The sequence below is a fragment of the Cellulophaga sp. HaHaR_3_176 genome (assembly GCF_019021925.1).
GTDB lineage: Bacteria > Bacteroidota > Bacteroidia > Flavobacteriales > Flavobacteriaceae > Cellulophaga.
Window position 1 is genome coordinate 115,343 of sequence record NZ_CP058990.1, and the last position, 230,686, is coordinate 346,028.

Sequence of the window (230,686 nt, forward strand, 5' to 3'; positions counted from 1 at the left end):
AATAGAAGAGCATTGTACTGTTCAGGGTTTTGCAAAAAAGCTGGTAGCGGTAAATAGAATAAAATCATTAAGTGAAAAATATATATTGACAGATTATGTAGGTGGGCGATGGATTTATTGGGAATATGAATAAAAGTATACTACGGTAAAAGAAAAATTGTTAAGCTTGTGATAAGCTGCGTTAAGGATAGAAGTGGCATCCTTTTTTTGCTTGAAAAAGCAATAAAAGATATAGCGGATAGCCTGTTAAAACGCCTAAAATAAAAGTAAGATTGTAATTAGAATACGGAAATGAAAGTAACAGACCACATAAGAAATGCAAACGGAAAAACCTTGTTTTCGTTTGAAATTGTACCACCAGTAAAAGGTAATAAAATTCAAGATTTATATGACAATATAGATCCTTTAATGGAGTTTAATCCACCTTTTATTGATGTAACAACTTCTAGAGAAGAATATGTTTATGTAGATAAAGAAGGTTTGTACGATAAGAGAATTACTCGTATGCGCCCTGGTACTGTAGGTATCTGCGCATCAATAAAGCATAAGTTTGATGTAGATACTATACCGCATGTAATTTGTGGTGGTTTTACAAAGGCAGAAACGGAATACATGTTAATTGATTGCCATTATTTAGGTATCGATAATGTGATGGCTTTGCGAGGAGACTCTATGAAAGATGAAAAGTATTTTGTACCAACTAAAGATGGTAATTGTTATGCATCTGAATTGGTATCACAAATTCAGAATTTAAATAAAGGACAGTATTTACATGATGATGTTCAGGGAGAAGACAAATCTGATTTTTGTATTGGTGTAGCTGGTTACCCAGAAAAACATTTAGAAGCTCCATCATTTAAATCTGATTTAATTCGTTTAAAAGAAAAAGTAGATGCAGGTGCTGATTATGTAGTTACGCAAATGTTTTTTGATAATAAAAAGTATTTTGAATTTGTAGAGGCTGCTAAAGAAATAGGAATTAATGTGCCAATTATACCAGGTATTAAACCAATTGCAGTAAAACGTCATTTACAATTATTACCTCAAATTTTTAGTCTTGATTTGCCTCATGATTTAGTAGAAGCTGTTGAGGCTTGCAAAAATAATGCTGATGTTAGGCAGGTAGGTGTTGAATGGGCTATTCAACAATCTAAAGAATTAAAAGCAGCAGGAATTCCTGTTTTGCATTACTATTCGATGGGTAAATCGAATAATATTAAAGCAATTGCTAAAGAAGTTTTTTAAATAAATCATTTTGTGTCTCTAGGTTGCGAGTGAATTCTTACTTTTGATGCTCTTTTTAAATAAGCGATGAAGTATAAGTTTTTAGTAGCATTTGTATTTTTATATTCCTTTGTTTCCTTTTCGCAGGAGGATAAAGAAGTTAAAAAATATACTATTGATGCAAGTCAGTTTTACGGTACAATTTTAAGGCATAACCCTGATGTTACTCATTTAATAAATTCTCATCCGGGTGGGTTGTTATTGAGTGTTAATAAAAAAACATTTGGTTTTAATGATTGGGAGCAGCGCTATAATTATCCAGAGTTAGGGTATTCTTTTATATATCAAGATTTTAATAATGGAGTGCTTGGTAGTAATTATAGTGTGTACACACATTTAAACTTCTACTTTTTTAAAAGAAACTTACAGCTTAGAACAGGTCAGGGAATAGCATATGCAACAAATCCTTACGATAAAGAAACTAATTTTAGAAATAACGCTTTTGGTTCTACTATATTAAGCTCAACGTATTTGATGCTTAATTATAATAAAGAAAATATTATAAGTGGTTTAGGATTTAAAGCAGGGGTGTCATTTATTCATTACTCAAATGCAAATGTAAAAGCACCTAATACCTCAGTTAATACGCTGGCATTTAACGTAGGTCTTATTTATGATTTAGATGAAAGTGACAAGGTTGAGTTTTTAAAAACGGACCAGAAAAAGATAACAGAGCCTATTCGGTATAATTTAGCTTTTAGAACAGGTATTAATGAAAGTGATATTATCGATTCAGGTCAATATCCCTTTTATATATTTTCGGGGTATGCCGATAAACGTTTAGGTACTTTAAGTGCAATACAGTTAGGTACAGATGTTTATTTTTCAAACTTTTTAAAAGAATTAATTAATTTTAGTGCTATTGCTTTTCCTGATGATAATAATTCTAATAATCAAGATTATAAAAGAGTAGGGGTTTTTGTTGGTCATGAGTTATTTATCAATAAAATGTCGATTACAAGTCAATTAGGGTATTATGTTTATTACCCTTTTAATTTTGAAGGAAGAGTTTATAATAGATTGGGTATGAAGCGTTATTTTGGTGATAAAGTTTTTGGAGAGTTAAGTTTAAAATCGCACGGAGCTAAGGCAGAAGCATTGGAGTTTGGAATAGGAATACGATTATAATATGATAAAAGTAAAATTCAACAACATACTGATACTATTGGTGTTAACTTTATTAAGTTGTGCAAGTGAAAAAGCTTCAGATTGTTTTCAAAAATCAGGAGACCTCATTAGAGAAGAGGTTTTTTTAGAAGAGTTTACTAGAATAATAGCTTTTGAAGGGATAAAAGTTGTTATAAAACAAAGTGATGACTATAAAGTAGAAATAGAAACAGGAGAATATTTAAGAAATGATATTACTGCAGAAGTTATAGACAACCGTTTGGAATTAAGAAACGAAAATAAATGTAATTTTGTTCGAGATTTTGAGCTAACGACTATTTATGTATCTGCGCCTAATATTAGCGAAATTAGAAGTAGTACTGGTTTTTTAATTAAAAGTGATGGAATTTTAAATTACCCAATTTTAAATTTAATATCAGAAGATTTTTTTGAGCCTGAGGCAGAAACTACTGATGGTGATTTTGATATAGAAGTGAATGCTACAACATTAAATATTGTTTCTAATGGCATAGCTTCGTTTAAACTAAAAGGAGCAGCAGAAAATTTTAATATAACTTTTGCTTCAGGCGATTCTAGGTTAGAAGGGAAAGAGTTAGTTGCTAACAATATATATGTAAACCATCGTGCTTCAAATGATATGGTGATAAACCCACAGGTTTCTTTAAAAGGAAAACTTACTTCAACAGGAGATGTAATTAGTTATAATATTCCTGCAGTTATAGAAGTTGAAGAGTTGTATAAGGGTAAATTGATATTTAAAGATTGATATTGAAAAAGCCATTATTTACATATTTAAAAGATTTTTTTGCATTTACTAGAGTAGTTGGTGATGTTTCAGAGTTAAAGGGTTTGAATAAAATAGATGTTCTTCTTCAGAACTTAATCGATTTTAAAAAAATACCAGGTTTATCTATCTCGGTTTTTAAAGACAATAAAAGTTTATATCAAAAAGGCTACGGTTATGCTGATATAGAAAAGCAAATACTTGTAAACCCAGAAACCTCTGTTTTTAGAGTAGCAAGTGTGTCGAAACCAATTGCAGCAACAGCTTTAGCTCGTATAGTAGCAGATGGTTTTATTGATTTGGATGCGTCATTTTATACCTACGTGCCTTATTATCCTAAAAAAAAGTGGGATTTTACAATCCGACAATTAGCGAGCCATACGGCAGGCATCAGAAGTTACAAAGGAAAAGAGTACGGCTTAAATAAACCTTATTCAATAAAAGAAAGTATAGAAGTTTTTAAAGAAGATGATTTACTTTTTGAGCCAGGAACAAGTTATCATTATAATAGCTTTGATTGGGTGCTTATTTCATTAGCTATACAAGAGGTAAGTGGCTTATCTTTTGAAAAATATGTAGAAGAAAAAGTTTTAAAACCTTTAGGTTTACAACATATTTTGCCAGCGAGCCCAAGTGGTGTAGATGTATTGAAAGATGCTACTTTAAGTTTGGTGAATTTTTATTCAAAATTAGCATTTGGTTTTAAAGCAGCAATACCCGTAAATAATTATTATAAGATAGCAGGCGGTGGTTTTTTAGCAACTTCGGCAGCAATAGCTAAACTTGGTCAGGTTTATTTAAATAAAGAAACTTTGATAGATGATGCACTTCTTTCTCAATTCATAACAACAGAAACTATAAATAATAAACCAATATATTATGGGTTAGGTTGGCAAAGCAGTCAAGATAAATCAGGTAGGGTATACTACGGGCATATAGGTAATGGTGTAGGCGGATATTCTAATTTTTTCGTTTATCCAAAACAAAAAACTGTGATTTCAATATTGGTAAACTGCACAAACCCTAATATTCAAAAAGAATTAGATGAGGTTATTAATGAGATACTTCATTTAGAAGCTTAAAATGTTACTATTTTCTATACTAATACGACGTAAAGCACGTTCTTTTCGTGTATAATTAAATAACCAACCTAAAAAAATAATTTATCATGAGAAAATCAAATTTGTTAGTGCTATGTTTTTTAGCAGCAGGAATATTCTCTTGCTCGAAAGATGGAGAAGCTACAATTTCTGGAGAGATAGATCCTGATGGAGTAAACTTAACAGAAGATGAACTGATAGATGTTAATGAAGCGTCAGCAGCAATTACTGTGTACGGTGCAACGGAAAAAACAGGAGATTTAGTGCCTAATGGAGCTATAGCATTTAATCTTGATTATTCAACACAAACAGCATTTCAAAAAACTGGTTTTGAAATAGCTTTTGAAGCTCCGGCAGATTTCGCTGGTGCATATATTCAATTGAAAGATGATAATGGTATGGCAGATACCTATTTTGATGTTCCTGCAAATACTATGTCAACTGACAGTAGAAAATTAATAAATAAGGGAAGACAAAATTTCTTATCAAAAAAAACATCATTAACAAAAAAAGATGAAAATACATATATCGATGTTGATTTTTCATCAGCAGTACCTGCAGGTACATTTTGTTATGTAATTTGTTTATATGATGGTCAAGGTAATATTAGCTTACCGCAAGAAGTTTGTGTAAAGGTAGAAGCTTGGGGTGGTAATACAAGTTTGGTTGCTGACTGGGGTTATACGAAACAGGTTGAGAATGGAGAAACGTATTTAACAGGTGAAGCAAAGTGTTATGATGAAGGTACTTCAACTCTAGCATGTGATAACGGAGAAAATACAGAAATAGAATTATCATATTGCTGGACAGTTAATGATATTACGATGAACTTAAAAAATGATGGTACTTTTGTTTTAAATCAGAATACTATCGAAAGCGGTTTAGATTGGGAAGCATCAAGAGCTTCTTGTAGTAATGTTGAAGAGAGTTTTTCTTCTTTTGATGTATCAAAAGGTAACTGGGCTTACAATGAAGAAAAAAACGAACTTACTTTAGTAGAATTTGTTTATACTTCAACTTATGAAGATGGCGAAACAGAGACTTATGAAAGTGAAGATGGTGAATTAATATTTAATGGTGTGATAGAGTTAACTTCAAGTCAATTGGTTGTTAATGAGGTGTTTGAAGATGAAAATGGAATAGAGGAGTACGAATATCACTTCAATAAAAAATAAATTAAAGTTAAGCATAACGGTAAAAAAGATTCCTTGAAAAAGGAATTTTTTTTTGTTTAAAGAAGTTATTTTTAGAATTATAAATTAAGATAAGATGGAAGACCTAGAAAAGCCAAGAATTTCAAGACTAACATCGATTTTGACACAATTGCAATCTAATAAGCTTTTAACAGCTAAAATGCTTGCTGATAAATACAAGGTGAGTGTAAGAACTATTTATAGGGATATTAGAACTCTAGAAAATTCTGGTGTTCCAATTATTACAGAAGAAGGTAGAGGGTATTCATTAATGGAAGGTTATCAATTGCCACCGGTTATGTTTAGCGAAAATGAAGCAAATGCTTTAATCACAGCGGAGCAATTGGTTATTAAGAATAAAGACACTTCTTTTGTTCAACATTATAGCGAGGCTATTTTAAAAATAAAAGCTATTTTAAAAAACTCTCAGAAACAGAAGTCTAATTTGTTGACTAATCGAGTTTATTTTACGGAAAATTATAAGGCACAGACAACAAGTAGTTATTTAATGCTTTTGCAATCGGCTATTACTAATTTTGAAATTTTAGAGATGGAATACATGTCTTTAGAAAATAATTTTACAAAACGTAAAATAGAGCCTTTTGCTTTGTATAGCACAGAAGGTAATTGGGTGCTCATTGCTTTTTGTTTGTTGAGAAAAGAATTTAGAGCTTTTAGAATAGATCACATAAAAAAAGTGATGTCAACAAATTCTTATTTTGAATCACATAATATGACGCTTCAAGATTATTTTAAAATGTGTGCAGAAAAATATAAAAACACCCCTGACACACCTTTGTCATAGCTCCTGAATATTTTTGAAGAAATTTTAAAACAACAAAATGGAGACAACAAAAAAAGAAGGTTTTACAATTGTAGGTGTTACGGTTAAAACAACAAATGAAAACAGGCAAGCAGCAAAGGATATTCCAATGTTATGGAATGAGTTTATGATTGATAATGTGAAAAGTAAAATTAAAAATAAAGTTGATGATACTGTTTATGCTCTTTATACAAATTATGAAGGAGACCACACTAAACCTTATACAACAATGATAGGATGTAAGGTGGAAAACCTAGAAAATATCCCTGAAGAATTAACCGTTAAAATTATTCCAGAGGCAACATATGCTAAATTTATAGCGAAGGGAGATTTGACTAAAAATGTAGTTTATGACAAATGGTTAACTATTTGGAATACAAATTTAGAAAGGATGTTTACGACTGATATAGAGGTCTATAACGAAAAAGCGATTAACCCTAAAGATGGCGAAGTTGAAATTTATGTAGCGATTAAGTAAAAAGTATTGAATTCGAAAATAAATTATCTGCATAAAATTTCGCAATAACTCTTTTATAATTCAATAAATAAGACAAATAATAAAATATTCTGAAAAATAGATTAGTTTAATTTGATTTTTGAATATAATTATTACTTTAGCTAAAGTTATTACAATTATGACAAAACAATATTTCTGGAACGGTTTCTTTTTTTACTTCTTTTTTAAGAGAGGTACGGGACTGTTGTAGTATATTTTAAAGATATAAACAATTAAAAGTCCCGTGTATAACGGGACTTTTTTTTTGCTGTTTTTTTAAAAAATAAAAATATTAAGAGTCATTTATAAATTATAGAATGAAATTAAAAATAGCCATTCAGGGAATTAAAGGTTCTAATCACCATCAGGTAGCTAGAGATTATTTTGGAGAAGATTTAGACTTGATAGAGTGTTTGTCTTTTGATGAATTAGTAGATCAAACTTTATCTGGTAGGGCAGATAAAGCAGTGATGGCAATTGAAAATTCTATTGCAGGTTCGATAATACCTAACTATGCGCTTGTTTTTCATAATGATTTACATGTTATAGGAGAATATTATTTAAGTATACAACATAATTTAATGGTATATAGAGGTCAAAAGCTTCATGATGTTGAAGAAGTGCATTCGCACCCTATGGCTTTATTACAATGTAAAGATTTTTTAAAATCATACCCTCATATTAAGTTAGTAGAAGCTGTAGATACAGCAGAAACAGCGCAGAGGATACAAGAACATCAAATAAAAAACATTGCAGCTATAGCACCTAAAGCGGCATCAGAATTGTACGGTTTAGATATTATAGCATCAGAAATACAAACGATTACAAATAACTCTACTCGCTTTATAATATTAAGCACAGAAGAAAACAAATTACCAAAAAATGATACAACTAAAGCATCTTTACGTTTTATTGTAGATCACAAAAGAGGTAGTCTTGCAGCTGTTTTAAATGTAATGAGTGATTGTAACCTGAATTTAACAAAAATACAATCGTTGCCAGTTATAGAGCGACCTTGGAAGTATGCTTTTTTTGTAGATGTAACTTTTGAAGAATATCAACATTTTCAAAAAGCAAAATCATTATTAGAAATAATGTCAGAAGAATTTAAAGTTTTAGGAGAATATAAAAACGCCAGAGCATGATTACTACAGCAGATAGATTGAATTCGGTTGAAGAATACTACTTTTCAAAAAAATTAAGGGAAGTTAGAGGCTTAATGGCAGAAGGTAGGCCGATTATAAATATGGGAATAGGAAGTCCAGATTTAGATCCGTCTGAGGCTGTTTTAAAAGCAATTTCAGAAGCAGTTGCACATGCAGGTGCACACCAGTATCAAAGTTATCAAGGTTTGCCAGAGTTGCGTCAAGAAGTTGCGAATTTCTATAAATCTAATTTTAACGTAACTGTAAATCCAGCAAATGAAATATTACCTTTAATGGGTTCTAAAGAAGGCATTTTACATATTAGTATGGCTTTTTTAAACCCTGGTGATGAAGCTTTGATACCTAACCCTGGATATCCGACATATACATCGGTTACTAATTTGGTAGGTGCGGTACCAAAGTATTACGATTTACTTGCAGGTAATAACTGGTTTCCAGATTTAGATTTTCTTGAATTACAAGATTTGTCTAAAGTGAAAATAATGTGGGTATGTTACCCGCATATGCCAACAGGTGCAGTTGCAACAAAAGAACAGTTTAAAAGTTTAATCGCGTTTGCAAAACGAAACGATATATTACTTGTAAATGATAACCCTTATAGTTTTGTTTTAAATAACGACCCTAAAAGTATATTAGATGTTGATGGGGCTAAAGATGTTACGTTAGAATTAAACTCATTAAGTAAAACTTTTAACATGGCAGGCTGGCGTGTAGGTATGGTTTTAGGTAGTGAAGATCATATAAATGCAGTTTTAAAGGTGAAAAGTAATATGGATTCTGGAATGTTTTACGGAATTCAAAAAGGTGCTATTGAAGCTTTAAAAAGTGGGCAAGACTGGTTTGATAAATTAAACGAAGTTTATAGCAAGCGTAGAGAGTTAGTTTATCAATTAGCAGATAAACTTAATTGTGTTTATGATAGAAATAGTGTTGGTATGTTTGTTTGGGCTAAATTACCAGACGGAGTAAAATCAGCAGAAAATTTTATAGATAACATTTTATATGATAAAAATATATTTATAACACCAGGTACAATATTCGGAAGTAACGGCGAAGGTTATATACGATTTTCACTTTGTGTTACAGAAGATAAAATTAAAGAAGCAATAAGTAGGTTTTAAAAATAGAAGTAGAGTAGCAAACGAGTAGGTTATATATTTACTTTTTGTATTCTTTTCTTTAGGTAATAAAGATGAATGTATTTGTAATAGGTGTTGGGTTAATTGGTGGTTCTATGGCCAAGGATATTAAAAAAGAAAATCCAGAGGCGATTGTATACGGTATAGATATTAACGATAATCACTTAGATGAAGCTTTATCTATTGGTGTAATTGATAAAAAAGCAGTTTATAAAGATTTATCAATAGCGGATATAGTAATTGTCTCAGTGCCCGTAGATATTATGGTTTCAGAACTTCCTAAAGTGTTGGATGTCGTAAATGACGAGGCAGTCGTGTTGGATGCAGGCTCTACAAAAGCTTTAATTTGTAATACAGTAGCAAATCATCCTAAGAGAAGAAATTTTTTAGCATGCCACCCAATTGCCGGAACTGAATTTTCAGGGCCAGCAGCAGCAATTAATGATTTATATAAAGGGAAGACAAATATTATTTGCGAAGTAGAAAAAACAGCATTCAAATTGCAAGAAAAAGCATTAGCTATTTTTCAACAATTAGGAATGAGAATTAGATATATGAATCCAGAGGCGCATGATAAGCATATAGCATACGTTTCACATTTATCACACATTAGTTCTTTTATGTTAGGAAAGACAGTAATAGAGAAAGAGAAAAATGAACGTGATATTTTTGACATGGCTGGGAGTGGTTTTGAAAGCACAGTACGTTTAGCAAAAAGTTCTCCAGCAATGTGGACACCTATATTTAAGCAGAATAAAGACAATGTTATAGAGACCCTTGAGGAGTATATACATAATTTAGAAGCCTTTAAAACCATGATTATTGAAGATGATTATGATGGAATCTATAAAGAAATGAATAGCACAAATAGAATAAAAGAAATATTAAACGGAATACCTCTAAACAAAAAATAGAATAGCAGAGATGGAAAATTCAAAACAAATGAGAACATGGTTGGATGATATGAACCTAGATCATCCACTAGTAATAGCAGGGCCATGTAGTGCGGAAACAGAAGAACAAGTATTGAAAATTGCTCATCAATTAAAAGATACTGATGTAAACTATTACCGTGCAGGTATTTGGAAACCAAGAACTCGTCCAGGAATGTTTGAGGGTGTAGGCGCTTTAGGCTTAAAATGGTTACAGAAAGTTAAAGCTGAAACAGGTATGAAAACCTGTACAGAAGTTGCAAATGCAGCGCATGTAAAATTAGCTTTAGAGCATGATGTTGATTTATTATGGATTGGAGCACGTTCTACAGTAAGTCCATTTATCATGCAAGAAATTGCAGATGCTTTAGGCGATACTGACAAGATTGTATTGGTTAAAAACCCAGTAAACCCCGATTTAGCGCTTTGGCTAGGTGGAATTGAAAGATTAAAGACGGCAGGTGTTAAAAACTTAGGCGCTATTCATAGAGGTTTCTCTACTTACGAAAAAACAAAATATAGAAATATTCCAGAATGGCAATTAGCTATTGAATTTCAGAATAGATTTCCAGATTTACCTTTAATTAATGATCCTTCTCATATTACAGGAAATAGAGAAATGATTTTTGATGTATGCCAAACGGCTTTAGATCTTAACTTTGATGGTTTAATGATCGAAACTCATTTTGATCCTGAAAATGCTTGGAGTGATGCTGCACAGCAAGTAACACCAGAGAAGCTAGTTCAAATCATGCGCGATTTAAAAATTAGAAAAGAATCTGATCCTGAAGCAGAATACAATAGTGATTTGAGTAATTTAAGAGCTCAGATAGATGTTGTCGATACACAGCTAATTGAAATGCTAGGGAAAAGAATGAAAATTTCTGACGGTATTGGCGCATTAAAAAAGCAAAAAAATGTTGCTGTTCTTCAATCTAATAGATGGAATCAAATTTTAGGAGCAATGATCCTAGAAGGAGAATCTAAAGGATTAAGTGAAGAATTTATCTTGAAAATGTTTAAAGCTATTCATCAAGAGTCTATTAATCACCAAGAGAAAGTAATAAATTCATAAGTAATAAATCTTTTTACTTATAATATAATATGAAACCCGTTTTTTGTAAAACGGGTTTTTTTGTATTCAAAACTGTAACATCTCATTAAAGTTATAGTCTTTACATAAATCAATTAAAAACCAATTATGAAAAAAGTAATACTTATAAGCCTACTCTTTATCTCAATAACGGCTTTTGCACAACGAATAGTAGATAAAGATATGGGGAGTTTTAATGAGATTAAAGTATACGACCTTATTGAAGTCAATTTAATAAAATCTGATGAAAATAGAGTTTTAATAAAGGGCGATAATGTTGATGATATCAATTTAGTTAATAAGGATGGAGTTCTAAAAATAAAAATGGAATTTGAAAAAATATTCCACGGAGAAAATACATTTGTTGAAGTATATTATACAGATTTAGATTTGATAGATGGTAATGAAGGGGCAAGAATAACATCTAACGAAACTATCGAACAAAATGCATTAGAGCTTAAAGTTCAAGAAGGAGCAAAAATAAAAGTAGGTTTAAAAGTTTCTTATTTAGTAGTAAGAGCTGTGACGGGAGGTATAGTAGAGGCTTCAGGTGTATCTGAAAATCAAGATGTAGTTTTAAACACAGGGGGCATTTACGAAGGCCGTTCTTTAAGAACTCGAATCGCTAAAGTGAAAATTACAGCAGGGGGTGAAGCTGAGGTGTATGTTTCAGAAAGGTTGGATGTGAAGGTTAAAGCAGGTGGTGATGTTGATGTTTATGGCAGCCCAAAAGAAGTAAATAAAAGCACTTTTGTAGGTGGTAGTATCCGTATAGTTGATTAAGGTTATTTATTTTATTATAGAAGCCTTTATTTTAGTCAAACTAAAATAAAGGCTTCTATATTTTACTTATAATTACTGTTTATTTTTTAAAGATATATCTTGTAATAAAAATACCAGGATCACCCTTTGTAGAGCTTTCAACAGCACTTGTTACAAAAGCTAATTCCCAGCCTTCAGCTACCATTGTATTAATTTTAGAAGTTATAATAGCATCATTGGCAGCAATATTCTGAAAGCGAATACCTGCGATGTTGTAAAAGTTTAATAATTTAGTTTCATCAAAATCTTTTACACGAATGTCACCTCTATCAGATTTATTTCGGGTATTATCCTCTTCAGTTTGTGTTGTAGTGTATTCTTTATAATCTTTATCTTCATTAGCGCTAATAATTCTTGATCTACCTAATCCACTTGATACGATTGATTCAACACTAGTAATTACTTTAAATTCCTGAGCAAATGCGTCAATTGAGCTAATAGCTAATAAAATGGCAAATAATAATACTTTTTTCATGATACTTAAAATTTTGGTTAGTTATTGTATTTGATTCAAAAATAGCAACTTATATTTTCTTGTGCTCAATATTTCTGATTAACATTACTTTTTTTGAAGAATAATTAAAAACTATATGAAATCAAAATGGAATGCTTAGAGTGCAGTTGTTACAGAGAAAAGTTGTTATTTTGTGTTTTAACATTTGTAAAGATATTTAATGATAGGAGTTGTATATAAATCTACCGGTAGTTGGTACACTGTTAAGGCAACAAGTGGTGATTTTTATGAATGCAGGATTAAAGGTAAATTTCGAATAAAAGGAATAAAAAGCACGAACCCTATAGCTGTTGGAGACAAGGTAACCTTCGAGGTTGAAGAAACTGGAGATGAAACAGTAGGTGTTATTTCTGAAATTGCTAATAGGAAAAATTATATCATTCGAAAATCGGTAAACCTATCTAAGCAAACACATATTATTGCAGCAAATTTAGATCAGGTTTTTTTAATGGTAACTTTAAATAACCCACCTACCTCAACAAGTTTTATCGATCGGTTTTTAGTAACGGCAGAGGCATATCAAATTCCGGCAATTCTATTATTTAATAAAACAGATACTTATAGTCCTGAAGAAACGGATGAAATAAAATATTTAGCAGCTTTGTATAGAAGCATTGGATATCAATGTATTGGGATTTCTTCTACAACGGGTAAAAATATTGATCAGGTTAAAGAGCTAATGAGTGGAAAAACTAGTATGTTTTCTGGACATTCTGGTGTAGGTAAATCAACATTAGTAAATACAATTGAACCTAAGTTAGATTTAAAAACAAAAAAAATATCTACCCAACATTCTCAAGGGCAGCATACGACCACCTTTGCAGAAATGTATGATTTAGAATTTGGAGCTAAAATTATAGACACCCCAGGTATTAAAGGTTTTGGAATTGTTGATATGGAAAAAGAAGAGATAGGGAATTATTTTCCAGATTTTTTTAAATTGAAAGATCAATGTAAATTCAATAATTGCTTACATATTGAAGAGCCAAAATGTGCAATTAAAGATGCCTTAGATAATGATGAAATAGCATGGAGTAGGTACCGTAGTTATGTTCAGATGATTAAAGGAGAAGAAGAAAATTATAGAGTTGATATTCACGGAGAAAAAAAGTGAGAGCAGTAATACAAAGAGTTTCTAGGGCCAGTGTAGCTGTAGATGGTAGTTTGATTGCTAAAATAGGAGAAGGTATATTACTTCTTTTAGGAATAGAAAATTCAGATACCAGAGAAGATATAGAGTGGCTTTCAAGAAAAGTTGCAAACCTTCGTATTTTTAATGATAAAGACGGAGTTATGAATACATCTTTATTAGATAGTAATGGAGAGGCGATTGTTGTTAGTCAATTTACACTACATGCAGCAACAAAAAAAGGCAATCGACCATCTTATATTAAAGCAGCTAAACCGGATATAGCTATTCCGCTTTATGAACAATTTATAACTCAATTAGAAAAAGATTTAGGTAAGCGTATCGGCACAGGAGTTTTTGGAGCAGATATGAAAGTTGATTTATTAAATGATGGGCCTGTGACTATTATAGTCGACACAAAAAATAAAGAATAGTGTAGTTTGTCGATTTTTTAACTAATTATCCTGATAATTTGCGATATTCCAGTTAGAATTTCAGACCAAACCACAACCAAATGCGCTTTTCTCTTTTTGCGGCATGTATTTTTATATGTCAAATTATTACTTCACAAGATTTAAATTACCAATCCTTAATTATTGATAAAAAGTTAACTGAAAACGCAAATGCTGTTGTTCGGCTAGATGATGTAACTGTTACAATTAACTCTATAAAAGAAATGGTTGTAACAGAAAGAAGAGTTGTTACGGTATTGAATAAGTTAGGTAATAGTAGTGTTCATGCTAGAGAATGGTATAACGATTCGGAAAAAATAAAAAATATTCAAGCTCTAGTTTATGATAGGTTTGGAAAAGAAATTGATAAAATAAAAGAAAAAGATTTTAAAGATGTTAGTGCGGTTAGCGGAGGTACTTTGTACTCCGATTCTCGAGTAAAATATTTAGATTATACGCCTGTTGGTTACCCTTACACTATTGAGTTTAATGTTGAAACGATAACCAGTAATACAGGTGCTGTTCCTGGGTTTTATTTTTTAGATAATTTTTTGGTAAGCTCTGAACAAAGCAAATACATAATAAATTTTCCATCACAAGAATTAAAGCCAATTATAAAAGAAAAGAATTTTGGAGATTTAAATATTTCTAAATCAGAAACGTCTAATAGTATTACATATATATCAAAAAAAATACCAGCAATTAGAAAAGAAGCTTTAAGTCCAAATTTTAAAAGCATAATGCCTAGTGTAATACCTCGTATGGTTAATTTTTCCTATGGAGATTATATTGGTAAAATAGAAAACTGGAATGATGTTAGTATTTGGATGTATTCTAATTTACTAAAAGGTCAAGATGAGCTGTCGGAAGGAACGAAAAATAAAGCACATTCGCTAGTTTCTGGCATTGATGATGATTTAGAAAAAGCCAAAATTATTTACAAATATGTACAAGAAAACACTCGGTATATAAGTGTACAGATCGGCATTGGGGGGTTGCAGCCTATTAGTGCAATTGAAGTAGATAGGGTGAAATTTGGAGATTGTAAAGGTTTGTCTAATTACACAAAAGCTTTATTGAAAGAGGTTGGAGTAATTTCATATTATACACATGTAGAATCTGGTGTAGATAAAATCAGTTTTGAAATCGATTTCCCTAGTCTAGGCGCTGGTGATCATGTGATTTTAGCAATACCATATAATGATCAATTTTATTGGATAGATTGTACATCGCAAATACACCCTTTTGGATTTATTGGTGATTTTACAGATGATAGACAGGTACTTGTTATCAAACCAGATGGGGGCGAACTTGTTACAACTACATCTTATATAAACGAGCAAAATTCACAAACAATAAAAGGGGAGTATACTATAGCGGATGATAATAGTCTTAAAGCTACCTTTTATATAAAAACAAAAGGTATTCAATATGATAATCGTTTTTCAATGGAATACGATACAAAAGAAGATGTGGTCGCTTATTATAAAGATAATTGGAGTAACGTAAACAATTTGTTAATAGATGAATTTTCATTTGAAAATGATAAAAATCAGATTGAATTTACTGAAAAATTAAATGTTTCAGCGACAAATTATACCAGTAAAAGTGGAGATCGAATTTTATTCGCTTTCAATGCATTTAATAAAAATAAATATGTTCCAAAAAGATACAGGAATAGGAAGTTACCTTTTAAAATTAACAGAGGTTATTTAGATGAAGATGAGTTTGTAATTCACCTGCCCGAAGGCTTTACAATTGAAGCAATGCCAAGTATTAAAACAATTAAAAATGAATTTGGATCTTATATTTTAAGCTTTAAAACACTTGAAGAAGGAAAAACTATTCAGTACAATAGAAAGTTGTTGATTAAAGAAGGGGAGTATACTAAAGATGAATATGAAGAGTATAGAAATTTTAGAAAGGAAATAGCGAGTACTGATAATTCAAAAATTGTTTTGATAAAAATATAAAACCAAACCAGATTAATTAATATATGAAATTATTAATCACATTACTTATTATGTTCTCCTTTGCATTTTCTTTAAATGCTCAAGATTATAAATTCGGAAAAGTTTCAAAAGAAGAATTAGAAGAAACCTTTTATGATAAAGATTAAACAGCCATAGCAGCGGTTATATATAGAGAGGTTGATTTGAAATATGAATACGTAAACGATAAAGGTTTTCAGATTCAAACCTCAATTCATGAAAGAATAAAGATATATAATAAAGAACGTTTCGATTATGTAACAAAATCAGAGTTGTTATATATAAAAATGGAGGATCAGTTAGAGAAAAATTAAGAAGCCTAAAAGCGGTTACTTATAATTTGGTAGGTGATAAAATATATTTGTCACCAATGCTATTTAAAACAACGAATGAAAATCCGTTTAAGTTAGAAACAAGAAATTATCTAATAGATTTTGTATATCCAAAAACGGAAAAAGGAAAAATTCATATTGAAATTCCAGAAGGATATAAGGTTGATTCTTACCCTAAGTCAATTGTTCTAGGGTTACCAGATGAAAAAGGAATGTTTAAATATAATGTTTCGGTAAGTGCTAATCTTATAACAACAATAGTATCTACATCTATAAATACGTCTATTTTTGGTACAGAAACATATGCTGCATTAAAAGATTTTTATAGACTATTCGTTGAAAAACAAACAGAAAAAGTAGTTTTGTCTAAAATCTAAATACATGAATATTTCTAACGCACAACAAGAGGTTGATAATTGGATAAAAGAACATGGTGTTCGTTACTTCAATGAATTAACAAATATGGCACAACTAACTGAAGAGGTTGGTGAGGTTGCACGTATAATAGCACGTAGGTATGGTGAGCAAAGCGAAAAAGAATCAGATAAAAATAAAGATCTAGGAGAAGAATTAGCTGATGTCATGTTCGTTGTTTTGTGTTTGGCGAACCAAACAGGAATAGATTTACAACAAGCTTTTGATAAAAAGTTAGATTTAAAAACAAAGCGTGATCATGATAGGCATCACAATAATAAAAAGTTGAAATAGTAGTATATTTACCACTTAATTTTTCGAGACTAGAAATTTTCTAAACCATACTGCATTGAAATTACATTTAACATCGCCAGAGAGCAATCATATACAAGCAAATATTAAAGTAACCGGCTCTAAAAGTGAGTCTAACAGAATTTTATTATTACAAGCTTTGTATTCAAACATTAAGATAGAAAACGTATCTAATTCTGACGATGCTCAGGTAATGGCAAAAGGTTTAGGTATTGAAAATGGTGAGGTAGATATACATCATGCAGGTACTGCAATGCGTTTTTTAACAGCTTATTTTGCAACTCAAGAAGGGAAAAATGTTATTTTAACAGGTTCTCAACGTATGACGGAGCGTCCTATCAAAGTTTTGGTAGATGCTTTAAGAGAATTAGGAGCTGAAATTAGTTATGTAAAAAATGAAGGATATCCTCCAATAAAAATTACAGGAAAAAAAATAAATAAAAATAAAGTATCACTTCCCGCAAATATTAGTAGTCAATATATTTCGGCTTTATTGTTAACTGCTCCAAGTTTAGAAAATGGAATAGAGCTAGAGTTGGTAGGTAAAATAACCTCAGTTCCTTACATTAAAATGACATTAGCTCTTTTAACACAATTAGGAATAAAAAACTCTTTTGAAGGAAACAGTATCAAAGTACATTCAAAAAAGACAGTTGAAAACCAAACTTTAGTAGTAGAGTCAGATTGGAGTTCGGCATCATATTTTTATAGTATAGCAGCTTTGTCAGAAGTTGGTTCTAAGTTTACGCTGTCGGCTTACAAGCAAAATAGCCTACAGGGAGATAGTGTGTTAGCAGAAATTTATAAAGAATTTGGTGTAGATACCGTTTTTATAAATAATAAAATTGAACTTCATAAAGTGAAAAAACCACAAATAGAGGTTTTGGAGTGGGACTTAGCTAATGCACCAGATATTGCACAAACAATATCTGTCACTTGTTTAGGGCTAGGTATAGGATGTTACCTAACAGGTTTACATACACTGAAAATTAAAGAAACTGATAGATTAGAAGCCTTGTATATAGAGTTGTCAAAACTAGGAGCTTCTATATTAGTTACAGATAAAGATTTGACATTACAGCCTACATCAGTTATAAATGCAGATATTTCTATTGATACGTATAACGATCATAGAATGGCAATGGCCTTTGCGCCACTTGCTTTTAAAACATCAATAATTATAAACGATGCAGGGGTAGTTTCTAAATCTTATCCTGATTTTTGGACAGATATGGAACAAGTTCAAATTGGTGTTAAACCGTTGAACTAATATAATTTAAAGATAAAAGGCGTTTTACTTGACAACCCCCTATTCAGGATTGTATCTTTGCAGCCGCATTAACAATAACAAAAAAATAATACATGAAATTATCCGGATTTAATTTTGAGCTTCCAGAAGAACTTTTAGCGGAATATCCTGCAGAAAACAGGGATGAGTCCAAGCTAATGGTAATTCATAGAGAGACAGGTAAAATTGAGCATAAAATGTTCAAAGACCTTATCAATTATTTTGATGAAGGTGATGTCATGGTATTAAACAATACAAAAGTTTTCCCAGCTAGATTGTACGGTAATAAAGAAAAGACAGGAGCTCGTATTGAAGTATTTTTGTTAAGAGAATTAAATGAAGAGCAACGCCTTTGGGATGTTTTAGTAGATCCTGCTCGTAAAATTAGAATTGGTAACAAACTTTATTTTGGTGATGACGATACATTAGTAGCTGAAGTAATTGACAATACAACATCTAGAGGAAGAACACTTCGTTTTTTATATGATGGTTCTTACACTGACTTTAGAAGAAAACTAAAAGAATTAGGAGATACTCCTCTTCCAAAATATATTAAAAGGGAAACAGAAGCAGAAGATGCTGATCGTTACCAAACAATTTATGCAAAGCATGAAGGAGCTGTAGCGGCACCAACTGCTGGTTTGCATTTTTCTAAGCATTTATTAAAACGCTTAGAAATTAAAGGAGTTGATTTTGCTGAGTTGACATTACATGTAGGTTTAGGTACGTTTAATCCTGTAGAGGTTGAAGATTTATCTAAGCACAAAATGGATAGCGAAGAGTTAATTATCGATGAGAAAGCTACAGAGATCGTTAATAACGCAATAAAAGAAAAGAGAAGAATTTGTGCTGTCGGAACTACTGCAATGCGTGGTTTAGAAAGTGGTGTTTCATCTCACCATACATTAAACACATATGAAGGTTGGACAAATAAATTTATTTTCCCTCCTTACGATTTTAGTATAGCAAACTGTATGGTAACAAATTTTCATTTACCAAAATCTACATTATTGATGATGGTTTCAGCATTTATGGGGCATGACCTTATGAAAAAAGCATACAAAGAAGCAATCTTAGAGAGTTACAAGTTTTACTCTTACGGAGATGCAATGTTGATTATCTAATATCATTCAAACATCATAAAAATCCCGCTTTAGTTCTACTTTTATTTTAGACTAGCGGGATTTGTTTTTAATAACACTTATCTTTAATAAAGTGGATACAGTAAAAAAGAAAGACATACGAGCACTTACCAAAGAGCAATTGCGTGAATTTTTTGTAAATAACGGAGACAAAGCTTTTAGAGGCAACCAAGTATATGAGTGGTTGTGGCAAAAAGCAGCGCATTCTTTTGAAGCTATGACTAATATATCTAAAGAAACTAGAGATATGTTAGAAAGCAACTTTGTAATCAACCATATTAAGGTTGATGTTATGCAGCGCAGTAATGATGGTACTATTAAAAACGCTGTTCGCTTACATGATGATTTAATAGTTGAATCTGTTTTGATACCCACAAAAACAAGAACTACGGCTTGTGTTTCAAGTCAAGTAGGTTGTAGCTTAGATTGTAAGTTTTGTGCAACATCTCGTTTAAAGCGTATGCGTAACTTAAACCCAGATGAAATTTATGATCAAGTTGTAGCAATTGATAATGAAAGTCGATTGTACTTTAATAGACCATTAAGTAATATTGTTTTTATGGGTATGGGAGAGCCTTTAATGAATTACAACAATGTACTTAAAGCGATTGATAAAATCACTTCTCCAGAAGGCTTAGGTATGTCTCCAAAGCGAATTGTAGTTTCTACTTCAGGTGTACCTAAAATGATTCGTAAAATGGCAGATGATGAGGTTAAATTTAAGCTAGCCGTGTCATTACATTCTGCTGTTGATGAAATTAGAACATCGATAATGCCTTTTAATGCAAATTTCACATTGGTAGATTTAAGAGAGTCTCTGCAGTATTGGTATTCTAAAACAAAAAGTAGAATTACTTATGAGTATGTCGTTTGGAAAGGGATTAATGATTCTCAAAGCGATGTGAATGCACTTGTTGATTTTTGCAAATTTGCACCATCTAAAGTAAATTTAATAGAGTATAATCCTATCGATGATGGTGAGTTTCAACAAGCTTCTAATGAGGCGATTGATATGTATGTAAATACACTTGAAAACCATAATATAGCAGTTACTGTTCGTCGATCTAGAGGTAAAGATATTGATGCCGCTTGCGGCCAATTAGCCAATAAATCATAAAAAAAAGGGTTGCTCATTGAGCAACCCTTTTTTAGTATTTATTAAAGCTGTAATTACTCAGCAATCTTAGCATTCAATTCTTCAATTGTTTTAGCCATAACTACACCAGGTAATTTTATTGGCGAAGCAACTTCAGCCATAAAAGTTCCTTTAACTTCTCCAGTTTTATAAGTAGTAAAACCTACTCTATATAAACCAGCAGTAATTGCTTTTGTAGGGTTACTTACTTCACTTTTGTATCTAAGTAAAGAGTTGTAGCTACTTCCACTAGGTTGTTTTGGCATTTCAGAACTATCATCATTTCTTTCTAAAGTAACCCAGTTAGCGCTTTTTGCACCATCTTCAGTTATTCCGTCGCTAGAAACAATGTCAGAACGCTCAAGTGTAATGTAAGTGTCAAAATAATCTTCTGAACTAGCATTTTCAGTATATTCTTTTGAAGCTATAGCACCTTTAGTTTTACCATCTGTTGGAGAAACCATACGCACACCTAATTCAGGAGCTGCTAATGGTACCCACACATAAATATAATAAAATTTCTTGTTGTCTTTAACTTCGTCTTCATTGCCTGCTTCAGCATATCCTAAATAAGAAATTACATCAGTGTAAGGAACTTGAATAGTTTTAGGTCCTATCTTTTTTTCTACCGAGCTACCAAATTTTTTCAATTTCTGAGCTTGTGTAGCGCTTAAACCTCCAACTAACAGAATAGCTAACGATACAATAAATTTTTTCTTCATTTTAAAATGTTTAATTGTTATTAATTTCTACAAATATAGATTATAATATGTTAGCGTAAATCCCTAGCGTTAGCGAAATTATTATCCCTGAAATCAGGGGTGGCTTTATAAAATTGAATTTTGGTTAAATTAAAGTTGTTGCGGCCTGTACAGCTTGTATTTTTTATCTAATTTTACATAGAACCGAATTAAGGCATAACTACAGGATTATTTTTTGTGAAAATTGTAGCTCAAATAAAAGAACCGATTAATATAGAGATGGAACTTTTTGAAAAAAAGTTTTATGAATCTATGACTTCCAAGGTCGCCTTATTAAATAGGATTACACATTATATAGTAAATAGAAAAGGGAAGCAAATGCGTCCTATGTTTGTTTTTTTAACAGCTAAATTGTTAAATAATGGTGCTGTTAATGAGCGAACGTATAGGGGTGCATCTGTAATTGAGTTGATACATACTGCTACTTTAGTACATGATGATGTTGTTGATGAAAGTAATAAAAGAAGAGGTTTTTTTTCGATAAATGCGCTTTGGAAAAATAAGATTGCAGTATTAGTAGGTGATTATTTGTTATCTAAAGGTTTGTTATTGTCTATTGATAATAACGATTTTGATTTACTTAAAATAATATCTGTTGCAGTTCGTGAAATGAGCGAAGGCGAGTTATTGCAAATTGAAAAAGCAAGAAGATTAGATATTACAGAAGCTATTTATTATGAAATTATCCGACAAAAAACGGCAACTCTAATTGCTGCATGCTGTAGTTTGGGTGCTTGCTCTGTGAAACCAGATTCTGAAGATATAGAGGTTTTTAGAAAATTTGGAGAATATTGCGGTATGGCATTTCAGATTAAAGATGATTTGTTTGATTACGGTGGAGCTCAAATAGGTAAACCAACAGGTATTGATATTAAAGAACAAAAAATGACATTACCCCTTATTCATGTTTTGAATAACTGTTCAAAAAAGGATAAAAAGTGGGTAATCAATTCAATTAAAAATCATAATAAAGATAAAAAGAGGGTAAAAGAGGTTATAGCCTTTGTGAAAGATAATGGAGGTTTGGAGTATGCGGTTTCAAAAATGCTTTCTTTTAGGGATGATGCATTAGAACTTTTATCTCGCTATCCTGACTCAGAATATAAAAAATCATTAGAATTAATGGTTAATTATGTCGTTGAGCGAAAAAAATAATTAAACTTTATTTTCTTAAAAATTAGTGTGTTGTTTATTTATTTTAAAATAAATAATAATTTCAGGCAACCATTTTAAAGTATCTCTCGTCTACCTTAATAGAAACCAACACCATATTAAAATTGAAAATTATTTCTTTTTATACAAATGAAAAAAACCTTATAAAAAAGGCGATTTCTGGTAACTCAGATGCTCAAAAGCATTTATATGAAAAGCATGCGCCAAAAATGTTGAGTGTTTGTCGGCAATATATAAAAGATGCTGATTTTGCTGAAGATGTTATGGTGACAAGTTTTGTGAAGGTATTTAAATATTTAGACACCTTTAAGTTTGAAGGAAGTTTTGAAGGATGGATTAGAAGAATAATGATTCGCGAATCAATAACTTATTTGAGAAAAAAACAATTTGTAGTTTTTGATGATGATGTTTTTGAGAGAAACTCACAAAGTCACGATTATTTTTCATCAGAAATAGATGTAGAGCAAATTCAAATGTTGATAGATAGACTACCAGAAGGTTATAAAATGGTATTCGTTTTATATGCAGTAGAAGGATATAAGCATGCTGAAATTGCTGAAATGTTGCAGATAACAGAAGGCACTTCAAAATCTCAGTTGTTTAAAGCTAGAAAGCTGTTGCAAGAGCAGTTAAAAAAACAAAATATATTAGGTTATGGCACCAATTAAATTTGAAGAACATATAAAAGAGAAATTAGATGGTCGTGAGATAAAGCCATCTGCTAATGCTTGGGGTAAAATTTCTGGGCAAATAACATCTTCCCAAGAAAAAAAATCAAAAGGTTTTGCTTGGTATGCTGTTGCAGCTTGTCTTATAGGGTTGTTAATTGCTTCTTTTATCATTTTTATAGAAACAGAGAGCAATATAAATCTTCCTGAAACGAGTATTGTAAATGAAAATAAAGAGAAAAGAAAAGAGTTGGAGGCGCCAATAGAGCAATTTGTTTTACCGCCTGTAGCTAATAAAAGTAAGGATGATCCTTTAAATGCAATTGTTTTAGAAGATAAAAAAGAAATAGAGGTGCTGAAAAATAAAGAACAAAATTCAAAGAGCACTGTTGTTACTTCTAATTCTGGAATTGCAAAAACAGTATTGAAAGATGATAGTGTAATTAAAGGAGTTAACGAAAATGTTTTCGATAAAGATGAAATCATTAAATTGAAAATTAAAGATCTTGTTGCGCAAGTAAATGCTTTGGAATCTAATAATTCGGTAGTTTCTGATACAGAGATAGATGAGTTATTAAGAAAAGCTGAGCGAGAAATACTAGCGAATAAAATTTTTAAAGACACATCAAATAAAGTAGATGCAATGGCTTTATTAGATGAAGCTGAAAATGAATTGGATAAATCTTTAAGAGATCATTTATTTGATACATTGAAAGAAGGGTTTTTTAAAGTAAGAACTGCAGTTGCAGATCGCAATAACTAAAATCAATACATATTATAATACTTTTTTTCTTTTCTGATATCAGCTGTATTTAGAAAAGGAGCAGGGAGGGGTTTGTTCATTAATTAATAATCAAAAATAATCACCACATGAAAATAAATATACTATATATCGCAATACTATACTTTGGTTTTTTGACGCAAAATGTATTGGGACAAGAAGACTATAAAAGTAAAATCATTAATTTAAATAATTTAAAATCAGAAATAACATTACAGGAAAAGGAGGCGCTTAAAGCAGAAGTTGCTTCAATAATGAAGCGTGTTGATACTAAAGAAATTACAGAAAAAGAAGCACAACAATTGAAAGAAGATGCGGCAAAAAAACGAGCTTTAAATATTGAAAATAGATTAAGTATAGTAGATAATGAAATTGCACTTTTAGAACGTAATGGAGACCGTATGTTAGTTTTGCCTACTGGATCAAAAGTTGAGATTAATTTTGGATCAAAAGATGGTGGAGATGACAGGTTGTTTGGTTTAAAAATAGATTCGGATGAAAATAAAAATAAGTTGCAATATGATAGACGTACTTCTTCAGATTTTGTTATAGCTGTTGGTTTGAATAATGCAATTATTGATAACCAATCTTTAGATGATTCGCCATATGAAATAGGAGGCAGTCGATTTTTTGAAATGGGGTGGCAATGGAGAACACGAGTATTTAAAAATACTAACTTCATGAGGTTTAATTATGGGTTCTCTTTTCAATTTAATGGGTTAAAAGCAAAAGATAATCAATATTTTGTAGTTAATAATGGACAAACTATATTAGAAGAGTTTCAATACGATTTAGATAAATCGAAACTACGTATGGATAATTTGGTATTTCCTATTCATTTTGAATTTGGTCCATCTAAATTAACAAAAACAGATAAAACGATTAGATATGATGTGTACAAAAAATTCCGTTTCGGTATTGGAGGGTATGGAGGTTTTAATTTAAGCACACGCCAAAAATTGAAGTATGAAATTGATGGTGATAAGGTAAAAGATAAATTAAAACGAGGATATAATACAAGTAATTTAATTTATGGATTGAGTGCTTATGCAGGTTTTGGAGGTACTCAATTGTACGTGAAATATGATCTGAACCCTATTTTTAAAGATGCAATAGTAGAACAAAGAAATGTCTCATTAGGACTCCGATTTGATTTAGATTAAAATTAAAAAAGCCAAGACTATGTCTTGGCTTTTTTAATTAATAGTTTTTTGTTTCATTTCATGAGTAAATTCATTCTCATAATATGCTCTTTTACAATGAGAGCATTCTGCAATTTTGTGAGATGATAATTTGAATAATTTTATCCAAAAAACATGAAAATAGTTAGAGCTTTCAATTAAAGTTAATGTGTTTAATTGCTTGCAGTATGGGCAACTAATTGAGTCTAATTTCTTTAAAGAAGTTTTACCTTGTCTAGTTCCAAAAAATAGAATCATATTATTTGTTTTAAACTCAAATATAAAACATGATTTAATACCAAATTAAAAATAGAAGAAGAACCTTGTTTATAGCTTGAAAAGAAAATTTGTGATACAAATAAAATAAACAAGGCCTTCTTCGTAAACAACCAACTAAAAAGTTATAAAAGTTCGAAAGAAACCGATATTTGGTAGTCTCTTTTTGAGAAATCAGAACCATAATAAAGTGACTCTGATATTTTATTGAGATTATTATCGTGGATATATATTGCTTTACCCACTTTGCGATCTATTTTCTTTGCGATAGCCTCTGCCTTTGCTTTAGCATTGTCATACGCTTCTTTTGCATACATTGCTATCTCATCATCCGTTAAGGTATACTCAAAGCTAGAATCTGATTGTGATACACCAAATGCTTTTACTGAAATAAACTTCTCAAGCGTTTCTATAGAAGTGGTTTTAAACTCAAAGTAAGTACCTTCCTTTTCATAGCGTAAGAGTTCATAAGCAAACTTGTCTTCTTTCAATGCTTTAAGATCAATACCGTTCTTTTCTAAAGTAGCTAAATAGCTTTCTTTTAATTCTGGAAAAGTTGTCCCAGGAGCATCGTAATACACATTATTTAAGCTAAGAATCATTTTAGCATTAAATGTAGGCTTAATGGTGTGTGTCGTTGACCCGTTAACACTTATGCTTGGTGAAGTCGTTTGCGCCATTGTTGTTATCGTTATTAGTAATATGAAAATGTTTAAAAAATGTTTTTTCATGTTTCTATTTTTACTTTTAGTAAAAGAGTTTTTATACAGAGAATAAGAAAGATGCTATGATCATCCAAACACCTACGATAATACCAACAACACCTAGTTTTCCTTGTTTTGGAGCTATTTTAGCTCTTAAAGCATCTGCTTTTTCTTTAGCACCTTCGTTTTTAGATAAAACATATTTGTTAATTAATCCAAAACCTAACATGAATCCTAATGCTGCTGAAACAACATTTCCAGCTAAGAAAGTAACCCACCAGATAGGAGCTGCTGTAAGCCATCCAATATTTAATATAGCAGTTATTATTCCCCATATTCCCCAAAAGCAAAATAAAGCACCGATCCAAGCTTGGTAAGGTTCTACTTTTTCTAAAAGTTCTTTAGCGTTTGGTTTTTTAGCTAAAATTAAAGATGGTACTGCGATGATACTTAATAATACTAATGTAATTCCCCAGATCATAATTTCTGTTTTTAAAAGTTAATTGATTATTTGTTTTTTATTTCTGGTACAAAGTTGCGTTAAATGAGAAGTTTCTAAAACCCTTGCAATAGTGAAAAAGCAATCCCTGTAAACCGTGATGGCTTTATTTTTATAATTATATTTACAGGTTCAAAGTCTTTATTATCAATAGTTAAAACCTTTTTTAAATTGATTTCTAAAACAACAATAGATCAAGTTTATGAAACTGCTCGTTTAGAGGAGGTTATCGGCGATTTTGTTCAGTTAAAAAAATCAGGATCTAATTTTAAAGGATTAAGTCCCTTTACAGATGAACGTTCGCCAAGTTTTATGGTTTCACCTGTAAAGCAAATCTGGAAAGATTTTAGTAGTGGTAAAGGCGGTAATGTAGTTGCTTTTTTAATGGAGCATGAACATTTTACATACCCTGAGGCAATAAAATTTTTAGCTAAAAAGTATAATATAGAGATAGAAGAGACGGAGCAGAGTGATGAGCAGAAAGTACAAGCAGACGAAAGAGAAAGCATGTATTTGGTTTCTGAGTATGCACAAAAATATTTTTCAGAAATACTTTGGGAAAGTGAATTAGGTAAGGCTATCGGTTTAAGTTATTTTAAAGAACGCGGTTTTACAGATGAAACTATTAAGAAATTCTCTTTAGGGTATTGTTTAGATAATTGGGACTCTTTTACCAACGCAGCACTAGAAAAAGGATATCAAATAAAGTATTTATCAGAAACGGGGCTAACCATTGTAAAAGAAGATACGGCTAATCTTGCAAATTCTCGAAAATTTGACCGTTTTAAAGCGCGTGTGATGTTTCCTATTCAATCCTTAAGTGGTCGTGTATTAGGTTTTGGAGGACGTATTTTAACTAATGATAAGAAAGCAGCAAAATATTTAAACTCTCCAGAAAGCGATATTTATCACAAGAGCAAGGTGTTGTATGGTATTTACCATGCAAAACAGGCTATTGCAAAAGAAGATAATTGCTACCTAGTAGAAGGGTATACTGATGTTATACAGTTTCATCAACGAGGAATTGAAAATGTAGTAGCATCTAGTGGTACTGCTTTAACACCCGAACAGATACGATTAATTAATAGACTTACTAAAAACATTACAGTTTTATTTGATGGTGACGCAGCTGGTTTACGAGCTTCTCTGCGTGGTATAGATCTTATTTTGGAGCAAGGAATGAATGTAAAGGTTTGTTCTTTTCCAGAAGGAGAAGATCCAGATAGTTTTTCTAAAAATAATAGCTTAGATGATGTTTTGGAATATTTGAAAGAAAACTCCAAAGATTTCATTCAATTTAAGGCATCATTATTATTTAATGAATCAGCTAATGACCCTATTAAAAGGGCTGATACTGTTCGCGATATTGTAAATAGTATTTCTAAAATACCAGATCGTATTCAGAAAGAAATTTATATTCAAGAATGTGCAAGTATTATGAATATTTCTGAAGCAGTATTATTTAATACACTAGCTCAGATTGGAAATAAAGATAATGCTGCTGCGATAAAGCAACAAAAACCTGAACCAGCAAAAGCATTTGATGTAGTAAAAAATGAAACAACAAACCAAAAAGTAGATGTTCAGTTTGAGTTAGAGCGTAAGATTATTGAAATTTTATTGCTTTATGGTAATTTGGCACAAGAGTTTGAAGATTTGGTGCTAAAAGAAAATGAAAAAGGAGATTTAGAACTAGAGCCAGAAGTTTTAGAAGCAAAAGTCTATGAAAAAATATTTTTAGATCTTCAAGATGATGAGATTGAATTGAGTAATGAAAATTTCAGAAATATCTATAAAGTTTTAATTGAGGCATTAAATCAAGATGAAGAGTTTAGTATCAATAAGTTTATAGCACCTTTAGAGCAAGATATGGTATCTGAAATATCTTCCATATTAATGGAAGAAGAAAAATACATTTTGCATGATTGGGCTAGAAAAGATATTTACCCAAAAGAAAAGGAAAAAACAATAGCACAGTTGGCTAGTGAAACTATATTAACATTACGCTGTTATTTAGTAAAACGTAGAATTCATTCTTTACAAGAAGAAACAAAAGTTGTTGATAATGATAATAGGGAAATCTTAGAGGAGATTATGAATTATATTCAATTAAATACACTTTTAAATAAAAAATTGAATAGAGTGTTGTCATAATCAATTAAGTAATAAAATAAAAAAGCCTAGCATTTGCTAGGCTTTTTTATTTTAAATAAGATTAAAACTTAGTAAAGCTCTAAAGCTTTAGCTTGTTGTAATAAGTCTACTAGGTTATCTACATTAAGCTTACGCATTAATCTAGCCTTGTAAGTACTTACGGTTTTTTCATTTAAATTAAGGCCGATAGCAACGTCTTTATTACGTTTGCCACTAGCTAACATTTTTAATACCTCAACTTCTCTACTAGAAAGTTTTCTGAAAAACCTTCTTGGTTTTTTAGTTCCTTCATCAAAAGCAAGTCTTTGAGCAAGTTCATTTGTAATAAACATATCACCTTTACTTACTTTTCTTACTGCAGAAATAATATAATCTAAATCTGCTGTTTTTGATAGGTAACCATATGCTCCAGCTCTAATTGTACTTAATGCGTAAACGTCCTCAGACTGTCCGCTATAAATTAAAACTTTTACATCAGGGTATTCTGACTTTATTTTTCTCAGGGTAGCTATTCCATTAATCTCAGGTATATCCATCTCCAACATCACTACATCCGGTGTAATAGTTTCTAATTTTTCAAATAACTCAGTTGTTGTTGAAACATCTGCTATTACATTAAAATCAGAAGCGGTATCTAAAACAAATTTAATACCTGTTCTTACTACTGGATGATTATCCGCAATTAATACTTTGATCATTTTACTTATTTTTTCTTGATTCTCAACTTACAACTAATATGCCAAAAATTTCTGACATGCAATGTAAAGTATATTTATCTTATTTATACTGTAAAGGTCATATTTTTTTATCGATAAACTGCAATATTTGTTATTTTTTCGATTTATTCACTTGATTTTAAGGTGAATGGTTATTTTAACGAATTTGGAATCTTACAAACAGGTATTGGATTCATTTTATGTTTGTTTGCGTTATTCAACCTTTTATAGATAGTAATAACCTCTTTTTCTCTGCCTGAAAAATCATCAGCAGTTTTACCTTTATCGATCATTTCCATTGCCCATTCTAGCTCAGGGTACGAAGCTCCAATTTGGTCTTCATCAGTTCTGTCATCTCCCCATAGGCCGTCGGTTGGTGCGGCATTTACAATTTCATCATTAACGCCTAATGCTTTGCCAATTTCCCAAACTTCTGTTTTTACAAGATCAGCAATAGGGCTTAAATCCACACCTCCATCGCCATACTTGGTGTAAAATCCTACGCCAAAATCTTCAACCTTGTTTCCAGTGCCTGCTACTAGATAACGCTCTAAAGCGGCAAAATAGTATAAACTAGTCATTCTCAGTCTTGCACGGGTATTTGCAAGCGACATAAATCGCTCTTCTTCATTATCTACTTTTGGCATAGCCTCTACTAATGAGTCGAATACTGGTGTAAGGTTTACCTGTAGTCTTTTTACATTAGGAAAGTTTTTTTGAAGCCATTCAATATGGTTTGATGCTCTATCTACTTGATTAGGTGCTTGATGAATAGGCATTTCTAAACATAGCAGTTCTAATCCTGTTTTGGCACATAATGTAGAGGTAATGGCGGAATCGATTCCGCCAGAAATTCCAATAACAAAACCTTCCATTTTAGCATTGACTGCATATTCTTTTAACCAGTCTACAATATGATTTATTACTTTTTCAGTTTGCATTGCAGTATTTTTTACATTTAAAACTAGTAACTTTGCTTTGTAAAAATAGAGCCAAACTGGTAATAAATAAAACTAAAAGAGAATTACTTTATATGAAAAAGTTAATTTTTATTCTTTTGATAACGACACAAGCTTTGTTTTATAGCTGTGCCGATGAAGATAAAACAGCTGATGAAATAGCTAAAATTCCAATGGAAATTACAGTTTCTAGGTTTGATAAGGCTTTTGCTGATGCTACGCCTAATGATATTCCGAAACTTAAAAGTCAATATCCTTATTTGTTTCCACGTCAATACCCTGATAGTATATGGGAGGCAAAGTTAAAAGATACGATACAGAAAGAATTGAATGAAGAAGTGACTAAGGTTTTCTCTAATCTGGAAGAAGAAGAGGTTGATTTACTCAATTTATTCAAACATATAAAATATTACTTCCCTGATTTTAAGGCTCCAAAAGTAGTTACACTTACTTCTGATGTAGGTTATGCTAATAGAGTTATTTTAGCAGATTCTTTATTGCTTATAGGTTTAGATAATTACTTAGGTGAAGATCATAAGTTTTATAAAGGTTTTCAAAGTTATATTGCCACGGGTCTCGATAAACAATATTTGGTAAGTGATGTTGCAAGTCAGTTTTGCTTTCAAATGCTTCCTAGAGAAAAGGGAAGAACTTTTTTAGATCATATAATATATTATGGTAAAGAGTTGTATTTAAAAGATAAGATAATGCCTTTTCAGACAGAGGCACAAAGAATAGTGTATACGCCAGAACAATTAGAGTGGGCAGGAGTAAATGAAGAGCAAATGTGGCGTTACTTTGTAGAGAGAGAGCTTTTATATAGCACAGATAAGCTTTTGCAACCTCGATTTATTGATCCAGCTCCATTTTCAAAATTTCAGTTAGAGTTAGATAGTGAGTCTCCTGGAAGAACAGGTAGATATATTGGTTGGCAAATAGTGAGGTCGTTTATGGAAAATAACGAAGTTACTGTTCAGCAATTATTGAATATTCCTTCAGAAGAAATTTTTAAGAAATCAAAATATAAACCGAAAAGGTAATGAGTAAATTACATACATCAAAAATAACATTAACAGTAGGCTTAGATGAAAACAGAGTTCCTGAGGAGCTTAATTGGTCGGCCCAAGATGGAGGAATTGATAATGAAGAAGTGAAGGCAATGTTATTATCTGTTTGGGATAGTAAAAATCAAGAGTCTCTAAAAATAGATTTATGGACAAAAGATATGCCTGTTGATGAAATGAAAATTTTCTTTCACCAGACTTTAGTTTCTTTATCAGATACTTTTATGAAGGCTACTCAAGATGAAAAAATGACAGCAACAATGAAAGATTTTTGTGATTATTTTGCTGAAAAATTAGAACTTAAAAAGTAGGTTCTTTAAAAAGTTGAATGGTGTAGTCTAATAGTTTTTCATTTCCTGCGGCACCGTGTCCAGGCACTACTAAGTTAACGTTTGGGTAATATTTTTTTATTTTTTTAATAGTATTACTCCATTCAGCTGTATTAGCATCGCCAGTATATCCTTTGCTGGCGTTTAGTGATTTTACCATGCAACCGCCAAAAATTAAATTATCAGTAGGTACATAACTTATAATGTTATCTTTTGTGTGTGCTTCGCCAATAAAATGGTTAATTACTTTTTTTTCTCCAACGGTAATTTCCATTTTATCATCAAATCCGATTTGAGGTATACTACTTGCGTTTTCTTTAGCTAGTATAATTGTTTTGTTATTAGCAAAAGAGGGTATGCCTAATTTGTGAAAAGCATCAAGACCGCCAAGGCAATCATCATGAAAATGATTGATGGTGATAGAAGTGATGTCGCATTTTTTATCCTCTGCAATCCATTTAATTAATTCCATACTTACTTCTGAATTTGTTGGAGTGTCAAAAACAGCTGCTTCATTATTATTTATAAAAATAAGGCCATTACACGCTACTTTTCCAAAATCATCAGTTTCTAAATAACTGATATGAATATATGAGTTTTCTGAAACAGGTATAATTTTTAATGTTTCAGAACTGTAAGCAATACTGTTTTTTTGAGACTTACAACTCGTAAATAGAAAAATGAAAATTAAGAATAGGAATATTTTTTTCATAATGATAAGGTCGTAGTTTTTTTTAGGTAAAGATAAAATAGTGTTAATAATATGGAGAATGAAGGTTTCGAAAAATTACTTTTTGTTTACAATGCAAACTCAGGTAAAATAAATGGTTTAGTGGATAGTATGCATAAGGTGTTCAGTCCTAGTACATATGAGTGTAGCCTTTGTGATATAACTTTTGGAGTTTTTTCTGAGAATAAAGAGTGGAAAAAATTCAGAAAAAGTACCACTGTTGAAATGGATTTTCTTCATAAAAATGAGTTTCATGAAGCATTCTCAGCTCTTGATGCTAAAAGTTATTCTTTACCCGTTGTCTTAGCGCAAACAAAAAGTGGGTTACAGATTTTTGTAAGTACAGAAACAATGAATTTACTTGAATCTTCAGAAGATTTAATTGATGTTTTAAAGGAAAGATTAAATTAAATCAGCCCAATTATTTTTTTTAAAATTTTCGTTCATTCCATCAATGTAACCTAAAACTTCTTCTTGTCCGATTCCGCTAGATGATGATGTTATAAAATAGTTAGGTGCTTCTTCCCAAATACTTGATAATAATTGCTGAATATATTGCTCAACATTTTTTTCAATAACGTTTGGTTTTAGCTTGTCTGCTTTTGTGAAAATTATAGAAAACGGAATTTGGTTTTCGCCCATCCATTCCATAAATTCTAAATCAACCTTTTGAGGTTCATGTCTAATATCAACTAAGACAAAAGCACAGACAAGTTGTCTTCTTTCTAAAAAATAATCGGTAATGTATTTTTGAAAAACTTTTTTATCTCTTTTTGATACTCTTGCATAGCCATAGCCAGGTAAATCTACGAGAAACCAATCATCATTAATTTTAAAATGATTGATAAGTTGTGTTTTTCCTGGTCTTCCAGATGTTTTTGCTAAACTTTTACGTTGCGTTAACATGTTTATTAATGAAGATTTTCCAACATTAGAGCGACCAATAAAGGCATATTCCGCAATAGGGTCTTTAGGGCAGTTTGTAACGTTAGAGTTACTCATTACAAAGTCAGCAGACTTTACTTTCATATCAAAAAATGTTTTTATAATTTTCTAGATGTAAGCCAAGATTCTAAAATTCTATTGAATTCATCTGGGTGTTCCATCATCGCAGCATGTCCACATTTGTCAATCCAAAATAAATCTGAATCGGGTAATAATTTATGAAAATCATCAGCAACATCAGGTGGAGTCACGTTATCATTTTTACCCCAAATAATACAAGTTGGAGTCTTCATTTTAGGTAAATCTTTAGCCATATTGTGCCTAATAGCACTTTTGGCAATTGCTAATGTTTTAACAAGTTTGATTCGATCGTTTATCGTTGCAAAAACTTCATCAACAATTTCTTTCGTAGCAACTTCAGGATCGTAAAAAACATCTTGAGCTTTCTTTTTTATAAACTCATAATCACCTCTCCTTGGGTAGCCATCTCCCATGGCACTTTCATATAAGCCTGAGCTACCTGTAATAATTAAAGCTTTAACTTTTTTAGGGTATAGTTTTGTATGTAATAATCCGATATGTCCTCCTAAAGAGTTGCCTAGTAGAATAACATTGTCTAGGTCTTTATGTTTTATAAAATCTTCAACAAATTTAGCAAAACTTTTAACGGTAGTTTTTAAAAGGGGTTTGTCGTAAATAGGTAATTCGGGTACTAGAACCTTGTATCCTTTTGAAGGAAAGTGTTCTACCACTCCTTCAAAGTTACTTAAACCACCCATTAGCCCGTGTAATATGATGATTGGAGTGCCTTCGCCTACTTCAACATATTTAAATTTTCCTTCCGTTATTAACTCTTCTTTCATTAATGTGGGTTGATGTGTATTGCGACAAATATAGACATTTCCTTAGAATCAAAGCATACTTGTTTTTAAGACTAAAAATAAGTTCAGCAAAGAATAAGTTTTTTGTTGAATGAATTTTTCAATTTTATCGAGTAAGTTTTTTTAAAGCTAGTTTTTAAGGGTAAGATATCCTAAAAAGAAGGAATTTATTAACAATGTGGTAAATAGTGGTAAATGGTGGTAATAAAATCTATATATTTGAGTTATAAATAGAAAGAAACAAGAAAAAGTGATCAATTTTATTGGGACATACGATTGTAAAGCTGATGCTAAAGGGAGGGTAATGATGCCTGTATCCCTTAAGAATCAGATGGCTCCAGTGTTAGCTGATGGTTTTGTTTTGAAGCGTTCTGTGTTTCAGCCCTGCTTAGAATTGTATCCAATGAAAGAGTGGAATCTTTTAATGGAGAAGATGAATAAGAAAAATAGGTTCGTGAAAAAGAACAATGATTTTATTAGACGTTTTTCTGCAGGTGTAAAGGTAGTGGAAGTAGATGCTGCTGGAAGGTTATTAATACCTAAAAATTTAGTAGATATCGCTAATATATCAAAAGAAGTTGTCTTGAGTTCTGCAATTAATATAATTGAGATTTGGGATAAAGATAGTTATGAAAAGGTTCTAGAAGATACTGCAGAAGATTTTGCTGCATTAGCTGAAGAAGTAATGGGAGACGAAGATGAGTTATCATAATCCAGTTTTATTGAGTGAGTCTGTAGATGGGCTTAATATTAAAGAAGATGGCATTTATGTAGATGTTACGTTTGGTGGTGGTGGTCATTCTAAAGAAATATTAAGTAGGCTAGGCGAAAAAGGCAAATTGTTTGCTTTTGATCAAGATGAAGATGCTTTAAAGAATACACTTGATGATGAAAGGTTTGTGTTGATACATGAAAATTTCAGATTCATCACTCAATTTTTAAAATTCTACGGAATAAAAAAAGTAGATGGTATTCTGGGTGATTTTGGTGTTTCTTCTCATCAGTTTGATGTTGCGGAGCGTGGTTTTTCAACTCGTTTTGATGCAGATTTAGATATGCGTATGAGTAAGAGAAATGCAATTTCAGCTTTTGAAGTTGTAAACTCATATACTTATGATGATTTAAGAAGGGTGTTGTTCGAATATGGTGATTTGCGAAATGCAAATGCAATGGCTACAACTATAATAGCAAAAAGAGAAGAGGAGTCAATAAAAACTACAGATCAATTAAAAACATTATTAAAGCAGTATTTGCCAGCTCGCGTAGAGCATAAAATATTAGCTCAAATATACCAAGCTATTCGTATAGAGGTAAATCAGGAAATTGAAGTGATAAAAGAATTTTTGTTACAAGTGCCCGATTTATTGAATGAAGAAGGAAGATTGAGTGTCATAAGTTATCACTCTTTAGAAGATAGATTGGTAAAGCGATTTATTAGAGCGGGGCTTTTTGAAGGGGAGCCTGAGAAAGATTTTTATGGGAATATAAGTGTTCCTTTAAAAAAAGTAGGGGGGTTGGTAGTTCCATCAAAAAAAGAAATAGCAGTAAACAATAGAGCGCGTAGTGCGAAATTAAGAATAGCAGAAAAAGCTAGAATAAAGAAAAAATAAGGCAAGTGCGAAAAGGAATTTTAGACATTTTAAAAGGAAAATTTTTAGTAAGCGGCGATGCTCCTAAAAATTGGATTTTTATAATCTTCACTTCTTTCTTAGCGGCAGCTATGATCGCAAGTTCGCATAGTGCAGATAGTAAAGTACATCAAATAGCGGCTTTAAATGAAGAGGTTAAAGAATTGCGAAGTGAGTTTATTGATGGGCAAACAGATGTTCAGAAGTTAAAATTGGAATCTGAAATATTAAAAACAGTAAGTGAAGAAGGATTGTTTCCGTCGGAAACACCTCCTTTTAAAATAAGAGTTAAATCAGCTAAATAGTGGCAGTAACAGAAAAAAACATATTAACAAGATTGTATGTGGTGGCAGGTTTCCTGTTCATCTTAGCTGTTGCTGTGGTTGTAAAACTGGTTAGTATTCAAATGGTTGATGGTGAAAAGTATCGCCAACTTGCTGAAGATAGAACGGAGAAAGTTTTTACAATAACACCTAACCGTGGTAATTTATATTCTGCAGATGGTAGTTTGTTAGCGACATCTGTTTCTCGATTTAATATAAGGTTTGATGCTGTTACTGTTAAAGATGGTGATTTTAAAGAAAATATAAAGCCTTTGTCTTTAGCGCTTTCTAAATTATTAGGTAAACCTTCTTCGTATTACGAAAAGCTATTGCGTAAGGCTAAAGTGAATAAAAATAGGTATGCTTTAATAGCAAGAAATTTAGATTATTCTGATTATGTGCAAATTAAAAAATTCCCGCTTTTTGAAAAAGGACCAAATAGAGGAGGTATAGTTATAGAGCAACGAACGGTGCGTGAGCATCCGTTAGGAAAAATTGCAGAGCGTAGTGTTGGCTATGAGCGTTTTGATGCTGAAGGTCATGCTACAAGAGTAGGGTTAGAAGGTGCATTTACTGAGTATTTAAGTGGAGAAAAAGGAAGCCGATTAAAGCAGAAAATAGCAAAAGGTCAGTGGAAACCTATTGGTATGGATAATATTGTAGAGCCTAAAGATGGTTACGACGTGTATTCTACAATTGATGTTAATATACAAGATATAGCACATCATGCGCTTTTAGGTCAATTAGAGAAATATAAGGCAGATCATGGTTGTGTAATTGTAATGGAAACCAAAACTGGTGAAGTTAAAGCAATCTCGAATTTAGGTAGAACAGAAGGTGGTAAGTATTACGAGCGTTTAAATTATGCAATTGGCGAATCGCATGAACCAGGTTCTACATTTAAATTAATGTCAATGGTTGTTGCTTTAGAAGATAAAGTAATAGATACTAATACTGTAATAGATACTGAAAAAGGTCTTTATAAGGTATATAATAAAACAGTTAGGGATTCTAAATGGGGTGGCTACGGAAAAGTTACGGCAGCTAAGGCATTTGAAATTTCTTCGAATACTGCTTTTGCAAAAATAATAAACAATAGCTATAAAGATAACCCTGAAAAATTTGTTGACCGCTTAATGAATATGGGGTTAAATAAAAAGTTGGATTTACCAATAAAGGGAGAAGGTAAGCCAGTTATTAGATATCCTGGTGATAAAGGTTGGTCTGGTATTTCTTTAGCGTGGATGTCTCATGGGTATGAAGTTTCATTAACACCATTACAAACATTAACCTTTTATAATGCAATCGCAAATGATGGTGAGATGGTGAAACCTAGACTTTTAAAAGAAGTAAAGGAATGGAATAAATCAATTGAAAAATTTGATAAAGAGGTGATTAATCCTTCTATATGTTCAAAAGAAACAATTGGTAAGGTGCAAGAAATGCTGAAGAATGTCGTAGAGAAAAAACATGGAACGGGTCATAGCCTTTATTCTCCTAATTTTTCAATGGCAGGTAAAACGGGTACATGTCAAAAAGATTACGTTTCAAAAGATCCAAATAAATTAAAGTACATATCAACTTTTGCGGGTTATTTTCCTGCAGATAATCCGAAGTACTCTTGTATTGTGGTTATACATGAACCAGATAAAAGTGTGGGGTATTACGGAGCTGATGTTTCTGGACCTGTATTTAAGTCTGTGGCTCAAAAAATATATGCAACATCGCCATTAGTTGATGAAATTGATGAGTTAGATGTTAAAGATGGCAATTTGGATAAAAAATACCAGCAATATTATGCTTTGTCTAATGAAAAACATAGTACAGTACCTAACGTAGAGGGTATGAGTGGTATGGATGCTATTTCGATATTAGAAAACCTTGGTTTAAAAGTTAAGGTTACTGGTGTGGGTAGTGTAAAGAAACAAACATCAAAAGGTGTAAATATTAAAGAAGTAGAACAAATAGTTTTAGAGCTGTCATGACATTATTAAAAGACATATTATTTGGGGTTAGTTTAATATCTGTAAGCGGTTCTACATCGGTTATGGTGAATAAGCTATGTTTTGATTCTCGATTAGTACTAATGGATGATGTTTTTATTGCTATTAGAGGTACAATTACTGATGGTCATAATTATATAGAAAAGGCTATTAATTTAGGTGCTAAGGTGATTGTTTGTGAAGCTATGCCGGATACTATTGTAAATGAAATTACATATATTCAGGTAGATAATGGGAATAAAGCATTAGCAATAATGGCTTCAAACTATTACGGAAACCCTTCTGGAAATTTAAAGTTAGTTGGGATAACTGGTACTAATGGTAAAACAACAGTAAGTAGTCTGTTGTATCAGTTATTTAAAAAAGCAGGGTTTAAAGTGGGGTTAATATCAACTATAAAAATAATGGTTGATGATAACGAATATAAAACTAGCCATACAACGCCAGATGCTTTAACTATAAATAGTCATTTACAGTTAATGAACGAGGTAGGTGTTGAGTTCTGTTTTATGGAAGTGAGTTCGCATGGTATTCATCAAAAAAGAACCGAAGGTTTGGTTTTTGAAGGAGCCATATTTACAAATCTTTCGCATGATCATTTAGACTATCATAAAACATTTGCAGAATATAGAGATACTAAAAAAATACTTTTTGATCAATTGCCTAAAAAAGCTTTTGCTTTAACGAACGTTGATGATAAAAATGGCCCTGTAATGTTGCAAAATACTAAGGCTAGAAAATATACTTATGCATTAAAATCTTTTGCAGATTTTAGAGCACAAATTTTAGAAAATCAATTTAGTGGCCAATTATTGAAAATTGATGGCGATGAACTTTGGTCAAAATTAATTGGAGATTTTAATGCCTATAACATGTTAGCAATTTACGGAGCAGCTAGTTTGTTAGGCTTAGAGAAATTGGAAATATTAAGGTTGCTAAGTGAACTTGAAAATGTAGATGGTAGATTTCAATACTACATTTCAAAAGAAAAAATCACAGCAATAGTTGATTATGCGCATACGCCAGATGCATTAAAAAATGTGTTAGATACAATTAATGCACTTAGAACAGGAAATGAAAATGTAATTACTGTTGTAGGTTGTGGTGGTGATCGAGATAAATCTAAGCGCCCTGTTATGGGGCATATTGCTTCTGAAATGAGCACTACTGCCATTTTTACATCTGATAACCCTAGAACGGAAAAACCAGATGTAATAATTAACGAAATGGAAGCAGGAGTTGAGGCGCAGAATGTAAGAAAATTTTTATCGATAGAAAATAGAGAACAGGCAATTAAAACGGCTTGTCAACTAGCAAATGCTCATGATATTATTCTTATTGCAGGTAAGGGGCATGAAACTTATCAAGAAACAAATGGAGTTAGGATAGATTTTGATGACTATGAAATAGTGCAAAATCTTTTGATAAGCCTAAATAAATAATAGACAATAAAGACCAACAACGAACAAATGTTATATTACTTATTCGAATTTTTGGAAAAAAACTATCAGATACCTGGTGCTGGGCTATTTCAGTTCATCACATTTAGGGCTGCTTTAGCTGTGCTTACATCGCTATTAATAGCAACGGTATATGGTAAAAAAATTATTGTTTTTCTTCAAAATAAACAAATAGGTGAAACTGTTCGTGATCTTGGCTTAGATGGGCAAAAACAAAAAGCAGGTACACCTACAATGGGTGGTTTAATCATCATTTTGGCAACATTAATTCCTGTTTTATTATTTGCTAGATTAGATAATATATATGTTATCCTTTTAATTGTTACAACAATTTGGATGGGTATTATTGGTTTTGTGGATGATTATATAAAAATCTTTAAAAAAGATAAAGAAGGTTTAAAAGGAAAGTTTAAAATTTTAGGTCAAGTAGTGTTGGGTTTAATAGTAGGTACTACGCTATATTTTCATCCTGAGGTTACTATGAAAGAGCGTAGTAAAACAGTGATAACACCTTCTTATACTGTTGAGAAGCAGGTTGGTGCAGAAATTAAATCTACAAAAACTACAGTTCCCTTTTTTAAGAATAACGAGCTTGATTATACGAGTTTCATTTCTTGGATGGGAGATGGGGCTAAAGAATATGCGTGGTTAATATTTATTCCTATTGTGATAATTATAGTAACAGCAGTTTCTAACGGTGCAAACCTAACGGATGGTATCGACGGCCTTGCGGCAGGCACATCTGCAATAATTGTCCTCACAATTGGTATTCTAACTTGGATATCTGGTAATATCATATTTGCGAATTATTTAGATATCATGTTTATACCTAGGGCAGGAGAGCTTGTGGTTTTTGTCGGGGCTTTTCTGGGTGCTTTAGTTGGGTTTTTGTGGTATAACACATTTCCTGCGCAAGTATTTATGGGTGATACGGGTAGTTTAACAATAGGTGGTGTTATTGCTGTAATCGCAATCATTATTAGAAAAGAATTATTAATACCTGTTTTATGTGGAATTTTCTTTGCAGAGTCTATTTCGGTAATGTTACAGGTAGGGTATTTTAAATATACTAAGAAAAAATTTGGAGAAGGAAAGCGTGTTTTTTTAATGGCGCCTTTGCATCATCACTATCAAAAGAAAGGCTACCACGAAAGTAAAATAGTGAACCGCTTTTGGATTATTGGTATTCTGCTGGCGATAATAACTATAGTAACCTTAAAAGTACGATAGGATGAAAAGGTTGGTTGTGCTCGGAGGAGGAGAAAGTGGTGTAGGTACGGCAATATTAGGAAAGCAAAAAGGATACGATGTTTTTATTTCTGATAAAGGAAAAGTAAAGGAAAAATATAAAAAAGTTCTTGAACATTTTGGAATTGATTGGGAAGATGAAAATCATACAGAAGCAAAAATATTAAATGCAGATGTAGTGATGAAAAGTCCAGGTATACCTGATAAAGTTCCTTTAGTTGTAAAACTAAAAAAAATAGGTATTCCTGTAATTTCAGAAATAGAATTTGCATCAAAATATACAGATGCAACTATTATTGGAATAACAGGGAGTAACGGAAAAACTACCACAACAATGCTCACAAATCACATTATAAAAAATGAAGGTTTGAGTGTTGGTATGGCTGGTAACATAGGAGATAGTTATGCTAAAATGGTAGCAGAAAACAACTTCGATTATTACGTGTTAGAGATTAGTAGTTTTCAGTTAGATGGTATAATGGATTTTAAACCACATATCGCAATTATAACAAACATATCGCCAGATCATTTAGATAGGTATGAGTATAAGTATGAAAATTACATTGCATCTAAATTTAGAATAGCAGAAAATCAAACAGAAGATGATTTTTTGATTTATGATGCAGATGATAAAGATTTAGTCGATTGGCTAAATAAGCACCCAGTTAAGGCAAAATTATTGCCATTTTCTTTGCGAGAAGAAGTGGTGGAAGGAGCATATAGTTTAAACAAGAATATAACAATTACAACAAATAACGAGACATTGAAAATGACGACAGACACTTTAGCATTAGAAGGTAAGCATAACCTTAAAAACACTATGGCAGCATCAACAGCAGCTAAGTTAATTGGTATCAGAAAAGAGACCATTCGCCAAAGTGTAACAAACTTTCAGGGTGCAGAACACCGTCTGGAAAAAGTACTTAAAATTCACCATGTAGAGTACATAAACGATTCTAAGGCTACAAATGTTAATGCTACTTATTATGCTTTAGATAGTATGAAAACACCTACGGTTTGGATTGTTGGAGGTGTTGATAAGGGTAATGATTATATGTCTTTAATGCCTTTCGTGAGAGAAAAAGTTAAAGCAATTATTTGTTTAGGAAAAGACAATACAAAAATAAAAGAAGCTTTTGGTAACGCTGTAGATCTTTTGGTAGAAACATATGCAATGGATGAGGCTATAAAAGTGGCATATAAAATTGCAGAACGAGGTGATACTGTTTTGTTATCTCCTGCGTGTGCTAGTTTTGATCTTTTTGATAATTATGAAGATCGTGGAAATCAGTTTAAAATGGCAGTAAAAAACTTATAAGATAAATGGATTTTTTCAACAAAATAAAAGGGGATAAAGCGATTTGGGCCATAGTGGCTCTTCTTGCGTTATTTTCATTTTTACCAGTTTACAGCGCGAGTAGTAATCTGGTTTACGTTGTTGGAAATGGTACAAGTACTACGTTTAGTTTTTTATTTAAACATGGTTTTTTATTGGCTTTAGGCTTTGGAATTATATATGGTGTACATCGTATACCTACACATTTTTTTAAAGGTTTATCGCTTATCGCAATGCCAATTGTTTTGTTGTTGTTAGTGTATACGTTAGCACAAGGCACAACCATTGGCGGGGCAAATGCAAGTAGATGGATTCGTTTGCCGTTGGTTGGGTTTACTTTTCAAACATCAAACTTGGCGGCGGTTGTTCTAATGGTTTATATAGCGCGTTATTTGACAAAAATTAAGGATAAAAAAATCACATTTAAAGAAAGTATACTCCCGTTGTGGATACCTGTTTTTTTAGTGTTGATACTAATATTACCGGCTAATTTTTCAACAGCAGCAATTATCTTTTTTATGGTAATGGTGCTTTGCTTTTTAGGTGGTTATCCTATAAAGTATTTGTTGGGAATTATAGGTAGTGGTTTTTTAATACTTACATTATTTATTTTAACAGCTAAAGCGGCTCCAGATTTATTTCCAAACCGTGTTACAACCTGGGAAAATAGAATAGGTAGTTTTTTAAATGGAGAGGATGATGAGTCTGATTATCAAATACAAAATGCCAAAATTGCAATTGCAACAGGTGGTATTATAGGTAAAGGCGCTGGTAAAAGTGTGCAGAAAAACTTTTTACCGCAAAGTTCATCTGATTTTATTTATGCCATAATTGTTGAAGAATACGGTTTGGTAGGTGGTTTAATTTTGGTTTTTTTTTATTTGTTGCTGCTTTTTAGAATTGTGGTAGTTGCTAATGGTAATGATACAATTTTCGGAAAACTAATAGTAGTAGGTGTAGGCTTGCCGATAGTTTTTCAGGCATTTATAAATATGGCAGTTGCGGTAGAATTATTTCCTGTTACAGGACAAACATTGCCATTAATTAGTAGTGGAGGAACCTCCACTTGGATGACTTGTTTGGCAATAGGCATAATATTAAGTGCAAGTAATAAAGATGGTATTGCAGAAGTTAGGTCTGCAGATATAGATGATACGAACCCTTTAGAAGTTTTAAGTGGACAATTATAAATTTATACTTTCAGGAGGAGGAACAGGTGGACATATTTATCCGGCAATTGCTATTGCGAATGAATTAAAGCGAAGGCACCCAAATGCTGAGTTTTTATTTGTTGGTGCAAAAGATAGAATGGAGATGGAGAAAGTACCTAATGCAGGGTACAAAATTGAAGGATTGTGGATTAGTGGATTGCAAAGGAAATTGACATTCAAAAATATGATGTTCCCTTTTAAATTAATAAGTAGTTTGATAAGAGCAAATGGCATAGTTAAAGAGTTTAAACCTGATGTTGTAATTGGTACGGGTGGCTTTGCTAGTGGTCCGCTTTTAAAAAGAGCATCAGCAATAGGAATATCATGTGTACTACAAGAGCAGAATTCTTATGCAGGTGTAACGAATAAGTTGTTGGCTAAAAAAGCAAAGAAAATTTGTGTTGCTTATGATGGTATGGAACGGTTTTTTCCTGCAGATAAAATTATAAAAACTGGTAATCCTGTTCGTGGAGATTTAGTCGAAATGAATACAGATAAAAATGAAGCAATTTCATTTTTTGGATTAGAAGCAGGTAAGCCGACTTTAGTTGTTTTGGGAGGTAGTTTAGGAGCTAGACGTATCAATCAATTAGTAGAAAAAGAATTGAATTTCTTTGAGCAATTAGGAGTTCAGTTGATATGGCAATGCGGTAAACTGTATTACGAAGAGTATAAAAAATATACATCTGACACAGTAAAAGTTTTTGATTTTTTAAACAAAATGGACTTTACCTATGCAGCAGCTGATATTGTAATTTCTAGAGCTGGAGCAGGTTCTGTTTCAGAGTTGTGTATTGTTGGTAAGCCAGTAGTTTACATTCCGTCACCAAATGTGGCAGAAGATCATCAAACTAAAAATGCAACAGCATTGGCAGTAAAAAATGCTGCGCTATTAATTAAAGAAAAAGATTTAGATGTGCAGTTTGAAAGTGTTTTTTCTGCATTGTATAAAGATAAAAGTAAGCAGAGGCAATTAGGAGAAAATTGTAAGCAGATGGCAATGCCAAACGCAACAATTGCAATCGTTGATGAAATAGAAAAATTATTAAAAAAATAAAAAATCTCTATTAATAAGAGATGTGAGTTGTATGAACATGAATCAAATACATAGCGTTTATTTTCTGGGTATCGGAGGTATAGGTATGTCTGCCTTGGCTAGGTATTTCATGTTTTTAGATAAAAATGTTGCTGGTTATGATAAAACAGCAAGCCCCTTAACTTTAGAGTTAGAAGAGGCTGGTGTAAAAATTCATTATGATGATGATCTTTCAAAAATAGAAGCACAATTTTTTGATAAAGAAACTTGCTTGGTAGTTTATACGCCAGCAGTACCAAAAGATCATACTGAACTAAATTATTTTTTTGATAATGATTTTCAAGTAAAAAAAAGATCTGAAGTTTTAGGTATTGCGACAAATGATACATTTTGTCTGGCAGTAGCGGGTACGCATGGCAAAACAACAACTTCAAGTATTTTAGCACATTTGTTAAAAGAAGCTCATTTGCCAATGACTGCTTTTTTAGGAGGTATATCTGAAGATTTCGGAAGTAATTTTCATTATCAAGGCTCTGAGTATTCTGTGGTTGAGGCAGATGAATTCGATCGTTCTTTTTTGAGATTATCACCAAATATAGCCTGTATTACATCTATGGATGCAGATCATTTAGATATTTATGGAACAGGAGAAGAGTTGCATAAATCTTTTCATGAATTTGCTAGTAGAATAAAAGAGAATGGTAAGCTTTTTGTACGTAAAGGTTTGCCTATTGATGGTGTTACGTATGGTATTGAAGATGAGTCTGATTATTGTGCTAAAAACATCAATGTAGTTGATGGGGCTTACGTTTTCGATATTCAAACACCTACGGTTTTATATAAAAGCGTCACTTTTAATAAACCAGGAAGGCATAATTTATTAAATGCTTTAGTGGCTTTAGCAATGGCATTAGAGACTGGAGCCAAAGCAGAAAATTTATTTCCTGCTTTAGAAAGTTTCAAAGGAGTGCAACGTCGTTTTTCATATAGAATTAAAAATGATGATTTTGTTTTTATTGATGATTATGCACATCATCCAACAGAAATAAATGCTGTTTTTGATGCTGTTTCAGAAATGCACCCTGATAAAAAAGTGTTGGCAGTTTTTCAGCCACATTTGTTTTCACGAACAAAAGATTTTGTTGATGATTTTGCCGAAAGTCTATCAAAATTTGAAAGCGTGCTATTGTTAGATATTTATCCAGCAAGAGAAAAACCAATAGAAGGAGTAACCTCTGAGTGGTTATTAGGTAAGTTGAGTAACTCAAATAAAAAATTAGTTCAGAAATCAGAATTAATTGATGAAATAAAAAAACAAAACCCAGAAGTTTTAGTAATGATGGGTGCTGGTGATATAGGTTTAGAAATTTTAAAAGTAAAAAATAGTTTTGTTAATGAAGGTTAATTGGAACATAATAAAGGCTATTGTATTGTTGATTTCGATCGCAAGTCTCTATGCATTTTCTAATTATAGAAATGAGCAAAAAAGCATCACAGAATTAGATGTTCAATTCACTGATGGAGACAATTTGTACGTAACAACATCTATGGTTAATAAATTGTTAATACAAAATTTCCAAGGGTATAAAAACATGCCCAAAGAAAAATTAGTTTTGAATACTATGGAAAAGGCCATTGAGGCCAATGAAATGGTTAAAAATGCCCAAATCTATTTCAACGTAGATGGAAAATTGACGACAAAAATCGCTCAAAGAAATCCAATTGCACGTGTAGAGGGTGGTATAATTTTTTATCTAGATGATGAAGGAAAGCGTATGCCGCTGTCAATCAATCATTCTGCGAGAGTCCCAATTGTAACCGGGAATATCACTGATAAGAGCTTAGAAGATGTGCACTTAATTTTAAACCATGTAAATGGTGACGATTTTTTGCATAAAAATATTATTGGTATTCGAGTTAAAAGCAAGAATAAGTATCAATTAAAATTTAGAACAGAAAATTTTAATATTGACTTAGGTAAAGCGGAAGATTTAGAAGAGAAATTTAATAAGTTAAAAGCTTTTTATATCAAAGGGGCAAAAGATAAGTCTCTAGGTAAATATAGTAATGTTAGTTTGGAATATAGTAATCAGGTTGTTTGCACCAAAAAGTAAGATATGGAACGAGGTAATTATTCAGTTGGTTTAGATATCGGAACTACAAAGATTGTAGCTATTATCGGAAAAGAGAACGAGTACGGTAAAATAGAAATTTTAGGTATTGGAAAATCTAAGAGTTTAGGTGTGCATAGGGGTGTTGTAAATAATATTACGCAAACAATACAATCTATTCAGCAAGCAGTTGAACAAGCTGAAACAAATTCAGGTTTAAAAATTGGATCTGTAGTTGTTGGTATAGCTGGGCAACACATTAGAAGTTTGCAACATAGCGATTATATTACTAGACCAGATTCTGAAGAGGTTATAAATGAAGATGATTTAGATAAGCTTTGTAATCAAGTTTACAAACTAATCATGTTGCCAGGAGAAGAAATTATTCATGTTTTACCTCAAGAATATAAAGTTGATGGGCAAGCAGAAATAAAAGAACCTATTGGTATGTATGGTGGTAGGTTAGAGGCTAATTTTCATGTAGTTGTAGGCCAAGTATCTTCAATAAAAAACGTGGGTCGTTGTATTAAAAGTGCGGGCTTAGATTTGGGTAGTATTACACTTGAGCCATTGGCTTCGGCAAATGCGGTTTTAAGTCAAGAAGAAAAAGAAGCAGGTGTTGCTTTAATTGATATAGGAGGTGGAACAACAGATTTAGCCATTTTTAAAGATGGTATCATCCGTCATACTGCTGTAATACCTTTTGGTGGTAATGTAATTACTGAAGATATAAAAGAAGGTTGTTCTATAATAGAAAAACAGGCTGAGCTTTTAAAGATGAAATTCGGTTCTGCTTGGCCAGGAGAAAATAAAGATAATGAGATTGTTTCTATACCAGGTTTACGTGGTAGAGAGCCAAAAGAAATCACATTAAAAAACTTGTCTAAAATTATACACGCGAGAGTTGTAGAAATTATAGAGCAGGTATACGTAGAGATTAAAAATTACGGTCATGATGATCAAAAGAAAAAATTAATAGCAGGTATTGTTTTAACAGGTGGCGGTAGTCAACTAAAACACTTAAAGCAGTTGGTAGAATATATTACAGGTATGGATACACGTATTGGGTATCCAAACGAACATTTGGCTGGTGATTCTGATGAAGAAATTGCAAGTCCACTTTATGCAACAGCAGTAGGACTTTTAATGAATGCTTTAAAAACAAAAGCCAAAAATGATGTTTTTGAGCAAGAGTTGAAAGAAGAAATAGAAGAAGAAGTTTCTGTAAATGAAAGTGTAGAAGAAATTAGTGATGTAGACGTAGACACTATAACAAAACGTAAAATACAAAGAGAACGTAAATCTATATTTGATAAATGGTCTGACAAATTGAAAGACTTTTTAGATAATGCAGAGTAATAAGATAGAGAGAACACAGTATAACCAGTAATACAATAAGTATGAGCAACAGTAACGAATTTGGAAGTATTTCTTTTGATTTACCTAAAAATCAAAGTAACGTAATAAAAGTCATCGGTGTAGGTGGTGGAGGTAGTAATGCCATCAATCACATGTATACCGCAGGTATAAATGGAGTTGATTTTATTATATGTAATACAGATGCGCAAGCACTAGATAATAGTGGCGTGCCTAATAAAATTCAACTAGGTGTTTCGTTAACAGAAGGACTTGGAGCTGGAGCTAACCCAGAAGTTGGTGAGCAATCGGCAATTGAAAGCATGGAGGAGATTAAAACCATGTTAGGTACAAACACTAAAATGGTTTTTATTACTGCAGGTATGGGTGGTGGTACAGGAACTGGTGCAGCACCTATGATTGCCAAACAAGCTAAGGAACTGGATATTCTTACGGTTGGTATTGTTACAATTCCTTTTCAGTTTGAAGGGCAGATGCGTACTAAGCAAGCTCAAGCTGGTATTGAAAAATTACGTCAAAATGTAGATTCATTAATCGTAATTAATAATAATAAATTAAGAGAAGTATATGGTAATTTAGGCTTTAAAGCTGGTTTCTCTAAAGCAGATGAAGTATTAGCAACTGCAGCAAGAGGTATAGCTGAAGTAATTACTCATCACTATACTCAAAACATAGATTTACGTGACGCCAAAACTGTTCTTTCTAATAGTGGAACAGCTATAATGGGGTCGTCAACATCTTCAGGCTCGTCAAGAGCTAGTGAGGCAATTAGAACGGCATTAGATTCACCATTATTAAATGACAATAAAATTTCTGGAGCTAAAAACGTATTGTTGCTAATCGTTTCAGGTTCTAAAGAAATTACTATTGATGAAATCGGAGAAATTAATGATCATATTCAGCAAGAAGCTGGTCATAGCGCAAACATCATTATGGGTGTAGGTGAAGATGAATCATTAGGCGAGGCAATAGCTGTAACGGTTATAGCAACGGGTTTTAATATCGATCAGCAGGATACTATTGTGAATACTGAGTCTAAAAAGATTATACATACTTTAGAAGACAATCAGAAAGCAGAGCAACACCTTATGGGTGCAGAGAATGTTGTTTTTCAGTTGGTCGAAGAGGAAGAAGAAGTTGTGCCTGTTGCGCCAAAAGTTGTTAAGCATGTTTTGGAAGAAGATAAACCTGAGCCTGCATTTAAAGCTCCTGCTGCAAAACCAGTAGAGCCAGAGATGGATTTAATACCAACGTCTAGTTACATAAAAAACTTCAATGTATTTTATGAAGAGGTAATTGCTGATAACGTAGGAGAAGATTTTGTTATCGTTGATGCTAAATCTAAATTAAATAATATGGATGTTGTTGAGCCAGAAACGGTATCTCCAACAGAAAAAGAAGAAGATCAATTTGCTTTTAGCTTTGATATGTCTTCAGAGTCTAAACCAAAAAAGGATGAGAATGTAGTGCTTTTTTCTTTAGATGATGATGTAAAAGATATGGAAGTAAAAGAGCATATCGAAGTTGTACCTGTTTTAGAATATAATAAAGATGGTGAAAAAAGATATAGTCTTGATGATTATATGGAGCTTGAAAATAAGCTGACAGGAGCTAAATCTAAAGCAGAGAAATTTACACCTAAATATGTAGAAGAAGAGCTTGTTTTTGAACAAAAAACGGTTGAGAAAGCTACAGAAAGAGTGGAAGAGGAAGTAGAGTTAGATCCAATGGATATGCCCTTAGAAGAGCTTTTAAGAAGCCGTTCTGAAGAAAGAAAGAGAAAACTTAAAGATTTTAATTATAAGTTTACGAATAACAACTCTAATAGAATGGGTGATATTGAAAAATTACCAGCATATAAGCGTCAGGGTGTAGATTTGAATAGTGCAAGTAAAGAGAGTAGAATGTCTAGAACGTCATTAAGCGATGATAGTAATGATGAAATTCAAATAAGATCAAATAATTCTTTTTTACATGATAATGTAGACTAACTTTTGCAGTCTATAATAATATGTTTAAACCCGAAAACGGATTCTGTTTTCGGGTTTATTTTTTTATCTTCGTTTCGCTAAAAAATAGAATGTTATGAGCTTACAGAAACAAGTAATGGAACAGATGAAAGTAGCGATGAAAGCAAAAGATAAAGTTGCTTTAGAATCATTACGAGCTATAAAATCAGCATTGTTGTTGTTACAAACAGATGGCGGTTCAGGAGAAGAGCTTACGGAAGAAGAAGAAATACAATTAGTTCAAAAATTAGTAAAGCAACGTAAGGATAGTGCAGCTATATTTAAAGAGCAAGGTAGAGATGATTTAGCAGCTCCGGAATTAGAGCAGATAGCTGTTATTGAAAAGTTTTTGCCAGAACAACTTACGGAAGAAGAAATTGAAAAAGTAGTTGTGCAAACTATAGATGCTACTGGTGCTCAGGGTATGAAAGATATGGGTAAAGTAATGGGTATTGTATCTAAAGAGCTTGCTGGCCAAGCAGACGGTAAAACAATATCTATGTTAGTTAAGAAAAAACTAGCATAATAAAACTATAAAAGGCTGCGTAGTTCAACTGGATAGAATATCAGATTTCGGCTCTGAGGGTTGGGGGTTCGAATCCCTTCGCGGTCACAAATTAAAAAAGCTCTTTATGAAAATAAAGAGCTTTTTTAATTTCTATTGATGTCAATTATTTTTTTAGAAATATATAATTCTTTAATTTCTTGCTTTGAAAAACCAAAAGTTAATTGTGGGTAGTTTTCTGGTTTATCAATTTTATAAATTCTAGTTGACTTATTTATTTCGTAATCATTTAAAGACATAAATAAGCTATCGTTAGATACTTCTACCACCTTCATAGTTGAGTATTGTTTATTTGCGATTTGATATTCATAAACATCTCCTATTAATGGGTTGTCTAAATAAATGGAGTTGTTTTTATTGTCAATATTTACAGCAAAGCCTACAAGAACTATTAGTGCGGTAACCACAAATAAACCAGAGAATTGCCATATTGGTCCTTTGGCTTTTGTTTTTAAGTTCTTATATTCTCTTTCTAAAGATGTTGGCATTTCATTTGCATGAAGTGATTGTTTGCAATGCTGGCAATGAGAAGTACCTGTTTTACCAATAGGCAATGTAGGTATCCAAAATACATGTAAGTGTCTTCGATATATACTTATCATAGTAGAACCTTGAGTTGTACACTTAGGGCATACAATGTTTGGTAGCTGCTTTGTTTCTATATGCGCTGATCTTGTTCCAAATATAATCATGACGTTATAAATTAAAAAGGTTAATCTTCAAATTGAGCGCTAGCGTATGTTGTAGTGTTGCTGTTAAATAAATTTATGTTTTTCTCTGATTCAAAGAATGACTGAATCGTTTCTCTTAATTGTGCTTCTTTTAAAGCTGAGTTTGCTGTTCTATAATCAGGGTTTAGTAAAAGAATTGTAGATATAGTATCACATAAAATTTCTTCTCCATTTTCATTCGTAATTTTTAAAGTAATTGTGCTCTCTAATAAAGATTTTCCATTAACAAACACTGTTAGTGTGTCTTCTGCAGTAGGATTAGAAAATGTTTTTGTAACGGTATTAGCAAGTAATAAATCAGACTTTATTTTAGTCACTTGTTTAGATATTTCTGTTGTTTTTTTATCATTACTACAAGAAATAAAAACTGTTGCAAGGGCTAATAGAATAACTTTAAAGTTCATAGTTGTATTGTTAATTTGTTCGATACAAAGATCTTTTAAAGGAAGTTTTTTGAGTACACTTTAAAAAGTGAAAATAGACACCCTGTTTTCAGGGATAGGTTTTTAAAAGGAAGATTTAATATTATTGTAAAAGTGCTTTTTTTTTAAATGAATAATTTTTTTAAAAAAAAAGCATGCTACATATAGTGCAATAAAGAGTAGTCTCTGAAAGTGTTTTTCATGAGAGATTACTTACCTTGTGTAGAGTATAAAATCTGAGTAAAACCAATGGTTTTAGGTTTAATCAGCTTTGTGAATTTAAATGTATTTTGTAACGTATTTATAATGAAATTGTTAAAAGGGATTTAGTGTATTTTAACGAAATTAACATTTTGCTAACAAAAAAATATTTTTTGTAAGAATATAATCTATACATTTATCGCATAATATATAATTATCGGCAATATTGCCATTTAATGTTTTAACTATTATTATTATGTCATTTAAAGGAAAATTAGAATTGGGCGGAAAAGAGTACAATGTGTTAACAAGCACATATGATCTTTTTCAAGAAACAGATGCTACTGGAAGACCTTCTTCTGTAACAAGAGGTGGTAGAATTAAAATCACTGTTGAGGCAACAGCTGATACTAGTTTAGCAGAGTGGATGTTTAACAATTTTGAGCGTCGTGATGGATCGATTAAATTTCTAAAAAGAGATAACGAGGCCACTGCAAAAGAATTAAAGTTTACTGAAGGTTACATGGTAAAGTATTCTGAAAGTTTTGATCACACAGGCGAAAATCCTATGAGTGAATCTTTCATGATATCTGCACGTTCTATTACAATGGGATCTGGAGAGCATGTAAACGATTGGCCGGAATAAATGAATACGTAAGTATTTATTTATAAATGAATAGATGAAAAAAGGGAAATGCAGATTTGTATTTCCCTTTTTATTTATGTAATATTTTAACTATTATTATTTCTTATAAAATAATCTCATAGATAGTAAATATACGCTTGTTTGCTGTTTTAAACAGCATACATTTCATTTATAAAAATGAAATTTTATTTTTTATAAATCTATTCGTAAAAATATTTAACTTCTTGTTTTTTAGTTGATAATGAACTTGTTATGCTGGTTAGTAATTTTTAAATTTTTTTTATGATTGAGTAAATCGTTTTAATTTATAATTATAAGCATTATCTAATCCGCAAAATTCAGCCTTAATTATAATAATTTATATAATTAAAAGTTATTATTTCAAAAAACATGTAGTAAATATGTGTAATTACCCTATATAATATTATATTTAATAAATTATTTAAGTAATACTTGTATTACTTAAATAGATAGATAAATTTTACCTAGAGAATATTATTTAATGACATATAACCTATCCAATCAAGTTAAAGATGTACTACATATTGCTGAAGCAAATGCTAAAGGATATTTAAATAGTACGTATGGTGCATCACATATTTTTAGAGCACTTTTACATAAAGAAATAGGCTTAAGATCACTTATTGAAAACATAGATGGAGACATTTATTACCTTGAAGAGTGGGCAGATGTAAGAATGGAATCTTTGCCGAGATCAAGTAAAATTTCAGATGTCATTTTAGGAGATCAATCTGTAGATGTTGTTTTAAACGAGGCAGAAATGGTTAAGCTAAAACTAGGATTAGAAGAAATTGATCCTGTTTGTGTTTTAGCAGCTTTATGTACTCCAGGTGTTGGGTTTTCTTATGAGCAATTAAAAACATTGCCTTTAACAAGAGAGCAAATACTTTTGGCTACTGCCGGTACAAGTACAAGTGGAAAAAGTTCAAATTCAGTAAATCAAAAAGCAAGTTCAAACGCATCAGGCAGCAATGCCGCTAAAAATGATGTGCTTGCGAAATATTGTATTGATAAAACATTACAAGCAAAAAGCTCAGAGTTACAAAAAATAAAAAGTAGAGACGCAGAAACTAAAACTATAGTAGAAATTTTTGGTCGATACTCTAAACCTAACGTGTTAATTACAGGAGAGCCAGGTGTAGGTAAAACAGCACTTTTAGATGGTTTTACTGAAGCTATTGTAAATGGCGATGTTCCTGCAGCGTTAGCAAATGCTCAAATTTTCGAATTAAATTTTATTGAATTAGTTTCTAGTGCAACATATAATGGAGAGGTTGAAGACCGTTTCAAGAAAATATTAGAAGCTATAAAAGAATTCGAAAAACCTATTTTTTTAATAGATGAGCTTCATAATTTAACAGACAAAGACGGTCCTACAAAAGGCTTGATAAATATTTTAAAAGCAGAACTAGTAAAAGGAGAAATTACAATATTAGCAACAGTTACAAATGATGCTTTTAGAAAGCATATTGAAAATAACGAGACGCTAGCTAGAAGATTTGAAATCATCCGTTTAGAAGAGCCATCAGAAGAAGATGCCTTTAGAATGATTGAGCATACGCTATCTGGTTATAGCGCTCACCACGGTTTAAAAGTAGATAAAGAAACAATAGAAGAGGCAATACGTTTGTCGAAAAGATTCAATAAAGATAGAAGTTTACCAGATTCAGCAATAGATTTATTAGACCGAACGATGTCTGCAAATAAATTTATGTTAGAAACTACTGAAACGGTTGTGAAAACGTTACAAGATGAGGTTAATGAAATTGTTTCTAGCGATATAACAGAAGAAGAAAAGTATGGTAAATTAAGTTGGATTTACGATACACTAAAAAATAGATTAAGCTATTTGCTGTTTACGGTAATAGATGAAGATGATTTTAAAAAGAAGCAAGGTACATCACTAGAACTGTCAGAGCAGCTAGAAAATGTGCTTTCTATATTTAGTACGCATGGCTCAACGGCTAAAGAAGCAATTACGAAAGATGATGTTTCTGCAACAATAGCAAACAAAACAGGTATTCCAATAGGTCAGCTACAAGCAAATGAAAAAGAACGCTTGCTAGAAATGGAAAATATTTTAAAGAAAAGAGTTGTAGGTCAGGATCATGCTGTAAAAACTATTTCAGAAGCTGTTTTAGAATCTAGATCAGGACTTAGTAAACCAGGGCTGCCTATAGGGTCTTTTTTCTTTACAGGTCCAACAGGTACAGGTAAAACAGAACTAGCTAAAGCTCTAGCTGAATTTTTATTTCAAACTCAAGATGCTATTTTAAGATTTGATATGTCGGAGTTTAAAGAAGAACATTCTGCTGCTTTATTATACGGAGCACCTCCAGGCTATGTAGGGTATGAAGAAGGTGGGGTTTTAGTAAATAAAATACGTGAAAAACCATATTCTATAGTTTTATTTGATGAAATAGAAAAAGCACACCCTTCTGTATTTGATATTTTCTTGCAGATTTTAGACGAAGGAAAATTAAATGACAGATTAGGTAAAACAGGAGATTTTTCTAACGCAGTAATTCTTTTTACTTCAAATATAGGGAGTGAGCATGTGGTAAACTCTTTTAATAAGGGAACAATACCAGAATCTTCTGAATTAATGGGGTTGATGGGTATGAATTTCAGGCCTGAATTTTTAGGGAGATTAACTGAAATTGTACCATTTGCACCAATTACAAAAGAAAATATAGTTCGAATTTTCAATATTCAAATGAAAGATTTATTGAAAGCTTTGAAAAAACAAGAAATTACGTTAATACTAAGTGAAGAAGCACAACATTACCTAGCAAATAAAGGGTTTACACCAAAGTACGGAGCTAGGCCATTGCGTGGTACTATTAGAAATGAACTTACAAGGCCTTTATCAAGGCTTTTAATTACAGGTAAAATTAAAAAAGGAGACATTGTTAAACTAGATATTGAAAACGAATCATTGAAATGGGAGTTACCTAAAGAGTTAGTTTTAAATTAATTATATTTAGGTGTAACTAAAATTTCATAAAATTATTAAAACAAAAAAGATATGAGCAATCAGGCCTACGGATTAGGGGGAACTGAAGTGAAAAGAGAAAGCATAGAATCTCTTCAGGAAATACCACAGAACAGAACTATTTTAGTAGAAAAATTAACTCAAGATCAGCCTTTGAGACCAGAAATGGTAAAAGGTTTAAAAACAGTTGGTGAAGTTTTTCAACACTATGCGCCCAAATTAGATTTGTCTTTTGAAACAAGTGAAGGGGTAGAGTCTAAAGGGACTTTGAAATTTAATAACCTTGGCGATTTTGGGAAAAAAGGAATTGTAAATCAAAGTGAGTTTTTAAGTGATTTAGATACGGAAAAAGAGCAATTCCAAAAAGTTGTAAAACAACTTAAAACAAATAAAATTTTGAAAGCAGCTTTAAGCAATCCAGAAGCTAAGGAAGCATTGCTTAATACAATAAAAGATATGATTTCTGAACTTGATAATAATTAGACATGGCTAAAACAGAAAAAGCAAATCAGCAACAAGGTACAGCTCAGGCAACTGTAGAAACTAAAAAAAAAATAACGATATTCTTATAAAATATGGTGGTTTTGATTTAGTTGAGGCGACTATTGATGGTAGTCAGAATATGAACCCAGAACGTAAGGCACGTAAAAATATATTTCTTACAGAGAGTTCAAAAAAGTTAGAGCGTAAAACGGTAAAGAAAACTTTAGAAATATGGTCTTCAATACTTTCTAGTTCAGAAGATATTTCTGAAATGGTTGAAAACGCAGAGAAACAATCAGAAATTGCAAGTAAGACTTTAGATAAAAATGTAAGTTTAGCATTAAAAGAAACTAGAGATTTAGAGCGCTCGTACCGTTCTATGGCCCTTTTCTTTAAAAATGCAGAAGAAGAAAAAATAAGAAACGTAACTATTGTTAACGCAGAGCTAGATCAAATTAAAGATTTAGATAATACTAGTTTTGTAGATGCTATTACGGCAGAATTAAGAGATAGCTACGATCGTTTAGATCTTAGTGATAACTACGGTATTTTGGTAATTCCGGGTTACTTGGGCTCTAAAATGGTGGTAGATAAATGGGCTAAAATTGCTTATGATAATAAAGTAATGCTTGTTACCGATTTTGAACATTTAGACGAGCCGGATGATGTGCTTGAAATGTTTGAAGCTGCAAAATTAACAGGCAGCGATAACTATCTTTCAAACGTTATGATGACATGTAACTGGCTTTTAGGTCGTGAAAAACTTGAAGAAGTTGGTGAAGAAGATAACTTGTATGTTCCGCCATCAGGAGCTTTAGCAGGTAAGCTGTATCAAACTTTAATGTCGCAAGTTGCTGCAGGTAAAAAGTACGGTGGAATGAGTGAAGTAGCTAACGTGAAATTTGATCTTAGAAAAAGCGAAATCACTAATTTAGAAAAAATAGGTTTAGTGCCTATGGTAAATGAATATGGAAAAGTAATGGCATTCTCTGCCAAAACATTATTTAACGGCGATAATTTAGGCCTGCAAACATACTCAGTAGTACGTGTTTTTGATTATGTTACAAAAGTACTTATGGATTTTCTTAACAGAAGAGCTTTTGAGAACTTTAACGCGAAAACTAGATCAGAATTAAACAGCCAAATAGTTAAGTTTTTGGATAAAATTTCTGGACCAGGTAAGCTTATTGAAGATTTTACAATAAAACGTTTTGAGCAAGATCCTGTTCAAAAAGATCGTATTCATTTAGATATACATATGAAACCTTATTTTCCAGCTAAAAACTTTTTGATCAAATTAGATGGTCAAAAAGGAGATGATGGTACGGATTGGGAAACAGAGTACGAACAAAAATAAAATTAATGTTATAAAATGCTATTTAGCACTCTTGCTCTTCACTTATTTTAAGTTAACGCAAGGTGTTGAATAGTATTTTTTTTTACTCTACACCCAAATACACCTATAAACCTTAACCTTTATACATCTACATGGCTCAAGTTTTTGGATCACAATTTATTAAGAAAAAACAGACGGATATTCGTAACGGAATAAGTAATATTCCTACGAATAGAACTATGTATTTAGAGCAATTAACACTCTCTGTACCCGTAAAACCATTACTGGTAAAGGGCTTAGGAAGTTTACAGAGTATTTTTAATTACTTCAGGCCTTCTGTGGCCGTTTTTCATGAAGATTACCAAGGAGCAATAGCAAAAGAAACATTTGTATATGCTTCATTAGATGACTTTGAACCTGAGAATTTAGTAACCAAAAGTGCAGTGTTAAAGCAGTTAAAAATACAACAGGTTAATTGTTTAGAACTTTTAAAAGCAGAAGATAATACTCGTTTTTTTACTAAAATAACAAAAGATAAAGAAGTACTAGAAAATTTTTTATTAGAATTTGAAAGTGCTCTAGGTAAAGGCACTGAACTAGATTTTATTGAAAAACAGTTAAAAGCTAAAACTTCAATTTTAAAAATGCTGTTTTCTCATACAAATATTTCTTATACGGTAGATAGGTTAAAGAAAGCCAAATTAAAAAGCAGTTATAAAAGTTTAAAAGGTGAATTATCGGCTCTTTGTTACTTATGGCATTATCTATTTATAAACACGACCTCTAAATCAGATTTTCAAAAAAGAGGAAAAGAGTATTATACTGTAGTTGAAGATAGGTTTAAAGCTAATCTTTTAAATATTTTAGAAATAGCAAAACCTTTAGAGATCGCTTATTATGGTTTAAACCATTTTATAAAAAATACAGAAGAAGAAAGTATTTCTAACCTTACTATAATAAATGTAGATAAAGAGAATTGCAGCACATTAGATAATCCAGTTTTTTTTAATTTAGTAGCAAAAGAATTAAAAGATACTTATGATAGGCTAGATATGATGGACCATTATAGTTTAATGGTGTTTCCTGGTTATTTTGGGTCGCATAATGTACTTACCCAATGGTCAAAAATTGCAAGCGAACATAAAGTAGTATTAGTAACAGATTTTTCAGATTTAGACACACCAGAAGATGTTGTAGAACTTTTTGAAAAAGCAGAACATGTGCAGCAAGAAACATATTTAGCAAATACAATAATGACCTGTAATTGGTTGGTGGCTCGCGGGGCAAACAAATGGTTAGGAGAAAAAGAACCTTTATATGTAGCACCATCGCCAGCATTAGCAGGTAAACTATATTCAAGCCTTTTATCACAAGCATGTGCAGGTACCGAATTTGGTAGAATTAATAGTAGTAAAGGTGTTCGGTTTTTAATGACAAAAAATGATTTGTCGACTATAGAACAAAAAGGACTGATACCGATGTACTATACAAATGGCAATACCATTGCATACTCTGCTAAAACCTTGTTTAATGGTGATAATTTAGGTTTGCAAACCTATAGTGTAGTTCGTGTATTCGATTATTTATCAAAAGTACTTGTCGATTATTTAAACCAACGAACTTTTGAAAACTTCAATGTTAATATTCGAAAAGAGACAATGGAAGAAATTATACAGTTTTTAGATAAGCATGTAGGGTCAGGTAGGTTGATAAGCAATTTTAAAGTGTTGCGTTTTGAGAAGGATCCAAAACATAAAGATCAAGTGCTTTTAAACTTAAATATTACACCCTATTTTCCTGCAAAAAATTTCTTGATACGCATGTATGGTAAAAGTGATATGAATACAAGTAGTTGGAAAACAGATTATAGTTTAGTAAAATAATTAATAAAATAGCCGCTAGGTGTCATAATGAAAGGCATACTAGAAATAAACGGAGATAAATTAAATGTGCTATACTTTAATAATGGTATACATACAGAGGTAGATAGTACAGGCAGGCCATGGGGTATGCCAAAAGGTGGTGTATTTAGTATAACAATACCTTTAACAAGTAATATTGGTGGTTTAACTAGAGCAGCTTTAGATGATACATTACAGGTAAAAGGTGAGCTTTTATTTTACCAGTGGGATATGCTTAAAATAGCCTCAAAATTAGAATTTGCAAATGCCCATGTGATATAATACTCAGAGCATTTTAATCACGATAGTAGTGAGCCACCATTAATAAATATAGTTTTCAGCCCTGGTATTCAGCGTTTAAATAATGAAGATATTTTTGAGAAACCTTGGAACCCTAGTAATCCTTTTGCGGAGGCTCCGGTGGTTGTGGAGGAAACAGGTGCACCTGAAATCATAGAAACATATTATGAAGATACAGATAGAAACAGAATACCGGATAATAAAATTAGAATTGGACAAGAAGTGAATTTAATAATTAGAACAAGAAATGCAATTGGAGAGTTAGTTTCTATAGATTTGGCTGATAATTGTAGAGATTTTGAATTTAACGGAGAATTATTGGAGAATGATATTTTAGAAGACATTGTCATTAGATCAAATACACAACAAGTAGGTCTTAAAATTGTAAAAGAACAACATGAAGAATAAGGTCAGAAATAATTATAAATAGTATAACAATGGGAAGAGTTTGGTTTAATGCTCATGAGCATATTACTAGTGCTTTTGAAGATTTAATAATATTTGAGCCAAAAATAACTAATGCGTATTTTGCTGAAAAAGTGGTTTCTGAAAACTCTTCTTCAAATACCTTAACAGTTGCTTTTAATGAAATTCATCAAGGAATTTTAGGGAGAGATGTTTATATAGTTGTTGAAACGGAAGGTTTTGTACCTATAGGAGAGTCAATCTTTTCTGAAATAAGAGCAAATCTCAAAATTAATTTTAAGACAGGAGATTGTAATCTTACAGGGACCGCTGATGAAGTTTTACAAATAACTGATGGTACGGCTGATGTGAGCGAATTTGTTACTCAGGTAGGCAGTACAGAAGTTTTGAACGACACAGAAGGTAATTGTGTGTATACTAATTTAGAAGATTATGTTGATAAAGCTATTTTTAAAGTATCATTTCGACCAAATACCCGTGATACTTTTGATGAATGGGCGGAAAATATATATAAAGTAGGCATGGATTTACCATCTATTGTAATACAAGTTTTACCTGAAGACTATAACATGGTTGTTGTGTATGGAGCTAATGCAAATTCATGGACTCAATTACCAGGTGATAATATTTTTGCTAATAGTGAAGGTCATCTATTTAAGTTGGAGAATAAAAATGTATATGAAATTTATCATGGAGATAATTTGTATAACAACTTTGATGAGATAAGCATTAATGGTGAATTGGTAAGGAAGAGAATTGGTGAAATTGTAAATGATTGGTCAAGAATTGATCAATTTGATGAAGAGGATCCTAAGCACATTGTTGTTTATTTTTATAGAGATAACAACGATAATATCCATGAGATATGTACGACTGAGAGGCATAGAATTAGAGCAAAAGCGAGAACAAATAATGTGCCAATTATAGCGCAAAGAGGTCAATTATTGGATTCTGTTGATTTTACTGCCAATAGAGCTGCTGGTGAAGATATTGACGCCTCAAGTTTAGAAATTTATGAAACAGGAACCTACAGTGATAATAATGGATACAGTGCTAAATGGTATGCCAATCAAAATAATGAAGTATATTTAATAGATGCAGATATTGAAAGAATTGAAGGGGTTGGAGGACAAAATTTTAGTGCATTAGAATATAATGATATAACGTCAGGATTGAGGGTTGCATTTGCTTATCAAGATACAAGGAGAAGATTTGCTAATCCAATTTTATTTGCAGGTATAATTGGTGCTTTGGCAGAATTAAATTTAAATCATAACACATCTAACATTTATATTATATCTGAAGGTTTTGCTTATATTGATGGCTCATGTTACCCTAGTTCAGGCCATGTAAATGGTATGGCATATGATACTCATTATTTAATGAATCAAGATGATCAACAGGTATTTATTAATAGTTTGTCTCATTATGGTTTTGGGAGAAATATTGTGGGATGTAATATGTCTTATGATAATTCTGTTAATGATTGTGGTGAATATGGTAATATTCACGAAAATCATATGCACAGTGATACGTTTTTTATTAATCGATTGCATAATATTAATTAATGAGACATAGTTACATAATATTTGGTTTATTAATACTGTTAATTTCTTGTAAATATAAAAATGAGACAAATGTTCCTCAAAGTAAAGTCAGATCAATGGGAACTAGTGATATTTCACTACAATTTAGATTTGATACAGTAAATAAAGAAGAACTCAAATTACCATTAGGGTATTCAAAAATAACTCTTTTAAAATCTGTGAAAAACCTTAATTATGATTGTTATAAAGGTGCCTTAGATAATACAGTACTAACTATTACTAACTTTGGTTTTAAAGATAATATTAGTAGCCATAAATTTTTTAATCAACTTATAGAAGAGAGTAAAGATTCATTAAATATTGCCTTAAGTAATAATTACTATGCTAACCTTAAAGAAAGAAGTTATTTTATTTCAAGCTCTTATATTCAAAAAGGAAATTTGAAAATATTCTTTTTAAAAACTGTTTACAGCAGAGTGTACGACAATAAAAAAGGAATAGAAAATATATATTTAATATCCTCAAAAGATGGTAATGTTATCGATATATGCAATATATATTATCATGCAGTAAGGACGCATAGTATGGAATCTAGGTTTTTTCACCTAAGTAAAAACTGGAATGTAAGTACTGCTATTTATACGAACATAGAAGGGGATATTTCAATTAGAGGTATTAATAAATTTAAAATTGATGATAATGGTTATTTTAGTAAGCTAAATTAATTATTACGGAGAATTCAAAGAAAAAAATAATATTATTTTCATTATTACTTTCCACTATTATTTTTCCTTTGTTATATGGTAGTAAATTTTATAACCCAGAGATCGTTTCAACGGTTCATAATGATTATTAATAATAAGTCGAAATAAAACTAAGGATAGTGTTGAGTTATTAAATCAACTTACTTCCCCTGCTAACGCAGGCGACACGCTCGTGCCCGCATTATTTTCATCTTTTGCGCTCAGTGTAGATTTTTTTAATAAAAACCCTTCAATGCTTCCACCTATTGAAGATATTAAACATATTGTTCATGCATTGAAATAATTTACTAATAAAATTTAATTTATGAGATTACATATATTTATAATATTATTTGTCATACTAAGTTTTAGTAGCTGTAAAAAAGTATCTAAAAAGGATAACAATGTTATTGAGCTAAAAAAACTTTTTGATTTTCAATTAAGATCCTCAGACGAACAAAATCTTAGGGGTTTATCAAAAGTAGCATTCTCTGATAGTATATTTGTTATTTATGGTAGTAGTTTATATTCCAAAATGGATAAAATAGAAGATACAATAATAAATTCGTATCGTCCACATATCTATAAAAAAGGAAAATTGATTAATGAATTTAATGAACAACATTCAAAATCATATTATGATAGCATCTTTTTGAATTTAACGACGAATAATTTAAAAACACTAACTATTCGCGAATTTAAAAATAGTGCTATAAATATCTTTGTATCGGGTCAAAACGACGTTCTTTTAGGAAAAAAGATTAAAGAATTTGAAAAAGAACAACTAAAAGACGGAACAGACATCCAATTTTATATAAATGAAAGTTATGAAGGGGTTTTAAAAATATGCAATAAAAATAAGAAAAAAACAATTATTGTGTCAGAGTCTAATCCTGAACATTTCTTAGTATTACAAGACATTACTGGAGATGAAGTAGAAGAATTATTTATTGGAACTATAGAATATGATTATCATGGTTTTATACTTTATTACTGTTCCGTATTTCAAATAAGTAATTGATATTTTAGAAAGTAACCTATTGCTTACAATATATAAAATTCATGGCCATCCTGCCGAATGTCAACCTCCATTAGCGCGAGCGTCACGCTCGTGCTAGCATTTACTTTCATGTTTTCAGCTCAGAATAGTTTTTTTGACTTTGTTTACTAGGCAGGCGGACTTTGTAGAGTGCTACAATATTTACTCATACAATTCAAAATTTTGTCCCCTAAAAAGGGCTTATTTCTAATTGTAAAAACTGATTTATTTTTATGACTGGTATCGGAATTATTTTTAGTGTAGTATTATTTATTTGTGTTTACTTTTTCAGAAAACACAAAACCAATACTATAGGAAGTGGTGGTCAATTAAAATCTATACGATTAGAAGAGCTCTCAATAATTCAGTTAGATAATTTAGTGGTAGATGGTTTTAATAGAAAAGAGGAGCAATTTGTGGATGAGTATGGTACCGTTTATACTCCTGAAAAGTACCAAGAGCATTTGCAATCGGAAAATATTTTTTATGGAAATATTTTTCTAAAATTGAAAAAAAGAATACAGCTAAAAAGGTAGATTTATTTTTAGATGATAAAGAGTCTTTTAAGGTTGATTTTGAAAGTATAATTGTAGAGGGTTTCTTTTTTACAGAAAATGTAAGTGTAGATGTTTATGATAGGGAATCTCACTTTTATAAAGACGAAATTTATTTAAGTGTAGAAGGATTTGATTTAAGAGGCTCGCATCATAAAAATAAAGATGTTTCTAAATTTTCATCTCAATTAATTATTTCTTTTGATTATAAAGAAGATACTTATAAATTTAAAATAGTAGATCTACCTATAAATGAAATAACCCTTAGAATGAAACTGTATGAGCAAGGATATGCTAATATTTATGTTCTAAATTTAATAGATGAGAAAGCTAATATGTCAAAAGTCATAAATGCAAATAATCAATCTAACTCGTATGTATTAGGGGATTGCTTTTTTCTAGATTTCCGATTTTTAAATGATCAAAATATCGATATCATTAAATTAGGAGAATGTAAATCGTGTTAGTGAATTTTTAAAATGAAGCATTATTATAAGTTATAAATGCAGCAATTATTTTAGAATTTTACAGCCCTGTAAATCTTATTTTTTTAAATTTTAATACTACTCTTTACAATTTTTTTGATCTTCATAATTGCATTTGCAAATAAAAAAACTGAAGTTCGCATACCGAAAATAAATACAATTAAACATTTTTTTGTAGTATATCATCTTTATAAAAGCCAAACAATGAGAATGTGGTTTTCTGTTTGGTTTTTATAAATTTCTTATATTCAGGCAGTTCTATTGATAATTAGTAAATTTTATGCGAAATAAGTCTGTGAATAGCTTTATTAAAGAAAAAAGGTACTTTTTTTTAAGATAGATTATTCTTGTTGTACGAAAATATTAATTTAATTTAACCGTTTTCATTTCAGATTGATAAATTTAAATTACCGAATGAAATTAGATTATTACTCTTTACCCATCAGTGCGGGAAATTTAATAAACCCAACAAAAGCACCTAAAGTTTTGTTGGGTGAATCTGTAGCACAACACCTGAAACTTATTATGACAACGAGTTATGGTGAGTGTATGTTTGATAAAGAATATGGTTGTTCACTTTGGAGTATCGATTTTAATAACGTAACAAGTAATTCTAAATTAAAAGAGACAATATCCGATGCAATATTAAAGTCAATTAAAAAGCACGAAAAAAGATTATCAGAAGTTGAGGTAGACGTAGAGGTAGAACAAGAAGAGCATTCTGTCGATATTAATAAAAATTCTATTAGAAAATTAGTGCACATAACTATAAAAGGTCAGCTGGCACAGATTGATGATGATTTCGTTTATTATGAGCACTTTTATATAGGGCCATTATCTTACTAAGTACTATGGAGCAGTATACAAAAAAACAGATTACCAGAGATATGCTTAGGCAAGCATCTGAATTATGGAAAATTCCATTAGATGACAACCAAAGTAATTTTGATCCATTAGTAGTTATGTTAATTAATGCTTGTGCTGGAGAGTTAGAAAAACTTCATGGCAGGTATAAAGATATGAGCGTTTCTATTACAGAAAGCTTGGTAGAATTAATGGAGCCTGATTATGGACGTAGTGCAATGCCAGCACATGGTATTGTAAAGTTTTCTCCGAAGTTAGAAGAAAGCTTACTGCAAGAAAATCAGCAATTACTAATTAATTTAAAAAATGATATTAGTAATTTTAAGAAAAATCAAAGAAGTACGTTGCCAGATTGTTTCTTTTCGGCAATAGATACTTACCCACTACAAAATGCATCAGTCGATTATTTAATTACGGGCAACTCAATATATGATTTAGGTTTACCAGGGCGGAATATTCAAAGGTCAGAAATAGAATCATCATTAAGTACAAGTTGTGTTTATATTGGTATTACAACCCATAACAATACAATAGATTTTGCGAACCTACCAATTTACCTAAAAGCAAAAGGTAGCGATTCTGATTTGTTTTATCATTATTTAAAAACAGCTACATGGTGGTTGGGTAATGTGCAACTTAATACCGAAACAGGTTTAACTAATAATAGCCTGAAATTAAAAAGGAGTTTAGAAAATGGTTATCACGCAAGTAAAACCAAAACACACAATATCAGCGATAATGTAGATCGGTTTTATCAAAAAAACTATATAACCTTAAAAGATAATAAGAAAATAGTATTTGATAGTGATAAGGCAGCTGAGGTCTTGCAAAATACAAATGTAGAAGCACCTATTTACCCGGAGCTAGAGGTGGTTTTAGAAAATAACGACTTAGATCACGAAGGAAATATTTTTTGGATAAAAGTTGAATTTAATAGCATAATACCTGCATCAGTATTACACAATTTATTTGTGAGTATAAATAGTTACCCTGTAGTAAATAGGCGAAAACTAAAGGTTACGTATCAAATGAAAGACTACATTAATATTATACCCATAATTGTCGATAAGCCTTTTTTAGATATTCAATCTATAGAAAATATTAAAGGAAAAAAATACTATCCGCAACAAATACAAAATGCTATTGACGGAGATTCGGGGGTAAAAGGTAGTTATATAATTTACGATCACGGTTTAGGTAAATTAGAGCAGCGAAGAGCAAAAGAACAGGTGGTTCATCTGCTAGAGCTTTTACAAGATGAAAGTGCTGCATTTACATTTATGAATCAAGAGTTTTTAAAATCGAATTTAGAAAAACTAGATAAGTTACTTGCTACTTTAGATCAGAAAATGGCAGAGAGCAGAAGTTCTGATGCACAAACACACTACTTACGAATTAATCCTTACGATTTAAATGAACACTTAATTTTAACCTATTGGGTTACAGATGGTGAATTGGCAAATGGTATAGGAGTAGGTAATGAACTGTACCCATATCAAGATGATTACTCATTGTTAAATGGGGGTAGCTTTTTAACAACTACCCAAAGCGGATCTGATGGTTATGACCATAAAGAAAGGCTAGCAAGGTATAGGAGTAAAACATTATCAGGTGATCGTATTGTTACTAAAGAGGATATTAAAACATTTTGCCATGTGCATTATGGTAAAGTAATTTCTGATGTGGTTATAAAACAAAGTACAACCTTACAAATTGCCAGAAATAAAGGACGTGTACCATGTATTGATATTATTTTAATTCCCTCAAGAGAACATCCGATAACTGATGAAAATTGGGAATATTTAAATAACGATTTGTTGCATCATTTAAGACACCGCTCGTTAAATATATTGCCATACATAATTAAAATTAAACAAAACAATGAATAATAAAACGGAAAGAGCCACATATTTAGATAATATGGTACGCTATTTTTTTGTAGCTATAATTTTAGTTGCAGGCCTAGTCGTTGGGTTTAAAATTTCAGGTAGTATAGATTGCGAATATGTAAAAATTGATATTTCGGCAATGGAATACCGTGTAGGTGATCTAGTCGAATTTACTGATGTAACTGAAAATGCTCAAAAGTGGGAATGGACTTTTGGAGATAGTACTGATGTGGTTGAAAAGCGTAAGGCATATCATATATATGAAAAACCAGGTAATTACGAGGTAAGATTAATGGTGAATGGGCAATGCGAATATTTTGAAGAGTTAGTAATTAAAGAAAAAAAGTTTGTTTTAGATCCAAACAAAATTCCTTATTTCGATTTACCTGAAAGTATAGCTGTAGGCGAAAAATTATTTGTAGAAGATAGTTCTAATAGAGCTTACTCATGGGAGTGGCGTTTTGGAGATACATCAGAAGCAAATGCCAGTTCAAAAAAAGCAGATTATACATATGAAGAGCCCGGCGTAAAAACAGTATCGTTAGTAGTTAATGGTGATATTAGGCACATGGCAAGTAAAAAAATTGTTGTTTATCCAGAAGAAGAAAATACAACAGCAAGGCAGAGACGTACTAACAGAAGAAACAGAACCGTTAATAGTAGAACACTTTTAGATACAATTCCTATTATTCCTGTAGATTGGATAAACCCAGATTTAGAAAGCAATTTAGGGCCATATATAAGCGAAATAGATTTTAAAGAAAAACTAGAAAAAGTAGTTTTAGATGATGTAAGTCCGGCTTATTTTGAAAAATATTTTTGTGGTGAAATCAATAAAAACTGTATTGTTGATGGTGATAGTATGAAGTTTTTAGAACTAGTGAGTTATTTAAAAAAGCGTAAAAAGCGTAAAATAACAAAGCTTAAAATATTTAGAGAAGAAGATTCTAATTGTATAAAATATATTCAAGTTAGCATTAAACGCAAGTGGCTAAGGATAGGCAATTAGTAACAATTGATAAAACGTATTACCAGTAATAAATAATAAAGTTTATGGAAGACAATCCTATATATCGTATTAATTGGGTAGATGGAATGAAAATGAATAAAGATCATTTTCTGAGACTAGAAAATTCATTATTACAAAGTATAGCACAAAGCAATACGTACTGTATAGCTAACCGTAATTATGGTTTAGTTCCTATTCCTGGAGAAAAACCTTTTAAAATAGAGCTGTCTGTAGATGGGCGTCACGGCACTACAATAACGATTCTTAGCTGTAATGCGGTAACAAAAGGTGGATATTCTATCATAATTAATGAAGAGATTACAAGGTTGTTAGAACAATCTAGCAATACGATATCGTGCCATAAAGAGTGGACAGATGAAAAGGATGGTGTCTACCAAGTATTATTAAGCGTAAGTCCTTTAGAACGTATAGCAATAGGTTCTGCAGACCCTGAAGAAGAGCCTGTGCGTAAACCTTTTGTAATACCAAAATATAGAGTTTCGGTTGTGCCTATGGTAGATGAACAAATTGAAGAAACTGGCGCATTCGATTTAATAATTGGGCTTATTAGTGTAGAAAAAGGAATACCTACACTGCAAGAAAACTACATACCACCATGTACCACGGTTAAAGCACATTCAGATTTATTTGAAATATATCAGTACCTCGGAGGAGGGTTAAATACCTTGGAAGCACTGAGTATGAAAATAATTCAAAAAATATATAAGAAAAAGCAAAGTAACGATTTGGCACGTATGGTACTTTCTATTTCTAGAGATTTACAATTATATCTTTCTCATGCAATACCAGCCTATCGCATTCATGATTTAAATGCGGAGCCAACAAGTATGGTGAGCAGGCTTGCAGGTGTAGCAAGAACATTACAGGGTAGTGTAAATATGTACGCGGGTACTGGTAAAGAAATTTTGTTAACCTATTTGTCAGAATGGTGCCAATTAAACCAAGGCGAGTTTGAAGAGGTTTTAACGAGTGTATCTCAGCTAGATTATAAGCATTATAATATACAAACATCAATAGAATTATTAGAAAAATGTAATGATGTACTAGTGCAACTTTTTAGAAAATTAGAAGAGTTAGAATATATTGGTAAAAAATCTAATTCTAAGTTATTCGTAAAAGAAGACGTTATAGATGAAGAACCGAAAAATACTACTGGTAAATTTTTCTTAGAAGAATAATAATAAGAACTGCATTTGGTCGAAAAAATAGCAAAAATATTAAAAAAGAAATCCACTAACATAAAAACTCCCGTATCTATAACATACAGATTGCCAATATGTTTATAATAGTAAGCGGATTATAATTTACTTATGAAAGCAAAAAACATAAAAGAAAGAAATAAAAGCTTTTTAAAATTTTTAGCCTTATTTGTTGTAACAATCTTATTAATTATAGGTGCTGTTTTTCTAAACTATCGTGTTCCTCACAAAGAAAATACGTTGCTTAGAGAGCGTGCTAAAAATATAGAAAGAGAAACCGAGTTTCAGAGAACCTTTGCGATGCAATTAACAGAAACAAGAGGCTTGTTAGATTCGTTAGATTTAAAAGGACAAAACATTTCTTACTTAAACGATTTAATAAGTCAAAAACTGGTACGCATACAAAGTTCGCTACCTGCTAAAGATTCTACATTTAGATATAAAATGTATAAAGATGTTTTAGACGTAATGGTTGATTACCAGAAAAGTAAAAAAGAATTAGATCAATTAACGGATGCTAAAACTCAAATAGAAGAGTATCAAACAGAAGTTGATAGGTTGCAAGAAGAATTAGATCAAGCTAAAAGAGACTTAGATATATTGAGAAACATGAGAAGATAATCTCTGTTAAAAGTTAAATTGTTGTATTAAGTCGAAATTACTGTTTTTTTAATCTCTAAATGAAAGAAAATAATTACTTTAATCGAGAATTTCACAACACATAACCGTATGATTTCTATGAAACATATATTTAAACTTACAATACGAGTGGCATTTGTAGTAGCTTTTGTTTTTTTAGCTGTTAGTTGTGGAGGAGCAAAAAAAGCCATTGAAACTACTAATAAGTTAGTCGTTACTCAACCACCTACAGAGTTACAAATCAAATATGGTAAAATTATAGGTGTAGTACCTGATTCTATCGTAAATAAAGAGCTTTATAGTTTTGTTGATGAATGGATGGGGACACCTTATAAAATGGGTGGAGAAACAGGTAGTGGTATAGATTGCTCATCATTTACGCAGTTATTATACAGTAAGGTGTACGATTTATATATAGAACGTACCGCCCATAAGCAGTTTAAAAGTAAAGAACTTGTTCGTTTTAGAGGTGTAGATTATTTAGAAGAAGGAGATTTGATCTTTTTTCAAAGTGCTGCAAATCAAGATGGCGAAATGGATCATGTAGGCATGTATTTATCAAACAATAAGTTTGTCCACTCAAGTTCATACAAAGGCCAAAACAAAACAGGTGGCGTACAAATAGGAGATATAAGAGATCAGCATTGGGTGAGAAGGTTTGTTGCAGCTGGTAAAAGAAAAGATTTTCAAGATAAATACGGAAAGTAAATTTAAATGAAAAGTACTTTATCACATATTGCAGCTTCCTTGTCCAATTTACACAGCCCACTTAGGGCTGATATAGTTGTGGCAGAATTAATGGAACCTGATATTTTAGATGTTGATGAGGTTTTGGTGCGTTACCGAAGTGATTTTAAAAGAGCTTACGATTCTGATATCTTAAATTTTAAAGAAACAATTGGCGAAAATTCAAATTTTTTAGAAATAGACTTATCGCGAAGTGGTATTTACGATCGATTGCCAGAAGGTATTTTTCATCATCCAACAAAAAGTGAAAATACAACTTCTTATTTGACGTATAGAAGACAGCAAAAAGAAGAGCAAGAAAATGCAAGATTACTTTTTGCACCCATTGAAAATGCTTTTTTTAAAAGCGAAGTTGAAATAGAAAAAAATAGAAAAAGTCAGATTGAAGATATTTTAAGTCTTAAAAATGACTTTTTATTTGATTTTTGGGGTTTACCAAAAGATTTTCCTGAAAAATTCGCAGCACCATTTATGCGTCTTTTGCCATACGCGAAAGAGCTATCAGGTAATTTAGATGATACTTTTTACGTGTTAGAGTTGCTTTTGGGTATAAAAGTCACTTACAAGTATGCATATCAAGCAATAGAAAAAGTCGAAGAAAAAGTTGAAAATATTACACTAGGCTTAAATTTTATATTAGAAAAAACAGATACAATACGCTCAGGCTATAAAGCTGAAATTGATAAGTTTTTAGATTTTGATACAGCAAATGAAACTGATGATTTTCCGGAACTAACACAACCTTCTTTAGAGGTGCTGTTGCAACCAGAAAAGCAAGAAGGTATTCCTCAATATATAGAAGAAGATGGTTTGTTAAAAATTGCAAAAGTTTTTTATGATTACTTTATTCCGATGGAATATAAGATAACAACTAAAATTAGTTCAGTTATTGAAAGTGATTTTGTATTGGGCGATAAAAGAGGAACTTATTTGGGTATGTCAACCAAACTAGGTTCGTAATAAAAATATAATAAAAAATAGTATGTTAACAACTTTACTCGGTAGTAATATTTTTAAAGTAAGTATGCTCCTAATGCTTGTTAGTGGTTTTGTTATAGCATTAGCATCTAAAGTGCGTGTTATATTTAAAAAGAATAAACTAAAAGCTTTTTTATATCTTTTTTCAGTAGTGTTACTATTTGCTTTAACAGCATTAATTGCACATCAAAAAGTGCTGAATGATGATCCTTTAAATTCCTTTATCGGAATGGAAATTATTGTTTTTCTATTAGGTATTGCTCATGTATATGTTATGCGAACTGTTTTTAAAGAATGGTTTGATGATAAGAACGAGTTTTTTAAAGAAATTTTATTTACCGTAGTTGTATTGTGTATTGCATTATTAGTTTTTGCAAATATTGTAGATCGTTTTAAACCTGAATTCGTACTATATTATTTAGGTACAGGTGTCTTTTTTATACTACCACTATTAGTACTTAAAATGTATAATTTAAGTGCATTAATACCTGTTCCGATTTATAAAAAATGGGATTTCCCTATCGGGGTAGAACTGAGAGAACCTTCGCCTAGCGAGCTTTCGAACCCATTAGTAGTTACATTTCAGTTGCGAAAAAAAGAAGGAGACAAAACTATAAGTAGGCTTAGAACAAAAGCTCCTGAAGATATGGAGTTCGGTCGTTTATTTTATTTTTTTGTAGAAGACTACAACCAAATACACCCAGAACAAAAAATACAAGTACAAGATAAGAACAACAAGCCTAATGGCTATATTTTTTACTTTAAACCCAATTGGTGGAGTGCTATACAACATGTCGATACCAGTAAAACCATTAAATGGAATGGGATTAAAGAAAACTGTATGATTATAGTACAACAAGATAATTATTAATATCAATATCAATAACCATTAACAATACAAAATATGTCTTTTAAAGCAAAACTAGAATTAGACGGTAAAGTTATTTCAGTACTAAGTTATATGTTAAATGTGAGCCAACAAAGCGATCTAACGGGGAGGCCTACAGCAAGTCCTACCGCAGGTCAATTATCATTAACATTAGAAATGAGTGATCAAACGAAAGAACTTTCTCGTTGGGCTTTATCAGATAAGCTAACAAAAGATGGTAAAGTCGTATTTTATAAAGATAACCTTAGTGGTATAATGCGCACTATCGATTTTAAAAAGGCGTTCTGTTTAAAATATACTGAAAATTTTAATGATCAAGGTATAAACCCTTTTGTCATAAGTATTTTAATAAGTGCAGAAGAGTTGAAATTAGGTAATGACGATGATGCGCATAAGAACAACTGGCCAATGGCATAATCTAAAAATATGAAAACAATTTTTGAATTAGAACATATACGTCAATATCTAAAAGGGATGCTATCTCTTATCGTATCACGTTGTGTTGATAGAGTAGTAGAAGAGGGTAGTACTCAGTTTTTGATGAAAAGGTTGTTTGTTGAAATAGATATGTCTATTGAAGAAGCTGTATTTAATATACAGGCACACTATCCTCATTTAGGGCTTTCTAATGATGAAATTAGGTCTATCACAATTACCTATTTTGAAGAAAATTCGAAAAAAGAATTGAGTGCTTATATTTTAAAAAAATATGGTGTGCTAGAAATTGATGAGTTATCTAAACAGGATGTTTTAAAAAATGCTTTTAAGGAAGATGAAAATTGGAAAAAAGAAATTTTAATAAAAGAGGTTCCAAATTATTTAGATGAGGTTGTAATAACAACATCTAAAAAACAAACCATCGAAGAAACAATGTATATTTTAGATCAAACCATGAAACAAAAATTCGCTAAAAAAGAGGATGAATTGTGGTACTGGAATGGTAATGTGCAAGATATGAATGTTGTTGTAAACCCACCTAATAATTCTAATAATCCTTATGATATTTCTCTAGCACAAACATTATTTTGGTCTAGTTTAAGTACGTCGGTTGCTAAAACAATTGATTTTTTAAATACACAAACCAATGGGTTTAGTTTGAAATATGATTTGGTATATTCTCCTTTTAACAGAATTACAGGAAGAAATAGAACCTGGTTTTCAATTCCGAAACAAAATACAGGCAAAATTATAGGAGGACTTAAAGGTTTTGGATATGGTATTTCAATTTATGGTTCATTTCAAATAGAAGAGAATTATGGTAAAGATTTAATCTCAGAAGGAGAAAGGTATCACAGTCATGCATTAAATTTGATAGGTACTTTTTCACCACCTCAGGTGGGAGTAGCAATTGCGGCAGGAGACTATTTAGGTAAAAAATACCATTCAGATTTTGAAAACCAAGTAACTAATGATGAAGCATGGTTAAATAAAATAGCTCAATTTATGCTTCAAGCAGGAGGTATTCCGATAAGTGAAGAAGATGCAAAAAAAAATTACAATAAATGATGCTTTTTTTTGATACATTAACAAATGTATTTTTTAATTTCTCGTATAGGTTTATTCATGGTTTAGGTTTCAGGAGTAATAAAGATTTAGCAAAGATACATGCCGTGTTTGTTACATCTTCCTTTCAAGGAATTAATCTTTTTTTGAGCATAATAAAACCTTTGTCTGTAAAATTTTTCGATAAAAGTTTTCCTTTAAAATATCAAATTTTAGGCACTACTATTATTTTGATTTTAAATTACAAAAGATATATATTATCAGATAGATTAGATAAAGATGCAAGAATGCTTTTTAATGTTCCTGTTACTTATATCATTATACTGCTGTATTTTATAGTAAGTATATGGCTCATGCTTTATATGGGTGATTATGTGCGTGATGCAATGATTCAAAAAAATGCTATAATTGCTAAAGGAGTAAATTGAAATTTACAAGAGGAATGTGGAGATTAAAAAGGGTAAAACGTTTTTAGTAATCCTTGTATTTATTTCAGATTTACTGATAGTATGTTTTAAAAATGAAAAGGGTAAAAAAACTTGAAGCTAATAAAATATTTACCATAGGTGTTTTAGAAAAATGTTTTGCTGTAGTGGGTGATTTTAATATTAGATTTATTTACGAATATAATGTCAAAATTTATAATGGTTTAAATAGTAGTAGTAAAGTATCTGATGATAAAATCGGAAAGAAATTTCTTTTAAAATTATCTTCTGAAAATCCAAAAAGTACGGAGTTAATCTTAAACTTTCGCAATTTGCGATATTACAATAGTTGCACCCGAATTAGGGTGGAAAAAAATTCCACAGCATTTAATCTGTGACAATTAAATTTCTATTTCTCTAAAAAAATATATAATCAATTCATCATACCTAAAAGTATTTAAAGAGCTTATTATGAGAGTTAGGTTAATGGTAATTTTGCTTACAAAATACTATAGTATGTGTAATATATTTTAATCTATAGTTTTCATAATATAGTCTTGTAGAAATAAAAAAACAATAAGTGTATTTTTTATATGAAATAAGTTAATGATTTAGAAACAAATAATACCTTTAAAAAGCTTATCAATTAGCTGTTAGAATGTTACTAGTTTAGCAAATAGAGAAAGTAATAAAATATTAAAACTATAAATTCGTCAATTTTTCGATGAAAGGCACTATTTTTTCATTTTCAGCCCTTTATACCTATAATAAATATACTAAATTGCATAGGAAATTTTACACATTAATTTTTGCTATTTGTAAACGATTATGATAGTATAAAATAAAACATATAACTATATGGCAGCACAATCAATTACTACAATTAAAATTGGAGGTAAAGAGATAAAATCTTTTAAACGTTTGGTACTACAACAAAGTACAAATGATCATCATACACTACAAGTAGAGTGTCAAATGGAGGTGCTTGAAAAGGCAACGGGAGAGTTAGCAAATGAAAGTAAAAATTTTTTAGGAGAAAGCATTGTTGTTATTATAGAAGCAAAAGATAAAAAAGATATAAAAGACACATTACAATTTTTAGGTATAGTTACTTCTATTCGAAATTCAAAAGGATATTTAAATAATAATTTTGTTACTATAACGGCAAAAAGTCCTACCATTTTAGCGGATGATGGTCCTCATTATCACTCATATATTGAGAAAGATTTAAATGCAATAGTTAAAAATACGTTTTCTAATTACGATAGTGGAAAATTGGCAGCAGGTGTGCAAGCAAAATATAGTACAGCAATACCTTACGCAGTGCAACATAAAGAAAGTAACTGGGCATTTGTTTCTCGTATAGCAATGCAATATGGAGAGTGGTTATATTACAATGGTGATAAGGTTATTTTCGGAACTCCTGAAACTCCGCCAGAAGTTATATTAACTCATAATTTTGATTTAAAAGAGTTTGCGTTAAATTTAACACCTACACCAAATAAATTTAACTATTTTACAAACGATTATACCTCAGATCAGCACCATACAAAAAATGCTTCAGAGGTAAATACTGGTGCAAACAGTTACCATAGTTTTGCAAGTGGTAAAGCTGATATGTTGTATGCTGCAGAAACTAATGTATGGATAAACAATGGTGGAGGTACCCAATTAAAAGCGCTGTTAGATAGTCAAGTAGAAGCACAAAAAAAAGCAGCAGAACAAAGTCAAGTAATATTAGAAGGTAAAAGTGATAACCCAGGGGTAAGCTTAGGTAAAATTGTAAGTATAAAAGGCAAAGATGCTGATCATGGGCAATATAGAGTTACTCAAGTACAGCATGAGCAAGATTATTTAGGTAATTACAGCAATGTGTTTACCGCAATTAGCACACAATTAGATGTTTCTCCATATACAAATTTTGAAGCATTCCCGTATAGCGATACACAGACAGCTATTGTTATAGAAAATGCTGATCCTGATGGTATGGCGCGAGTAAAAGTTCAATTTCCTTGGCAGAAATTTACAGGGCAAACCACCCCTTGGATTCGTGTAGTTACCCCACATGGTGGTGGTGATAAAGGCTTTCATTTTATACCAGAAAAAGGAGAAGAAGTACTTATCGGTTTTGAAGGTGGTAATGCAGAGCGCCCATATATGATGGGTAGTTTATACCATGGTAATGCAGGTGCAAATAGTTTTATGAGTGAAAACAATGACTTAAAATCTATTAGAACGAGAAGCGGACATACTATAGAAATGAATGACCTTGATGGAAATGAAAGTATTACCATTTCTGATAAAAATGGGTCTATGATAAACTATAACACAACAGACAAAGTAATAACTATTGCTAGCGAAGAAAAAATAATATTGAGTTCTAAATTCATTTCTATGCATGCAGATGATATAGAATTTTATTCTAAAAATCAAAAAAATATTGCTTCTACAGCATTTACAGCTCAAAGTGGAGAATCTAAAATGTCTGTACTGCCAGGTGAAATTATGGATGAATCTCCTAAGGTTACTATACAAGGGACAGAAACTATCATTTCAGCGACAAATTTAACAACAACATCTTCGGCAAATACATTAATTAACGGGGCAATGGTAAAACTAAACTCTTAATATTTTTTAATGGAAGACGCTACAATAGCCCAGGAATTCTATAAAATAAGAAATACTTGGAAAAAAATAGATGGAAAAAAATGGGACATGGCCATATGGGTCTGTAACCATCACGATATTGATATAATAGACAAGTTTATGGAGATAGAAGGTTCTCCAGTAGGGATGTTTGATGATATTTTTTTTAGAATAAACACTCTTTACCTTTCTGCAGAAACTTTTGAAGAACAACTTTGGAAAGAATTTACAAGTTGGTTTAACAGTCCGGCCGAGGGAAGTTTAGATATGTTTGGTGCTTTGAAAAACGATGGCTATCTAGATAAAGATTATATGGTAGACCTTAGCTTGAAACCAACTTTTGATAGTGTTTTAAAAGAACTACTAAGATTAAAAGAAAATTTACCCCTTGATGATGAGTCTTTTATCCTTTATTTCCCTCCAGGTGTTCATAGTGATGGGTTTGAGAAATGGTTCGCTCAAAAAATGGATAAGGGCCTACCAAAAGGTATTCGTTTAGCAGTTATAGACCCCATAGGGTCTAGAAAATTCCCGAAGATAGTAAAGCATAAAAAGGGAATAGTAAAAGAGCTGTCTGTAACTCTACATATGGCTGCGGCAATGAAAAATGCTATGGATAGTGATAGTAATGAAACACGGCCACATGCACCTAGTTCAAAGTTTCAGAAGCAAGTACGCCGTATTATGGAGGCAACAGTAAATAAAGAAATGTCTGTTATAACAGAAAGTGAAAGATTAATAGAATTAGGGATTCAGTTAAAAACATTTAATACCAAAGCAACATCATATTTAGTTTCTACAATTGCATTTTTTAGTATACAGGAAGATAAACCAGCAATGGAGCATGTAGAAAAAACACTAGAAATGACAGAGGATGATAGTGTAGCCGAAGAAGCTTACCCAATTTGGCGTTCTGCGATACTTTTAAAAGCAGCACTTGTGCTCGTACATAAAGATACTGAAACAGCTTTAAAATGTTATAGAAATTTAGCAATAAAAGCGATTAATAAGGGAGACGTTTTTCATGTAATGGAAGCCTACCGCATGGAGTCTTTCTTATATTTTAAAGAAAGTAAAAATAAAGAATCGTGGAAAGCTGCTATATACTCTTTACAGGCGGGTAGTAACTTGCCTTTAGAAGTTCGCAGAGGCTCTACATATTTATTTTCAGCAGCAGTAGCTTTACAAGTAGCACAAGATGCTGATATGGGAGAAGAGATTATAGAAAAATTAACGACAAGATTTGAAAATACGATAGGTGAAGATTGGAAAACGCTATTGCAAGGAACTGAAGCAATAGATAAAAAATATTTAAATAGAAATAATTGGCTCAGTAAAAACAAAATACCGCAATGGCAATAAACAAGCTTAATAATAAGGCAAGTAAGATAGCAACCCAGGGTGAAGAAGGACAAGAAGGAGAAGAACGCGGGTTTCTAGATATGGTTGCCGACGGAAAGTCTTCATTAGATAGTTTTCAAACTTCATTAGCATCAGTACTACCAGCTATACCAGGGCAGCCTGCGGGTAAGTTTCAAGATATTGCAATTGGTATAGATTTTCACCCTACAGTTTTTCCGCCCTTGCCAATGATGGCGGTACCACATGTTGGTATGGTTTTCGATATTTTAGGAGCTATTTTCGCAGCTATAAATACCACAATACCACCAGCGCCAGAACCTGAATATACAGATGATGGTGAGCCTGTACCACAACCTATAAGTGTATCTAGCGTAGCAGTTTCTATAGTAAAAGCAATGGCACCTAGTGTAATGGTAAATAATAAGTTTATTGCTAATGCGGGCATTAGTATTCAGCATTTACCAGGTATAATAGTTCATGCATTACCTGTAGTAGCACCTATGGCTTCTTCAGAAATGTTCATGGGAAGTTCTACTGTAATGGCAGATGGTGCACCGTTTTCATATCAATTTTTGCCAGCATTATCTTGTAATTTAGTGGGTATGCCAGCCCCTTTCAGAATTAAAAGTCCAAAGCCTAAAGTAAGTCTTATGGCGCCTACAGCAGCGCTAATTACGGTAATACCTGGCGGTTTACCTGTATTAGTTGGCGGCCCGCCAACTATAGATCTTTTTGCGATGGCAATAGGTTTAGGCCTTAAAGGCATGGGTAAGTTGTTTAAAAAAGGAGGTAATAGACTTCAAAAATATATAGATGATATTATGCCTATGAACCCAGCAAAGGCTAAACGACTACAAAAAGTAAAATGTAAGTTGTTTGGTGAGCCTGTTGATGCTGCTACAGGAAGGGTTTTTGCTGAAAATGATGATTTTTCATTACCAGGTCCGATACCTTTAATATGGACGCGTTATTACCATAGTGATGGAGAAATTACTGGACCTATAGGTACTAATTGGCACCATAGTTACCAAATTGGGTATTGGGAGATGGAAAATGGTTTTATTACGCTATTATTACCAGATAGTAGAGAAATTGTTTTACCACAATTGCACGAAGGTGATAGCTTTTACCATCGAAAAGAACGCATTACTTGGTTTAAAGATGCCACTGGTAGGTATGGATATAAAGATGCTACTGGCCTTGAGTATAGCTTTTTAAATTCTAGAATTGATAACGATCTTTTTCCTGTATATCAAATAAAAGATACTTTAAAGCATTCAATAACTTTTTATTACAACAAAGGTGCTTTATCAGAAATTATAGATAGTGCAGATAGAGTACTAAAAATAGATACATTTAATAATAAAATAACAAGTGTTTCAACCAAAAATGAAGGAGAAACTATACCCCTTATTCGGTATGTGGTTGATGATGAAGATAATTTAGTAAAAGTTATTGATGCTCATAATACAGAAAAAATATTTAAATACGATAAACATTTATTAGTACAATTAACCAGTCAAAACGGACTTAGTTTTTATTGGGAGTATGAAGGCGTTGGGTCAAATGCTAAATGTATACATACTTGGGGAGATGAAGGTATTTTAGAATATTGGACACAATATGAAAAAGGAAAAACCAGTACAACAAATTCTTTAGGGCATACGACTGTTTATTATTATGATGAGGATAATTTAATTTATCGCATTACAGATGCACGTGGTGGAGAAACGTATCAGAAATATAATGGTACTCAAGATTTAGTTTTGGTGATGGATCCTGTTGGCAATGCAACTAAATATAAATACGATGCTAAAGGAAATTTAGTAGCAATACAAGATGCTAATGGGGGTAATACTGTTTTAGAGTATGATGCAGAAGACAGGATAATAGGAACAAGAACACCTGGCGGAATGGTTTCTAATTGGGTGTATGATGATGAGGGTAAATTAATAAAACGTAAATACCCCGATGGTACGAGTACTACGTACACTTATAAAGAAAATGAAATTTATAGTATAATTGATGATTTAGGTAATGAAACGAAACTGACCTGGAATGAACAAGGCGATTTACAACGTATAAATTTATACGATGGCCGTTTTGCAGTTTGGTATTACGATGACTTAGGACAATTAAAAAAACATATAAACGTAAAAGGTAGCACAACCCAATACACTTACGATAAGCTTGGTAATGTAGTACAGTTAAAAGAGCCAGATAACACCCATTACTTTAATTATGATAAAGCCGAAAATGTAATACGTGCTTACGATAAAAATAGAGATGTAAGCTTTACCTATTGGGGTTTAGGTAATTTAAAATCACGTACAGAAAATAAAAAAACCGTTTATTTTAATTACGATAATGAAGAACAACTTATAGGTATTGTAAACGAACATGGCGATGCATACCGTTTTAATTTAGATCCATTAGGCCAAATTGCAAGCGAATGGGGTTTTGATGGTTTACAACGCAGGTACATACGAGACCGTGCAGGTAGGGTATTAAAAGTATTGCGCCCAGATGAAAGGTACACCAGTTATGTGTATGACGGTGTAGGTAATATATTAGCTGCAGACCATTACGATGGTACTGGAGAATATTTTGCGTACAACCCCGATGGTAGGTTGGTAGAAGCTACCAATGCAGATGCTACAGTGCAAATGGCATACGATAGTAAGGGTAATTTAGTAGAAGAAATACAAAACGGACATAGCGTAAAAAGCCAATACGATAACCTAGGTAATAGAACCAAGATTAAAAGTTCATTAGGTGCCGATATTATGCATGGTTTTAATGCCAATGGGCAATTATCTCGCATAGCGGCATTAAACAGTAATGTTTCAGGTTTGGTCAATGAAAGTGATGCATGGCAAGCTACTTTTGAGCGAGACCAGCTAGGGCTAGAAATTCGTAGAATGGTAAAAGGTGGTAATGGCATAGCTGTTTTAGATATGCAGACTGAGCGAGATAGTCAAGGTCGAGTAACACACCAAAATATACACATACAAGCAAAAAATGTAGAAGGCAACAAAACAGCACGTGCCCGAAGTGTACAATACAATTGGTCTGCTGGTGATCGTTTGCGTAGTACAATAAATCAAATAACAGGTAAAAAAGTAGATTATAGTTACGACCAAGAGGGCAGCTTATTATCTGCTAGCTATAAAGGGGGAGCAGAAACAATTTATAAAATGCCTGATGCTGTAGGTAACCTTTTTAAAACTAAAGGAAGAAAAGATAGAACCTATAGCAAAGGCGGCAAGTTAATTAAAGATGATAATGCAAGTTATAATTATGATGCTGAAGGCAACTTACTATTAAAACAAACTCAAAAGGGAGATGAAACCTATAGCTATTTTGGTAACGGAATGTTGCAACATATAGTACGAGCAGATGGTAAAGAAGTTTCTTTTGAGTATGATGCTTTAGGTAGAAGAACAGCCAAGGTTTTTAACAAAAAAATTACTAGATTTGTATACGATGGTAACGTTCTGTTGCACGAGTGGGAGTATAAATTATCAGACCGTCCTAAACTCTCTGTAAGTGCAAAAGGTTTTGTAGTAAGTGAAGATGTAGAGCCTGTAGATAGTAGTAATGTAATAACATGGGTATTTGATTATAATTCTTTTACACCAGCGGCAAAAATTGTTGACGGAAAAAGCTATAGTATTGCTTGCGATTATTTGGGCACACCTGTACAAGCATATAATGAGTTTGGAGAAAAGGTTTGGGATTGTACTTTAGATATTTATGGTAAAGTAAAAACTTTAGAAGGCGATAAAACGTTCATACCTTTTAGATATCAAGGACAATATGAGGATATTGAGACTGGACTTTATTATAATAGGTTTAGATATTACTCGCCAGATAGTGGAACTTATATAAGCCAAGACCCGATTGGGTTGGAAGGTGGATTACCTAATTTTTATGCGTATGTTGGTGATACCAATAAATATATTGACGTTTTTGGTCTAGCACATGGATTAGGAACAGAAGTAATTCGTAATGGTGAGTCAGTTTTTAGTAATACATATCAAAGTGGTGGTGTACCTGGAGGTGGCCGTTTAAATCAACAAGAAGCTCTTTTAACTCATACAGAAAGGAAATTTATGAATGAGGTAGATGGCATGGTTCAACAAGGAGATCATTTAAAAATGACAGGTCAATTAAATCCTTGTAAACCTGGATGCCAACCTGCTATTCGTGATTTTGTTGCCAATAAAGGAGTTAGCGCTGAATATTTTGCTTCAGATACTAATATGACATATAAATGGGAAAAATCTTCAACAGGAAAAGTAATTCAAACAGAAATATTTGAAGGAAAGGTACAAGCTAAATATGAATATGACGTAAATACTAGACGAAGAAAAAAATTAAATGTCCATTAATGATGATTGAAAGTATAAAAATCAAAGAGAATAAACTTACTGGTTATATTAATTTACCTTTTTCTAACAAAAAAATATTAGTTCATTTAAATTCAGAAAAAGAGGGTGAAAATCTAGTTTATGAAGATTTTATTGATTTATTAAATCAATTAGAATTAACAATAAAAAAAATAGACTCAAATAAAATGAATTCAATAATCGATTTCATTTCAACTGAAATTACAGATTCATCATATAGTCAATCTAATTATAAACCAACAAGTGAAGATTATCAGGAATTAAAAAAGGAATTAGAAGTATCACATATTGATTTTTATGAATCTGATTTATTATTTTTCTTTAAAGCAGAAAACAGTTATCCTAAAATGACTATATCTATTCAATTGGAAGAAGATCTAGAAGTCTCAGAAGCGGAGGTTATTATTCAATAGCCCCCCGCTCCCGCTAGTTTGTAACTAGTGTCGAGTTTGAGTAAGGAAAATTATAAATTAAAAATGAGCCACAATATTTAAAAAATGTTGTGGTTTTTTTATTGATAAACTTTTCTAGTTTTAGCGTCTCTAAGCAAAGCATCTAAATTATAAAGAATAGCTTCTTTATCTTTAGGCGAAAGATTTAGTAGCTAATTATGATAAATTAAATGCACCTGCAATTCTTGTCGATAAATATGGACATAATAATAGAAGGCCAGGTTTTGAACCAGGAATTGTATCGAAAAGTAAAATAAATCCAAATACAGGAAAGCCGTTTGCGTCAGCGAGGGAACTACTAGCAAGAGATATAAGAGAGTTAAGAAGGATTTATCCTGAAATTCCTAATTCTAAATTAAAGGAGCTTATTGATTTAAATAAAAGTATGTATCCAGAAATGAATAAGTCAAAACATCACTAAAGCCATGAAAATGAATGAAGAATTAATAGCTAAAAACATTAAAAATGAAGTTCTTATTGAAAATTTTAAACGCTATTTTGACATATTAGAGAGTTCAAACAAAGAATTATTTAAAGATAAATATTGGAGTAAAGCGCAACAGTTATATAACTCAATAGATTCAGAAAATAAAGAAAATCTCAAAGAGTTTATTAAAATGGTTATGATTGAAAGCGTTGCAGAAGTTCTTGCTTTTGTTGATGGTATCGCAACGTTTGACGAACAAGAATACCCTTTTGAACTCTTCTATAATAACATAAAAATTAGTGGAAGTTTACAAGAATATTTACTTATGGATATTGAAGATAATGGGTTTGAATAATGTTAATATTAATGTAACGCCATAGATGAGTAAGTTTGAAAGAATTATACCAGGAACAATAAATATTGAGGATAGTAAAGTTCTATATATATCAGATAGCGGAAATGACGATTTTAATGATTCTTTATTTAACAAAGTGACTTCACAATTTGATGAGCAACCAATAGCGCAAAGTGGTGGAGTCGTAAATGAAAATTGTAAGTTATGGCTACCAACAAATGAACTTTTTAATTGTTTGTCGTATAAAGGGGATGTTGAAGGTTGGCGAAAAGAAATAACTGGAGGTGCAAAAATATTAGGTTTAATAACTGGAAAAATAGTTTGTGATAAAATTGAGTTATCGGATAACAGAACTTACTTATTGTCAGATTGTAAGATAGAATTTTATTAAAACAGAGTTTCTAATAGTTTTAAAGCAACCAAAATGGTTGATTTTAAGTAAAAATCGTTTTAAGCCCCCGCTAGCCTAAGTATCTTGCTTGTGCCCTACCGCATAAATTCTACGCTATAAGTAAATTGCAAAAAAGTTTAATCAAAGGTTTGAGTGCTAAAAATGCAGGAAAAGCAATAAATCTAAATCAATTTCATTAAGATGAATACTATTAATGTGATCCCCCTACATCCTATCAAAAACTTAAAAAAGGAGATACTTATAAAATAGGAGAATCTAAAAACTCTTCTAAAAGGTATCCTGATTCAAAATTAGAACAATCTAGAATTAACAGATCTAAAAAAACTTCTTTTGCTCTTGATGCTGATGGAAAAATTATACCTGGTAAAACTGCTGGTTTAGATATGAAAGTTATTGATTCTGGAGGCACAAAACAAGCAGACCGATTATTAGAAACTCAAAAAATAAAAGATTTTCAAAACAAACACGGAAAATTACCAGCAGGTAATAAAACCTGTCATTAAAAATTAAAATTATGGGAACATTCTTAACGATGTCTTTTGAAGCTAGATGGGCTGGTAATAAGGAAAAAACGAATTTAACACAAAAAGTCATAGGATATATTGCAGACAATTTAAGAGATATGGTTTGGCAAGAATCAATATCTAATCAATTGTGTAAAGTTGATGGACATCATACAAACTTAAGAATTGTTTTAAGGCTTTTTGATATAAAAGATATTGAAGAAGGTAAGTTAAAATCACTTGCTAGATATAAAAAGAAAGACGATAAACTTGTAATAGACCAAATGTTAGTCATAAATAAGTATTCCGATTTGCCAGAAAACGAAATGAGAATTAAAATGTGTGATGAAATTGTTGAATATGTAGAGCAAATTTTAATAAAATACAAAGACCGTTTTCAAGACTTTAATGCAATTGCTTTTATTCCACTATTTAAAGAAAGAATGGAAGAAATTAAAGAATACAAATTAAAAGATGATTATGTAAACGAATAGAATACATTCTAAAAACAAAAAAGCAACCGAAACGGTTGCTTTTTCCTGTTCAAAAACTTCGTTTTTAGCCATTTCAACAAAAGTTATTAACATTTAGCGTTTACGCTTCAATCTCTTTATTTGTGGGCGTTTCTGTCTTTTTTGCCCTTTTTCTTTTTTTGCCCAGTATTCGTAGTATTTAGGCGTTTATTTCCCCCGCTAGCGCTCGTTTGCAACGAGTGCCATACAGCATAAGAAACAACATCAAGAGCTATCTAGTAAATTAGGTAGCTTTTTGTATTTTTATATGAGGTAAATTTTTTAAAAAAAAGTTCTTTGATATAAATTATCAGACGGTCCTAAACTCTCTGTAAGTGCAAAAGGTTTTGTAGTAAGTGAAGATGTAGAGCCTGTAGATAGTAGTAATGTAATAACATGGGTATTTGATTATAATTCTTTTACACCAGCGGCAAAAATTGTTGACGGAAAAACCTATAGTATTGCTTGCGATTATTTGGGCACACCTGTACAAGCATATAATGAGTTTGGAGAAAAGGTTTGGGATTGCACTTTAGATATTTACGGTAAAGTAAAACTTTAGAAGGCGATAAGTGTTTTATACCGTTTAGATATCAAGGATGCAGATATGGGTCATATTACAAATGCTGTAGATTGGTGGAATGATGTAGCGATAAAAAATAAATATCTACCCAAAGGAACCGAAGTAAGAGAGTTCATGTTAGATAGTAAAAATTATGTTTTAGAATATTATAGAACTAATAGATCAAAAGGAGCTGTTTTAGGAAAAACAACAGGTTATATTAATCCATTTTAATAATAGAATAAATCAATTAATAAAATAAATATGGCAGTTTTAGAAAATAAATTTTATGATAAAGTGATAGCGAAAGGAAAGGCCGCAGTCGAATATATTAAAAAAGGAGATGTTGGTAATTTTTTTAAGCTCTCTGAAGAGGCATGGGAATTATTTCCTGAACCCAAGAAGAATTGGAATCAAGGTTATAATTTTTCAAAAATGGCATTTAAACATGCAATAACCAATGATAAACTGGATAAAGCGAAACGTTGGTTAAATAGAATGCAAGAAAACAATAATAATTTACATAATTTTGATGGAGAGTGTGATTATTATGTTGGACTATATCATTTTGAAATTGCAGAATATGAAAGGGCATTAGAAATATGGAAGGAAGTAGAACTCGATGCAGGGCTACGTTATTTTGAAGGAGATAAACCCGAGTATTTAGACTTCTACCTTCACCCCGAACAATATATTAAAGACTAAATGAAACCAAGAAAGCTAAAGGAACTCTCCGATGCAGATTACAATCGTATAGAGCAGTTGAGCGAAGAAGGAAATGACCTTTATGAGCAGGGAAACATACGTCCAGCCCTGAGAAAATATGAAGAAGCATTAAATATCGTGCCAGATCCAAAAGCAAATTGGGAAGCAGCCACTTGGCTTTACACTAGTATTGCAGATTCGTATTTTTCATTAGGAAATATTGATGAAGCAAAAGAAAATTATTACAATGTGCTTAATTGTCCTGATGGTCTATCAAATGCATACATACATTTTAGTTTAGGACAAGTACTTTACGAACTTGAAGAAAATAAAAAATCTCAAGAATCATTATTAAGGGCTTATATGTTAGATGGAGAAGACATTTTTGATGATGAAGATCCAAAATATCTCGCTTCAATCAAGAATTTGATAGATGAAGATGTTGAGGATAATAACATTGACACAGAAAACCAACGAAAATACACCTACAAAGACGGAAGCCGTTTCTACAAAGATGAAGATGGTAATCTAATTGAGGATAATTGATTATGGAGGATAAAAACAAGTCATAGAATCCCCTCGCGCGGCATATCCGTAACTCTGGCGCACTTCTGTGAAGTGTGTTTAATTTTTTTTAGTATTTGCAATGCAATTTATTATCTTTAAACAATGTCTCATAGTTATAGATAGTATTGTTCCAACATTTGTGACAATAACAATAATTGATTTGGGTAGATTTATTTATTAAACCAACCTATTTTAAAATATTAGATTGGAAAAAAAGTAGCTATGCAATCTATGAAGAGGAAAATCTAGAAATCCCTTCGGTTAAAGTACATCCACTATGGTAATTTGAAACAGTAAAACAATTAGTCACGCTTTACTAAAGCGCGCCAAGTTCTGCGATTATAGATGTGGCACGAGTGGAATTTATTTGATCCGCCTTTATAATAAATATTGAAATGGAAAACTATACAAAAATACAACCTGAAGTAATTTCTGGTCTTGGTGAAAAAACTACGTTTAAAGAGTTTGAACCTCCCTTTAAGACAATTTTAAATTTACATATCGATCTTGAAGATTGGCTTGGTGATGATTTAATGGAATGTTATCCGGCATTTATTATTACTAAAAAATTAAAAGAAGGATTAGAAAATTGTGATTTTTCAGGATTTAAATTTTCAGAAATGGAGGTTTCTAAAGCGGAATATTTTAAAGATAATTATCAATTAGAAAAACCTGTACCCATCTTTTTTTGGCTACAAGTTATAGGACAAGAATTTGCAGATGATATTTTACTTAATGATAAGAAGGAACTTTATCTTAAACCTAAATTACTTAAATATTTGCAAGGAAAATTTAATGTAAATTATTTACAAGTAGAACCGCAAAGGAATGAGTTTGATGACTTATTGGACAACATGTTATTAGAAAGCTAGCTGATAGAAAAATTGCACCGCTAACGCGAGAATCTCTCTGTTGAGAAAAAGAGCATAGTAATTAGAATCCTCACTAGTGCTAATTTGTAACAAATACCATCCCAATAAAGTTTCACTTAAAAAATTTAAACAAGAAAAGTTATCTATTCAATTAGGTAGCCTTTTTTTAAGACATGAATTGAAAGCCTAAGTTAGACAGTTAATGTGCCAATCACATCAAATATCCAAATTTCCAGAGACACTAAACAAAGATGACGTAGATAAAAACGAGTGCAGTACAGAGTAAGAAACAACATCAAGAGCTATCTAAATATTTAGGTAGCTTTTTGTGTTTTTATGAGCTTATTAAAATAACTCAAGGATTATTTTAGAAACATAGAATGTAGAAGTTCAATTTTTTGGAGTAAATAATTTTGATGTTTTAAAATTGATGAGTAAGCTAATAAAGTTTGAAATTATAAATACTACAAGCTTTTTTTTATAGTTATAATTATAACGAGAGATGTTTTTTTGGTTTGAGTTGAGAATTTAATTAGTATAATTAAGCAAATAATCCGTTCTTTGAAAGAAAATTTACTCACAATAGAAGTTGTATTAAATAGCTTCTTATTTGAAACATTTTTTAAAATGAGATAGAATTAATTGAGGTAGCATAATTAAATAAAGTAAAAAAAATAATAAACCTAAATACGATTAAATTATGAAAAGTAAACTGTTGAGTATTTCATTTCTATTATTACTAGTTATTGCTACATCATGTGGCTCAAAAGAAGAAAAAAAAGAACTTAAAGACGATAAGTTGAGTGGTTTTATGGTAGGCGGTATTTATTTTGTACATGGTTACGGAGGGCAATCTGAAGTAAATTCAATGTTGGTTGATTACAAAACAGATGAAGAATTAATATCAGCCTATAAAGAGCTTTTTGAATTTCCTTTTGATGATTCTCAGAAAAGTGGTACAAAAAGGATGCTTAAAAGCATGTGGGATATTTCAGATAAAGCTTCGCTCTTAAAATCAATAGAAGATTTGCAAACTAAAACTTATGAGTATAAAGCTTGGGATTATGCAAGAGTGGTAAATAACGCTTGTATGGGGTATGCTGCTGGTTATTTGAGTAAAGATGAGGTTGTAGCAATTAACTCAAAAACTTTAGCTCTTGCTAAAGAGAACTATACTGATTGGGAAAAGTATTATACAGATTTTGATTTAGGAAGAAATGATTGGGATTCTGAAGATAGTGAATCAGAGGCTTTTGAAAAATTATCAAAAAACATCACTAAAGGAGAAAAATCAATTTACCTAGTACTACCATTAAATTAATAACTATAAGTGTTTTTTAAAAGCACTCATGGTAGATGTAACAATAGGCAAAAGCTACTTAATTAATTTAAGTAGCTTTTTTTGTTTAATCGAAAAATATAGAAGAAAAATAAGATTTACTATTAAGTTTATTTCTTATATTAAATAGTAATTTTTCTCTAAATTTAAACGTATTAACTATATGTAACCAACCAGTAATGAAAATTAAAATTATGAAAAATTTAAAAAGTAAGGTAATTAAATTAGGAATGGCACTCTTGTTAACGGTACTCCTTTATTCTTGTGGAGAATCTAAACCAAAAGGCTGGTCAGAAGAAGATAAATCTGAATTTCTAAAAGGCTGCGTTAATTCAAACAAAGGTGCAGTTTCAGACGAGAAGGCAACATTAATGTGTACTTGTATGCTTGATAAAATGTCTGAAAAATATGCAACAATGGTAGAGTCTCAAAAAATGAATGTTGACGAACTTAGAGAAATAGCAATTTCTTGTAGATAATTTAAAGTTTAAAATTAAAATAAAAGCTACCTAAGTAATTGGGTAGCTTTTTATGGTTTTAGTATGTTAGTTTAATTATCTAACAAGCCCATTTTTATAGCATGTTTGGTAAGACCAGCTAAATTTTTCACGCTTAACTTTGATATTAAATTCTTTCGATAGCTTTCTATAGTATGCTTGCTTAAAAATAATTTGTCTGCAATTTCTTGAGTCGTATTCTCTTCAGCAATAAGCTTTAGCACTTCAATTTCTCTATCTGTCAAGTTTATTTCTTCTGATTTTTTGTTTTCAAACATAGCATCAGTATAAGCCTTTTTTATTTCTGAAGAAAAATATTTTTCACCGCCAACAATACTTCGTATTGCAGTAAGTAATTCTTCTTTTTCGGCATTTTTAGGCACGTAGCCATCCACGTTATTTCTGATGAGCTTATCAATCATTCCACCATCAATATGCATACTTACTACTAATGTTTTAAGAGCGGGGTATTTTTCTTTTACAATTTTATTTAATTCAATACCATCCATTTCAGGCATGGTTAAATCTGTAATTAGTAAATGAATATCATCAGCTCCATTTATTGCTAAATATTTTTCGACCTGAGCTCCATTTTTAGCGGTTAGGGTTATCGAAAATTCAGGTGCTTCATGAAGTATGCTTATTAGGCCATCAATAAACATTTTATGATCATCAGCAATAATTAAATTGTAATTCATTTTATACGTTTTTTATATTCGGAATTTCAATAGCTATAATAGTACCTCTATTTATATTAGAGTCTACACGTAAAATTCCATTTATAACTTCAATTCTACTTTTAATATTTCCTAGTCCAATACCATCTGTTGTCGTTGCAATATCAAAGCCTTTTCCATTATCTTCGAAAAGTAAGGAAAGTTCGTTAGCTATCAAATTTAAATGAATATCAACTTTAGTAGCTTCGGCGTGTTTTAAGGTATTCGTCATTAATTCTTGAAGAATTTTAAAAAGTTCCATTTGAACTTTTTCTTCAATAACATTAATCTCTTCAATAGGGTGGGGGTGAAAACTCACCGCTAGCATATTTGTTTTAGAAATAGAGTTCGCATACTCTTTAATTAAATCGGTAAAAGCGTTTTGTTTAAATTTTTTAGGTATAAGAGTGTGTGAAATGTCTCTAACCAATTGATAGGTTTCATCAATTTGACCATTAATTGTTTTTAAAGCTTCAGAGTTTTTGGCAAAACTAGATAATTGCAGTTTTATACCCGCTAAATTGCCTCCAATACTGTCATGTAGCTCTTGTGCGATACGTTTACGCTCTTCATCTTGCCCTTCTATAGCTGCTTTAATTAGGTTCAATTCTTGCTCTTGTACAAGCGATTTTACTTTTTGAGTATTAATCTCATCTTGTTTTTTAGATAATTCGCTCTGTGTTTGTATTTTTTGATAGTACACAAATAGCAATGCTATAATAGGAATTAAAATAATTAAGAAACCAATTAAAAAAGCATTTTTGTAAGTACGTTGTTTGTCCAATTCAACCTCTTTAATTAATTTATCTTCTTTTAAACTAGTAATAGACTTTTCTTTTTCTAACGTTTCATATTGTACTTCTAACTCTTTTACAATTGCTTGTTGTTGTTTTGTTTTTATTTTATGCTGCACATTAAACAAATGAGTCATCGTGGCATATGCATTTTTGAAATCGTCTTGTTTTGCAAACGATTTAGATTGTAAAATAAGCATCTCTTTTTGAAAAGTAAGGTTTTCGCTATCTATCGCATTAATATATGCCATTGATAATCCAATTGTAGCTGCATCATAAAAGCCTTGGTTGTAATAGTATCGGGCTATTAAAAGAGAGCCTTCATAGTAAATAGCATCCAAACCATTAGTTTTAGCCTCATTTCTAGTATCTTCAAAACTCTGAAATGCTTCACCGAGTTCTCCTTTGGCTTCGGCTAGCTTGGCAAGCTCTAGTTGTATCGTAAGTTTCATTTCCAAATCATCTAAAGATTTAGAAATTGTAATGGCATCATTATAGTAGCTTTCTGCTTTTTCAAAATCTTCTTTAAAGCGATACGTTTTACCCAATAATAAATTGGTTTCAATTTTTAAAGAAGGATATTCTGGAGCAAATTCGGTTAATGATTTCTGTAAAATTGTAATGGCTTTAGCGTAATTGGATTGTTGTATGTAGCATTTTGCTAAGCCTAACTTGTTTTTATATTGATATTCTGTATAATTCGTTTTCTCAGCATCTTGCAAGCCTTTAATATGCCATTTAATAGCATTTTCAAATAAGCCATTCAATAAATTTCCATTACCTAAATAGTAGTGTGCTTTGGCTAAATACCTGTTTTTTATATGCTCTGTTTGGTCCCAACCTCTAATTTCTTTTACGTAAATGTTAGCATAATTTACAACAGAATCTATATTGCTTTTTTGAGTATGGTGCTCGATAAGTTGGTCAAATATTGAAAAACGTTGAACACCATATTCAGCAGTTTTTAATTTATCAAAAAAAGGCTTTAAAGTATCAGACCCTTTCCTTGCTGACCATCCAAAATTTATAGTGTTAGAAGTTTTTTTAGTGGTGTCTTTTTCTTTTTCAGAATTTTGAGCAGATACAACTAGTGAAAAAAAACAAAAAATAAGGAGTGTATTTATTTTTAATATTTTAAGCATAACCTGTCTACGTTTCATTAGAAATGGGATTAAATTTTTCATATGAACAATTTTTAACAAAGGTTAGATGAAAAATGTAATAAAAATACATCAGTAAAAGGGAATTTAGCTCCCTGAAAACAGGGAGTGTTCTATTTTTTTTCTAAAATAGATTTTACAATCATTTGAGCATGTACTCTTGAGTTTTCTATAAACCATTTGTGAGTTTCCATACCGCCACAAATAACACCAGCTAAATATAAATTAGATACATTAGTTTCCATAGTATCAGGGTCGTAATTAGGAAGCCTCTTTTCATCATCAGATAGTTCGATGCCTAATTTTTCTAAAAAACTAAAATTCGGCTTGTAACCGATAAGTGCAAGAACATAATCATTATCTAAAGTTACTTCTCCTTCAGGAGTGTTAATTATAACTTTATCAGATTCAATTTCTTTAATAGTTGCGTTATAATAGGCTTTAATACTACCTTCTTCAATTCTATTTACAATATCAGGGCGTACCCAGTATTTAACTCGTTGCCCAATTTCATCACCTCTAATAATTAAACTAACATCAGCACCCTTTCTATAACACTCTAATGCAGCATCAATGGCAGAATTACTAGCGCCAATAACTGCTATTTTCTGTTGTGCGTAAAAATGTGGATCATTGTAGTAATGTTTCACCTTATCTAAATCTTCACCTGGTACATTCATTGTATTCGGAATGTCATAAAAACCAGTTGCGATAACTACGTTTGTGGCTGTATATGTTTTTTTTGAAGAGATAACGGTAAATATATCGTTAGCAGAATTTATATTTTCTACCTTTTCGAACAAATTAATATTGAGTTTGTTACTCGTAACTATTCTGCGATAATATTCAAGAGCCTCACTACGCCTTGGTTTTGCTTCGTTACTAATAAATGGTATTTCATTAATCTCTAATTTATCAGAAGAAGAGAAAAATTGCATGTTAACCGGGTAGTTAAATAAAGAGTTTACAATAGGGCCTTTTTCTAAAATTAAATAAGTAAGTCCTTTTTTTTGAGCTTCTAAACCGCAAGCAATACCAATTGGTCCACCACCAATAATAATAAGATCGAGAGTATTCATTACGCAGTAGCTTCTTTAAGTTCTTTAATCGTTTGAGTCGGATTTTCGCTATTAAAAACAAAACTACCTGCAACTAAAACATCTGCACCAGCATCATGTAAAGCTTTAGCATTTGAAGCTGTAACACCGCCATCAATTTCAATTATAGTGTTAGCTCCTTTTTTTTGTATTAAAGCTTTAAGTGCTTTTACTTTAGTATATGTATTTTCAATAAATGATTGGCCTCCAAAACCAGGATTTACACTCATTATAAGCACAATATCAATATCATTAATAATGTCTTCTAATAAATTGATGTTTGTATGTGGGTTTAATGCAACACCAGCTTTCATTCCTTCAGCTTTAATGGCTTGTAGTGTTCTGTGCAGATGTGTGCATGCCTCATAATGAACAGTAAGATTTGCGGCACCTAAATCAGCAAAAGTTTTAATATATCTGTCAGGGTCTACAATCATTAAATGTACATCTAACGGTTTTTTAGCATGTGTATTTATTGTTTTTACAACGGGCATTCCGTATGATATGTTTGGAACAAAAACGCCATCCATAACATCAATATGGTGCCAGTCGGCTGTACTGTTCTCAACCATTTCTATATCACGTTGAAGGTTTCCAAAATCTGCTGCTAAAAGCGAAGGTGCTATCTTAATTTTACTCATCTGAAGAATAAACTTTTTCTGTTTACACAAAAATAGTGAATTTGAGGTGGTTCTTTAGTTAGAAAAAGATTAATGGTGACTCAAAAAGATAATCAAGATAGTAGAACTATTGATTTAATTGTCTCAGCCCTTCATATACAGCAATACTTACTGCATTAGCAAGGTTTAAACTTCTAATGTGATTACTATGTAGTGGTATTTTGTATAACTTATCAGTGTTAGCAGAAATAATGTCTTTTGATAAACCTGAAGATTCTTTGCCGAAAATTAAAAACATATCATCTGTAAACTTGATATCCCAGTGAGTTTTATTTCCGTGGCTAGAGAAGTATGCAAAGTTTTTGTTTTTATGTTGCGCATAAAAATCATCAATGCTTTCATAAATAGTAAGCGATATATGTTTCCAGTAATCAAGTCCAGCTCTTTTTACACGTTTATCACTTAATTCAAAACCAAAAGGTTTTACTAAATGTAGGTGACTACCTGAAGCTAAACTTAAGCGCCCAATATTGCCAGTGTTATTAGGTATTTCAGGTTCAAATAAAACAATATTTAAAGCCATTATTATTTAATTGATTGTAGATATAATTGTTCAACCTTTTCTCTTGCCCATGGTGTTCTGCGTAAAAATTTTAAGCTAGATTTTATTGTAGGGTTACTTTTAAAACAATTGATATTAACTTGTAATGAAAGTTCTTTAAAGCCATATTTTTCGACTAAAAATTCAAGTATATCAGCAAGTTTAACTCCGTGTAACGGGTTGTTGAGTTGTTTTTGATCTTGTTTGTCTTGCATAAATAATTAAAAAAAGAAGTGTTGGGAGAACTTTAAATTAAAAACTCCGGTAATCAGCCGGAGTTTATTCATCAATCAAAAAACGAACAGTCATGATAACTGTTGTTATAGTTCACAAATTACAATTTTTAGAACAATTTTCCAATACAGGATATTCTTAAGAGTAATTTATGCTTGAGTTTTACCCAAGATATGTTTTTAAAATTTTACTTCTTGAAGTATGTTTTAATCTTCGAATAGCTTTTTCTTTAATTTGACGAACACGTTCTCTTGTTAAATCAAAAGTTTCACCAATTTCTTCAAGCGTCATAGAGTGTTGACCAGCAAGACCAAAGTATAAGCGAATAACGTCAGCTTCTCTTGGTGTTAATGTTTCTAAAGCCCTTTCAATTTCAGTTCTAAGTGATTCGTGCAATAATTCTCTATCAGGGTTTGGAGACTCACCACTACGTAATACATCGTAAAGGTTAGAGTTTTCACCATCAATTAATGGAGCATCCATAGATACGTGACGGCCTGAATTTTTTAAAGACTGTTTTACATCATCAACAGTCATATCTAATTCTTTTGCAATTTCTTCTGGTGAAGGCTGGCGTTCATGTGCCTGCTCTAAGAAAGCAAAAGTTTTATTAATTTTATTGATTGAACCAATTTTGTTTAAAGGCAAACGCACAATACGAGATTGCTCTGCTAATGCTTGTAATATAGATTGACGAATCCACCAAACGGCATAAGAAATAAACTTAAATCCACGCGTTTCATCAAAACGTTGAGCAGCTTTAATTAAACCTAGGTTACCTTCGTTAATTAAATCAGGAAGAGTAAGTCCTTGGTTTTGGTATTGTTTTGCAACAGATACCACAAATCTTAAGTTTGCTTTGGTAAGTTTTTCCAAAGCAACTTGATCACCTTTTTTAATTCGCTGAGCTAATTCTACTTCTTCATCGGCAGTAATTAAATCTACTTTACCAATTTCTTGTAAATATTTGTCTAACGAAGCGGTTTCCCTGTTGGTTACCTGTTTTGTAATCTTTAGCTGTCTCATCTAAATATCCTTATGTAAATTATTGTTGTGCATTGGTTGCATTATATTATACGTTGAAAAAAAACAAATGTTACATTTATGTAGTGTTATTTTGCATATATCGGATTAAAAGCAAAAAAAAAGGCCTTAATTGTTCAAATTAAGGCCTTTGTGTATTTAAAAGAGAGGTGTTTTTTAATCCTCTTTCTTATCTTCTCTTGGTTTTCTATCGTCATTTCGGTTATCACGACTTCTGTTGTCACGAGAACCTCTATTATCACGTCCACCAGAACGTTTGTCATCTCTTGGTGGTCTTGCTACATAACCTTCTGGTTTTGGTAACAATGCCTTACGAGAAACTTTTTCTTTACGTGTTTTTGGATCTACACCGAAGTACTTCACATCAAAAACATCACCCATGTTTACTACATCAGATACATTTTCAGTACGTTCCCATGCTAATTCAGATACATGTAATAAAACTTCATTTCCTGGAGCTTCAGCATATTCTACAACTGCACCAAAATCTAACATTTTAATTACTTTCACTTCGTAAGCACTACCAACTGTAGGTTTAAATAATAAAGAATCTATTTTTGCCATAACAGCATCAATACCTTTATTACCAACACCTAAAATTTCAACGATACCTTCTTCAGTTACTGGATCTTCGTTAATAACGATAGTTGTCTCAGTCTCTTTTTGCATCTCTTGTATTACTTTACCACCTGGACCAATTAAAGCACCGATAAATTCGTTTGGAATTCTTCTAGTAACCATTGTTGGAGCGTGATCTTTTACGCTTGCAGCTGGAGCAGAAATAGTATCAGTAATTTTACCTAATATATGTAAACGACCTTCGCGAGCTTGTTTTAGTGCATTCACTAAAATTTCGTAGCTTAATCCTTTTACTTTAATATCCATCTGGCAAGCAGTAATACCATCTGAAGTACCTGTAACTTTAAAATCCATATCTCCTAAATGATCTTCATCACCTAAAATATCAGATAATACAGCGTATTTTCCAGATTCTGCATCAGAAATTAATCCCATTGCAATACCAGAAACAGGTCTTGTCATTTGAACACCAGCATCCATTAATGCCATTGTACCAGCACAAACAGTTGCCATTGAAGAAGAACCGTTAGATTCTAATACTTCAGATACAACACGTACTGTGTAAGGACAATCAGCAGGAATCATTCCTTTTAAACCACGTTGCGCTAGGTTACCATGACCAACTTCTCTACGAGATGTTCCTCTTAATGGTCTAGCTTCACCTGTACAAAAAGGAGGGAAGTTATAATGTAAATAGAAATTCTCTTCGCCTTCATAAGATGGCATATCTATTTTATTAGCATCTCTAGAAGTACCTAAAGTAACTGTTGCTAATGCTTGAGTTTCTCCACGAGTAAAAATAGAAGAACCGTGTGTTGATGGTAAGTAATCTACCTCACACCAGATTGGTCTAATTTCGTCAGTCTTACGACCATCTAAACGTAAACCTTCATCTAATGTTAAAGTTCTAATTGCAGCTTTTTCAGCTTTAGCGTAATATTTAGAAACTAAATCACCATAATCAGCTAATTCTTCTTCAGAGAAAGTTGCTTTAATTTCTTCTTTAATTTCAGAAAATGCAGTACTTCTTTCTTTTTTAGAAGAACCTGCTTTAGCAATAGCATATACTTTATCGTATGCCATATCATGAATTTTCTTAGCTAAATCAGCATCTTCTCTTTCAGCAGTGTATTCACGTGTTTCTTTTTTACCAAAAGCTTCTGCTAATTTTACTTGAGCAGCACATTGTACTTTAATAGCTTCATGAGCAAACTTAATTGCATCTGCCATTTCTTCTTCAGAAATTTCATCCATTTCACCCTCAACCATCATTACAGAATCAGCCGATGCTCCAATCATCATATCGATGTCAGACTCTGCTAATTGAGCTCTAGTTGGGTTAATAACGAATTCACCATTAACACGTGCAACTCTTGCTTCAGAGATTGGACACTCAAATGGGAAATCAGATAATTGAATAGCTGCTGATGCTGCTAAACCTGCCATTGCATCTGGCATAACATCATCGTCATGAGACATTAATTGAATCATAACTTGTGTTTCAGCGTGGTAATCTTTTGGGAATAATGGACGTAAAACACGATCCACTAAACGCATTGTTAACACTTCACCGTCACTAGGTCTTGCTTCTCTTTTAAAGAAACCACCTGGGTAACGACCTGCTGCTGCAAATTTTTCACGGTAATCTACTGTTAACGGTAAAAAATCTACATCACTTTGTTTGTAGTTAGAAACAACTGTACATAATAACATACATTTTCCTGATTGTACTACAACCGAACCATGAGCTTGTTTTGCTAATTTTCCGGTTTCGATAGAAATTTCTCTTCCATCGCCAAGGTCTATAACCTCTTTAAAAACTTTTGGAATCATAAAATTGATTTATAACCTGCTTTATACAAGTTAGTTAAACTTTGGTCTTTGCCGTATCAAGGCGGACAGTTGTTGTGCTGTGTAGTTGTGCGACCAATGAAAAACTATGTGCAAGCTTTTTGTGCCTTAACGCCTTAAGGACTTTTTATAAAAAAAGGGAAGCATAAAGCTTCCCTTTTGAAATTATTTTCTAATTCCTAATTCTTTAATTATAGCACGATATCTTGTAATATCTTTCTTAATTAAATAATCTAAAAGGCTTCTTCTTTTACCTACTAGTTTTACTAAAGAACGTTCCGTGTTAAAATCTTTACGGTTGTTTTTTAAATGCCCAGTTAGGTGGTTGATACGGTGTGTAAATAAAGCAATTTGTCCTTCAGCAGAACCTGTGTTTGCTTCAACACCTCCGTGTTTTTTAAAAATTTCAGCTTTTACTTCTTTTGTTAAATACATTCCAATATTATTTTTAAATGATTTTTATGTATATGATTGAGTTTTTCAATCAGTTTGCAAAGATACTATAAATTTTATTATGACCTAACAGGATTATTTTGAATTAAATCAATGTATAGGTTTATTTTACTTTTTAAATTTTTTCTATGTGATATAAAATCTAAAAACCCATGCTCTAATAAAAACTCTGCTGTTTGAAAACCTTCAGGAAGGTCTTTACCTGTAAAATCTTTTACAATTCTTGGGCCAGCAAAACCAATTAAGGCGCCTGGTTCAGAAATATTTATGTCACCTAGCATAGCATATGATGCTGTGGTACCACCAGTTGTAGGGTCGGTACATAATGATACATAAGGTAGGCCTGCATCAGCAAGTTGTGCTAATTTAGCTGATGTTTTAGCTAATTGCATTAATGAAAGCGCAGCTTCCATCATACGAGCACCACCAGATTTTGAAATCATTATAAATGGTACTTTCTTTTTTATCGCTTGATCAATACCACGTGCAATTTTCTCTCCGACAACACTACCCATTGATCCGCCAATAAAAGCAAAATCCATGCAGCAAATAACAACATCTTTTCCTAGTGATTTTCCAACACCAGTTCTTACGGCATCTGTAAGTCCTGTTTTTGCTTGAGCGGCTTTTAAACGCTCAGCATATTTTTTAGTGTCTTCAAATTTTAAAGGATCTTTAGAACTTAATTTAGCATCTAATTCTTTGAATTTGTTATCATCAAAAAGTATTTGAAAATATTCGTTACTACCAATTCTTACATGGTAATCATCTTCTGGACTTACATAAAAGTTTTTTGCTAGTTCATCTGACTCAACAATTTTACCTGTTGGAGATTTATACCAAAGACCTTTAGGAGTGTCTTTTTTTTCTTCCGTTGCTGTTTGTATTCCTTTTTCTTTTCTCTTAAACCAAGACGACATACATTGAATATTTAATTAAAAACGGATTGTTTTAACGTTTTAAAGTGTGTTAACATTATTAAGGTCTTCAAAAGCCTTTTTTAAACGTGTAATAAAAGTTTTTTCCCCTTCACGTAACCATACTCTTGGATCGTAAAACTTTTTATTAGGCTCATCAGCACCGTTAGGGTTGCCAATTTGTCCTTGTAAGTAATCTTTTTTATCTTGAACATAATCACGAATACCTTCTAAGAAAGCATATTGTAAATCAGTATCGATATTCATTTTAATTACACCGTAGCTAATACCTTCTCTAATTTCTTCAACTGTAGAACCTGAACCACCATGGAATACAAAATCAATATGATTATGCTCTACATTGTATTTTTTTGAAATATATTCTTGAGAATTTTTTAATATTTTTGGAGTTAATTTTACGTTGCCAGGCTTGTAAACACCATGAACGTTACCAAAAGCAGCTGCAATTGTAAATCTAGGACTTACTTTTGAAAGTTCTTCGTAAGCATAAGCTACTTCTTCGGGTTGTGTATATAATTTAGAATCATCAACATCAGAGTTGTCAACACCATCTTCTTCACCACCTGTAATACCTAACTCTATTTCTAAAGTCATTTCCATTTTAGCCATTCTTGTAAGGTACTCTTTACAGATTGCTATGTTTTCTTCCAAAGGCTCTTCTGATAAATCTATCATATGAGAGCTAAATAAAGATTTTCCTGTAGCGGCATAGTGTTCTTCACTAGCATCTAAAAGTCCATCTATCCAAGGTAATAATTTCTTAGCACAGTGGTCAGTATGTAAAATTACAGTTGCTCCGTAAGCTTCTGCAAGTTGGTGTATATGTTTAGCTCCTGCTACTGCACCTTGTATAGCTGCTTTTTGACCATCATTAGATAATCCTTTACCAGCGTTAAATTGAGCACCTCCGTTAGAAAATTGAATGATGACAGGAGCATTTAAACTTGCTGCAGTCTCTAAAACACTATTTATTGTATCTGATCCGATAACATTTACTGCAGGCAAAGCAAAGCCTTTTTCTTTAGCATAGTTAAATACCTCTTGTACTTGATCTCCAGTTGCAACACCTGGTTTGATATTATGAGCCATAATTTAATTTTGTTAAATTAGTTATATTCTAAAGTTGTTAGGCAAAAGTAATAAAATTATTAAGAGCTTATTATGTTTTTGTGTCTAAACAAGCTTGTAATCACATATAAATTTATCTATAACGTTTTCGAAATACGATACGCTTAAAACTATTGTTTAGAATGGGTAATTAATACCTATTTGTATTACGGAATCTGAAAAATTAAAATCTCTAAACCATCTTTTTGATATTTCATTTGCCGGATTATAGGTTTTAAATCCTAAATCTACTCTGAAAACAAAGTAAGTAAAATCATAACGGACGCCGAAACCTGTTCCTAAGGCAACGTCTTTTAATGAACTTATTCCGTTAAATGTCGCATCAGGGTCTTCTACATTGTCATATACATTCCAAATATTTCCACCGTCAGCAAATAAAGCTCCTTTTATATTACCAGCTATAGGAAACCTATATTCTAAGTTCAATGCAATTTTTAAATTTGCTTCATTAAAATCATTTTCATTATCTGTTCTTCCTGGTCCTAATGAGTATGGACTCCAAGCTCTGTTGTCGTATGAGCCACCTGCAAAATAACTTCTAGCAAAAGGTATGTTGTCTGAATTACCAAAAGGTACAGCAATTCCGAAGAAGCTTCGAAAAGCCAAAACGTTTGAAGGTGATAGCTCCCAATGTTTTATATAATCGAATTCTGTTTTTACATACTGAGAGTATGGAACTCCTAGAATTAATTTATTTTGATTTTCATCTTCTTCAAAGTTTATAACTTCAGATATGGCTGAAAGAAAATTACCAGCACTTTCTAGTTTAAATTTAAATTGATGAAAGCTATTGTCTGTTAAGGTTGCTTTGTTGCTTTTAGAAAAAGAGTAGTTGGTTGTAAATATTAAATTGTTTTGTGTTAATCGATCTCTTCGTTCTTCAAGACTTCTGACTTGGCTAAAATCGTCTTCTGTTGATGCTACAGAACCTGATAAAATGGCATTAGTAAAACCCGTTGTTCCATCAGGTATAGTTAGTCGTAATCTACCTGTGTCATCAGTATCATCGTAAAAGCTAGTCAGTGAAGGTTCAGTTTCATAATCATCAGCAATATTATCTAATCTACTATAACTGTTTTGGTATACATTGTAAAATCTATCTTGATTTACATTGCGAACATATTGTATGTTTAATAATTCTATTTGGTTTTTGACTTCGGTTTTTGGTGTCCAATTATAACCCAAAATAGCATTAAATGTTTGCTTATCTAAGCCTATGTTTTTTTGTAAACTAGTACCTACGGTTACTCTAGTTTGTGGTAACATGTAAAAGGGTATAATTTTTTTTGTATCTACAAAAGGCATCCAAATTCTCGGAAAATCTAAAGTAACATCACCACCAAATTCTAAAATATTAAAAAATTGAGTATCAGTAATGTTTGGGTCACTTGAAGCTCCAATATTAGCTCTTCCTGAAATGCTTAAATTTTCTGCACCTCCAAATACATTACGGACAGTAAGGGTTGGTGTAAATGATAGGCCAGCAAATTGAATGTTAGACCTTGTTATATCAGCATCAAAACCAAAAGAGTATTTGTCTCTAGCGCTCAAGTAAATGTTGGTTTTTAAAGTTGCATTACTGCTGTCAGGAATAATCTCTATTGTGGGGTATTTAAAATTATTAAGACTCGTAATTTGTCGGTACGTTCTTACTCTGTTAATATCTCTATAAATACTGTCTTTTTTTAAGAAAATGGCGTCAGTAAGTGCTTTTGGCTTATATTTTAATTTTCTTTTATAGAGTATCTTGAAACCGTCATAAGAAATAGAATCGAGCTCACCAGGTTTATTTGCATATAGGTGATCTGCATAAATGTTAATTTCATTAAACTTATACACCTTATATTCAGTTTTACTTGTATCGCCTCTTTTTTTAAGATTATCAATATTTAATTGAATTTCCATTTTTTGATCATCAGCGGTTACAGTTGTATCTGATATAATATTGTAAAAAATAGAGCTTTCTTGAAAGTTATAAACGCCGGTATTTCTAAATAGGTCAGTTAAACGCTCTCTTTCATTATTAAAATTGGTAAGGTCGAATTGCGTATTTTCATCGATATAGGAGTCTTTTTTATTTAAAAGATAAATAGAATCTATAGCAGGAGATGCGATTTTTCTAAAAGTAGTATCAACTATAAATGGCTTGCCGAGATTTAGATTGTAAGTAACTGTAGCTCTTTTTTTTCTTTTAGAACTATCTACTTGATAACCTCCTGTGGTATTAAAATAACCTCTATTGCCGTAATATGCTTTTATTCTGTTTAACGACTTATTTGTTATAGCGGTATCAATTATTACAGGTGCTTCTCCTATTTTTTTTAGCCACTCACTATAACCTTTTACTACAAAAGATTCACCTAGACTATCTAATTGTTTTTTTGAAATAAGATTTTCAAGCCTCTTTTCCCTTTTTTCTTTTTTATGTAACCAAACTTGGTATGATGAATCGGGATCTTTTTTTGCTAAATTATATAAGTTAAGCCTAAGTGGGTAGCCTAGTAATTTGCTGTTTGGTTTTTGAGAAATAAAACTTTTTACATTAGCGTCTTTAACCTTTTCTTCATTAGCTTTAATTGTATAGCCAATGAGAAGAAGCTCATCATCCTCAACTCTTTTTAGAGCATTGCAAGACGTGATTATGAAAGCTAAAAATAATAAGACTATTTTTACAGTATTGTTTTTCAAACTCTAATAGATTCTCTTAAAAATCAAAAATACGTTATTTGTATGGTTGGTAAAAGCCAAATAAAACTTATAAAAAGCTTGCAGCTCAAAAAAAACCGAAATCTACATAGGTTATTTGTCGTTGAAGGTAAAAAGACAATATTAGAATTATTAAATTCTAGTTTAGAAGTACACTATTTGTATAGCACAAACGAAGAGTTTGTTGCTTTATATAGTGATATATCAGAATTAATAAGCGCAGTTGATTTAAAAAAGATAAGTAGTTTGGCGACGCCCAATGGTTTTTTAGGTGTGTTTAAAATTCCTATTTCGGAAACTGTAGATTTGAATGATTGGATAGTGGCGCTTGATGCTGTGAGTGACCCAGGAAATTTAGGTACAATTATTCGTCTTTGCGATTGGTTTGGAGTCAAAAATTTAGTTTGCGGTGCTAATACTGTAGATTGTTACAACCCAAAAGTACTACAGGCAACAATGGGGTCTATTACTCGAGTTAATTTAGTTTATACTGATTTGATTGAGTTTTTAGCAACAGCAACGATACCTGTGTATGGTACTTTTATGGATGGAGCTTCTGTGTATACTACTGAGTTGCCTAAAAAAGGAATTTTGGTAATGGGAAATGAAGCTAATGGAATTTCAGCTGAGGTTGAAAAAGCAATAACTAAAAAAATAGCAATCCCTCAGTTTGGCATTAAAACTACTGAGAGTTTAAATGTAGCAACAGCAACCGCTATTTTATTAAATGAAATTAGAAGGTCTTAATTTTTATTCAAAAGTAAAATTCACAAAAACACCTCTAGTTTGTATCGCATTCAAATTCCCTGTCCACGGACTATTAGGGTCGTTATCAGGTACAAGTTCATCTGTTATAGCAAAAACACCTCTAATCGATGGTGAAAATTTAAAATATTCTGTATAAAAATCGATACCGAAACCAAGCTCCCAATTGAAAACATTTTTTTTCATTCTAAAAGTGCCACTTTCATTATCATCAAGGCTTTCTTCGTTACTACCTAAATTTAATGAATTAGAAAAACCACCGACAATAAAAGGTTTCCAGTTACCTAATCTTCGGGTACTAACTTTTAATAGAATAGGGAAATTTATATAGGTAGATTTTACTTCTCTAATAGCATCTCTTTCGTCAATAAAACCAGGAAACCCAATTGTTCTTTGGGTGTAAAATAATCCAGGTTCAAAACGAACGTCTAAAAATTCATTAATTCTTAACTCTCCAATTAACCCGACATTAAAACCTGTGCTAGTAGATACTAAATTGTCTCCGTTTGTTGGATTGTTTTTATAATCAAACTTAAAATCATATTGGTTAAAGCCTAAGTAGTAACCCCAGTTTAAAAGAGCTTCATCTTCATTTTCGATGTTTATGATAGGCCTTTCATTAAACTGAGCATTCGCAGATAGACATAACAATAAACCTATTAATAAGAAAAAAATATTTTTCATAACTTACTTTGTAGCTACATAAATAGAAGCCACCCCAAGTGTTTGGGGTTTGTTCTCTATATCTATAAACCCAATTTTTTGTAAAATATTGTTGAAAATTTTTCCATGAGGAAAAACAGAGGCAGATTCTGATAAATATTCATAAGCAGAATTGTCTTTAGAAAACATTTTTCCGATTTTAGGCATTATTTTTTTTGTATAAAAATTATAGCCTTGTTTAAAAGGAGCCTTAGTAGGTACAGATGTTTCTAGTATTACCAATGTGCCTCCTGTTTTTAAAACACGGTATATTTCAGACAAACCAATTTCTAAATTCTCAAAATTTCTAACACCAAAAGCTACTGTAATTGCATCAAAAGTGTTTTCGTTAAAAGGTAAATTTTCACTATCACCAACAATCATTTCGATGGTGTTATCTAATTTTTTTTGTGCAATTTTTTTCTTCCCGACAGATAGCATACCAGGTGAAATATCTAAGCCAACTATTTTGGAGGCTCCAGTTTCTACAAGATTAATTGCTAAATCACCAGTGCCAGTAGCAATATCTAAAATAGAAGAAGGATTTTTTTTCTTTAATATATTAACAACTCTTTTTCTCCATTTAATATCAATACCAAATGAAATTACACGATTTAGTCCATCGTAGTTGGTTGATATGGTATCGAACATTTGAGTTACTTGTTCTTTTTTACCTAAATCAGAATCTTTATAAGGAGTAACTTTTTTACTCATGACTGCAATTTTTGGCAAAGATACAATATCGAATTTGCTTATTGTAGCTATGTTGTGCAATAAACTTGATGTTATTTAGTTTTTTACTAGATGGATTAAATTGCAACAGAATAAAATTATGTAATTTTGCACAGTAATTTTTACAACTTTTAAAAAGACGCTTTACAAATATTTTTACCATTCTGGGATATTCCAATTTATTTAAATCTCAATTTTCTTAAAAAGATATAGTACAGATTTATGGAAAACAATTTTTTCAACAAATGAAGATTATTATAGCAGGTGCAGGTGAAGTTGGGTTTCATTTAGCGAAATTACTTTCATACGAATCCCAAGATATTACACTAATAGATTGTGCTAAAGAGAGCCTGGCTTATGCTGATTCACATTTAGATATTCGGGTTTTAAAAGGAGATGCTACATCTGTTTCGGTTTTACAAGATGCACAAGTAGAAAAATCTGATTTGGTTATTGGTGTTACAGCCTCAGAAACTACAAATTTATTACTTTGTATGTTGGCGAAACAAATGGGATGTAAGCGTACCATAGCCAGAATTTCGAATACGGAATTTAAAAAAAATAAAGACATTGTAGATTTAAAAAAACTTGGAATTGATGAGTTAATTTCTCCTGAAGAGTTAGCGGCTACTGAAATTCAATTATTATTAAATCAATCAGCATTTAATGATACGTACGAGTTTGAAGATGGTGCTTTGATAATGGTTGGTGTTTCGTTACCTAAATCAGCTCCTTTTGTTGGTAAAATGGTGAAAGAAGCAGCAAGAGTTTTTCCTAAGCTTCATTTTATGCCTATCGCTTTACAGCGTACAGGAACTCAATATACAATAATACCAAGAGGTGATACTGTTTTTAAAGAAGAGGATCAAGTATATTTTATAACTTCTAAAAAAGGGGTTGAAGAGCTTTATAAGTTGACCGGAATGGTTAAGAAAGACATTAAAAACGTCATGATTCTTGGGGGGAGTAAAGTTGGGTTTAAAACGGCTAGAGATCTTTGTGCTAAAAGTTTTAACGTAAAGCTGATTGAAAGTAAAAAAGAAAAAGCTTTTGATTTATCAGACGATTTACCAAATGCACTTATTATTAATGGTGATGGTAGAAATGTAGAATTGCTAGAGGAAGAGAATCTAGAGTCTATGGATGCTTTTATTGCAGTTACAGGTAATTCTGAAACTAATATAATGTCTTGTTTGGTTGCAAAATCTAAACACATTAAAAAAACGATTGCCTTAGTTGAAAATATGGATTATTTTCAATTATCACATTCAATAGGTATTGATACTTTAATTAATAAAAAACTTTTAGCAGCAAATCATATTTTTAGACATATTCGTAAAGGTGAGGTTGTTGCTATGACTAGGCTGAATAATTTAAATGCCGAAATTTTAGAATTTATAGTTAAACCAGATTCAGCAGTGAACGGTAAAATTATAAAAGAATTGGATTTCCCGAGAGATGCTACAATTGGTGGTGTTATACAAGATGGAAATGGGATTATTGCATTGGGTGATTTTAAGATTACTCAAGGAGATAGAGTTGTAGTGTGTTGTCTTCCGAGTGCAATTCCTAAAATCGAAAAAATGTTTCTTTAATGAATCTTAATTACAAGATTATTTTTCATCTAATGGGACTTTTGTTGCTTTGCAATGGTGGTTTCATGATTTTAGCTGCTTTATTTAGTGGTATATATGATGATGGTGTAACCTTAGAAATTACTTTTGCAGCTATTGTAACTATGATAGTTGGTGTGCTTTCTATGTTTTTAACCAGAGATCATAAAAAAGAGGTTAAGAAAAAAGAAGGTTATATTATAGTAACTTTTGGTTGGTTGGTAATGTCGCTATCTGGTGTGTTGCCATACATGTTTTCTGGAGCTATACCTGATTTTACAAATGCATTTTTTGAAACAATATCTGGCTACACTACAACGGGAGCTTCTATTTTAGATGATATTGAAGTACTGCCAGAAGGTATTTTGTTTTGGCGTAGTTTAACACATTGGATAGGGGGAATGGGTATTATTGTTTTAGCAATCGCAATTTTACCATTACTAGGTATTGGTGGTATGCAACTTTTTGCAGCTGAGGCTCCGGGTCCTAGTGGTGATAAGCTTCACCCACGTATAACAGATACAGCAAAAAGGTTGTGGTTAATTTATTTTGGATATACAGTAGCTGAAACTATTTTATTAAAGCTTGCGGGAATGTCTTTCTTTGATGCTATAAATCATTCTCTAGCAACATTGTCAACAGGTGGTTTTTCTACAAAAAACTTAAGTACAGCGTATTGGAATGATCAGCCTTTAATACAATATATTATTATTTTGTTTATGTTTTTAGCGGGTAGTAACTTTGTTTTAAGTTATTATGCTTTTAAAGGTAAAGTGCAAAAAATACTTAAAGATGAGGAGTTTAAGTATTATAGTATTTTTGTATTTGCTTTCACTATTGTAGCCTCGTTAGTTGTCTATTTTAAAGCAAATGTTCCGTCTTCAGACTATTACCCAATGGTTTTAGGGGAGTGGGAAAGCGCTTTTAGGCATTCTTTATTTCAGGTTTTGTCAGTGATAACAACAACAGGTTTTGTAACAGCAGACTTTACTAACTGGACTCACTTTTTAACGATATTCTTTTTCGGTTTATTTTTCTTAGGTGGTTGTGCAGGTTCTACATCTGGGGGAATTAAAGTTATGAGGCATTTGTTAATTATAAAAAATGGCTTATTAGAGTTTAAAAGAACATTGCATACAAACGCAGTAATACCCGTTAGGTATAATAACAAAACAGTTAGAGAGCATATTGTATATAATATTATAGCATTTTTTGTTTTGTATATGTTGATGTTTATAATAGGTTCACTTGTTTTAGGGGCTCTTGGCTTAGATTTTGAGTCGGCTATTGGAGGTTCGGCATCATCATTAGGTAATGTAGGGCCTGGCTTGGGTTCTCTTAACCCGTTAAGTAATTTTAATAGCTTGCCAGCTTTAGGGAAGTGGTGGTGTGGTTTTTTAATGTTGTTAGGTAGGTTAGAGCTTTTTACGGTACTTATTTTGTTTACACCATATTTCTGGAAAAAAGTATAATATATTTAATAGTTTTTTATTTAAAAGAAGCTTAGTAATTAAGAATATAATGCATAAAAAAAGCGCCTACATAATTTGTAAGGCGCTTTTGCAATAAATAAAGGGTTTTGTTAGACTATGGCTTTTTTAATGCGAGCCATTGCTTCTGTTATTTGTTCTTCACTGGCAGCATAAGAAATACGAATACAATTTCCGTTTCCAAAAGCATCACCTGTTACTGTAGCAACATTTGCATTTTCTAATAAGAACATAGCAAAATCAGATGCATTATTAATTTTAGTTCCATTTAACGTTTTTCCAAAATAAGCAGTTACATCTGGGTATACGTAAAATGCACCTTCTGGCTCATTACATTTAAAACCAGGAATGTCACTTAATAAGCTAAGTATTAATTTTCTACGTTCCTCAAACTTGTCAACCATATATTTAATACGGCTTACAGGCTCTGTTAATGCTGTGATAACGGCACGTTGTGCAATACAACTTGCGCCACTGGTAACCTGACCTTGTAATTTGTTACAAGCTCTAGCTATATAAGTAGGTGCTCCGATATATCCAATTCTCCAACCTGTCATGGCAAAAGCTTTTGCTACACCATTAATAGTTACAGTACGATCGTACATGTCTTCAAATTCAGCCATTGAAGCGTGAGCGGTAACACCATAATTGATGTGTTCGTAAATTTCATCACTTACAACAACAATTTGTGGGTATTTTTTAAGTACATCAGCTAAGGCTCTTAATTCTGCTTTGCTGTAAATTGAACCTGAAGGATTACAAGGAGAACTATACCATAACATTTTAGTTTTTGGTGTAATCGCAGCCTCCAATTGTTCAGGAGTCATTTTAAAATTATTTTCTAAAGAAGTTTCTACTTCTACAGGTACACCGTCTGCTAATTTTACGATATCGCTATAGCTAACCCAGTAAGGGCAAGGTAATATAACTTCATCACCTTTATTAAGGCAAACTTGAGCAACATTATATAAAGATTGCTTAGCCCCTGTAGAAACTACTACCTGTGGTAATGTATAAGTTAAGTTATTATCTCTTTTAAATTTAGTGATAATAGCTTCTTTTAAATCTACATAACCATCTACTGGAGAGTAAGAGTTGTAGTTGTCATTTACAGCTTGTATAGCTGCATCTTTAATGTAGTCAGGAGTATTAAAATCCGGTTCTCCTAAACTTAGCCCGATAATGTCTTTACCTGCGGCTCTTAATTCTCTTGCTTTTGCTGCCATTTCTAAAGTGGCAGATGTTGCTAAGCTGTTAATTCTGTCTGATAGTTGATTGCTCATGCTTAAAATTATTTCCTAATACTGTAGAGAAGGTTTTTTGCCTAACTCTTTTAAATGACTAAAATGCGAAATTATAGCTTTTCTTGTTGTTTTGTATTCGTTGTACGGCAAATTAAATTCATTTGCAGTCTCTTTCACAATTTTAGCAATTTTTGTGTAATGGACATGACTAATATTCGGAAAAATATGATGTTCAACTTGGTGGTTTAAGCCTCCAGTAAACCAATTTACAATCTTGTTTTTTGTGCCAAAATTAACTGTAGTAAACAACTGGTGTATTGCCCATGTGTTTTTCATAGTACCTGTATTGTCTGGTAGTGGGGTTTCGGCTTGGTCAACAACATGTGCTAGTTGAAAAGTTACACTCAAAATTACACCGGCCACATAATGCATTATAAAAAATCCAATAAGGATTTGCCACCATGCAATATCCAAAATAAGCATTGGTAAAACAATCCAAATAGTAAGGTAAATAATTTTTGTGATTACTAATTTACTCCAATTTAAAAAAGGATTTGGTAATTTTCCGTATGCTAATTTACGTTTTGTATACCTGTACATTTGTTGAAAATCTGTCGTAACAGCCCAGTTGAATGTCAATAATCCGTATAAAAATATAGAATAAAAATGTTGAAATTTATGGTGTTTTCTCCATTCAGCATGTTCAGAAAAACGTAGTATTCGTCCAGCTTCTAAATCTTCATCATGTTCATGAATATTTGTATACGTGTGGTGCAGAACATTATGCTGTACTTGCCAATTGTAAACATTGCCAGCAAGTATATAAATACTACTTCCCATTATTTTATTTACCCATTTTTTATTAGAATATGAACCATGATTACCATCATGCATTACGTTCATTCCTACACCAGCCATTCCAATTCCAATAACAATAGTTAATAACAGATTTGCCCATATAGGTAAACCTAAAGTTAAAATCAGAAAGTAAGGAGCTAAAAACAATGTAAACATAATTGCAGTTTTTAAGTGCAATCTCCAGTCACCTGTCTTTTTTATTTTATTCTCTTTGAAATAATCATTTACCCTTTTGTTTAATGTTTTGAAAAATTGGGCAGAGTCTTTTCTTGAGAAACGAACACTCTGTGTACTCATAATATTTTCTTTTTAACAAAGATAAGCCAATTCACAAAGCATTATTCTAAATACCTTCTTAAAAAAGAGAATATTTATGGACTTTAAAGTCTTATTTTTGCGTAATAAAAATAGTCAATTATGGATGCTACGATTTTAAATACTCATTTTCCTTCACTAACAATTGAACAAAAAAGACAATTTGCACTCTTGTCTGACTTGTATAGAGATTGGAATATGAAAATTAATGTAGTTTCAAGAAAAGATATTGATGAATTGTATGTTAGGCATGTGCAACATTCTTTAGGAATTGCTAAAATTCAAGAGTTTTTACCAGGTACAACTGTTATTGATGTTGGTACTGGAGGTGGTTTTCCTGGGGTACCTTTAGCTATTCTTTTTCCTGAAACGCATTTTACATTAGTTGATGCTATTGGAAAAAAAATAAAGGTAGTTGATGAGGTGGTTGCGGGTTTAGGATTAACGAACGTTACTACGATTAATGATAGGGTTGAAAATGTAAAGGGGCGTTTTGATTTTATAGTGAGTAGGGCAGTAGCTGCAATGCCAACTTTTGTACACTGGATAAAAGGAAAAATAAAAAAAGATTCTATACATGATAGAAGAAACGGTATACTTTATTTGAAAGGTGGTGATCTATCTGAGGAATTAAAAGATTATAAAACAGCTGAAATATTTGATCTTTCAGATTATTTTGAAGAAGAATTTTTTGAAACAAAAAAAGTAGTATATCTCCCCTTAAAATTTAAAGGGTAAAATAAAAGCCCAAGATTAATTTTTAAATTAATCTTGGGCTTTTTGGTTTAACGATTGAAGAATATTAAATACTTAATAGGCTTAAATACGATTTACGACAATTTTCCGCATATTTTATAACGTATAATTGAACGTTTTTTATACTCTTCTCTACTGTTTTCTTTGTTTTGATAATTTTAAATTCGTCCATAATCCATCGCTTTTACAATACAAATATAAGTATATTACTATTATTTTACAATTACTTAACGTTAAATTTACATTGATATTGTGCTGTATGTCATTTAATTATGTGTAAATAATGATGATTAGTACGTTAATTAGATGTATTTAATGTCTGTTTTTGAGAAATAAAAAAGCCATTACAGAAGTAACGGCTTTATGTTTTTTAGTATAATCTGTGTTTTTAGTTTACACTCCAAGGTGGTGTTACATTGTTAGATCTTGCGTAGGCAATTAATTGTCCTTTGTGTTCTCCGTTATGCTCCATAATAGCAAGCATGCCTCCAAGCATATTCATTTTAGTAAAACCAAAATCTACTTCGTCGGTTAAGCTCTCATCTTCTATCTTTAATATTGATTCTAGTACAAAATCGTTAGATTTTTTAACTGCAGCTATAACCTTATCTTTTCCTTTGATTTTTGATAGGCCCATCACGTCAACATCTTCAGGTGGTGCAAAACCCATTTTTGATGCTAGATAGTAATTTGCAGATGCAACATGTAAGAGTGCTTCTTTAATAGAGTTAACGCCTTTCATAGGTCTCCAATTATATTGATCTTCTGAGAAAGCTTCAGCTAATTGAATAACTTGTTTTTGGTTGCCAATTAAAACATCGTGAATTGTTGTTTGAGTTAGGTTTGTTTGTGGATTTTTAATATCCTGCATTCCTAATTCGTCCTGACTGTAAGAAAATGTGGTGATAAGAAATATTCCAATTAATGATGCTAGTTTTAGTTTCATGTTTTATTTAATGAGTTAGTTGTGTATAATAAATATAGTGTTTTGTAAATTATAGTGATTGTCAAAAGTTATAATTTATAAAGTAATTGTTTGTTGAGTCCTATTTTGAAGCCTCTGTTTTGTGGGTAATAGAGCAAAAAAAAGCCCAAAATTATAAATTTTTGGGCTTTTGAAAATAAAATTTTAGTTACTTATCCTAAAAAAGGATATCTGTAATCTACAGGAGTAACAAATGTCTCTTTTATTAATCTAGGAGAAACCCATCTTAATAAATTTTGAGCAGAACCTGCTTTGTCATTTGTTCCAGATGCTCTAGCGCCACCAAAAGGTTGTTGACCTACAACAGCTCCGGTTGGTTTATCATTTATGTAAAAGTTACCTGCACAATTCTGTAAAGCTAAAGTAGCTTCTTCAATCGCGTAACGATCTTTAGATAAAACAGCACCTGTTAATGCATATTCAGATGTTGAGTCAACTAATTTTAAAGTTTCAGCCCAGTCTTGATCTTCATAAACATAAATAGTAACTACAGGACCGAATAATTCAGTTTCCATAGTTGTGTATTTAGGGTCTTTTGTAACAATAACTGTTGGCTCAATGAAATAGCCTGTAGATTTGTCATAATTACCGCCAGCAAATACTTCAGCATCTTTATCTACTTTTGCTTGGTCTATATATTTTGCTAATTTATCAAAAGAGCCTTCATGTATAACTGCTGTTATAAAGTTAGTCATGTCTTCAGGAGAACCTGGTTTGTTCATAGACTCTAAATCTTCTTTTACATAATTCAGAATTTCCTCTGATAATGATTTTGGAAGATATACTCTAGATGCTGCGCTACATTTTTGTCCTTGAAATTCAAAAGAACCACGAACTATTGCTGTTGCAACTTGTTTAGGGTTTGCGGTTTTATGTGCTAAAATAAAATCTTTACCACCTGTTTCTCCAACAATTTTCGGGTACGTTTTGTAAGTGTGTATGTTGTTTCCGATTTGTTTCCATAATTCTTTGAAAACATGAGTAGACCCTGTAAAGTGTAATCCTGCAAAATCAGGACTTGCTAATACAGTATCGGTAACCATAACTGGGTCTCCGTAAACTACATTAATAACGCCATCAGGTACACCAGCTTCTTTAAACACGTCAACAATCACTTTTGCTGAAAATATTTGACTGTCGCTAGGTTTCCAAACAACAACGTTGCCCATCATTGCAGCACTTGCTGGTAAATTTCCAGCAATTGCAGTAAAGTTAAAAGGTGTAATTGCGTATACAAAACCTTCTAATGGTCTGTATTCAACTCTATTCCAGATACCTTCTGCCGAATCAGGCTGCTCTTGGTATATTTCAGACATGTACTCTACGTTAAAACGTAAAAAGTCGATAAGTTCACAAGCTGCATCTATTTCAGCTTGATGTATGTTTTTAGATTGCGCTATCATTGTAGCTGCATTTATTTTAGCTCTGTAAGGTCCAGCTAATAAATCAGCAGCTTTTAAAAAAATGGCAGCACGTTGTTCCCAAGCTAAATTGGCCCAAGCAGTTCTTGATTCTAAAGCGTTATCAATAGCCTTTGTTACATGTTTTTTTTCTGCAACATGGTACTGACCAACAATATGTTTGTGATCGTGAGGAGGTGACATTGGCTTTGTATTACCAGTCTTAATTTCTTCACTTCCGATGTATAACGGAACGTCTACAGATCCATTATAATAAGCTTTATATTGTTCTAATACTTCTTCTCTTTCTGGTGATCCTGGAGCAAAACCTTTTATAGGTTCGTTAATTGCAGTAGGAACTTGAAAAAATCCTTTACCCATATTTATTAATTTTATTTGAATAGTCGGGATAAAGATACTAAAAGTAGAAAGGACAAAAAAGTTATTGCAAACTAATAGAAGCTTTAGTTTAGGGTGAAGGGAGTGCTGAATTTAAAGGTAGGTATGTATACTCTAAACTTGTCGTTATTTCCGAAATTAACCATATTGTAATGACCTTTCATTGCTCCAATTGTTGAAGTTAATAAGCAGCCAGAACTGTAAGTGTGAGATTCGCCGGGTTGAATAACTGGTTTTTTACCTATAACACCTTCACCATCTAATATTTCAAGCTCATTTAATGAATCGTAAATTTGCCAATGACGAGAAGTTAATTGTACGGCGTCTTTACTTTGGTTTTCAATAGTGATTGTATACCCAAAAGCATAGTGAGTTTTGTAGTTTTTAAAGAACGTGCCTTCAAAACTAGTATTTACTGAAATTTTTATGCCTTTTGTAATTTGGGTAGTCATATTTTTAAGAGTCTAAAACACTAATGAATTACAGTTTAATTAGTTCAGTACAAAAATACAAAAAATACTTAAAAACGTATTGAGTCTTAAATCAATAATTGTTTTTAAAACTTAAACTGATTTAATGTACTAAAAATCTAATATTAAGCAAGATAGGAAGGATTCTTATTTTGTGAAATTTTAGAGAATTAAGTTCGGTGTAATTCTGTTTTTTTAGATGTGGAACCCCTTTTAACAAAACATTAATTTTTTAAATTGGTCGAATTAGTAGATCCGATTCCAATTAAGCTGTCATATAAATCTCCAAAATTTCTATAATATACTAAAACCAAGTAATTATTTTCTGTATAATGGAAGTTGCCAGACACTTCGTTTAACTTAATTTCACTTTTGTCATCTTTTAAAACATACTTGTAATTGTAAAAACCTTGTTTGATTTTTATACTTGCTTCCATTAAGCCGTTTTCTTCATTGTAAGTCATTTCGTTTTCTTCATTAAGTTCGTAATTGTTAAACTTTCCAAAAACGTATACTTTATCTAAGACTAAACCTCTTTTATAGGGTAGGCTAAAATGAACATTGGTGTATTCTGCTTCTCTTGATGAGTCATCTCCTTGTAATGTTCTGATTACAAAATCACCGTTTATATCCGGAAAGTACGTGTAGGGTTTGTCATTTCTAAATCTGTTGGTGTATAGGTAATGATTATATAAGTCAGTTAGTTCAATTGAAGCTATTGCTGCAGAGGCAGACCTTAAATCTTTAGTATCAAAGTTGTAAAACTCGTTTCCTCCAAAAAAACTAGTTTCTTCATCGTACTTGTAAACAAGTTCGGTGCCGATAGTAAACTGGGGTTTTATATTATAAATAGCGGTTGGCCAATAATAATTTTGAAGAATTGCAATTTTTACTTCTTTTTTTGGATTTACAATAGTATAGTTACTGTAATTAATATTGATTTGTACAGCTTGCTTTTCGTTAATATAATTAAAATCTCTGCTTCGTTTGGTAAGAGTGCTAACTGTTACTGAATTTTGATATACTAAAAAACGTCTTGAAAATTGCAGCTCATAATTACTGTCATATATTTCTATAATATGATTACCGCTTACTTTTAGTTTAACATTGTCATTAGGTAGTGTTAATCTGTAGTTCGAATAAGGCTGTAGTGTATTATAGCTATTATCGTAATCAGTAATTCTCTGGTCATCAATACCATTTATATACTGTGATTTTAAAAGATCTGAGGGAGTCCAATCATAATTACAATGAATTATTTTATAATAATAGTCTTGCTCGCTTGCTGTTAAATCATCAAATTCTAAATAAATAGTTTCACCTAATTGAATTATAGGAAATTGATCATCTGTTTCTCCTTTAAAAACAATAGATTTTATATTAGATGGGGGATTTACTTCTGATTGAACTTGGGCTAAAACAGCGTTAGTAATAAAAAATAAAAATATAGCTGTAAATTTAAAAGTCATTTGTAAGGTTTAATTTTTGTAAATATAAGCAAAAGTTGTGCCTAAAATGTGTTGTAATAATCAAACGAATCTCTTTATTTAGAATCTATATAAATAACATATGTTATATTGTTTTATTGGCGTAATTTGTACTTAAAATTTTAAATTTGCACCAAATTTTGTTAACCTAAGGTCTACATTAATATGTCTAAAGACATCAGAATTAAAAAAGGCTTAAACATAAATTTGGTTGGTGCTGCTGAATTAGCAACTTCCAAAGCTCCTTCGAGCAATGTTTATGTCATAAATATTCAGGATTTTCATGGGGTTGCCCCGAAAATGCTGCTTAAAGAAGGTGCTAAAGTAAAAGCAGGTGAAGCCCTTTTTTATAACAAGGATCATGAAAACATGATTTTTGTTTCTCCTGTTAGTGGTGAATTAGCCGAAATCAAAAGAGGTGAAAGACGAAAAATTCTTTCTCTTAAGATTTTAGCTGATAAAACTCAAGAACAAATTGAGCATACTGTTCCTGATTTAAAAAATGCTGCATCGGAAGATGTTAAAGCGTTTTTGTTGAAGTCTGGTTGTTGGCCTTTTGTAAAACAACGTCCTTACGATGTTGTTGCTAACCCTAACGTAACTCCAAAATCTATTTTTGTTTCAGGATATGCATCTGCACCCCTTGCTGCAAATTTTGATTACGTTTTAAAAGGGAAAGAAGCAGAATTACAAGTTGCTATTTCGGCATTGGCTAAATTAACTTCAGGTAAGGTTCATGTTTCTTATGGTGATTCAAGTTCTCCTTTAGCTAGTTTGCAAGGTGTTGATTCTCATAAAGTTTCAGGTCCTCATCCTTCAGGTTTAGTTGGTACGCTAATCAATAAAGTAGATCCTATTAATAAAGGTGAAACTGTTTGGGTGGTAACTCCTCAAGATTTGATTATTATCGGAGAATTGTTGTTGACTGGTAAGTTTAATCCAGAAAGAACAATAGCCCTTGTGGGTTCTTCTGTGAAAAAGCCACAATATTATACTACTAAAATAGGAGCAGAAGTGGCTACGTTTTTGTATGCTAGCGGGGTAAAAGAAGAAAAGTTTAGAGTTATAAACGGAGATGTTCTTACCGGTTCTAAATCTAGTCAAGATGGTTATTTAGGGTATTACAATAATACCGTATCTGCAATACCAGAAGGTGATGATTATGAGTTGTTTGGTTGGAATAAGCCAGTTTTCAATAAAATTTCTACGACAAGAGCGATGACTTTTTCATGGTTATTTCCTAAAAAGAAATTTGATTTAGATACAAATACGAATGGTGAACACAGAGCTTTTGTGGTTACAGGTCAGTATGAAGAAGTATTTCCTTTAGATATTTATCCAATGCAATTGTTAAAAGCTTGTATGGTAAAAGATTTGGATGAGATGGAACAGTTAGGACTGTACGAGGTAGCTCCAGAAGATTTTTCTTTAACGGAGTTTATCTGTATATCTAAACAACCACATCAGCAAATTATACGTGAAGGATTAGACTTATTACAAAAAGAAATAGGATAAATATGAGCCTTAAAAATAAATTACACGAACTTAAAGAGCAGTACAAGGGCAAAAAAATGGCTCCTGCTTTTAATGCAATTCATACTTTTTTATACGCTCCTAATGAAACTACACATTCTGGGAGTCACGTTAGAGGTGCAGATGATTTAAAACGTACGATGAATACAGTGATAATGGCACTTGTGCCAGTATTGTTGTTTTCAATGTTTAATGCAGGTTATCAACATTTTGCTGCTATCGATGCAGCAAAGGGTGTTGTTAGAGAAGTTTCTCTAGTAGGGAACTTTTTAACTTGGGATAATTTCTGGATTGGTGTTATCAAAGTATTGCCACTAGTAATTGTTTCTTACGGGGTTGGACTTTTAATAGAATTTATTTTTGCTGTTATTAAAGGACACGAGGTAGAAGAAGGTTATTTAGTAACAGGTATGTTAGTTCCATTAATTGTACCTATAGACACTCCACTTTGGATGTTAGCTGTAGCAGTTGTTTTCGGTGTTGTTATCGGAAAAGAAGTTTTTGGAGGTACAGGAATGAATATCTTAAACCCAGCATTAACAATTAGAGCTTTCTTATTCTTTGCTTATCCAACTTGGATGAGTGGTGATAAAGTTTGGGTATATGATGCTGTGAAATTAGCAGGTACACCAGATGCTATTTCAGGTGAAACTATTTTAGGTTTTTTAGCACAAGGAAAAGGTGCTGAAATGACGTACTCTATATCGGATATGTTCTTTGGTTTTATACCAGGTTCAGTTGGTGAAACATCTACATTCTTAATATTATTGGGAGGTTTGTTCTTGATTTTTAGTAAAATAGCAAGCTGGAGAATAATGTTAAGTGCTGTTATAGGTGCTTTGGTTATGGGCTTAATGTTTAATGGAGTTGTGAGTGCTGGTTGGATTACTGATACTAGTAAATTTTACGGACTAATGAGTTTTACTTTCTGGCAGCATTTAATAGTTGGTGGTTTAGCTTTTGGTATCGTTTATATGGCAACTGACCCAGTAACAGGTTCTCAAACTAATAAAGGTAAGTGGTATTATGGTTTTTTTATCGGATTTATTTCTGTAATGATTCGTGTATTCAACCCTGCATATCCTGAAGGTGTGTTCTTAGCAATATTGTTAATGAACGTTTTTGCACCAACAATCGATCATTACGTTATTCAAAGTAATGTGAAGAAAAGAATGAAGAGATTAAAGAATGCTACAGTATTACCAGTTAATACTGATGGTAAATCAGAAACATTAAAAGCTGAAACCGTTTAATTATGGCAATTAACACAGATAAAAACGTTTATACGGTAGTATTTGCGGCAGTAATGGTTGTAATCGTAGGTTCTGTTTTAGCACTAACGGCTTCGGGCTTGAGTGATAAAATTAAGGAAAACGAAAGATTTGAAAAGCAACAAAACATTCTTTACGCAATGGGCGTAAATGAGAATGTTGATGAGGGAAGTGTAAATTTTATTCCTGCTGATAAAGTAGAGGCAGAATTTACAAAATATATTAAAGAGCAGTTAGTAATCGAAGGTGATAAAATCACTAAAGATGATAATGCATATTTAATAAATATGAAAAAACAAGTGGCTATCGCTCAAAAGGGAGAAACTCCTAGGTTGCCATTATTTGTTGGTGAGAAAGAAGGTAAAACTTTTTATATCATACCAATGTACGGTAAAGGACTTTGGGATGCTATTTGGGGATTCATCGCTTTAGATGATCAAATGGTTGTGCAAGGTGTTTACTTTGACCATAAAGGTGAAACTCCTGGTTTAGGTGCAAACATTAAGCAACGTTACTTTATGGACGACTTTACAGGTGAAACAATTTTATCAGGTACTCGTTATGCTGGTATTAATGTTGCAAAAGGCAATAATGATCCTGTTAACGAAAGAAAAGATGATAATGCTGTCGATGCACTTGCGGGAGCAACAATTACAGGGAATGGTGTTTCAGCAATGATTTCTGAAACAATGAATCTTTATCAAGACTATTTAAAAACCATTAGAGTAAAATAATTATGGGATTACTTTCAAAAAAAGATACAGGATTAATTTTAGATCCTTTAGCAGATAATAACCCAATTACTATACAGGTATTAGGTATTTGTTCTGCATTAGCAATTACTGCAGAGCTTAAAGCTTCAATAGTAATGGCAGTTTCAGTAATGTTCGTTTTAGGTATTGGTAACGTTGTGATTTCTTTGTTAAGAAATGTGATACCTTCTAAAATTAGAATTATTGTTCAGCTTGTAGTAGTAGCTGCATTGGTTATTATAGTAGATCAGGTTTTAAAAGCTTTTGCTTACGAGCTAAGTAAAACACTTTCAGTATTCGTTGGTTTGATTATCACAAACTGTATAATCATGGGTCGTTTTGAAGCTTTTGCTTTAGCAAACGGACCTTGGAGATCTTTTTTAGATGGTATTGGTAACTCTCTAGGTTATGGTGTTATCTTAATCATCATTGGATTCTTTAGAGAGTTGTTAGGTTCAGGAACATTATTAGGTTTCAAAGTTTTAGGAGATCCGATTACTAAGACTGGTTTATATGCAATTGGATATGAAAATAACGGGTTCATGTTGCTTTCTCCAATGGCTTTAATAGTTGTGGGAATTATAATTTGGGTACAACGTTCTCGTAACCCAGCTTTAGTAGAAGAAAATTAGTAGTTATACCAAGAAATTATTGTTATGTTAGAACATGTAGAATTATTCTTTAAATCCATATTCATTGATAATATGGTATTTGCCACATTCTTGGGGATGTGTTCTTATTTAGCTGTATCCAAAAAGGTTGCTACAGCTGTAGGTTTAGGTGCTGCCGTAATATTTGTATTAGCAGTTACTGTTCCTTTAAACTGGTTGTTAGATCAGTATCTTTTAAGAGATGGTGCTTTAGCTTGGTTAGGTCCAGAATATGCAGATTATAATTTAAGTTTTTTATCTTTTATATTATTTATTGCAACGATTGCAACAATGGTACAATTGGTAGAAATTGTGGTTGAGAAATTCTCACCATCATTATATAATTCATTAGGTATTTTCTTGCCATTAATTGCGGTAAACTGTGCTATTTTGGGTGGTTCATTATTTATGCAATCTAGAGATATACAATCTTTAGGTCTAGCATTTAATTATGGATTAAGCTCGGGTATTGGCTGGTTCTTAGCAATATTAGCAATTGCCGCTATTAGAGAGAAAATCAGATATTCAAATGTTCCTGCTCCGTTAAGAGGTTTGGGTATTACATTTATTATCACTGGTTTAATGGCTATTGGTTTTATGAGTTTTGGTGGTATGTTAACAGGTGGTGATGAAGCTCCTGCTGAAGAAGAAGTTATGACTGCTCAAAAAGTGAAAGAAGAGGAAATTAAAAAAGAAATGACTGAAAAAGAAGTTTCTTATAATGATATTTTAAATAAATAAGAATGATTTTAGCTACAAGTACAGGCGGAACCATAGTAATAACAGTTGTCGCGTTTATGATTCTTTTGTTAGCATTAGTTGCCCTTTTGCTATTTACTAAAGAAAAATTATCACCTTCTGGTCCGGTAACTATTACTATTAATGGTGAAAAGAAAATTGAAGTTGGTTCTGGTGGATCATTGCTTTCAACATTAGGAAATCAAAAAATATTTTTACCATCAGCATGTGGTGGTGGTGGAACATGTATTCAGTGTGAATGTCACGTACTTTCGGGTGGTGGAGAAGCATTACCAACTGAAACACCTCACTTTTCAAGAAAAGAATTGCTTCACGGAGCACGTTTGTCTTGTCAAGTGAAAGTAAAGCAAGACATGGAAATTACTATTCCTGAAGAAGTTTTTGGTATCAAAAAATGGAACGGAAAAGTTGTTCGTAATTATAATGTTGCTTCTTTTATTAAGGAATTTGTTGTTGAAATTCCTGAAGATATGGGTTACAAAGCAGGTGGGTATATTCAAATTGAAATTCCTGAATGTGAAGTTAAATATGCAGATATTGATATTACGGCACACCCTGAAGAACACGAAACTCCAGATAAATTTCAAGCTGAATGGGATAAATTCAATTTATGGCCATTAGTAATGAAAAATCCTGAAACTGTTGAAAGAGCATATTCTATGGCTTCTTTCCCTGCAGAAGGTCGTGAGATTATGCTTAACGTTCGTATTGCTACTCCACCTTGGGATAGATCTAAAAACGGATGGATGGATGTAAATCCTGGTGTAGCATCTTCTTATATCTTTAATTTAAAGAAAGGTGATGATGTTGTAATTTCAGGTCCTTATGGTGAATTTTTCATTAATGAGTCTGATTCTGAAATGCTTTACGTAGGTGGTGGTGCAGGTATGGCGCCAATGCGTTCTCATTTATATCATTTATTCAAAACCTTAAAAACCGGTAGAAAAGTTACTTATTGGTACGGTGGACGTTCTAAACGTGAATTATTCTATTTAGATCATTTTTACGAATTGGAAAAAGAATTTCCAAACTTTAAATTCTATTTAGCACTTTCAGAGCCTATGCCTGAAGATAATTGGAAAGTAAAAGAAACTGTAGATGCTCCTGGTGATGGTTTTGTCGGCTTTATTCATAATTGTGTTATTGACAATTATTTAAGCTTACATGAGTCTCCAGAAGATATAGAATTATATTTCTGTGGACCACCATTAATGAACAAAGCTGTTCAAAAAATGGGAGAAGATTTTGGTATTCCAGATGAACATATTAGATTTGATGACTTTGGAGGGTAAAACCAAAATAGTAACATAAAATCAATAGATTTAAAATACAAATAATAAAAAAACCGATATATTTATAATATCGGTTTTTTTAATGTTTTAAAACGATGAAAGTATTATCAGAACAAGAATTACATAACTTAGCAATGAATATTGTTGGAAAGCAATTAGAAGCTGCTGGTTACGAGTTTATGGCTGTAAATAGTGAGTTAAAAAAAAATCCACAATTTGTATGTCTTAAGGATAAAAAGTTGCATTTTGTAGTGGTTAAATGTATTACCTATCCTAATGATCCAAAAGATATGGAAATGGATAGTTTAATGAAAATGAAAGAACACGCATTAAAATTTGAAGCAGATACTTTTTACGGTGGCGTAGGGTTAGTAAATGCTAAAGATTATAATAAACCAGTGTGTTTAAATGAAGAATATATTGTTGATTATGATGGGCTTATTAAAATTTAACTTATTAAAACTTATAGTTTTAACTTTTATTTCCTTACCTCTATTCTCTTGTGATAAAGATGGGCTTGTTGAAAATCGAGTTTCTGGATCTGCTTTGGGTACTACATATTCAATCGTATTTTACGATTCTGTACCAAGAGATATTCAAAAAAATGTAGATTCTATATTTGTAGCGATAAATCAATCAATGTCTACTTATATTCCTTCATCTGATATTTCTAAAATTAATGCAGGCGATTCTACAATTGTTGTAGATCATATGTTTCAAGAAGTTTTTAATCTTTCTAAAGACATTAATGCTAAAACAAAAGGTTATTTCGATCCTACAGTTGGCGTTTTAATAAATGCTTGGGGTTTTGGACCTGGTAAAGAAATTAATTTAGATAGCATAAGAGTAGATAGTTTGTTAGAGTATGTTGGGTTCAATAAAGTTCAATTGCAGAATAACAACACTATAAAAAAAGCACATTCTAATATTCATTTCGATTTTAATGCAATAGCTAAAGGTTATGCGGTAGATCGTTTAGGAGTGTATTTAGAAAAACACGGTATTGAAAATTTTTTAATAGAAGTAGGAGGTGAGCTTACAGCTAAAGGTATTAATGTTAAAAAACAAAAACCTTTTATAGTAGGTATTGATGATCCTCAAGGGATGGATAGATCTATACCTGCAGCTAAAATAACTTTAAATAACAAAGCTTTAGCTTCTTCAGGTAATTACAGGCATTTTAGAGTAGACCCGCTTACAGGTAAAAAGTTTGTACATACTGTAGATCCGTTGACGGGGTATACTAAAAATTCTAATGTTTTAGGAGTGACAGTATTGGCGAACTCTTGTGCAGAAGCAGATGCTTATGCGACATCTTTTATGGCGATGGATTTAGATGAATCTATGGAGTTACTTTCTAAGGAGACTGGTATTGAAGCTTATTTTATTTATATAAGTGTAAATGGAGAGACAAGACGCTTTTCTACCGATGGTTTTAGTAAAATAATAATGGAGTAACTTATTTTCTTACTAAAGGAATAATTTCTCCTTTTGCTAACCTATAATTGTCAACTTCTTTTAAAGGTAGTTTGGCTGTGTAATCAACTTCTTCTACCTTAAAACCGATTGATCTAAGCTTATCAAAATAATCTTTTCCGTAAATACGAACGTGATCATATTGACCAAATATTTTAGCGCGTTCTTTTTTATCTGTTATAGAGTCATCTTCAAAAGTATGTTCTCTATTTAAATCTTGTGGTATTTGAAATATTCCCCATCCACCAGGTTTTAATATACGATACATTTCTTCCATTGCTTTTGTGTCATCAGGTATATGTTCTAACACATGATTACAAAAAATAATATCAAACGAATTATCAGAAAAGGGTAGGTTGCAAATATCTGCCTTCACATCAGCTAAAGGAGAGTTTAAATCTGTAGTTGTATAGGTGATGTTATTAAGCTTCTTAAAACGCTTATAAAATGCTTGTTCGGGCGCAAAATGTAATAAGCTATGCTCTTTTGTGAAGAAGTTTGTTTCGTTCTTTAAATACAACCAAAGTAAACGATGTCTTTCAAGTGATAGGGTAGAAGGAGAAAGTACATTATCTCTAGGGCTTTCATACCCATACGGAAGAAAGCTCTTAAAGCTTCTTCCGTCTATAGGGTCTGTATATGTTTTACCTCGCATATAAAAAGCAAGTGCAGGCCTAGCAACATAACTTAGTTTTATAAGTAATGGTCTAGGTACGGCATTGAGAATATGTTTAAATAGCTTTTTCATTCCTTATAAATTCCAGAATACTAATGGAATTAGTAAATATTAATTAATATAAAAAAGGCTATTGTCTAAATTCATCCTCTTCAGTACTCGTAATACCTAAAGCATCATAAATATATTTGAAAGTAGATAAAAGTTCAGGTTTCCCATTTACTAAAGCAACATCATGCTCAAAATGTGCACTTGGCTTGCCATCAGCAGTTAGTATAGTCCAACCATCTTTTAATTGCTTTATTCTTTGTGTGCCTAAATTTGTCATTGGTTCAATGGCAACAACCATTCCTTCGATAAATTTTTTACCACGACCTCTTTTGCCATAATTAGGCATTTCAGGATCTTCATGCATTTTACGCCCTAAACCGTGGCCTACTAATTCTCTAACAACACCATACCCATGGTCTTCAGTGAATTTTTGTATTGCATAACCAACATCACCTACACGGTTTCCGTTTTTAAACTCACGAATTCCAACATAAAGGGATTGTTTAGTAACCTCCAATAATTTTTTTACTTCAGGGGTAACTTCACCAACTTCAAAAGTGTAGGCATGATCTCCATGAAAATCATTTTTAAAAGCACCACAATCTATTGAAATTATATCACCATTTTCCAAAGGTTTGTTGTTAGGTATACCATGTACAACTTGCGCATTAGGACTCATACAAAGAGAGTTTGGAAAGTCGTATAAACCTAAAAATCCAGGTACGGCTCCATGATCTCTTATAAAAGTTTCTGCAAGTGCATCTAATTGTAATGTAGTTACTCCTGGTTTTACTTCACCAGCAAGCATTCCTAAGGTCTTTGAAACGATTAATGCGCTTTCGCGCATTAATTCTATTTCTTCTTTATTTTTTACTATAATCATAAGTCTGCAAAGATAATATTTTTGCTAAATCTTTATACTAAGGGTTTTTGAGTCATTAATTCAGGTTGCTCAACGCCCATTAATTTTAATATTGTTGGTGCAATATCACCTAAAACACCATCTTTAATTTTTATATGATCTGCATCAACAAGAATTAAAGGAACAGGGTTTGTTGTGTGTGCTGTATTTGGGCTACCATCAGGGTTTATCATTGTATCACAATTACCATGGTCTGCAATTACAATAGTTGTGTATCCGTTTTTTAAACCAGCGGTTACCACTGCTTCAGCACAACTATCTACAACTTCACATGCTTTAATCGCTGCAGACATTACACCAGTATGGCCAACCATATCAGGATTAGCGAAATTTAAACAAACAAAATCAGCATCTCCTTTTTCTAATTCAGGTATAATAGCATCTCTAATTTCATAAGCACTCATTTCTGGTTGCAAATCGTATGTTGCTACTTTTGGAGAAGGACATAATAAACGCTGCTCACCATCAAAAGGTACTTCTCTACCTCCGTTAAAAAAGAAGGTAACATGCGGATACTTTTCAGTTTCAGCTATTCGTATTTGTTTTTTGCCAGCTTTCGATAAAACCTCACCAAGTGTAGCTTCTATATTTGCTTTGTCATAAACAACATGTACTTTGTTATAAGCATCGTTGTAGTTTGTCATCGTAACATAGTATAAATCAAGTTTGTGCATGTTTTGCTCATGCATATCTACTTGGCTCAATACTTCAGTAAGCTCTCTACCACGGTCTGTTCTAAAGTTAAAGAAAACAAGAACATCGCCATTTTCAATTTTAGCTAAAGGTGTACCTTCAGTATCGGTAGCAACTATAGGCTGTATAAATTCATCAGTAACATCTGCATCGTAACTTTTTTGTAATTCAGCAGCAACATCAGTTGTTTTTGTTCCAGAATTATTAACTAATAAATCATAAGCTAATTTTACTCTTTCCCATCTTTTATCTCTGTCCATTGCATAATAACGACCAATTACGGTTGCTAATTTTGCTTTTTTATCAGAACAAAATTCATTTATAGTTTCAACATATTTTTTCCCGCTTTTAGGATCAACATCTCTACCGTCTGTAAATGCATGGATAAAAACCTTATCTAAATTATAAGCTTCAGTAGCTTTAATTAATCCTTTTAGGTGAGATGTATGGCTATGTACACCACCATCGCTTAATAAGCCAACAAAGTGTACTGGTTTGTTGTTTTCTTTAGCATATGTAAAAGCATCTTGTAAAACTTTTTCGTTTTTTAAAGTGTCTTCTTTTACGGCTTTATTTATTTTGGCTAAATCTTGATAAACAATTCTACCTGCACCTAAATTCATGTGCCCTACCTCGCTATTACCCATTTGTCCTTCAGGTAAACCTACGTTCATACCATCGGTTAATAGGTTAGCATTAGAATATTCTTTTTGAATAGCATCTACAAAAGGTGTGTTTGCGTTTGCAATTGCAGACACTTTAGGGTCTGGAGATTTACCCCAACCGTCTAAAATCATCAATATTACTTTCTTATTCATCGGACTAATTATTTAAGTATCAAAAATAAGATGAAATGCCTGTATATACTAACATATAAAGCATCTTTTTTTTAATATGATGTTCTTAAATGTTACATTTTCAACTTTAACTAAAATGTTAAAAAAATGTTATTTAATGAGTTTGCTGAAACAAAAAATAAACAACGTCGTCTATTAAAGTGTAATCAAAAAACAACAATCATCAATTAAAAATCATCAATCATGAAAAAAACAATCGCAATCGCAGTTATCGGAATCACTTTATTTACAAATTCTATTGAAGCTAAACCTACAATTCACTCTTCTGTAAATCCTGAACATGTTGTAAAAATTACAAATAAAGTTGAAGGCTTAAGTCCTTTTTGTAATGCAATTTTAAAAGGAGATATAGGCGCTGTAAAAAGTATGATTTCTTTAGGGGAAGATGTAAATAAAAAATCGTTGGGCATGACACCATCTATTTTTGCAGCTCGTTACAACAAAGCTGAAATTTTAGAAGTGCTTATCGCTAATGGTGCCAATATTAAAATTAAATGTGATAAAGGTATGGATATTAAAAAGTATGCGGAAGCTGCTAATGCAGATGAAGCACTTGTTATTATCGAAGAAAACTGGAAAAACAAGAAGTAAAAAAAATTGAATTAGTACTTAAAAAGCCATCTACAATGTATGTAGATGGCTTTTTTGTTTGTTAAAAACAAATTCTTTTAGTGTTCAAGTAAAAGAGCGAAATTTTTTAAAATTCAAATCCATTTATTGCTCTATAAAAAAAAGCATAGAGTGCCATAGATATCATTATTAAAGAAAATAATGAATAAATTTTTAATAAAACCACAAGATATGCGGGTTTGCAATTTTCGAATGCTTCTAAGTAAACATTTTTGAAATGTAAAAGTGTTCCCATATAGTTTCGTTTAAATTATTAATCAAAGCTATAATGGTTATCTGAACGAGGTAAAAGTTTGGGAGTTGCAAAGTTAGTAAATTATTATATATATTCGATAAATTCTAAATTTATTAGATGAAATACACGTTTGTTAGTTTTGGTATTTTATAATAGCATCTTTAATTTTCTCGATTCTATTCTCTGGATCTGGGTGAGAGCTTTGAAATTCAGGAACTCTATTAGGGCCTCCTGCAGCTTTTAAAATTTCCATCACTTTAATCATCTCATAAGGGTCGTAGCCAGAGTTTATCATAAATAAAACGCCTAAATCATCACTTTCTAATTCATCACCTCTACCATTTTTAAGTAATGTGTTTTGTCCGATACTACCAACAATGCCTCCAGCGTCTGCACCAACCGTTGCACCCATTGATATAGTTTGCCAGAAACTACCATCAGCTATTCTTTCGGCAGAATGTCTACCAATTACATGGCCAATTTCATGGCCTAAAACTCCTGCTAGTTGCGCTTCGTTTAATTGAGAATATAGTGCGTAAGTAATGAAAATTTGCCCACCAGGTAATGCAAATGCATTTATCGTATTTGCGTCTGCTAATAAATGAAACTCGTATTTATATGGAGTGTCTTTAGCAATACTATTATTAATAAGTTTGTTACCCACAGCATCTACAAAAGATTGTAGTTTTTGGTCAGGGTATAAACCGCCGTATTGTTGTGTGATTTCAGGTTTGCTTTGCAGACCAATAGCAATTTCTTGATCAGAACTCATATTTATGTTCTGAACCCTATCTGTATATGGGTTTTTCTCACTATTATTACATCGCTGAATAAAAGCAAAAGCAACAATTGCAAGCCCAATAAAAATTCTGATTTTCCAATTGCCTCTTTTCATGGTTAGTGTGTTTAGAGGTTTCTAATGTACAAAAAGCTTACAATAATTTCGGATTTATGTCTAAAATGTTATCAATGATATAGTTTCTTAAAAAGCCAGAAGTAAAATGTTCACTCCCTAAAAAATCTTCAGTTTTGTAAATGCCTAAAAGGTTTTTGCTTCTAAAAGTTTCTAACATTGGTATTGATATAGGAGCATAGCTGTAATGCCAAGGTTCATATTTGAAACCTCTTCTTTTTGGGTGGTCAGTATACACTAAATGAAATCCGAATTTTTCAGCGTTTTCATCCATCCATTTTTTAAAATTCTCGAAGGGTTGCCCTTCTCCATATTTTGAAGGAACCAGTACATCACCACTTACTTTTTGGTAACCGTCAATTACATCAATGTCAGTACCCCAATGGTGCCTACTTGTACCTGGTATGGTAGAATATTCTATAATTTTTTCAATAGCTTTTAATGGTAACATTCCTCCATCAGTATATTTCTGAAATTTTCTCTCAAAAATAAGCTGTTGTCTATCAAAGCTTCTAAAGCTCGAAACAATTTTAAGATCTACACCGCCAGTATAAGCTGCTTTTCTCATTTCAACAAATGCTTCATGAGCTTCTTTTCTTAAACTATACCCTTTGCCATATAGGTCAATATCAGCTTTACCCATTAGTTCAAGTATGGAGTATTCAATTTCTTGATCTTGGTAATTTGCAAAAAGGGATGGTGTTAACGCAAGAGCTAAACTTGTTGCGCTAGATTTTATAAGGAATGATCTTCTTTTCATTTTATTTAAAACTTTTAAACATTACATAATGTTCACCTACTCCTGGTACTTCAAAAACGGTACCAATTGTCTGGTAGCCTAATTTTTCATAAAAACCTAAGGCACTAACTCTGGCATTCATCCAAATTGTTTTTACTTTTTTTTCTTGCAAAAGTTGCTCTCCAAAAAGTAAAAGTTGCTGTCCAAACCCACGCCCGTGGTAGTCTTCTAAAACAGCCATTCCTCTTAATTGGTATGCGTTTTTTAAATCATACTGCTCATTATTCGCATCAAAAAAAGAAGCTATAGTTATTAATTTATCATCTAAAAAACCACCTAAGTGTATTGTTGTTTCTAAATCATCACCTGGTAAATAACAGGTCGTTATAGGTTTTCCTTTTCTAAGCACAGGAAGCCTGACTTTATAGGTGTCTTCAGTACTAATTAATTGAGGTACTATTCTAGTAACGGTATTTTTAGACATTATAGTATGTAATAAAAATGAAGTTTATTTTTTAATGAGAAAGATACAAATATCCTTGGTGTGTTATATCAATATCAAACAGATTTACAATATAATAATAAACACCATCAGGTAAGCCTTCGCTAGCTGAAATGGTTGCATTATTATTCGATTCTCCTGCAAATAAATTTTTATAATCGTTCTCTTCGTATACTACTCTTCCCCATCTGTTATATATTTGAAGCCTATTATTTGGTGAAAGAGCAATAGCATCAATCACTAAAAAATCATTAATACCATCATTATTAGCAGTAAGTAAAAAATTATCAAGAATAATACTTTCTGTACTTAAGCTTTCTCCAAAGGTAATAATTGAATAATTATTTGGTAAAAAAGTAGCTGAAGTTAATGAGCCAGAAGCAAAATTACCATTAAAACTTGTATTGCCTAAATCTTCCCATAATTGCATTTCTGTATTCCAACCTACAACTCTAAGGTCTTTTACCTCATTTACAATCTCTTCAATATTACTATCTGTATCCCATGTTAATTTTACTTGAGAAAGTACATCGCTATTTAAGTCCCAAAACTCAAAAGCGCTTATTCGTAATAAAATAAGATCTTTATTTTCGGTATTAAAGCTTGTGTTAAATGTAGAAGGTGATTCTGGATTTTCATAAAAATAAGCTGCTTTTGCATCTGAATTTAAAGCATCTGAATTTAATTCTAAAGGTCTAATTTTGAATTCATTTCCAATAGGAAAAACAAAATTTTGCTTATTAGCAATAGCGGCATAACCGTCTATTTTTGAAGCGTTATTTTCGCCTGTATAAAATGCATTATTTATATAATCAAAATTTATGTCTAATAGGTTTCTTGGAGTAACAACATTCCCAATAACAAAATTACTGTTGTTTTTAATACCCACACCTATTTCTAAATAAAGGTGGTTGTCAACTATAATTTCTACATCGTTAAAAATAGGTCTGAATGCGCCTGATATTGTTAAATCGTCATCATTAAAAAAACCAGCTATACCTAAATTGTCATCAAAAGAGCCATTGTTTATTAAATTTTCATGAAAACCAATGGCTCCGCTTTCGTGTATTTTTAAAGCACCAAAATTTTGTGTTTCTTCTTGGGCAAATAAAAGAGTGCAGCCCAAAAATAAGGGGGCAAATACGAGTTTTAAATAGATCGATTTTCTCATGGCTTATAGATCTAAAACGGTGAACATAAATTCAGAATCGTAACGGTCTCTATCAGTACCTCCGTTATCGTTGTCTCCAATAATAACCTCAAAACTTGTTGTTGTTTGACTATTATATGAAATACCAGGATCATCATTACCAACTCCGCCACGGCCTGGTTGTGATAATTGAATAATGTAGTTAGAATCGGAAGTAATACCAGTAGGTAATGTTACTCTGTAATGGCCATTACCTGTAAGTTTTGTAATCGTAATTCCACTTGTTCCTTTTATAATGATACCTGATGAAGAAATTTTAGCAAAGGCTTTAATCGGACTTTCATAAAATATTCCAGCATCAGAACCAGCGCTAATACTATTGTTTGCATCTGCACTAACTGTAGCAGCAGGGGCAGGGTCTACCCAATCGGTGCCTGTTGCTGTAGAGCTTAATACTTGACCACTTGTTCCAGCATCACCATCTTTATCTTCAAAACTACCATCTAAACGCATATTGTTTGCAATATGTAAACTTTCATCAGGGGTATTTATACCAATACCAACATTTTGTGAAGCATCGATTATTAAAGCTTCTGTACCACCAGTACTAATACCGATTTTATCAGCGCCATCACTATATATACCTGTATTGCTATCGCTATTAAACCTATAAGCAGGTCCGTTAGCAGTACCATCAGCATTTGCAAATGATGTAGCTCTGACTTGACCAGATACTTGTAATTTATGAGTAGGGGTTTCAGTTCCAATTCCTAACCTTCTGTTTGCACTGTCCCAAAATAATTCGTCGTTATCTTCTGTTGGTTCTCCTCCAGCACCTGCAAAAAATACAGATCCTGTTGTGCCAGAATGGTTAAGGCTGCTATTATCAACCCAGCTTACGGTTCCTGAATTATCAGTTACTAAAGATTGGTTTGTGTTACCAGGTGTAATTTTAGCAGTAGTTATATTTGCATCGCTAATTTTAGCAGTGGTAACTGCATTATCGTTAAGGTCAATAGTAGTAATAGTGCCATCTGCAATTTTAGCAGTAGTTATGGCATTATCAGCAATTTCTAAACTCACGTTTGTAAATGTTGAATTTGCACCACCTGTTACGTTTATATCACTAGATGTTAAATTACCGCTAGCCAATGCATCTACATAATTTTTTGTAGCAGCATCTTGTGCATTTGTTGGGTCATTTAAATCTGTGATATTAAAATTACCCATTGATAAAGGACCTAACATGGCATCGCCATTTACGTTTACATATCGCGCATCATTAGTAGATATGTCAGTAGTAACTTCTTGCCAACCAGTAGCATCGTCAAATATAAAAGCAACACCGTTTCTATCTGCATTCGGGGCAACTTCTCCTGAAACAATATAGATGTCAGAATCGACTGCTGTAACTGGTAAATTAGCTTCTAAACCTGTGCTTGTACTTGATAGTATAACAGCTACGTTACCATTTGCAGCAGGTACAACGCCATTTACACTTCTTACAATACTAGTAATATCATTAAATCCGCCAGCTTCATTTGTAAACCTAAGTGTGCCTTCTGAACCAGGAATATCACTTAATACTGTTATTGTCTCGTCTATTTCGACACTAGTTCCATTTGTTTCGGTTATTGTAGCTATTCTATTTCCTGCAATTACATCGGTAACTTCAAGAGCGTCTACTTCTAATGCTCCTGTAACTCCATTTTGCGAAAGGCCTGTTCCTGCAACATCTGCATTAATTTTAGCAGCAGTAACGGTATCATCAGTAATACTTAAAACACCGGTATTTGTGATAGTGGCATCACCAGAAATAACAGCTTCTTGAGCTGTATTTGCACCGCTACCAATAAAAATAGATCCGTTGGTTAATGTATTCGTTGCTGCCACTTGAGCATCAACATAGGTTTTTACAGCTTGCTCCGTTGGGAAATCAGTATCAGAGTTATCTATTAAAGTTCCGTCTGTAGATTTGTTTGCAGTATCTTCTTTATCTGTTTGTAATGCTAAAATATCAGCATCATTTAAAACAATATTTGCTTCATTAGCGTCTTCAGCAGCAATAGCTCTTGCTGTTTCTGCGGTAATAGCATCTTCATTTGCTTGTTCGGCCGCCGTTGCTCTTGTCGTTTCAGCAGCAATTTCAGCAGATTCTTCTAAGTCAGATAGGTTAACGCTTATTTCACTTGTTCCTTCAAAAATAGTAAGTAAACTCGATCCGTTTAAAACAGCACCTGTAATATCATCATCTTGTGCAATTGCATTGAATTGATTATCAACATATGTTTTTACGGCTAATTCGGTCGGGAATTTTACATTGGTAGCGTCTGCTAAAGTAATGTCTGTAGATTTGTTTGCAGTGTCTTCTTTATCTGTTTGTAATGCTAAAATATCAGCATCATTTAAAACAATGTTTGCTTCATTAGCGTCTTCAGCAGCAATAGCTCTTGCAGTTTCTGCGGTAATAGCATCTTCATTTGCTTGTTCGGCTGCCGTTGCTCTTGCCGTTTCAGCAGCAATATCAGCAGATTCTTCTAAGTCAGATAGGTTAACGGTAACATCAGTACCGCCTTCACTTATGGTTAAAACGCTAGTACTTGCATTTAACGCAGCACCTGTAATATCATCATCTTGCGCAATTGCACCAACTTGAGTATCAACATATGTTTTTACAGCTTGTTCCGTTGGGAAATCAGTATCAGAGTTATCTATTAAAGTTCCGTCTGTAGATTTGTTTGCAGTGTCTTCTTTATCTGTTTGTAATGCTAAAATATCAGCATCATTTAAAACGATGTTTGCTTCATTAGCGTCTTCAGCAGCAATAGCTCTTGCAGTTTCTGCAGCAATATCAGCAGATTCTTCTAAGTCAGATAAGTTAACGGTAACATCAGTACCGCCTTCACTTATGGTTAAAACGCTAGTGCTTGCATTTAAAGCAGCACCTGTAATATCATCATCTTGTGCAATTGCACCAACTTGAGCATCAACATATGTTTTTACAGCTTGTTCCGTTGGAAAATCAGTATCAGAGTTATCTATTAAAGTTCCGTCTGTAGATTTGTTTGCAGTGTCTTCTTTATCTGTTTGTAATGCTAAAATATCAGCATCATTTAAAACGATGTTTGCTTCATTAGCGTCTTCAGCAGCAATAGCTCTTGCAGTTTCTGCGGTAATAGCATCTTCATTTGCTTGTTCGGCTGCCGTTGCTCTTGCCGTTTCAGCAGCAATATCAGCAGATTCTTCTAAATCAGATAAGTTTACGGGTATTGCAGTTGTACCTTCATTAATGGTTAAAACACTATTTACGGCATTTAATGTAGCACCCGTAATATCATCATCTTGAGCAATTGCAGCAAGCTCTGTATCTACATAATTTTTTGTAGCTGCATCTTGTGGGTTTGCAGGGTCAGCAACTGAGCTGATCGTAAAATTACCCATAGCTAAAGGTCCGACCATAGCATCGCCATTTACATTTACATAACGAGCATCACTAGTCGATAAATCAGTTGTAACTTCTTGCCATCCATTTGGGTCATCATAAATAAAAGCAACTCCATTACGGTCTGCATTCGGAGCAACTTCACCAGAAACAATATAAATATCAGATTCATTTGCAGTTACAGGTCTGTCTGCTTCTATACCTGTTGAGGTACTAGAAAGTATTACGGCAACATTACCGTTTGCAGCAGGAGAAACTCCATTTACACTACGTACAATATTAGATACATCACTAAAAGCACCATTTTCGTTTGTAAAACGTAAAGTAGACTCTGAGCCAGGTACTTCGGTTAAAGAAGTTATTGTTTCTTGAATTTGTACAGTCGTGCCATCAGCTTCTATAACTCTAGCAATTTCATGACCGTTAGTAATCACATTTGTAATATCTAATGCATCTACATCGAGTGCACCTGTCGCTATATTTTGAGTGATACCAATACCAGCAATGTCGGCATTTATTTTTTCGGCATTTACAGCATCATCTTCTATTGTTAAAAGCCCTGTATTTGTAAGTGTGGCATCACCATTAACAACAACCTCTTGTGCGGTATTTGTATTATCACCTATATAAATAGATCCGTTTGCAAGGGTGTTTATTTCACTTACTTGAGTGTCAACATATGTTTTTACGGCTTGCTCTGTGGGGAAATCGGTATCAGAATTATCTATTAAAGTACCGTCGGTAGATTTGTTTGCAGTATCTTCTTTATCTGTTTGTAATGCTAAAATATCAGCATCGTTTAAAATAATATTAGATTCGTTAGCATCTTCAGCCGCTGTTGCTCTTGCCGTTTCTGCGGTTATAGCATCTTCGTTAGCATCTTCAGCCGCTGTTGCTCTTGCCGTTTCTGCAGTAATAGCATCTTCATTTGCTTGTTCAGCTGCGGTAGCTCTTGCTGTTTCTGCGGTTATAGCATCAGTATTTGCTTGTTCAGCTGCCGTTGCTCGTGTGGTTTCTGCCGCAATAGCAGCAGATTCTTCTAAGTCTGATAAATTTACAGTAACAGCAGTTGTACCTTCGTTAATTGTTAAAACACTGGTAGGCGTATCTAAAGTAGCACTCGTAATATCATCATCTTGTGCCACTGAATTTACTTGACTATCAACATATGTTTTTACGGCTTGCTCTGTTGGGAAATCGGTGTCAGAGTTATCTATTAATGTACCATCGGTAGATTTATTTGCGGTATCTTCCTTATTATTCTGCAAGGCTAAAATATCAGCATCGTTTGCAGCTTTTAATTGATCTATAGCTTCTTGTACGGTAATAGCAGGTAAACCAGATATTGAATTATCGTACGGGTTTGTGCTTGCATTTGTATCTATTAATATAGATGAAGCTCCGTTTGAAAAAGAGTATGTACCATCATTATTATTTAATAAGCTTGCCTTATTTATATTAACAGTAGTATTGTCTTCATTACTGTAACTAAAAGTACCATCGTTATTATCAGCGATAGTTGTTACGGTTTGCCCGCCAATAACATCTACACAAAGGCTGTTCCATGCATTACTTCGGTATTGGAATAAACAATTCTCATCTAAATTGTACACTATAGCACCGTTAATAGGTGAAATAGCATTCATTTGAATAGTTGTTAAACGGGTTACAACAAGTACTTTAGAATTACTTTCAAGTTCTAGAATAGAGTTTGCATCAATAGTATTGATGTTGTCTCCGACTTTTACTTGACTATATGATGCGTTGATGGACAACGCAACAATAGCGAGGGGAATTAATATTTTCATAGCTGGTTAATGGTGTTTTTTATATGAAAATAGGAGATAACACCGTTTTAAAGAAATAAAATGTTGTAAAATTCACGATTTTATATGCGAAAGTGTAAGTTATGTACTTACGTTTGTTGTAGGAAAAGTAACTATCGTTAAACAAAAAGCATCGTCAAACGGTTTTTAAGGGCGATATTTTTTTGGGGGAGATACATGAAAAAAGTCCTAAAAAAGAAAATAAATGTTCTTTTTTAGGACTTTAGAAAAAATTGAATAAAGCTCCTTTATGGCTGTGAGAGGTATAAAAAGCCTTGAAATTCGAAACCTAAATCGAACAGCTTTACAATATAAAAGTAAACACCAGCAGGTAACCCTGATTCTTGATTTAAAACAAAATTATCGGTATTAGAAATACCTACAAACTCATTCGTGTAATTTTCTTGTTGAAAAACTAGTAAACCATTACGGTCATACAGTTTTAAATTGTTGTTCGGTGATAGTTCTAACTCTTCAATAACTAAAGCATCATTAATACCGTCGCCGTTAGGTGATAAGTAAAAATTATCAATTAACATTCTATCTTGTGGTACCAATAAACTTCCGATAGTTAAAATCTCATAATCATCGGGTGTAAATGTATCAGAGGTAATAATGCCAGCAGTAAGGGCATCGCCGCTTACAGCAGTGTTTCCTAAAATATCCCAAACACTAGTTTGCTTGTTCCAACCCACTACAAGTAGGTTTTCTATTTTTTCGGTAAGTGCTGCAATATCACTTTGTGCATTCCATGAAATGGTTATGGTAGATGGTACACTGCCTTCTAACCTCCAAAACTCTTTCGTATTTACAAGATCTAACTGACGGTCTGTTTGCTCTGTAGAAAAAGAGGTTGTAAAAGACTCTGGTGTATTTGGGTTCTCGAAAAAGTATGCACACTTAGCAATTAGGTTTATGCTTTCAGAATTTAAAATTAAAGGGCGCAATTGAAATTCATCTCCGATAGGGAAAGAATATACTTGCTGATCGGTTACCAATGCATAGCCATCTACTTTTGAGGTTTCACTCTCGCCAATATAAAAAGCATCTGCTAGTTGTGCGAAATAAATATCTTCTAAAGATTTATCTGTAATAATATCACCAAAAACAAAATTTGTAGCATTTTCAACGCTAACCGATGTATTTAATATAACACCATATCTAGCATTAATTTCAAAATCATAAAAAACAGGTGTGGTACTGCCTTGTACACTTAAAAATCCATTGCCATAAAAACCAGCTAAACCTAAGTTTTGATCAAAAGGTGCATTGTTTATAAAATTGGTATGAAACCCAATACTGGCATTATCGTGTATTTGCATATTGCCTGCATGGTGCAATGCCGTTTGCGCATTTGCCCAAACACCAACCAATAAACTTACTATGTAAATATAGTTTTTCATTTTTTTTAATTGATTTGTTGCCAAGCTGTACCGTCACTTTGAAGTTGGGTAATGCCTGCAGGTAAAGGACTAGTTGTTGCACTAGAGCTATCTTCACCAAAACTATTTATGTAGGTTGTTATTGTAGCAGTTGCAGTTGTTGGTGTTTTAATTATATAAATTCTTCCAGTTGCTCCGTTTGCTGCTGGTAAAGTTATATTGTGATTACCATCAATTATTATAGTATGATGTGCTGCAGTAAGTGTTAAATCACCTGTAGTTTTTATTATTGCGGTTGAAAAGGAACCTTTAACCTGTAATGTAGAATTTGGATTTGTATTACCAGTTGCTGTAAAATCGCCAATACCAATGTTTTGGTTATTACCTATTCGAATTGCTTCTGTACCTCCGGTAGAAACACCAATTTGATTTTGATACGGGAAATAAAAACCAGAATCAGAATTAGTGTCATTAGAGAATCTATAAGAAGGTTCTCCTGCATTTCCATCAGAATTAAGTATACCTTGTGATCTTATAGCGCCAGCAACGTGTAGTTTATTTGAAGGTAAGTTTGTAGTTGTATTAAACAATGCTCCGATACCAATGTTACCTGTTCCGTTATATACTAGATCGAAACCATTTAAATCATATGTTCTATTCTCACCACTCGTTTGAGTAAGGTTTGTATTTGATAAGTTTTCAGTAGCAAAATCTTTCCAAGTAGCATTTCCAGAACCATCAGTAGTTAATACTTGATCAGCATTACCAATATTGTTTGTTATTGTAAAAGCACCAATAGTTAAAGTTCCAGTTGTCGAAACATTTGCATCAAAAGTTGGTACTATTTTAGAACCTGCAATTGCAGCAGAAACATTTACATCACCGTTAACAATTGTTCCGTCTGCAATTTTATCAGATGTAATTGCATTGTCAGCAATTTTATCAGTAGATACATCTCCATCTTCAATAGAAAAAACCGTACCTGTTAAAGTTAAAGCCTCACCGGCAGTATATTCTGTATTAGCATCTGTAGGTAAAGCGGTCCAAGCCGTTGCACCGGCAACAGTAGTTAAAACTTGACCATCTGTTCCACTAGGAGCAATTTTAACTTCGGTAACATTTGCATCTGCAATTTTAGCAGATGTAATTGCATTGTCAGCAATTTTATCAGTAGATACATCTCCATCTTCAATAGAAAAAACCGTACCTGTTAAAGTTAAAGCCTCACCGGCAGTATATTCTGTATTAGCATCTGTAGGTAAAGCGGTCCAAGCCGTTGCACCGGCAACAGTAGTTAAAACTTGACCATCTGTTCCACTAGGAGCAATTTTAACTTCGGTAACATTTGCATCTGCAATTTTATCAGATGTAATTGCATTGTCAGCAATTTTATCAGTAGATACATCTCCATCTTCAATAGAAAAAACCGTACCTGTTAAAGTTAAAGCCTCACCGGCAGTATATTCTGTATTAGCATCTGTAGGTAAAGCGGTCCAAGCCGTTGCACCGGCAACAGTAGTTAAAACTTGACCATCTGTTCCACTAGGAGCAATTTTAACTTCGGTAACATTTGCATCTGCAATTTTAGCAGATGTAATTGCATTGTCAGCAATTTTATCAGTAGATACATCTCCATCTTCAATAGAAAAAACCGTACCTGTTAAAGTTAAAGCCTCACCGGCAGTATATTCTGTATTAGCATCTGTAGGTAAAGCGGTCCAAGCCGTTGCACCGGCAACAGTAGTTAAAACTTGACCATCTGTTCCACTAGGAGCAATTTTAACTTCGGTAACATTTGCATCTGCAATTTTAGCAGATGTAATTGCATTGTCAGCAATTTTATCAGTAGATACATCTCCATCTTCAATAGAAAAAACCGTACCTGTTAAAGTTAAAGCCTCACCGGCAGTATATTCTGTATTAGCATCTGTAGGTAAAGCGGTCCAAGCCGTTGCACCACCAACAGTAGTCAAAACTTCACCGTCATTCGTGCTAGGTTCAATTTTAGCTGGTGTGATACCTTCATCTTTTACTTGTAATTGTAATAAGGCGTTAATTTCAACAGTGTCATCGTCTACAAAATCAGTTGCACTAAGCCAAGTAGGAGCTCCTGAAGGCCCTACAGCCAAAAAGCTACCTACGTTAGCAGGTGCATCGGCAATCTTATCTAATGTTACAGCATCATCAGCAATTTTTGTATTTGTAACCGCATTATCTGCTAATTCATTATCTGTAATACCGGCAGTACTAACCGCTAATGTTAACGGGTCCGTAGTAGTTTCTGTTCCAGAAAGGGTTAATGTTGTATTACCAGGTGTTACACCAGTAACCTCATTACCAATAACACCATCTGTTTCTGTAATAGCTACAGAGCCTTGGTCAATTAGTTCCCAAGCCAAAGAAGTGTTATTATAACGTAGTATTTGATTATCATCAGTACCAGCAGCTAATTTTTCAGGAGTAATTGTGTTATCGGCAATATCATTAGTACTAATAGCACCATCTAAAATTTTATCGGTATTAATAGCATCATCAGCGATAGTTAATACCCCAGCGTTATCTAAAGTAGCATCACCACTTACTAATACTTGTTGTGCTACATCACCAATATCACCAACTAAAATAGTACCATCTGTTAAAGTATTTGTACTACCAACAGCAGCATCTACATAGGCTTTAGTAGCAGCATCTTGATTATTAATTGGGTCAGCAACATTTATAAGTTTGCTTGTTGTGCCTAAATCTACATCAGCTGCAGCAGGAGCAAAACCACTTAGTGGTATGTTTGCTTTGTCTAGTTTAGCCTCAGTAACATTTGCGTCTAAAATTTTACTAGTAGTAATACCATCAACAGCAACACTTAACGTAACTTCTCTTAAAAGAGCAACATCTGTTTCAGCACCTGTTACAGATATAGAACCATCTGAATTTAAAGGTCTACCGCTAACCGTTGTAACATCTAACGGGGCCCATGAAACAAGGCCACCAGCAGTGGTCTGTAGTACTGTACTTGCACCTCCAGGTTCAATTTTACGAGGTGTAATTGCTTCATCAGCAATTTTAACACCACGTACGGCACCATCAGCAAGCTTGCTATTAGTAATAGCATCGTTTGCAATGTGTATCGCAGCAACAACACTAGGTTGTATGTTACTCCCGTTTATGGTCGAAACTTCAAAATTGTAAATGTTTTCATCATCAGGGTCTTGCGTTATTGATATGGTATTGCTGTTGTTTGGGTTACTAACAGCATCGCTCGTAAAGGTTAGTTTACTACCAAAAGCTTCGCAAATATTAATCCACACCCCATTACTATCAAAATAATGCAGACATTCTTCTTCTGTATTATAAATCATTGCACCTTCAATTGGCGAAATTGCCTCCATTTGTAGTGTCGTCATTCTCGGAATTACAAAGGCACCCGTAGTGCTTTCTAACTCTAAAACAGATGATGCATCTATGGTTTGTGGGTTGGTACCAATTTTAACTTGTGCCGTAACAGCCAAAGTACTGGTAATTGATAAAATGAGGGTAACTATAAAATTTCTATAGAATGTTCGCATAAGTTTAAAAACTTATTAGGGGTTTATAAATGACTAAAGTACTATTTGCAAGAGAAACTACCTCTTTTATAAGTTAAAATGCAATTGCATTAGTTAAGTTGATGCATTACTGCACTTTAACTACATTAAAAACAGATTTGTTTACTGTTTATTGTAGTTAAAAATGTAGGTTTTTTCCGTCAAAAGGAGCTTCGTTTTGTTTGAAAATTCGAGCATCAAAAGGGCCTTTTAAGGTGTGTTTTTCATCTTGCACGCGAATGTAGCTTCCTTCTCGTAAACCAACAACAGGTGTGGTGTTAAAAAAGTGAAATTCTTTAATTCTAGTAGCTCTAGTTTCTCCGTTATGTTTACTTGTTGGGTCAGGATCTAAATAATGTGCATTAATGTTATAATTAACCAACCCTAGAGTATCAAAACTAGGTGGGTAAACAATAGGCATATCATTTGTGTTTTGCATGTTTACACCTGCAATATTGCTACCTGCGCTAGTGCCTAGATATGGGGTACCTGCTTCAACCTTATCTTTTAAAAGGTGCATTAAACCTTGTTCATGCAATTGTTTTACCAATAAAAAAGTATTACCGCCACCAGTAAAAATACCTTCAGCATCTTCAATACCTTTAGCAAGCGAGGTATAGTTGTGTAAGCCAATTACACTTTTATTTATAGTAGTAAATGCTTTTGCAACAATAGCTGTATACGCATCATGTGTAATGCCACCTGGCCTAGCAAAGGGTATAAATGTTATTGTATGCTGATTTTTATAAAAATCTTTTAACTCGTCTAATAAATAAGCGAGGTAGTTTTCGCCAAATAAAGTAGAGGTGCTGGCAAGTATTAAATTTTTCAAATCGTTTTTTTTAAATGCAAATTAACAAAAGTTTAATGGTGCATATCTTTTTTTTAAAGGCAAGTTGCGTTTTCTTTATACGCAACTTTAGACTTACACAATTATTCTAGTATAAAAGAATTATCTTTATAGTACTTACGAATTACAATAATATATAGTTTACTTATGAAAAAAAAATTACTCCTAATACTTACCGTTTTTAGTGTTTTTTTTGGTTTTAGCCAAGATGATGAAGATGGTCGCGCACTTTTAAGAGGTAAAGTATTGTACAGAAACAGTAGCGTTCAAAACGAAAATGTAATTAATGTAACTACTGAAAAAGGAGTTATTACGAACAAACAGGGTGAATATGCCATTAATGTAAAACTAGGAGACGAACTTGTTTTTATGGCTCTAAACTACCAAATAGAGCGCGTATTTATTACCCAAGATATTTTAGATAACAATAGGTTGGTTGTAGAAGTAAACGAAAAAGTTACCGAATTAGATGAGGTGGTTGTTGGCCCAGAAAACCAAGAAGCTTTTTTGAAACTTAAAAACGAAGAGTTTAAACAGTACACTTATGAAATTGACCGTACTACCGAAGTTGAAAATGTAGCCTTGTCAGAAGCAGAGCGCGGTATGCAAAACGGTTTGAATCTAAAAAATATTTATAAAGCTATAGCTAAAGGATTAAAAGGCGAAAATGGCGAGGTAGTAGAGCAAAAGAAGATGAAGGTTAGCGATGTGTTACGCCAAGTATACGACGATTCTTTTTTTGTAAACGATTTGCAATTACCACAAGATAAAATAAACGCCTTTTTATATTATTGCGATTCTCGATTGCCAGAACAATCGCTATTGAAAAAAACAAATGAGTTTGAATTGATTGATTTTTTAGTAACTCAGAGTAAAGAATTTAAGAAGAGCATAAATGAAGATGAGTAAACTATTTTTTGTTTGCTTTTTTATAGGTGTTGGTGTTGTAAATGCTCAAGATTTATTCAATAAAGAAATTAGTGGTAAAGTGTCTAGTGCCGACGGTGATGTTGCAGCTACACATGTATTAAACATAACTTCTGATAAATTTGCAATTACAGATATTGATGGTGATTTTAAAATAGAAGCAAAGCTTAATGATACTTTGGTATTTTCGGCAGTACAATTTAAAAGAAAAGAGATTGTAGTAACTACCGATATTTTAGCCACAAAAAGTATTGTTATATATGTAGAGCCTGCAATGAATGTGCTTGAAGAAATTGTGGTAATGCCTTATAATTTATCGGGCGATTTATCGCGAGATGCACAAAATGGTAGGCCCGTGATAGTCGCATCAACATTAGGGCTGCCAAACTCTTTCGTAACCCGAAAAACAAAAGCAGAACGAGATTATATGCAAGCGAAATCTGGCGGTTTTTTGAGTCCCACAGCATTATTAAACATGTTAACAGGTAGGCGAAAAGATACTAGAGAGCGTATGATAAGAGAGCAGACTTATGCCAGAACAGAACGTGTTCGTGATTTTTATTCGGAGTATGCTTACAAGAACGAATTGAATATAGAAGAAGGTAAAATTGACGATTTTATGTACTTCTGTGAAGTAGACCCTAGGTTTCCAGGAATTGTAGATACACATGATAAAATAAAGATTTGGGAGTTTTTGCGCAACAAAAGCGTATTATACCGAAAAAATAATAATATAGAAACACCAGAAGGTTTTAATATAACAGCAGCAGATTTTAAAAAGGAGTGAAGTAACCTTTAACCTAAATATCATTTGACAAGCCAACTCAAATTTAGTGTACTACTTACTTGCATACTCATTTGTTTTGTGAGCAATGCACAAGAGCAAACTGTTTTTTTGCGAGGTAATGTAAAAGTTGAGCATAATGATGTAGATGGTATTCACGTACAAAACACGACTACCCAAAAAGCTACAATTACCGATGCCTATGGTTATTTTTCGATACCAGTACGTTTAAATGATACCCTCGTTTTTTCAGCAATACAACTACAAGAGAAAAAATTTACCATCACCCAAACCTTATTAGCTACAAAAAGTATTGTTGTACTAATGCAAGAGGCCGAAAATGCATTAGATGAAGTAGTGGTTATGCCGTATAACTTATCGGGCGATTTATCAAAAGATGCAAATAATTTAAAACAAGATGTAGTTACATCAGTATCATTAGGTTTACCTAATGCGTTTATGAAAAAGAGAACCCATGAAGAACTTCAGCTAGAAGAAGCAGATAGGGGAGTGATGTTCATTGTAACGCCAATTGGTTTTATAATTAATACACATAAATTATTAAATAGAATATCTGGACGAACAGCAATGTTAGAAAAAGCCGTTGTGAATTACGATAATGATGCTCTGATTGATGAACTAATATCGTATTACCCAGATGATGTTTTAGAGCGAGATTTAAAAATACCAGCTTCTGATGTACATAAGTTTAGATATTATTGCGAAACAGATGCTACTTTTAAAACTTTAATGGAAGAAAAAGATCTTTTAAAAATTTGGAATTTTTTAGATGATAAGAGTGTTACTTTTTTAGAGAACAACGAAGTAGAATAACTTATTTTTGGCACACCATTTGTTTTAAAAACGATATAATAACAAAGAATGAAAACATTAAAAAAAAGCCTATTACTACTAGTATTGCCATTAATAGCATTTACCGCAGCACATAAATTTTACGTAAGTGTTACCAATGTTATGTATTCAGATAAAGATGAAGCCATACAAATTACAACGCGTATTTTTATTGATGATTTAGAAAAAGCGCTTGAAGAAAGGTATGAGGTCTCTACAAAAATGGCAACTAAAAAAGAAATAGAAGATGTTGATTATTACGTTGAAAAATACCTGAAATCTAAGTTTTTAGTTTTTTTAGATGGAACGCAGAAAGAATATACATATATAGGTAAAAAGTACGATAATGATGTGATTGTTTGTTACATAGAAGTTGCAAATGTTAAAATGGCTACACTAAAATCTATCGCAATCATAAACGAGGTATTAACGGGTATGTTTGATGAGCAGCAGAATGTTGTTCATTTTAAGCTAAATAATGAAAAGAAAAGCTACGTATTAGGTAGAGAAAATAATAAAGGAATGTTAAACTTCTAAAAATACGTTAATAGATTCTTAAAAAAGCTTTATTTTTCGCAACGACTAATTAAATTAATCTCATATATGTACAAGATCAAGTATTGCTTTATGGCATTATTGTTTGTAGCGACGACTATACTTAGCGCGCAAGAACAAGATGCTAAAGAAAAAACTGCGCCACATGGCAATGTAAATAAGTTTAAACAAATGTATGAAGAGTTTTCTACTCCGAATACATACAGATCAGCATCAGGAGCTCCAGGTCCAAATTATTATCAGCAACAAGCCGATTATAAAATGGATATTACTTTGGACGACAAGAATGCTAAAATCTACGGAGAAGAAACAATTACCTACATTAATAACTCGCCAGATAATTTAGAGTTTTTATGGTTACAGTTAGATCAAAATGTTCGTACAAAAGATACTAAGGCTAAATTAAAAAACGGATCATCAGTACCTGTTGCAAATACAGTAGAAACTTTTGCAAAAGCGTATATGAAAGAAAATTTTGATGGTGGTTTTAATATCGAGTTTGTAAAAGACTCAAACGGTAAGGCATTGCCTTATACCATCAACCAAACCATGATGCGTATTGATTTGCCAACACCATTAAAAAGTAAAGATCAAATTTCTTTTTCTGTAAAATGGAATTATAACATACCTGATCATACTGTTGATAGAGCAAGATCTGGTTATGAGTTTTTTCCGGAAGATGGTAACCGCGCCTATGTAATTGCACAATTCTTTCCTAGAATGGCAGTATACAGCGATGTTGAAGGATGGCAGAACCACCAATTTTGGGGTAACGGCGAATTTGCTTTACCATTTGGTGATTACGATGTAAATATTACAGTACCTGCAGATCATATTTTAGATGCAACAGGAGATTTACAAAACATGAAAGATGTTTTTTCTAAAGAAATGATTGGCCGTTATGAAATGGCTAAAAAATCTTTTGATAAGCCAGTTATAATTGTAACACAAGCAGAAGCAGAAGCAGCAGAAAAAGGTTTTTCTGAAAAAACAAAAACATGGAAGTTTAAGGCTAAAAATGTTAGAGATTACGGTTTTGCAACCTCTCGTAAGTTTATCTGGGATATGCAAAATGTAAAATTAGGAAATGGAAAAACGTCTATGGCGGTTTCTTTATACCCTAAAGAAGGTAACCCATTATGGGAAGAGTATTCTACAAAAGCAGTAGCACATACATTACGTTCGTACTCTGCACATACTTTTGATTACCCATATTCAAAAGCAATATCGGTACATGCAAAAAACCAAGGTATGGAGTACCCGATGATTTGCTGGAACTACGGTAGACCAGAAAAAGATGGTACCTATTCTGATAGAGTAAAATACGGGATGATTAGTGTGATTATACATGAAGTAGGTCATAACTTTTTTCCAATGATTGTAAATTCTGATGAACGCCAATGGGGTTGGATGGATGAAGGTTTAGATACTTTTATGCAATACATGGCAGAGCAAGAATTCGGAGAAGCATTTCCTGAAGCAATTGCTCCAAATGATAAATACCCATCACGAAGAGGTGAGCCATCTAAAATTGTAGACTACATGAGTGGTGATCAAGATTTTATTGCTCCAATTATGTCAAATCCTGAAAATGTTTATCAATTAGGGAACAATGCATACGGTAAGCCAGCAACAGCATTAAATATTTTAAGAGAAACAGTAATGGGTAGAGAGTTATTTGACCATGCTTTTAAAACATATGCTCACAGATGGATGTTTAAGCACCCTAGTCCTGAAGATTTCTTTAGAACAATGGAAGATGCTTCGGCAGTAGATTTAGATTACTATTGGAGAGGCTGGTTCTACAGTACTGAATTTGTAGATATAGGTGTTTCAAGTGTTAAAAAATATGTAGTATCTGATAAGCCAACTGCAAAAATGAAAGAATATGCAGCGGCAAGAAATCAGAATATAAAAGATTTACCACCATTAGTGTATTTAGCTGAAGAAGGTACAGAAGATTATAATGAAAAATCGAATGGTAAATTACCATCAGAAATTTCTAAGCCTTTAAAAGAATTTATGATGGATAACATGACTGCTGAAGAAAGAGCAGCAGTTAAAGAGCCTAAATTCTTTTACGAAGTTACTTTTAACAAGCCAGGTGGTATACCAATGCCACTTATTGTAGAGTACACGTATGGTGATGGTACAATGGAAACAATTACCTACCCAGCTGAAATTTGGAGAAAGAATGATAAAGAGATTTCTTATGTATTATCATTACAAAAAGAGTTGGTAAGTGTAGTCGTAGATCCGAAGGCAGAAACTGCTGATATTGATACTACAAATAACTCTTGGCCTAAAAAAGATGTTCAGTCTGATTTTGATAAATTTAAAGGAAGTCAAAAAAACTAAGAAGATTATTTTAAAATAGTTGTTTAAACCCCATTTTCGATACATTCGAAAATGGGGTTTCTTATTTGTTAAATGTTTAAATATAGCATGTAGGTTTTCGTATTTTTTTTATTACACTCACAAACTTCTCTTTATATTTGTATCATGTATACGACTATGTTTTTATTTATCAGTGGTGCAGAGATATTCTTCATCATGTTTATAGTGGTTATGGTCTTCGGAGCCGATAAGATTCCTGATATAGCAAAAGGTTTAGGGAAAGGTATGCGTCAACTAAAAGATGCTACAGAAGATATTAAGCAAGAAATACAGAAAAGTGCTGACAAGCAAGGAATTGATACAAACTTCACTAAGGATATTAAAAAAGAAATAGAAAAGGTTAAAGAAAGCGTTAATGAAGTTACTGGCGTAATTAAGAGAAAGTAATATATGCTCGAAAAATTGTTAACCTGGGATAGGGAAACTTTTATTTATTTGAATAGTCTCGGTATTGAAAAATACGATCACTTTTGGAGCTTTGCGACAAATATTTCTACTTGGATTCCTCTTTACGTATTATTTGCTTACCTGTTACTTACTAAAAAACCCAACAAAGAAGACTGGCGAAAATTTGCCACTGTATTTCTAATGCTAATTTTTGTTTTAGCATTAACAGGCATCACTAAAGAGTGGGTGGGTAGGTTGCGACCTAGTATCGACGAAAATATAAATACATTAATACGCATCGTAAAAGCATCAAACGGATTCAGTTTTTTTTCAGGCCATTCTGCTTTTTCATTCTCCTTAACAACAATAATAGTCTTGTTTTTAAAACATAAATACAAGTGGGTATGGGTATTTTATATATGGCCATTTTTTTTAGCCTTTAGCCGTATTTATGTAGGTGTACATTATCCAGTAGATTTAATTACAGGAGCCACTGTAGGCATCTTATCTGCAAACCTTTTTGTTGCTATTTACCTTAGGTTTATAGCACACGACTCATCGTTAAGCCATCTCTAACAGGTAATAAAACGGTTTCTACTCTAGGGTCTTCTTTTAGTTTTTTATTATAATCTAATAAAATTTTAGTGGCTTTATCTTTTGGGTCTAAAGGCTCTACCACTTTCCCAGACCAAAGTACATTGTCAGATAATATAATACTACCAGGCCTAACCTTTTTCATAACAGCTTCAAAATACAAATCGTAACTTGTTTTTTGCGCATCAATAAAAACCAAATCAAATATTATATCTAATTCGGGGATCACCTGTAATGCATCACCTGTATGTTGTATTATTTGGTTTCCGAATCCGCTTTTGTCAAAATAACGGCGTTGCATACTGTTTAATTCTTCATTTACATCAATAGTGTGTAATGCACCATTTTTTTGTAAACCTTCAGCAAGGCATATTGCAGAGTAGCCAGTGTAGGTGCCAATTTCTAAAATATGCTTAGGGTTTAGCAGTTTTGAAAACATACTTAATACTCTACCTTGAAAATGACCCGTAATCATTCGAGGTTGAATTACTTTTAGGTGTGTTTCGCGCGTAAGTTCTTTTAAAACTTCAGGTTCGTTTTCAGAACTATTGGCAATGTAATCCTCTAATAAAGGTGATAGAAAATGCATGAGTGTTATTTTGGCAAAAATAGATATTAAATAGTAACTTGAAAAAAACTATTTTGTAAATGAGTGATATACGTATTCGGACTGCAACATTAAATGATTTGCCTATTCTTTTAAATTTTGAACAAAGTATTGTAAAAGCAGAACGCCCTTTTGATGTTACTTTGGCTGCAGACCCAATTAGTTATTATGATATTGAAACCTTACTCTCAGATACAAATAGTAAAGTTGTAGTTGCTACAGATGGTGAAAAGATAGTAGGCAGTGGTTTTGGAGTTATTAAAAATGCAAGTAATTATTTAGAACATGACACCTATGCAAACTTTCATTTTATGTATGTAGACCTCGATTATAGAGGTAAAGGTATTAATGCTTTAATTATAGATGATTTAAAAAAATGGGCAAATGCACAAGGAATTTTTGAAATACGCCTTACTGTTTATAATGATAATATAGCTGCAATAAAGGCTTATGAAAAAGTAGGTTTTAAAAAGCATATTATTGAAATGCGTTTGGAGCAATCTTCTACAAATACCCATCACTTAAATTAAATTTGAAATCGTAATTTTGAAAAAAAGAAAATTGTCCATGGAGTTTCAGAACACTTTAGAGTTTGCTCAAAAATTAGATAAAGAAGATAAATTACATTCGTATAGAGATGAGTTTTATTTTCCGAAAGTAAATGGTAAGCAAGTAATTTATTTTACAGGAAACTCACTAGGCTTGCAACCTAAGCGAACAAAAAAGTTTGTTGATGAAGTAATGACTGATTGGGCAGAATTGGCTGTAGAAGGTCATTTTCATGCCGATAAATCTTGGTGGGATTATCATGAACGATTGGCAGCGCCATTGGCAAAAGTAGTAGGTGCAAAAACGGAAGAGGTTTCGGTAATGAATACCTTATCTGTAAATCTGCACTTATTAATGGTTTCCTTTTACAGACCTACTCAAAAAAGATTTAAAATTTTATGTGAAGAAAAGGCCTTTCCGTCTGATCAATATATGCTTAAAAGTCAAGTTCGCTTTCACGGTTTAAACCCAGATGATGCTATTGTTGAAGTTAAAAAGCGTGAAGGAGAAAACCATTGGAGAACAGAAGATGTTTTAGCAAAAATTAAAGAAGTTGGAGACGAATTGGCATTAGTTTTAATAGGCGGTGTAAACTATTATAACGGGCAAGTTTTTGATATGGAAACCATTACAAAAGCGGGTAAAGATGCTGGTGCTTTTGTAGGTTGGGATTTGGCTCATGGTGTAGGTAATGTGGCTCTTAAATTAAACGAATGGGGAGCAGATTTTGCTGCTTGGTGTAGTTATAAGTATATGAATAGTGGCCCAGGGCACGCTTCTGGGATATACATAAATGAAAAATATTTAGGAAAAGAAGACATACCTAGATTTGAAGGCTGGTGGGGAACTAAAAAAGAAACTCGGTTTTTAATGAAACCAGAGTTTGAGCCAATGGAAAATGCTGATGCTTGGCAAATTAGTAATGCACCCATTTTAGCGATGGCACCTTATTTAGCCTCTTTAGAAATGTTTGAAGAAGTAGGTATGGAAGTTTTAATTGAAAAAAGAACTACAATTGTAGCTTATTTAGAGTTTATACTTCATGAAATTGATGCTGAGGTAGATGGCTCTTTTGAGATTATTACACCTGCAGATAGAGGTTGCCAGTTATCTGTTTTTTTACACGGACACGGAAAAGAGTTATTCGATTTTTTAATGAAAAATGGCGTAATTACCGATTGGAGAGAACCGAATGTAATTCGTTTAGCGCCAGCACCATTTTATTGCTCTTATGAAGATATGTACCGATTTGGTCAGCTTTTAAAGAAAGGCATTTTAGAGAAGTAGATAACAAACAGCTAAATTTTAAATGAAATCACTAAGGCTAATTCTCTCTACCCTCGTTATTTTAGGCCAGCTTGGATTTTTGCTAGTTTAAATTTACTATTTGATACTAGGAGCTTCTTTTATTTTAAAAAAAGAAGCTCCTAAAATTATTACTTTACTTCTAAACCTGTAAAGTGTAAATTAAAATTGCCTTCTGCATTTTTATGTGTTTGTGCAATTTTCAAACCATTTAACTCTTTGTAATCTTCCCAAGTTGTAGCCATAGAAGGTTCTGTCTGGTTTCCTTTTCTAAAAACCCATTCTTTTATGATGTAGTCATCGTTAAAATAAAAGTCATAAGCATCACCTGGCGTATAACCACCTTCATTGCTATAAACAATAGTAAGTTTTTGCATTTGATTTTTGCTTATTGGAGCTTCAGTAGTGGTTGCATGTTCGTATTTAAAATTGTTTTGATCCCAAATTAATTGGTAAGGAGCAAGCAACCAAAACTTATCATTTATAAAACCTCCATTTGTTTTTTTAGTAATACTATCTAACAAATTTCTATTATATCTAATGGTTTCTTTAGCATCTTTTGCAGTCACATCATTTTCTTTAATATGCCAAATCCAATCACGCTCAAAGTGTGTTGTATCTCTTTCCACATTAAAAGTAAATTTTATTTCGTTTACTTTTTTCCAGTTTTCAAAACCATGAGCAAAAGCAACCTTTTCTAAAATTGTTTTTTCAACCTTAGGAATAGCAGCAGTTTCTTCTTGCTTTTTATCGTCTTTGCAGCTAACAACTATAAGCACAAAAAGAAGTGCTAGGCTAGTAATTTTTTTCATTTTTGAGCGTTTTTAATCAAAGATAACGGCTTTTATAGTATAAAATTTAAATCGGTAAGTTTTTGAGCGTTATAAATCCCGATAATTTGATTAATTTTGATATTCAATAAGATTTTAAAAAATGAGTTCAAAAAAAGGAAAAATACAAGAGGCTATAGACGAAAAAATGTTAGAAGAGCGCAAGGTCTTCCTTTGGGGAATGGTTGATGACGATTCTGCAAAGCATGTTATTGATCGTTTATTGTACTTAGATATGCAAAACGATAAAGAGATACAATTGTACATTAATAGTCCTGGAGGTTATGTTACTTCTGGTTTTGCAATGTATGATACTATTAAATCTTTAAAAAGTCCGGTTTCGACAATTTGTACTGGTTTAGCAGCATCAATGGGATCTATACTTTTATCTGTTGGAAAAAAAGGTAGACGTTTTATTCAACCACATGCACAGGTGATGATTCACCAACCTAGTGGAGGGGCAAGAGGTCAGGCTTCAAATATAGAAATACAGGCTAAAGAGATTATTAAAACAAAAGAGCTTAGTGCAAGAATACTAGCTGATAATTGTGGTCAAGATTACGATCGTGTTATGAAAGATTTTGATAGAGATTACTGGATGGGAGCTGAAGAGTCTATCGCATACGGTATTGTAGATGGTATTTTAGAATAGAAATTCTAAAGACATTATAAATAAAAAAGTCCTTTACTAATTTAGTAAAGGACTTTTTTATTTTATGGAGTGATTTTATTTTGCTGTAGATACAATTACACCTTTTTTAATTTGAATAATAGGAAACTCTGTTCTTCTATTTAATTCTAATTCTTCAGGAGTACAATCTTGTTTGCTAGTACACTTATTTATAGTTCTTCTTTTGCCATAACCTTTATAAGATTGAATATGATCTTTAGAAACCCCATGCGCTATTAAATATTCATAACTAGATTTTGCTCTACTTTCAGAAAGGGCATCGTTGTATCTGTCACTACCAACAGGGTCGGTATGTGCTTCTAATTTAATTATTAAATCTGGGTATGTTTCTGTCATAACTTTAACAACCTTATCAAGTTCTAAAGCAGCATCAGGCCTTATATCACTTTTGTTAAAATCAAAATAGATTTTTTTTAAGTTAGCAAGTGTTTTCAAATCTAAAATAGGATCCAAAGTAAAATCTTCACGAATAATTTTCTCAGAATTTTTAACTTTAGAAGTGGTGAAGAATATATTTTTATGAGGATGGGTTCTTCTAACCGCTTCCATCATATAATTTGCTTTTCTATTAACAGGCATTCTGTAGTATCCATTCTTGTCAGTAGTGGTTTGGGTTACAAAAGTATTTGTTGTTTGGTCAAATAATTTTATAACTACACTATCTAAAGGTTGGTTGTTTATACCATCATGTACATAGCCTTCAAGGTCTAAAGAAGGTGTGAATTTAAATTTGTAAATATCATCACCACCTTTTCCTCCATCTCTGTTAGAGCTAATGTAGCCATCAATTCCGTTAGCGTGTCCAAAGTATCCGAAATCATCGCTTGAGCTATTAATAGGTGTTCCTAAATTTATAACATCGACAATTTCATCTTCTTGATTTGATATCGTAGAGTAAACATCGAGTTGCCCAAAACCAACATGCCCGTCTGAAGAGAAAAATAATTTACCTTCTTCATTTAAAAACGGAAACATTTCATTTCCTTCTGTATTTACTTTTGGTCCTAAATTTACCGGGTTTCCGATAATTCCGCCACGTTCATGAATAGCAGAATAGTAAATGTCTGTACCTCCATAGCCTCCAGGTCTATCTGACGTGTAATAAATTCTTGTTCTCGCTTTATTAACTGTAGGGTGACCTGTAGAGAAATAATCGCTATTTATTTTAAGGTTGGCATTTACTTTCCACTCTCCATCTATCAAAGCAGCACGATAAATTTTTAAATTTATTTCTTTTTTAGAACCGTACCCTTCTTTTTTATCGTAATAGTTATTTCTAGTGAAATAAACGATAGTACTATCTTTATGATTTGTTGAAAATGTTATTGAACTTTCGTGAAATTTCGTGTTGATATCGCCTTCTATTTTTTTAGGCACAGACATCGGGTTGTTTTCTTTAACCTGGTAAATATCTAACCAAGGTTCTTCATTCCAACCATATACATCTTTATTAGAGTTATCAATTCTAGAAGATGCAAAATATAGATTGTCTTTGTCAATAAAAACTCCAAAATCACTCTCGCTAGAGTTAAATGAAACAGACTCTACATCATAACGTTGTCTACTATTAAAAACAATAGAAGCTAAGTTTCCATCTTTTAAAAATCGATCAACTCTAGAATCATTTTTATTAAATTTTCGATATTTTTTCAACCACTTTTCAGCTTCTTTTCTTTGGCCATCACTGTATAAAGCCATTCCGTATTTAAAATAATAATCAGGAGGAAGCATAGGATCGTTTATTACCGCTTCAAAATGCGGAATAGATTTTTTAAAATCTCTAATTAATAAATAACATTCTGCAAGTTGTTGGTGTGCATATTGCGTGTTTCTGTCATCTTCAACCATCTTTTCATATTCACCAATAGCTTTGATGTATGAAAATTGACTAAAATAATAATCCGCTTTTTTTTGAATACCCAATTGTGCAATTGAAAATTGACTTTGGAAAAATAATAAGCCAGCGAATAAGATTATATTTTTTGATATGTTCATTTTTTTGAGTGCCATGAGAACATTTTTTTATTTTTAATTAAAAGTCAAAACGTTAGTTTATACTTTTATAAGTAATTGGTTTTTAGAAATATCTAGGAGATTTAATAGGACCTTTTGATGGTTTTTTAAATTCGTATATAAGTATTATTTCATGGGTACCGCCAGTATAAGCACGAACAGCACTTGTTGGTAAATCGTAGGCATACCCAATTCTGAAATCTTTAGAAATTTGATAATCTGCCATAGCTCCAAAATTAGAAGCATCATTAAATCTGTAAGAAGCACCTAACCAAAACTTTTCATGAAACAAAAAACTAGCCGTTAAATCATAAGTTACAGGCGCTCCGTTAGTGAACTTTGTAATTACTGTAGGCTTGAACTTTGTATTTTCAGAAACATCAAAAACTAACCCTCCAATTGCATAGTAACTATTACGTTCAAGATTCGTAAACTCACCTTCATTTAAGTCTGTATTTAAAATTCTTGGAACAGATATACCTCCGTACCATCTGTTAGAGCCAATAAAAAAACCAGCTCCAAAATTTGGATTCCATAGGCTTGTATTGCTTGTAGCCATATCAAACACATCTGGGTCATTAAGGTTATAGTTTGTAAAACCAGCTTTTAAACCAAAAGACATTTTTACTTCACTAGTTAAAAGAACAGTGTATGAAAAATCACCATAGATATAATTAGAACTTTCATCACCCAAATCATCACGGATGTAAGAAAAACCAATACCTATTTTTTCGTTCTTTATAGGTGAATGAATGGATAGGGTAGTTGTTTGTGGGTTGCCTTCTAAACCAGCCCATTGATTTCTATGTAAAGCAGTAACATTTAAAGCTTCTCTACTACCAGCATAAGCAGGGTTTACAGAGATTGTATTGTACATGTACTGAGTAAATTGAGGTAATTGTTGCGCGTTAGAAACTAACCCTATAAACAAGGTAATAGCAATTAGATACTCTTTGTGAATCTTCATTTTTTTTTAGGTTAAGTCAAGTTTCTTAAAGTATTATTACTTGGGTTTAATACTCATTACAAAGAAAGCGTTTACTTACTTTTTTAAGTAAAATAGTTGTTTAATGACTGTTAAAATTCGTTCTGATACACGTGTGTCGATGAAGTGTAAAGTTCTATAGATGTATATGTTAGAGTCTATAAATAAAATAGCCATTACTACTTCTGTTATTGAAGTGGTAATGGCTATTTTTAAAATTTCATGAGTATTTTTTTATTCAGTACTTACATATATATAACCGTTTAGAGGTTCTAAGTCTGATCCATTTATATTTATAATAAAGTAATACGTACCTGTTGGCAAATGTGTTGAGCTACCAAATGATTTGTTAGGTGCAAAACCTCCCCAATCGTTTTGGTAATCTTTACCTTCATAAACTTTATTACCCCATCTGTTAAATATCATTACATCAAAAGTGTAGTTGCAATATTCAACTCCTGTAATTTCAAAAGTATCATTTCTGCCATCGTTGTTTGGTGTTACTGCTTTAGAAGTAATTATTTTACTAGCATCACAAGTAACACAATCACTATTTGTAATAATTGTAAAATCTACATAATATTTACAAGTACCGTCAGTAGAGCTATACTCTATTTTGTATTCATCAATTTCTAAATCGGCAGGGTTAAATATACTTCCTTCAATTGTGGTGTTTCCACTGATTAATACAAACTGACCATTAGTATCAAAACCTGCAGGTAAGAAGTTTATCAAATCAATAGCGTCATCTTCAACACAAATATCAATAAACACTTCTTCAAGTTGAGGTTGCATTACAAAAATAATCTGCTCAAATGTTTCAGTATTATTACATGAATCAGTTACAATCCATGATCTAATAATCATATAATCATTAGTTGTGTCTGAAGCATTTTGAATTTCTTCAGAAAATACAACATCAAAATTGTCACAACCACCAGAGAATGTAAGTTGTGGTACATCAGGAATTTCATCACCACAAATGATAGTTACTTCTTTGTCATAAGGACTAGATGTAATTGGCCCAGTAGGAGGCACCGTTATTGTTTGTGTAGTAGTTGTTGTATTTCCGGCACAATCTGACGCTGTCCAGGTTCTTGTTATTACATAACCAGTGGCACAATTACGATCGTTAGTCGCTGTTTCTTCAAAAACAACATCAATATCCGTATCACACGTATCAACTGCAGTTAAAATAGCAGCATCGGGAACTTCGTTACAAGCAACAGTAATATCTTGAGGTATGTTTTCAACAAACGTTGGTGCAACAGTGTCTTCTATTGTAATAACCTGAATATGTGTACGCACATTACCTACGCAATCAGTAATAACCCAAGTTCTTGTTATCGTATATTCAATTGCACAATCATCATCTTGACCTTCAATATTTTCTGAATATGTTACTGTGATTAAACAAGTGCTATTAGATGTGATATCTTCAGCATCAGGAATAGTATCACATGATTCTATTGTAATATCTTCAGGGTAATTTTCATTGCCATCATTATCAATGATGTTAACATTAGCGGTATCATTAGCTAAAATGTTTACCACGTCAGTAGATATGTTCGTTAATATCACTGAGAAGTTTTCAACATTTTCTATTGCAATATCATCTATAATAGCAATTGTAATTACTTGAGTATTATTATTAGTACTTCCGAAAGTTACTGTTTGTGTGTTTTGAGCAATACCTGAATAATCTAAACCATCAACAGCAGTACCGTTAGTGGTATAGAATTCTACCGTGAATTCATCTTGCACATCAGCATTTAGAACAACGTTTAAAGAAACTGTACCAGCATCTTCATTAACATCAATCGACGTAACATCAAACTGAACACCTAATGATGAGTCACTATCATCATTAATGATAGTAGCAGTAGCCGTGTTAGACGTAGTTCCATCTACAAAACCAGTAACAAAACCGTTAGCTGTTGAAATGTTATTTAAAAGAAATGTAAAGTTTTCATCAGATTCTATAACGGTATCTTCTGTAATTTCGATAGCTACAGATTGAGATTTAGAACTGTTCGTGAATTGTAACGTACCATTATTCTGTGTAAAGTCATTAGCATAGGTTGCAGATCCTTCAGCTGTTTGGTAGTCAACAGAAACAGTTTCACCTGCAGGAATATCACCTGTATAAGTAACCTCAAAAGAAAGTGTAACATTTTCACTAGTTGCATCACCTTCTAACGTACTATATGTAGCATTAGAAAAAGCAATACCATCACCAGGCGCTGCATTATCATCATTAATGATAGTAGCAGTAGCCGTGTTAGACGTAGTTCCATCAACAAAACCAGTAACAAAACCGTTAGCTGTTGAAATGTTATTTAAAAGAAATGTAAAGTTTTCATCAGATTCTATAACGGTATCTTCTGTAATTTCGATAGCTACAGATTGAGATTTAGAACTGTTCGTGAATTGTAACGTACCATTATTCTGTGTAAAGTCATTAGCATATGTTGCAGATCCTTCAGCTGTTTGGTAGTCAACAGAAACAGTTTCACCCGCAGGAATATCACCTGTATAAGTAACCTCAAAAGAAAGTGTAACATTATCACTAGTTGCATCACCTTCTAATGTACTGTATGTAGCATTAGAAAAAGCAATACCATCACCAGGCGCTGCATTATCATCATTAATGATAGTAGCAGTGGCCGTGTTAGACGTAGCACCATCAACAAAACCAGTAACAAAACCGTTAGCTGTTGAAATGTTATTTAAAAGAACTGTAAAATTCTCATCAGATTCTATAACGGTATCTTCTGTAACTTCGATAGCTACAGATTGAGATTTAGAACTGTTCGTGAATTGTAACGTACCATTATTCTGTGTAAAGTCATTAGCATAGGTTGCAGATCCTTCAGCTGTTTGGTAGTCAACAGAAACAGTTTCACCTGCAGGAATATCACCTGTATAAGTAACCTCAAAAGAAAGTGTAACATTTTCACTAGTTGCATCACCTTCTAACGTACTATATGTAGCATTAGAAAAAGCAATACCATCACCAGGCGCTGCATTATCATCATTAATGATAGTAGCAGTAGCCGTGTTAGACGTAGTTCCATCAACAAAACCAGTAACAAAACCGTTAGCTGTTGAAATGTTATTTAAAAGAACTGTAAAGTTTTCATCAGATTCTATAACGGTATCTTCTGTAATTTCGATAGCTACAGATTGAGATTTAGAACTGTTCGTGAATTGTAAGGTACCATTATTCTGTGTAAAGTCATTAGCATAGGTTGCAGATCCTTCAGCTGTTTGGTAGTCAACAGAAACAGTTTCACCCGCAGGAATATCACCTGTATAAGTAACCTCAAAAGAAAGTGTAACATTTTCGCTAGTTGCATCACCTTCTAACGTACTATATGTAGCATTAGAAAAAGCAATACCATCACCAGGCGCTGCATTATCATCATTAATGATAGTAGCAGTAGCCGTGTTAGACGTAGCACCATCAACAAAACCAGTAACAAATCCGTTAGCTGTTGAAATGTTGTTTAAAAGAACTGTAAAATTCTCATCAGATTCTATAACGGTATCTTCTGTAACTTCGATAGCTACAGATTGAGATTTAGAACTGTTCGTGAATTGTAAGGTACCATTATTCTGTGTAAAGTCATTAGCATAGGTTGCAGATCCTTCAGCTGTTTGGTAGTCAACAGAAACAGTTTCACCCGCAGGAATATCACCTGTATAAGTAACCTCAAAAGAAAGTGTAACATTTTCGCTAGTTGCATCACCTTCTAACGTACTATATGTAGCATTAGAAAAAGCAATACCATCACCAGGCGCTGCATTATCATCATTGATAATAGTAGCAGTAGCCGTGTTAGACGTAGTTCCATCAACAAAACCAGTAACAAAACCGTTAGCTGTTGAAATGTTATTTAAAAGAACTGTAAAGTTTTCATCAGATTCTATAACGGTATCTTCTGTAATTTCGATAGCTACAGATTGAGATTTAGAACTGTTCGTGAATTGTAAGGTACCATTATTCTGTGTAAAGTCATTAGCATAGGTTGCAGATCCTTCAGCTGTTTGGTAGTCAACAGAAACAGTTTCACCTGCAGGAATATCACCTGTATAAGTAACCTCAAAAGAAAGTGTAACATTTTCGCTAGTTGCATCACCTTCTAACGTACTATATGTAGCATTAGAAAAAGCAATACCATCACCAGGCGCTGCATTATCATCATTAATGATAGTAGCAGTGGCCGTGTTAGACGTAGCACCATCAACAAAACCAGTAACAAAACCGTTAGCTGTTGAAATATTATTTAAAAGAACTGTAAAGTTTTCATCAGATTCTATAACGGTATCTTCTGTAACTTCGATAGCTACAGATTGAGATTTAGAACTGTTCGTGAATTGTAAGGTACCATTATTCTCTGTAAAGTCATTAGCATAGGTTGCAGATCCTTCAGCTGTTTGGTAGTCAACAGAAACAGTTTCACCTGCAGGAATATCACCTGTATAAGTAACCTCAAAAGAAAGTGTAACATTTTCGCTAGTTGCATCACCTTCTAATGTACTGTATGTAGCATTAGAAAAAGCAATACCATCACCAGGCGCTGCATTGTCGTTGTCAGTAATAGTACCTATACCTGTGTTATCTGTAAATGTAGCTATACCATCATTGTGACTTAGAATAACATTAAATGTTTCCGTAGGTTCAATAAAGCTATCGTCAATTGTCGCAACATCAAAAGTTACAGTAGTTGAATTAGCGCTTAAAATTAAATTAGTAGGCCCCGAATAATCACTATTAATTGTTGTATTATTTGTGTAAGTCAAATCTAGAGCAATGTCTTGCGGAATTGTATTAGACGCTGTAATTGTGAATGTAATAGCATTACCTTCGATAGCTGATGCATTATTAATACTTAACTCAGGAGCAACATATAAGGTAGCTTTATTTGTGCTAGTTTCAGGCGAACATAAATTTTCACTATCTGTAGCGACTAATTGATATTCATATGAATTATAAGTAGTTGTTATATTAGTCAGGTTTAAAGTCGTAGTAGTAGCTCCACTATATATACCGCCATTGGTGATTGCATTCCAAGAAGCACCATTATCAGTACTTACCAACCATTGATACGTTAATCCAGTTCCTGAAAAGGCACCAGTAAAAGAAGTTGAACCATTATTAAGAACAATAGCATCAACTGGTTGTGTGGTTACACTAACTATTTGGTTAGGCGTAATAACTCTAGAATGGTTTCCTGTATATCCTCCTTGACCAGTAACTAAACCAGTAGCATCAACACTTACAGGAGAATTTCCTAAATAACCATCAGCATCAGGATCAGTATGACCTGCTTCAATTGCATCAACACAAGCATCACCATCACTATCATTATCAAAGTGATCAGGTAAGCTATCTCCGTCTGTATTTTGTTCAAGACATGAAGACACGCGTACTGCAAAATCATCAAAAACAGAATAGGATACATTTCCATCATTTTGTTGATTATATGCATAAATACGAACGGTATATGTTGTGTTTTCTTCAAGATTGAATTTAACTCCTATAGGTGTTAAATCGAAAAATTCAGAAATACCATCGCTTGGGTAGTGAATACGAATATCAGAATTTAATAATACTGAGGTTGCAAAATTATCTTTTGATATTGCTATAGCAGCATCATAAGCATTACCTACAGTGGTACCATCAGAATTTCTATACCAGTTTAGCCCCATACGTTCAATAGTAGGGCTAATTAGATTAGATGCAGTCGTAAAGCTAACTTCAACATACTCACTTTGCTGGCGAGCATCTACATAGTTATCAGAACTTAAGCTTGTTAACTGTAATTCAGACCCAGGCGTTGCACTGTTTAAACCACTACCAACACTAACATTTGAAATGTTTGATGTAAGCCAGTTTGTAATAGCAGGGTTCTGAACAAAATCATTTGTTTTTGTTCCGCTTGGAGAATTAAATTCCCATGCAAAATAATCATCGTTGATGCATTCTTCGGCTTCATTAGCATCAGTAATACCATCATTATCATCATCTAAATCAGTAATATCATCGATACCATCATTATCATTATCGTTATCGTTATCTTCAATTATAATAATTGGATTTGATAATGAAAAAATGATATTTGGAGCAAGAGCATTAGCGAATAATGGTGCTGTACCTGTGTAGCTAGGTGAAACAAAAAATTGTTCGGTATTCTCAGCAACTGTATCATCGTTAATACTGAAATTTTCAGTTAAAATTTGCCTATCTGTACCGCTAAAAGTTAGTGTAGCAGAATTACCAGTATAATCAGATGGTTGTATTGCACTTCCGTTACTTAATGTATAGTTGATATTAAAAGGATTTTGAGTAGTGCCATCAAGCGTAAATGTGTAAGGAATACTTCCAACATCTTCTTTAACCATTAAACTTTCAACAATTATAATAGCAACATCATTGTCGTGTATTCTAAGCGCACTTTTTTCCGTGTTTATACCAACTCTAGAAGGTCCAGAACCGTATTTAGTTGCTTCAGCGCTATTTCTAGATTTTATACCATGAAACTCTTCAGATGATTCTACTAATTCATCATCAATAGTAGGGATTGGAATGAAAATTTCAGTACCTGCTGCAGAATTACGAGGAAAAGAAACGGTAGTATTAAAACCATTGAAATCTAATCCGTTAGTTGCAGGATGTGTAGATGTAGCATCTTCTAAAACATTAAAATCAATATTATAAGACTCTTCTATACCTACATATTGTTGGCCACTAGAATTTGTATCAGTCGATAAAAATAATCGATATTGTATTGTTCCACCTTCAGTAATATCATAATTACCACCTGTTACGTATGCAATATCGGTATCAATTATAGTTCCTATACCTTCGCCATCATCAACTGTTGCTAAAGAGCTTGAGGTGCTAATATTAATACTAAAATTTTGCTGTGTAGCCTCTACCCAGTCATCATCAATAGCAGCTACATTAAAGGAAACACTACTAGCGTTAGCAGGTAGAGTTACAGTTGTAGGACCATTATAATCAGCATTTGTTGTTGTATTGTTTGAATATGCTAAATTAATTACAATAGGTTGGTTTGCAGGACTAGGGTTTGTGATTGTAAAAACTAAATTATCACCCTCAACAGCTGAAGCATCATTAATTGAAAGTTCAGAAGGGCTTGGGTTAACAGTTATACTAACTGTTGATGTGTCGCAAACAGATTGGTTTGGAGCAGGTAAACATACTTGAACTGTGAAAGTATCTGTACCTATAAATCCAGCATTTGGTATATATGAAAAAGAACCATCAGTATTAACTGATAGAGACCCATTTGAAGGAGAAGAGTTTTCTGTATAAACAGAACCTACTGGAGTATTGTCATTGGTAGCAACATTGCCATTAAATACTTTTTCGAAGTCCGTATCAAATGTATCATCTATAGCATATGTTTGCAAAAGGAAAAATTTACCATCACCATGATCTTGGGTTGCACCAATATATTTTATTGATGTTATTATAGATCCTGTAGGTGCAATGCTAGATAGTTCATACATGGCTATACCAATAGCAGATCCATTATCATTAACTCTACCACTATTCCAATAATCAGAAGTGGCAGTGTTTGGTGGGGCTTGTGGGCCAGCACTTCCCATTCGGTTTCCATTTCTAATAAATGTAGTACCTAACAATTGCTCAGCTCCACCACCAACTGGTGTCCCATACATTTCAACATATAAACAGTTATTTCCAGCTCTTTCTGTAACAGCTAAAATCCCATCTGCATTTGATGGAATACCTGGGTTGTAACGAATAGTTTGTACTTGAGAATTTGTTGTATTTACCTTACTAGAATCTTCACAAAAATCATCTCCATTATTATAGGATTCAAAATAATGGTTTAAGTTTAGAGATTGGTAAGCAAGTATAGCTTCATCACTCCAGTTGCTACTGTCACTTCCGCTAACAATTTCACTACCATTTTTATTAATAACATTTTCTGAATGGCCACTAGGTCCAACTGAAGTTAGTTCATATGAAGAGGGTACTACAAAAGTGGTATAATCAAATCCGTTAATAGTAATCGTAGCTATTGTAGCAGGATCGTCATTATTAGATTGGTTGTCAGCCCAATTAAATGTAACACCAGTATTAATTCCTTGTGAAAAAATAGTTGTGCTAAAACCTAAAAATAAGAATAAAATTAAAAGACGGATAAGTCCGGTAGGTTTTTTCTTGTAATGTCGATTTGGAGTAAAATTATGCATAGGCTAAAATATTTGGGAGATAATCGTTTCCGAAAAATTTGAAGTGTTATTTGATGATCAGTAGGTTTTTATTGAGGTACAAATAAAAGATATGTTAAAAATATTTTGTTAATTTTTTCTATTGATAACGCCTATTATCGATTAAAGACCTTCAATTCGTTTAAGTGTATTTTTAATCTGATATGTGCATTTAAGATAGTAAAGTGTAAAATCGATGAACTACTTTTATTTTCTTTGAACTACTTTTAAATTGTTGGTGATTAGTCTTTTGAATGTTTATTTTTTTAAGTTTTAACAAGTGTTTTGGTTGTTGAAAAAAATGTTTATTTAAGGGAAATGAAACCTTAATTAATGTTCAACAAATTCTCTTTTTGTTTGAAAAAGAGGAAATTGACCATTGTTTTAATTGATGATTATTTTTTAATTTTTGTGATAATAAATTAAAAAGTAAAGCTTTATGGTATTAGAGCTCATCTAAAATGTAATATATAAGATAGAGTGAATCTATTTTAGTAAATTTATAGCCTCTTATATTTTAACAATTAGATGAAATACACACCAAAAGAAATTGCAATAATAGGTTCAGGTTTAGTGGGGTCATTATTGGCAATATATCTTAAGAAATTTGGTCATAAAATTACAGTTTTCGATCGTAGACCTGATATTCGAAATATCAAATTTTCGGGTCGTTCTATAAATTTAGCAATGAGTAATAGAGGATGGAATGCTTTAGAAGAAGCCGGTATTGACTCTGAAATTAAAGAAATTGCAATTCCTTTAGATAAGCGTGCAATGCATGTAAATGGTAAGCCAGAATATTACCAGAAGTATGGTAAAGAAGGCGAGGCTATATGGTCAATTTCTCGAGGCGTATTAAATCGTAAGATGATTGATTTAGCAGAAGAAGCTGGTGTAGAGTTTAGATTTGAAGAAAAAGTTTGGGATGTAGACTTACCTGAGGCTAAGTTGTATACCGGAGAAACCGAAAAAGGAGAATGGCAAGAGTATAAATACGATTTGATATTTGGCTGCGATGGAGCTTTTTCTAGAGTTCGCCATAAAATGCAAAGACGTAGTAGGTTTGATTATTCTCAAGATTTTATTGATGTAGGTTATAAAGAATTATCTATTGCGCCCAATGATGATGGTACACACAAATTAGATAAAAATTCTTTTCATATATGGCCGAGAGGAAAGTTTATGTTGATTGCAATGCCAAATTTAGACGGTAGCTTTACGTGTACACTTTTTATGCCTTTTGAAGGTGATATCTCTTTTGAAAATATTAAGACTAAAGAAGAAGCTAAAAACTTCTTTAAAACTCACTTTCCGAACGTGAGGCATGATATTGAAAATATAACAGATGATTTTTTCAAGAACCCAACAAGTGCAATGGTAACTATGAAATGTTTTCCTTGGACATATTGGGATAAGGTTGCTTTAGTAGGCGACTCGGCACATGCCGTAGTCCCGTTTTATGGGCAAGGTATGAATGCAGGTTTTGAAGATATATTTACATTGAATGAAATTATAAAAAAACATGGAGATGATTGGCGTTCTATATTTTCAGAATATGAGAATATTAGAAAGCCTAATGCAGATGCTATAGCAGAACTTAGTTATCGAAATTTTGTGGAAATGAGCAGTAAAACTGCAGATCCAAAATTTTTACTTCAAAAAAAGATAGAGAAATATTTTGCATCAAAACATCCAGAAAAATGGGTTCCTGCATATTCAAGAGTTACTTTTTCTGATAAACCATATGCAGAGGCGCTAGCAGAAGGTGATTTTCAAGAGGAAATTATGCAGAAAGTAATGAAGCTTGATGCTATTGAAGAAAAATGGGATAGCACAGAGGTGGAAAATTACATCTTGAGCTTGCTTTAAAATATATAGAATTTCTTGAATAAAAAAAACCATCTACAAAATGTAGATGGTTTTTTTATGGAATGTATTTTGTATTAAAGTTTAGAAAAAAGAGTTTGCATTTTTTCTTGCTCTTCTTCTGCTAAAACAGGATCTACTAATATACGACCACTGTGCTCATCAGTAATAATTTTTTTACGAGAAGCTATTTCTACTTGCACCTGAGGTGGAATAGTAAAGAAAGAACCACCAGAAGCACCTCTTTCAATAGCAACAACAGCTAAACCGTTTTTAACGTTATTTCTGATACGTTTATATGCAGTAACTAAACGTTCTTCAATATTTTTTTGATACTCATCAGATTTAATTAAAAGAGCTTTTTCTTCTTTTTCAGTTTCTGCTAGAATAGCACTTAATTCACTCTTTTTATGCTTTAAGTGAGTTTCGCGATCTGAGTAACGCTCTTTAGTATTAGAAATCACAGATTTCTTTTGGTCTATTTGAGCTTTAAATTCTTTGATATTTTTTTCAGCAAGTTGAATTTCTAATTCTTGAAATTCAACCTCTTTAGTAATAGAGTTAAACTCTCTACTGTTACGAACATTTTTTTGTTGTTCGGTATATTTTTTCATTAATGTCTTAGCATCATCAATCATGTTCTTTTTGCCAGTGATCTCATAATTAATAGTTTCGATATCAGTCTTTAACTTTTCCATTCTAGTTTTTAGACCTAATACTTCGTCTTCTAAGTCTTCGACTTCTAAAGGTAATTCACCTCTTATATTACGTATTTCATCAACTCTAGAATCAATTAATTGCAAATCGTATAATGCTCTTAACTTCTGTTCTACTGTAGTTTCTGTTTTTGCTGCCATATATTAAAAATACTTGATGGGATTTGTTTTACTTTCCGATAAACGGACTGCAAAATTAGGGATTTTTTTTGTAAGATAGTCAACTAATAAATTTTTTGTAAACTGCTCAGTTTCATAGTGTCCAATATCAGCTATAATCATTTTACCTTCTGCTTCATAAAATTGATGATATTTAAGGTCTGAAGATATAAAAACATCAGCATTTGCTTGCTTTGCAGCGTTTATGGCAAAAGCTCCACTACCGCCTAAAACAGCTACTTTTTTTATTCTTTTATTTAATAGTTTAGAATGTCTGATACACGAAACATTCATTTTTTCTTTTAAAAATGTCAAAAAAGCTTCTTCATCTAGGTCTTTATCTAGCTCACCAATCATTCCGATACCAATATTTTGATTATTGTTCTCTAGAGTTATAATTTCATAAGCAACCTCTTCGTAAGGGTGATTTTGTTTTAGTGTGTTTATTATTTTTTCTTCTAAAGCTTTTTCAAATGTTATATTAATTTGACATTCGTTTTCAAAATGTGTTTCTCCAATTTTTCCAATTGTCGGTTTTGCATTTTCTTCGGCTTTAAAGCTGCCAATACCATTTATACTAAAACTACAATTACTATAGTTGCCAATATTACCAGCACCAATTTCAAACAATTTTTCTTTTAACTCTTGCGCATTTTTTTCAGGAACATAAGTGGTAAGCTTTTTAATAGTGCTTTTTTGTGGTATTAAAATTTTGGTATTTGTTAAGCCTAAAACTTCACACATTTTATAATTGACTCCTTTTATAGCGTTATCTAAAGCTGTATGCATGCTATAAATAGCAATATTATTTTGAATGGCTTTTATAACAACTCTTTGTACATAAGTACTACCCGTTATTTTCTTTAGCCCTCCAAAAATAATAGGATGAAAACTAATAATTAGATTACATTTTTTTTCGATTGCTTCGTCAACAACATTTTCTAAAGTATCTAGAGTTACTAATACGCCTGATACTTCGGTATTATAGTCGCCAACTAAAAGGCCAACATTATCAAAATCTTCAGCATAAGCTAACGGAGCCAGTTCTTCAAGTATGTTGGTTATCTGCTTTACAATCATTTTATAAGTTTATCTGTTTTTCAAAGATAAAATATTATATTTTCGTTATCGATGCAAGTACTAAGAATATTAGGTTTTCCAATTTCAATAATTTACGCACTTGTAGTTTACGTGCGTAATTTTTTATTTGATATAGGTTTTTTTAAATCAAAAGAATTTAAAACACCATTAATTTGTGTTGGTAACTTAAGTGCAGGTGGTACAGGTAAAACACCTATGATTGAACTTTTGGTTGAAACGTTTAAAAAAGAGTATAAGCCTGCTGTTTTAAGTAGGGGTTATGGAAGAAAATCTATTGGTTTTCAAAAAGCAGGCGAAGCAAGTACTGTAGAGATATTAGGAGATGAGCCTTTTCAAATTCATTCAAAATTTCCTGATTTAATAGTAGCAGTAGATGCAGATAGAAAAAAAGGTATTCAATTATTAGAAGATAACGATGCACCAGATATTATTTTTTTAGATGATGCTTATCAGCATAGGAAAGTAAAACCTAGTTTTTCAATTTTGCTAACAGCGCATGATAATTTGTATTTTAAAGATTGGTATTTACCAACAGGAAACTTAAGAGATTCAAAAAAAGAAGTGAATAGGGCAGACGTAGTAGTTGTAACAAAATGCCCTAAAACGATTACGGAAGCTGAGCAGAATATAATTATAAAAGAGATTGACCCTAAAAAAAATCAACAAGTTTTATTTAGTTATTTAGAGTATGATTCAGAATTAAAAGGCTTAAAAGAGAAGTTTACTTTGGCTGATTTAAAAAGTAAAAAAATAACTTTAGTTACAGGTATTGCTAACCCAGACCCTTTACTTAATTATTTAAGTGAAAAGGGAGTTGTTGTTGAGCATTTAAAATATAGAGATCATCATTTTTTTTCAGAGAATGAAATCACTGTTTTTAATAGTAAGGGCTTTGTATTAACTACTGAAAAAGATTACGTTAGGTTAAAAGGTCTTGTTAAAAACTTAGCTTATATAGCAATAAAACATCAATTTAAAAATGATGGGCATGTAATCTTAAAACAAGCTATAGAAAACTCTATGAATAAAGAGGCTTAGGGTGGTAAATGTTTTCTCCAATTTTCTGATAAAACACTTCTGGTTTAAATGGTTTGGTAACAACATCATTACAACCTGCTGCATAAAAGCTTTCTAAACTATCATCTAAAGATATTGCTGTTAGTGCAATAATTGGGGTGTATATGTTAAATTTTCGGATAAGAATAGTAGCCTCTTCACCACTAATACCTGGCATATGAATATCCATAAGAACAGCATCGTATTTGTTTTGAGAAACCATTTCTACAGCATCAGTACCGTTACTGGCAATATCACAAGTCATGTCTTTTTTAAGTAACATTTTCTTGGTAATTACTTGGTTAATTTTATTGTCTTCGACAATAAGTAAATGTAAACCTTCAAATTTATAATCTTCATTTTCATTTTCAATTTCAAAAGCAATATCATTAATAATTCCTTTTTTGCAGACCATATTAATCTCAAAAAAGAAGGAGCTACCTTCTCCTAAAGTACTTTTTAAGTTTATTTTACTTTTAAAAAGGCCTAGAAGACTTTTTACAATAGTTAGCCCAAGTCCTGTGCCTCCGTATTCTCTATTAATTTGTATAGAACCTTGCTCAAAACTATTAAAGATATTATTTACTTGATCTTCAGCAATACCAATACCATTATCTTTCACTTCAAAGTAAATAGTGACATTATCATCTACCTTATTGGCAAGTTTAGTTATAACTTTAACTTCTCCTTTTTTAGTAAATTTTAATGCGTTGCCAACTAGGTTTATTAAAATCTGAGATAATTTCATCGAATCACTCAAAAGATTTTTAGGTATATTTTCGTCGTACTCTAAAGTTATTTTCGTTTTATTTTCTTTAGCACTTTGTTGTAGAGAGCTGATAACTTCAGACAAAACCTTTTTTAGGTTAAATTCTGAATTTACAGGCTCTAACTTATCGGCATCAATTTTATTTAATTGAAGTATGTCGTTAATAAAGCTTAAAAGATAATCGCCAGAGAATTTTAAAGCCTTTAAGTGTTCTTTTTGACTATCGTTAGGGTTTTCATCTAACAATAAATGGGTTAAACCTGTAACGGCATATAGCGGTGTTCTAAGCTCATGACTAACTGTAGATAAAAATGTAGTCTTAGTTTCCATTGCTTTTACAGCGGCATCTCTAGAGGCTTCTAATTCGTAATTTTTTGTTTGTAATAAGTCGTTAGTTTTTAATTTTATTTGATTGTTTCTGTATAACGAAATAGCTAAAAGAGATATTATTGTTAAAAAAGCAGATGTCAAAATTGCAGTAATTTGAGTTCTACTTCCAGATTCTTTTAACTCTTCAATTTCTTTATCCTGAGTATTAATAACATCATTCATTAATGAGAATTGAATGTTATTAGCGCTTTTTGATTCTGATGAAATTTTTGATTCATTAAAAATTGAATCCTTTATTTGGAGTAAGTTATTACTGTATAATAATGCTGGTTCAAAATTATTTAATTCTTGATGTGCAGAAATTAAAAAACGATTTAATTCAAGAATTTCATTAAAATAGCTATTTTTTTCAGCTAATAATAAACCTTCTTTAGCATAATCAATACTAGTTAAGGTGTTTTCTTTTTTTTGTTCTAAAATAGATAAGCCTATATATGCTCTTGTAGCTATGTAGTCTTTTTCGATTAAATCGTTATTTGTAATTAATGAATTGAAATTTTTAGCAGCTTCATTAAATTTTGGTAATTCTAAATAAATAAAACCTTTCATTAATAAGATATGTAATGTCAGGTTTCTTTCATTAGTCATCTGAGCAGCTCTGTTCAGTTCGTAATTAGATTGGTAAAATTTTTGCCCTTTATATAGGTATAAAGCGTCTATGTATATATGTACAGCATTACCATATGGGTATTCTGTTTCTTTTAGTAAAAGCTCTGCGCGATCCCAAAAAACAATTGACTGATCATCTTTATTTAATTTATTATAAAGTAATGCAAACTCATGATAGCAGTCAATAATTGATTTTGAATCATTAATTTCTTCGGCAAGTTTTAGTGCTTTTTCTAAAGAAATGAGTGCTTGATCAATTTTATCTTGGTTTTTAAAATCTCTAGAATTATAAAAATAATTGTCAATTATTTTTTTTTCAGAAAGATTCTCTTGAGAAAATACAAGCTGAAGACCAACTACAAAAAGTAAAAGGAAGTTTAAAAAAAACTTTATGTATGTGAACTCTTTTTTCAAATGTATCCCTTAGTATTTAATAAGTTGATTAAATCGATAACTCTACTGCTGTATCCAGTTTCGTTGTCATACCATCCTATAATTTTAACCATTTTTCCAATAACAGAAGTCATCAAAGAATCAAACGTACAAGAATAATAACTATTGTTTACATCGATAGAAACTATAGGGTCTTCAGTGTAATAAAGTATGTTTTTTAAAGAATTCTCTGAAATATCCTTAAAAGCTTGATTTATCTCTAATATAGAGGTTTCTCTTTTAACATTAAAAGTTATATCTGTTAAAGAGTTATTCGGTACAGGAACGCGTATGCCACAACCACCAATTAGGCCATCTAATTCAGGGAATATTTTTGATAACGCTTTTGCAGCGCCAGTTGTTGTAGGTACAATAGATTGTCCTGCAGCTCTAGATCTTCTTAAATCTCTATGTGGCTGATCATGTAAGCTTTGATCGGTAGTGTATGAGTGAATAGTAGTTATATATGCTTGCTCAACGCCACATAAGTCTTTTATAACTTTAATCATTGGTGCTGCATTATTAGTGGTACATGATGCATTTGATATGATATCATCACTACTAATTAAAATATGTTCGTTAACTCCTAGAACAACCATTTTTATAGCGTCATCATCAGGTGGCACAGAAAGAATAACTTTTTTAGCACCATTTTTTAAATGAAAACTAAGTTCTTCTTTTGTCTTAAATTTTCCTGTGGCTTCTACAACAATGTCAACATTGTGTTTTTTCCAATTAATTAGTTCAGGTGATTTTTTTTGAGAAAAATATATAGGTGTTTGATTGTCAATAGATATTGAATCTTCCGTATGTGATATTTGGGAAGGAAGAACACCATGTATACTATCGTATTTTAATAAATGCGATAATGTTTTGGTATCCGCCAAATCATTAACAGCAACAACCTTAATGTTGGGATGGTTTTGTAGCAGTCTAAATAACGTTCTACCTATTCTGCCAAACCCATTAATGCCAATATTTATTTGTCTCATATTTAAAATAACCTGTTGATATCATTTCAGATTACTATAGAATGATGAAAACAGGCTTGCTTTAGCTTTAATTAATATGTTTATGAGCTTTATATGATGATCTTACTAATGCACCGCTTTCTACATGTCTAAAGCCCATTTTAAGGCCAATTTCTTCATATTTCTTAAATTGCTCAGGAGTTATAAACTCTTTTACAGGCAAATGCTTTTTACTAGGTTGTAAGTATTGACCAATAGTAATTACATCAACATTTACATCTCTCAAATCTTGCATTGTTTGTATTACCTCTTCTTCAAGTTCGCCTAAACCAAGCATGATACCAGATTTGGTTCTGTTAATTCCGTTAGCTCTTAAGTACCTAAGCACTTCTAAGCTTCTTTCATATTTAGCTTGTATACGAACTTCTCTAGTTAGTCTTTTTACTGTTTCCATGTTGTGTGATACAACTTCTGGGTTTACAGCAATTATTCTATCTAAGTGAGTTTCTATTCCTTGAAAGTCAGGTATTAAAGTTTCTAATGTAGTCGTAGGGTTCATTCTTCGAATAGCATTCACAGTTTCTGCCCAAATTATAGAGCCCATGTCTTTAATATCATCTCTATCTACAGATGTTATTACAGCATGCTTAATACTCATAATTTTTATAGAACGAGCAACTTTTTCAGGCTCTTCCCAATCTACATCTTCCGGTCTTCCTGTTTTAACACCACAAAAACCACAAGAACGAGTACAAACATTTCCTAAAATCATGAATGTAGCTGTACCTTCTCCCCAGCATTCACCCATATTAGGGCAACTTCCAGAGGTGCATATTGTATGTAAATTATATTTATCTACTAAACCTCTAAGTTGCGTGTATTTTTTTCCAGTAGGGAGTTTTACACGTAACCATTTCGGTTTTCCTTTTGGTGGTGAAACACTTTCTATTGAGGTATTGCTCATCAATCAATTTTTATGCAAATATACAAACAATTTTAGGTTCTAAATTGTTATAAGAGTGTTAGAATATAGAATGATTATAATGTGTAAGTGATGACAGAAAAAGTTAAGTATTTATTATGATACGTTTCCTTTAATAGCTGCGGCAAGTAATTTTTTTGCTCTTAAAAGTTTTACTTTCACATTATTAATAGGCTCGTTTAAGGCTGTTGCAATTTCGGCATAGCTAAGCTCATTAAAATATCTAAGATTTATCACTTTTTGATAATGGGGTTTTAAGCCTTTAATGTGTTCAAGAAGGGTAGCAAGATTTTGCTGATGAATTAATTGATCTTCAGCAGATGGGCTATCGTCTAAGATTTTTTTAATCTCATCAGCTCCAGGTGATGTTTTGTCAAGAATGTTTCTTTTACTCTTTCTAATTAAATCTACATGAATATTTTTAGATATAGTAATTAACCAAGTTTTAAATTGATATGTATCATCAAACGTATGTAGTTTGTCAAATGCTTTAGAAAAAGTTTGAACAGTAATGTCTTCTGCATCATTTTCGTTTTTAGTACGTTGTAGTTGAAAACTAAAAACATCATTCCAGAAAGTATCTAATAAATTACTAAAAGCAATTTGGTTGCCTAATTTTGCTTTCGCAATAGTTTTTAATAAATTCTCTTTGGTATTGTCCAATATGTGGTGTTAAAAGCTCAAAGCTATAAAATTATATTTTAAGCAGTAGCTTCATTCTTGCAATCTTGCTCCTCTGGTAATTTACCGCAGTAGCCACAAGCTTCACCATCTTTGTTTAAATATGGATTTTGACTAGCACAAGTGCCTGCAAATTTACCATCTTTTTTAGACCATATTTTTATTGCAATACCAGCAAATGCAAGTGCTAAAAGTCCTATTGTTAATAATACTAATTTCATTATAAAATATTTCTACAAAGTTACAAAAATATTATTTTTCAATGAAGGTAATTAATAAGCAATATTTGCAACAATATTATCAACTGTAGGAGTTTCGTTACCACCTTCTTTTTCGATAGTAATATAGCCAACACCATTTTTAGCATAAGGCATTTCTAGTAAGTTGTCATTATCATTAACTTCTTTAATAACACCTAAATCTAACATTTGACCGTTAACTTCTGCCCACATTTGAAAACACTGACCTTCTTCTAATTCAGGAAGGTTTTGAACATTGATGTACGATAATTTCTTAACAGGATTAACGTAAGCAACAGCTTTTAAGTTTTTAGCTTTTCTGTTACCCATTACGGTATACTTTCGTGTTTGAGGATTGTTGAGAACAATAAATTGATTTCTAACATCTTCCAAACGTTGCTTCATATCTTCTTCTAAAAGCTTTATTTGATTTGTTACAACAGTATTCTCCTCTTGTAAATTTACATTTTGGTTGTAGAAAAAGTAAGTTGCACCAGCAAATAGAAAAGCAACGAAACTAGCTGCAATAGCATAGCTCATAAATTTTCTTTTAGATGAGTTCTGTGCTTTTATTTTTTGAAGTATTTGTTCTTTTAATCCTTCAGGTGCTTTAACAGCATATGATTTTGCAAACTCTTCTAAGTTGTCTTGCAATTCATTATATGCTTTTCTAACCTCAGGATGTATTGCAATATAACGTTCTACTTGAAGTGTTTCTGTTTCAGTAGTAGCATCTAATAAATACTTTTCTAAAAGATCGCTGTCTAAGAATGTTTTAATTTTATCTTTCATAATATCACCCTATTAAACATATTAATAATACAACTAATGATGGCTCTATGTATATTTTACGTAATTCACGTAAACCAATTTTTAATCTAGATTTTATAGTGCCTAGCGGAATATCTAATTCTTCACTAGCTTCTTGTTGTGTCATCCCTTCAAAAAAAAGAGCTTCAAGAACAGTTTTGTATTTAGAATCTATTTTTAATAGATTCTCTTTCATGTCTAAAAAATCGGGATTAATACCATCAATACCTAACTTATATACGTCAGAAACATCTATTTGGATTTCTTTTTCTGTTTTTGTTTTTCTGCTTCTTAATTTGTCTATAGCTGTGTTTCTTGTAATACGAAATAGCCAAGTAAATAGTTTTGCTTTTGTAGGGTCGTAGCTATCTGCTTTTTTCCAAATTTTCACAAAACTTTCTTGAAGCACATCTTGTGCCAAGTCTTCATCTTTTACAACTTTATAGGCAACACCAAACAAAGTATCGCTATAATTTTCATAAAGTAAAGAGATCGCTTTTTCGTTACGTTCTTGTAGAAGTTCAACAATATGGTTTTCAAGTAATACGCTCATGAAAAAGTTTAATTAAAAAAAATCACGGTTTGAGAAATCTAAAATGAATTTTCTTACGTAATTATTAAGTAACGCAAATTTATAAAATTGATTGTTACAATTAGAAATTCAATTTCGAATAAGTGAGCGACTGGTTATCGCCCACTTTATTTTTGGTTAGTTTGGTTTGGTATAACCCTGGTTTTTTAGCCAGGGTTATTTATTTTATAATATTAACTTCGGGAAATATACGAATATTGAACTGTTTTTCAACCTCTTCTATTATTTGATAGGCAAGATCTATTATTTCTTTACCACTAGCATTGTTATAATTTACGAGTACTAAGGCTTGGTTTTTGTGAACACCAGCATCGCCAAATCGTTTTCCTTTAAAGCCACATTTTTCAATTAACCAGCCAGCAGGAATTTTATATTCATTATCTGATACTTTATAAAAAGGAGCGTCTGGGTTATTAGCTATAAACTGTTCGAAAACATTTACAGCTACTATTGGGTTTTTAAAAAAGCTCCCACTGTTACCTAATTCTTTTGGGTCAGGTAATTTACTTTGTCTGATTGCTATTACAGCATTCGAAACATCTTTTAAAGTAGGGTTTGTAATATTGTTAGCTTCTAACTCTTTATCTATAGAACCATAAGATGTATTTAGTTGATGGTTTCTTTTCGTGAGTTTAAAATTTACAGAAACAATAATATATTTTCCTTTTCCTTCATTTTTAAAGAAAGACTCTCGGTATCCAAAATTGCATTCTTCTTTAGTGAAGACTTTTATTTTCTGCGTGCTAATTTCCATAGCTTCACATGATGTAAAAGAATCTTTTAGCTCAACACCATAAGCGCCAATATTCTGAATAGGAGAGGTGCCTACTTTACCTGGTATTAGTGACATGTTTTCTAAACCACCATAATTTTGATCAAGAGTCCATAAAACAAAGTCATGCCAGTTTTCTCCAGCCATAACTTTTAATATAATATCGTCTTCCGTTTCAGAAACTATTACTTTGCCTTTTATATTTATATAAAGTACTAAAGCATCAATATCTTTAGTTAAAAGCATATTGCTTCCACCACTAATTATAAATTTATTCGAATAGGCTTCTAGCTGTAATGCTTTTGATAACGTTTCTAAAGATGAAATTTCACAAAAATGTTTAGCACAGACATCAATACCGAATGTATTATATTTCTTTAAAGATAGATTCTTATGAATTTTCATTAAGATAATATGTTTTTAAAGCTTCACTTAAAATATGAATAGCTCTTTTAAGTATTTCTTTTTCTAATACGTAAGCAATTCTTATTTGATTTTTGCCTAACCCTTCAGTAGCATAAAAGCCAGCAGCAGGGGCAACCATAACAGTTTCATTATTAACTGAAAAATCTTCTAAAAGCCATTGCGCAAATGTATCAGAATTTTTTATAGGAAGCTCAACAATGCAATAAAAAGCACCTTGAGGCATTATGACTTTTACTCCTGAAATTTTATTTAACTCATTTATCAGTACATTTCTTCGCTCAACATATTCTAAAATAACCTCGTCAAAATAGCTTTGTGGCGTATTTAGTGCAGCTTCACTTGCAATTTGCGCATAGCTTGGTGGTGACAATCTCGCCTGCATAAATTTAAGGATTGTATTTTTTAACGCTTTATTTTTAGTAACAACACAACCAATTCTAGCGCCACACATACTATATCTTTTAGATACAGAGTCTATTACAATTGCGTGTTGTTCTAAATTATCTTCTTCTAATACGGAGTAGTGTTTTTTGCCATCGTAAACAAACTCTCTATAAACTTCATCTACTATAAAAAATAAATCATGCTTTTTTACAAGTTGAGATAATTGCTGTATTTCTTCTTTACTATATAAATATCCAGTTGGGTTGTTTGGGTTACAAATTAAAATTCCCTTTGTTTTTGAGGTAATTGATTTCTCAAAAGCAGCAATTTCAGGTAAAGCAAAGCCAGTTTCTATTTTAGAAACTATCGGTGTTACTTTTACACCAAATGCAGTCGAAAAACTATTGTAGTTTGCATAAAATGGCTCAGGTACAATTATTTCGTCATCATTGTCAGCAATACTACCTATAACAAATGATAAAGCTTCAGATGCTCCTGTGGTTATCAGTAAATCATCTGCAGATATATTTATATTATGCTTTGAGTAATAAGCAGCAAGTTTTTGTCGGTATTCATTAGAGCCTTCTGTTTTACTATAACTAAGTGTAGAAATCGTGTTGTTTTTAACAGCATCAAGCGCTACTTGAGGTGTTTTAATATCAGGTTGGCCTATGTTTAGGTGAATAACATTTATACCTCTAAGCTTTGCAGCCTCGGCATAAGGTACCAGTTTCCTAATTGGAGACTCAGGCATCGAGAGCCCTTTTTTTGATATTACTGGCATATGCTATATTTTTTGCAAAAATGCAGAATCATTATTAACTAGGCAATATGTGAATTGGGAATTTTAATTTTTTAGCTAAAAAAAATGTTATAAAAAAAGCCCTAACAAAATGTCAGGGCTTTTAAATAATAATATTGAGATTGGTTATTGAGCCATTGCAGCATCTTTAACTTCTCCTTTAATTTTTAATACAGTGGTAGGAGTGTCAGCATTAGAAATTACAGTAATTGCTTTTCTGATAGCACCAACTCTGTTTGTATCATATTTAACTTTTATCTTACCCACTTTACCTGGTAAAATTGGATCTTTTGGCTTTTCAGGAATTGTACATCCACAGCTAGAACTAACTTTGCTAATAATTAATGGAGCATCTCCAGTGTTTGTGAATTCAAATACACGAACTCCGTCAGATCCTTTTTGGATTTCTCCGTAATCTACAGTGTCAGACTTAAAATTGATTTTTGCAGTTTTTTCCTGCGCGTTTAGGCTAATCCCTAATAGTCCAATAAATAAAACTAGTACTATTTTCTTCATCATTTTTAGTTTTGGGTGAGGTTCAAATGTAACTATTTTGATATGAACCTCAAAATTCTTTTGTTATCTGATAACGTTACTTATTTTTGTTTCGTATTTCAAAATGAATAAAAAGAATAACATTTAACATTTCACATCTTTTAACCATCTAGAAGATACAAAACTTATAAAACAAAAACTGTACCAAAATATGGAAATAGCATCAAAATACGAACCTCAGAAAGTAGAAAAACATTGGTATGATTACTGGATGAGTAATGGTTATTTTCATTCTACGCCTGATGAAAGAGAACCTTATACAATTGTAATTCCTCCGCCAAATGTAACGGGAGTATTACATATGGGGCATATGATGAATAATACACTTCAAGATGTTTTAATTAGAAGAGCAAGATTGATGGGTAAAAATGCATGTTGGGTACCTGGTACAGATCATGCATCAATTGCAACTGAAGCTAAGGTTGTGGCAAAATTAAAAGAACAAGGAATTAATAAAGCCGATTTAACTCGTGAAGAGTTTTTAAAACATGCTTGGGATTGGACAGATGAATATGGAGGCGTAATACTTGATCAATTAAAAAAATTAGGTTGTTCCTGCGATTGGGATCGTACAAAGTTTACATTAGATGATAATATGTCAGCTTCTGTAATTAAAGTTTTTGTTGATTTGTTCGAAAAAGGACTTATTTACCGTGGTTTTAGAATGGTAAACTGGGATCCTGAAGCGCAAACAACACTTTCAGATGAAGAAGTAATTCATGAAGAAAAACAAGGGTTACTTTATTATTTAGAATACCAAATTGAAGGTTCTGACGAAAAAGTTACTATTGCAACTACAAGACCAGAAACTATATTAGGTGATACTGCAATTTGTATTAACCCAGAAGATGAGCGTTATGCACATTTACGAGGAAAAAAAGCGATAGTTCCGTTAAGCGGTCGTACGATACCTATTATAGAAGATGAATATGTTGATGTTGAATTTGGAACAGGATGTTTAAAAGTTACACCTGCTCACGATATAAATGATAAAGCACTAGGAGAAAAGCATAATTTAGAAATTATCGATATTTTTAATGCTAATGCAACGTTAAACCACCACGGTTTACATTATGAAGGTAAAGATCGTTTTGTAGTACGTAAAGAAATTTCTAAAGAATTAGAAGAAAAAGGCTTTTTAGTTAAAACAGAAAGTCACCTAAATAAAGTAGGAACATCAGAAAGAACAAAAGCTGTAATTGAACCAAGATTATCAGATCAATGGTTTTTAAAAATGGAACAACTTGCTGAACCTGCTATTAAAGCAGTTTTAGAAACAGGAGATGTAAAATTGTTTCCTAAAAAGTTTGAAAACACATACCGTCATTGGATGGAAAATGTTCGTGATTGGAATATTTCTCGTCAATTATGGTGGGGACAACAGATACCTGCATATTATTATGGAGAAGGTGCTGAAGATTTTGTAGTTGCAGAAAGTAAAGAAGAAGCGTTAAAAAAAGCTATAGCAAAAACAGGAAATAAGGCATTATCAGCATCAGATCTTAAGCAAGATGAAGATGCTTTAGATACATGGTTCTCATCTTGGTTATGGCCAATTAGTGTGTTTAATGGTATTTTAGAACCAGAAAATAAAGAAATAGAATATTATTACCCAACAAACGATTTAGTTACTGGACCAGATATTTTATTTTTCTGGGTAGCTCGTATGATCGTTTCTGGATATGAATATAGAGATGAAAAACCATTTCAAAATGTATACTTAACAGGTTTAGTACGTGATAAGCAACGTAGAAAAATGTCTAAGTCATTAGGGAATTCACCAGATGCATTAGGCCTTATAGAACAATATGGTGCAGATGGTGTTCGTGTTGGTTTGTTGTTGAGTTCGGCTGCAGGTAACGATTTAATGTTTGATGAAGCATTATGTCAGCAAGGGAAAAACTTTGCAAACAAAATATGGAACGGTTTCCGTTTGGTACAAGGTTGGGAAGTTGCAGATTTGCCACAACCAGAAGCTTCTAAATTAGGAATAGAATGGTATAAATCTAAATTTGCTCAAACACTTTTAGAAATTGAAGACCACTTTAGTAAATACAGAATTTCTGATGCATTAATGGCAATTTATAAGTTAGTTTGGGATGATTACAGTTCTTGGTTATTAGAAATTGTAAAACCAGCTTACCAACAACCTATAGATAAAACTACGTTTGATGAGGTTATTGCAATTTTTGAAGATAATTTAAAGTTATTACATCCTTTTATGCCATTTTTAACAGAAGAAATCTGGCAACATATTACAGAGCGTACGCCCGACCAAGCTTTAGTTATTGCTAAATGGCCAGAAGCTACTGTGATAAATGAAGATTTAATTTCAGGTTTTGATTTTGCTGCAGAGGTAATAGCAGGAGTAAGAACAATAAGAAAGCAAAAAAATATTCCGATGAAAGAATATTTAGAGCTTTCAGCATTAAATGAAGGTGATATAGCGAACGATTGGGATGTTATCATAAAAAAACTAACCAATGTTTCTGAAATTACATATGTAAAAGAAGCTGTAGAAGGGGCACTTTCATTCAGAGTAAAAAGTAATGAATACTTTATACCAATTAGCGGTGCTATTGACGTTGATGCCGAAATAAAAAAGATTCAAGAAGAATTAAAATATACAAAAGGTTTTTTAATGTCCGTTCAGAAAAAACTATCAAACGAGCGTTTTGTTAGTAATGCTCCAGAACAAGTAATAACAATAGAACGTAAAAAACAGTCTGATGCAGAGGCAAAGATTGAGACTTTAGAAAAGAGTTTAGCAAGTTTACAATAACAACATTAATTATATACAAATGAAAATTATAGCAATTGGTAAAAATTACGTTAATGACGTAAGTGAAAAGCCATCAGAAAAGGTAACTCCAGTAATTTTTACAAAAGCAGATTCTTCGCTTTTAGAAAATAACAATGATTTGGTAATGCCATCTTTTTCTGATGATCTTTGGTATGAGGCAGAATTAGCATTTAGAATTGGTAAAACGTGTAAAAATGCAACAGTAGCTAATGCATTAGATTTTGTTGATGCAGTAACATTATCAAACGATATTACAGCTAAAGACGTAATGGCTGCAAGTAGAGAAAATAAAGGACCTTGGGCGTTAGGTAAAGGTTTTGATGGCTCAACACCGATAGCTACTTTTTTTCCAATAGCAGATTTTTCAGATGTACAGAATATTAATTTTTCGTTTGAAGTAAATGGAGAAGAGAAACAAAAAGGAAATAGTTCTTTGATGATTACATCTCTTACCGATTTTATTGTTTACGTTTCAATGTTTATGACATTAAACCCTGGCGATATTCTTTTATCAGGTACACCTGCGCATGGTGTTGGTAAAATAAATAAAGGGGATGTTATGGTTGGTTATTTAGAAGGTAAAAAGGTTTTAGAAACTAAAGCCGTTTAGTAAATAACAAAACAATAAAAAGCCCTATTCTTTTAAAGAATAGGGCTTTTTGTTATTATACAAGTAGCTTATTTATATTAAATGAAGATTATCTACCTCCGTACGACTTTAAATCAAGTAAACACTCAGGGTCTAAATCAGGTACTTGACCATTTTTAGCAGTAAGCATTTTTGCCATTGCAGAACCAAATTGTAATTCAGCAAGCATTAAGCAACCTTCTTGATTACAATGTTGATTTCCAATTTCATTTCCGTCTTCATCTGTAGTAATGCCTTCATGTGGGTTAACCATTTCATTAGCTATATGTACTAATCCAAAAAGGTGACCAAATTCATGTAATAATGTTGCAGTCTCTACGGTTGCATCATTAATAAAAACACTTTTACCGGCTAAATCTCTAATGGTAGATTCAAACATTACCATAGATGTGTTTCTGTAAACAGCACCTAGTGTAACCAAATCTTCTTCAGGTTCATCTTCAGCAGAAGGTGAGTCCGAAAAATAAATATAAACAGCAATTGTTTTTCCGATGTTATATGCGGTTCTGTTTTCTAATTCTAAATCAGCAATTTCTTGAAGTGTTAAGCTCTCTTTATCAGGAGAAGGCACTTCTAAATATTCAATTTCTATATTCTCTTTAAAAGTACGTTCTGTTAAATACTCAACTAGATCATCTACAGCTTGTGTGGTAGGTTTAAAGCCAGAAGGATATGCAATTTGTAAAAGTAACGTGTCAAAATCAGTGTTCGATAATAAATCAGAGGCAGAAGTGCCTGTATCTTTCAGGTTTGTATTTTTATCAATACTTGTTGGTGATTGATTTGTATTAGTATTTTCTGTATCAGTATCTGTTGATGTACTTTGTTTTGAACAATTAAAAACTAATAAAAGGGATAAAAACAGGAATACAATATAACTCTTTTTCATGGCATCATCATTTAACATTAAGTCTTTTAGGTATTTACGGTAACGTGCCTAAAAGGGTTCTATTGCAAATTAAGAGTAAGTTTCGCTAAATAATCATAATGTTCTCCTTCTTTTAACATTTCACAATTAAAATTATTTGCAATTGCGGCTCTTTGTAATGTATTGTAATCTAAATAAAGCCAATCAAACTCATCTCCTTTTTCATCTTTATATTGCATGGTAAAAGTTACTTCTCCATAGTACGTATTCTGGTCCGAAATCCAATAGCCACCATCTTCGTCTTCTTCATACATATAAATAATATCACTAGAATCTAATATAATTTGCCCATTTGGTTTTAGGATTGTTTTTAAATGGTTGAAAAATTTATTGATATACTCTAACTTTCCAACAATACCGATACCGTTCATTAATAATAGCAAAGTATCAAACTTTTCATCTTTATAGTTATAAATATCAGAACAGATAGCTTTTTTTAGACCTCGCTCTTTACAAACTTCTATAGCACCTTCAGAGTAGTCTAGTGCAATAACATCAAAACCTTTGTTTTGCAGATAAAGACTATGGCTACCTGCGCCACAACCAATATCTAACACATTACCTTTGCAGATTTGCAATGCCTTTTGCTCAAGTAAGGGCATTTCTTTAAAATTACGGAATAAATAGTTGAGGGGAATAAAGTCTTCCTCATCTAACGATGAAAAAGTTTTTATATCTGTAGTGCTTTTTTTGTTATGAAAGTCTAAAACTGCTTTCCCAAGAATATCAGTTGCCATTTAATTCGTAATTTGCAGCAAAAATCAGATAATAATATAACTAACAAAAATAAATTTTACACAGATGATGTCTATTAATAAAATAGTTGCAATTTTTTTCATGGTAACTATAACTAGTTGTGCACAAGAAAAAACGTATAACGAAGATGTAATTAGTTACTTGAACTCAAACGGAACATCATCACAATATGAGTTTGCTTACGATGAATTATTGAAAATGTTAGAAGATAAATTTCCGAAAACAAAAGAGAATTCTAAAAGTTGGGAATTTTTAGATAATAATAAAGAAAAATATGTAGCAGAAATGACAAGTTCACTTGTGCCGGTTTATCAAAAAAACTTCACAGAAGAAGAACTAAAAAAAATGGCTGATTTTTACAGAAGTCCTACTGGTAAGCAATTAACAGCTGATCGATCTAAAATGACAGAAGATCAAAAAAATAAATTAAATGATTTTTATAAATCAGAAATTGGAAAGAAAATTATTGATAAACAACCTGTTTTATCAAAAGATATAGCTGTAGTTTCAGAAAATTGGAGTAGAGATTTGTATGAAACAGCGCTTAGCTTATTAAAGTAATGGAAGAATTTTTAAAACAATTACCAAAACTAGCTAAAGACAAACAAAACGAGAATAAGAAGTTTTTTGCGAAGCTAAAAAAAAAGCCACCTAAAAACTTAGATTATACGATGCAAGAACTGCATGAAGATGAGTTTGAAAGAACAGATTGTTTAACTTGTGCAAACTGCTGTAAAACTACGGGGCCACTTTTTACAAATTCAGATGTAGAGCGTATTGCTAAATCATTCAGGCAAAAACCGCAACAGTTTATTGAACAATATTTACGAATAGATGAAGAAAACGATTATGTGTTGCAACAAGTACCTTGTACTTTTTTAGACGCAGATAATTATTGTTCTATTTATGATGTGCGACCAAAAGCTTGCCGAGAGTTCCCACATACAGACCGTAAAAAGTTTCAACAAATAAGCAATCTAACTATAAAAAATGTAGCTATTTGCCCTGCAGCTTTTAATATTGTTGAAGAGATGAAAAAGAGAATAAAAGTATAATAGAAAATCGTATTTATTTTTAAATAACTCAGTCTTTGAAATTACCGCCAATTAATTTTCATGAAGTTTTTCTTTTTAATAAAATTTTTAGGTATTTTTTCTAAAATTTCGACTCTTAAGGCTTCTATTAAATTATCTTTTGAAAACGAATGATGTACAACGATACTGACCTCTCTAATTGGTTTAGGATCGCTAAAGTTGATACAGCTACCACTATCTCTTTTGTTAATCGCCATTTCAGGTACCAGTGTAAAACCACCATAATTGTCTACCATTTTTTTTAAAGCTTCAATAGATCCACTTTGAAATTTAATGCTTTTATTGTTGTTTGAATTATTACAAATATTTAAAACTTGGTTTCTAAAGCAATGTCCGTTTTCTAAAAGCCAAACATCATTTAACGATTCAACATCTTGTGTCGATATAGTTTTCTTATTATCGAGTTCTTCATTTTTTTGACCATAAAAAACAAATGGCTCGTTGTAAAGTTTAACCTCTCTGATAAAAGGCTCATTTAATGGTGTTACTAAAATGCCAATATCTATTTCTTTTTTCTGCAATGCCGAAATAATAGATTCAGATTGCATTTCTTCAATTTTTAAAATAGAGTTAGGGTATTTTTCAGAAAAAGAACCTGAAATTAAAGGAATAAGATAAGGGGATATGGTTGGTATTATTCCCATTCTAAATTCACCTTCTAAATTATTAAGCTCAGTACTAACCATATTTTTCAATTCGCCTACTTCACGTAAAATAACTTTTGCTTTTCTAACAAACATTTCACCTAAATCAGTCGGTCGAAAAGGAGATTTACTCTTGTCAAAAATTGTAAAGCCTATTTCGTCTTCTAGTTTTTTAACTTGAATAGTAATAGTTGGTTGCGTTACAAAACACTTTTCGGCAGCGGTTACAAAATGCCTATACGTGTCTAAGGCAATTACATATTCGAGTTGTTGTAATGTCATTCTTATTGATTTTGTTAATACAAATATAAAAACTATTAATTTGATTAATAAGGTGGTGCTGTAGATATTTGCTCCATCATAAAAATTAAGATGAAGATGAAATTATTATTTACGGCAATAGCCTTATCGATTGGGCTTGCAACTTTTGCACAAAACAAAGGCTCAGAAACATTAATGACTACGAATAATGGGGCGCCAGTTGGAGATAACCAGAATTCTAAAACAGTTGGCGAATATGGTCCAGTTTTATTAGAAGATATCCATTTAGTAGAAAAATTAGCAGCTTTTGATAGAGAGCGTATTCCAGAGCGTGTAGTACACCCAAGAGGCGCAGGAGCTTCTGGTTATTTTGAAGCAACTAAAGATATGTCTGAATATACAAGAGCGGTATTATTTGCTGAGGTAGGTAAAAAAACGGATTTAGCGGCTCGTTTTTCTACAGTGATACATGGCAAAGGATCTCCAGAAACAGCAAGAGACCCAAGAGGTTTTGCAGTTAAATTTTATACAGAGCAAGGTAATTATGATATTGTTGGTAACAACTTACCTATATTTTTTATTAGAGATGCTATAAAATTCCCAGATATGGTTCACTCTTTAAAACCATCACCAGAAACAAACAAGCAAGACCCTAATCGTTTTTTCGATTTCTTTTCTAATGTACCAGAGGCAACACATATGCTTACAAGGTTGTATACCGATTTAGGAATACCTAAAGGTTACCAATTTATGAATGGGAGTAGTGTGCATGGTTACAAATGGATTAATAAAGCAGGTAAGGTAACCTATGTGAAATATTCATGGGTATCTAAGCAAGGAGAGCATAATTTAACTGTAGAAGAAGCTGCAGTACAACAAGGAAAAGATTGGCAACATGCAACGGTAAGCTTAAGAAAAGATATTGCTGATAAGAATTACCCACAGTGGGATTTGTATGTGCAAATGATTAAGCCTGAAGATATTCATTCTTTCGATTTTTGGCCTTTAGATGCTACTAAAGATTGGCCAGCAGATAAAATTGAAAAAATTAAAATTGGTACAATGACGTTGAACCAAAACCCTGTAAATTATTTTGAGCAAGTAGAAAGTATAGCTTTCTCTCCAGGAGCTTTAATACCAGGTGTTGAACCATCAGAAGATAAATTATTACAAGGGCGTTTATTCTCTTATTTTGATACTCAAAGACATAGGCTAGGACCTAATTTTCAACAATTAACAATAAACAAACCATTAGAAGATCCGAAGAATTACAATTCAGATAGCTGGAGTAGTTATGGTAATAAAAAGTTTGAAAATCCTGATGTAAATTACCAACCAAGTAGCAGATCGACTTTAGCTGAAGATATGCAGTACAAACAATCTGAAACTACACTTACTGATGTAACTATTACTCAAAAGAAAATTACAAAAACAAATGATTTTGCTCAGCCTGGCGATTTTTACAGATCACTTACAAAGCAGCAAAAAGATAATTTAATTAAAAATTTAACTGGAGATTTAGGTCAGGTAACTGATAAAAATATTCAAATGAAAATGATTACATATTTCTATAAATCAGACAGAGACTACGGAATGCGTGTAGCTGAAGCTTTAGGCTTTTCTGCTAAAGATTTTAGAAATTAAAAACTATTCATCCATGAAGAAGGGGGAGGCATTTTATGCTTCTTCCTTTTTTTTAAATTCATATTATGAAATATATAATAATAGTAGTCTTTTTTACTTATAGCATTGTAGCACAATCGCAATCAGTTTTTGAAGCATCAAGAGAAGGGAGTATTGATACGTTAGAAGCATTATACCGTATAAATAATGACACTTTAAATGCCGTAGATAGTAAAGGTTTTACACCTTTAATTTTGTCAACATATAACAGCCAAGCTGCGGCAGTAACATTTTTATTAAATAAAAATGTTGATATAAATGCTAAAGATGTATCTGGTAATACAGCACTAATGGGGGTTTGTTTTAAAGGTAATTTCGAAATTGCCAAAATGCTTATTGATAACGGAGCTAATGTAAATCAACAAAATTATAACAATGCAACAGCATTAATATATGCGAGTACATTTGGTCATTTAGATATTGTTACATATTTACTTCAAAAAGGGGCAGATAAAGAGATTATAGATAGCAGAGGTAATACGGCTTTAAAACATGCTCAAATGCAAGGAAACGACGAGATAGAAGCACTCTTAAAGTTTTAGAATAACAAGTTGTAATTGTGAAAGTTAATATGTTCAGGCTTAACTGTATTTTTACAATACGGTCAGGTTACTTTTTAGCTAATTTAAGCCTGAATATGTTATTAATTTTGTCTAGCTGTTGCAATTCTCTATTAAATAACCATTTAAGTCTCCTTAAAAATTTTCGCCACCAAACTCTCCTTACTCTTTTTCAATTAATTCTTTTTCGGGCAATACCATTTCAAATATGGTATCACCAATAAGCTTATCAAGCTCTTAAGAACTTAGTGTTTTATTCTTTTCAATAAAATCACAAACCTCTTAAGAAATATTTTTAACAGATTGATTACTTGCAGTTATATTCAGAATTTGAAACCTTCTGCATTATTCTCGAAAATATAGGGCAGTTTTTGGCAGTTTCTATTGTTAAATGTTCACTAATCAATTAAGCAATTTCTAAATCTGATTTATTAAGGTAAGTCGTGCTATGTTCGTTATTTAACTCAAGTAGAATTTTATTGTTATTCTTAATAAACTTCATTCAATTTCAAACACATTTTATTAGACAGGAGTTCAATATTCGAGTTTTGAAAGTACCCTGTATCAGTAAATACGATAAATAGAATAAAGATTCTTAGTAAATTTCCCATGTTTATATTCTATAAATTCAGATACAATTAATGCTTATAGTTACGAATATGAAAACAATAGCTACGAAAACAAATTACTTTTTGATGATTACTACCTCCCACTTACATTAGATAAGAAAAAGGATGTTTTTACAACCTATAGGAGTTGTAAAATGTTAATATATAAATATTAGATAGTTATGGAACAATTAGATTTAGTTAATGAAGATTACTCTTTTAAAGAATTTGATGACAGTATAGGAATTGTAGATTATATAGGTAAATCTACCGATATTGTAATACCAGATTATATAAATGATAAGCCAGTACGTTACATATTTAAAGAAGCTTTTTGTGAAAAAGGTATTAAATCTGTAACGTTACCGAGTTTTCTGGAGCATTTAGGTGAAGATGTTTTTTATAAAAATGAAATTAAAGAAGTAATAATACCAGCAAAATTAACGGAAATTGGTGGCGGTGCTTTTGGAAGAAACAAAATTGAAAAACTTGTCTTCAAATCTGATATTAAATTTTTACCTATGTTTTGCTTTGTAGGCAATGCACTTACAAGTTTAGAGTTGCCAGAAAGTTTAACTAGCTTATCTAACGACTGTTTTGCAGAGAATGATTTTGTAGAGCTAACCATTCCGGAGCATTTAACGGATATAACGGGTGATTGTTTTGGAAACAATAAAAAGCTAAATAAAGTAATACTACCAGAAAAATTTGAAAGTAATAAACATAGTATTTTTCGTGGCTGCGATTTAGAAAATATTACGTTTGAAGTAATTTAACCTTTGCAGTTTTTAATGCATATGGCTGTCCTGAAATTTCGGGGCAGCCATTTTTATATTTTCACATTTCTTCTTAAAAAATGTTTAGAAGACTATCTAAACTTATTGTGGAGTGTTTATTGTAAAAAAATGAATAAGCTGAACGGCTAATTTTAAATAGCCAATTGTAGTGGCTACCTGCGGGTTGTGTTTATAATGGGTTTAGTTTAAATTTATATAGAATAGGCAGGCTTTAGTAGTTGGTAAGCTATCTTTAATAAATAAAAAGAAAAGCAAAAAATGTGTTGTACTTGTATAAAATCATATCTTTATTTTGAACTAAATAGGGTAGCATGAAGCAAAAGTTAATAGTTATAGGAATCATTTTTTTTACAATGTTAGTGTATTCTTGCGGAGAAAAACTAGCTCTTGATCAACAAGTGATAAAGGATATTTCGGATATTAAAAAAATTAAGAAGTGCAATAATGTTCCTGAAGATGCTGAAGTTACAAATGTGACTTTTGGAAACTTAAACCCAACACCAGGTACCAATATGTATGTTGTTTTTGTAGAATATGATTATACCTTAAGTGGTAAAATCACACATGTAGAAAATTCATATGTATATTTTAAACGTGGAGAATCTTATGATTTTTCAGATGTAGTTGGTGGGTGCGATAATTAAGCCGGTACCAACGCAACTTATTTTTTCACATACTTTTTCAAACGGTTTGTAAATTTTTTCTATTCTTTAGTAGGAAATTGATGCCCTGTAGATTTCCAATAAGGAATTTGAGATATCAAAAAGGTTGTATTTGAAATTGTACCTTTTTCATCTATTCTAATTTTGTTAACAGTGCCTTTGTAATATAATTCTAAGAAAGTACTTTTTAAACCACCAGACCATAGTTGCTCACTTTCAAATAGAATTTTATAACTAGACGGTTGTATACCTTCATTACTCAATAACTTTTTGAATTCTGCTAAGCTTAATCGTTTATTTACTCGCTTGCCATTATCGTAAACCCATTTAGTAAGGTTTCTTCTTATTCTAATTTCTGATTTAGATATCGTATCAATCTCAACGTTACTCTCTATTTTATATTTCTCTACTATTTCATCCCAAGCATTATATATTGTTTTACGATTATCTCGTTTTTCCCTAAGTTTAATAGGTAAATTAGAGTATGCTTGATTCCAACCTTTATTGAGGGAATTATATGGTGTTTGCTTTTTTATAGAATCTAAGTCTTTTAAATAGTTACTTGTCACTAAAAAACTTACTTCAGTTTTTGATGAATTACAAGAAGTAGCAAATAGAATTATAAAACAGCTTTTAATAATAAATTTGAACATTATCTGATTTTTTTTCAGTTTTGTTTTTCTATTTTACTTAGCCTATTTACAATAACCATTATTTTAATGGAGCCTCTGTTTTTATAACTAAATCTTTATAATTTTTTTCGAATTAATGCATAATAAATTCCGAACATTAATATTAAAATAAATTCAGAGGTAACAAAGGAAATTAAGAAATTCAAAAAATTTGAGCTACTGTAACTAAGATACATTAGTATTGCTGTAAATAGTCCGAAAGTGCTCCAAAAATAATATTTTAATGATGTTTTAGAAATTCCGAATGATAATGCTATAGCAAACAATAAAGAGGCTAATAACATCATAAAACCATAACCATCATCATTATTTTCTAAAGCTTCGATACTTATATAGCCTATTAATAAGGTGCCTACTATTGCAATAAATATAATAAATGGGTCCATTATATTTGAGTTTTCAGTTTTTTGCGTCATTTTTTATTTTAATTGTTACTAATAATTTTTAGATCCTTTATTGTCAAAAGTTATATCTTTTTTTGTTCAGATTTAATTGTTTCTAATTTAGAATTAGAATAAAATTTTTCCAGTAATTTCAGATTTTAAGTTAGATTCTTTTCTGATATTTAAACCATTTTCAGCTGTTACGTTATAGATTTCTTGACTATAGGTTTTAGTCATAAACAGTAAAATAATAATTAAAAAAAAGCTGCTTTTTTTCATAATTATTGCTAATGTATACCTATTATTAGTAATGGACTAAATGTAGTAAGCTTTCGGTTATTACTTAGCCAAATCTTATGTATTGTGTTTTAATTTTTCTCATTTAATACCAAATCAAAAGATTTGGCAATCTTAGAAATTTAGCAGAAACCTTTCGATAGTTCAGACTAATTTTCTTGCCTAAGGCTAAATCTATAAGATTTAACGACTTCAAAATGGTACACAACCTACAAAACAAATAATTAAAGTAAGTTTTAAATATTTATTCATTATTTAACTTCAGATTTTTCATAATAAAGCACAACATTAAGTGAAAATCATTTGTTTTTTACCGCTGTTATTTGTTGCCAAATGTTTACTCCTCATTTAAAAGTATTGGTTTTCCAAAACCTAGGCCTTCTAGTTTTTTCATTTGAGTTTCTGCGTCACCAACTACAAGATAAATCATTTTACTTGCCTTTAAATAGTTCTCAACTAAGTTTTTTATGTCTTTAACGGTCAATGCTTTTACAATAGCTTCACGTTGTTTTGCGTAATCAGCATCAAAACCAAAATTACTGATGTTATTAAGCATATTTAATTTTGAACGTAATGTTTCAAAAGCTCTAGCATTACTTTTAATCATAAAACCTTTTGTGACTTCTAGATCATTTTCTGTATAGTTTTTACCATAATTATCTAGTATGTCTTTTATTAAACTTGCAGACTCAAAAGTAACATTAGAACGCACGCCACTTTCGATGGTGAAAGCTCCTTTTATTCTAGATCCTGAAAAATTAGACCTAATACCATAAGTATATCCTTTTCCTTCACGTAATTGTTGTGTTAATTGAGAAGCAAAACCACCACCACCAAGACGGTAATTCATAATAGTTGCAGGATAATAATCAATATCTGTAGCTGCTAAAGCCGGATATCCAAAACGTAATATAGATTGCTTAGCGCCTGGTACATCGTAAAAATATACTTGAGATTTCTTTGGTGATTTTAATTCGGGTAGTTCTGGAAAAGTAATATCCTTTACCGCCCAATTATCATTTATATCAGATAAAGATGCTATTACTTGAGATTCAGAAATATCACCAACAATATGAAACTTTGTAATAGAAGGTGACATATTTGTGTTGTAGTACTGTTTTAAATCATCAATTGAAATTGAGTTTACAGATGCTTCTGTACCACTACCATTGTTTGATAATATGTGATCTTCGCCATAAATAAGTTTTGCATAAGCATTAGTAGCAATACTGTTTGGATTCGCTTTTTGTTGCTCAATTTGACTTAAGATACTCTGCTTTGTTAAATCAAATTCTTTTTCGTCCCAACGTGGTTCTAACAAAATTTCTTTTACTAATACCATTGTTTTTGCGTAGTTCTTTGCTAATGAATTTCCTGAAATAATAACAGCTTCGTCGGTTGCATATGCATTTATTGAGGCACCAAGGCTTTCAATGGCATTCTCTAACTGTTCTGGTGTTTTGTTTTTTGTGCCTTTAGTTAATAAATCAGCTAGAAGATTTGAGACTCCAACTTTATTCGCATTTTCTAACAATAAGCCACCTTTTATTTGCATTTCAAACTGCACTAATGGCACTTCATTGTTTTCTATACCATATACAACTATGCCAGATGATAATTCATCTTTCCATATGCTAGGTGCTTTTACATCAGGACTCTCTCCATAAGGAGGTTCAATACTTCTATCGAAACTAGAAGGTGTTTTTTCGTAAGTTGCTGCAATACTTGCATCAAATTGTTCTTCTGCACCTTCAATAATTTTTTCTTCAACAACATCTGCTAATGTTGAGTTTTGTAATGCTAGATCCACTTGATTTTTAGGAACAAAACTTGTCGCTACCAAATGTTTGCCTTTAATATATGTATTATAAACACGCATCACATCTTCTGGTGTAACGGCAAGAATATTTTTAACATCTTGGTTAATAAAAGCTGGATCACCTGCAAATATTTCATATTGTGCTAATTGTGCACCTTTTCCTAAAACACTAGATAAACTATTATAAAAATCTGTTTCTTGACCAGCTTTAATTCGATCTAGATCTTTTATTGATATACCATTCGCTTCAAAATCAGAAAGTGCTTTAAAAATTGCATCTTCAACTTTATCTAAATCAGTATCAGAAAAAGCTGTGGTTTGGAGCATAAATTGGCCAGCAATTTCAGAATTATATTGAAACATATCGACACCATCAGTAAGTTGTTCATCTTCTACAAGTGTTTTGTAAAGTGGTGCTTTTTTACCTTGAGATAAATACGTTGCTAAAACTTCTAAAGCATATGAGTCTGGATGGTACTGATATACAGAAGGCCATGTTAAATTTAATTGAGGTAAACGTGCAAACTTATCTTCGTAATATAATTTTTTAGTTGCGCTTAAAACAGCTGGTTGTTTTTCCATTTTAGGAATATCTTCACCACGTTTTATATCATTAAAATACTTTTCAACCCATTGCTTAGCTTGTGCAGTATCAAAGTCTCCTGCAATGGTTAAAGTAACGTTATTTGGTACATACCATCTATTAAAAAAGTCTTTTACGTCTTGTAATGTTGCATTTTGTAAATCTTCTAAAGAGCCAATAACTGTCCAGCTATAAGGATGACCTTTAGGATATAAATTATCTCCTACAACTTTAAAAGTATGACCATATGGTCGATTGTCTACGCTTTGCCTTTTTTCATTTTTTACGACCTGCTTTTCTTTGGATAGTACTTGATCAGTAACCGTATTAATAAAGTAACCCAATTTGTCTGCTTCTGCCCAAATCATTTTTTCTAAGGCGTCTTTCGGAACCGTTTGTAAATAATTAGTTCTGTCTCTATTTGTAGAGCCATTAGCACCTGAGCCCCCGATACGAGCACTCATTTTATCGAGCCCACCTTTACCTAAGTTTTCAGATTCTAAGAATAACAAGTGTTCAAATAAATGTGCAAATCCAGTGCGACCTTCTATTTCACGTGCAGAACCAACATGGCTGGTTAGTGACACAGCTACTACAGGATCTGACCTGTCAATATGTAAGATGACTTGCAAGCCGTTGTCTAAGGTGAATTTTTCAAAATCTACTTTAAACTCTTTTGTTTCAGCAATTTTGTCTTGATTATCTTTACAAGATGTCAATGTAATAAACATCAATAAAGTGAATGTTAATAGCTTAAATAGACGCATAAAGGTGTTTTTTACTTCTGTATTGAATTACTTATAGTCATAAATATTTGCTAACGTCTCGTATAAGAAACGTAGGGCAGGTGATAAGCAATTTCGTTTCGATTTATTACTTAGCTAAATGTAGATATTTTGCTTTTATTTTTTTTACTTAAATGCCTAAATTTTATATTTAGCGGACTTTGTTAATATTCACAGACCTTTCGGTTTAGCACAAAAGCCCTATGTTTTTTATTCATTGTTACAAAACGTTATTTCTCACAATTAAGCTCAAATGGAAAATTTTTCCAATTACTATCTATATTTTTCCTTATTCTTAATTCTAATTTATCGTTTTGATAATTACTACTCTCTAATACACAAATTATATCATCTGTTTGACAACCTATATATTTTGAACCAAAATTACAATCATCATCTGTACTTTTAAAATCCCTAGAGGTTTCTCTTGTTTCTTTATAAAAGAAATAATTAACTTTTAAGTTATTATTGATGTTGGCACAAATATTAAGTTCAGAATAAGAGTATTTAATTATTTTAGAATAAAGAGAATCAATATTTTTTTTATTAGTTTTTTTCATTTTTTAGATGAAAGAAAATAGTATCTTCTGAACAAGAAGATACGAAAAAACATAATAATATTATCTTGATAAAGTTTATTCTAATTCTCATAATACAAATTCAAATTTTTTTCAAATTCAAACTCTGTTACAAAAGGTTTATAATTTCTAGTATGCTGTAAAACAAACCATTAAGTTTATTGTTGATCCTTCTTGAAATTTATAAGTACTATCTTCTATAATAGATTGATAGTCCAGAATATTCTGTTTGTAATCAGTAAAAATAACCAATTACTTAAGTAATTGAAAAATGAAACCGCCTTAAAAGGCGGTTATAAAGGTTGTTATTTTATAAATTATGGAGTTGTGCAACGGTTACCATTGTTGTAGTGCGTTTTTATTTCAGTATTTATTATTTCACTTACTTCATCAGCCTTGTCAACAATCATAAAATGTCCTCCGTTATTTATTACCTCCATTTTAGTATTTCCTCTTGGCGGTATTAATTTATCGTTTGTACCATTTATTTTTAAAATATTTTTTAATTGAGTTATATTTTTCCAGTTTGTTAATTCATATACTGCCCATTTAGCAAAACTCAAATCAGTATCGTCTAAAATATCATTTAGTAATTTGTTGTTTTTTGCTCCGAATAAATACTTTGCAATTATTCGAGGAGGGTCAAATAAAAAAGTAGGCATTAATTTTATTAATTTGGTTTTACCAAACCCTATAAAAATTGGTCTTAATTCATTTTTGGTATGTGCTGAAGAAATTAGAATAGTTACTTTAGGATTAAGTATTTTGCTTATTTCAGTTGCAATTAATCCTCCAAAACTCACTCCAATTAAGCAAAACTCATTTTTCGTATCAATTATTTTACTTAGTCTTTTTGAATAACACTCTATAGGTTCATTTTTGTTTGGTGTAATCCAATCAATAGGAATAAAGTCAAAGTCTAGTGTCAGAGAATCAAAAACCCTTTTGTCAGCACCAAGTCCGCTTATTCCGTATACTTTCATTTTTTGTTTGTAATTATTTTCTTTTTTAATTGCCAAATCCTTTAAATATAGCACTTTTTGCACTATTTGTTATAGCCATTGTTGTGCGTTCGTTTTTATTTTTCCAGTATGTTGTCAATTTCGACGTCGGGAAAATTTAATTTAACGTATGGAACAAAGTCAGAGTTTGACTCCTTTCCATTTAACGTCCATAATCGCATTTTACTCGCATTTTCGGTCAATTCTAATATTCCATTTTTATTTTGAATTTTTTCAAACCACACAATGATTTTAGTGTCAATAAAGTTTAATATTTTTTCAAAATTTTCTTTTTGGAGTCCATAAACATTACAGTTATGACCGTCAATAATGTTAGATTCATTAGTGTGTTCAGTCGTTCTCTCAAATGTTTCTCCAAAAATTGTATTAACTATAGTTTTTTTTGAATTATCTAAATACTTGTGATAAAAAATTCCTGTATGACCAAAAAGAAAACCATCAATTTTGCTTTGTTTCAATTGTTTAGAATAGAAACTAGGCAAGATTTTTAAATTAACCGATTGACCAGGCATATTACTTCCACTCGACCAAAAATTTATTTCTAATTTAATCTTTTCATTTTCAATTGTAATTTTGGGTCCTGAGCGCGAATATCTATAACCTTTTTCTGAGTAGTTTTTCCCAATTTCATCGCAAACTGCCTGAAAGATAATTTTACAAGGGGTGTACTCGGAATAACTCAAGAGTATTTTATTATCTGTCCAAGGTATGCTGGTTTTTACGGGAGTATTTTTTAAATCATCTATTCTTTTTACGTCACAACCAAAAACAAAAACTCTATATCTTGTATCATTTTCTGCATAGAGAATTGAATCTTGTTCAAATCTAATGTGGTTGCTTTTTAAAATAGCAGTTAGCTCTGTAAAGGATTCTTTGGATTTTAAAACACCAATACAATGCCTTCTTAATAGTTTATTGGATTTGATTCTTTTATAGAAGGCGACAACTGCTTCAGTTTCGGTCTTAAATTTTTCAATACTTTGTTTATTACCTCGTTCATTGTAGCCAATTTCAAAGGTTTCTTTTGTGCATTTTAGTCCAAATCCGTTGTTCAATTGTAATTCGGTTCCATCGCTAGTCAAAGTGAATTTTTGATAGCATTTGTCATTCATGAAATTAACCAAATCGTTAATTGTTCGCATTTTTATATTTCTTTTTTTAAATGTCACGTCCTAAAATACGGCTACAGATTAATATTAGTTTTAAGCGGCATATTGATGCACGTAATTAGGTGTTTTATAATCTAAAGATAAATGCAATCTTTTAGAGTTGTATAATTTGATTGCATTTTTGGCTGCTTTTTTCGCATGTATCACGCTGGTAAAGGTTTGGTCAAGATAGAATTCATCTTTTAGAATACCGTTTACCCTTTCTGCTAGGGCATTTTCATAGCAATGGTTTTCTTCAGTCATACTGATTTTAATTTTCTTTCTTTTCAATATTTGAGTATAGACATTACTGCAATATTGAATACCTCTGTCCGAGTGATGAATAAGTTGGTCAATATTCTTGGCATTGTAAATAGCCTTATTTAAAGCTCTGACACACCCTTTTAGTTCTAGGCTATCACTTAGGTCATATCCAACGATTTTACGTGAGTACATATCTGTAATCAATGCTAGGTAACAGAATCCTTTAATGGTTCTGATGTAGGTTATATCGGAAGCCCAGACTTGATTAGGTCTATTGATTTTCAAGTCTTTTATAATATTACCATACTTATAAAACCTATGATATGAATTTGTGGTTCTAGAAGAATATTTTTTTCTTCTAACGAGTAATCGATTTTCTCTTAGGATACGGAACAGCTGGTCTCTACCGACTTTAAGGTCGTACTTTTGAAACTCATTTTTTAATGATCTCATGAGTTTTCTGGTACCTTCTCGAGGTAGTGTTCTTCTACTTTCCCGAACAAGTTGGATTACATCTTGTTCTATCTGTTTTTTGATAACAAAACGTTTTTGGAATTTGTAATAGGCATCTCTTTTCAGATCAAAGGCATTACAGATAGTACAAATTGAATAGAGCCTTTCATTACGGTTTATCGGTGCTACTTTCATTAGGGCTTTATGTTTAAGTTTTTTTTTAATTCTTCAACATCTCTATAGCCTAGGTTCTCGGCCGCTACCTCGAGATAGCTATCGGTCACCAGTTTGTCCAGGTCCTTTTTAATGAGAAGGTCCTTAAGTTGATTGAGCTCTTTTTGAAGGGCTTTGATACGGGAAAGTTCATCGTCTGTTTGCACGGTTACACGGGTATTCATTAAATCTTTACGATCATACTTTTTGATCCATACGTTTATAGTACTGGATTGAATACCGTAAGTTAATGCAATTTGTCTTTTGGAATGGTTTCCTTTGGTAAGTTCTGCCAAGACTTTGAGCTTAAAGCTCTCACTATAGCGTTTTACATATCCATCATTTTTATACATATACTTGAAGTGTTTTGTATACATATTTCAGGACGGGTCAAAATGAAGCCCAACGCTTGAGCTAAGCGTAGTGCGGTAGTAAGGAAACTTTTCGTTTCCGTCTGCGCACGAAGCTAAAGCTTTTTGTTTAGTTTTATTTTTGTTGTCCAAAGCTAAATCCATAAGATTTAGCGACATTATAAATATACACAGACCTTTCGGTTTTGCGCTAAAGTCCGCATTACGTTTAGGTTTTGTTAGCAACTGGCTTTTCCGTACAGCATATTTCATATTCATGAAATCCGTAATAATTTTTTGTACGAAATAGGTGTTTAATCTTTAATGATTCCCTCAATTTCCTTTTGTAAATCTCTTTCCGAAACTATAATATCCTGCATCATTAACATAATAAGTTCTTTTTTGTCAATGCTCGTATCTTTTATATTTGGATAAAGGAAATTCATTAAATATTGAGTCTTTGATAACAATACCTCTTTTTGCTCTTCAATATTTGCCAAAGCGGAAACTCTATCGTATTCCAGCAATTCAATTTTTGAACTAGAAATAGCTTTCCAAGAACTAATTCTAATTTTAGGTATTTGAATTCCATTGACTTTCATCATTACGTCGAAAAGAGAAATTGTATCATTCTTTTTGTAAAAACCTAAGGTGTCGATAAGTGTTTGCTGTTGAGGCATTTTTTTCTTGATATCGTCATTGCTTTCTTTCAATTCCTTATCCATTGACGAAAGTATTTGATTTATATACTTTTCATCTTTTTTATTTTCATTCCAATTGTTAATGTACAAAGCTATTAGAATACCAATAATTATTGGAACTATTTCTTTGAAGAATGCCTTAATATACTTTTTCATTCAATCTTTATGTTTTTTTTAGCTTGTTGCCAACGATTTGTATAAGCGCAGTAACGGTTTTTTTAAAACTGAATTTTCAATTTTAGTTAAAGATAATTTTAAAACAATACGGCTCAGGTTAGATCCCAAGCCGTTATTGCGTTTATATCGTGTTGTGGTTTGTATTTTAATCTGCACGTCTTAACAGAATCATACCTTTTCTAATCCATGCGTTCCCATCTTTTTTTTCATAAAACTCTAAAGAAAGAGAAGCGTTGTGCTGTACATATAATAACGCTAAAGAGTTATCAATGTTAAAAACAGGTACTGATACACTTGTATCACTTTTATTATTTGTAACTATAGTATTCTCAAACAATTTTTTATGCCAGTGTATGGAATCATCTAAATAGGTATTTTTCATTTTTTCTAAGTCTTTATCATTAAGAATTGCACTAACTGGAATATTTAAAAGCGATTTGGTCAAAACATTGGTTATAGAATCCACCTCAAAGGAAGAGTATATTCTGCGATGATTTAAAGAGTCTTTTATTTCTCTTACTTTATTCAAATCATCGCGATTGGTATTGATTATTAGCTCTTGTCCAATAGTAGAAATGAATGCTGAATTATAATAATCATCCTTAAAAGATTTCTTAAAAACCCTTACTTTTTCTTCATTTGAATTACCGAAAGCTTCCAGTACTGATTTTATATTTTCAATTTCATTGTGTTGCAGTATATTTTGTGATTTACAACTTGTGCAAACAATGAATACAAGTATGGAAAACATTACATTATTTATTTTTTTCATTTTAATTACATTTTATGCCTAAAGCACTTCTCGTAGCTTTATGAGCAGCTGACCCTTCGGCATGATTAGCATTTTCTATGGATGTTTTTTTGGAAGATAGTATTATTGAAAATAGGATAATATTAAGTAATTTCATTTTATTTTTTTATTACTGCCAACGGTTTAGCTATGAACAGTACGGGAGCAAACAAGCGTTTGCTTTCCGCCACGCACATAGCGAAATCTTTTGGTTTTGTTTTTTCTTTTTTCTCTCGACAAAGCAAAATCCCAAAGATTTTGCGACCTCATAAATATATACAAACCTTTTGTTTAAACCCGAAGCCCGTATTGTTTATAGGTTGTGTTGGCAATAGTTTTAAATATGGATAGTTAGTCGGTTTTGGTTTTTCGATAATTCTAGTATTTTTTTCTTGTTACCTTTTTTAATTTTATTCTTTGAGAGATTCAAAACTCGTAGTTTATCCGCTTTAAATACATTTCGCGATAATTTTCTGATTAAATTATTTTTTAATTGAATGCTGCTTAATGATAAGGAACTAAATAACTTGTTCGGAATTCTTTTTACCTTATTGTTAGTTAATTCTAATTGCGACAATTTTTCTAATATAACTAGACTCTTTGGAATTGAAGAAATTGAATTGTTATCTAGTACTAGTTTTGTTAGATTGGTGATTTTATTTATGCATTTTGGTATATTTTCTAAATTATTTCGACTTGCCATTAAGTATTGCAATTTTTTTAAATTACAAATTGAATTAGGCAATTCAGTTAAATTGTTTTGGTTTACTGCCAGCCAAGTCAATTTATCTAAATTGCCTATCCTGTCCGGTAAAGAAATTAATTCACATCTATTTAATCCAAGGAAATGGAGACTTGTTAGATTACCTATAGTTTGTGGAATAGTATTAAATGTGTTACCACTTAAGTCCAAGCTTTCTAAAGATTTATAGAAAGTTACAAAACTGGGAAACTGCTTTATTCCTATTTTTCTAAGAGAAATTATTCGCAAATTACTTGTTTCTGGGTTCTGATGATTTATATCTTCAATTGGGTTACTAGATAAATCCAAACTAATTGTTTCGCTAGAAATAAAATTTGATAGCTCAATTTTTTTAAGGTTATTCTCAATTAAGTCAATTTCAGTTAATTTAATTTTACTCAGATTGCAGTCAATTTTCTCTAATTTGGAATAAGTAATTGATAGTTTCTTTAATTTGGTTAAGCTTTCTAGACTCTTTGGTAGAATTTTTATATTCGAATGAGAAATTCTTATTTCCTTAAGTTCTTTTAGTTTAAATATTTGGGATGGAATAGAATTAATATTCGCATCTACAATTGTTAGTTTTTCAAGTAAATAAAGCTTTTCAAGTCCGTCATATGATTTCACCTGGTTTCCTGAAAGGTAAATTTCTTTTACGTTTTCAGGGTTTTCAAGACCTTCTTCAATGCTTTGAACTAAACTGCTTTGTGCACAGATAGATAGAGGAAGGATTATAAATAAAATTCTAGATATCAATTTCATGTCAAATTATTGCCAACGTACGGATAACCGTACTCTTACGGTTATCCGCCAATATAGTAGTATATCGTTAATAGGTTATAAACTTAAGAAAAAATACTATATCTATTTGTATAATAAATAGTTGCTTCTAATAATTTTAAAATTAGTAATAGCACTTTGCCAAGTAGCATGAATCTCTTTTGCACTCATACCCGCTTCAATTTGTTTTTGCAATTTAGTAGTACCTGCATGTTTGGTAAATCCGCTAGTTAAAAAAAATTTACTCTTATCTGTAGTATGTGTGTAGGCATTAATAATCCACTGTAAGTTTACACTGTTTAATGTGCTTGTATCAATCGTTGTTAAATCTACTCCGTAGCAAAGTTTCCCTTTTTCTTTAGGGTATTTAGAGCCAAAATTAGCATCTGGTGTATAGGTAAATGTATATTTTTTAGCATCTAAAAAAGAAGCTCCATAACGCTGAAATTGAAATTCGGTACCTCTGCCAGCATTTATGTTAGAGCCTTCAAAAAGTCCTAAGCTAGGGTATAGTTTTATTGATAAATCATTAGGTAAGTTAGGCGAAGGGCGTATAGGTAAGCTGTAAAAAGTTTCATGTGTGTAGTTATCCATCGGTACAACTGTTAAGTTTGCTTTTATACCATTTTCTAACCAACCTTCTTGGTTTATCATAGTTGCATATTCGCCAATTGTCATGCCATATACCAAAGGTATTTCAGTCATTCCTAAAAAGCTAGTATGTTCAGTTTCCATAGTAGGGCCATCTACATAATGTGCATTCGGGTTGGGCCTGTCTAAAACAAGTACTGGTATATTATTTTCAGCACAAGCCTCCATTACCAATTGTAATGTGGCAATGTAGGTGTAAAAACGTACGCCTACATCTTGTATATCAAACAAAACAAGATCAATGTTTTTAAGCTGCTCTTTAGAAGGTTTTCTATTTTTTCCGTAAAGTGATATGAGTGGCAGCCCTGTTTTTGTATCTATACCGTCTTTAAAATGCTCACCAGCATCTACCTTGCCTCTAAAGCCATGTTCTGGGGCAAAAACCTGTGTAATATTTACACCCAAAGTCATTAAAGAATCTATTAAATGCGTGTTGCCATCCGCTTTAAATACAACACTTGTTTGGTTTGCTACCACGGCTATTTTTTTATCTTTTAAAATCGGTAAGTAATCTTTTGTTTTATTAGCCGCGATTATCAAACTAGAATCGATGCTTTTTTTTGTTTCATATACCGCTACATTTTTTGTTTCTGATACTGTTTTCTTTGTCTTTCCGCAGGCAGAAAGTATCAAAACCAATAATAAAAATGTATTTTTGAAACAAGGTAAAAGCATCATAATTTGAATTTAGAATTTTTTATAGCAAAACGCCTTTCTATAGGGAAAGCGTATAAAAATAGTGTATCAGCACCAATTATAAAAATAGCAATTGCAGCGATTACAATTAGTATTGTAATGATGCTTATCGCTATTGCTACAGGTGTTGGTTTAAAGGTTAAAATTAGAGAAAAAGTAGCAGCTTTTAACGGTCATATTCAAATTAGTAATTATGATAATAACAGTTCTGAAGTATCGGTAAGCCCAGTAGCATTAGAACAAGATTTTTATCCGGAGTTTAAAGGTATAGAGGGTATAAGCCATGTGCAGGCCGTAGCGAGTAAAGGTGGTATAGTACGTGCCGATGATACCGTTGAAGGTATAATTGCAAAAGGAGTAGGTAAAGATTATAATTGGAATGTTTTTAAAGAATATTTAGTAGAAGGCAAGCTGCCAGATTTTTCAGGTGAGCGTATTGATGATGTGATGATATCGCGTTTATTAGCTAATAAATTAAAATTAAAAATAGGCGACTCCTTTAGTGCAGTGTTTTTAAGAGAGAATGATCCATCAAAAATACCAAACCAATTAAAGTCTAAAATAGTTGGTATTTATGATAGTGGTTTTGAAGAGTTTGATGCTACGTATGTTTTTGTAGATATTAGACATATTCAGCGTATGAATAGGTGGGAGGATAACCAAATCGGAAATTTTGAAATTTTTTTAAATGATTTTGATCAGATAGAAGAAAAAACAAATGAAATTTACGGACACACACTTTCTACATTAGATACAAAAAACATTAAAAATAAATATGGTCATATTTTTCAGTGGATAGACCTTTTCGATTTTAATATTGCTATTATAATTGGTATAATGATTATTGTTGGCGGTATTAATATGATTACTGCTTTGTTGGTTTTAATACTAGAAAGAACACCAATGATAGGAGTTTTAAAAGCACTAGGCTCTAATAATTGGAGTGTGCGTAAAATATTTTTATACAATGCAGCTTATTTAATTGGTATTGGTTTGCTGTTGGGTAATGCTATTGGTCTTGGTTTAATATGGATACAGAATACATATCGCATCTTCAAATTCCCGAATCCGAAAGAATATTATATAGAGTATATTCCGGTACATATTGATGTTTTTACGGTGGTATTATTAAATATAGGCGTTATGGTACTTTGCTTATTAATGCTTTTAATACCATCTTATATTATTACAAGAATAACACCAGTAAAGGCAATTAAATTTGATTAATTTTTAATTTCAGAAAAATCTTATGGTTAATTTATCTTTAGAGAATAAGACAGTAAAAATAGATAAAGGAGAGCTTGTTGGTTATACTGTTGCAGGCCACCAATACATTCACCAAAAAGGTAGCCCAGGTTGGCGTAGTGCAGATACCGAAATGTTTCCGATTATTGGCCCAACGGCAGATGCAGGTTTTAAAGTGCAAACAATTAAAGGCGCAGCAATACAAGATCAACATGGTTTGCTTCGTGAAATGGAATATAAGCTGACGGAAAGCAACACGACAAAAGCAGTTTTTGTAAAAAAGTATACTGCCAATACTGAAATTAAAAATTCTAAATATCCAGCAAAGTCTACTGCAGAAATATTAGCTTGGCCTTACAGTTTTGAGTTTGTAAAAACGTTTCAATTATCAAAAGAAGGTATTACAGTTAGTTTTTCTATATCAGGCGAAAAAGGAATGCCATTTATGCTAGGGTATCACCCCGCTTTTAATTTGGTAACTGAAACACCTGTTGTGGTTGCAAATGATAAAGAAATTTCACTAAAAGAAGTTTTAGCAGTTGGTAGCAGAGCATTACACGTTAAAAATTGCAATAAAATTGTTTTAAAAGATAAAAACGAACTTCAAATAACAACCGAAGGTTTTGGCGATTTTATGCTTTGGACAGAAGTGAATACTATGATTTGTATTGAGCCAATAACATTTTATCCATATGCTGTTGCACAAGAAAATTTACATAACGGCTTTACAATTTTAGGAACAACACCAGAAGTTTTTAAAGTACACATTTCGGTATTATAAATTTATAAATTGTTGGTATTTAATGTTCGGTAACAATAGTTACTGACCAACTTTAGAATTAATTTTACATTTGACCAATGCAAAAATATATTCCATTACTGCAATGGTTGCCAAAATATAAAAAGAGCAACTTACCTAAGGATTTAATCGCAGGGTTTACTGTAGGTATTATTCTAATTCCGCAAGGCATGGCATATGCTATGATTGCAGGTTTACCACCCGTTTATGGGTTATATGCCGCTTTAGTACCAGTTTTAGGTTACCTTTTTTTAGGTACAGCAAGGCAAGTAACTGTTGGGCCAGTAGCAATGGATTCTTTATTAGTTGCCGCAGGTTTAGGAACCTTAGTAATATCTGGGGTAGAAAACTATATTGCAATGGCCATTTTTTTAGCCTTTATGGTGGGTGCCATACAATTATCACTCGGTATTTTTAAAATGGGTTTTTTGGTGAATTTTTTATCAAAGCCTGTAATAAGTGGTTTTACATCAGCAGCAGCATTAGTAATTATTTTTAGTCAATTAAAACATCTTTTAGGAGTTTCGATACCTAAAAGTAATATGTTTCATCAACAAGTATTAAATGTACTTCAAAGAATAGCAGAAACTAATTTAGTTGATTTTGTAATCGGATTTTTAGGTATTGTAATGATCATCTTATTTAAAAAATGGAATAAAAAAATACCTTCTATTTTAATAGCAGTTATACTAGGTATTATAGCCGTTTACTTTTTTAAATTAGAAAAATACGGAGTGCATATTGTTGGCAAAATACCGACAGGCTTACCAAGTTTTCAAGTGCCAGATATAAGTTTAGACAATGCATTCTCAATATGGCCAATAGCGCTAACCTTGGCATTAGTTGGGTATTTAGAAACCATATCCATAGGTAAGGCATTAGAAGAAAAAACAGGAGAAGAAACGATAGAACCAAATCAAGAATTGGTTGCCTTAGGGGTATCAAACATTGTGGGATCTTTTTTTCAATCGTATTCATCAACAGCAAGCTTTTCAAGATCAGCAATTAATGGTGAAGCTGGAGCAAAAACAAATTTATCGGCATTATTCAGTTTTATTATGGTAGTGTTAACCTTGTTGTTTTTAACACCCATATTTTATTATTTACCCAAAGCAGTTTTAGCAAGTATTATAATGGTATCTGTTTTAGGGTTGATTGATATAGTTTATGCAAAACGCTTATGGAACAAACGTAAAGATGAATTTGTAGTTTTAATAATCACGTTTTTAGTAACCTTATTTATAGGCATACCACAGGGTATTTTAATAGGTGTTTTAAGCTCGTTATTGTTGATGGTGTACAGAACATCAAACCCTCATTTTGCAGTTTTAGGAAATATAGAAGGTTCTGATTATTATAAGAATGTAACCCGATTTTCTAACGAGATAATTGTACGAGACGATTTGTTGATTGTTAGGTTTGATGCGCAATTATATTTTGCAAATGCAAGCTTTTTTAAACATCAATTATATAAAGAAATTGATAAAAAAGGATTGCCATTACGAGGTGTTATTTTAAATGCAGAAGCAATAAATTATATAGATTCTTCTGCAGCCCAAATGCTAACCAAAGTAATACGAGAAATTCATCAAAAAAACATACAATTTTATATTGCAGGTGCTATTGGCCCTACACGCGATATTATTTTTAATAGCGGAATTATAGAAGAGCTACATAAAGAGTTTTTATTTGTTAAAATAAAAGAAGCAGTAAATTACTTTGATGATCCGAGTACATTATCAAGTCTGCAAGGTAAGGTAGCATATCAAAATCAATTTAAAGTGTAACTATTGTTACTGATAAAAATGTAAAAGACCTTTACTTTTACAGTGTAATATATGAATAATAAGATGATGAAAATAGAACAAATATATACAGGGTGCTTAGCACAAGGGGCTTACTATATTAAAAGTGAAGGCGAAGTAGCTATTATAGATCCATTACGAGAAGTAGGGCCTTATTTAAAAAGGGTAGCTAACGATAATGCTAAGGTGAAATATATTTTTGAAACTCATTTTCATGCAGATTTTGTTAGTGGTCATGTTACCTTATCAAAAGAAACAGGAGCACCGATTATTTACGGACCTAATGCAAACCCTAGTTTTGATGCTATAATAGCAAAAGACGGTCAAGAATTTAAATTAGGTAAAATAACGATAGTAGCATTGCATACTCCTGGGCATACAATGGAGAGTACTACATATTTACTTAAAGATGAAAACGGAAAAGATCATGCGATTTTTTCTGGTGATACGTTGTTTTTAGGCGATGTTGGAAGACCAGATTTAGCTCAGAAAGCAGCAGACATGACGCAGGAAGATTTGGCAGGTATTCTTTTTGATAGTTTGCGCACTAAAATAATGCCTTTAGCAAATGATGTTATTGTTTATCCAGCGCATGGTGCAGGTTCGGCTTGTGGTAAAAACATGATGAAAGAGACTGTGGACACTCTAGGGAATCAGAAAAGCATGAACTATGCACTTCGTGCAGATATGACGAAGGAAGAGTTTGTAAAAGAAGTTACACACGGACTGTTACCACCACCTAAATATTTTCCTTTAAATGTGAAAATGAATAAGGAAGGGTATGAGAATTTTGATGAGGTTTTAGATAGAGGAACAACAGCATTATCGCCTAAAGAATTTGAAATTGCAGCTAACGAAACTGATGCAATTGTTTTAGATGTTAGGCATCAAGATGAGTTTGTAAAAGGACATATACCTCGTTCTATTTTTATAGGGTTAAATGGTGATTTTGCACCATGGGTAGGTGCTTTAATTGCCGATGTTAAACAACCATTACTTTTGGTAACACCAGAAGGTAAAGAAGAGGAAGCAATTACGCGTTTGTCGCGTGTTGGTTTTGATGGTACAATTGGATATTTAAAAGGTGGTTTTGAAGCTTGGAGAAAAGATGCAAAGGAATACGATACTATTACATCGTTAACGGCAAAAGAAGTTATACCTAAAATAAACTCAAAAGAAATACCTGTTTTTGATGTTAGAAAAGAAGGGGAATATGGATCAGAGCATGTTTTAAATGCAACGCACACACCTTTAAGTTCATTAAATGATTACTTATCTGAGTTTCCAGAAAAAAGTACATTCTACGTGCATTGTGCTGGTGGTTACAGATCTGTAATAGCAGAATCTATATTAAAGAGTAGAGGTATTCATAATTTTATTGATATTGCAGGTGGTTTTGGAGCTCTTAAAAGTGAGGGAGCAAAAGTTTCTGATTTTGTTTGCCCTACAACTTTATAAAAAAAAATATTTCATTATAAAAAGGCTCTTAAATATCTAGGTATTTAAGAGCCTTTTTGTTTTAGAGAACTGATTTTTATCATATTATTTGAGAATGTCAATCTTTAAATTTGTGCATATAATCAACAAATTTAAATATGATACAACTTGCTATTTCTCTTGTAAATTGGAACTACGGAATACTATTAATTAGTTCTTTTGCAGTAGTAGTTATTGGTTTAGTATTAATTGTTTTTTCTTTAATGAAAAATGATAAAAAGAAAAACAGTTAATAATTGGCAATTTCAATATCAGAAATCTGTATTACTTTTTCGCTGTTTTTACCACAGTAATTAGTGATAATTTGCCTTGTTTCAAAAGTGTTATTTTGTAACTTTATAAAAGGCATAAGGTCTTCAATATGGTTTATAGTGGTGTCATTAGCTACAAAAGCATATCCGATATAGGTATTATCTTGAACGACTATCAAAGCAGTTTCATTAAGTGTTCTTCCTTTTTCTTTAATTAGGAAGTTTTCAGAAGCAGATTTCACTTCTTTAATTAGTTTTTTAACCTTAGCATTATAATTTTCTGTAGTTTCAGTACCACGGCAAATACCATCACATTCAAGAATATCGTAATGCGAGCATGCGGCAACGTTCTCTTGTAGGTGACAAAATTTAGGGCACAACTTATAGGTTTTGCAAAGTTCTTGTAAAAAAATTCTACAATCTGTTTTATTATAGAGAGTGTAAAATGCATTCGGAGCCATTTTTAGAGTATTAGAGGCTAAATGCAGTATACCATTCCTATCTTCATAACTAAAAATACCGTAAGGCTGTATTTTTCTTTTTTGCGATCTATTATGTTCTGGGTAATGGTGTTTTATAGCTTCAGATTCCATTAGTAAAGCTAAAACCTCACTACCAGAAAGTTCAAAATCTATTGCTGAGGTTTCTTGGCACATTTTAATTTCTTTGGTTGCCTTATCGTAAAAGTGACTTAAAACTCTCTTCTTTATATTTATAGCTTTACCAACATAAATAATTTTACCTTTTTCGTTTTTAAAATAATACACCCCTGGTTTAGTGGGTAATTTATCAAAATCTTCTTTAGGTAAGCCAGGTGGTAGTGTCGCTTCTTGTGATTTTGAATTTAAAAAAGATTTAAATACCTCTTCAGCACCGTCAGTATATAATAATTTTTTAAATAAAATAGTAGTAGCATCAGCATCACCTCTAGCCCTATGCCGATCAGTTAACGGTATTTTTAAAGCAGAACATAATTTACCAAGACTATATGATTTGTAACCAGGGAGCAGTTTTCGAGAAAGCCTTACGGTGCAGAGTTTTTTTCTTGAAAAGGCTATGCCTATCATTTTAAATTCATTCTGAATTATATTGTAATCGAAATTTACATTGTGGGCAACAAAAATGGTATCTGTAGTAATTGCTAATATTTGTTCTGTAATTTCATGAAATTTAGGAGCATTCCTAACCATGTCGTTATCAATACCTGTAAGTCCAGTTATAAAATAAGGAATTTCACATTCAGGATCAACCAATGTGGTAAATTCATCTACCACATCATTACCATCAAATTTAAAAATAGAAATTTCAGTAATCTTATTTCCTTTTACTCCATTCCCTGTAGTTTCAATATCTATTATCGTGTACAAAAAGCTCTTTTTTTCTATAAAGTTAAGGCATTTTTTAGAGTGTAACTAATTCTCGATTTTTATGAAAAATTTTATGAAACGTATTGTTTTTTTTATTTCATTTGTTGTGTAAATTTTTGTGTTTAAACCTCTTGAGGAAACACTTTGAAAACAATATTAAAATTTGGGTTTTTAAGAATACGGAAATCATTTTTAAAAACAGTTCACCACGTTGAAATCCAGATAATAAGACAGATTTCTATTTTTCAATCTACACATTACTTAAGTTGTTCAAAAACAAAGCTTAAGGCTACTCTTTTTTTTACAAAACCAACCCATTATTTTACTTTTAAAATGATGAAATAAAATGTGAGTTAACCTGATTTTATACAAGGTATATGAAGGTTTTTTAATTCAATTTCTAAAATAAAAAAACAACAAATTAAAATTATAATTATGATCAAAACATTCGCAATTTCTTTAGTATTATTTATGACTTCTTTTTTAAGCCCTGTACAGGAGCAATATACCGTTAAGATGGCTTTTGAAGGGTTAGAAGATGGTGTTTATTACTTCTCATCAGAAGATGATGATTTTAGTACATTTTCATTTGATAATATTGATAAATCATTAGCCAGTAAATACAATTTTTCAGACAGAAAATTAATAGGCTCAAGCTTTGAAGTTACTTATGAAGCTGAACAATTAACAAATGAAGATGAAGAAGAGTATGAGGTTTTAACATTGAAAGACATCGTTAAAATCGAGAAAAAATAATTTTATTTGTCCGTTGCTAGTACAGGAGCTTGCTAAGATGGTTGCTGTGTTGGTAGCGGGCAAATTATAAAATAAAATACGACAAAAAATAAATTGAATAAAGAAGTAAAAGTTAGTAGAAAGTTTCTTTTTATATCACGTTGGGGAGAATCATTAGATATCGCCTTAGCAACCCTTCAAGAAGGGAACGAAGTGAAAATGTATATAGAAGATAAGCCCTCGAAAGAAATTGGTTATGGGTTTGTTAAAAAAGTACAAGATTGGAAAAAGCACGTAGATTGGGCTGATGTTCTAATTTTTGATTATACAGGCAACGGAAAAGTTTGTGCAGAGTTACGTGCGAATGGAAAGCTTGTTTTTGGAGGTACAGAATATACAGATTTATTAGAGTTAGATCGTAATTTTGGACAAGAAGAGCTTAAAAGACATAAAATAAACATACTTCCCTTTAAAGAATTTGAAACCTTTAAAGAAGCTATAAAATATGTAGAAGCAAATCCTAATGCCTATGTTATAAAACCATCTGGCGAAACACAAGAATTAAAACAATTGTTGTTTGTAGGTAATGATGATTCTGGCCAAGATGTTGTTAGAGTACTAAAAGCTTACGAAAAATCGTGGGGAGATAACTTTGGTACATTTCAATTACAGAGAAAAGTAAAAGGAGTAGAAATTTCTGTTTCTGCATTTTTTAATGGAACCGAATTTTTAACACCTATTAATATTACTTTTGAGCATAAAAAATTGTTCCCTAAAGAGTTAGGTGTTTCTACTGGAGAAATGGGCAGCAGTATGTTTTGGGTTAAAGATTCTCCAATTTTTGACAAAACATTGAAGAAGTTTGAACCTATTTTAGCAAAAAATCAATTTTACGGGCATATTGATTTAAATTGTATTGTAAATGGTAACGGTATTTATCCTTTAGAGTTTACATCACGTTTCGGGTTTCCACAAATATTTATTCAGAGAGCAGGTATTACCGAACCTTTTGGAGAAATGTTATATAAGGTTGCTTTAGGTAAAAAGTTTTCAATTCAAGTAAAAAAAGGCTTTCAGGTAGGTGCTTTTGTAGTCGTGCCACCATTCCCCTTTGAAGATAAAAAAACATTCGATTTATTTTCGAAAGATGCAGTAGTGATACTTAAAAAAGATTCTACCGATGGTATACACCCTATGCATTTAAAAAATGTAAATGACCAGTGGTTAATTACAGGTAATACTGGAATTGCGTTATTAGTAACAGGTACAGGTTTGACGATGAAAGATGCTCAGAAAATGATGTATAATCGCATAAATACCGTAATTATAAACAACTGTTATTACAGGACAGATATTGGTGATCGTTGGTTTGAAGATTCTGATAAATTGTGGTCTTGGGGGCTATTGTAATGAAAGAGGTCGTTTATAATTTTAAGAAATATAAAAGTAATCCTTTCGATTTTTTTAATCTTTTACCTGAAGATTGGCGGGAAGTATTACTGCCTATTTGGGAAAAGCATCATTTAGCGGCGGAAGTTTATGTGCTTTTAAATGAAAATAAGATTGTAGCAGGAGGAATTGTTTTTAAAGAATATACCGAAGATATGGTATGCTTTAAAGAGGACGCAATTTCTCTTTTGAACTCAGGGAGCTTATATATTGGTTATGTATACGTTATTGAGGCTGAAAGAGGAAAAGATTTAGGGTCACGATGGTTAAAATCTATAAAAAATGAATTTTCAAACACAAATTTTTGGTTAACAATAGAAGAAGAGGGCTTGAAAGGTTTTTACAAAAAGAATAATTTTGAACCTTATAAAGAATATTTTAAGAATAATGTTTTGGAATCATTATTAATTTTTGAAAATTAAAGTTGGATTAATAATTTTTTACTTTCAAAACAAAATTATTAGGAATAATCCTACATTTGTAAAAATAATTTGTATTTTCAATATATGAAAGTTGATACAGTCTGCATAATTGATGATGATCCTATATTTGTATACGGAACAAAAGTTCTATTAAATAATAATGGAAATTTTTGCTCAAATATTCTAGTATATGAAAATGGAAGAGAGGCTTTAGATGTTTTAGAAACTATGCTAAATACTAATGAGTTTCCTGATGTGATTTTTTTAGATTTGAATATGCCTGTAATGAATGGCTGGCAGTTTTTAGAAAAGTTTTGCAAACTTCCAAGGGTAGAGTTTAATACTAGAATATATATATTAAGTAGCTCAGTAGACCCTGCGGATATTCAAAAAGCTAAAAACTATAAAATTGTCAAAGATTTTATTTCAAAACCTCTTACTGCTGATGTATTTAGTGATTTATTAAGTGTAGTTGAAAAAGAAGTCGATTTTAAAAATGTATAACATTTTTAAAGAAATCATAATAAATAACATTATAAATAAATATTATTCAAATAATTAGTAGCATATTTTTCTTTTCATAAATTATACGAGAACTTGAATTTTTATAAAATAAGGTGGCTAATAAAACTATATGGGCCTCTTTTCACGTATATACTTCTAAATAAATTCTTCTATTTAGAAATTAATTCCATAATTATTATTTTCTGTTTAGATAATTTTAACGTCAAATAAGCATTTGAACGAAAAAAAGAATACTCTAAAGGAGTTATTGTATTTTTTTGACTTGCGTGATAGTATTTTTGTTGAAAATTAATATTATAGCAAGACGAAACTTTATTACAGTTAGTTTATAATCTGGGGGGATTTAACAATGCACTGTGTTTAAAATTAAAAATAAATTTTATTTTTTAATATAAAATGTAATGAATTACCTAGATGAACTATTTGCCAATATGTATTTATTGGTTTTTATAGCTATTGTTATACCATTCTTAATATCGTTAAGGATGTTTTTAATTATAATTTATTCAGTTCGTATTAAGAACTTAATGGATGACCCTGTTGATCGTAGTATGCACGAAAGAACAACTCCGACATTAGGTGGAGTTGGAATTTTTATTACATTTTCAATATCTCTTATTGTTTTAGGAATAGTGGCTCCACTTATACGAGAAGATTTAATAAAATTACTTTCAATCATCGTAGTTTGTATTACCCTTCTTTTTTTAGGGGTCAAGGATGATATGATTGGCTTTTCTCCAGTTAAAAAATTAATTGTTCAAATTTTCACAGGAAGCATAATTGTAAGTACTACAGACCTGAGGATAGCTTCATTGGAAGGTATATTTGGTGTTTACGAAATACCTTTTGTATTATCAATAATATTAACTGTTTTTGTTTTTACATTTATTATAAATTGTTTTAACCTAATTGATGGAATAGATGGTTTATCAGGGTCTATAGCAATACTAATTTGTATTTCTTTTGGTACATTTTTCTGTTTAAATCATGATTATTTAATGGTATTAGTATCGATGGTACTAATAGGCAGTATTTTAGGTTTTCTTAGGTTTAATCTATCAAAGACTAATAAAATATTCATGGGAGATTCTGGTACTATGTTTATTGGTTTTTTATTGCCATATATAGCTTTTTCTTTTTTAATTATGAATTCAAAAGAAAATATAGGTGTTACTATTCCTAATGGAATTATTTTCACTTTAGCAGTATTGTCATTTCCGATTTTAGATGCTTTAAGAGTTTTTATAGTCCGAATAAAAGCTAAGAGAAGTCCTTTTAGTGCTGATAAAAATCATATACATCACCGTTTAATTAATATAGGTCTTACGCACAGGCAGGCAGTATTGTGTATTGTACTTACAAATTCTTTTATAATAGCAATATCGTTAAGTATTCAAGGTCTAAACATTAATATTCAGTTGCTTATACTGATAATTTTGTCATCTTCACTTTATTTAGTGCCGTTTATGCCTGTATGTGAAAGAAAAATAATTAAAATTAAAAATGAGGAATAAGAAATTTTCTTCTCTTCATAAAACTGATTACCATAAATTTTAAAATAATATATATTGAAAAATAAAGTAGCCTTTATTACAGGTGTAACAGGTCAAGATGGAGCTTACTTAAGTGAGTTGTTGTTGAAAAAAGGATATGAAGTACATGGTTTAAAACGTAGATCATCACTTTTTAATACTGATCGAATTGATCACTTATATCAAGATCCGCATATTGAAAATAGAAATTTTATTTTACATTATGGTGATATGACTGATAGTACTAATCTAATTAGATTAATACAAGAAATTCAGCCAGATGAAATTTATAATTTGGCAGCAATGAGTCACGTTCAGGTATCTTTTGAAGTGCCAGAATATACAGCAAATGCAGATGGTATAGGTACATTGCGAATTTTGGATGCAGTTCGTTTATTAGGTTTAGAAAAGAAAACACGTATTTACCAGGCATCTACATCAGAGCTTTATGGAAAAGTACAGGAAGTTCCTCAGTCAGAGACGACACCATTTTACCCGCGTAGCCCATATGCAGTAGCTAAAATGTATGCATATTGGATTACTGTTAATTATCGCGAAGCTTATGGAATGTATGCATGTAACGGAATATTATTTAATCATGAATCTCCGATTCGTGGAGAAACTTTTGTTACTAGAAAAATTACAAGAGCAGTATCTAGAATAGCATTAGGTTTACAAGATAAATTTTACTTAGGTAATTTAGATGCTCAAAGAGATTGGGGGCATGCTAAAGATTATGTAAAAATGATGTGGATGATTCTTCAGGCCGAAGAGGCAGAAGATTGGGTAATTGCAACAGGAAAAACAACTACAGTACGTGATTTTGTTAAGATGGCATTTGATGAAGTTGGTATTGAGTTAGAATTTAAAGGAGAGGGAGTTACTGAAAAAGCTTTTGTTAAAGCTTGTAATAACCCTGAATTTGAAATAGAAATAGGAAAAGAAGTTTTATCAGTAGATCCTAAATATTTTAGACCTACAGAAGTTGAATTGTTAATAGGAGACCCGACAAAGGCGAAAACTAAATTGGGTTGGGAAGCAACACATCAGCTATCAGATTTGGTTAAAGATATGATGCAAGGAGATATTAAGTTGATGAAAAAAGACCAGTATTTGAAAGATGGTGGTTTTAATACTTTTAATTATTTTGAATAATAATATGTATTAGTTCCATAAATAAATTGGAATTTATTTTCAAACAAATTAAATATTTAAAATGATAAGTAAAGACTCTTACATATATATAGCAGGCCATAGGGGTATGGTCGGTTCAGCAGTTTGGCGAGCATTACAAAATGAAGGTTATACAAACCTTATAGGTAAAACAAGTGCAGAACTTGATCTTAGAAATCAAAAAGCTGTAAATGATTTTATTGTAAATGAAAAACCAGATATAATTATTGATGCAGCAGCTAAAGTTGGTGGTATTTTGGCTAATAATGATTTTCCATATCAATTTTTAATGGAAAATATGCAGATACAGAATAACCTTATTCAAGCTGCACATGAAAATAATATTGAAAAATTTATTTTTCTAGGCAGTTCATGCATATATCCAAAATTAGCACCACAACCTTTAAAAGAAGAGTATTTGTTAACGGCACCGTTAGAGCCTACTAATGAGTGGTATGCTATTGCTAAAATTTCAGGTGTCAAGTTATGCCAAGCTATCAGGAGCCAATTTGGTAAAGATTTTGTGAGTTTGATGCCGACTAATCTTTATGGACCTTTCGATAATTTTGATTTAAAATCATCACACGTGTTGCCTGCTATGCTTCGTAAATTTCATGAAGCTAAAGAAAATAATAATGCTGCAGTCACATTATGGGGTAGCGGAAAACCAATGCGAGAATTTTTACATGTTGATGATATGGCTCAGGCCGTTTTATTTGCTGTCAATAATGTATTACCTGATTATCTATATAATGTAGGGACAGGTACCGATATTACAATTAATGAGTTGGCAACAACTATTCAAAATTCAGTTGGTCATACAGGAGAAATTGTATGGGATAAAACTAAACCAGATGGTACACCTAGAAAACTAATGAATAGTGATAAGTTAAATAAACTTGGTTGGAAAGCTACTTATTCATTAGAGGATGGCATTAATAAAACATATTCTTGGTTTATTGAAAATCAAAATAATATAAAAAAGATTAATTTAAAATAAGATTTTTCTTATTTCAGATAATAATTTCAAAACTTTTTAGTGATTCAAATTTCAAATTTTACAAAAAATAAAGAGCTTCCTAAACTCTTTAGTGTTTTGCTTGATCAAGTTTTGATGAGTGTAGTAACCTTGCTTACAAGTGTTGTATTGGCAAGAACTTTTGATAAAGTTCAGTACGCCGATTTAGTTCTGTTATTTACATTAACACTGTTTAGTTTAGGTTTTCAAAGTTCAATAATATCTAAACCTTATGCTATAAATCAAAATGATTTAGGGGAGTTAAATAAGGAAAGTTACTATCAGTTTAACCTTAATTTGAAATTGATTTTCACCGTAGGTGTAGTTTTTGTTTTTCCTTTTCTATATTATTTTTCATTTGATGTATGGGATTTTCAGAGATTTTCTATTTTTCTATTTTATATAATTTCTTACACTTCATATTTTTTTATTAGAGAGACATTGCTAAGTGAAAGAAAAACAAAAGAAAATTTAAAATATGGGATTTTCTGTGCAACGGGCTTAGTAAGTCTTCTTTTATATATTCTATTTAGTAACAATAAGAACATAAACTTTTTTTTGATAGTTGCTTCAACTATTTATTCCTTAGTAAGTGCTTTTTATTTTATTTCAAATTATAAAAAAATTAAGTTGCCAAACTATACATGGCTTCAGTTTTGGAATATAAACTGGAAGATAGGTAAGTGGTTATTGGGGTCTAATTTTTTGTTTCATATAAGTTCAAGTATATATCCTTGGTTGCTTTTATACATTACAGAAAAAAAAGATATTGCCGTTTTTGGGGTTTTAATAAGCGTAGCCGCATTAGTTAACCCTCTTTTAACAGCATTAAGCTCTTATTTACTGCCATTATTTGTTAGTGTTAATTCTAAATATGATAAAATAAAAGAGTTAGTTGGTAAGTGGAATATTCTTTTTGCTTTAATGGCAATAGTCTTAGTTATTATAGGAGTGTTTTTAGGTCAAAATATAATTGTGTTATTATATGGTGAAAAATATCAAAATCTAGGCATATTGGTAATTTTTCCTTTTATTGTTCAGGCAATAAATGTATTTGCCCAGCCATTTAAGATAGCCTTGAATGCTATTAAACGAACTGATGTTAATTTTTGGATATTGATACCAAGAAGTATTATATCAGTTGTTTTAGGGTTTCTATTAATTAATAGATTTGGTTTAGTTGGTGTTTTTTACACAATGATTTTTGAAAATTTATTTTATCAAATATCCTACTATATAATTTATCGTAAAGTTTTTAAATTTTAATATAGCGGTAATGGATAAAAATAAAATTTTACTTATAGCCTTTGTTTCATTTTTAATTATGAACGCTATTACCTATAATTTGAATATTTTCATTTTAGGGAAATATGGGAAATTATTAGTGGCGATTTTAGGCATATTAATGATTCATACTTCTAAAGTAAAATTAAAAGCATTTTTCACCTATAATCGATGGGTTGTTTTCTTTTGGTTAGCATGTGTTTTATTCACTTTGGTTAATTATTATCAAAATGGATTTAGTATGAATTTATTTCAGAATAACATATTATTTATCGTATTCCTATATTTTTATTTTTTACTATCAAGTTCTTTTTTTGAGAGCTATAAATTTCCCAATTTTTATTTTTTAAAATATCTATCATATGCTTTAAATAGTAATTTAATAATTTGGACAGTTGTCGCGCTTATACTGCCTTTTAAAATTTGGCACACATTAGAAGATAGGACGGGGCTAGGGTTATTTTATGAAAATTATTTACAGTTAGGAATATTTGCATGTGTAGGAGCTATTGCTAATTTTTCAGTATATAAGTTCATAATTAAAAAACAGGGAAAAGTTTATTTTGCATTTTTTTTAGTATATGCTGTTTTAGTTTTTTTATCAAATTCAAGAAACGTTCAATTAATATTAACAGTTTTTGTGTTACTCAATTATGTTCCAAAAATTAAAGAATTACTTATAAAAAATGTCTATTTGATATCTGGATTAATTGTAGTTCTTAGTTTAATGTATTTTACAACCGAGTTGTTACTTACGGAAGATTTTACTCAGTTCACCACAGGTAGAAGTGCTATTTGGTATTACATTTTTGATTACTTCTCAAAGAATTCAATTTTTATAGGCAAAGGGATTTTTGGATTAAATGAAACTATTTTAGCAACTAATATTGATTCAAACTATTATTTTCAAAGGTTAGAGTTTTTATATTTCCATTCATCTTATATAGAAGTTTTATGTGCAAGTGGCTTAATAGGTTTTATTTTATTTGGCTTTGCAATAACAGTTGCTTTAAAAAAGAAAAAGAACTTTTACTATTCGATAATATTAATAAGCATTCTTTTAGGAGCGTTATTTGAAAGCTTTCTAGTTCAACCTACAATATTATTATCATTTCTATTTTGGTATTTTATGGTTTCAAAAGATAATTATAAAAACATAATTGCTTAAAAAAATATGAAGATGGAATTAAAAGAGAATGCCCCAATTGTCTTGTTTACATATAATCGTATAGATGAAATAAAAAAAACGATTCATGCTTTAAAAGCCAATTATTTAGCTTTAGAAAGTGAGCTTTATATTTTTTCTGATGGACCTAAAAGTGATAAAGATGAAGCGAAAGTTTTTGAAGTTAGAAATTTCATAGCAACAGTAGATGGTTTCAAAAAAGTAAAGGTTATTGAGTCTCAGAAAAATAAGGGTTTGGCTAATTCGATAATAGAAGGAGTTACGTCAATTATTAACCAACATGAAAAGGTTATTGTTTTAGAAGATGATTTAGTGACATCTAAAAACTTTTTAAACTATATGAATCAAGCACTTGAGTTTTATAACAATGCAGATGATGTTATTTCAATATCAGGTTTTACATTAAAATTAAAGGGGTTAGAAAATCATAATAAAGATTATTATTATGGTGTGAGAGCTTCATCTTGGGGTTGGGGTTGTTGGAGAAATAAATGGAATAGTGTTGATTGGGAATTAAAAGATTATAAAAATTTTATTTCAAATAAAGAAGAAATAAAGCAATTCAATGAAGGAGGTTCTGATATGGCTGGCATGTTAAATAATCAGGTGAATGGAGTTATAGATTCTTGGGCAATCAGATTTTGTTTTCACCAATTTAAAAATAATATGAAAACAGTTTTTCCAACGGTATCAAAATTAATAAGCATTGGTTTTAGTGAAAATGCAACGCATACTTCAGGTACTAAAAGGTTTAATACAGATTTAGATAATGGAGAAAAGCAAGTGTTTCAATTTAACAAGAATGTAATTGTAGATGATATTTTAAAAAAACAATTTAAATCTAAATTCTCTATAAAGGCAAGAGCTTTAGATAAGTTAAAAAAAATAATAGGAATATAAAACTTAGTATATGCTTTTTAATTCTTGGGAATTTATTATTCTATTGTTAATAACAACTGTGCTGTATTATAATTTAAAATATAAGCATGGTATTTTGTTGTTGTTTATAAGCTCATACTGTTTTTATAGTTTTTGGAGGTGGGATTTTGCCGTAATGATGCTAGCTGTGAGTTTAATAAATTTTTTCGCAGGTATTAAAATATCTAAAACAAAGCAGAAAGTAAAGAAAAAAGCATGGTTAGTTTTTGCAGTATTATTATCAATACTACCATTGGTATACTTTAAGTATATGAATTTTTTAATAGAAAACGTAAATGCGATAGCGCAGTTATCTAATTCAAATTTAAACTTTCCGCTCTTAGATTTAATACTTCCTGTAGGAATCTCTTTTTTTACATTTCAAGCATTAAGTTACACTTTAGATGTTTATTATAAGAAAACAGAAGTTGAAACCAATGTACTACGTTTTAGTACTTTTGTGGCCTTTTTTCCTCAATTAGTAGCTGGGCCGATTGAAAGATCTTCTAATTTATTAAATCAATTAAAAATAAAACATCAGTTTAAACAAGAGCTTGTAGTAGAGGGAGTTAAGTTATTTGTCTGGGGTCTTTTCAAAAAAGTTGTAATTGCTGATAGGTTGGCTATTTATGTTAATAATGTATATGAGTCTCCTGATATGTATTCCGGTTTAACGTTGGTAGTTGCAACAATATTTTTTGCATTTCAAATTTATTGCGATTTTAGTGGGTATTCTGATATGGCTATTGGTACAGCTCGTATTTTAGGCTTTAAGCTTATGCAAAATTTTAATTTGCCATATTTATCATCATCCATATCTGATTTTTGGAAAAGATGGCACATATCACTTTCGTCATGGTTCGGAGATTATGTTTATAAACCATTAGGTGGTAGTAGAGTAGTATATCTTAAATGGATTCGTAATATTCTTGTAGTGTTCTTAATTAGTGGGGTTTGGCATGGTGCTAATTGGACATTTATTATTTGGGGAGCATTGCATGCTTTATTTTATTTTATTGAAAATTGGGGTGATTTGTTACTTAATAAATTAAAACTAGATGCTGTTAAGGGTTCAGTATTATATAAAGGATATAAAAAAGTATCAGTATTTATATTTGTTTGTTTTGCTTGGATATTTTTTAGAGCCAATTCATTAAACGATGCCTTTTTAATAATTAAAAAATTATTTATAAAATCAGATTTACAATTTTATTTAGGTTCTTCTAATGTTACATTTTTATTGTCATTATTGTTGATCTTGTTATTAATAATTGTTCAAATTTTTCAATATAAGGGTAAAGCATCATTGTACTTTTCTAAGTCAAAGGCAAATGATTATGTAATTGGTGTATGGTATTTATTTTTATTGCTAGGTATATCTACTCTAGGGCTTTCTTCTAATTCATTTATTTATTTTCAATTTTAAGTATACTATGAAAAAAAATAATATTAATAAAAAATTGATCCTATTTATTTTCGTTTTTTTTATCCTAGATTTCGGGATATCTAAATTTTTATTGATTGGATTAAATAAATATTATGGCTTAGGTGATAACTCTGAAATAGCATTTGTTGGTCATTCACATTTAATGCTTGGAGTAGATAAGCAAATGATCGAACAAGAATTAGATGTAACAATTTCTAAATATACAAGAGAAGGTGTAAACGTAGAAGATAGGCAGGTAATGGTAAAGCAATTACTAGCTGAAAATAAAAATTTAAAAACTGTTATATATGGTGTAGACGCTTGGACTTTTTCGAGTGAAGGGTTAAGCAGTAATTCATATAAACTATTTTATCCTTTTATGAATGACCCCGTAATAAACGATTTTGTTTATGAGAGTACGAATAAAAGCGATTATTGGACAAAAAAAATTATTAAAACTACACGATACAATGAGCTTTTACTTAGTGGAGCTCTTAGAGGATATTTGGGGAAATGGGATAATTTAAAATTTGGGAAGGTTGATACATTATCGTTAAAAGAAAAAATTAAATCAGGAGATTTTAGAGAAATCAAAAACACATCGTCTAATATTAAATTTTTTAATGAAACACTAGAGTTGCTTTCTGAGAATAATATAAAGGTAATTTTAATGTATGTACCAACAATAGACATTTTAAGAGATAATCAAGAAGTAAAATATAAAGAAACTATTGCTCTTTTTGATGCTATTTCAAAAAAGTCTCATAACATTAATTTTGTGAATTTTCAAGAGCCTTGGTCTCATAATTATGATCTTTTTTACGACCCTATCCATATGAACCCTGAAGGGCAAAAAGTTGTCACTAAAGAGCTAATAAAGTATTTAAAAAGCAGTGGTTTGCTTAAAAAATAAATTCAATTCATCTTAAAATAGAAATCATCAAAAATTCAAAAAAAATACTTTTTATTATGCACTACCCTCCACCTATGCATGGGGCTGCCATGGTGGGTCAATATATTATGGATAGTGGTTTAATTAATGAAAATTTTGAAAATAAGTTTATAAACTTAAGTACTTCAACAACTATAGAAAGTATAGGTAAAGGTGGTATGGGTAAGTTATTTAGGTACATTAGTATTCTTTGGAGAAGTACAATTGCTTTACTTTTTTTTAGACCAAATCTAGTTTATATAACCTTAACTTCAGGTGGATCTGGGTTTTATAAAGATGCAATTATTGCATTAATTGCTAAAATGTGTAATAAAAAAATATGCTATCATTTTCATAATAAAAGAAGTACAAATGAAAAAAGAGGATTTGTAAGTCATAACTTAAATAAAATTGTATTTAAAAATGCATCTGTAATTTTATTATCAAAATATCTATATCCTGATTTTGAAGAATATGTAGATATAGAGAATGTATATTATTGCCCAAATGGGGTGCCTAAAATTGAACGTGATTTTTCTGTTGAAGAAGCATTTAGTAAAAAAGAAGTGCCTAAAATTCTTTTTCTTTCTAACTTATTAGTAACTAAAGGTGTATTTGTTTTGTTAGAGGCTTTAGCAATTCTTAAAAATAAAAAAGTAGATTTCAATTGCACATTTGTTGGAGCTGAGGGAGATATAAAAACAGATGATTTTTACAAGGAGTTAAAAAAATTAAATCTTAATACTTCTGTCAATTATGTAGGTAAAAAATACGGAGCAGAAAAAGAACTAATTTTTAGTCAAAATAATATTTTCGTTTTCCCTTCTTTTAATGAAACATTTGGGTTGGTTAATTTAGAAGCTATGCAGTTTTCTCTTCCCGTGATTTCAACTTTTGAAGGAGGAATTCCTGATGTAGTAGAGGATGGAGTTACAGGCTATTTAGTTCCACCAAAAAATACAGAGAAATTAGCAGATAAAATTGAAGAATTAATAAAAAATCCAGGCTTAGCCTTAAAAATGGGAAGTAAAGGAAAAGAAAGATATCAAGAAAATTTCACTTTAAAAATATGGGAAAAAAAACTATTAGGTATTCTTAAAAAAATCACGGAATGAAAACTTTAAATTACACAATTTCAACGGATTACCCTAAATTGCCAATAATTAGTAAAACAATTATCAATACAATAAACCCTCATAGTTACTGTGTATCTAAAAAAGATGATTCATTTGCAAAAGCACTTCAATCATCTGATTTTTTATTACCTGATGGTATTGGGATTGTTTGGGCGTCTAAATTTTTAAATAAAAAGCAAATAATTAAAATAGCTGGTTTTGATATTTTTCTATTTCTAATGAAAGATTTAAACGAAACAAGTGGTTCTTGTTTCTTTTTAGGAGCATCGCAAAAAACATTAAACTTAATTAAACAAAAAGCAGCAAAAGAATATCCTAACGTAAAAGTTAATTGTTTTTCGCCGCCCTACAAAGCAAAGTTCACAGAAGAGGATAGTACTGAAATGTGTAATAAAGTTAATGAGTTTAAACCAGATGTTTTGTTTGTTGGAATGACAGCTCCAAAACAAGAAAAATGGGTTTATGATTTTCAAAGTCAATTAGATTCGAAAGTTATTTGCTCAATAGGTGCTGTGTTTGATTTTTATGCAGGAGTTGTTGAAAGGCCTAGTCAATTTTGGATTAAATTAGGTTTAGAATGGTTACCACGTTTTTTAAAAGAACCTAAACGTTTGGCAGAAAGAAATTTAATATCAACACCTAAATTCATCCTTGAAGTATTTAGTTTTAAATTAAGAGGAAAAGGTTTTTTATAAAAAAAACAATAAATAAGTTATTAAAACACTTAAATAAATAATGAAAGAGTCACATTACATTATAGATAAAGATCAAAACAACGAATCTATAGATATAAAAGAAATAATTTTAAATTACATTAAATTTTGGCCATGGTTCTTGGGGTCAATATTTATTGCATTATTCTTTGGTTATTTATATACACGTTATGCACCAGTAATTTACAGTACTGTAGCTAAAATTAAAATTATAGACGATGCTAAAGAGTTTAATGTAGCATCAAACCCATTGGAGTTGCTTAATAATGGGTCTGATATTAATATGGATAATGAGATAGAAATTTTAAAATCTTATAAATTATTAAGCCAAGTTGTTGATGAACTTGATTTAGATGTTTCTTATCAAGAAGTAGGAACTATAAAAACGCGACAAGCTTGGAATGCTCCTTTTTTTATCACTAAATTATTTGATAACGATAGCTTAAAAAAATCAAAATCTTTTGAAGTTGAAGTTCGAAATAATAATTTAATAATTATTAATGAGGGTTCAGAAGATGTAATGATAAGCAAGAACAAGAAAATTAGTATAGACTCGGTACCATTATTAGTGAATTTCAAAGAGAATATAAACTTTAAAGAATTTGATGGAATGTCGTTTAGAGTAACTCTTTCACCTAAAAAAGAGGCTACATTAGAACTTTCTGAAAAATTGCAAATAGCGCCAGTTAACAAAAAAAGTGAAATATTAAAATTGACACTCGATGGGGAAAGTATAGAGAAATCCGAAGTCATTTTAAATACTGTAATTCAAAAATTTAATGATGATGGAGTTCAAGATAGACAACTAGTTTCTAAAAGAACGCTAGATTTTATAGATGAAAGGTTAATATATTTATCGACTGAGCTGGACTCAATAGAGGTGGGAAAAAAAGATTTTAAGACTCTGAATAATCTTTCTTATATAGAAGCAGATGCAGGTGCTACTTTGCAAAAAAGAGCAGCTTCACAAAATGAAGCTGAAACCTTGCAAACACAAGTTGCATTAACAAAGCTTATTAAAAATAATTTAGAAGAAGAAGATTCTTTCAATACACTACCAAGTAATTTAGGTTTAGAAAATAGTAGTGTTAATAATTTGACAGATCAATATAATGATATGATCTTTCAAAGAGAAAAATTATTAATTAGTGTAGGAGAAAATCATCCAACGCTTAAAGTTTTAAATGATCAAATTAAGAATGTAAAGAAAAGTATTGTTCGATCTGTAGCAAATTACCAGAGCCAATTAAGATTGTCTTTAGGGCAAGTAAACCAAGAAAGAAGTATTGCCGGTAGTGTTTTTTCTTCATTGCCAGAAAAAGAAAAAATGTTAAGGTCTATTGAAAGACAGCAGAGTATTAAAGAAAATTTATTTTTACTCTTATTGCAGAAAAGAGAAGAAGCTGCAATAAATTTTGCAGTAACGGCTCCATCAGTAAAAGTTGTAGACTATGGTTTAACAAGTAATACACCTTTGTTTCCTAAAAAGATGAATGTGTATTTAATAGCTTTGTTTTTAGGAGTATTACTTCCTTTAGCAACCTTATTTGTACTTCATTATTTAGATACAAAAATCCATAGCAGATTAGATGTCGAAAAATTAAACCCTGAAATTCCTGTTGCAGCAGAAATTCCTTTTTTAGACAAAGAAAAAGTTTTTCAGGAAAATAGTGAGAGATCTGTTTTAACAGAATCATTTAGAATATTAAGTGCAAGTACTAATTATTTATTACCTGTTAAAAAAGATGAAGGGCAAGTTATTTTAGTTACTTCAGCAGTTAAGGGCGAAGGGAAATCTTTGACAGCTTTTAATCTTTCTTTAGCTTATGCTAGTATTAAAAAGAAGGTGTTATTGGTTGGTGCAGATTTAAGAAACCCCCAATTACATACTTTTTTTGATACAAACAAAAATGTAACAGGACTAGTAGATTATTTATACGATTCAGAAACTCCTTTAGATAAGTGTATCAATAATGGTTACAACAATAACCAATATCATCATATATGTTTTAGTGGGTCAATACCTCCAAATGCACCTGAGTTACTATCAGGTGAATCTTTTGAGAAATTTTTAAATGAAGTGAAAAAATCATATGATTTTATAATTATAGATTCGGCTCCAGTATTATTAGTTGCAGATACTTTACTTATTTCAAAGTACGCAGACCTTACTTTATTTCTTGCAAGAGCTGGTTTTACGGATAAAAAACTACTTTCTATGTCAAAAGAGTTGAATAGAACGAATAAGATTAATAATATGGCTTATGTCGTAAATGAAGTAGGTAATGGTAAAACTTCTGATTATAATTATGGTTACGGCTATGGTTATAATTCAGAAGAGTAAACTTAATAATCCCTCTATTTTAATTAAAATAGAGGGATTATTAAGTTTAATTAAAAAGTGTAATTGATTATGAAGTGTGCATTGTTTTTTGAAAAATAATCAATAAACAGCATTGTAATTCAGATTAAAATAGAGATAGTTGGTAAGTTTTCTTTAAAAAATTATAAATAAATAATAATCACGCTTTTTAACGAATATTAACAGCTATGATTTGGTAGTTGAAATGAGTATGGTATAATTTAGCCGCTTCTATGAAAAAGATTGTAGGTCAATTTTTATTCTTTTTTTGTATTCTTCTGCTAAATGGATGTAATAGCAGCTACCTAAATATTGGAGCTAATTTATCATCTGAGAATGACAAATCATTTAATAGCATCAGCGAAAGTCATCACTATACGGGTGATAATTATATAATTGATTCTCAAATTGATTCTAATAAACTTCTTTTTGCCGAAATTACAGATATAGAAGAAGAGAATGAAAAAACTTCTCTTACTTCTAGGGAAAAAGCATCATTTAGTAATTTTTTGACAATTGGCACTAGTGATGAGTTACTAGAGCATTTATTTTTTAAACTTCACAAAAACATATTAGCATTTAAAGCTAATAATTTCACACCTTCATTAAGGCGTTATTTAGTATTTCAGAATTATAGAATTTGATTTTTTCATGTAAATAAGCATGTCTTGTTGCCTTATTTATACTCCTCATTTTTTAAGTATTGTTATAGCAATAAGCTTAGCTTAAATGCATAGCCTATACTTATAATCACACAATTCTATAAAATCTATAATATTTAATATCTATAACAATGAAGAAAATTCATGTGTTTATTGGCTTACTATTAGTCCTACATATAAGTTGCGAAAACAAAAAAGAAGAGAAGAAAGAAGAAACTAAATTTTTGATTACCAGTCCTGTAAAAAAAGATACTTCAATCACAAAAGATTACGTAAGTCAAATACATTCTATACGCCATATAGAGGTACGTGCTCTAGAAAAAGGATATTTACAACAGATTTCGGTAGACGAAGGTCAGGTTGTGAAAAAGGGGCAACAAATGTTCCATATCATGCCCAATGTTTATCAAGCAGATCTTCAAAAAGCACAGGCAGAGGCTAAGGTTTCAGAAATTGAATTGCAAAACACAAAACTATTGGCAGATGGTAACGTAGTATCTCAAAACGAGTATGTAATGGCTAAAGCTAATTTTGATAAAGCGAATGCAGAAGTTTCACTGGCAAGAACTCACTTAGGCTTTACAGACATAAAAGCACCTTTTAGTGGTATTATGAACCATCTACATGTAAGAGAAGGAAGCCTTTTAGATGAAGGAGAGTTATTAACTACGCTTTCTGATAATAGTAAAATGTGGGTGTATTTTAATGTGCCTGAATCAGAATATTTAGACTATATCACCAGTAAAGATAAAGACACTAAAAAATCTGTTAACCTTTTAATGGCAAACAATAAAGTCTTTAATCAAACAGGAATTGTAGAAACAATTGAAGCAGATTTTAATAATGAAACTGGTAATATAGCTTTCAGAGCAACTTTTAATAACCCAGACGGTATTCTTAGACATGGAGAAACTGGTAGTATATTAATGACAACACCTTATGTAGGTGCATTGATAATTCCACAAAAAGCAACATTCGAAATTCTAGATAAAAAATATGTATTTATTGTAGATAAAGATAATATCGTTAGACAAACTGAAATTTCCGTAGCAGCAGAATTACCACATTTATTTGTAATAAGTAAAGGTTTAAAAGCTACCGATAAATTACTATTGGATGGAATCCGTATGGTAAAAAACAATGAAAAAATTAGCACTGAATTTATTGAACCTAATGAAGTGATTTCAAAGTTGGCTGTTTACGCCGAGTAATCAAAACTAATCTAAAAAAACATGTTCAGTAATTTTATAAAAAGACCGGTATTGGCAATCGTCATATCGGTAATAATCGTATTTACAGGTTTGCTTTCTATTAAGCAATTACCTATATCACAATTTCCAGAAATAGCACCTACTACAGTAAACATTTTTATTGCTTACCCAGGTTCAAGTGCAGATGTATTAGTGAAATCTACACTAATACCATTAGAAACAGCTATAAACGGAGTACAAGGAATGCGTTACATCGCATCTGATGCAACAAGTGCAGGTGAAGGTACACTACGTATTATATTCGAACCAGGTACAGATCCTGATCAAGCTGTTGTACGAGTAAAAACAAGAGTGGATCAGGTTATGCCTTTACTGCCAGAGTTAGTGCAACGTGAAGGGGTAATCATTACACCTGTACAGCCAAGTATGTTAATGTATGTAAATTTATATAGTGATAATGTAGATGATCACGAATTGTTTTTATATAACTATGCTTATACTAAAATGATACCAGAAATTCAGCGAATTGATGGTATTGCTAGTGCGCAAATTTTAGGGAGTCGTAAGTACGCAATGCGTGTTTGGTTAAAACCAGATCGTATGCGTGCCTATAATGTTTCTGCAGAAGAAGTATTAAAAGCGATGGAGGAGCAAAGTATTTTGGCTAGACCAGGCAGAA

At 31.6% G+C, this 230,686-nt stretch carries 214 protein-coding genes, 1 tRNA gene and 1 pseudogene (2 of these 216 cut by a window edge); 138 read left to right on the forward strand and 78 right to left on the reverse strand.

Annotation, left to right across the window (positions count from 1 at the left end):
• From H0I23_RS00490 to H0I23_RS00550, 13 genes are all read left to right on the forward strand, one after another.
• Nucleotides 1–133 carry the 3' portion of a hypothetical protein gene (locus H0I23_RS00490; RefSeq protein WP_216784518.1) on the forward strand. The gene continues 71 nt to the left of window position 1, outside the view, so the window shows 133 of its 204 coding nt (coding positions 72–204); its start codon lies off the left edge, out of view; it ends in the stop codon at nt 131–133.
• A 158-nt stretch (nt 134–291) separates the two neighbouring features.
• Nucleotides 292–1,245 carry a methylenetetrahydrofolate reductase [NAD(P)H] gene (metF, locus tag H0I23_RS00495; RefSeq protein ID WP_216784519.1) on the forward strand — a complete coding sequence of 318 codons (954 nt, stop codon included), beginning with the start codon at nt 292–294 and terminating at the stop codon, nt 1,243–1,245.
• A 66-nt stretch (nt 1,246–1,311) separates the two neighbouring features.
• Entirely contained in the window at nt 1,312–2,412 is a 1,101-nt protein-coding gene (locus H0I23_RS00500; protein WP_216784520.1) for an acyloxyacyl hydrolase, read from the forward strand.
• Nucleotide 2,413: 1 nt separating this feature from the next.
• The gene (locus H0I23_RS00505; protein ID WP_216784521.1) at nt 2,414–3,178 is read left to right on the forward strand and encodes a head GIN domain-containing protein; all 765 of its coding nucleotides are present in this window, start codon (nt 2,414–2,416) and stop codon (nt 3,176–3,178) included.
• A 2-nt stretch (nt 3,179–3,180) separates the two neighbouring features.
• A complete protein-coding gene (locus tag H0I23_RS00510) occupies nt 3,181–4,278 on the forward strand; it encodes a serine hydrolase (RefSeq protein ID WP_216784522.1) in 1,098 nt (365 codons plus the stop codon).
• A gap of 86 nt (nt 4,279–4,364) precedes the next feature.
• Nucleotides 4,365–5,471 carry a hypothetical protein gene (locus H0I23_RS00515; RefSeq protein WP_216784523.1) on the forward strand — a complete coding sequence of 369 codons (1,107 nt, stop codon included), beginning with the start codon at nt 4,365–4,367 and terminating at the stop codon, nt 5,469–5,471.
• 94 nt (nt 5,472–5,565) lie between these two features.
• A complete protein-coding gene (locus tag H0I23_RS00520; protein WP_216784524.1) occupies nt 5,566–6,294 on the forward strand; it encodes a YafY family protein in 729 nt (242 codons plus the stop codon).
• A 37-nt stretch (nt 6,295–6,331) separates the two neighbouring features.
• The gene (locus H0I23_RS00525; RefSeq protein ID WP_216784525.1) at nt 6,332–6,790 is read left to right on the forward strand and encodes a GyrI-like domain-containing protein; all 459 of its coding nucleotides are present in this window, start codon (nt 6,332–6,334) and stop codon (nt 6,788–6,790) included.
• Between the two features lie 335 nt (nt 6,791–7,125).
• Nucleotides 7,126–7,953, forward strand: coding sequence for a prephenate dehydratase (locus H0I23_RS00530; RefSeq protein ID WP_216784526.1), 828 nt, complete (start codon nt 7,126–7,128; stop codon nt 7,951–7,953).
• The gene (locus tag H0I23_RS00535; RefSeq protein ID WP_216784527.1) at nt 7,950–9,095 is read left to right on the forward strand and encodes a pyridoxal phosphate-dependent aminotransferase; all 1,146 of its coding nucleotides are present in this window, start codon (nt 7,950–7,952) and stop codon (nt 9,093–9,095) included. Before H0I23_RS00530 ends, H0I23_RS00535 begins: the two co-directional genes overlap by 4 nt.
• 71 nt (nt 9,096–9,166) lie before the next feature.
• Nucleotides 9,167–10,027: a prephenate dehydrogenase gene (locus H0I23_RS00540; protein WP_216784528.1), complete on the forward strand. Its 861-nt coding sequence runs from the start codon at nt 9,167–9,169 to the stop codon at nt 10,025–10,027.
• A gap of 10 nt (nt 10,028–10,037) precedes the next feature.
• A complete protein-coding gene (locus H0I23_RS00545) occupies nt 10,038–11,120 on the forward strand; it encodes a bifunctional 3-deoxy-7-phosphoheptulonate synthase/chorismate mutase type II (RefSeq protein WP_216784529.1) in 1,083 nt (360 codons plus the stop codon).
• Between the two features lie 126 nt (nt 11,121–11,246).
• A complete protein-coding gene (locus H0I23_RS00550) occupies nt 11,247–11,921 on the forward strand; it encodes a head GIN domain-containing protein (protein ID WP_216784530.1) in 675 nt (224 codons plus the stop codon).
• 79 nt (nt 11,922–12,000) lie between these two features.
• Here the strand turns inward: H0I23_RS00550 and H0I23_RS00555 are convergent, their stop codons facing one another.
• The gene (locus H0I23_RS00555; RefSeq protein ID WP_216784531.1) at nt 12,001–12,435 is read right to left on the reverse strand and encodes a hypothetical protein; all 435 of its coding nucleotides are present in this window, start codon (nt 12,433–12,435) and stop codon (nt 12,001–12,003) included.
• A gap of 199 nt (nt 12,436–12,634) precedes the next feature.
• On the opposite strand from H0I23_RS00555, the gene rsgA reads away from it, so the two are divergent.
• From rsgA to rlmN, 9 genes are all read left to right on the forward strand, one after another.
• Entirely contained in the window at nt 12,635–13,588 is a 954-nt protein-coding gene (gene rsgA, locus H0I23_RS00560) for a ribosome small subunit-dependent GTPase A (RefSeq protein WP_216784532.1), read from the forward strand.
• Nucleotides 13,585–14,037 (forward strand): D-aminoacyl-tRNA deacylase, encoded by a 453-nt coding sequence (dtd, locus tag H0I23_RS00565; RefSeq protein ID WP_216784533.1) that lies wholly within the window; start codon nt 13,585–13,587, stop codon nt 14,035–14,037. Before rsgA ends, dtd begins: the two co-directional genes overlap by 4 nt.
• A gap of 80 nt (nt 14,038–14,117) precedes the next feature.
• Nucleotides 14,118–16,028, forward strand: a complete 1,911-nt coding sequence (locus H0I23_RS00570) for a DUF3857 domain-containing protein (protein ID WP_216784534.1) — start codon at nt 14,118–14,120, stop codon at nt 16,026–16,028.
• 23 nt (nt 16,029–16,051) lie between these two features.
• Nucleotides 16,052–16,174, forward strand: a complete 123-nt coding sequence (locus tag H0I23_RS16820) for a hypothetical protein (RefSeq protein WP_256443763.1) — start codon at nt 16,052–16,054, stop codon at nt 16,172–16,174.
• Between the two features lie 242 nt (nt 16,175–16,416).
• Complete coding sequence (locus H0I23_RS00575) at nt 16,417–16,755, forward strand: hypothetical protein (RefSeq protein ID WP_216784535.1); 339 nt, start codon at nt 16,417–16,419, stop codon at nt 16,753–16,755.
• Nucleotides 16,756–16,759: 4 nt separating this feature from the next.
• Nucleotides 16,760–17,086: a nucleotide pyrophosphohydrolase gene (locus tag H0I23_RS00580; RefSeq protein WP_216784536.1), complete on the forward strand. Its 327-nt coding sequence runs from the start codon at nt 16,760–16,762 to the stop codon at nt 17,084–17,086.
• A gap of 55 nt (nt 17,087–17,141) precedes the next feature.
• A complete protein-coding gene (aroA, locus tag H0I23_RS00585) occupies nt 17,142–18,374 on the forward strand; it encodes a 3-phosphoshikimate 1-carboxyvinyltransferase (protein WP_216784537.1) in 1,233 nt (410 codons plus the stop codon).
• A gap of 92 nt (nt 18,375–18,466) precedes the next feature.
• Nucleotides 18,467–19,516 carry a tRNA preQ1(34) S-adenosylmethionine ribosyltransferase-isomerase QueA gene (gene queA, locus H0I23_RS00590; RefSeq protein WP_216784538.1) on the forward strand — a complete coding sequence of 350 codons (1,050 nt, stop codon included), beginning with the start codon at nt 18,467–18,469 and terminating at the stop codon, nt 19,514–19,516.
• Between the two features lie 91 nt (nt 19,517–19,607).
• Nucleotides 19,608–20,651 (forward strand): 23S rRNA (adenine(2503)-C(2))-methyltransferase RlmN, encoded by a 1,044-nt coding sequence (gene rlmN / locus H0I23_RS00595; protein ID WP_216784539.1) that lies wholly within the window; start codon nt 19,608–19,610, stop codon nt 20,649–20,651.
• A gap of 53 nt (nt 20,652–20,704) precedes the next feature.
• On the opposite strand, the gene H0I23_RS00600 is transcribed toward rlmN, so the two are convergent.
• A complete protein-coding gene (locus H0I23_RS00600) occupies nt 20,705–21,391 on the reverse strand; it encodes a Lipl32 family lipoprotein (RefSeq protein WP_216784540.1) in 687 nt (228 codons plus the stop codon).
• Nucleotides 21,392–21,607: 216 nt separating this feature from the next.
• Between H0I23_RS00600 and H0I23_RS00605 the strand changes: the two genes are divergently transcribed.
• The 4 genes from H0I23_RS00605 to H0I23_RS00620 all read left to right on the forward strand — a co-directional run bounded on the left by H0I23_RS00605 (nt 21,608) and on the right by H0I23_RS00620 (nt 25,215).
• A complete protein-coding gene (locus H0I23_RS00605) occupies nt 21,608–22,585 on the forward strand; it encodes a polyprenyl synthetase family protein (RefSeq protein ID WP_216784541.1) in 978 nt (325 codons plus the stop codon).
• 122 nt (nt 22,586–22,707) lie between these two features.
• Nucleotides 22,708–23,271 carry an RNA polymerase sigma factor gene (locus H0I23_RS00610; RefSeq protein WP_216784542.1) on the forward strand — a complete coding sequence of 188 codons (564 nt, stop codon included), beginning with the start codon at nt 22,708–22,710 and terminating at the stop codon, nt 23,269–23,271.
• Nucleotides 23,258–24,034, forward strand: coding sequence for a hypothetical protein (locus H0I23_RS00615; protein WP_216784543.1), 777 nt, complete (start codon nt 23,258–23,260; stop codon nt 24,032–24,034). The genes H0I23_RS00610 and H0I23_RS00615 overlap by 14 nt, the downstream gene beginning before the upstream one ends.
• 107 nt (nt 24,035–24,141) lie before the next feature.
• Nucleotides 24,142–25,215, forward strand: a complete 1,074-nt coding sequence (locus tag H0I23_RS00620; RefSeq protein ID WP_216784544.1) for a hypothetical protein — start codon at nt 24,142–24,144, stop codon at nt 25,213–25,215.
• A 33-nt stretch (nt 25,216–25,248) separates the two neighbouring features.
• On the opposite strand, the gene H0I23_RS00625 is transcribed toward H0I23_RS00620, so the two are convergent.
• From H0I23_RS00625 to H0I23_RS00635, 3 genes are all read right to left on the reverse strand, one after another.
• On the reverse strand, nt 25,249–25,491 hold the full coding sequence (locus tag H0I23_RS00625; RefSeq protein ID WP_216784545.1) for a zinc-ribbon domain-containing protein: 243 nt from the start codon (nt 25,489–25,491) through the stop codon (nt 25,249–25,251).
• A gap of 143 nt (nt 25,492–25,634) precedes the next feature.
• Complete coding sequence (locus H0I23_RS00630; RefSeq protein WP_216784546.1) at nt 25,635–26,240, reverse strand: SIMPL domain-containing protein; 606 nt, start codon at nt 26,238–26,240, stop codon at nt 25,635–25,637.
• A 31-nt stretch (nt 26,241–26,271) separates the two neighbouring features.
• A complete protein-coding gene (locus H0I23_RS00635; protein WP_216784547.1) occupies nt 26,272–26,694 on the reverse strand; it encodes a hypothetical protein in 423 nt (140 codons plus the stop codon).
• A gap of 189 nt (nt 26,695–26,883) precedes the next feature.
• On the opposite strand from H0I23_RS00635, the gene dnaG reads away from it, so the two are divergent.
• Entirely contained in the window at nt 26,884–28,866 is a 1,983-nt protein-coding gene (gene dnaG, locus H0I23_RS00640) for a DNA primase (protein ID WP_216784548.1), read from the forward strand.
• 68 nt (nt 28,867–28,934) lie between these two features.
• On the opposite strand, the gene H0I23_RS00645 is transcribed toward dnaG, so the two are convergent.
• Nucleotides 28,935–29,564, reverse strand: coding sequence for a response regulator transcription factor (locus H0I23_RS00645; RefSeq protein ID WP_216784549.1), 630 nt, complete (start codon nt 29,562–29,564; stop codon nt 28,935–28,937).
• A 170-nt stretch (nt 29,565–29,734) separates the two neighbouring features.
• Nucleotides 29,735–30,523 carry an NAD(+) synthase gene (gene nadE, locus H0I23_RS00650; protein ID WP_216784550.1) on the reverse strand — a complete coding sequence of 263 codons (789 nt, stop codon included), beginning with the start codon at nt 30,521–30,523 and terminating at the stop codon, nt 29,735–29,737.
• 92 nt (nt 30,524–30,615) lie between these two features.
• Between nadE and gldB the strand changes: the two genes are divergently transcribed.
• Together gldB and gldC are read left to right on the forward strand one after the other, a co-directional pair.
• Nucleotides 30,616–31,581 (forward strand): gliding motility lipoprotein GldB, encoded by a 966-nt coding sequence (gene gldB, locus H0I23_RS00655; RefSeq protein ID WP_216784551.1) that lies wholly within the window; start codon nt 30,616–30,618, stop codon nt 31,579–31,581.
• Nucleotides 31,581–31,916, forward strand: a complete 336-nt coding sequence (gldC, locus tag H0I23_RS00660) for a gliding motility protein GldC (RefSeq protein WP_216784552.1) — start codon at nt 31,581–31,583, stop codon at nt 31,914–31,916. Before gldB ends, gldC begins: the two co-directional genes overlap by 1 nt.
• On the opposite strand, the gene bla is transcribed toward gldC, so the two are convergent.
• Complete coding sequence (gene bla / locus H0I23_RS00665; RefSeq protein ID WP_216784553.1) at nt 31,906–32,646, reverse strand: subclass B1 metallo-beta-lactamase; 741 nt, start codon at nt 32,644–32,646, stop codon at nt 31,906–31,908. The genes gldC and bla overlap by 11 nt on opposite strands.
• Nucleotides 32,647–32,697: 51 nt before the next feature.
• Here bla and H0I23_RS00670 point away from each other — a divergent pair, with 51 nt between their 5' ends.
• Nucleotides 32,698–33,075 (forward strand): GTPase, encoded by a 378-nt coding sequence (locus tag H0I23_RS00670; RefSeq protein WP_216784554.1) that lies wholly within the window; start codon nt 32,698–32,700, stop codon nt 33,073–33,075.
• Here the strand turns inward: H0I23_RS00670 and yihA are convergent.
• Together yihA and H0I23_RS00680 are read right to left on the reverse strand one after the other, a co-directional pair.
• The gene (gene yihA / locus H0I23_RS00675; protein WP_216784555.1) at nt 33,067–33,693 is read right to left on the reverse strand and encodes a ribosome biogenesis GTP-binding protein YihA/YsxC; all 627 of its coding nucleotides are present in this window, start codon (nt 33,691–33,693) and stop codon (nt 33,067–33,069) included. The two genes, H0I23_RS00670 and yihA, sit on opposite strands and share 9 nt — an antisense overlap.
• A 14-nt stretch (nt 33,694–33,707) precedes the next feature.
• On the reverse strand, nt 33,708–34,472 hold the full coding sequence (locus H0I23_RS00680; protein WP_216784556.1) for an alpha/beta fold hydrolase: 765 nt from the start codon (nt 34,470–34,472) through the stop codon (nt 33,708–33,710).
• Between the two features lie 268 nt (nt 34,473–34,740).
• Between H0I23_RS00680 and mraZ the strand changes: the two genes are divergently transcribed.
• From mraZ to H0I23_RS00755, 15 genes are all read left to right on the forward strand, one after another.
• Nucleotides 34,741–35,202: a division/cell wall cluster transcriptional repressor MraZ gene (gene mraZ / locus H0I23_RS00685; RefSeq protein WP_216784557.1), complete on the forward strand. Its 462-nt coding sequence runs from the start codon at nt 34,741–34,743 to the stop codon at nt 35,200–35,202.
• Nucleotides 35,189–36,100 (forward strand): 16S rRNA (cytosine(1402)-N(4))-methyltransferase RsmH, encoded by a 912-nt coding sequence (rsmH, locus tag H0I23_RS00690; protein ID WP_216784558.1) that lies wholly within the window; start codon nt 35,189–35,191, stop codon nt 36,098–36,100. The genes mraZ and rsmH overlap by 14 nt, the downstream gene beginning before the upstream one ends.
• A gap of 5 nt (nt 36,101–36,105) precedes the next feature.
• The gene (locus H0I23_RS00695) at nt 36,106–36,423 is read left to right on the forward strand and encodes an FtsL-like putative cell division protein (protein ID WP_216784559.1); all 318 of its coding nucleotides are present in this window, start codon (nt 36,106–36,108) and stop codon (nt 36,421–36,423) included.
• Nucleotides 36,423–38,426, forward strand: a complete 2,004-nt coding sequence (locus tag H0I23_RS00700; protein WP_216784560.1) for a penicillin-binding protein — start codon at nt 36,423–36,425, stop codon at nt 38,424–38,426. The genes H0I23_RS00695 and H0I23_RS00700 overlap by 1 nt, the downstream gene beginning before the upstream one ends.
• Nucleotides 38,423–39,886 carry a UDP-N-acetylmuramoyl-L-alanyl-D-glutamate--2,6-diaminopimelate ligase gene (locus H0I23_RS00705; protein WP_216784561.1) on the forward strand — a complete coding sequence of 488 codons (1,464 nt, stop codon included), beginning with the start codon at nt 38,423–38,425 and terminating at the stop codon, nt 39,884–39,886. The genes H0I23_RS00700 and H0I23_RS00705 overlap by 4 nt, the downstream gene beginning before the upstream one ends.
• Before the next feature lie 27 nt (nt 39,887–39,913).
• Nucleotides 39,914–41,134: a phospho-N-acetylmuramoyl-pentapeptide-transferase gene (gene mraY, locus H0I23_RS00710; protein ID WP_216784562.1), complete on the forward strand. Its 1,221-nt coding sequence runs from the start codon at nt 39,914–39,916 to the stop codon at nt 41,132–41,134.
• A 1-nt stretch (nt 41,135) separates the two neighbouring features.
• Entirely contained in the window at nt 41,136–42,470 is a 1,335-nt protein-coding gene (murD, locus tag H0I23_RS00715; RefSeq protein WP_216784563.1) for a UDP-N-acetylmuramoyl-L-alanine--D-glutamate ligase, read from the forward strand.
• A 5-nt stretch (nt 42,471–42,475) separates the two neighbouring features.
• Nucleotides 42,476–43,678: an FtsW/RodA/SpoVE family cell cycle protein gene (locus H0I23_RS00720; RefSeq protein WP_216784564.1), complete on the forward strand. Its 1,203-nt coding sequence runs from the start codon at nt 42,476–42,478 to the stop codon at nt 43,676–43,678.
• Complete coding sequence (gene murG / locus H0I23_RS00725) at nt 43,665–44,756, forward strand: undecaprenyldiphospho-muramoylpentapeptide beta-N-acetylglucosaminyltransferase (RefSeq protein WP_216784565.1); 1,092 nt, start codon at nt 43,665–43,667, stop codon at nt 44,754–44,756. The genes H0I23_RS00720 and murG overlap by 14 nt, the downstream gene beginning before the upstream one ends.
• Before the next feature lie 31 nt (nt 44,757–44,787).
• Nucleotides 44,788–46,140 carry a UDP-N-acetylmuramate--L-alanine ligase gene (gene murC, locus H0I23_RS00730; RefSeq protein ID WP_216784566.1) on the forward strand — a complete coding sequence of 451 codons (1,353 nt, stop codon included), beginning with the start codon at nt 44,788–44,790 and terminating at the stop codon, nt 46,138–46,140.
• Nucleotides 46,130–46,849: a cell division protein FtsQ/DivIB gene (locus H0I23_RS00735; RefSeq protein ID WP_216784567.1), complete on the forward strand. Its 720-nt coding sequence runs from the start codon at nt 46,130–46,132 to the stop codon at nt 46,847–46,849. Before murC ends, H0I23_RS00735 begins: the two co-directional genes overlap by 11 nt.
• Nucleotides 46,850–46,852: 3 nt before the next feature.
• A complete protein-coding gene (gene ftsA / locus H0I23_RS00740) occupies nt 46,853–48,205 on the forward strand; it encodes a cell division protein FtsA (RefSeq protein ID WP_216784568.1) in 1,353 nt (450 codons plus the stop codon).
• 41 nt (nt 48,206–48,246) lie between these two features.
• Nucleotides 48,247–50,214 (forward strand): cell division protein FtsZ, encoded by a 1,968-nt coding sequence (ftsZ, locus tag H0I23_RS00745; protein ID WP_216784569.1) that lies wholly within the window; start codon nt 48,247–48,249, stop codon nt 50,212–50,214.
• Nucleotides 50,215–50,308: 94 nt separating this feature from the next.
• Complete coding sequence (locus H0I23_RS00750; protein ID WP_216784570.1) at nt 50,309–50,758, forward strand: GatB/YqeY domain-containing protein; 450 nt, start codon at nt 50,309–50,311, stop codon at nt 50,756–50,758.
• Nucleotides 50,759–50,771: 13 nt separating this feature from the next.
• Nucleotides 50,772–50,845: transfer RNA gene (locus H0I23_RS00755), tRNA-Arg, on the forward strand.
• Between the two features lie 38 nt (nt 50,846–50,883).
• On the opposite strand, the gene H0I23_RS00760 is transcribed toward H0I23_RS00755, so the two are convergent.
• On the reverse strand, nt 50,884–51,489 hold the full coding sequence (locus H0I23_RS00760; RefSeq protein ID WP_216784571.1) for a zinc ribbon domain-containing protein: 606 nt from the start codon (nt 51,487–51,489) through the stop codon (nt 50,884–50,886).
• A gap of 20 nt (nt 51,490–51,509) precedes the next feature.
• Entirely contained in the window at nt 51,510–51,932 is a 423-nt protein-coding gene (locus H0I23_RS00765) for a hypothetical protein (RefSeq protein ID WP_216784572.1), read from the reverse strand.
• 475 nt (nt 51,933–52,407) lie between these two features.
• Between H0I23_RS00765 and tssD (H0I23_RS00770) the strand changes: the two genes are divergently transcribed.
• The 37 genes and pseudogenes from tssD (H0I23_RS00770) to H0I23_RS00950 all read left to right on the forward strand — a co-directional run bounded on the left by tssD (H0I23_RS00770) (nt 52,408) and on the right by H0I23_RS00950 (nt 90,395).
• The gene (tssD, locus tag H0I23_RS00770; protein WP_216784573.1) at nt 52,408–52,797 is read left to right on the forward strand and encodes a type VI secretion system tube protein TssD; all 390 of its coding nucleotides are present in this window, start codon (nt 52,408–52,410) and stop codon (nt 52,795–52,797) included.
• Nucleotides 52,798–53,299: 502 nt separating this feature from the next.
• A complete protein-coding gene (locus tag H0I23_RS00775; RefSeq protein WP_216784574.1) occupies nt 53,300–55,795 on the forward strand; it encodes an ATP-dependent Clp protease ATP-binding subunit in 2,496 nt (831 codons plus the stop codon).
• 51 nt (nt 55,796–55,846) lie between these two features.
• Entirely contained in the window at nt 55,847–56,296 is a 450-nt protein-coding gene (locus H0I23_RS00780; protein WP_216784575.1) for a hypothetical protein, read from the forward strand.
• Nucleotides 56,297–56,360: 64 nt separating this feature from the next.
• A pseudogene (locus tag H0I23_RS00785) lies at nt 56,361–57,653 on the forward strand (DUF5458 family protein); the annotation flags it as partial.
• Between the two features lie 131 nt (nt 57,654–57,784).
• A complete protein-coding gene (locus H0I23_RS00790) occupies nt 57,785–59,515 on the forward strand; it encodes a DUF5458 family protein (RefSeq protein WP_216784576.1) in 1,731 nt (576 codons plus the stop codon).
• A 27-nt stretch (nt 59,516–59,542) separates the two neighbouring features.
• Entirely contained in the window at nt 59,543–59,815 is a 273-nt protein-coding gene (gene tssD, locus H0I23_RS00795; protein ID WP_216784577.1) for a type VI secretion system tube protein TssD, read from the forward strand.
• A gap of 144 nt (nt 59,816–59,959) precedes the next feature.
• Nucleotides 59,960–60,241 (forward strand): hypothetical protein, encoded by a 282-nt coding sequence (locus tag H0I23_RS00800; RefSeq protein WP_216784578.1) that lies wholly within the window; start codon nt 59,960–59,962, stop codon nt 60,239–60,241.
• 29 nt (nt 60,242–60,270) lie between these two features.
• Nucleotides 60,271–61,827 (forward strand): hypothetical protein, encoded by a 1,557-nt coding sequence (locus H0I23_RS00805; RefSeq protein ID WP_216784579.1) that lies wholly within the window; start codon nt 60,271–60,273, stop codon nt 61,825–61,827.
• Nucleotides 61,827–62,531, forward strand: coding sequence for a hypothetical protein (locus H0I23_RS00810; RefSeq protein ID WP_216784580.1), 705 nt, complete (start codon nt 61,827–61,829; stop codon nt 62,529–62,531). Before H0I23_RS00805 ends, H0I23_RS00810 begins: the two co-directional genes overlap by 1 nt.
• Before the next feature lie 343 nt (nt 62,532–62,874).
• Nucleotides 62,875–63,570 (forward strand): hypothetical protein, encoded by a 696-nt coding sequence (locus tag H0I23_RS00815; RefSeq protein WP_216784581.1) that lies wholly within the window; start codon nt 62,875–62,877, stop codon nt 63,568–63,570.
• A gap of 251 nt (nt 63,571–63,821) precedes the next feature.
• Entirely contained in the window at nt 63,822–64,124 is a 303-nt protein-coding gene (locus tag H0I23_RS00820) for a hypothetical protein (RefSeq protein ID WP_216784582.1), read from the forward strand.
• 287 nt (nt 64,125–64,411) lie between these two features.
• Nucleotides 64,412–64,609, forward strand: a complete 198-nt coding sequence (locus H0I23_RS00825; RefSeq protein WP_216784583.1) for a hypothetical protein — start codon at nt 64,412–64,414, stop codon at nt 64,607–64,609.
• 411 nt (nt 64,610–65,020) lie between these two features.
• Nucleotides 65,021–65,473 carry a GPW/gp25 family protein gene (locus tag H0I23_RS00830; protein ID WP_216784584.1) on the forward strand — a complete coding sequence of 151 codons (453 nt, stop codon included), beginning with the start codon at nt 65,021–65,023 and terminating at the stop codon, nt 65,471–65,473.
• A 5-nt stretch (nt 65,474–65,478) separates the two neighbouring features.
• Entirely contained in the window at nt 65,479–67,380 is a 1,902-nt protein-coding gene (locus H0I23_RS00835; RefSeq protein ID WP_216784585.1) for a type VI secretion system baseplate subunit TssF, read from the forward strand.
• Entirely contained in the window at nt 67,373–68,389 is a 1,017-nt protein-coding gene (locus H0I23_RS00840) for a PKD domain-containing protein (RefSeq protein ID WP_216784586.1), read from the forward strand. The genes H0I23_RS00835 and H0I23_RS00840 overlap by 8 nt, the downstream gene beginning before the upstream one ends.
• Nucleotides 68,390–68,433: 44 nt before the next feature.
• Nucleotides 68,434–69,588 carry a hypothetical protein gene (locus H0I23_RS00845; protein WP_216784587.1) on the forward strand — a complete coding sequence of 385 codons (1,155 nt, stop codon included), beginning with the start codon at nt 68,434–68,436 and terminating at the stop codon, nt 69,586–69,588.
• A gap of 132 nt (nt 69,589–69,720) precedes the next feature.
• Nucleotides 69,721–70,230 carry a type VI secretion system TssO gene (gene tssO, locus H0I23_RS00850; protein ID WP_216784588.1) on the forward strand — a complete coding sequence of 170 codons (510 nt, stop codon included), beginning with the start codon at nt 69,721–69,723 and terminating at the stop codon, nt 70,228–70,230.
• Between the two features lie 117 nt (nt 70,231–70,347).
• Nucleotides 70,348–70,956, forward strand: a complete 609-nt coding sequence (locus H0I23_RS00855) for a C40 family peptidase (protein ID WP_216784589.1) — start codon at nt 70,348–70,350, stop codon at nt 70,954–70,956.
• 6 nt (nt 70,957–70,962) lie between these two features.
• Nucleotides 70,963–71,955: a hypothetical protein gene (locus H0I23_RS00860; protein WP_216784590.1), complete on the forward strand. Its 993-nt coding sequence runs from the start codon at nt 70,963–70,965 to the stop codon at nt 71,953–71,955.
• A 22-nt stretch (nt 71,956–71,977) separates the two neighbouring features.
• Entirely contained in the window at nt 71,978–72,844 is an 867-nt protein-coding gene (locus H0I23_RS00865; protein WP_216784591.1) for a TssN family type VI secretion system protein, read from the forward strand.
• 33 nt (nt 72,845–72,877) lie between these two features.
• Nucleotides 72,878–73,279, forward strand: a complete 402-nt coding sequence (gene tssD / locus H0I23_RS00870; protein WP_216784592.1) for a type VI secretion system tube protein TssD — start codon at nt 72,878–72,880, stop codon at nt 73,277–73,279.
• 9 nt (nt 73,280–73,288) lie between these two features.
• Entirely contained in the window at nt 73,289–74,368 is a 1,080-nt protein-coding gene (locus tag H0I23_RS00875) for a hypothetical protein (RefSeq protein WP_216784593.1), read from the forward strand.
• Nucleotides 74,365–74,793, forward strand: coding sequence for a hypothetical protein (locus H0I23_RS00880; protein WP_216784594.1), 429 nt, complete (start codon nt 74,365–74,367; stop codon nt 74,791–74,793). Before H0I23_RS00875 ends, H0I23_RS00880 begins: the two co-directional genes overlap by 4 nt.
• A gap of 92 nt (nt 74,794–74,885) precedes the next feature.
• Entirely contained in the window at nt 74,886–75,188 is a 303-nt protein-coding gene (locus tag H0I23_RS00885) for a hypothetical protein (protein ID WP_216784595.1), read from the forward strand.
• A 460-nt stretch (nt 75,189–75,648) separates the two neighbouring features.
• The gene (locus tag H0I23_RS00890) at nt 75,649–77,418 is read left to right on the forward strand and encodes a type VI secretion system Vgr family protein (protein ID WP_216784596.1); all 1,770 of its coding nucleotides are present in this window, start codon (nt 75,649–75,651) and stop codon (nt 77,416–77,418) included.
• 9 nt (nt 77,419–77,427) lie between these two features.
• On the forward strand, nt 77,428–78,798 hold the full coding sequence (locus H0I23_RS00895) for a hypothetical protein (RefSeq protein ID WP_216784597.1): 1,371 nt from the start codon (nt 77,428–77,430) through the stop codon (nt 78,796–78,798).
• The gene (locus H0I23_RS00900; RefSeq protein ID WP_216784598.1) at nt 78,789–83,192 is read left to right on the forward strand and encodes a DUF6531 domain-containing protein; all 4,404 of its coding nucleotides are present in this window, start codon (nt 78,789–78,791) and stop codon (nt 83,190–83,192) included. Before H0I23_RS00895 ends, H0I23_RS00900 begins: the two co-directional genes overlap by 10 nt.
• On the forward strand, nt 83,192–83,623 hold the full coding sequence (locus tag H0I23_RS00905; protein ID WP_216784599.1) for a hypothetical protein: 432 nt from the start codon (nt 83,192–83,194) through the stop codon (nt 83,621–83,623). The genes H0I23_RS00900 and H0I23_RS00905 overlap by 1 nt, the downstream gene beginning before the upstream one ends.
• Before the next feature lie 470 nt (nt 83,624–84,093).
• Nucleotides 84,094–84,444, forward strand: coding sequence for a hypothetical protein (locus H0I23_RS00910; RefSeq protein WP_216784600.1), 351 nt, complete (start codon nt 84,094–84,096; stop codon nt 84,442–84,444).
• A gap of 25 nt (nt 84,445–84,469) precedes the next feature.
• On the forward strand, nt 84,470–84,835 hold the full coding sequence (locus H0I23_RS00915) for a hypothetical protein (RefSeq protein ID WP_216784601.1): 366 nt from the start codon (nt 84,470–84,472) through the stop codon (nt 84,833–84,835).
• A 535-nt stretch (nt 84,836–85,370) separates the two neighbouring features.
• Nucleotides 85,371–85,853, forward strand: a complete 483-nt coding sequence (locus H0I23_RS00920; protein ID WP_216784602.1) for a hypothetical protein — start codon at nt 85,371–85,373, stop codon at nt 85,851–85,853.
• A gap of 625 nt (nt 85,854–86,478) precedes the next feature.
• Nucleotides 86,479–86,667, forward strand: coding sequence for an HNH/ENDO VII family nuclease (locus tag H0I23_RS00925; protein ID WP_216784603.1), 189 nt, complete (start codon nt 86,479–86,481; stop codon nt 86,665–86,667).
• 30 nt (nt 86,668–86,697) lie between these two features.
• Nucleotides 86,698–87,138: a hypothetical protein gene (locus tag H0I23_RS00930; RefSeq protein WP_216784604.1), complete on the forward strand. Its 441-nt coding sequence runs from the start codon at nt 86,698–86,700 to the stop codon at nt 87,136–87,138.
• Nucleotides 87,139–87,195: 57 nt separating this feature from the next.
• Nucleotides 87,196–87,684: a tetratricopeptide repeat protein gene (locus H0I23_RS00935; RefSeq protein ID WP_216784605.1), complete on the forward strand. Its 489-nt coding sequence runs from the start codon at nt 87,196–87,198 to the stop codon at nt 87,682–87,684.
• Nucleotides 87,685–88,100: 416 nt separating this feature from the next.
• Nucleotides 88,101–88,577, forward strand: a complete 477-nt coding sequence (locus H0I23_RS00940; protein WP_216784606.1) for a hypothetical protein — start codon at nt 88,101–88,103, stop codon at nt 88,575–88,577.
• Nucleotides 88,578–89,277: 700 nt separating this feature from the next.
• Entirely contained in the window at nt 89,278–89,898 is a 621-nt protein-coding gene (locus H0I23_RS00945) for a DUF1266 domain-containing protein (protein WP_216784607.1), read from the forward strand.
• 212 nt (nt 89,899–90,110) lie between these two features.
• Nucleotides 90,111–90,395, forward strand: a complete 285-nt coding sequence (locus H0I23_RS00950) for a hypothetical protein (RefSeq protein ID WP_216784608.1) — start codon at nt 90,111–90,113, stop codon at nt 90,393–90,395.
• 71 nt (nt 90,396–90,466) lie between these two features.
• On the opposite strand, the gene H0I23_RS00955 is transcribed toward H0I23_RS00950, so the two are convergent.
• The 12 genes from H0I23_RS00955 to H0I23_RS01010 form a co-directional block, all read right to left on the reverse strand.
• Nucleotides 90,467–91,111, reverse strand: coding sequence for a response regulator transcription factor (locus H0I23_RS00955; protein WP_216784609.1), 645 nt, complete (start codon nt 91,109–91,111; stop codon nt 90,467–90,469).
• A gap of 1 nt (nt 91,112) precedes the next feature.
• A complete protein-coding gene (locus tag H0I23_RS00960; protein ID WP_254073628.1) occupies nt 91,113–93,107 on the reverse strand; it encodes a histidine kinase in 1,995 nt (664 codons plus the stop codon).
• 89 nt (nt 93,108–93,196) lie between these two features.
• Complete coding sequence (locus H0I23_RS00965; protein ID WP_216784610.1) at nt 93,197–94,162, reverse strand: YpdA family putative bacillithiol disulfide reductase; 966 nt, start codon at nt 94,160–94,162, stop codon at nt 93,197–93,199.
• Complete coding sequence (rpe, locus tag H0I23_RS00970; RefSeq protein WP_216784611.1) at nt 94,162–94,821, reverse strand: ribulose-phosphate 3-epimerase; 660 nt, start codon at nt 94,819–94,821, stop codon at nt 94,162–94,164. The genes H0I23_RS00965 and rpe overlap by 1 nt, the downstream gene beginning before the upstream one ends.
• A 106-nt stretch (nt 94,822–94,927) precedes the next feature.
• Nucleotides 94,928–95,383: a tRNA (cytidine(34)-2'-O)-methyltransferase gene (locus tag H0I23_RS00975; protein ID WP_216784612.1), complete on the reverse strand. Its 456-nt coding sequence runs from the start codon at nt 95,381–95,383 to the stop codon at nt 94,928–94,930.
• 2 nt (nt 95,384–95,385) lie between these two features.
• Nucleotides 95,386–95,616 carry a VF530 family DNA-binding protein gene (locus tag H0I23_RS00980; RefSeq protein ID WP_216784613.1) on the reverse strand — a complete coding sequence of 77 codons (231 nt, stop codon included), beginning with the start codon at nt 95,614–95,616 and terminating at the stop codon, nt 95,386–95,388.
• 181 nt (nt 95,617–95,797) lie between these two features.
• Nucleotides 95,798–96,661: an RNA polymerase sigma factor RpoD/SigA gene (locus H0I23_RS00985; protein ID WP_216784614.1), complete on the reverse strand. Its 864-nt coding sequence runs from the start codon at nt 96,659–96,661 to the stop codon at nt 95,798–95,800.
• Nucleotides 96,662–96,835: 174 nt separating this feature from the next.
• Complete coding sequence (locus H0I23_RS00990) at nt 96,836–99,091, reverse strand: polyribonucleotide nucleotidyltransferase (RefSeq protein WP_216784615.1); 2,256 nt, start codon at nt 99,089–99,091, stop codon at nt 96,836–96,838.
• A gap of 183 nt (nt 99,092–99,274) precedes the next feature.
• Entirely contained in the window at nt 99,275–99,544 is a 270-nt protein-coding gene (gene rpsO / locus H0I23_RS00995) for a 30S ribosomal protein S15 (protein ID WP_216784616.1), read from the reverse strand.
• A gap of 77 nt (nt 99,545–99,621) precedes the next feature.
• Entirely contained in the window at nt 99,622–100,482 is an 861-nt protein-coding gene (accD, locus tag H0I23_RS01000) for an acetyl-CoA carboxylase, carboxyltransferase subunit beta (protein WP_216784617.1), read from the reverse strand.
• A gap of 39 nt (nt 100,483–100,521) precedes the next feature.
• Complete coding sequence (fbaA, locus tag H0I23_RS01005) at nt 100,522–101,589, reverse strand: class II fructose-bisphosphate aldolase (protein WP_216784618.1); 1,068 nt, start codon at nt 101,587–101,589, stop codon at nt 100,522–100,524.
• A gap of 156 nt (nt 101,590–101,745) precedes the next feature.
• Nucleotides 101,746–104,316, reverse strand: coding sequence for a BamA/TamA family outer membrane protein (locus H0I23_RS01010; protein ID WP_216784619.1), 2,571 nt, complete (start codon nt 104,314–104,316; stop codon nt 101,746–101,748).
• Between the two features lie 42 nt (nt 104,317–104,358).
• Between H0I23_RS01010 and H0I23_RS01015 the strand changes: the two genes are divergently transcribed.
• On the forward strand, nt 104,359–105,081 hold the full coding sequence (locus tag H0I23_RS01015; protein WP_216784620.1) for an RNA methyltransferase: 723 nt from the start codon (nt 104,359–104,361) through the stop codon (nt 105,079–105,081).
• A gap of 3 nt (nt 105,082–105,084) precedes the next feature.
• Here the strand turns inward: H0I23_RS01015 and H0I23_RS01020 are convergent, their stop codons facing one another.
• Together H0I23_RS01020 and ubiE are read right to left on the reverse strand one after the other, a co-directional pair.
• A complete protein-coding gene (locus tag H0I23_RS01020) occupies nt 105,085–105,783 on the reverse strand; it encodes a porin family protein (protein ID WP_216784621.1) in 699 nt (232 codons plus the stop codon).
• Nucleotides 105,784–105,786: 3 nt separating this feature from the next.
• Complete coding sequence (ubiE, locus tag H0I23_RS01025) at nt 105,787–106,515, reverse strand: bifunctional demethylmenaquinone methyltransferase/2-methoxy-6-polyprenyl-1,4-benzoquinol methylase UbiE (protein ID WP_216784622.1); 729 nt, start codon at nt 106,513–106,515, stop codon at nt 105,787–105,789.
• 263 nt (nt 106,516–106,778) lie between these two features.
• Between ubiE and trkA the strand changes: the two genes are divergently transcribed.
• Nucleotides 106,779–108,128 carry a Trk system potassium transporter TrkA gene (gene trkA, locus H0I23_RS01030; protein WP_216784623.1) on the forward strand — a complete coding sequence of 450 codons (1,350 nt, stop codon included), beginning with the start codon at nt 106,779–106,781 and terminating at the stop codon, nt 108,126–108,128.
• Nucleotides 108,128–109,618 carry a TrkH family potassium uptake protein gene (locus H0I23_RS01035; RefSeq protein WP_216784624.1) on the forward strand — a complete coding sequence of 497 codons (1,491 nt, stop codon included), beginning with the start codon at nt 108,128–108,130 and terminating at the stop codon, nt 109,616–109,618. Before trkA ends, H0I23_RS01035 begins: the two co-directional genes overlap by 1 nt.
• Before the next feature lie 110 nt (nt 109,619–109,728).
• Here H0I23_RS01035 and H0I23_RS01040 read toward each other — a convergent pair whose 3' ends face one another.
• Together H0I23_RS01040 and H0I23_RS01045 are read right to left on the reverse strand one after the other, a co-directional pair.
• Nucleotides 109,729–110,919, reverse strand: coding sequence for a pyridoxal phosphate-dependent aminotransferase (locus H0I23_RS01040; protein ID WP_216784625.1), 1,191 nt, complete (start codon nt 110,917–110,919; stop codon nt 109,729–109,731).
• Between the two features lie 15 nt (nt 110,920–110,934).
• Complete coding sequence (locus H0I23_RS01045) at nt 110,935–112,035, reverse strand: acyl-CoA desaturase (RefSeq protein WP_216784626.1); 1,101 nt, start codon at nt 112,033–112,035, stop codon at nt 110,935–110,937.
• Nucleotides 112,036–112,155: 120 nt separating this feature from the next.
• On the opposite strand from H0I23_RS01045, the gene rsmG reads away from it, so the two are divergent.
• Nucleotides 112,156–112,791 carry a 16S rRNA (guanine(527)-N(7))-methyltransferase RsmG gene (rsmG, locus tag H0I23_RS01050; RefSeq protein ID WP_216784627.1) on the forward strand — a complete coding sequence of 212 codons (636 nt, stop codon included), beginning with the start codon at nt 112,156–112,158 and terminating at the stop codon, nt 112,789–112,791.
• 406 nt (nt 112,792–113,197) lie between these two features.
• Here the strand turns inward: rsmG and H0I23_RS01055 are convergent, their stop codons facing one another.
• From H0I23_RS01055 to H0I23_RS01070, 4 genes are all read right to left on the reverse strand, one after another.
• Nucleotides 113,198–113,755: a DinB family protein gene (locus H0I23_RS01055; RefSeq protein WP_216784628.1), complete on the reverse strand. Its 558-nt coding sequence runs from the start codon at nt 113,753–113,755 to the stop codon at nt 113,198–113,200.
• A gap of 191 nt (nt 113,756–113,946) precedes the next feature.
• Nucleotides 113,947–115,575: an L-glutamate gamma-semialdehyde dehydrogenase gene (gene pruA, locus H0I23_RS01060; protein ID WP_216784629.1), complete on the reverse strand. Its 1,629-nt coding sequence runs from the start codon at nt 115,573–115,575 to the stop codon at nt 113,947–113,949.
• Between the two features lie 83 nt (nt 115,576–115,658).
• Nucleotides 115,659–116,045 carry a Co2+/Mg2+ efflux protein ApaG gene (gene apaG / locus H0I23_RS01065; protein ID WP_216784630.1) on the reverse strand — a complete coding sequence of 129 codons (387 nt, stop codon included), beginning with the start codon at nt 116,043–116,045 and terminating at the stop codon, nt 115,659–115,661.
• 242 nt (nt 116,046–116,287) lie between these two features.
• Nucleotides 116,288–117,532: a DUF5103 domain-containing protein gene (locus tag H0I23_RS01070; protein ID WP_216784631.1), complete on the reverse strand. Its 1,245-nt coding sequence runs from the start codon at nt 117,530–117,532 to the stop codon at nt 116,288–116,290.
• A 183-nt stretch (nt 117,533–117,715) separates the two neighbouring features.
• Between H0I23_RS01070 and H0I23_RS01075 the strand changes: the two genes are divergently transcribed.
• The 8 genes from H0I23_RS01075 to H0I23_RS01110 all read left to right on the forward strand — a co-directional run bounded on the left by H0I23_RS01075 (nt 117,716) and on the right by H0I23_RS01110 (nt 125,265).
• On the forward strand, nt 117,716–119,065 hold the full coding sequence (locus H0I23_RS01075) for a Na(+)-translocating NADH-quinone reductase subunit A (RefSeq protein ID WP_216784632.1): 1,350 nt from the start codon (nt 117,716–117,718) through the stop codon (nt 119,063–119,065).
• 2 nt (nt 119,066–119,067) lie between these two features.
• Nucleotides 119,068–120,336, forward strand: coding sequence for an NADH:ubiquinone reductase (Na(+)-transporting) subunit B (locus tag H0I23_RS01080; protein ID WP_216784633.1), 1,269 nt, complete (start codon nt 119,068–119,070; stop codon nt 120,334–120,336).
• Between the two features lie 2 nt (nt 120,337–120,338).
• Nucleotides 120,339–121,088, forward strand: a complete 750-nt coding sequence (locus H0I23_RS01085) for a Na(+)-translocating NADH-quinone reductase subunit C (RefSeq protein WP_216784634.1) — start codon at nt 120,339–120,341, stop codon at nt 121,086–121,088.
• Between the two features lie 2 nt (nt 121,089–121,090).
• The gene (locus H0I23_RS01090; protein WP_216784635.1) at nt 121,091–121,738 is read left to right on the forward strand and encodes an NADH:ubiquinone reductase (Na(+)-transporting) subunit D; all 648 of its coding nucleotides are present in this window, start codon (nt 121,091–121,093) and stop codon (nt 121,736–121,738) included.
• Nucleotides 121,739–121,762: 24 nt separating this feature from the next.
• On the forward strand, nt 121,763–122,497 hold the full coding sequence (gene nqrE, locus H0I23_RS01095; RefSeq protein ID WP_216784636.1) for an NADH:ubiquinone reductase (Na(+)-transporting) subunit E: 735 nt from the start codon (nt 121,763–121,765) through the stop codon (nt 122,495–122,497).
• Between the two features lie 2 nt (nt 122,498–122,499).
• Nucleotides 122,500–123,807 carry an NADH:ubiquinone reductase (Na(+)-transporting) subunit F gene (gene nqrF / locus H0I23_RS01100; protein ID WP_216784637.1) on the forward strand — a complete coding sequence of 436 codons (1,308 nt, stop codon included), beginning with the start codon at nt 122,500–122,502 and terminating at the stop codon, nt 123,805–123,807.
• Nucleotides 123,808–123,902: 95 nt separating this feature from the next.
• Nucleotides 123,903–124,259: a Na(+)-translocating NADH-quinone reductase subunit F gene (locus tag H0I23_RS01105; RefSeq protein ID WP_216784638.1), complete on the forward strand. Its 357-nt coding sequence runs from the start codon at nt 123,903–123,905 to the stop codon at nt 124,257–124,259.
• Nucleotides 124,216–125,265, forward strand: coding sequence for an FAD:protein FMN transferase (locus tag H0I23_RS01110; protein WP_254073629.1), 1,050 nt, complete (start codon nt 124,216–124,218; stop codon nt 125,263–125,265). Before H0I23_RS01105 ends, H0I23_RS01110 begins: the two co-directional genes overlap by 44 nt.
• Before the next feature lies 1 nt (nt 125,266).
• On the opposite strand, the gene H0I23_RS01115 is transcribed toward H0I23_RS01110, so the two are convergent.
• Genes H0I23_RS01115 through gpmI form a run of 3 tightly spaced genes read right to left on the reverse strand, consistent with a single transcriptional unit; the run spans nt 125,267 to nt 128,443 of the window.
• Nucleotides 125,267–126,031: a class I SAM-dependent methyltransferase gene (locus H0I23_RS01115; RefSeq protein WP_216784639.1), complete on the reverse strand. Its 765-nt coding sequence runs from the start codon at nt 126,029–126,031 to the stop codon at nt 125,267–125,269.
• A gap of 58 nt (nt 126,032–126,089) precedes the next feature.
• Complete coding sequence (map, locus tag H0I23_RS01120; protein WP_216784640.1) at nt 126,090–126,893, reverse strand: type I methionyl aminopeptidase; 804 nt, start codon at nt 126,891–126,893, stop codon at nt 126,090–126,092.
• Nucleotides 126,894–126,925: 32 nt separating this feature from the next.
• Complete coding sequence (gpmI, locus tag H0I23_RS01125; RefSeq protein ID WP_216784641.1) at nt 126,926–128,443, reverse strand: 2,3-bisphosphoglycerate-independent phosphoglycerate mutase; 1,518 nt, start codon at nt 128,441–128,443, stop codon at nt 126,926–126,928.
• 222 nt (nt 128,444–128,665) lie between these two features.
• Here gpmI and H0I23_RS01130 point away from each other — a divergent pair, with 222 nt between their 5' ends.
• A complete protein-coding gene (locus tag H0I23_RS01130; RefSeq protein ID WP_216784642.1) occupies nt 128,666–129,073 on the forward strand; it encodes an ankyrin repeat domain-containing protein in 408 nt (135 codons plus the stop codon).
• 106 nt (nt 129,074–129,179) lie between these two features.
• On the opposite strand, the gene H0I23_RS16845 is transcribed toward H0I23_RS01130, so the two are convergent.
• The 9 genes from H0I23_RS16845 to pepE form a co-directional block, all read right to left on the reverse strand.
• On the reverse strand, nt 129,180–129,347 hold the full coding sequence (locus H0I23_RS16845; RefSeq protein ID WP_371736648.1) for a DUF6747 family protein: 168 nt from the start codon (nt 129,345–129,347) through the stop codon (nt 129,180–129,182).
• A 133-nt stretch (nt 129,348–129,480) separates the two neighbouring features.
• Nucleotides 129,481–130,242: a M48 family metalloprotease gene (locus tag H0I23_RS01135; protein WP_216784643.1), complete on the reverse strand. Its 762-nt coding sequence runs from the start codon at nt 130,240–130,242 to the stop codon at nt 129,481–129,483.
• A gap of 37 nt (nt 130,243–130,279) precedes the next feature.
• Complete coding sequence (locus H0I23_RS01140) at nt 130,280–131,020, reverse strand: M15 family metallopeptidase (RefSeq protein ID WP_216784644.1); 741 nt, start codon at nt 131,018–131,020, stop codon at nt 130,280–130,282.
• 1 nt (nt 131,021) lies between these two features.
• Entirely contained in the window at nt 131,022–131,483 is a 462-nt protein-coding gene (locus H0I23_RS01145) for a GNAT family N-acetyltransferase (protein ID WP_216784645.1), read from the reverse strand.
• A gap of 31 nt (nt 131,484–131,514) precedes the next feature.
• Nucleotides 131,515–132,672 carry a gliding motility-associated C-terminal domain-containing protein gene (locus tag H0I23_RS01150; protein ID WP_216784646.1) on the reverse strand — a complete coding sequence of 386 codons (1,158 nt, stop codon included), beginning with the start codon at nt 132,670–132,672 and terminating at the stop codon, nt 131,515–131,517.
• Between the two features lie 3 nt (nt 132,673–132,675).
• Complete coding sequence (locus H0I23_RS01155) at nt 132,676–137,901, reverse strand: hypothetical protein (RefSeq protein WP_216784647.1); 5,226 nt, start codon at nt 137,899–137,901, stop codon at nt 132,676–132,678.
• Nucleotides 137,902–138,167: 266 nt separating this feature from the next.
• Nucleotides 138,168–139,322, reverse strand: a complete 1,155-nt coding sequence (locus H0I23_RS01160; RefSeq protein ID WP_216784648.1) for a gliding motility-associated C-terminal domain-containing protein — start codon at nt 139,320–139,322, stop codon at nt 138,168–138,170.
• A 5-nt stretch (nt 139,323–139,327) separates the two neighbouring features.
• Nucleotides 139,328–142,864, reverse strand: a complete 3,537-nt coding sequence (locus H0I23_RS01165; protein ID WP_216784649.1) for a hypothetical protein — start codon at nt 142,862–142,864, stop codon at nt 139,328–139,330.
• 157 nt (nt 142,865–143,021) lie between these two features.
• A complete protein-coding gene (gene pepE / locus H0I23_RS01170) occupies nt 143,022–143,714 on the reverse strand; it encodes a dipeptidase PepE (protein ID WP_216784650.1) in 693 nt (230 codons plus the stop codon).
• Nucleotides 143,715–143,879: 165 nt separating this feature from the next.
• On the opposite strand from pepE, the gene H0I23_RS01175 reads away from it, so the two are divergent.
• The 7 genes from H0I23_RS01175 (at nt 143,880) to H0I23_RS01205 (ending at nt 150,210) form a co-directional block, all read left to right on the forward strand.
• Nucleotides 143,880–144,641, forward strand: coding sequence for a carboxypeptidase-like regulatory domain-containing protein (locus H0I23_RS01175; RefSeq protein ID WP_216784651.1), 762 nt, complete (start codon nt 143,880–143,882; stop codon nt 144,639–144,641).
• Nucleotides 144,634–145,446, forward strand: a complete 813-nt coding sequence (locus H0I23_RS01180; protein WP_254073630.1) for a carboxypeptidase-like regulatory domain-containing protein — start codon at nt 144,634–144,636, stop codon at nt 145,444–145,446. The genes H0I23_RS01175 and H0I23_RS01180 overlap by 8 nt, the downstream gene beginning before the upstream one ends.
• 78 nt (nt 145,447–145,524) lie before the next feature.
• Nucleotides 145,525–146,277 carry a carboxypeptidase-like regulatory domain-containing protein gene (locus H0I23_RS01185; RefSeq protein WP_216784653.1) on the forward strand — a complete coding sequence of 251 codons (753 nt, stop codon included), beginning with the start codon at nt 145,525–145,527 and terminating at the stop codon, nt 146,275–146,277.
• A gap of 48 nt (nt 146,278–146,325) precedes the next feature.
• Nucleotides 146,326–146,832 carry a DUF6702 family protein gene (locus H0I23_RS01190; protein WP_216784654.1) on the forward strand — a complete coding sequence of 169 codons (507 nt, stop codon included), beginning with the start codon at nt 146,326–146,328 and terminating at the stop codon, nt 146,830–146,832.
• A gap of 66 nt (nt 146,833–146,898) precedes the next feature.
• Nucleotides 146,899–149,208, forward strand: coding sequence for a M1 family metallopeptidase (locus tag H0I23_RS01195; protein ID WP_216784655.1), 2,310 nt, complete (start codon nt 146,899–146,901; stop codon nt 149,206–149,208).
• Between the two features lie 144 nt (nt 149,209–149,352).
• Nucleotides 149,353–149,634: a twin-arginine translocase TatA/TatE family subunit gene (locus tag H0I23_RS01200; RefSeq protein ID WP_216784656.1), complete on the forward strand. Its 282-nt coding sequence runs from the start codon at nt 149,353–149,355 to the stop codon at nt 149,632–149,634.
• 3 nt (nt 149,635–149,637) lie between these two features.
• Nucleotides 149,638–150,210, forward strand: a complete 573-nt coding sequence (locus H0I23_RS01205) for a phosphatase PAP2 family protein (protein ID WP_216784657.1) — start codon at nt 149,638–149,640, stop codon at nt 150,208–150,210.
• Here the strand turns inward: H0I23_RS01205 and H0I23_RS01210 are convergent.
• Complete coding sequence (locus tag H0I23_RS01210; protein WP_216784658.1) at nt 150,176–150,817, reverse strand: O-methyltransferase; 642 nt, start codon at nt 150,815–150,817, stop codon at nt 150,176–150,178. The two genes, H0I23_RS01205 and H0I23_RS01210, sit on opposite strands and share 35 nt — an antisense overlap.
• Before the next feature lie 59 nt (nt 150,818–150,876).
• On the opposite strand from H0I23_RS01210, the gene H0I23_RS01215 reads away from it, so the two are divergent.
• Together H0I23_RS01215 and kynU are read left to right on the forward strand one after the other, a co-directional pair.
• Complete coding sequence (locus H0I23_RS01215) at nt 150,877–151,365, forward strand: GNAT family N-acetyltransferase (RefSeq protein ID WP_216784659.1); 489 nt, start codon at nt 150,877–150,879, stop codon at nt 151,363–151,365.
• A 37-nt stretch (nt 151,366–151,402) separates the two neighbouring features.
• On the forward strand, nt 151,403–152,671 hold the full coding sequence (kynU, locus tag H0I23_RS01220; protein WP_216784660.1) for a kynureninase: 1,269 nt from the start codon (nt 151,403–151,405) through the stop codon (nt 152,669–152,671).
• Between the two features lie 149 nt (nt 152,672–152,820).
• Here the strand turns inward: kynU and H0I23_RS01225 are convergent, their stop codons facing one another.
• Complete coding sequence (locus tag H0I23_RS01225; RefSeq protein ID WP_216784661.1) at nt 152,821–153,501, reverse strand: hypothetical protein; 681 nt, start codon at nt 153,499–153,501, stop codon at nt 152,821–152,823.
• Nucleotides 153,502–153,622: 121 nt separating this feature from the next.
• Here H0I23_RS01225 and H0I23_RS01230 point away from each other — a divergent pair, with 121 nt between their 5' ends.
• Nucleotides 153,623–154,171 (forward strand): ClpP family protease, encoded by a 549-nt coding sequence (locus H0I23_RS01230; protein ID WP_013551063.1) that lies wholly within the window; start codon nt 153,623–153,625, stop codon nt 154,169–154,171.
• Nucleotides 154,172–154,246: 75 nt separating this feature from the next.
• On the opposite strand, the gene H0I23_RS01235 is transcribed toward H0I23_RS01230, so the two are convergent.
• The 3 genes from H0I23_RS01235 to H0I23_RS01245 all read right to left on the reverse strand — a co-directional run bounded on the left by H0I23_RS01235 (nt 154,247) and on the right by H0I23_RS01245 (nt 165,461).
• The gene (locus H0I23_RS01235; RefSeq protein WP_216784662.1) at nt 154,247–156,220 is read right to left on the reverse strand and encodes an OmpA family protein; all 1,974 of its coding nucleotides are present in this window, start codon (nt 156,218–156,220) and stop codon (nt 154,247–154,249) included.
• Between the two features lie 67 nt (nt 156,221–156,287).
• Nucleotides 156,288–157,190: a type IX secretion system membrane protein PorP/SprF gene (locus tag H0I23_RS01240; protein ID WP_216784663.1), complete on the reverse strand. Its 903-nt coding sequence runs from the start codon at nt 157,188–157,190 to the stop codon at nt 156,288–156,290.
• Between the two features lie 252 nt (nt 157,191–157,442).
• Nucleotides 157,443–165,461: a Calx-beta domain-containing protein gene (locus H0I23_RS01245; protein WP_216784664.1), complete on the reverse strand. Its 8,019-nt coding sequence runs from the start codon at nt 165,459–165,461 to the stop codon at nt 157,443–157,445.
• 546 nt (nt 165,462–166,007) lie between these two features.
• Here H0I23_RS01245 and H0I23_RS01250 point away from each other — a divergent pair.
• A complete protein-coding gene (locus H0I23_RS01250; protein ID WP_216784665.1) occupies nt 166,008–167,348 on the forward strand; it encodes an NAD(P)/FAD-dependent oxidoreductase in 1,341 nt (446 codons plus the stop codon).
• A 74-nt stretch (nt 167,349–167,422) separates the two neighbouring features.
• Here H0I23_RS01250 and H0I23_RS01255 read toward each other — a convergent pair whose 3' ends face one another.
• Entirely contained in the window at nt 167,423–168,202 is a 780-nt protein-coding gene (locus H0I23_RS01255; protein WP_216784666.1) for a zinc ribbon domain-containing protein, read from the reverse strand.
• Nucleotides 168,203–168,205: 3 nt separating this feature from the next.
• Nucleotides 168,206–169,300: a Nif3-like dinuclear metal center hexameric protein gene (locus tag H0I23_RS01260; RefSeq protein ID WP_216784667.1), complete on the reverse strand. Its 1,095-nt coding sequence runs from the start codon at nt 169,298–169,300 to the stop codon at nt 168,206–168,208.
• A 51-nt stretch (nt 169,301–169,351) separates the two neighbouring features.
• Between H0I23_RS01260 and lpxK the strand changes: the two genes are divergently transcribed.
• Nucleotides 169,352–170,359: a tetraacyldisaccharide 4'-kinase gene (gene lpxK / locus H0I23_RS01265; RefSeq protein WP_216784668.1), complete on the forward strand. Its 1,008-nt coding sequence runs from the start codon at nt 169,352–169,354 to the stop codon at nt 170,357–170,359.
• Here the strand turns inward: lpxK and H0I23_RS01270 are convergent.
• The 10 genes from H0I23_RS01270 to H0I23_RS01315 all read right to left on the reverse strand — a co-directional run bounded on the left by H0I23_RS01270 (nt 170,340) and on the right by H0I23_RS01315 (nt 179,755).
• Nucleotides 170,340–172,559, reverse strand: a complete 2,220-nt coding sequence (locus H0I23_RS01270) for an ATP-binding protein (protein WP_254073631.1) — start codon at nt 172,557–172,559, stop codon at nt 170,340–170,342. The two genes, lpxK and H0I23_RS01270, sit on opposite strands and share 20 nt — an antisense overlap.
• On the reverse strand, nt 172,556–173,569 hold the full coding sequence (gene gap, locus H0I23_RS01275; RefSeq protein ID WP_216784669.1) for a type I glyceraldehyde-3-phosphate dehydrogenase: 1,014 nt from the start codon (nt 173,567–173,569) through the stop codon (nt 172,556–172,558). The genes H0I23_RS01270 and gap overlap by 4 nt, the downstream gene beginning before the upstream one ends.
• A gap of 67 nt (nt 173,570–173,636) precedes the next feature.
• Nucleotides 173,637–174,512, reverse strand: coding sequence for a lipoyl synthase (lipA, locus tag H0I23_RS01280; protein ID WP_216784670.1), 876 nt, complete (start codon nt 174,510–174,512; stop codon nt 173,637–173,639).
• Nucleotides 174,513–174,626: 114 nt separating this feature from the next.
• Nucleotides 174,627–175,193 (reverse strand): RNA polymerase sigma factor, encoded by a 567-nt coding sequence (locus H0I23_RS01285; protein WP_216784671.1) that lies wholly within the window; start codon nt 175,191–175,193, stop codon nt 174,627–174,629.
• A 38-nt stretch (nt 175,194–175,231) separates the two neighbouring features.
• Entirely contained in the window at nt 175,232–175,432 is a 201-nt protein-coding gene (locus tag H0I23_RS01290) for a membrane or secreted protein (protein WP_216784672.1), read from the reverse strand.
• Between the two features lie 51 nt (nt 175,433–175,483).
• Entirely contained in the window at nt 175,484–176,242 is a 759-nt protein-coding gene (locus H0I23_RS01295) for an anti-sigma factor domain-containing protein (RefSeq protein ID WP_216784673.1), read from the reverse strand.
• 4 nt (nt 176,243–176,246) lie between these two features.
• On the reverse strand, nt 176,247–176,813 hold the full coding sequence (locus tag H0I23_RS01300; RefSeq protein ID WP_216784674.1) for an RNA polymerase sigma factor: 567 nt from the start codon (nt 176,811–176,813) through the stop codon (nt 176,247–176,249).
• A gap of 199 nt (nt 176,814–177,012) precedes the next feature.
• Nucleotides 177,013–178,029: a UDP-N-acetylmuramate dehydrogenase gene (gene murB, locus H0I23_RS01305; protein ID WP_216784675.1), complete on the reverse strand. Its 1,017-nt coding sequence runs from the start codon at nt 178,027–178,029 to the stop codon at nt 177,013–177,015.
• Nucleotides 178,016–179,218 carry a pyridoxal phosphate-dependent aminotransferase gene (locus H0I23_RS01310; protein WP_216784676.1) on the reverse strand — a complete coding sequence of 401 codons (1,203 nt, stop codon included), beginning with the start codon at nt 179,216–179,218 and terminating at the stop codon, nt 178,016–178,018. The genes murB and H0I23_RS01310 overlap by 14 nt, the downstream gene beginning before the upstream one ends.
• 144 nt (nt 179,219–179,362) lie before the next feature.
• Nucleotides 179,363–179,755: a DUF1573 domain-containing protein gene (locus H0I23_RS01315; protein ID WP_216784677.1), complete on the reverse strand. Its 393-nt coding sequence runs from the start codon at nt 179,753–179,755 to the stop codon at nt 179,363–179,365.
• Nucleotides 179,756–179,942: 187 nt separating this feature from the next.
• On the opposite strand from H0I23_RS01315, the gene H0I23_RS01320 reads away from it, so the two are divergent.
• Nucleotides 179,943–182,573: a valine--tRNA ligase gene (locus H0I23_RS01320; RefSeq protein ID WP_216784678.1), complete on the forward strand. Its 2,631-nt coding sequence runs from the start codon at nt 179,943–179,945 to the stop codon at nt 182,571–182,573.
• Between the two features lie 19 nt (nt 182,574–182,592).
• Nucleotides 182,593–183,204, forward strand: a complete 612-nt coding sequence (locus tag H0I23_RS01325) for a fumarylacetoacetate hydrolase family protein (RefSeq protein WP_216784679.1) — start codon at nt 182,593–182,595, stop codon at nt 183,202–183,204.
• Between the two features lie 88 nt (nt 183,205–183,292).
• Here the strand turns inward: H0I23_RS01325 and H0I23_RS01330 are convergent, their stop codons facing one another.
• Together H0I23_RS01330 and H0I23_RS01335 are read right to left on the reverse strand one after the other, a co-directional pair.
• The gene (locus H0I23_RS01330) at nt 183,293–184,132 is read right to left on the reverse strand and encodes a hypothetical protein (protein ID WP_216784680.1); all 840 of its coding nucleotides are present in this window, start codon (nt 184,130–184,132) and stop codon (nt 183,293–183,295) included.
• 59 nt (nt 184,133–184,191) lie between these two features.
• Nucleotides 184,192–184,908: a bifunctional 2-polyprenyl-6-hydroxyphenol methylase/3-demethylubiquinol 3-O-methyltransferase UbiG gene (locus tag H0I23_RS01335; RefSeq protein WP_216784681.1), complete on the reverse strand. Its 717-nt coding sequence runs from the start codon at nt 184,906–184,908 to the stop codon at nt 184,192–184,194.
• Nucleotides 184,909–184,972: 64 nt separating this feature from the next.
• On the opposite strand from H0I23_RS01335, the gene H0I23_RS01340 reads away from it, so the two are divergent.
• Nucleotides 184,973–185,488, forward strand: a complete 516-nt coding sequence (locus tag H0I23_RS01340) for a DUF2059 domain-containing protein (protein WP_216784682.1) — start codon at nt 184,973–184,975, stop codon at nt 185,486–185,488.
• The gene (locus H0I23_RS01345; protein ID WP_216784683.1) at nt 185,488–185,982 is read left to right on the forward strand and encodes a YkgJ family cysteine cluster protein; all 495 of its coding nucleotides are present in this window, start codon (nt 185,488–185,490) and stop codon (nt 185,980–185,982) included. The genes H0I23_RS01340 and H0I23_RS01345 overlap by 1 nt, the downstream gene beginning before the upstream one ends.
• Nucleotides 185,983–186,023: 41 nt before the next feature.
• On the opposite strand, the gene H0I23_RS01350 is transcribed toward H0I23_RS01345, so the two are convergent.
• Nucleotides 186,024–186,947, reverse strand: a complete 924-nt coding sequence (locus H0I23_RS01350; protein WP_216784684.1) for a LysR substrate-binding domain-containing protein — start codon at nt 186,945–186,947, stop codon at nt 186,024–186,026.
• A 96-nt stretch (nt 186,948–187,043) separates the two neighbouring features.
• Here H0I23_RS01350 and H0I23_RS01355 point away from each other — a divergent pair, with 96 nt between their 5' ends.
• From H0I23_RS01355 to H0I23_RS01370, 4 genes are all read left to right on the forward strand, one after another.
• Nucleotides 187,044–188,570 (forward strand): catalase, encoded by a 1,527-nt coding sequence (locus tag H0I23_RS01355; protein ID WP_216784685.1) that lies wholly within the window; start codon nt 187,044–187,046, stop codon nt 188,568–188,570.
• A gap of 65 nt (nt 188,571–188,635) precedes the next feature.
• Entirely contained in the window at nt 188,636–189,151 is a 516-nt protein-coding gene (locus H0I23_RS01360; protein WP_216784686.1) for an ankyrin repeat domain-containing protein, read from the forward strand.
• 808 nt (nt 189,152–189,959) lie between these two features.
• Nucleotides 189,960–190,553 (forward strand): leucine-rich repeat domain-containing protein, encoded by a 594-nt coding sequence (locus H0I23_RS01365; protein ID WP_216784687.1) that lies wholly within the window; start codon nt 189,960–189,962, stop codon nt 190,551–190,553.
• Between the two features lie 332 nt (nt 190,554–190,885).
• Nucleotides 190,886–191,218 (forward strand): hypothetical protein, encoded by a 333-nt coding sequence (locus H0I23_RS01370; protein WP_216784688.1) that lies wholly within the window; start codon nt 190,886–190,888, stop codon nt 191,216–191,218.
• A gap of 59 nt (nt 191,219–191,277) precedes the next feature.
• Here the strand turns inward: H0I23_RS01370 and H0I23_RS01375 are convergent, their stop codons facing one another.
• The 13 genes from H0I23_RS01375 to H0I23_RS01435 form a co-directional block, all read right to left on the reverse strand.
• Nucleotides 191,278–191,889, reverse strand: coding sequence for a hypothetical protein (locus H0I23_RS01375; protein WP_216784689.1), 612 nt, complete (start codon nt 191,887–191,889; stop codon nt 191,278–191,280).
• A 95-nt stretch (nt 191,890–191,984) separates the two neighbouring features.
• Complete coding sequence (locus H0I23_RS01380; protein ID WP_216784690.1) at nt 191,985–192,344, reverse strand: hypothetical protein; 360 nt, start codon at nt 192,342–192,344, stop codon at nt 191,985–191,987.
• A gap of 93 nt (nt 192,345–192,437) precedes the next feature.
• Entirely contained in the window at nt 192,438–192,590 is a 153-nt protein-coding gene (locus H0I23_RS01385) for a hypothetical protein (RefSeq protein WP_216784691.1), read from the reverse strand.
• Nucleotides 192,591–192,945: 355 nt separating this feature from the next.
• Nucleotides 192,946–195,777 (reverse strand): pitrilysin family protein, encoded by a 2,832-nt coding sequence (locus H0I23_RS01390; RefSeq protein ID WP_216784692.1) that lies wholly within the window; start codon nt 195,775–195,777, stop codon nt 192,946–192,948.
• Between the two features lie 248 nt (nt 195,778–196,025).
• A complete protein-coding gene (locus H0I23_RS01395; RefSeq protein ID WP_216784693.1) occupies nt 196,026–196,355 on the reverse strand; it encodes a hypothetical protein in 330 nt (109 codons plus the stop codon).
• Nucleotides 196,356–196,690: 335 nt separating this feature from the next.
• Nucleotides 196,691–197,356 (reverse strand): alpha/beta hydrolase, encoded by a 666-nt coding sequence (locus tag H0I23_RS01400; RefSeq protein WP_216784694.1) that lies wholly within the window; start codon nt 197,354–197,356, stop codon nt 196,691–196,693.
• 95 nt (nt 197,357–197,451) lie between these two features.
• Complete coding sequence (locus H0I23_RS01405; protein WP_216784695.1) at nt 197,452–198,537, reverse strand: hypothetical protein; 1,086 nt, start codon at nt 198,535–198,537, stop codon at nt 197,452–197,454.
• Between the two features lie 60 nt (nt 198,538–198,597).
• Nucleotides 198,598–199,455 (reverse strand): IS3 family transposase, encoded by an 858-nt coding sequence (locus H0I23_RS01410; RefSeq protein WP_216783348.1) that lies wholly within the window; start codon nt 199,453–199,455, stop codon nt 198,598–198,600.
• Nucleotides 199,455–199,850 carry a transposase gene (locus tag H0I23_RS01415; RefSeq protein ID WP_254073593.1) on the reverse strand — a complete coding sequence of 132 codons (396 nt, stop codon included), beginning with the start codon at nt 199,848–199,850 and terminating at the stop codon, nt 199,455–199,457. The genes H0I23_RS01410 and H0I23_RS01415 overlap by 1 nt, the downstream gene beginning before the upstream one ends.
• A 287-nt stretch (nt 199,851–200,137) precedes the next feature.
• Entirely contained in the window at nt 200,138–200,680 is a 543-nt protein-coding gene (locus H0I23_RS01420) for a DUF6090 family protein (RefSeq protein WP_216784696.1), read from the reverse strand.
• Nucleotides 200,681–200,846: 166 nt separating this feature from the next.
• Nucleotides 200,847–201,452: a hypothetical protein gene (locus tag H0I23_RS01425; protein ID WP_216784697.1), complete on the reverse strand. Its 606-nt coding sequence runs from the start codon at nt 201,450–201,452 to the stop codon at nt 200,847–200,849.
• A 376-nt stretch (nt 201,453–201,828) separates the two neighbouring features.
• The gene (locus tag H0I23_RS01430) at nt 201,829–202,995 is read right to left on the reverse strand and encodes a leucine-rich repeat domain-containing protein (protein WP_216784698.1); all 1,167 of its coding nucleotides are present in this window, start codon (nt 202,993–202,995) and stop codon (nt 201,829–201,831) included.
• A 102-nt stretch (nt 202,996–203,097) separates the two neighbouring features.
• A complete protein-coding gene (locus H0I23_RS01435) occupies nt 203,098–204,342 on the reverse strand; it encodes an exo-beta-N-acetylmuramidase NamZ domain-containing protein (protein WP_216784699.1) in 1,245 nt (414 codons plus the stop codon).
• A 3-nt stretch (nt 204,343–204,345) separates the two neighbouring features.
• Here H0I23_RS01435 and H0I23_RS01440 point away from each other — a divergent pair, with 3 nt between their 5' ends.
• From H0I23_RS01440 to H0I23_RS16825, 5 genes are all read left to right on the forward strand, one after another.
• Nucleotides 204,346–205,587, forward strand: coding sequence for an ABC transporter permease (locus H0I23_RS01440; protein ID WP_216784700.1), 1,242 nt, complete (start codon nt 204,346–204,348; stop codon nt 205,585–205,587).
• Nucleotides 205,588–205,609: 22 nt separating this feature from the next.
• On the forward strand, nt 205,610–206,386 hold the full coding sequence (locus tag H0I23_RS01445) for an aldose 1-epimerase (protein ID WP_216784701.1): 777 nt from the start codon (nt 205,610–205,612) through the stop codon (nt 206,384–206,386).
• A 77-nt stretch (nt 206,387–206,463) separates the two neighbouring features.
• A complete protein-coding gene (locus H0I23_RS01450) occupies nt 206,464–208,191 on the forward strand; it encodes a SulP family inorganic anion transporter (RefSeq protein ID WP_216784702.1) in 1,728 nt (575 codons plus the stop codon).
• A 66-nt stretch (nt 208,192–208,257) separates the two neighbouring features.
• A complete protein-coding gene (locus tag H0I23_RS01455) occupies nt 208,258–209,667 on the forward strand; it encodes a rhodanese-like domain-containing protein (RefSeq protein ID WP_216786002.1) in 1,410 nt (469 codons plus the stop codon).
• A 137-nt stretch (nt 209,668–209,804) separates the two neighbouring features.
• Nucleotides 209,805–209,939 carry a hypothetical protein gene (locus tag H0I23_RS16825; protein ID WP_256443766.1) on the forward strand — a complete coding sequence of 45 codons (135 nt, stop codon included), beginning with the start codon at nt 209,805–209,807 and terminating at the stop codon, nt 209,937–209,939.
• Here H0I23_RS16825 and H0I23_RS01460 read toward each other — a convergent pair.
• A complete protein-coding gene (locus H0I23_RS01460; protein ID WP_216784703.1) occupies nt 209,936–211,324 on the reverse strand; it encodes an exonuclease domain-containing protein in 1,389 nt (462 codons plus the stop codon). The genes H0I23_RS16825 and H0I23_RS01460 overlap by 4 nt on opposite strands.
• 435 nt (nt 211,325–211,759) lie before the next feature.
• Here H0I23_RS01460 and H0I23_RS01465 point away from each other — a divergent pair, with 435 nt between their 5' ends.
• From H0I23_RS01465 to H0I23_RS01550, 18 genes are all read left to right on the forward strand, one after another.
• Complete coding sequence (locus tag H0I23_RS01465; protein WP_216784704.1) at nt 211,760–212,080, forward strand: hypothetical protein; 321 nt, start codon at nt 211,760–211,762, stop codon at nt 212,078–212,080.
• 93 nt (nt 212,081–212,173) lie between these two features.
• Entirely contained in the window at nt 212,174–213,469 is a 1,296-nt protein-coding gene (locus H0I23_RS01470; RefSeq protein WP_216784705.1) for a phosphoribosylamine--glycine ligase, read from the forward strand.
• Nucleotides 213,454–213,930, forward strand: a complete 477-nt coding sequence (locus tag H0I23_RS01475; RefSeq protein ID WP_216784706.1) for a GNAT family N-acetyltransferase — start codon at nt 213,454–213,456, stop codon at nt 213,928–213,930. The genes H0I23_RS01470 and H0I23_RS01475 overlap by 16 nt, the downstream gene beginning before the upstream one ends.
• An 84-nt stretch (nt 213,931–214,014) precedes the next feature.
• Nucleotides 214,015–214,434 carry a two-component system response regulator gene (locus H0I23_RS01480; RefSeq protein WP_216784707.1) on the forward strand — a complete coding sequence of 140 codons (420 nt, stop codon included), beginning with the start codon at nt 214,015–214,017 and terminating at the stop codon, nt 214,432–214,434.
• Nucleotides 214,435–214,856: 422 nt separating this feature from the next.
• Complete coding sequence (locus tag H0I23_RS01485) at nt 214,857–215,969, forward strand: glycosyltransferase family 4 protein (RefSeq protein ID WP_216784708.1); 1,113 nt, start codon at nt 214,857–214,859, stop codon at nt 215,967–215,969.
• Nucleotides 215,970–216,023: 54 nt separating this feature from the next.
• Nucleotides 216,024–217,142, forward strand: coding sequence for a GDP-mannose 4,6-dehydratase (gene gmd, locus H0I23_RS01490; RefSeq protein WP_216784709.1), 1,119 nt, complete (start codon nt 216,024–216,026; stop codon nt 217,140–217,142).
• A 61-nt stretch (nt 217,143–217,203) separates the two neighbouring features.
• A complete protein-coding gene (locus tag H0I23_RS01495; RefSeq protein WP_371736649.1) occupies nt 217,204–218,160 on the forward strand; it encodes a GDP-L-fucose synthase family protein in 957 nt (318 codons plus the stop codon).
• Between the two features lie 114 nt (nt 218,161–218,274).
• Nucleotides 218,275–219,444 (forward strand): lipopolysaccharide biosynthesis protein, encoded by a 1,170-nt coding sequence (locus H0I23_RS01500; protein WP_254073632.1) that lies wholly within the window; start codon nt 218,275–218,277, stop codon nt 219,442–219,444.
• 10 nt (nt 219,445–219,454) lie between these two features.
• The gene (locus tag H0I23_RS01505; protein ID WP_216784710.1) at nt 219,455–220,630 is read left to right on the forward strand and encodes an O-antigen ligase family protein; all 1,176 of its coding nucleotides are present in this window, start codon (nt 219,455–219,457) and stop codon (nt 220,628–220,630) included.
• 12 nt (nt 220,631–220,642) lie between these two features.
• Nucleotides 220,643–221,548, forward strand: coding sequence for a glycosyltransferase (locus H0I23_RS01510; RefSeq protein WP_216784711.1), 906 nt, complete (start codon nt 220,643–220,645; stop codon nt 221,546–221,548).
• Nucleotides 221,549–221,558: 10 nt separating this feature from the next.
• Nucleotides 221,559–222,992 carry an MBOAT family protein gene (locus H0I23_RS01515; protein WP_216784712.1) on the forward strand — a complete coding sequence of 478 codons (1,434 nt, stop codon included), beginning with the start codon at nt 221,559–221,561 and terminating at the stop codon, nt 222,990–222,992.
• A 91-nt stretch (nt 222,993–223,083) separates the two neighbouring features.
• Nucleotides 223,084–223,905: a hypothetical protein gene (locus H0I23_RS01520; RefSeq protein WP_254073633.1), complete on the forward strand. Its 822-nt coding sequence runs from the start codon at nt 223,084–223,086 to the stop codon at nt 223,903–223,905.
• Nucleotides 223,906–223,961: 56 nt separating this feature from the next.
• Nucleotides 223,962–225,038 (forward strand): glycosyltransferase family 4 protein, encoded by a 1,077-nt coding sequence (locus tag H0I23_RS01525; RefSeq protein ID WP_216784714.1) that lies wholly within the window; start codon nt 223,962–223,964, stop codon nt 225,036–225,038.
• Nucleotides 225,035–225,754, forward strand: coding sequence for a WecB/TagA/CpsF family glycosyltransferase (locus H0I23_RS01530; protein ID WP_216784715.1), 720 nt, complete (start codon nt 225,035–225,037; stop codon nt 225,752–225,754). Before H0I23_RS01525 ends, H0I23_RS01530 begins: the two co-directional genes overlap by 4 nt.
• Nucleotides 225,755–225,794: 40 nt before the next feature.
• On the forward strand, nt 225,795–228,116 hold the full coding sequence (locus H0I23_RS01535) for a tyrosine-protein kinase (protein WP_216784716.1): 2,322 nt from the start codon (nt 225,795–225,797) through the stop codon (nt 228,114–228,116).
• 251 nt (nt 228,117–228,367) lie between these two features.
• A complete protein-coding gene (locus H0I23_RS01540) occupies nt 228,368–228,778 on the forward strand; it encodes a hypothetical protein (protein WP_216784717.1) in 411 nt (136 codons plus the stop codon).
• A 149-nt stretch (nt 228,779–228,927) separates the two neighbouring features.
• Nucleotides 228,928–230,007, forward strand: a complete 1,080-nt coding sequence (locus H0I23_RS01545) for an efflux RND transporter periplasmic adaptor subunit (RefSeq protein WP_216784718.1) — start codon at nt 228,928–228,930, stop codon at nt 230,005–230,007.
• A 21-nt stretch (nt 230,008–230,028) separates the two neighbouring features.
• Nucleotides 230,029–230,686, forward strand: partial view of an efflux RND transporter permease subunit gene (locus H0I23_RS01550; RefSeq protein WP_216784719.1) — the 5' portion only. 2,585 nt of this gene lie beyond the right edge of the window; the window shows 658 of its 3,243 coding nt (coding positions 1–658); the start codon lies at nt 230,029–230,031; its stop codon lies off the right edge, out of view.

Coding starts and splice junctions, on each gene's coding strand:
- H0I23_RS01195 (WP_216784655.1), top strand. CDS start 146,899: ATGTACAAGATCAAGTATTGCTTTATGGCATTATTGTTTGTAGCGACG.
- H0I23_RS01015 (WP_216784620.1), top strand. CDS start 104,359: ATGGTTGGTAAAAGCCAAATAAAACTTATAAAAAGCTTGCAGCTCAAA.
- H0I23_RS01130 (WP_216784642.1), top strand. CDS start 128,666: ATGAAAAAAACAATCGCAATCGCAGTTATCGGAATCACTTTATTTACA.
- H0I23_RS00860 (WP_216784590.1), top strand. CDS start 70,963: ATGAAAAGTACTTTATCACATATTGCAGCTTCCTTGTCCAATTTACAC.
- gldB (WP_216784551.1), top strand. CDS start 30,616: ATGAAAAAGTTAATTTTTATTCTTTTGATAACGACACAAGCTTTGTTT.
- H0I23_RS00950 (WP_216784608.1), top strand. CDS start 90,111: ATGAAAAATTTAAAAAGTAAGGTAATTAAATTAGGAATGGCACTCTTG.
- H0I23_RS01465 (WP_216784704.1), top strand. CDS start 211,760: ATGATCAAAACATTCGCAATTTCTTTAGTATTATTTATGACTTCTTTT.
- H0I23_RS01110 (WP_254073629.1), top strand. CDS start 124,216: ATGAAGAATATATTGTTGATTATGATGGGCTTATTAAAATTTAACTTA.
- rsmH (WP_216784558.1), top strand. CDS start 35,189: ATGAGTTATCATAATCCAGTTTTATTGAGTGAGTCTGTAGATGGGCTT.
- H0I23_RS00985 (WP_216784614.1), bottom strand. CDS start 96,661: ATGAGACAGCTAAAGATTACAAAACAGGTAACCAACAGGGAAACCGCT.
- H0I23_RS00890 (WP_216784596.1), top strand. CDS start 75,649: ATGGCAGCACAATCAATTACTACAATTAAAATTGGAGGTAAAGAGATA.
- H0I23_RS00945 (WP_216784607.1), top strand. CDS start 89,278: ATGAAAAGTAAACTGTTGAGTATTTCATTTCTATTATTACTAGTTATT.
- H0I23_RS01355 (WP_216784685.1), top strand. CDS start 187,044: ATGAAATTATTATTTACGGCAATAGCCTTATCGATTGGGCTTGCAACT.
- fbaA (WP_216784618.1), bottom strand. CDS start 101,589: ATGGCTCATAATATCAAACCAGGTGTTGCAACTGGAGATCAAGTACAA.
- H0I23_RS01425 (WP_216784697.1), bottom strand. CDS start 201,452: ATGTTTTCCATACTTGTATTCATTGTTTGCACAAGTTGTAAATCACAA.
- gldC (WP_216784552.1), top strand. CDS start 31,581: ATGAGTAAATTACATACATCAAAAATAACATTAACAGTAGGCTTAGAT.
- H0I23_RS00630 (WP_216784546.1), bottom strand. CDS start 26,240: ATGAAAAAACATTTTTTAAACATTTTCATATTACTAATAACGATAACA.
- H0I23_RS01545 (WP_216784718.1), top strand. CDS start 228,928: ATGAAGAAAATTCATGTGTTTATTGGCTTACTATTAGTCCTACATATA.
- kynU (WP_216784660.1), top strand. CDS start 151,403: ATGGAGTTTCAGAACACTTTAGAGTTTGCTCAAAAATTAGATAAAGAA.
- H0I23_RS01375 (WP_216784689.1), bottom strand. CDS start 191,889: ATGTTCAAATTTATTATTAAAAGCTGTTTTATAATTCTATTTGCTACT.
- H0I23_RS00975 (WP_216784612.1), bottom strand. CDS start 95,383: ATGGCTTTAAATATTGTTTTATTTGAACCTGAAATACCTAATAACACT.
- H0I23_RS00825 (WP_216784583.1), top strand. CDS start 64,412: ATGAAACTGTATGAGCAAGGATATGCTAATATTTATGTTCTAAATTTA.
- H0I23_RS01480 (WP_216784707.1), top strand. CDS start 214,015: ATGAAAGTTGATACAGTCTGCATAATTGATGATGATCCTATATTTGTA.
- H0I23_RS00555 (WP_216784531.1), bottom strand. CDS start 12,435: ATGAAAAAAGTATTATTATTTGCCATTTTATTAGCTATTAGCTCAATT.
- nqrF (WP_216784637.1), top strand. CDS start 122,500: ATGATTTTAGCTACAAGTACAGGCGGAACCATAGTAATAACAGTTGTC.
- H0I23_RS01385 (WP_216784691.1), bottom strand. CDS start 192,590: ATGAAAAAAAGCAGCTTTTTTTTAATTATTATTTTACTGTTTATGACT.
- H0I23_RS00965 (WP_216784610.1), bottom strand. CDS start 94,162: ATGAATACTCTCGATCTTATTATTATTGGTGGTGGACCAATTGGTATT.
- H0I23_RS01035 (WP_216784624.1), top strand. CDS start 108,128: ATGAATCTTAATTACAAGATTATTTTTCATCTAATGGGACTTTTGTTG.
- H0I23_RS00900 (WP_216784598.1), top strand. CDS start 78,789: ATGGCAATAAACAAGCTTAATAATAAGGCAAGTAAGATAGCAACCCAG.
- H0I23_RS01085 (WP_216784634.1), top strand. CDS start 120,339: ATGGCAATTAACACAGATAAAAACGTTTATACGGTAGTATTTGCGGCA.
- H0I23_RS00645 (WP_216784549.1), bottom strand. CDS start 29,564: ATGATCAAAGTATTAATTGCGGATAATCATCCAGTAGTAAGAACAGGT.
- H0I23_RS01235 (WP_216784662.1), bottom strand. CDS start 156,220: ATGGCACTCAAAAAAATGAACATATCAAAAAATATAATCTTATTCGCT.
- map (WP_216784640.1), bottom strand. CDS start 126,893: ATGATTATAGTAAAAAATAAAGAAGAAATAGAATTAATGCGCGAAAGC.
- queA (WP_216784538.1), top strand. CDS start 18,467: ATGAAATTATCCGGATTTAATTTTGAGCTTCCAGAAGAACTTTTAGCG.
- H0I23_RS01325 (WP_216784679.1), top strand. CDS start 182,593: ATGAAAATTATAGCAATTGGTAAAAATTACGTTAATGACGTAAGTGAA.
- apaG (WP_216784630.1), bottom strand. CDS start 116,045: ATGACTACCCAAATTACAAAAGGCATAAAAATTTCAGTAAATACTAGT.
- H0I23_RS01370 (WP_216784688.1), top strand. CDS start 190,886: ATGAAGCAAAAGTTAATAGTTATAGGAATCATTTTTTTTACAATGTTA.
- bla (WP_216784553.1), bottom strand. CDS start 32,646: ATGAAAAAAATATTCCTATTCTTAATTTTCATTTTTCTATTTACGAGT.
- tssD (WP_216784573.1), top strand. CDS start 52,408: ATGTCATTTAAAGGAAAATTAGAATTGGGCGGAAAAGAGTACAATGTG.
- H0I23_RS01200 (WP_216784656.1), top strand. CDS start 149,353: ATGTATACGACTATGTTTTTATTTATCAGTGGTGCAGAGATATTCTTC.
- H0I23_RS00805 (WP_216784579.1), top strand. CDS start 60,271: ATGGGAAGAGTTTGGTTTAATGCTCATGAGCATATTACTAGTGCTTTT.
- H0I23_RS00925 (WP_216784603.1), top strand. CDS start 86,479: ATGGGTCATATTACAAATGCTGTAGATTGGTGGAATGATGTAGCGATA.
- H0I23_RS00880 (WP_216784594.1), top strand. CDS start 74,365: ATGATGCTTTTTTTTGATACATTAACAAATGTATTTTTTAATTTCTCG.
- H0I23_RS01505 (WP_216784710.1), top strand. CDS start 219,455: ATGGATAAAAATAAAATTTTACTTATAGCCTTTGTTTCATTTTTAATT.
- H0I23_RS00780 (WP_216784575.1), top strand. CDS start 55,847: ATGAGCAATCAGGCCTACGGATTAGGGGGAACTGAAGTGAAAAGAGAA.
- tssD (WP_216784592.1), top strand. CDS start 72,878: ATGTCTTTTAAAGCAAAACTAGAATTAGACGGTAAAGTTATTTCAGTA.
- H0I23_RS01215 (WP_216784659.1), top strand. CDS start 150,877: ATGAGTGATATACGTATTCGGACTGCAACATTAAATGATTTGCCTATT.
- H0I23_RS00600 (WP_216784540.1), bottom strand. CDS start 21,391: ATGAAGAAAAAATTTATTGTATCGTTAGCTATTCTGTTAGTTGGAGGT.
- H0I23_RS00670 (WP_216784554.1), top strand. CDS start 32,698: ATGGAGAATGAAGGTTTCGAAAAATTACTTTTTGTTTACAATGCAAAC.
- H0I23_RS00545 (WP_216784529.1), top strand. CDS start 10,038: ATGGAAAATTCAAAACAAATGAGAACATGGTTGGATGATATGAACCTA.
- H0I23_RS00810 (WP_216784580.1), top strand. CDS start 61,827: ATGAGACATAGTTACATAATATTTGGTTTATTAATACTGTTAATTTCT.
- ftsZ (WP_216784569.1), top strand. CDS start 48,247: ATGAGCAACAGTAACGAATTTGGAAGTATTTCTTTTGATTTACCTAAA.
- H0I23_RS01175 (WP_216784651.1), top strand. CDS start 143,880: ATGAAAAAAAAATTACTCCTAATACTTACCGTTTTTAGTGTTTTTTTT.
- H0I23_RS00930 (WP_216784604.1), top strand. CDS start 86,698: ATGGCAGTTTTAGAAAATAAATTTTATGATAAAGTGATAGCGAAAGGA.
- H0I23_RS01530 (WP_216784715.1), top strand. CDS start 225,035: ATGAAAACTTTAAATTACACAATTTCAACGGATTACCCTAAATTGCCA.
- H0I23_RS00790 (WP_216784576.1), top strand. CDS start 57,785: ATGGCTCAAGTTTTTGGATCACAATTTATTAAGAAAAAACAGACGGAT.
- nqrE (WP_216784636.1), top strand. CDS start 121,763: ATGTTAGAACATGTAGAATTATTCTTTAAATCCATATTCATTGATAAT.
- H0I23_RS01250 (WP_216784665.1), top strand. CDS start 166,008: ATGAAATACACACCAAAAGAAATTGCAATAATAGGTTCAGGTTTAGTG.
- H0I23_RS01410 (WP_216783348.1), bottom strand. CDS start 199,455: ATGAAAGTAGCACCGATAAACCGTAATGAAAGGCTCTATTCAATTTGT.
- gpmI (WP_216784641.1), bottom strand. CDS start 128,443: ATGAATAAGAAAGTAATATTGATGATTTTAGACGGTTGGGGTAAATCT.
- H0I23_RS00855 (WP_216784589.1), top strand. CDS start 70,348: ATGAAACATATATTTAAACTTACAATACGAGTGGCATTTGTAGTAGCT.
- H0I23_RS01540 (WP_216784717.1), top strand. CDS start 228,368: ATGAAAAAGATTGTAGGTCAATTTTTATTCTTTTTTTGTATTCTTCTG.
- H0I23_RS01415 (WP_254073593.1), bottom strand. CDS start 199,850: ATGTATACAAAACACTTCAAGTATATGTATAAAAATGATGGATATGTA.
- H0I23_RS01055 (WP_216784628.1), bottom strand. CDS start 113,755: ATGAAACTAAAACTAGCATCATTAATTGGAATATTTCTTATCACCACA.
- H0I23_RS01230 (WP_013551063.1), top strand. CDS start 153,623: ATGAGTTCAAAAAAAGGAAAAATACAAGAGGCTATAGACGAAAAAATG.
- gap (WP_216784669.1), bottom strand. CDS start 173,569: ATGAGACAAATAAATATTGGCATTAATGGGTTTGGCAGAATAGGTAGA.
- H0I23_RS01335 (WP_216784681.1), bottom strand. CDS start 184,908: ATGGCAACTGATATTCTTGGGAAAGCAGTTTTAGACTTTCATAACAAA.
- H0I23_RS00505 (WP_216784521.1), top strand. CDS start 2,414: ATGATAAAAGTAAAATTCAACAACATACTGATACTATTGGTGTTAACT.
- H0I23_RS01300 (WP_216784674.1), bottom strand. CDS start 176,813: ATGAGCGTATTACTTGAAAACCATATTGTTGAACTTCTACAAGAACGT.
- H0I23_RS01135 (WP_216784643.1), bottom strand. CDS start 130,242: ATGAAAAGAGGCAATTGGAAAATCAGAATTTTTATTGGGCTTGCAATT.
- H0I23_RS01180 (WP_254073630.1), top strand. CDS start 144,634: ATGAGTAAACTATTTTTTGTTTGCTTTTTTATAGGTGTTGGTGTTGTA.
- H0I23_RS01510 (WP_216784711.1), top strand. CDS start 220,643: ATGGAATTAAAAGAGAATGCCCCAATTGTCTTGTTTACATATAATCGT.
- rpe (WP_216784611.1), bottom strand. CDS start 94,821: ATGAGTAAAATTAAGATAGCACCTTCGCTTTTAGCAGCAGATTTTGGA.
- rsgA (WP_216784532.1), top strand. CDS start 12,635: ATGATAGGAGTTGTATATAAATCTACCGGTAGTTGGTACACTGTTAAG.
- H0I23_RS01320 (WP_216784678.1), top strand. CDS start 179,943: ATGGAAATAGCATCAAAATACGAACCTCAGAAAGTAGAAAAACATTGG.
- H0I23_RS00635 (WP_216784547.1), bottom strand. CDS start 26,694: ATGATCTGGGGAATTACATTAGTATTATTAAGTATCATCGCAGTACCA.
- H0I23_RS00735 (WP_216784567.1), top strand. CDS start 46,130: ATGAAGGTTAATTGGAACATAATAAAGGCTATTGTATTGTTGATTTCG.
- H0I23_RS00910 (WP_216784600.1), top strand. CDS start 84,094: ATGAATGAAGAATTAATAGCTAAAAACATTAAAAATGAAGTTCTTATT.
- H0I23_RS01105 (WP_216784638.1), top strand. CDS start 123,903: ATGAAAGTATTATCAGAACAAGAATTACATAACTTAGCAATGAATATT.
- H0I23_RS01240 (WP_216784663.1), bottom strand. CDS start 157,190: ATGAAGATTCACAAAGAGTATCTAATTGCTATTACCTTGTTTATAGGG.
- H0I23_RS00750 (WP_216784570.1), top strand. CDS start 50,309: ATGAGCTTACAGAAACAAGTAATGGAACAGATGAAAGTAGCGATGAAA.
- H0I23_RS01345 (WP_216784683.1), top strand. CDS start 185,488: ATGGAAGAATTTTTAAAACAATTACCAAAACTAGCTAAAGACAAACAA.
- lpxK (WP_216784668.1), top strand. CDS start 169,352: ATGCAAGTACTAAGAATATTAGGTTTTCCAATTTCAATAATTTACGCA.
- H0I23_RS00540 (WP_216784528.1), top strand. CDS start 9,167: ATGAATGTATTTGTAATAGGTGTTGGGTTAATTGGTGGTTCTATGGCC.
- H0I23_RS00885 (WP_216784595.1), top strand. CDS start 74,886: ATGAAAAGGGTAAAAAAACTTGAAGCTAATAAAATATTTACCATAGGT.
- H0I23_RS01290 (WP_216784672.1), bottom strand. CDS start 175,432: ATGAAATTAGTATTATTAACAATAGGACTTTTAGCACTTGCATTTGCT.
- H0I23_RS00620 (WP_216784544.1), top strand. CDS start 24,142: ATGAAAATAAATATACTATATATCGCAATACTATACTTTGGTTTTTTG.
- H0I23_RS01140 (WP_216784644.1), bottom strand. CDS start 131,020: ATGAAAAGAAGATCATTCCTTATAAAATCTAGCGCAACAAGTTTAGCT.
- H0I23_RS16820 (WP_256443763.1), top strand. CDS start 16,052: ATGAAATTATTAATCACATTACTTATTATGTTCTCCTTTGCATTTTCT.
- H0I23_RS00820 (WP_216784582.1), top strand. CDS start 63,822: ATGACTGGTATCGGAATTATTTTTAGTGTAGTATTATTTATTTGTGTT.
- H0I23_RS01080 (WP_216784633.1), top strand. CDS start 119,068: ATGAGCCTTAAAAATAAATTACACGAACTTAAAGAGCAGTACAAGGGC.
- H0I23_RS01350 (WP_216784684.1), bottom strand. CDS start 186,947: ATGACATTACAACAACTCGAATATGTAATTGCCTTAGACACGTATAGG.
- H0I23_RS01210 (WP_216784658.1), bottom strand. CDS start 150,817: ATGCATTTTCTATCACCTTTATTAGAGGATTACATTGCCAATAGTTCT.
- ubiE (WP_216784622.1), bottom strand. CDS start 106,515: ATGAGTAAAAAAGTTACTCCTTATAAAGATTCTGATTTAGGTAAAAAA.
- H0I23_RS01145 (WP_216784645.1), bottom strand. CDS start 131,483: ATGTCTAAAAATACCGTTACTAGAATAGTACCTCAATTAATTAGTACT.
- H0I23_RS00525 (WP_216784525.1), top strand. CDS start 6,332: ATGGAGACAACAAAAAAAGAAGGTTTTACAATTGTAGGTGTTACGGTT.
- tssD (WP_216784577.1), top strand. CDS start 59,543: ATGAAAGGCATACTAGAAATAAACGGAGATAAATTAAATGTGCTATAC.
- H0I23_RS00990 (WP_216784615.1), bottom strand. CDS start 99,091: ATGATTCCAAAAGTTTTTAAAGAGGTTATAGACCTTGGCGATGGAAGA.
- H0I23_RS00575 (WP_216784535.1), top strand. CDS start 16,417: ATGCTATTTAAAACAACGAATGAAAATCCGTTTAAGTTAGAAACAAGA.
- H0I23_RS00815 (WP_216784581.1), top strand. CDS start 62,875: ATGAGATTACATATATTTATAATATTATTTGTCATACTAAGTTTTAGT.
- H0I23_RS00580 (WP_216784536.1), top strand. CDS start 16,760: ATGAATATTTCTAACGCACAACAAGAGGTTGATAATTGGATAAAAGAA.
- H0I23_RS00615 (WP_216784543.1), top strand. CDS start 23,258: ATGGCACCAATTAAATTTGAAGAACATATAAAAGAGAAATTAGATGGT.
- H0I23_RS01090 (WP_216784635.1), top strand. CDS start 121,091: ATGGGATTACTTTCAAAAAAAGATACAGGATTAATTTTAGATCCTTTA.
- H0I23_RS01255 (WP_216784666.1), bottom strand. CDS start 168,202: ATGGCAGCAAAAACAGAAACTACAGTAGAACAGAAGTTAAGAGCATTA.
- H0I23_RS16825 (WP_256443766.1), top strand. CDS start 209,805: ATGATACAACTTGCTATTTCTCTTGTAAATTGGAACTACGGAATACTA.
- mraY (WP_216784562.1), top strand. CDS start 39,914: ATGTTATATTACTTATTCGAATTTTTGGAAAAAAACTATCAGATACCT.
- H0I23_RS00520 (WP_216784524.1), top strand. CDS start 5,566: ATGGAAGACCTAGAAAAGCCAAGAATTTCAAGACTAACATCGATTTTG.
- H0I23_RS00895 (WP_216784597.1), top strand. CDS start 77,428: ATGGAAGACGCTACAATAGCCCAGGAATTCTATAAAATAAGAAATACT.
- H0I23_RS01225 (WP_216784661.1), bottom strand. CDS start 153,501: ATGAAAAAAATTACTAGCCTAGCACTTCTTTTTGTGCTTATAGTTGTT.
- H0I23_RS01070 (WP_216784631.1), bottom strand. CDS start 117,532: ATGACTTTTAAATTTACAGCTATATTTTTATTTTTTATTACTAACGCT.
- H0I23_RS01525 (WP_216784714.1), top strand. CDS start 223,962: ATGCACTACCCTCCACCTATGCATGGGGCTGCCATGGTGGGTCAATAT.
- ftsA (WP_216784568.1), top strand. CDS start 46,853: ATGGAACGAGGTAATTATTCAGTTGGTTTAGATATCGGAACTACAAAG.
- murC (WP_216784566.1), top strand. CDS start 44,788: ATGAACATGAATCAAATACATAGCGTTTATTTTCTGGGTATCGGAGGT.
- H0I23_RS00835 (WP_216784585.1), top strand. CDS start 65,479: ATGGAGCAGTATACAAAAAAACAGATTACCAGAGATATGCTTAGGCAA.
- nadE (WP_216784550.1), bottom strand. CDS start 30,523: ATGCAAACTGAAAAAGTAATAAATCATATTGTAGACTGGTTAAAAGAA.
- H0I23_RS00865 (WP_216784591.1), top strand. CDS start 71,978: ATGTTAACAACTTTACTCGGTAGTAATATTTTTAAAGTAAGTATGCTC.
- H0I23_RS00515 (WP_216784523.1), top strand. CDS start 4,365: ATGAGAAAATCAAATTTGTTAGTGCTATGTTTTTTAGCAGCAGGAATA.
- H0I23_RS01045 (WP_216784626.1), bottom strand. CDS start 112,035: ATGAGTACACAGAGTGTTCGTTTCTCAAGAAAAGACTCTGCCCAATTT.
- yihA (WP_216784555.1), bottom strand. CDS start 33,693: ATGAAAGTAAAGTCTGCTGACTTTGTAATGAGTAACTCTAACGTTACA.
- H0I23_RS00940 (WP_216784606.1), top strand. CDS start 88,101: ATGGAAAACTATACAAAAATACAACCTGAAGTAATTTCTGGTCTTGGT.
- H0I23_RS01115 (WP_216784639.1), bottom strand. CDS start 126,031: ATGAAAAAGCTATTTAAACATATTCTCAATGCCGTACCTAGACCATTA.
- H0I23_RS01315 (WP_216784677.1), bottom strand. CDS start 179,755: ATGATGAAGAAAATAGTACTAGTTTTATTTATTGGACTATTAGGGATT.
- H0I23_RS01495 (WP_371736649.1), top strand. CDS start 217,204: ATGATAAGTAAAGACTCTTACATATATATAGCAGGCCATAGGGGTATG.
- accD (WP_216784617.1), bottom strand. CDS start 100,482: ATGTCGTCTTGGTTTAAGAGAAAAGAAAAAGGAATACAAACAGCAACG.
- H0I23_RS01205 (WP_216784657.1), top strand. CDS start 149,638: ATGCTCGAAAAATTGTTAACCTGGGATAGGGAAACTTTTATTTATTTG.
- H0I23_RS00980 (WP_216784613.1), bottom strand. CDS start 95,616: ATGCAAGACAAACAAGATCAAAAACAACTCAACAACCCGTTACACGGA.
- rpsO (WP_216784616.1), bottom strand. CDS start 99,544: ATGTATTTAACAAAAGAAGTAAAAGCTGAAATTTTTAAAAAACACGGA.
- H0I23_RS00570 (WP_216784534.1), top strand. CDS start 14,118: ATGCGCTTTTCTCTTTTTGCGGCATGTATTTTTATATGTCAAATTATT.
- H0I23_RS01515 (WP_216784712.1), top strand. CDS start 221,559: ATGCTTTTTAATTCTTGGGAATTTATTATTCTATTGTTAATAACAACT.
- H0I23_RS00955 (WP_216784609.1), bottom strand. CDS start 91,111: ATGAATTACAATTTAATTATTGCTGATGATCATAAAATGTTTATTGAT.
- H0I23_RS01295 (WP_216784673.1), bottom strand. CDS start 176,242: ATGAAAGATAAAATTAAAACATTCTTAGACAGCGATCTTTTAGAAAAG.
- H0I23_RS00915 (WP_216784601.1), top strand. CDS start 84,470: ATGAGTAAGTTTGAAAGAATTATACCAGGAACAATAAATATTGAGGAT.
- H0I23_RS01430 (WP_216784698.1), bottom strand. CDS start 202,995: ATGAAATTGATATCTAGAATTTTATTTATAATCCTTCCTCTATCTATC.
- H0I23_RS00625 (WP_216784545.1), bottom strand. CDS start 25,491: ATGATTCTATTTTTTGGAACTAGACAAGGTAAAACTTCTTTAAAGAAA.
- H0I23_RS01040 (WP_216784625.1), bottom strand. CDS start 110,919: ATGAGCAATCAACTATCAGACAGAATTAACAGCTTAGCAACATCTGCC.
- H0I23_RS01150 (WP_216784646.1), bottom strand. CDS start 132,672: ATGAGAAAATCGATCTATTTAAAACTCGTATTTGCCCCCTTATTTTTG.
- pruA (WP_216784629.1), bottom strand. CDS start 115,575: ATGGGTAAAGGATTTTTTCAAGTTCCTACTGCAATTAACGAACCTATA.
- H0I23_RS01365 (WP_216784687.1), top strand. CDS start 189,960: ATGGAACAATTAGATTTAGTTAATGAAGATTACTCTTTTAAAGAATTT.
- H0I23_RS00720 (WP_216784564.1), top strand. CDS start 42,476: ATGGATTTTTTCAACAAAATAAAAGGGGATAAAGCGATTTGGGCCATA.
- H0I23_RS01380 (WP_216784690.1), bottom strand. CDS start 192,344: ATGACGCAAAAAACTGAAAACTCAAATATAATGGACCCATTTATTATA.
- H0I23_RS01155 (WP_216784647.1), bottom strand. CDS start 137,901: ATGAAAATATTAATTCCCCTCGCTATTGTTGCGTTGTCCATCAACGCA.
- H0I23_RS01075 (WP_216784632.1), top strand. CDS start 117,716: ATGTCTAAAGACATCAGAATTAAAAAAGGCTTAAACATAAATTTGGTT.
- murD (WP_216784563.1), top strand. CDS start 41,136: ATGAAAAGGTTGGTTGTGCTCGGAGGAGGAGAAAGTGGTGTAGGTACG.
- H0I23_RS01390 (WP_216784692.1), bottom strand. CDS start 195,777: ATGCGTCTATTTAAGCTATTAACATTCACTTTATTGATGTTTATTACA.
- H0I23_RS01165 (WP_216784649.1), bottom strand. CDS start 142,864: ATGCGAACATTCTATAGAAATTTTATAGTTACCCTCATTTTATCAATT.
- rsmG (WP_216784627.1), top strand. CDS start 112,156: ATGGATGCTACGATTTTAAATACTCATTTTCCTTCACTAACAATTGAA.
- H0I23_RS00760 (WP_216784571.1), bottom strand. CDS start 51,489: ATGATTATATTTGGAACAAGATCAGCGCATATAGAAACAAAGCAGCTA.
- H0I23_RS00920 (WP_216784602.1), top strand. CDS start 85,371: ATGGGAACATTCTTAACGATGTCTTTTGAAGCTAGATGGGCTGGTAAT.
- tssO (WP_216784588.1), top strand. CDS start 69,721: ATGAAAGCAAAAAACATAAAAGAAAGAAATAAAAGCTTTTTAAAATTT.
- H0I23_RS01445 (WP_216784701.1), top strand. CDS start 205,610: ATGGTTAATTTATCTTTAGAGAATAAGACAGTAAAAATAGATAAAGGA.
- H0I23_RS01020 (WP_216784621.1), bottom strand. CDS start 105,783: ATGAAAAATATTTTTTTCTTATTAATAGGTTTATTGTTATGTCTATCT.
- H0I23_RS01190 (WP_216784654.1), top strand. CDS start 146,326: ATGAAAACATTAAAAAAAAGCCTATTACTACTAGTATTGCCATTAATA.
- H0I23_RS01485 (WP_216784708.1), top strand. CDS start 214,857: ATGAATTACCTAGATGAACTATTTGCCAATATGTATTTATTGGTTTTT.
- H0I23_RS00680 (WP_216784556.1), bottom strand. CDS start 34,472: ATGAAAGAAGAGTTAATAACGGAAGGAAAATTTAAATATGTTGAAGTA.
- H0I23_RS01310 (WP_216784676.1), bottom strand. CDS start 179,218: ATGCCAGTAATATCAAAAAAAGGGCTCTCGATGCCTGAGTCTCCAATT.
- H0I23_RS00775 (WP_216784574.1), top strand. CDS start 53,300: ATGACATATAACCTATCCAATCAAGTTAAAGATGTACTACATATTGCT.
- H0I23_RS16845 (WP_371736648.1), bottom strand. CDS start 129,347: ATGGGAACACTTTTACATTTCAAAAATGTTTACTTAGAAGCATTCGAA.
- H0I23_RS00550 (WP_216784530.1), top strand. CDS start 11,247: ATGAAAAAAGTAATACTTATAAGCCTACTCTTTATCTCAATAACGGCT.
- metF (WP_216784519.1), top strand. CDS start 292: ATGAAAGTAACAGACCACATAAGAAATGCAAACGGAAAAACCTTGTTT.
- H0I23_RS01455 (WP_216786002.1), top strand. CDS start 208,258: ATGAAAATAGAACAAATATATACAGGGTGCTTAGCACAAGGGGCTTAC.
- H0I23_RS01405 (WP_216784695.1), bottom strand. CDS start 198,537: ATGCGAACAATTAACGATTTGGTTAATTTCATGAATGACAAATGCTAT.
- H0I23_RS01395 (WP_216784693.1), bottom strand. CDS start 196,355: ATGAAAAAAACTAATAAAAAAAATATTGATTCTCTTTATTCTAAAATA.
- H0I23_RS00500 (WP_216784520.1), top strand. CDS start 1,312: ATGAAGTATAAGTTTTTAGTAGCATTTGTATTTTTATATTCCTTTGTT.
- H0I23_RS00840 (WP_216784586.1), top strand. CDS start 67,373: ATGAATAATAAAACGGAAAGAGCCACATATTTAGATAATATGGTACGC.
- H0I23_RS00960 (WP_254073628.1), bottom strand. CDS start 93,107: ATGAAAAATTTAATCCCATTTCTAATGAAACGTAGACAGGTTATGCTT.
- murB (WP_216784675.1), bottom strand. CDS start 178,029: ATGAAAATTCATAAGAATCTATCTTTAAAGAAATATAATACATTCGGT.
- H0I23_RS00530 (WP_216784526.1), top strand. CDS start 7,126: ATGAAATTAAAAATAGCCATTCAGGGAATTAAAGGTTCTAATCACCAT.
- H0I23_RS00875 (WP_216784593.1), top strand. CDS start 73,289: ATGAAAACAATTTTTGAATTAGAACATATACGTCAATATCTAAAAGGG.
- H0I23_RS01450 (WP_216784702.1), top strand. CDS start 206,464: ATGCAAAAATATATTCCATTACTGCAATGGTTGCCAAAATATAAAAAG.
- H0I23_RS01500 (WP_254073632.1), top strand. CDS start 218,275: ATGAGTGTAGTAACCTTGCTTACAAGTGTTGTATTGGCAAGAACTTTT.
- H0I23_RS01340 (WP_216784682.1), top strand. CDS start 184,973: ATGATGTCTATTAATAAAATAGTTGCAATTTTTTTCATGGTAACTATA.
- H0I23_RS01360 (WP_216784686.1), top strand. CDS start 188,636: ATGAAATATATAATAATAGTAGTCTTTTTTACTTATAGCATTGTAGCA.
- H0I23_RS01420 (WP_216784696.1), bottom strand. CDS start 200,680: ATGAAAAAGTATATTAAGGCATTCTTCAAAGAAATAGTTCCAATAATT.
- H0I23_RS00535 (WP_216784527.1), top strand. CDS start 7,950: ATGATTACTACAGCAGATAGATTGAATTCGGTTGAAGAATACTACTTT.
- H0I23_RS01260 (WP_216784667.1), bottom strand. CDS start 169,300: ATGATTGTAAAGCAGATAACCAACATACTTGAAGAACTGGCTCCGTTA.
- H0I23_RS00705 (WP_216784561.1), top strand. CDS start 38,423: ATGACATTATTAAAAGACATATTATTTGGGGTTAGTTTAATATCTGTA.
- H0I23_RS01435 (WP_216784699.1), bottom strand. CDS start 204,342: ATGATGCTTTTACCTTGTTTCAAAAATACATTTTTATTATTGGTTTTG.
- trkA (WP_216784623.1), top strand. CDS start 106,779: ATGAAGATTATTATAGCAGGTGCAGGTGAAGTTGGGTTTCATTTAGCG.
- H0I23_RS01400 (WP_216784694.1), bottom strand. CDS start 197,356: ATGAAAGTATACGGAATAAGCGGACTTGGTGCTGACAAAAGGGTTTTT.
- H0I23_RS01245 (WP_216784664.1), bottom strand. CDS start 165,461: ATGCATAATTTTACTCCAAATCGACATTACAAGAAAAAACCTACCGGA.
- H0I23_RS01535 (WP_216784716.1), top strand. CDS start 225,795: ATGAAAGAGTCACATTACATTATAGATAAAGATCAAAACAACGAATCT.
- H0I23_RS00845 (WP_216784587.1), top strand. CDS start 68,434: ATGGAAGACAATCCTATATATCGTATTAATTGGGTAGATGGAATGAAA.
- H0I23_RS01330 (WP_216784680.1), bottom strand. CDS start 184,132: ATGAAAAAGAGTTATATTGTATTCCTGTTTTTATCCCTTTTATTAGTT.
- H0I23_RS00905 (WP_216784599.1), top strand. CDS start 83,192: ATGATGATTGAAAGTATAAAAATCAAAGAGAATAAACTTACTGGTTAT.
- H0I23_RS00765 (WP_216784572.1), bottom strand. CDS start 51,932: ATGAACTTTAAAGTTATTCTATTAGCCCTTGCAACAGTTTTTATTTCT.
- H0I23_RS01160 (WP_216784648.1), bottom strand. CDS start 139,322: ATGAAAAACTATATTTACATAGTAAGTTTATTGGTTGGTGTTTGGGCA.
- lipA (WP_216784670.1), bottom strand. CDS start 174,512: ATGAGCAATACCTCAATAGAAAGTGTTTCACCACCAAAAGGAAAACCG.